The organism is Pseudomonas sp. GL_117 (genome assembly GCF_057835125.1).
The window spans coordinates 1,943,161-2,171,677 of sequence record NZ_CM174418.1 but is presented as its reverse complement, the minus strand read 5'-3'; the positions used below and the strand labels follow the sequence as shown (position 1 = coordinate 2,171,677).

The 228,517-nt window shown below is 60.0% G+C and carries 203 protein-coding genes, 12 tRNA genes, 3 rRNA genes and 2 pseudogenes (2 of these 220 running past the window's edge); 103 read left to right on the top strand and 117 right to left on the bottom strand.

Annotated features, from left to right (window positions below):
* The 6 genes from mrdA to AC3ISR_RS09870 all read right to left on the bottom strand — a co-directional run.
* A protein-coding gene (gene mrdA / locus AC3ISR_RS09895) for a penicillin-binding protein 2 (protein ID WP_463985040.1) crosses the window boundary here: on the bottom strand, positions 1-1,570 show its 5' portion. 323 nt of this gene lie to the left of the window's left edge; 1,570 of the gene's 1,893 nt are visible here — the first part of the coding sequence; the start codon lies at positions 1,568-1,570; the stop codon falls past the left edge of the window.
* Between the two features lie 224 nt (positions 1,571-1,794).
* Positions 1,795-1,910, bottom strand: a 5S ribosomal RNA gene (gene rrf / locus AC3ISR_RS09890).
* Positions 1,911-2,059: 149 nt separating this feature from the next.
* Positions 2,060-4,951: ribosomal RNA gene (locus tag AC3ISR_RS09885) — 23S ribosomal RNA — on the bottom strand.
* Between the two features lie 247 nt (positions 4,952-5,198).
* A tRNA-Ala gene (locus AC3ISR_RS09880) sits at positions 5,199-5,274 on the bottom strand.
* Between the two features lie 30 nt (positions 5,275-5,304).
* A tRNA-Ile gene (locus AC3ISR_RS09875) sits at positions 5,305-5,381 on the bottom strand.
* Positions 5,382-5,464: 83 nt separating this feature from the next.
* Positions 5,465-7,001: ribosomal RNA gene (locus AC3ISR_RS09870) — 16S ribosomal RNA — on the bottom strand.
* Together the 16S, 23S and 5S rRNA genes with 2 tRNA genes alongside form the textbook arrangement of a ribosomal RNA operon.
* Before the next feature lie 643 nt (positions 7,002-7,644).
* Between AC3ISR_RS09870 and rhtA the strand changes: the two genes are divergently transcribed.
* The 4 genes from rhtA (at position 7,645) to AC3ISR_RS09850 (ending at position 10,450) form a co-directional block, all read left to right on the top strand.
* Positions 7,645-8,532 (top strand): threonine/homoserine exporter RhtA, encoded by an 888-nt coding sequence (gene rhtA / locus AC3ISR_RS09865; RefSeq protein WP_463984948.1) that lies wholly within the window; start codon positions 7,645-7,647, stop codon positions 8,530-8,532.
* A 164-nt stretch (positions 8,533-8,696) separates the two neighbouring features.
* Positions 8,697-8,978, top strand: coding sequence for a hypothetical protein (locus tag AC3ISR_RS09860; RefSeq protein ID WP_192301238.1), 282 nt, complete (start codon positions 8,697-8,699; stop codon positions 8,976-8,978).
* Between the two features lie 111 nt (positions 8,979-9,089).
* On the top strand, positions 9,090-9,821 hold the full coding sequence (locus AC3ISR_RS09855) for an SDR family oxidoreductase (protein WP_192301237.1): 732 nt from the start codon (positions 9,090-9,092) through the stop codon (positions 9,819-9,821).
* Between the two features lie 35 nt (positions 9,822-9,856).
* Positions 9,857-10,450, top strand: a complete 594-nt coding sequence (locus AC3ISR_RS09850; RefSeq protein ID WP_192301236.1) for a 2-hydroxychromene-2-carboxylate isomerase — start codon at positions 9,857-9,859, stop codon at positions 10,448-10,450.
* On the opposite strand, the gene AC3ISR_RS09845 is transcribed toward AC3ISR_RS09850, so the two are convergent.
* The 3 genes from AC3ISR_RS09845 to AC3ISR_RS09835 form a co-directional block, all read right to left on the bottom strand.
* The gene (locus AC3ISR_RS09845) at positions 10,443-12,251 is read right to left on the bottom strand and encodes an aminopeptidase P family protein (RefSeq protein WP_463984947.1); all 1,809 of its coding nucleotides are present in this window, start codon (positions 12,249-12,251) and stop codon (positions 10,443-10,445) included. The two genes, AC3ISR_RS09850 and AC3ISR_RS09845, sit on opposite strands and share 8 nt — an antisense overlap.
* 49 nt (positions 12,252-12,300) lie before the next feature.
* A complete protein-coding gene (locus tag AC3ISR_RS09840; protein WP_192301234.1) occupies positions 12,301-13,461 on the bottom strand; it encodes a cysteine desulfurase family protein in 1,161 nt (386 codons plus the stop codon).
* 232 nt (positions 13,462-13,693) lie between these two features.
* Positions 13,694-13,963 (bottom strand): hypothetical protein, encoded by a 270-nt coding sequence (locus AC3ISR_RS09835; protein WP_192301233.1) that lies wholly within the window; start codon positions 13,961-13,963, stop codon positions 13,694-13,696.
* A gap of 398 nt (positions 13,964-14,361) precedes the next feature.
* Here AC3ISR_RS09835 and msuE point away from each other — a divergent pair, with 398 nt between their 5' ends.
* The 4 genes from msuE (at position 14,362) to AC3ISR_RS09815 (ending at position 18,543) form a co-directional block, all read left to right on the top strand.
* Complete coding sequence (gene msuE / locus AC3ISR_RS09830) at positions 14,362-14,925, top strand: FMN reductase (protein ID WP_192301232.1); 564 nt, start codon at positions 14,362-14,364, stop codon at positions 14,923-14,925.
* 9 nt (positions 14,926-14,934) lie between these two features.
* Complete coding sequence (ssuD, locus tag AC3ISR_RS09825; protein WP_463984946.1) at positions 14,935-16,077, top strand: FMNH2-dependent alkanesulfonate monooxygenase; 1,143 nt, start codon at positions 14,935-14,937, stop codon at positions 16,075-16,077.
* A gap of 162 nt (positions 16,078-16,239) precedes the next feature.
* Entirely contained in the window at positions 16,240-17,427 is a 1,188-nt protein-coding gene (locus AC3ISR_RS09820) for an acyl-CoA dehydrogenase family protein (RefSeq protein ID WP_489324728.1), read from the top strand.
* Between the two features lie 12 nt (positions 17,428-17,439).
* Positions 17,440-18,543, top strand: coding sequence for a sigma-54 interaction domain-containing protein (locus AC3ISR_RS09815; protein WP_192301229.1), 1,104 nt, complete (start codon positions 17,440-17,442; stop codon positions 18,541-18,543).
* Here AC3ISR_RS09815 and AC3ISR_RS09810 read toward each other — a convergent pair.
* Positions 18,532-18,897, bottom strand: a complete 366-nt coding sequence (locus AC3ISR_RS09810; RefSeq protein ID WP_463984944.1) for an antibiotic biosynthesis monooxygenase — start codon at positions 18,895-18,897, stop codon at positions 18,532-18,534. The genes AC3ISR_RS09815 and AC3ISR_RS09810 overlap by 12 nt on opposite strands.
* Positions 18,898-18,998: 101 nt before the next feature.
* On the opposite strand from AC3ISR_RS09810, the gene soxR reads away from it, so the two are divergent.
* From soxR to AC3ISR_RS09760, 10 genes are all read left to right on the top strand, one after another.
* Positions 18,999-19,439 (top strand): redox-sensitive transcriptional activator SoxR, encoded by a 441-nt coding sequence (gene soxR / locus AC3ISR_RS09805; protein WP_192301227.1) that lies wholly within the window; start codon positions 18,999-19,001, stop codon positions 19,437-19,439.
* An 84-nt stretch (positions 19,440-19,523) separates the two neighbouring features.
* On the top strand, positions 19,524-19,985 hold the full coding sequence (locus tag AC3ISR_RS09800) for a VOC family protein (RefSeq protein WP_463984943.1): 462 nt from the start codon (positions 19,524-19,526) through the stop codon (positions 19,983-19,985).
* A 344-nt stretch (positions 19,986-20,329) separates the two neighbouring features.
* Positions 20,330-21,532, top strand: coding sequence for a PepSY-associated TM helix domain-containing protein (locus tag AC3ISR_RS09795; RefSeq protein ID WP_463984942.1), 1,203 nt, complete (start codon positions 20,330-20,332; stop codon positions 21,530-21,532).
* A complete protein-coding gene (locus AC3ISR_RS09790; protein WP_192301224.1) occupies positions 21,529-22,065 on the top strand; it encodes a thiamine pyrophosphate-binding protein in 537 nt (178 codons plus the stop codon). The genes AC3ISR_RS09795 and AC3ISR_RS09790 overlap by 4 nt, the downstream gene beginning before the upstream one ends.
* Positions 22,062-22,391, top strand: a complete 330-nt coding sequence (locus AC3ISR_RS09785; protein WP_192301223.1) for a hypothetical protein — start codon at positions 22,062-22,064, stop codon at positions 22,389-22,391. The genes AC3ISR_RS09790 and AC3ISR_RS09785 overlap by 4 nt, the downstream gene beginning before the upstream one ends.
* The gene (locus tag AC3ISR_RS09780; RefSeq protein WP_192301222.1) at positions 22,388-22,948 is read left to right on the top strand and encodes a DUF6162 family protein; all 561 of its coding nucleotides are present in this window, start codon (positions 22,388-22,390) and stop codon (positions 22,946-22,948) included. Before AC3ISR_RS09785 ends, AC3ISR_RS09780 begins: the two co-directional genes overlap by 4 nt.
* 19 nt (positions 22,949-22,967) lie before the next feature.
* Positions 22,968-23,888, top strand: a complete 921-nt coding sequence (locus AC3ISR_RS09775) for a metal ABC transporter substrate-binding protein (protein ID WP_463984941.1) — start codon at positions 22,968-22,970, stop codon at positions 23,886-23,888.
* Positions 23,885-24,631, top strand: a complete 747-nt coding sequence (locus tag AC3ISR_RS09770) for a metal ABC transporter ATP-binding protein (protein ID WP_463984940.1) — start codon at positions 23,885-23,887, stop codon at positions 24,629-24,631. Before AC3ISR_RS09775 ends, AC3ISR_RS09770 begins: the two co-directional genes overlap by 4 nt.
* Positions 24,628-25,527 carry a metal ABC transporter permease gene (locus tag AC3ISR_RS09765; RefSeq protein ID WP_463984939.1) on the top strand — a complete coding sequence of 300 codons (900 nt, stop codon included), beginning with the start codon at positions 24,628-24,630 and terminating at the stop codon, positions 25,525-25,527. Before AC3ISR_RS09770 ends, AC3ISR_RS09765 begins: the two co-directional genes overlap by 4 nt.
* A complete protein-coding gene (locus tag AC3ISR_RS09760; RefSeq protein WP_463984938.1) occupies positions 25,527-26,486 on the top strand; it encodes a metal ABC transporter substrate-binding protein in 960 nt (319 codons plus the stop codon). Before AC3ISR_RS09765 ends, AC3ISR_RS09760 begins: the two co-directional genes overlap by 1 nt.
* Before the next feature lie 18 nt (positions 26,487-26,504).
* On the opposite strand, the gene AC3ISR_RS09755 is transcribed toward AC3ISR_RS09760, so the two are convergent.
* Positions 26,505-27,218 carry a UTRA domain-containing protein gene (locus tag AC3ISR_RS09755; protein WP_463984937.1) on the bottom strand — a complete coding sequence of 238 codons (714 nt, stop codon included), beginning with the start codon at positions 27,216-27,218 and terminating at the stop codon, positions 26,505-26,507.
* A gap of 406 nt (positions 27,219-27,624) precedes the next feature.
* Here AC3ISR_RS09755 and AC3ISR_RS09750 point away from each other — a divergent pair, with 406 nt between their 5' ends.
* The 6 genes from AC3ISR_RS09750 (at position 27,625) to AC3ISR_RS09725 (ending at position 32,906) form a co-directional block, all read left to right on the top strand.
* A complete protein-coding gene (locus tag AC3ISR_RS09750; RefSeq protein ID WP_192301217.1) occupies positions 27,625-28,701 on the top strand; it encodes an ABC transporter substrate-binding protein in 1,077 nt (358 codons plus the stop codon).
* A gap of 109 nt (positions 28,702-28,810) precedes the next feature.
* The gene (locus AC3ISR_RS09745; protein WP_226455496.1) at positions 28,811-29,617 is read left to right on the top strand and encodes an alkaline phosphatase family protein; all 807 of its coding nucleotides are present in this window, start codon (positions 28,811-28,813) and stop codon (positions 29,615-29,617) included.
* On the top strand, positions 29,614-30,450 hold the full coding sequence (locus AC3ISR_RS09740; protein WP_192301215.1) for an ABC transporter permease: 837 nt from the start codon (positions 29,614-29,616) through the stop codon (positions 30,448-30,450). Before AC3ISR_RS09745 ends, AC3ISR_RS09740 begins: the two co-directional genes overlap by 4 nt.
* Positions 30,437-31,237 (top strand): ABC transporter permease, encoded by an 801-nt coding sequence (locus AC3ISR_RS09735; protein ID WP_192301214.1) that lies wholly within the window; start codon positions 30,437-30,439, stop codon positions 31,235-31,237. Before AC3ISR_RS09740 ends, AC3ISR_RS09735 begins: the two co-directional genes overlap by 14 nt.
* Positions 31,234-32,223: an ABC transporter ATP-binding protein gene (locus AC3ISR_RS09730; RefSeq protein ID WP_192301213.1), complete on the top strand. Its 990-nt coding sequence runs from the start codon at positions 31,234-31,236 to the stop codon at positions 32,221-32,223. The genes AC3ISR_RS09735 and AC3ISR_RS09730 overlap by 4 nt, the downstream gene beginning before the upstream one ends.
* Before the next feature lie 29 nt (positions 32,224-32,252).
* On the top strand, positions 32,253-32,906 hold the full coding sequence (locus tag AC3ISR_RS09725; RefSeq protein WP_463984936.1) for an HAD family hydrolase: 654 nt from the start codon (positions 32,253-32,255) through the stop codon (positions 32,904-32,906).
* A gap of 144 nt (positions 32,907-33,050) precedes the next feature.
* Here AC3ISR_RS09725 and AC3ISR_RS09720 read toward each other — a convergent pair whose 3' ends face one another.
* Entirely contained in the window at positions 33,051-34,013 is a 963-nt protein-coding gene (locus AC3ISR_RS09720; RefSeq protein WP_192301211.1) for a zinc-binding dehydrogenase, read from the bottom strand.
* A gap of 138 nt (positions 34,014-34,151) precedes the next feature.
* On the opposite strand from AC3ISR_RS09720, the gene AC3ISR_RS09715 reads away from it, so the two are divergent.
* Together AC3ISR_RS09715 and AC3ISR_RS09710 are read left to right on the top strand one after the other, a co-directional pair.
* Entirely contained in the window at positions 34,152-36,233 is a 2,082-nt protein-coding gene (locus tag AC3ISR_RS09715) for a carboxy terminal-processing peptidase (RefSeq protein WP_192301210.1), read from the top strand.
* A gap of 118 nt (positions 36,234-36,351) precedes the next feature.
* Positions 36,352-38,121, top strand: coding sequence for a bifunctional diguanylate cyclase/phosphodiesterase (locus AC3ISR_RS09710; protein ID WP_192301209.1), 1,770 nt, complete (start codon positions 36,352-36,354; stop codon positions 38,119-38,121).
* Here AC3ISR_RS09710 and AC3ISR_RS09705 read toward each other — a convergent pair.
* From AC3ISR_RS09705 to bamJ, 5 genes are all read right to left on the bottom strand, one after another.
* A complete protein-coding gene (locus tag AC3ISR_RS09705) occupies positions 38,118-38,489 on the bottom strand; it encodes a hypothetical protein (RefSeq protein WP_005786715.1) in 372 nt (123 codons plus the stop codon). The two genes, AC3ISR_RS09710 and AC3ISR_RS09705, sit on opposite strands and share 4 nt — an antisense overlap.
* Positions 38,486-38,824 carry a helix-turn-helix domain-containing protein gene (locus AC3ISR_RS09700; protein WP_192301208.1) on the bottom strand — a complete coding sequence of 113 codons (339 nt, stop codon included), beginning with the start codon at positions 38,822-38,824 and terminating at the stop codon, positions 38,486-38,488. The genes AC3ISR_RS09705 and AC3ISR_RS09700 overlap by 4 nt, the downstream gene beginning before the upstream one ends.
* A 95-nt stretch (positions 38,825-38,919) precedes the next feature.
* Positions 38,920-39,375 carry a YkvA family protein gene (locus tag AC3ISR_RS09695; protein ID WP_192301207.1) on the bottom strand — a complete coding sequence of 152 codons (456 nt, stop codon included), beginning with the start codon at positions 39,373-39,375 and terminating at the stop codon, positions 38,920-38,922.
* 324 nt (positions 39,376-39,699) lie between these two features.
* Positions 39,700-40,842: a helix-turn-helix domain-containing protein gene (locus AC3ISR_RS09690; RefSeq protein WP_489324404.1), complete on the bottom strand. Its 1,143-nt coding sequence runs from the start codon at positions 40,840-40,842 to the stop codon at positions 39,700-39,702.
* Between the two features lie 151 nt (positions 40,843-40,993).
* Complete coding sequence (gene bamJ, locus AC3ISR_RS09685) at positions 40,994-41,734, bottom strand: BamJ family beta-barrel-assembly machinery protein (RefSeq protein WP_192298880.1); 741 nt, start codon at positions 41,732-41,734, stop codon at positions 40,994-40,996.
* A gap of 247 nt (positions 41,735-41,981) precedes the next feature.
* On the opposite strand from bamJ, the gene AC3ISR_RS09680 reads away from it, so the two are divergent.
* Both AC3ISR_RS09680 and AC3ISR_RS09675 read left to right on the top strand, forming a co-directional pair.
* On the top strand, positions 41,982-43,790 hold the full coding sequence (locus tag AC3ISR_RS09680) for a di-heme-cytochrome C peroxidase (protein WP_463984289.1): 1,809 nt from the start codon (positions 41,982-41,984) through the stop codon (positions 43,788-43,790).
* On the top strand, positions 43,787-44,953 hold the full coding sequence (locus tag AC3ISR_RS09675) for a catalase family protein (RefSeq protein ID WP_192298878.1): 1,167 nt from the start codon (positions 43,787-43,789) through the stop codon (positions 44,951-44,953). Before AC3ISR_RS09680 ends, AC3ISR_RS09675 begins: the two co-directional genes overlap by 4 nt.
* Positions 44,954-45,181: 228 nt before the next feature.
* Here the strand turns inward: AC3ISR_RS09675 and AC3ISR_RS09670 are convergent, their stop codons facing one another.
* The 6 genes from AC3ISR_RS09670 to AC3ISR_RS09645 all read right to left on the bottom strand — a co-directional run bounded on the left by AC3ISR_RS09670 (position 45,182) and on the right by AC3ISR_RS09645 (position 51,739).
* Positions 45,182-46,453, bottom strand: coding sequence for an MFS transporter (locus tag AC3ISR_RS09670; RefSeq protein WP_192298877.1), 1,272 nt, complete (start codon positions 46,451-46,453; stop codon positions 45,182-45,184).
* 6 nt (positions 46,454-46,459) lie between these two features.
* On the bottom strand, positions 46,460-47,395 hold the full coding sequence (locus tag AC3ISR_RS09665) for a LysR substrate-binding domain-containing protein (protein ID WP_192298876.1): 936 nt from the start codon (positions 47,393-47,395) through the stop codon (positions 46,460-46,462).
* Between the two features lie 173 nt (positions 47,396-47,568).
* Positions 47,569-49,578: a CocE/NonD family hydrolase gene (locus AC3ISR_RS09660; RefSeq protein ID WP_463984290.1), complete on the bottom strand. Its 2,010-nt coding sequence runs from the start codon at positions 49,576-49,578 to the stop codon at positions 47,569-47,571.
* 84 nt (positions 49,579-49,662) lie between these two features.
* Positions 49,663-51,246, bottom strand: a complete 1,584-nt coding sequence (locus tag AC3ISR_RS09655) for a BCCT family transporter (RefSeq protein WP_489324727.1) — start codon at positions 51,244-51,246, stop codon at positions 49,663-49,665.
* A 321-nt stretch (positions 51,247-51,567) separates the two neighbouring features.
* A tRNA-Asp gene (locus tag AC3ISR_RS09650) sits at positions 51,568-51,644 on the bottom strand.
* A 19-nt stretch (positions 51,645-51,663) separates the two neighbouring features.
* Positions 51,664-51,739 (bottom strand) — tRNA-Val (locus tag AC3ISR_RS09645).
* Between the two features lie 200 nt (positions 51,740-51,939).
* Between AC3ISR_RS09645 and AC3ISR_RS09640 the strand changes: the two genes are divergently transcribed.
* The 3 genes from AC3ISR_RS09640 to AC3ISR_RS09630 all read left to right on the top strand — a co-directional run bounded on the left by AC3ISR_RS09640 (position 51,940) and on the right by AC3ISR_RS09630 (position 55,959).
* On the top strand, positions 51,940-52,458 hold the full coding sequence (locus AC3ISR_RS09640; protein ID WP_192298873.1) for a sigma-70 family RNA polymerase sigma factor: 519 nt from the start codon (positions 51,940-51,942) through the stop codon (positions 52,456-52,458).
* 6 nt (positions 52,459-52,464) lie between these two features.
* Complete coding sequence (locus tag AC3ISR_RS09635; protein ID WP_192298872.1) at positions 52,465-53,448, top strand: FecR family protein; 984 nt, start codon at positions 52,465-52,467, stop codon at positions 53,446-53,448.
* Positions 53,449-53,526: 78 nt separating this feature from the next.
* Positions 53,527-55,959, top strand: coding sequence for a TonB-dependent siderophore receptor (locus AC3ISR_RS09630; RefSeq protein WP_489324725.1), 2,433 nt, complete (start codon positions 53,527-53,529; stop codon positions 55,957-55,959).
* Positions 55,960-56,158: 199 nt separating this feature from the next.
* On the opposite strand, the gene AC3ISR_RS09625 is transcribed toward AC3ISR_RS09630, so the two are convergent.
* From AC3ISR_RS09625 to AC3ISR_RS09615, 3 genes are all read right to left on the bottom strand, one after another.
* On the bottom strand, positions 56,159-56,455 hold the full coding sequence (locus tag AC3ISR_RS09625; RefSeq protein ID WP_489324724.1) for a hypothetical protein: 297 nt from the start codon (positions 56,453-56,455) through the stop codon (positions 56,159-56,161).
* Positions 56,456-56,729: 274 nt separating this feature from the next.
* Positions 56,730-56,806: transfer RNA gene (locus AC3ISR_RS09620), tRNA-Asp, on the bottom strand.
* Between the two features lie 19 nt (positions 56,807-56,825).
* Positions 56,826-56,901: transfer RNA gene (locus AC3ISR_RS09615), tRNA-Val, on the bottom strand.
* Between the two features lie 159 nt (positions 56,902-57,060).
* On the opposite strand from AC3ISR_RS09615, the gene rdgC reads away from it, so the two are divergent.
* The 3 genes from rdgC to sugE all read left to right on the top strand — a co-directional run bounded on the left by rdgC (position 57,061) and on the right by sugE (position 59,545).
* The gene (gene rdgC, locus AC3ISR_RS09610; protein WP_192298869.1) at positions 57,061-57,981 is read left to right on the top strand and encodes a recombination-associated protein RdgC; all 921 of its coding nucleotides are present in this window, start codon (positions 57,061-57,063) and stop codon (positions 57,979-57,981) included.
* A 174-nt stretch (positions 57,982-58,155) separates the two neighbouring features.
* A complete protein-coding gene (locus AC3ISR_RS09605; RefSeq protein WP_463984293.1) occupies positions 58,156-59,121 on the top strand; it encodes a bile acid:sodium symporter family protein in 966 nt (321 codons plus the stop codon).
* A 109-nt stretch (positions 59,122-59,230) separates the two neighbouring features.
* Positions 59,231-59,545: a quaternary ammonium compound efflux SMR transporter SugE gene (sugE, locus tag AC3ISR_RS09600; RefSeq protein ID WP_105524638.1), complete on the top strand. Its 315-nt coding sequence runs from the start codon at positions 59,231-59,233 to the stop codon at positions 59,543-59,545.
* A gap of 118 nt (positions 59,546-59,663) precedes the next feature.
* Here the strand turns inward: sugE and AC3ISR_RS09595 are convergent, their stop codons facing one another.
* The 3 genes from AC3ISR_RS09595 to AC3ISR_RS09585 all read right to left on the bottom strand — a co-directional run bounded on the left by AC3ISR_RS09595 (position 59,664) and on the right by AC3ISR_RS09585 (position 64,026).
* Entirely contained in the window at positions 59,664-61,532 is a 1,869-nt protein-coding gene (locus AC3ISR_RS09595; protein WP_489324723.1) for an MFS transporter, read from the bottom strand.
* A gap of 67 nt (positions 61,533-61,599) precedes the next feature.
* Positions 61,600-62,748 (bottom strand): TDT family transporter, encoded by a 1,149-nt coding sequence (locus AC3ISR_RS09590; RefSeq protein ID WP_489324722.1) that lies wholly within the window; start codon positions 62,746-62,748, stop codon positions 61,600-61,602.
* 93 nt (positions 62,749-62,841) lie between these two features.
* The gene (locus AC3ISR_RS09585; RefSeq protein WP_192298865.1) at positions 62,842-64,026 is read right to left on the bottom strand and encodes an MFS transporter; all 1,185 of its coding nucleotides are present in this window, start codon (positions 64,024-64,026) and stop codon (positions 62,842-62,844) included.
* 91 nt (positions 64,027-64,117) lie between these two features.
* Between AC3ISR_RS09585 and AC3ISR_RS09580 the strand changes: the two genes are divergently transcribed.
* Positions 64,118-64,657, top strand: coding sequence for a TetR/AcrR family transcriptional regulator (locus AC3ISR_RS09580; RefSeq protein ID WP_192298864.1), 540 nt, complete (start codon positions 64,118-64,120; stop codon positions 64,655-64,657).
* Between the two features lie 134 nt (positions 64,658-64,791).
* Here the strand turns inward: AC3ISR_RS09580 and AC3ISR_RS09575 are convergent, their stop codons facing one another.
* The 4 genes from AC3ISR_RS09575 to AC3ISR_RS09560 form a co-directional block, all read right to left on the bottom strand.
* The gene (locus AC3ISR_RS09575) at positions 64,792-65,571 is read right to left on the bottom strand and encodes an ABC transporter permease (protein WP_017737220.1); all 780 of its coding nucleotides are present in this window, start codon (positions 65,569-65,571) and stop codon (positions 64,792-64,794) included.
* Positions 65,568-66,500: an ABC transporter ATP-binding protein gene (locus tag AC3ISR_RS09570; protein WP_192298863.1), complete on the bottom strand. Its 933-nt coding sequence runs from the start codon at positions 66,498-66,500 to the stop codon at positions 65,568-65,570. Before AC3ISR_RS09570 ends, AC3ISR_RS09575 begins: the two co-directional genes overlap by 4 nt.
* Positions 66,501-66,634: 134 nt before the next feature.
* Complete coding sequence (locus AC3ISR_RS09565; protein ID WP_463984295.1) at positions 66,635-67,252, bottom strand: glutathione S-transferase family protein; 618 nt, start codon at positions 67,250-67,252, stop codon at positions 66,635-66,637.
* Between the two features lie 43 nt (positions 67,253-67,295).
* Positions 67,296-67,955: a transglutaminase-like domain-containing protein gene (locus AC3ISR_RS09560; protein WP_489324721.1), complete on the bottom strand. Its 660-nt coding sequence runs from the start codon at positions 67,953-67,955 to the stop codon at positions 67,296-67,298.
* Positions 67,956-68,113: 158 nt separating this feature from the next.
* On the opposite strand from AC3ISR_RS09560, the gene AC3ISR_RS09555 reads away from it, so the two are divergent.
* Together AC3ISR_RS09555 and AC3ISR_RS09550 are read left to right on the top strand one after the other, a co-directional pair.
* The gene (locus AC3ISR_RS09555) at positions 68,114-70,561 is read left to right on the top strand and encodes an acyl-CoA dehydrogenase (protein WP_192298860.1); all 2,448 of its coding nucleotides are present in this window, start codon (positions 68,114-68,116) and stop codon (positions 70,559-70,561) included.
* 75 nt (positions 70,562-70,636) lie between these two features.
* Positions 70,637-71,044 carry a PA2817 family protein gene (locus AC3ISR_RS09550; RefSeq protein ID WP_192298859.1) on the top strand — a complete coding sequence of 136 codons (408 nt, stop codon included), beginning with the start codon at positions 70,637-70,639 and terminating at the stop codon, positions 71,042-71,044.
* Positions 71,045-71,175: 131 nt separating this feature from the next.
* Here AC3ISR_RS09550 and AC3ISR_RS09545 read toward each other — a convergent pair whose 3' ends face one another.
* Positions 71,176-72,108, bottom strand: coding sequence for a LysR family transcriptional regulator (locus tag AC3ISR_RS09545; protein ID WP_192298858.1), 933 nt, complete (start codon positions 72,106-72,108; stop codon positions 71,176-71,178).
* An 89-nt stretch (positions 72,109-72,197) separates the two neighbouring features.
* On the opposite strand from AC3ISR_RS09545, the gene AC3ISR_RS09540 reads away from it, so the two are divergent.
* The 4 genes and pseudogenes from AC3ISR_RS09540 to AC3ISR_RS09525 all read left to right on the top strand — a co-directional run bounded on the left by AC3ISR_RS09540 (position 72,198) and on the right by AC3ISR_RS09525 (position 75,548).
* Complete coding sequence (locus AC3ISR_RS09540; RefSeq protein ID WP_489324720.1) at positions 72,198-72,872, top strand: alanyl-tRNA editing protein; 675 nt, start codon at positions 72,198-72,200, stop codon at positions 72,870-72,872.
* A 27-nt stretch (positions 72,873-72,899) separates the two neighbouring features.
* Positions 72,900-73,088 (top strand): annotated as a pseudogene (locus tag AC3ISR_RS09535) (phospholipase D-like domain-containing protein); the annotation flags it as partial.
* A gap of 86 nt (positions 73,089-73,174) precedes the next feature.
* Positions 73,175-73,648: a hypothetical protein gene (locus AC3ISR_RS09530; protein ID WP_463984299.1), complete on the top strand. Its 474-nt coding sequence runs from the start codon at positions 73,175-73,177 to the stop codon at positions 73,646-73,648.
* A 160-nt stretch (positions 73,649-73,808) separates the two neighbouring features.
* Positions 73,809-75,548, top strand: coding sequence for a dipeptidase (locus AC3ISR_RS09525; protein WP_489324719.1), 1,740 nt, complete (start codon positions 73,809-73,811; stop codon positions 75,546-75,548).
* 372 nt (positions 75,549-75,920) lie between these two features.
* Here the strand turns inward: AC3ISR_RS09525 and AC3ISR_RS09520 are convergent, their stop codons facing one another.
* Positions 75,921-76,766: a WYL domain-containing protein gene (locus AC3ISR_RS09520; protein ID WP_489324718.1), complete on the bottom strand. Its 846-nt coding sequence runs from the start codon at positions 76,764-76,766 to the stop codon at positions 75,921-75,923.
* Between the two features lie 96 nt (positions 76,767-76,862).
* Here AC3ISR_RS09520 and AC3ISR_RS09515 point away from each other — a divergent pair, with 96 nt between their 5' ends.
* The 10 genes from AC3ISR_RS09515 (at position 76,863) to AC3ISR_RS09470 (ending at position 96,690) form a co-directional block, all read left to right on the top strand.
* Positions 76,863-78,275, top strand: a complete 1,413-nt coding sequence (locus AC3ISR_RS09515; RefSeq protein ID WP_177091793.1) for a Wadjet anti-phage system protein JetA family protein — start codon at positions 76,863-76,865, stop codon at positions 78,273-78,275.
* Positions 78,275-78,877, top strand: coding sequence for a DUF4194 domain-containing protein (locus AC3ISR_RS09510; protein WP_046482107.1), 603 nt, complete (start codon positions 78,275-78,277; stop codon positions 78,875-78,877). Before AC3ISR_RS09515 ends, AC3ISR_RS09510 begins: the two co-directional genes overlap by 1 nt.
* Complete coding sequence (locus tag AC3ISR_RS09505) at positions 78,864-82,286, top strand: SbcC/MukB-like Walker B domain-containing protein (RefSeq protein ID WP_489324716.1); 3,423 nt, start codon at positions 78,864-78,866, stop codon at positions 82,284-82,286. The genes AC3ISR_RS09510 and AC3ISR_RS09505 overlap by 14 nt, the downstream gene beginning before the upstream one ends.
* Positions 82,273-83,439 (top strand): Wadjet anti-phage system protein JetD domain-containing protein, encoded by a 1,167-nt coding sequence (locus tag AC3ISR_RS09500; RefSeq protein WP_489324715.1) that lies wholly within the window; start codon positions 82,273-82,275, stop codon positions 83,437-83,439. Before AC3ISR_RS09505 ends, AC3ISR_RS09500 begins: the two co-directional genes overlap by 14 nt.
* A gap of 378 nt (positions 83,440-83,817) precedes the next feature.
* Positions 83,818-86,241, top strand: coding sequence for a tellurite resistance TerB family protein (locus tag AC3ISR_RS09495; protein WP_489324714.1), 2,424 nt, complete (start codon positions 83,818-83,820; stop codon positions 86,239-86,241).
* Positions 86,238-87,533, top strand: a complete 1,296-nt coding sequence (locus AC3ISR_RS09490; protein ID WP_405627163.1) for an ATP-binding protein — start codon at positions 86,238-86,240, stop codon at positions 87,531-87,533. The genes AC3ISR_RS09495 and AC3ISR_RS09490 overlap by 4 nt, the downstream gene beginning before the upstream one ends.
* A gap of 43 nt (positions 87,534-87,576) precedes the next feature.
* Entirely contained in the window at positions 87,577-89,748 is a 2,172-nt protein-coding gene (locus tag AC3ISR_RS09485) for a DEAD/DEAH box helicase (protein ID WP_489324839.1), read from the top strand.
* An 85-nt stretch (positions 89,749-89,833) separates the two neighbouring features.
* The gene (locus AC3ISR_RS09480; protein ID WP_489324713.1) at positions 89,834-92,488 is read left to right on the top strand and encodes a PD-(D/E)XK nuclease family protein; all 2,655 of its coding nucleotides are present in this window, start codon (positions 89,834-89,836) and stop codon (positions 92,486-92,488) included.
* A complete protein-coding gene (locus tag AC3ISR_RS09475; RefSeq protein WP_489324712.1) occupies positions 92,488-95,886 on the top strand; it encodes a UvrD-helicase domain-containing protein in 3,399 nt (1,132 codons plus the stop codon). The genes AC3ISR_RS09480 and AC3ISR_RS09475 overlap by 1 nt, the downstream gene beginning before the upstream one ends.
* Positions 95,887-96,141: 255 nt before the next feature.
* Positions 96,142-96,690, top strand: coding sequence for a GIY-YIG nuclease family protein (locus AC3ISR_RS09470; RefSeq protein WP_445576767.1), 549 nt, complete (start codon positions 96,142-96,144; stop codon positions 96,688-96,690).
* Positions 96,691-97,275: 585 nt separating this feature from the next.
* Here AC3ISR_RS09470 and AC3ISR_RS09465 read toward each other — a convergent pair.
* Positions 97,276-98,061 (bottom strand): hypothetical protein, encoded by a 786-nt coding sequence (locus AC3ISR_RS09465; RefSeq protein ID WP_489324711.1) that lies wholly within the window; start codon positions 98,059-98,061, stop codon positions 97,276-97,278.
* Positions 98,062-98,067: 6 nt separating this feature from the next.
* Positions 98,068-98,961, bottom strand: a complete 894-nt coding sequence (locus AC3ISR_RS09460) for a helix-turn-helix transcriptional regulator (protein WP_489324710.1) — start codon at positions 98,959-98,961, stop codon at positions 98,068-98,070.
* Between the two features lie 343 nt (positions 98,962-99,304).
* Here AC3ISR_RS09460 and mblB point away from each other — a divergent pair, with 343 nt between their 5' ends.
* From mblB to AC3ISR_RS09440, 4 genes are all read left to right on the top strand, one after another.
* The gene (gene mblB, locus AC3ISR_RS09455) at positions 99,305-100,477 is read left to right on the top strand and encodes an anti-phage 6A-MBL system MBL-fold protein (RefSeq protein ID WP_489324709.1); all 1,173 of its coding nucleotides are present in this window, start codon (positions 99,305-99,307) and stop codon (positions 100,475-100,477) included.
* A complete protein-coding gene (gene cap2-3 / locus AC3ISR_RS09450) occupies positions 100,474-102,747 on the top strand; it encodes an anti-phage 6A-MBL system cap2_3 protein (protein ID WP_489324708.1) in 2,274 nt (757 codons plus the stop codon). The genes mblB and cap2-3 overlap by 4 nt, the downstream gene beginning before the upstream one ends.
* A gap of 214 nt (positions 102,748-102,961) precedes the next feature.
* Positions 102,962-103,777, top strand: coding sequence for a hypothetical protein (locus AC3ISR_RS09445; protein ID WP_445576769.1), 816 nt, complete (start codon positions 102,962-102,964; stop codon positions 103,775-103,777).
* Between the two features lie 480 nt (positions 103,778-104,257).
* On the top strand, positions 104,258-104,926 hold the full coding sequence (locus AC3ISR_RS09440; protein ID WP_177091789.1) for an HNH endonuclease: 669 nt from the start codon (positions 104,258-104,260) through the stop codon (positions 104,924-104,926).
* 60 nt (positions 104,927-104,986) lie between these two features.
* Here AC3ISR_RS09440 and AC3ISR_RS09435 read toward each other — a convergent pair whose 3' ends face one another.
* The 3 genes from AC3ISR_RS09435 to AC3ISR_RS09425 are packed head-to-tail and all read right to left on the bottom strand — an operon-like array spanning position 104,987 to position 108,589.
* Entirely contained in the window at positions 104,987-107,167 is a 2,181-nt protein-coding gene (locus tag AC3ISR_RS09435) for a protein kinase domain-containing protein (protein WP_489324707.1), read from the bottom strand.
* Positions 107,164-107,967 carry a PP2C family serine/threonine-protein phosphatase gene (locus tag AC3ISR_RS09430; RefSeq protein ID WP_241766502.1) on the bottom strand — a complete coding sequence of 268 codons (804 nt, stop codon included), beginning with the start codon at positions 107,965-107,967 and terminating at the stop codon, positions 107,164-107,166. The genes AC3ISR_RS09435 and AC3ISR_RS09430 overlap by 4 nt, the downstream gene beginning before the upstream one ends.
* A complete protein-coding gene (locus AC3ISR_RS09425) occupies positions 107,912-108,589 on the bottom strand; it encodes a vWA domain-containing protein (RefSeq protein ID WP_024698768.1) in 678 nt (225 codons plus the stop codon). The genes AC3ISR_RS09430 and AC3ISR_RS09425 overlap by 56 nt, the downstream gene beginning before the upstream one ends.
* Before the next feature lie 445 nt (positions 108,590-109,034).
* Here AC3ISR_RS09425 and AC3ISR_RS09420 point away from each other — a divergent pair, with 445 nt between their 5' ends.
* Complete coding sequence (locus AC3ISR_RS09420) at positions 109,035-109,325, top strand: type II toxin-antitoxin system ParD family antitoxin (protein ID WP_024698769.1); 291 nt, start codon at positions 109,035-109,037, stop codon at positions 109,323-109,325.
* Positions 109,326-109,327: 2 nt separating this feature from the next.
* Positions 109,328-109,684 carry a type II toxin-antitoxin system RelE/ParE family toxin gene (locus tag AC3ISR_RS09415; RefSeq protein ID WP_489324706.1) on the top strand — a complete coding sequence of 119 codons (357 nt, stop codon included), beginning with the start codon at positions 109,328-109,330 and terminating at the stop codon, positions 109,682-109,684.
* A 206-nt stretch (positions 109,685-109,890) separates the two neighbouring features.
* Here the strand turns inward: AC3ISR_RS09415 and AC3ISR_RS09410 are convergent, their stop codons facing one another.
* From AC3ISR_RS09410 to AC3ISR_RS09380, 7 genes are all read right to left on the bottom strand, one after another.
* Positions 109,891-110,190 carry an Arm DNA-binding domain-containing protein gene (locus AC3ISR_RS09410; protein WP_489324705.1) on the bottom strand — a complete coding sequence of 100 codons (300 nt, stop codon included), beginning with the start codon at positions 110,188-110,190 and terminating at the stop codon, positions 109,891-109,893.
* A 227-nt stretch (positions 110,191-110,417) separates the two neighbouring features.
* Positions 110,418-110,493 (bottom strand) — tRNA-Gly (locus tag AC3ISR_RS09405).
* Between the two features lie 3 nt (positions 110,494-110,496).
* A tRNA-Glu gene (locus tag AC3ISR_RS09400) sits at positions 110,497-110,572 on the bottom strand.
* A gap of 103 nt (positions 110,573-110,675) precedes the next feature.
* A tRNA-Gly gene (locus AC3ISR_RS09395) sits at positions 110,676-110,751 on the bottom strand.
* A 3-nt stretch (positions 110,752-110,754) separates the two neighbouring features.
* A tRNA-Glu gene (locus tag AC3ISR_RS09390) sits at positions 110,755-110,830 on the bottom strand.
* 104 nt (positions 110,831-110,934) lie between these two features.
* Positions 110,935-111,010: transfer RNA gene (locus AC3ISR_RS09385), tRNA-Gly, on the bottom strand.
* Between the two features lie 3 nt (positions 111,011-111,013).
* A tRNA-Glu gene (locus AC3ISR_RS09380) sits at positions 111,014-111,089 on the bottom strand.
* A 358-nt stretch (positions 111,090-111,447) separates the two neighbouring features.
* Between AC3ISR_RS09380 and AC3ISR_RS09375 the strand changes: the two genes are divergently transcribed.
* Both AC3ISR_RS09375 and AC3ISR_RS09370 read left to right on the top strand, forming a co-directional pair.
* On the top strand, positions 111,448-112,218 hold the full coding sequence (locus AC3ISR_RS09375) for a hypothetical protein (RefSeq protein WP_192298854.1): 771 nt from the start codon (positions 111,448-111,450) through the stop codon (positions 112,216-112,218).
* A 204-nt stretch (positions 112,219-112,422) separates the two neighbouring features.
* Entirely contained in the window at positions 112,423-113,235 is an 813-nt protein-coding gene (locus AC3ISR_RS09370) for an alpha/beta fold hydrolase (RefSeq protein WP_489324704.1), read from the top strand.
* A 36-nt stretch (positions 113,236-113,271) separates the two neighbouring features.
* Here the strand turns inward: AC3ISR_RS09370 and AC3ISR_RS09365 are convergent, their stop codons facing one another.
* The 4 genes and pseudogenes from AC3ISR_RS09365 to AC3ISR_RS09350 all read right to left on the bottom strand — a co-directional run bounded on the left by AC3ISR_RS09365 (position 113,272) and on the right by AC3ISR_RS09350 (position 117,730).
* Positions 113,272-114,114 carry a methyl-accepting chemotaxis protein gene (locus AC3ISR_RS09365; RefSeq protein ID WP_412547874.1) on the bottom strand — a complete coding sequence of 281 codons (843 nt, stop codon included), beginning with the start codon at positions 114,112-114,114 and terminating at the stop codon, positions 113,272-113,274.
* Between the two features lie 15 nt (positions 114,115-114,129).
* A pseudogene (locus AC3ISR_RS09360) lies at positions 114,130-114,357 on the bottom strand (HAMP domain-containing protein); the annotation flags it as partial.
* 996 nt (positions 114,358-115,353) lie between these two features.
* The gene (locus AC3ISR_RS09355) at positions 115,354-116,766 is read right to left on the bottom strand and encodes an aminotransferase-like domain-containing protein (RefSeq protein WP_463984302.1); all 1,413 of its coding nucleotides are present in this window, start codon (positions 116,764-116,766) and stop codon (positions 115,354-115,356) included.
* A 202-nt stretch (positions 116,767-116,968) separates the two neighbouring features.
* Positions 116,969-117,730 (bottom strand): SDR family oxidoreductase, encoded by a 762-nt coding sequence (locus tag AC3ISR_RS09350; protein WP_192298850.1) that lies wholly within the window; start codon positions 117,728-117,730, stop codon positions 116,969-116,971.
* A 228-nt stretch (positions 117,731-117,958) separates the two neighbouring features.
* On the opposite strand from AC3ISR_RS09350, the gene AC3ISR_RS09345 reads away from it, so the two are divergent.
* Complete coding sequence (locus AC3ISR_RS09345; RefSeq protein WP_463984303.1) at positions 117,959-118,966, top strand: NADP-dependent oxidoreductase; 1,008 nt, start codon at positions 117,959-117,961, stop codon at positions 118,964-118,966.
* A gap of 152 nt (positions 118,967-119,118) precedes the next feature.
* On the opposite strand, the gene pyrF is transcribed toward AC3ISR_RS09345, so the two are convergent.
* On the bottom strand, positions 119,119-119,817 hold the full coding sequence (gene pyrF / locus AC3ISR_RS09340) for an orotidine-5'-phosphate decarboxylase (RefSeq protein WP_017734306.1): 699 nt from the start codon (positions 119,815-119,817) through the stop codon (positions 119,119-119,121).
* A gap of 259 nt (positions 119,818-120,076) precedes the next feature.
* On the opposite strand from pyrF, the gene AC3ISR_RS09335 reads away from it, so the two are divergent.
* On the top strand, positions 120,077-120,841 hold the full coding sequence (locus AC3ISR_RS09335; protein ID WP_192298848.1) for a response regulator: 765 nt from the start codon (positions 120,077-120,079) through the stop codon (positions 120,839-120,841).
* The gene (locus AC3ISR_RS09330) at positions 120,841-121,878 is read left to right on the top strand and encodes a sensor histidine kinase (RefSeq protein WP_192298847.1); all 1,038 of its coding nucleotides are present in this window, start codon (positions 120,841-120,843) and stop codon (positions 121,876-121,878) included. The genes AC3ISR_RS09335 and AC3ISR_RS09330 overlap by 1 nt, the downstream gene beginning before the upstream one ends.
* Positions 121,879-122,024: 146 nt before the next feature.
* On the opposite strand, the gene AC3ISR_RS09325 is transcribed toward AC3ISR_RS09330, so the two are convergent.
* From AC3ISR_RS09325 to AC3ISR_RS09285, 9 genes are all read right to left on the bottom strand, one after another.
* Positions 122,025-123,086, bottom strand: coding sequence for an AI-2E family transporter (locus AC3ISR_RS09325; RefSeq protein WP_192298846.1), 1,062 nt, complete (start codon positions 123,084-123,086; stop codon positions 122,025-122,027).
* A gap of 72 nt (positions 123,087-123,158) precedes the next feature.
* Positions 123,159-123,977 (bottom strand): DUF4892 domain-containing protein, encoded by an 819-nt coding sequence (locus AC3ISR_RS09320; protein ID WP_489324703.1) that lies wholly within the window; start codon positions 123,975-123,977, stop codon positions 123,159-123,161.
* 102 nt (positions 123,978-124,079) lie between these two features.
* A complete protein-coding gene (locus tag AC3ISR_RS09315) occupies positions 124,080-124,934 on the bottom strand; it encodes an alpha/beta hydrolase (protein ID WP_192298844.1) in 855 nt (284 codons plus the stop codon).
* The gene (locus tag AC3ISR_RS09310; protein WP_192298843.1) at positions 124,931-125,734 is read right to left on the bottom strand and encodes an alpha/beta fold hydrolase; all 804 of its coding nucleotides are present in this window, start codon (positions 125,732-125,734) and stop codon (positions 124,931-124,933) included. Before AC3ISR_RS09310 ends, AC3ISR_RS09315 begins: the two co-directional genes overlap by 4 nt.
* A 97-nt stretch (positions 125,735-125,831) precedes the next feature.
* Positions 125,832-126,275 (bottom strand): hotdog fold thioesterase, encoded by a 444-nt coding sequence (locus AC3ISR_RS09305; protein ID WP_192298842.1) that lies wholly within the window; start codon positions 126,273-126,275, stop codon positions 125,832-125,834.
* 31 nt (positions 126,276-126,306) lie between these two features.
* The gene (locus tag AC3ISR_RS09300; protein WP_489324702.1) at positions 126,307-127,956 is read right to left on the bottom strand and encodes an AMP-binding protein; all 1,650 of its coding nucleotides are present in this window, start codon (positions 127,954-127,956) and stop codon (positions 126,307-126,309) included.
* An 85-nt stretch (positions 127,957-128,041) separates the two neighbouring features.
* The gene (gene sixA / locus AC3ISR_RS09295) at positions 128,042-128,491 is read right to left on the bottom strand and encodes a phosphohistidine phosphatase SixA (RefSeq protein ID WP_489324701.1); all 450 of its coding nucleotides are present in this window, start codon (positions 128,489-128,491) and stop codon (positions 128,042-128,044) included.
* The gene (locus tag AC3ISR_RS09290; protein WP_192298839.1) at positions 128,488-128,835 is read right to left on the bottom strand and encodes a DUF4389 domain-containing protein; all 348 of its coding nucleotides are present in this window, start codon (positions 128,833-128,835) and stop codon (positions 128,488-128,490) included. Before AC3ISR_RS09290 ends, sixA begins: the two co-directional genes overlap by 4 nt.
* A 10-nt stretch (positions 128,836-128,845) precedes the next feature.
* Positions 128,846-129,871, bottom strand: a complete 1,026-nt coding sequence (locus tag AC3ISR_RS09285; protein ID WP_192298838.1) for an NAD(P)H-dependent glycerol-3-phosphate dehydrogenase — start codon at positions 129,869-129,871, stop codon at positions 128,846-128,848.
* Positions 129,872-130,066: 195 nt separating this feature from the next.
* Between AC3ISR_RS09285 and AC3ISR_RS09280 the strand changes: the two genes are divergently transcribed.
* From AC3ISR_RS09280 to AC3ISR_RS09250, 7 genes are all read left to right on the top strand, one after another.
* Positions 130,067-132,187 carry a TonB-dependent receptor plug domain-containing protein gene (locus AC3ISR_RS09280; RefSeq protein WP_463984309.1) on the top strand — a complete coding sequence of 707 codons (2,121 nt, stop codon included), beginning with the start codon at positions 130,067-130,069 and terminating at the stop codon, positions 132,185-132,187.
* Between the two features lies 1 nt (position 132,188).
* Positions 132,189-133,118 (top strand): ABC transporter substrate-binding protein, encoded by a 930-nt coding sequence (locus AC3ISR_RS09275; protein ID WP_489324700.1) that lies wholly within the window; start codon positions 132,189-132,191, stop codon positions 133,116-133,118.
* The gene (locus tag AC3ISR_RS09270) at positions 133,115-135,016 is read left to right on the top strand and encodes an ATP-binding protein (RefSeq protein WP_192298836.1); all 1,902 of its coding nucleotides are present in this window, start codon (positions 133,115-133,117) and stop codon (positions 135,014-135,016) included. The genes AC3ISR_RS09275 and AC3ISR_RS09270 overlap by 4 nt, the downstream gene beginning before the upstream one ends.
* 248 nt (positions 135,017-135,264) lie before the next feature.
* Positions 135,265-135,780 carry a 3-hydroxyacyl-[acyl-carrier-protein] dehydratase FabA gene (gene fabA, locus AC3ISR_RS09265; protein ID WP_010211704.1) on the top strand — a complete coding sequence of 172 codons (516 nt, stop codon included), beginning with the start codon at positions 135,265-135,267 and terminating at the stop codon, positions 135,778-135,780.
* 11 nt (positions 135,781-135,791) lie between these two features.
* On the top strand, positions 135,792-137,012 hold the full coding sequence (gene fabB / locus AC3ISR_RS09260) for a beta-ketoacyl-ACP synthase I (RefSeq protein ID WP_192298835.1): 1,221 nt from the start codon (positions 135,792-135,794) through the stop codon (positions 137,010-137,012).
* Between the two features lie 237 nt (positions 137,013-137,249).
* A complete protein-coding gene (locus tag AC3ISR_RS09255) occupies positions 137,250-137,666 on the top strand; it encodes an OsmC family protein (protein WP_192298834.1) in 417 nt (138 codons plus the stop codon).
* A gap of 64 nt (positions 137,667-137,730) precedes the next feature.
* Complete coding sequence (locus AC3ISR_RS09250) at positions 137,731-138,597, top strand: pirin family protein (protein ID WP_192298833.1); 867 nt, start codon at positions 137,731-137,733, stop codon at positions 138,595-138,597.
* A 96-nt stretch (positions 138,598-138,693) separates the two neighbouring features.
* On the opposite strand, the gene AC3ISR_RS09245 is transcribed toward AC3ISR_RS09250, so the two are convergent.
* From AC3ISR_RS09245 to AC3ISR_RS09230, 4 genes are all read right to left on the bottom strand, one after another.
* Positions 138,694-139,416 (bottom strand): dienelactone hydrolase family protein, encoded by a 723-nt coding sequence (locus AC3ISR_RS09245; RefSeq protein ID WP_463984310.1) that lies wholly within the window; start codon positions 139,414-139,416, stop codon positions 138,694-138,696.
* Between the two features lie 66 nt (positions 139,417-139,482).
* Positions 139,483-141,387: a molecular chaperone HtpG gene (htpG, locus tag AC3ISR_RS09240; RefSeq protein WP_192298831.1), complete on the bottom strand. Its 1,905-nt coding sequence runs from the start codon at positions 141,385-141,387 to the stop codon at positions 139,483-139,485.
* Between the two features lie 89 nt (positions 141,388-141,476).
* Positions 141,477-141,929, bottom strand: a complete 453-nt coding sequence (locus tag AC3ISR_RS09235) for a PaaI family thioesterase (protein WP_192298830.1) — start codon at positions 141,927-141,929, stop codon at positions 141,477-141,479.
* Positions 141,926-142,402: a PaaI family thioesterase gene (locus AC3ISR_RS09230; protein WP_463984311.1), complete on the bottom strand. Its 477-nt coding sequence runs from the start codon at positions 142,400-142,402 to the stop codon at positions 141,926-141,928. The genes AC3ISR_RS09235 and AC3ISR_RS09230 overlap by 4 nt, the downstream gene beginning before the upstream one ends.
* Positions 142,403-142,560: 158 nt before the next feature.
* Between AC3ISR_RS09230 and AC3ISR_RS09225 the strand changes: the two genes are divergently transcribed.
* A complete protein-coding gene (locus AC3ISR_RS09225) occupies positions 142,561-142,812 on the top strand; it encodes a hypothetical protein (RefSeq protein WP_192298828.1) in 252 nt (83 codons plus the stop codon).
* A gap of 89 nt (positions 142,813-142,901) precedes the next feature.
* On the opposite strand, the gene AC3ISR_RS09220 is transcribed toward AC3ISR_RS09225, so the two are convergent.
* From AC3ISR_RS09220 to sdhC, 11 genes are all read right to left on the bottom strand, one after another.
* A complete protein-coding gene (locus tag AC3ISR_RS09220) occupies positions 142,902-143,639 on the bottom strand; it encodes a DUF599 domain-containing protein (RefSeq protein WP_192298827.1) in 738 nt (245 codons plus the stop codon).
* A 247-nt stretch (positions 143,640-143,886) separates the two neighbouring features.
* On the bottom strand, positions 143,887-145,200 hold the full coding sequence (gene brnQ / locus AC3ISR_RS09215; RefSeq protein WP_192298826.1) for a branched-chain amino acid transport system II carrier protein: 1,314 nt from the start codon (positions 145,198-145,200) through the stop codon (positions 143,887-143,889).
* 417 nt (positions 145,201-145,617) lie between these two features.
* Complete coding sequence (gene sucD / locus AC3ISR_RS09210; RefSeq protein WP_071496227.1) at positions 145,618-146,499, bottom strand: succinate--CoA ligase subunit alpha; 882 nt, start codon at positions 146,497-146,499, stop codon at positions 145,618-145,620.
* The gene (gene sucC / locus AC3ISR_RS09205) at positions 146,499-147,665 is read right to left on the bottom strand and encodes an ADP-forming succinate--CoA ligase subunit beta (protein WP_003233235.1); all 1,167 of its coding nucleotides are present in this window, start codon (positions 147,663-147,665) and stop codon (positions 146,499-146,501) included. Before sucC ends, sucD begins: the two co-directional genes overlap by 1 nt.
* A gap of 204 nt (positions 147,666-147,869) precedes the next feature.
* Positions 147,870-149,306 (bottom strand): dihydrolipoyl dehydrogenase, encoded by a 1,437-nt coding sequence (lpdA, locus tag AC3ISR_RS09200; protein ID WP_463984312.1) that lies wholly within the window; start codon positions 149,304-149,306, stop codon positions 147,870-147,872.
* Positions 149,307-149,406: 100 nt separating this feature from the next.
* Positions 149,407-150,627, bottom strand: a complete 1,221-nt coding sequence (gene odhB / locus AC3ISR_RS09195; protein WP_192298824.1) for a 2-oxoglutarate dehydrogenase complex dihydrolipoyllysine-residue succinyltransferase — start codon at positions 150,625-150,627, stop codon at positions 149,407-149,409.
* A gap of 44 nt (positions 150,628-150,671) precedes the next feature.
* Positions 150,672-153,503, bottom strand: a complete 2,832-nt coding sequence (locus AC3ISR_RS09190) for a 2-oxoglutarate dehydrogenase E1 component (protein WP_192298823.1) — start codon at positions 153,501-153,503, stop codon at positions 150,672-150,674.
* A 261-nt stretch (positions 153,504-153,764) separates the two neighbouring features.
* Positions 153,765-154,469 (bottom strand): succinate dehydrogenase iron-sulfur subunit, encoded by a 705-nt coding sequence (locus AC3ISR_RS09185; RefSeq protein WP_003172807.1) that lies wholly within the window; start codon positions 154,467-154,469, stop codon positions 153,765-153,767.
* 11 nt (positions 154,470-154,480) lie between these two features.
* Complete coding sequence (sdhA, locus tag AC3ISR_RS09180; protein WP_192298822.1) at positions 154,481-156,253, bottom strand: succinate dehydrogenase flavoprotein subunit; 1,773 nt, start codon at positions 156,251-156,253, stop codon at positions 154,481-154,483.
* Between the two features lie 3 nt (positions 156,254-156,256).
* Positions 156,257-156,625: a succinate dehydrogenase, hydrophobic membrane anchor protein gene (gene sdhD / locus AC3ISR_RS09175; RefSeq protein ID WP_016974690.1), complete on the bottom strand. Its 369-nt coding sequence runs from the start codon at positions 156,623-156,625 to the stop codon at positions 156,257-156,259.
* Positions 156,619-157,029 carry a succinate dehydrogenase, cytochrome b556 subunit gene (sdhC, locus tag AC3ISR_RS09170; RefSeq protein ID WP_177429371.1) on the bottom strand — a complete coding sequence of 137 codons (411 nt, stop codon included), beginning with the start codon at positions 157,027-157,029 and terminating at the stop codon, positions 156,619-156,621. The genes sdhD and sdhC overlap by 7 nt, the downstream gene beginning before the upstream one ends.
* Positions 157,030-157,360: 331 nt before the next feature.
* On the opposite strand from sdhC, the gene gltA reads away from it, so the two are divergent.
* Complete coding sequence (gltA, locus tag AC3ISR_RS09165) at positions 157,361-158,650, top strand: citrate synthase (protein ID WP_192298821.1); 1,290 nt, start codon at positions 157,361-157,363, stop codon at positions 158,648-158,650.
* Between the two features lie 179 nt (positions 158,651-158,829).
* On the opposite strand, the gene AC3ISR_RS09160 is transcribed toward gltA, so the two are convergent.
* The 3 genes from AC3ISR_RS09160 to AC3ISR_RS09150 all read right to left on the bottom strand — a co-directional run bounded on the left by AC3ISR_RS09160 (position 158,830) and on the right by AC3ISR_RS09150 (position 161,923).
* Positions 158,830-160,488: a cation acetate symporter gene (locus AC3ISR_RS09160; protein WP_192298820.1), complete on the bottom strand. Its 1,659-nt coding sequence runs from the start codon at positions 160,486-160,488 to the stop codon at positions 158,830-158,832.
* Complete coding sequence (locus AC3ISR_RS09155; RefSeq protein WP_192298819.1) at positions 160,485-160,796, bottom strand: DUF485 domain-containing protein; 312 nt, start codon at positions 160,794-160,796, stop codon at positions 160,485-160,487. Before AC3ISR_RS09155 ends, AC3ISR_RS09160 begins: the two co-directional genes overlap by 4 nt.
* A gap of 275 nt (positions 160,797-161,071) precedes the next feature.
* On the bottom strand, positions 161,072-161,923 hold the full coding sequence (locus AC3ISR_RS09150; RefSeq protein ID WP_192298818.1) for a glycine betaine ABC transporter substrate-binding protein: 852 nt from the start codon (positions 161,921-161,923) through the stop codon (positions 161,072-161,074).
* Positions 161,924-162,255: 332 nt separating this feature from the next.
* Here AC3ISR_RS09150 and AC3ISR_RS09145 point away from each other — a divergent pair, with 332 nt between their 5' ends.
* On the top strand, positions 162,256-163,809 hold the full coding sequence (locus AC3ISR_RS09145) for a glycoside hydrolase family 17 protein (RefSeq protein WP_463984313.1): 1,554 nt from the start codon (positions 162,256-162,258) through the stop codon (positions 163,807-163,809).
* Between the two features lie 113 nt (positions 163,810-163,922).
* Here AC3ISR_RS09145 and AC3ISR_RS09140 read toward each other — a convergent pair whose 3' ends face one another.
* Entirely contained in the window at positions 163,923-164,291 is a 369-nt protein-coding gene (locus tag AC3ISR_RS09140) for a hypothetical protein (RefSeq protein ID WP_192298816.1), read from the bottom strand.
* Between the two features lie 237 nt (positions 164,292-164,528).
* Between AC3ISR_RS09140 and AC3ISR_RS09135 the strand changes: the two genes are divergently transcribed.
* Both AC3ISR_RS09135 and AC3ISR_RS09130 read left to right on the top strand, forming a co-directional pair.
* On the top strand, positions 164,529-165,827 hold the full coding sequence (locus tag AC3ISR_RS09135; RefSeq protein ID WP_192298815.1) for a serine/threonine protein kinase: 1,299 nt from the start codon (positions 164,529-164,531) through the stop codon (positions 165,825-165,827).
* Positions 165,820-166,608, top strand: a complete 789-nt coding sequence (locus tag AC3ISR_RS09130; protein WP_192298814.1) for an MlaA family lipoprotein — start codon at positions 165,820-165,822, stop codon at positions 166,606-166,608. Before AC3ISR_RS09135 ends, AC3ISR_RS09130 begins: the two co-directional genes overlap by 8 nt.
* Positions 166,609-166,661: 53 nt before the next feature.
* Here AC3ISR_RS09130 and AC3ISR_RS09125 read toward each other — a convergent pair whose 3' ends face one another.
* The 7 genes from AC3ISR_RS09125 to AC3ISR_RS09095 all read right to left on the bottom strand — a co-directional run bounded on the left by AC3ISR_RS09125 (position 166,662) and on the right by AC3ISR_RS09095 (position 174,496).
* Positions 166,662-167,576: a DUF808 domain-containing protein gene (locus tag AC3ISR_RS09125; protein WP_192298813.1), complete on the bottom strand. Its 915-nt coding sequence runs from the start codon at positions 167,574-167,576 to the stop codon at positions 166,662-166,664.
* Between the two features lie 47 nt (positions 167,577-167,623).
* Positions 167,624-168,910, bottom strand: a complete 1,287-nt coding sequence (locus AC3ISR_RS09120) for a histidine-type phosphatase (protein WP_463984314.1) — start codon at positions 168,908-168,910, stop codon at positions 167,624-167,626.
* A 69-nt stretch (positions 168,911-168,979) separates the two neighbouring features.
* Positions 168,980-170,257: a histidine-type phosphatase gene (locus AC3ISR_RS09115; protein ID WP_463984315.1), complete on the bottom strand. Its 1,278-nt coding sequence runs from the start codon at positions 170,255-170,257 to the stop codon at positions 168,980-168,982.
* A gap of 16 nt (positions 170,258-170,273) precedes the next feature.
* Complete coding sequence (locus AC3ISR_RS09110) at positions 170,274-171,026, bottom strand: porin (protein WP_329959603.1); 753 nt, start codon at positions 171,024-171,026, stop codon at positions 170,274-170,276.
* Between the two features lie 69 nt (positions 171,027-171,095).
* Complete coding sequence (locus tag AC3ISR_RS09105; RefSeq protein WP_463984317.1) at positions 171,096-172,466, bottom strand: MFS transporter; 1,371 nt, start codon at positions 172,464-172,466, stop codon at positions 171,096-171,098.
* A 61-nt stretch (positions 172,467-172,527) separates the two neighbouring features.
* On the bottom strand, positions 172,528-173,352 hold the full coding sequence (locus AC3ISR_RS09100; RefSeq protein WP_463984318.1) for an inositol monophosphatase family protein: 825 nt from the start codon (positions 173,350-173,352) through the stop codon (positions 172,528-172,530).
* A 148-nt stretch (positions 173,353-173,500) separates the two neighbouring features.
* Positions 173,501-174,496 carry a LacI family DNA-binding transcriptional regulator gene (locus AC3ISR_RS09095; RefSeq protein ID WP_318652598.1) on the bottom strand — a complete coding sequence of 332 codons (996 nt, stop codon included), beginning with the start codon at positions 174,494-174,496 and terminating at the stop codon, positions 173,501-173,503.
* 165 nt (positions 174,497-174,661) lie between these two features.
* Here AC3ISR_RS09095 and AC3ISR_RS09090 point away from each other — a divergent pair, with 165 nt between their 5' ends.
* Both AC3ISR_RS09090 and AC3ISR_RS09085 read left to right on the top strand, forming a co-directional pair.
* Positions 174,662-175,267 carry a TetR/AcrR family transcriptional regulator gene (locus AC3ISR_RS09090; RefSeq protein WP_192298806.1) on the top strand — a complete coding sequence of 202 codons (606 nt, stop codon included), beginning with the start codon at positions 174,662-174,664 and terminating at the stop codon, positions 175,265-175,267.
* A gap of 210 nt (positions 175,268-175,477) precedes the next feature.
* Positions 175,478-175,936: an REP-associated tyrosine transposase gene (locus AC3ISR_RS09085; RefSeq protein ID WP_192298805.1), complete on the top strand. Its 459-nt coding sequence runs from the start codon at positions 175,478-175,480 to the stop codon at positions 175,934-175,936.
* Positions 175,937-176,065: 129 nt separating this feature from the next.
* Here the strand turns inward: AC3ISR_RS09085 and AC3ISR_RS09080 are convergent, their stop codons facing one another.
* Positions 176,066-176,506: a GlcG/HbpS family heme-binding protein gene (locus AC3ISR_RS09080; protein ID WP_463984321.1), complete on the bottom strand. Its 441-nt coding sequence runs from the start codon at positions 176,504-176,506 to the stop codon at positions 176,066-176,068.
* A 256-nt stretch (positions 176,507-176,762) separates the two neighbouring features.
* On the opposite strand from AC3ISR_RS09080, the gene gcl reads away from it, so the two are divergent.
* The 8 genes from gcl (at position 176,763) to AC3ISR_RS09040 (ending at position 186,243) form a co-directional block, all read left to right on the top strand.
* Entirely contained in the window at positions 176,763-178,538 is a 1,776-nt protein-coding gene (gene gcl / locus AC3ISR_RS09075; protein ID WP_192298803.1) for a glyoxylate carboligase, read from the top strand.
* Between the two features lie 10 nt (positions 178,539-178,548).
* On the top strand, positions 178,549-179,331 hold the full coding sequence (gene hyi, locus AC3ISR_RS09070; protein ID WP_226455428.1) for a hydroxypyruvate isomerase: 783 nt from the start codon (positions 178,549-178,551) through the stop codon (positions 179,329-179,331).
* A 174-nt stretch (positions 179,332-179,505) separates the two neighbouring features.
* Entirely contained in the window at positions 179,506-180,396 is an 891-nt protein-coding gene (locus AC3ISR_RS09065) for a 2-hydroxy-3-oxopropionate reductase (protein WP_489324698.1), read from the top strand.
* Between the two features lie 200 nt (positions 180,397-180,596).
* Positions 180,597-181,877 (top strand): glycerate kinase type-2 family protein, encoded by a 1,281-nt coding sequence (locus AC3ISR_RS09060; RefSeq protein WP_463984324.1) that lies wholly within the window; start codon positions 180,597-180,599, stop codon positions 181,875-181,877.
* Positions 181,867-183,282, top strand: coding sequence for a pyruvate kinase (pyk, locus tag AC3ISR_RS09055; protein WP_463984325.1), 1,416 nt, complete (start codon positions 181,867-181,869; stop codon positions 183,280-183,282). The genes AC3ISR_RS09060 and pyk overlap by 11 nt, the downstream gene beginning before the upstream one ends.
* A 119-nt stretch (positions 183,283-183,401) precedes the next feature.
* Complete coding sequence (locus AC3ISR_RS09050) at positions 183,402-184,277, top strand: urea transporter (RefSeq protein ID WP_463984326.1); 876 nt, start codon at positions 183,402-183,404, stop codon at positions 184,275-184,277.
* Positions 184,278-184,308: 31 nt separating this feature from the next.
* Positions 184,309-185,133, top strand: a complete 825-nt coding sequence (locus AC3ISR_RS09045; RefSeq protein ID WP_192298797.1) for an ion transporter — start codon at positions 184,309-184,311, stop codon at positions 185,131-185,133.
* A gap of 105 nt (positions 185,134-185,238) precedes the next feature.
* A complete protein-coding gene (locus AC3ISR_RS09040) occupies positions 185,239-186,243 on the top strand; it encodes a sulfate ABC transporter substrate-binding protein (protein ID WP_192298796.1) in 1,005 nt (334 codons plus the stop codon).
* A 142-nt stretch (positions 186,244-186,385) separates the two neighbouring features.
* On the opposite strand, the gene AC3ISR_RS09035 is transcribed toward AC3ISR_RS09040, so the two are convergent.
* Entirely contained in the window at positions 186,386-187,000 is a 615-nt protein-coding gene (locus AC3ISR_RS09035) for a DUF5666 domain-containing protein (RefSeq protein WP_192298795.1), read from the bottom strand.
* 171 nt (positions 187,001-187,171) lie between these two features.
* Between AC3ISR_RS09035 and AC3ISR_RS09030 the strand changes: the two genes are divergently transcribed.
* Positions 187,172-188,368 carry an MFS transporter gene (locus AC3ISR_RS09030; protein WP_192298794.1) on the top strand — a complete coding sequence of 399 codons (1,197 nt, stop codon included), beginning with the start codon at positions 187,172-187,174 and terminating at the stop codon, positions 188,366-188,368.
* Between the two features lie 46 nt (positions 188,369-188,414).
* Here the strand turns inward: AC3ISR_RS09030 and AC3ISR_RS09025 are convergent, their stop codons facing one another.
* Together AC3ISR_RS09025 and AC3ISR_RS09020 are read right to left on the bottom strand one after the other, a co-directional pair.
* Entirely contained in the window at positions 188,415-188,819 is a 405-nt protein-coding gene (locus tag AC3ISR_RS09025; RefSeq protein WP_192298793.1) for a type II toxin-antitoxin system HicB family antitoxin, read from the bottom strand.
* 11 nt (positions 188,820-188,830) lie between these two features.
* Positions 188,831-189,019, bottom strand: a complete 189-nt coding sequence (locus tag AC3ISR_RS09020; protein WP_192298792.1) for a type II toxin-antitoxin system HicA family toxin — start codon at positions 189,017-189,019, stop codon at positions 188,831-188,833.
* A gap of 190 nt (positions 189,020-189,209) precedes the next feature.
* Between AC3ISR_RS09020 and AC3ISR_RS09015 the strand changes: the two genes are divergently transcribed.
* Positions 189,210-190,088: a LysR family transcriptional regulator gene (locus tag AC3ISR_RS09015; protein ID WP_463984327.1), complete on the top strand. Its 879-nt coding sequence runs from the start codon at positions 189,210-189,212 to the stop codon at positions 190,086-190,088.
* Between the two features lie 61 nt (positions 190,089-190,149).
* Here AC3ISR_RS09015 and phnN read toward each other — a convergent pair whose 3' ends face one another.
* The 11 genes from phnN to ccmA all read right to left on the bottom strand — a co-directional run bounded on the left by phnN (position 190,150) and on the right by ccmA (position 198,368).
* Entirely contained in the window at positions 190,150-190,716 is a 567-nt protein-coding gene (phnN, locus tag AC3ISR_RS09010; RefSeq protein WP_192298790.1) for a phosphonate metabolism protein/1,5-bisphosphokinase (PRPP-forming) PhnN, read from the bottom strand.
* Between the two features lie 305 nt (positions 190,717-191,021).
* Positions 191,022-191,420, bottom strand: a complete 399-nt coding sequence (locus tag AC3ISR_RS09005) for a hypothetical protein (protein WP_463984328.1) — start codon at positions 191,418-191,420, stop codon at positions 191,022-191,024.
* A gap of 16 nt (positions 191,421-191,436) precedes the next feature.
* Positions 191,437-192,621: a c-type cytochrome biogenesis protein CcmI gene (gene ccmI / locus AC3ISR_RS09000; RefSeq protein WP_192298788.1), complete on the bottom strand. Its 1,185-nt coding sequence runs from the start codon at positions 192,619-192,621 to the stop codon at positions 191,437-191,439.
* Complete coding sequence (locus tag AC3ISR_RS08995; RefSeq protein ID WP_192298787.1) at positions 192,614-193,087, bottom strand: cytochrome c-type biogenesis protein; 474 nt, start codon at positions 193,085-193,087, stop codon at positions 192,614-192,616. Before AC3ISR_RS08995 ends, ccmI begins: the two co-directional genes overlap by 8 nt.
* The gene (locus tag AC3ISR_RS08990) at positions 193,084-193,620 is read right to left on the bottom strand and encodes a DsbE family thiol:disulfide interchange protein (RefSeq protein ID WP_017734371.1); all 537 of its coding nucleotides are present in this window, start codon (positions 193,618-193,620) and stop codon (positions 193,084-193,086) included. Before AC3ISR_RS08990 ends, AC3ISR_RS08995 begins: the two co-directional genes overlap by 4 nt.
* Positions 193,617-195,605 carry a heme lyase CcmF/NrfE family subunit gene (locus AC3ISR_RS08985; RefSeq protein ID WP_192298887.1) on the bottom strand — a complete coding sequence of 663 codons (1,989 nt, stop codon included), beginning with the start codon at positions 195,603-195,605 and terminating at the stop codon, positions 193,617-193,619. Before AC3ISR_RS08985 ends, AC3ISR_RS08990 begins: the two co-directional genes overlap by 4 nt.
* 3 nt (positions 195,606-195,608) lie before the next feature.
* A complete protein-coding gene (ccmE, locus tag AC3ISR_RS08980; protein WP_192298786.1) occupies positions 195,609-196,064 on the bottom strand; it encodes a cytochrome c maturation protein CcmE in 456 nt (151 codons plus the stop codon).
* Entirely contained in the window at positions 196,061-196,237 is a 177-nt protein-coding gene (gene ccmD, locus AC3ISR_RS08975; protein WP_065924460.1) for a heme exporter protein CcmD, read from the bottom strand. The genes ccmE and ccmD overlap by 4 nt, the downstream gene beginning before the upstream one ends.
* Positions 196,234-196,989: a heme ABC transporter permease gene (locus tag AC3ISR_RS08970; RefSeq protein WP_192298785.1), complete on the bottom strand. Its 756-nt coding sequence runs from the start codon at positions 196,987-196,989 to the stop codon at positions 196,234-196,236. Before AC3ISR_RS08970 ends, ccmD begins: the two co-directional genes overlap by 4 nt.
* Before the next feature lie 78 nt (positions 196,990-197,067).
* Positions 197,068-197,736, bottom strand: coding sequence for a heme exporter protein CcmB (gene ccmB, locus AC3ISR_RS08965; RefSeq protein ID WP_192298784.1), 669 nt, complete (start codon positions 197,734-197,736; stop codon positions 197,068-197,070).
* The gene (gene ccmA, locus AC3ISR_RS08960) at positions 197,733-198,368 is read right to left on the bottom strand and encodes a cytochrome c biogenesis heme-transporting ATPase CcmA (RefSeq protein ID WP_192298783.1); all 636 of its coding nucleotides are present in this window, start codon (positions 198,366-198,368) and stop codon (positions 197,733-197,735) included. Before ccmA ends, ccmB begins: the two co-directional genes overlap by 4 nt.
* 200 nt (positions 198,369-198,568) lie before the next feature.
* Here ccmA and fliK point away from each other — a divergent pair, with 200 nt between their 5' ends.
* Positions 198,569-200,146 (top strand): flagellar hook-length control protein FliK, encoded by a 1,578-nt coding sequence (gene fliK, locus AC3ISR_RS08955; protein WP_192298782.1) that lies wholly within the window; start codon positions 198,569-198,571, stop codon positions 200,144-200,146.
* Entirely contained in the window at positions 200,143-200,472 is a 330-nt protein-coding gene (locus AC3ISR_RS08950; protein ID WP_192298781.1) for an EscU/YscU/HrcU family type III secretion system export apparatus switch protein, read from the top strand. The genes fliK and AC3ISR_RS08950 overlap by 4 nt, the downstream gene beginning before the upstream one ends.
* Before the next feature lies 1 nt (position 200,473).
* On the opposite strand, the gene AC3ISR_RS08945 is transcribed toward AC3ISR_RS08950, so the two are convergent.
* From AC3ISR_RS08945 to moaB, 3 genes are all read right to left on the bottom strand, one after another.
* The gene (locus tag AC3ISR_RS08945; RefSeq protein ID WP_192298780.1) at positions 200,474-201,709 is read right to left on the bottom strand and encodes a hypothetical protein; all 1,236 of its coding nucleotides are present in this window, start codon (positions 201,707-201,709) and stop codon (positions 200,474-200,476) included.
* A 191-nt stretch (positions 201,710-201,900) separates the two neighbouring features.
* Positions 201,901-203,127 (bottom strand): molybdopterin molybdotransferase MoeA, encoded by a 1,227-nt coding sequence (locus tag AC3ISR_RS08940; protein WP_489324697.1) that lies wholly within the window; start codon positions 203,125-203,127, stop codon positions 201,901-201,903.
* Entirely contained in the window at positions 203,111-203,650 is a 540-nt protein-coding gene (moaB, locus tag AC3ISR_RS08935) for a molybdenum cofactor biosynthesis protein B (protein WP_192298778.1), read from the bottom strand. The genes AC3ISR_RS08940 and moaB overlap by 17 nt, the downstream gene beginning before the upstream one ends.
* A 76-nt stretch (positions 203,651-203,726) precedes the next feature.
* Here moaB and mobA point away from each other — a divergent pair, with 76 nt between their 5' ends.
* Both mobA and AC3ISR_RS08925 read left to right on the top strand, forming a co-directional pair.
* On the top strand, positions 203,727-204,329 hold the full coding sequence (gene mobA / locus AC3ISR_RS08930; protein WP_192298777.1) for a molybdenum cofactor guanylyltransferase MobA: 603 nt from the start codon (positions 203,727-203,729) through the stop codon (positions 204,327-204,329).
* A 79-nt stretch (positions 204,330-204,408) separates the two neighbouring features.
* On the top strand, positions 204,409-204,630 hold the full coding sequence (locus AC3ISR_RS08925) for a YgdI/YgdR family lipoprotein (protein WP_016978480.1): 222 nt from the start codon (positions 204,409-204,411) through the stop codon (positions 204,628-204,630).
* Positions 204,631-204,685: 55 nt separating this feature from the next.
* Here the strand turns inward: AC3ISR_RS08925 and AC3ISR_RS08920 are convergent, their stop codons facing one another.
* The 3 genes from AC3ISR_RS08920 to AC3ISR_RS08910 form a co-directional block, all read right to left on the bottom strand.
* Positions 204,686-205,576, bottom strand: a complete 891-nt coding sequence (locus AC3ISR_RS08920) for a pseudouridine synthase (protein WP_192298776.1) — start codon at positions 205,574-205,576, stop codon at positions 204,686-204,688.
* Between the two features lie 48 nt (positions 205,577-205,624).
* The gene (locus AC3ISR_RS08915; protein WP_003189932.1) at positions 205,625-205,960 is read right to left on the bottom strand and encodes a hypothetical protein; all 336 of its coding nucleotides are present in this window, start codon (positions 205,958-205,960) and stop codon (positions 205,625-205,627) included.
* A gap of 74 nt (positions 205,961-206,034) precedes the next feature.
* Positions 206,035-206,271, bottom strand: a complete 237-nt coding sequence (locus AC3ISR_RS08910; protein WP_192298775.1) for a glutaredoxin family protein — start codon at positions 206,269-206,271, stop codon at positions 206,035-206,037.
* 226 nt (positions 206,272-206,497) lie between these two features.
* On the opposite strand from AC3ISR_RS08910, the gene AC3ISR_RS08905 reads away from it, so the two are divergent.
* Positions 206,498-208,222, top strand: a complete 1,725-nt coding sequence (locus AC3ISR_RS08905) for a cation:proton antiporter (protein ID WP_225595466.1) — start codon at positions 206,498-206,500, stop codon at positions 208,220-208,222.
* Here the strand turns inward: AC3ISR_RS08905 and AC3ISR_RS08900 are convergent.
* Positions 208,209-209,417, bottom strand: coding sequence for an ammonium transporter (locus AC3ISR_RS08900; protein WP_489324696.1), 1,209 nt, complete (start codon positions 209,415-209,417; stop codon positions 208,209-208,211). The two genes, AC3ISR_RS08905 and AC3ISR_RS08900, sit on opposite strands and share 14 nt — an antisense overlap.
* Positions 209,418-209,765: 348 nt before the next feature.
* Between AC3ISR_RS08900 and AC3ISR_RS08895 the strand changes: the two genes are divergently transcribed.
* The 6 genes from AC3ISR_RS08895 to AC3ISR_RS08870 all read left to right on the top strand — a co-directional run bounded on the left by AC3ISR_RS08895 (position 209,766) and on the right by AC3ISR_RS08870 (position 214,030).
* Positions 209,766-210,080, top strand: a complete 315-nt coding sequence (locus tag AC3ISR_RS08895) for an ElaB/YgaM/YqjD family protein (protein WP_192298772.1) — start codon at positions 209,766-209,768, stop codon at positions 210,078-210,080.
* 2 nt (positions 210,081-210,082) lie between these two features.
* Positions 210,083-210,466, top strand: a complete 384-nt coding sequence (locus AC3ISR_RS08890) for a phage holin family protein (protein ID WP_192298771.1) — start codon at positions 210,083-210,085, stop codon at positions 210,464-210,466.
* Positions 210,463-210,804 carry a hypothetical protein gene (locus AC3ISR_RS08885; RefSeq protein ID WP_192298770.1) on the top strand — a complete coding sequence of 114 codons (342 nt, stop codon included), beginning with the start codon at positions 210,463-210,465 and terminating at the stop codon, positions 210,802-210,804. Before AC3ISR_RS08890 ends, AC3ISR_RS08885 begins: the two co-directional genes overlap by 4 nt.
* 91 nt (positions 210,805-210,895) lie before the next feature.
* Entirely contained in the window at positions 210,896-212,059 is a 1,164-nt protein-coding gene (locus AC3ISR_RS08880; protein ID WP_305392314.1) for an EAL domain-containing protein, read from the top strand.
* 71 nt (positions 212,060-212,130) lie between these two features.
* On the top strand, positions 212,131-213,462 hold the full coding sequence (locus tag AC3ISR_RS08875) for a deoxyguanosinetriphosphate triphosphohydrolase (RefSeq protein ID WP_192298768.1): 1,332 nt from the start codon (positions 212,131-212,133) through the stop codon (positions 213,460-213,462).
* 172 nt (positions 213,463-213,634) lie between these two features.
* The gene (locus AC3ISR_RS08870; RefSeq protein ID WP_192298767.1) at positions 213,635-214,030 is read left to right on the top strand and encodes a response regulator; all 396 of its coding nucleotides are present in this window, start codon (positions 213,635-213,637) and stop codon (positions 214,028-214,030) included.
* Positions 214,031-214,040: 10 nt separating this feature from the next.
* Here the strand turns inward: AC3ISR_RS08870 and AC3ISR_RS08865 are convergent, their stop codons facing one another.
* Positions 214,041-214,304, bottom strand: coding sequence for a hypothetical protein (locus AC3ISR_RS08865; RefSeq protein ID WP_192298766.1), 264 nt, complete (start codon positions 214,302-214,304; stop codon positions 214,041-214,043).
* On the opposite strand from AC3ISR_RS08865, the gene AC3ISR_RS08860 reads away from it, so the two are divergent.
* Positions 214,288-214,911: a response regulator transcription factor gene (locus AC3ISR_RS08860; protein ID WP_192298765.1), complete on the top strand. Its 624-nt coding sequence runs from the start codon at positions 214,288-214,290 to the stop codon at positions 214,909-214,911. The two genes, AC3ISR_RS08865 and AC3ISR_RS08860, sit on opposite strands and share 17 nt — an antisense overlap.
* Before the next feature lie 8 nt (positions 214,912-214,919).
* On the top strand, positions 214,920-218,561 hold the full coding sequence (locus AC3ISR_RS08855) for a transporter substrate-binding domain-containing protein (RefSeq protein ID WP_192298764.1): 3,642 nt from the start codon (positions 214,920-214,922) through the stop codon (positions 218,559-218,561).
* A gap of 109 nt (positions 218,562-218,670) precedes the next feature.
* Here the strand turns inward: AC3ISR_RS08855 and AC3ISR_RS08850 are convergent, their stop codons facing one another.
* Complete coding sequence (locus AC3ISR_RS08850; protein ID WP_192298763.1) at positions 218,671-219,156, bottom strand: GAF domain-containing protein; 486 nt, start codon at positions 219,154-219,156, stop codon at positions 218,671-218,673.
* A complete protein-coding gene (locus AC3ISR_RS08845; RefSeq protein ID WP_192298762.1) occupies positions 219,153-220,043 on the bottom strand; it encodes an ATP-binding protein in 891 nt (296 codons plus the stop codon). Before AC3ISR_RS08845 ends, AC3ISR_RS08850 begins: the two co-directional genes overlap by 4 nt.
* A 163-nt stretch (positions 220,044-220,206) precedes the next feature.
* Between AC3ISR_RS08845 and AC3ISR_RS08840 the strand changes: the two genes are divergently transcribed.
* Positions 220,207-222,516, top strand: a complete 2,310-nt coding sequence (locus AC3ISR_RS08840) for a hybrid sensor histidine kinase/response regulator (RefSeq protein WP_489324695.1) — start codon at positions 220,207-220,209, stop codon at positions 222,514-222,516.
* Here the strand turns inward: AC3ISR_RS08840 and AC3ISR_RS08835 are convergent.
* The 3 genes from AC3ISR_RS08835 to msrB all read right to left on the bottom strand — a co-directional run bounded on the left by AC3ISR_RS08835 (position 222,470) and on the right by msrB (position 223,912).
* A complete protein-coding gene (locus AC3ISR_RS08835; protein ID WP_192298760.1) occupies positions 222,470-222,949 on the bottom strand; it encodes a MarR family winged helix-turn-helix transcriptional regulator in 480 nt (159 codons plus the stop codon). The genes AC3ISR_RS08840 and AC3ISR_RS08835 overlap by 47 nt on opposite strands.
* Complete coding sequence (locus AC3ISR_RS08830; RefSeq protein WP_226455402.1) at positions 222,946-223,431, bottom strand: glutathione peroxidase; 486 nt, start codon at positions 223,429-223,431, stop codon at positions 222,946-222,948. The genes AC3ISR_RS08835 and AC3ISR_RS08830 overlap by 4 nt, the downstream gene beginning before the upstream one ends.
* An 88-nt stretch (positions 223,432-223,519) precedes the next feature.
* Complete coding sequence (msrB, locus tag AC3ISR_RS08825; RefSeq protein ID WP_226455401.1) at positions 223,520-223,912, bottom strand: peptide-methionine (R)-S-oxide reductase MsrB; 393 nt, start codon at positions 223,910-223,912, stop codon at positions 223,520-223,522.
* 202 nt (positions 223,913-224,114) lie between these two features.
* Here msrB and AC3ISR_RS08820 point away from each other — a divergent pair, with 202 nt between their 5' ends.
* Both AC3ISR_RS08820 and htpX read left to right on the top strand, forming a co-directional pair.
* Positions 224,115-225,326, top strand: a complete 1,212-nt coding sequence (locus tag AC3ISR_RS08820; protein ID WP_192298757.1) for a pyridoxal phosphate-dependent aminotransferase — start codon at positions 224,115-224,117, stop codon at positions 225,324-225,326.
* 304 nt (positions 225,327-225,630) lie between these two features.
* Positions 225,631-226,518, top strand: a complete 888-nt coding sequence (htpX, locus tag AC3ISR_RS08815) for a protease HtpX (protein WP_176998241.1) — start codon at positions 225,631-225,633, stop codon at positions 226,516-226,518.
* Positions 226,519-226,671: 153 nt separating this feature from the next.
* Here htpX and AC3ISR_RS08810 read toward each other — a convergent pair whose 3' ends face one another.
* Positions 226,672-227,322: a thiopurine S-methyltransferase gene (locus AC3ISR_RS08810; RefSeq protein ID WP_489324694.1), complete on the bottom strand. Its 651-nt coding sequence runs from the start codon at positions 227,320-227,322 to the stop codon at positions 226,672-226,674.
* Between the two features lie 103 nt (positions 227,323-227,425).
* On the opposite strand from AC3ISR_RS08810, the gene AC3ISR_RS08805 reads away from it, so the two are divergent.
* Entirely contained in the window at positions 227,426-228,193 is a 768-nt protein-coding gene (locus AC3ISR_RS08805) for a DODA-type extradiol aromatic ring-opening family dioxygenase (RefSeq protein WP_489324693.1), read from the top strand.
* Positions 228,194-228,301: 108 nt separating this feature from the next.
* Here AC3ISR_RS08805 and AC3ISR_RS08800 read toward each other — a convergent pair whose 3' ends face one another.
* Positions 228,302-228,517 carry the end of a DEAD/DEAH box helicase gene (locus tag AC3ISR_RS08800; RefSeq protein WP_192298754.1) on the bottom strand. Its footprint extends 1,458 nt past the window's final position, so the window shows 216 of its 1,674 coding nt (coding positions 1,459-1,674); its start codon lies beyond the right edge, outside the window; it ends in the stop codon at positions 228,302-228,304.

Below are 228,517 nucleotides of genomic sequence, written 5' to 3'. Positions count from 1 at the left end.
CGATGCCGCGCGGGTCGTGCATCACCAATTGCATGCCGTGGTTGACTTGTTCCCAGTCACGCGGGTCCTTGAGCACCACATTAGGCATAGGATTTTCGTCCACCGGCGGCACGCCGTTGATGGTTTTGGCCAGGTGTGGACGGTTCCACACACCTTTGTTGGCGATCAACGCGGTGGCTTGGGCCAGTTGCAGCGGGGTGACCTGCATGTAGCCCTGGCCGATGCCGAGGATCACGGTCTCGCCGGGGAACCAGGGTTGGCGGCGTGTTGCGCGCTTCCAGGCCTGGGATGGCATCAGCCCGGCTGACTCTTCAAACATGTCGAGGGAGACTTTCTGGCCGAGGCCGAACTCGGCCAGGTAGTCATGCAGCCGGTCGATGCCGAGCTTGTGGGCCAGGTCATAGAAGTAGGTGTCGTTGGAACGCATGATGGCCGCGTCCATGTCTACCCAGCCATCGCCGCTGTGGTTCCAGTTGCGGTATTTGTGGTCGAAGTCGGGCAGTTGGTAGTAGCCGGGGTCAAACACGCGGGTCTGGGCGGTAACTACGCCGCTGTCGAGACCGGCGATGGCGACTTCGGGCTTGATGGTCGAGCCTGGCGCGTAGAGGCCGCGCAGTACGCGGTTGAACAGCGGACGGTCGATGGAGTCGTGCAGCGCCGCGTATTCCTTGAAGCTGATGCCGGTGACGAACATGTTCGGGTCAAAGCTCGGCTTGCTGACCATGGCCAACACCTCGCCGGTCTGCGGGTCGAGGGCCACCACCGAACCGCGACGGTCGCCCAGGGCTTCCTCGGCAGCTTCCTGGAGGTGGACGTCGAGGCTGAGTACGATGTTTTTGCCGGGGACCGGATCGGTATGCTTGAGCACGCGCAGTACGCGGCCTTGAGCGTTGGTCTCGACCTCTTCGTAACCTACGTGACCATGCAATTCGGATTCATAGAAGCGCTCGATGCCGGTCTTGCCAATAGACTGGGTGCCGCGGTACTCAACCGAATCGAGGGCCTTGGACTCCTTTTCGTTGATCCGACCGACGTAGCCAATGGAATGGGCGAAGTGTGCACCCAACGGGTAGTGACGCACGAACTGTGGCTCGACATCCACGCCAGGCAGGCGGAACTCGTTTACGGCCAGCACGGCGATTTGCTCTTCGGTCAACTCGTAGAACAATGTCACGGGAACGAACGGGTGGCGGGCTTGCTTGAGCGCCTTATCGAACACGGCACGGTCTTCGGCAGGCAGATGCAGCAGGTTCACGATCGCGTCCAACTCACCCTTGAGATCAGCGGTGCGTTCGCGGGTGATCATCAGGTTATAGCTGGGCCGGTTGTCGGCCAGTACCACGCCGTTGCGGTCATAGATCAAGCCACGGGTCGGAGTGATCGGCAGGACGTGAACGCGGTTGTTTTCAGAAATCGTGGAGTGGTAGTCGAACTGCACGACTTGCAGGAAGTACATGCGGCCCACCAGGGCGCACGTGATGCCAATCACCAACAGCGCGCAGGCAAGCAGGCGCTTGTTGACCAAGCGGTTCTCGTTTTCGTGATCTTTGATGGGTATCGGTTCAGGCATTTCTACAGCATCTCGTTGAAGAAGGTCGACGCCGCGTCCTGCGGGTGAAAGATCAGTCCTTGTGAAAATGTGCTGCACCATATCAAAAATACGGAAACACTTTGCATCGATTTCCCCAACGGCATGTTATTTGGCACCCGGGGAGGCGAGATTGTTTCTTCGCACTTTTCGACCGCCCAAAACAAAACCCCATCTGCTTTCGCAAATGGGGTTTCGGAATTTAATCTTGACGATGACCTACTCTCACATGGGGAAACCCCACACTACCATCGGCGATGCATCGTTTCACTGCTGAGTTCGGGATGGGATCAGGTGGTTCCAATGCTCTATGGTCGTCAAGAAATTCGGGTACTGAGTCGTGGCTTATGCCTCGCTTCAGCAAATTGGGTATGTGATAGCTTTCGGTGTTTTGTGAGCGTCGAACTTTCGGTTCATTTCGTCTTCACACACCGCAATCTGGCCTTTCGACGCAAATTGCTTGGGTGTTATATGGTCAAGCCTCACGGGCAATTAGTATTGGTTAGCTCAACGCCTCACAGCGCTTACACACCCAACCTATCAACGTCGTAGTCTTCGACGGCCCTTCAGGGAACTCAAGGTTCCAGTGAGATCTCATCTTGAGGCTAGTTTCCCGCTTAGATGCTTTCAGCGGTTATCTATTCCGAACATAGCTACCCGGCAATGCCACTGGCGTGACAACCGGAACACCAGAGGTTCGTCCACTCCGGTCCTCTCGTACTAGGAGCAGCCCCTCTCAAATCTCAAACGTCCACGGCAGATAGGGACCGAACTGTCTCACGACGTTCTAAACCCAGCTCGCGTACCACTTTAAATGGCGAACAGCCATACCCTTGGGACCGGCTTCAGCCCCAGGATGTGATGAGCCGACATCGAGGTGCCAAACACCGCCGTCGATATGAACTCTTGGGCGGTATCAGCCTGTTATCCCCGGAGTACCTTTTATCCGTTGAGCGATGGCCCTTCCATACAGAACCACCGGATCACTAAGACCTACTTTCGTACCTGCTCGACGTGTCTGTCTCGCAGTCAAGCGCGCTTTTGCCTTTATACTCTACGACCGATTTCCGACCGGTCTGAGCGCACCTTCGTACTCCTCCGTTACTCTTTAGGAGGAGACCGCCCCAGTCAAACTACCCACCATACACTGTCCTCGATCCGGATAACGGACCTGAGTTAGAACCTCAAAGTTGCCAGGGTGGTATTTCAAGGATGGCTCCACGCGAACTGGCGTCCACGCTTCAAAGCCTCCCACCTATCCTACACAAGCAAATTCAAAGTCCAGTGCAAAGCTATAGTAAAGGTTCACGGGGTCTTTCCGTCTAGCCGCGGATACACTGCATCTTCACAGCGATTTCAATTTCACTGAGTCTCGGGTGGAGACAGCGCCGCCATCGTTACGCCATTCGTGCAGGTCGGAACTTACCCGACAAGGAATTTCGCTACCTTAGGACCGTTATAGTTACGGCCGCCGTTTACCGGGGCTTCGATCAAGAGCTTCGCGTTAGCTAACCCCATCAATTAACCTTCCGGCACCGGGCAGGCGTCACACCCTATACGTCCACTTTCGTGTTTGCAGAGTGCTGTGTTTTTAATAAACAGTCGCAGCGGCCTGGTATCTTCGACCGGCATGAGCTTACGGAGCAAGTCCTTCACCCTCACCGGCGCACCTTCTCCCGAAGTTACGGTGCCATTTTGCCTAGTTCCTTCACCCGAGTTCTCTCAAGCGCCTTGGTATTCTCTACCCAACCACCTGTGTCGGTTTGGGGTACGGTTCCTGGTTACCTGAAGCTTAGAAGCTTTTCTTGGAAGCATGGCATCAACCACTTCGTTAACTAAAAGTTAACTCGTCATCAGCTCTCGGCCTTAAGATCCCGGATTTACCTAAGATCTCAGCCTACCACCTTAAACTTGGACAACCAACGCCAAGCTGGCCTAGCCTTCTCCGTCCCTCCATCGCAATAACCAGAAGTACAGGAATATTAACCTGTTTTCCATCGACTACGCTTTTCAGCCTCGCCTTAGGGACCGACTAACCCTGCGTCGATTAACGTTGCGCAGGAAACCTTGGTCTTTCGGCGTGGGTGTTTTTCACACCCATTGTCGTTACTCATGTCAGCATTCGCACTTCTGATACCTCCAGCAAGCTTCTCAACTCACCTTCACAGGCTTACAGAACGCTCCTCTACCGCATCACTTACGTGATACCCGTAGCTTCGGTGTATGGTTTGAGCCCCGTTACATCTTCCGCGCAGGCCGACTCGACTAGTGAGCTATTACGCTTTCTTTAAAGGGTGGCTGCTTCTAAGCCAACCTCCTAGCTGTCTAAGCCTTCCCACATCGTTTCCCACTTAACCATAACTTTGGGACCTTAGCTGACGGTCTGGGTTGTTTCCCTTTTCACGACGGACGTTAGCACCCGCCGTGTGTCTCCCATGCTCGGCACTTGTAGGTATTCGGAGTTTGCATCGGTTTGGTAAGTCGGGATGACCCCCTAGCCGAAACAGTGCTCTACCCCCTACAGTGATACATGAGGCGCTACCTAAATAGCTTTCGAGGAGAACCAGCTATCTCCGAGCTTGATTAGCCTTTCACTCCGATCCACAGGTCATCCGCTAACTTTTCAACGGTAGTCGGTTCGGTCCTCCAGTTAGTGTTACCCAACCTTCAACCTGCCCATGGATAGATCGCCCGGTTTCGGGTCTATTCCCAGCGACTAGACGCCCTATTAAGACTCGCTTTCGCTACGCCTCCCCTATTCGGTTAAGCTCGCCACTGAAAATAAGTCGCTGACCCATTATACAAAAGGTACGCAGTCACAGAACAAAGTCTGCTCCCACTGCTTGTACGCATACGGTTTCAGGATCTATTTCACTCCCCTCTCCGGGGTTCTTTTCGCCTTTCCCTCACGGTACTAGTTCACTATCGGTCAGTCAGTAGTATTTAGCCTTGGAGGATGGTCCCCCCATATTCAGACAAAGTTTCTCGTGCTCCGTCCTACTCGATTTCATGACTAAGAGATTTTCGCGTACAGGGCTATCACCCACTATGGCCGCACTTTCCAGAGCGTTCCGCTAATCTCAAAGCCACTTAAGGGCTAGTCCCCGTTCGCTCGCCACTACTAAGGGAATCTCGGTTGATTTCTTTTCCTCAGGGTACTTAGATGTTTCAGTTCCCCTGGTTCGCTTCTTGCACCTATGTATTCAGTACAAGATAACCATCTTATGATGGCTGGGTTCCCCCATTCAGACATCTCCGGATCAAAGTCTGTTTGCCGACTCCCCGAAGCTTTTCGCAGGCTACCACGTCTTTCATCGCCTCTGACTGCCAAGGCATCCACCGTATGCGCTTCTTCACTTGACCATATAACCCCAAGCAATCTGGTTATACTGTGAAGACAACATTCGCCGAAAATTCGAATTTCTCAACTAAGAGAACTCACAAATTTTACCTTAGCCTGATCCGTTACCAGTGAAAGTAACGTTCAGTCTATCTTTCTATCACATACCCAAATTTTTAAAGAACGATCTAATCAAAGACTAGAAATCAACATTCACCATCGTCACGATGGAATGCTCATTTCTAAGCTTTCAACAAACAGAAGCAGTAGTGGTGGAGCCAAACGGGATCGAACCGTTGACCTCCTGCGTGCAAGGCAGGCGCTCTCCCAGCTGAGCTATGGCCCCGTATTTCTACAGGCGTTTCCCACACAAAATTGGTGGGTCTGGGCAGATTCGAACTGCCGACCTCACCCTTATCAGGGGTGCGCTCTAACCAACTGAGCTACAGACCCAATTTCGGGCTGCTTCTTTATCGTCTTCTTCAATGAATCAAGCAATTCGTGTGGGAACTTATGGAGCAGCTGATGTCGTCGATTAAGGAGGTGATCCAGCCGCAGGTTCCCCTACGGCTACCTTGTTACGACTTCACCCCAGTCATGAATCACACCGTGGTAACCGTCCTCCCGAAGGTTAGACTAGCTACTTCTGGTGCAACCCACTCCCATGGTGTGACGGGCGGTGTGTACAAGGCCCGGGAACGTATTCACCGCGACATTCTGATTCGCGATTACTAGCGATTCCGACTTCACGCAGTCGAGTTGCAGACTGCGATCCGGACTACGATCGGTTTTGTGGGATTAGCTCCACCTCGCGGCTTGGCAACCCTCTGTACCGACCATTGTAGCACGTGTGTAGCCCAGGCCGTAAGGGCCATGATGACTTGACGTCATCCCCACCTTCCTCCGGTTTGTCACCGGCAGTCTCCTTAGAGTGCCCACCATTACGTGCTGGTAACTAAGGACAAGGGTTGCGCTCGTTACGGGACTTAACCCAACATCTCACGACACGAGCTGACGACAGCCATGCAGCACCTGTCTCAATGTTCCCGAAGGCACCAATCCATCTCTGGAAAGTTCATTGGATGTCAAGGCCTGGTAAGGTTCTTCGCGTTGCTTCGAATTAAACCACATGCTCCACCGCTTGTGCGGGCCCCCGTCAATTCATTTGAGTTTTAACCTTGCGGCCGTACTCCCCAGGCGGTCAACTTAATGCGTTAGCTGCGCCACTAAAAGCTCAAGGCTTCCAACGGCTAGTTGACATCGTTTACGGCGTGGACTACCAGGGTATCTAATCCTGTTTGCTCCCCACGCTTTCGCACCTCAGTGTCAGTATTAGTCCAGGTGGTCGCCTTCGCCACTGGTGTTCCTTCCTATATCTACGCATTTCACCGCTACACAGGAAATTCCACCACCCTCTACCATACTCTAGTCAGTCAGTTTTGAATGCAGTTCCCAGGTTGAGCCCGGGGATTTCACATCCAACTTAACAAACCACCTACGCGCGCTTTACGCCCAGTAATTCCGATTAACGCTTGCACCCTCTGTATTACCGCGGCTGCTGGCACAGAGTTAGCCGGTGCTTATTCTGTCGGTAACGTCAAAACAGATACGTATTAGGTAACTGCCCTTCCTCCCAACTTAAAGTGCTTTACAATCCGAAGACCTTCTTCACACACGCGGCATGGCTGGATCAGGCTTTCGCCCATTGTCCAATATTCCCCACTGCTGCCTCCCGTAGGAGTCTGGACCGTGTCTCAGTTCCAGTGTGACTGATCATCCTCTCAGACCAGTTACGGATCGTCGCCTTGGTGAGCCATTACCCCACCAACTAGCTAATCCGACCTAGGCTCATCTGATAGCGCAAGGCCCGAAGGTCCCCTGCTTTCTCCCGTAGGACGTATGCGGTATTAGCGTCCGTTTCCGAACGTTATCCCCCACTACCAGGCAGATTCCTAGGCATTACTCACCCGTCCGCCGCTCTCAAGAGAAGCAAGCTTCTCTCTACCGCTCGACTTGCATGTGTTAGGCCTGCCGCCAGCGTTCAATCTGAGCCATGATCAAACTCTTCAGTTCAAACATCTTTGGGTTTTTAAGAAACCCTAAACTTGGCTCAGCAATCGTTGGTTACATCTTTGATTTCTCGCGGAGTAACTTGTGATGCTGATAATCTTGTTGACTATCAGTCTGACTCCACAAGCACCCACACGAATTGCTTGATTCAGTTGTTAAAGAGCGGTTGGTTAAGATCTTTCGTCTCAACCGAGGCGCGCATTCTACAGCAGCCTCATTTGCTGTCAAGTGATTATTTTCAGAAGCTTTCGAAGATTTCTTCAACAACTTCAACCACTTGCGCTTACGATCTCTCGTTAGCGGGAGGCGAATTTTACAGCGTTACACGCTGCTGTCAACACCTCTTTTTCAACTTCCTCAGCGCTTCGATGAACTGAAGCAACCTGCTGCCGAAAACTGCGTAACTCATTGTTTACCAAGGAGTTTTCCGTTTCGACTGCGCCGGAAGTGGGGCGAATTATAGACATCCAGAATCTGCCGTCAACTGTTAATTTGTTTTTACTATCAATTAGCCTGAAAACCGCCAAAACCACTCTATATAGAAAGGACAACGCCAATGACTGAGCAATATATTGCTCAACGCTAAACAGTTGAGCATCATAGCGCCCTACGCCACTCTTAAAATGATCTCGGACACCCCCTCTCAATGACCACCTCTTCTCGCAGCCTGGCCTCGACATTATTCCCTGTCGGCCTGCTGTTGATCGCCATGGCTTCCGTGCAGACCGGCGCTTCGCTCGCCAAAAGCATGTTCCCTATCGTTGGCGCACAAGGCACCACCGCCCTGCGCCTGATTTTTGCCAGCGTGATCATGCTGCTTCTATTACGCCCCTGGCGCGCCAAGCTGACAGCCAAATCCTTGCGTACCGTGGTCGTCTACGGCCTGGCATTGGGAGGCATGAACTTCCTCTTCTATATGTCCTTGCGCAGCGTGCCCCTGGGCATTGCGGTAGCGCTCGAATTTACCGGCCCTCTCGCGGTAGCGATATATGCCTCACGGCGCGCGGTGGATTTCCTCTGGATCGGCCTTGCCATCATTGGCCTGCTGTTGTTGATCCCCACAGGAGAAACCAGCCACGGCATCGACCTGATCGGCGCCGCCTACGCACTCGGCGCAGGCGTCTGCTGGGCGCTCTATATTCTGTTCGGCCAGAAAGCAGGTAACGACAACGGCGTCCAAACAGCTGCCCTCGGCGTGATGATTGCCGCGTTGTTCATTGCGCCAATCGGAATCGTCCACGCTGGCGCCGCATTGCTGACCCCTGCACTGATCCCGATCGCTATCGGCGTCGCCATCCTGTCCACCGCCCTGCCCTACACACTGGAGATGGTCGCACTGACACGCCTCCCCGCCCGCACCTTTGGCACGCTCATGAGTATCGAACCGGCATTCGGCGCACTCTCAGGCCTGCTCTTCCTACAAGAACATCTCTCCCTCGCGCAATGGCTGGCCATTACCTGCATCATCCTGGCGTCTGTCGGGGCGACGCTGACGATGGGCAGCGGCTCAAAACCGCTGGTTCCTGCCGATTGAGTCATATCGAAATGTAGCTCTGGTATTTGCCGCTTATTTAGGCCATGTTAAAGCCGCAAACGAATGTCATTCATGGAGACTTTCGACAAGGACAGCGCGAACGCTACACTCGAGAGCGAGTAGAGCCAGCTTCAAGTATTGCGAAGCGGCTATTAAGGATGGGAATGAAGCGAATTTTGATGCTGTTGATGATCGTGGCGATTGCCGGCTGTGCCGCGACCACCAAGACAGAAGTAAAACGGGGCAAAAAAGGGCTGCATATCAACTGTTCCGGCCTGTCGTCCTCCTGGGAGCAGTGCTACACCAGTGCAACCAACTCCTGCGGCGCCAAAGGCTACCGGGTTATCGCCAAGTCGGGTGACAACTCCGAAGAGCCAGGGGACTACCCCTTCGGCCTCAACCCCGCCGGCTACACCAGCCGCAGCATGATCGTCATCTGCAAGTAAACGACCGAGCAGTCAGCCTCCGACTGCTCATCTTAAATTCCTGATACAAACCCAGCCCCTCGCGGTGTTGCGTCTAGACTCCTGCTCGACAATCGAGCCAACGGAGTTCCCATGACACACAACAAGAAAATCGTATTGGTAGTGGGCGCCGGTGATGCCACCGGCGGCGCCATCGCCAGACGCTTCGCCCATGAAGGGTATGTGGCCTGTGTCACCCGTCGCAGCGCCGACAAATTACAACCTCTGGTCGACAGCATTCACTCGGCGGGCGGCGAAGCCCATGGCTTTGCCTGCGACGCACGTAAAGAAGAAGACGTGATCGCGCTGATCGAGAAAATCGAAACCGAGCTCGGCCCCATTGAAGCGTTCGTCTTCAATATCGGCGCCAACGTGCCCTGCAGCATCCTGGACGAAACGGCGCGCAAGTATTTCAAGATCTGGGAAATGGCCTGTTTCTCAGGCTTCTTGAATGCCCGTGAAGTCGCCAAACGCATGGTCACCCGCAACCGAGGCACTATCCTGTTCACCGGCGCTACCGCCGGTTTACGCGGCGCAGCAGGTTTCGCCGCGTTCGCCGGGGCCAAGCACGGGATCCGCGCTCTGGCACAAAGCATGGCGCGAGAACTGGGCCCGAGAAATATCCACGTCGCCCACGTGGTGGTCGATGGCGCCATCGATACCGACTTCATTCGCGACAACTTTCCGCAAAAGTATGCGCTCAAGGACCAGGACGGCATCCTCAACCCCGAACACATTGCCGAAAACTATTGGTACCTGCATAGCCAACCCAGAGACGCCTGGACCTTCGAGCTGGACCTGCGCCCCTGGAATGAACCTTGGTAAGCACGCCCCATAACCATAAGCAGCGAGCATCGACCATGAGCAAAACCCTGGAGTTCTTTTTCGACCTCGGCAGCCCGGCCACCTATCTCGCCTATACCCAACTACCGGCACTGTGCGCTGAAACCGCGGCGCAACTGGTGTACCAGCCCATGCTGTTGGGTGGCGTATTCAAGGCCACCGGCAACGCATCGCCAATTATGGTCCCCGCCAAAGGTCGCTACATGCTGGATGACCTGGCGCGATACGCCCAACGCTACGGCGTGACGCTCAAGTTCAACCCGCACTTCCCGATCAACACCCTGGTGCTGATGCGTGCCGTCACCGGCATGCAGATGCGCCAACCCGAGCGCTTCGACGATTTTGTCGATTGCCTGTTCCGTGCCCTCTGGGTCGAAGGTCTGCACCTGGGCGATCCAGCCGTCGTGGCCAGTGTCCTTGCCGGGCATGGATTTGATCCAGAGCAGGTACTGGCCCTGACCAACGATGACGACGTAAAAACCGCCCTCAAGGACAAAACCGAACAAGCCGTTCAACGCGGCGTGTTCGGTGCGCCCAGCTTCTTTGTAGGCAACCAGCTGTTCTTCGGTCAGGACCGTCTGGAGTTTGTGCGCGAAGCCCTGATCAAATAGCCGCCGTACGCACCTGCAACCACTCCAGCGCGGCGCCACTGAGCAAGGGGCTGAGGCGCCCGCGCACTTCGGCGTGGTAGGCGTTGAACCACTCACGCTCATCCGCCGTCAGCAGCGACAGCTTCAGGCAACGGGTGTCGATCGGGCACAGGGTCAGGGTTTCAAACTTGAGGAACTCGCCGAACTCGGTCTTGCCCGCTTCCCGGTTCAACACCAGGTTCTCGATACGCACGCCCCAGCGTCCCGGACGGTAAGTGCCCGGCTCGATGGAGGTGATCATGCCCGCCTGCATCGCCGTTTGCGGCGCAGCGGCCGCCTGATAGGCGATGACCTGCGGGCCTTCATGCACGTTGAGGAAATAACCTACACCGTGACCCGTACCATGGCCGTAGTCCACGCCTTCAGCCCAGATCGGCGCACGTGCGATGGCGTCCAGCAGCGGCGACAGGATGCCCTTGGGAAAATGAGCGCGAGACAAGGCGATCACGCCCTTGAGCACACGAGTGCAGTCACGCTTCTGCTCCTCGCTCGGCGAACCAATCGGCACCATCCGCGTGATGTCGGTTGTACCGCCCAGGTACTGGCCGCCCGAATCGATGAGCAACAAACCGTCGCCTTCGATCAGCGCGTGCTCTTCCTCGGTTGCGTGGTAATGCGGCATCGCGCCATTGGCGTTGAATGCAGCGATGGTATTGAAGCTCAGCGACACATACCCAGGACGACGTGTACGCGCAGCGGTGAGGTGTTCGTCGATGGTCAGCTCGGTGATGCGCTCGCGCCCCAGCGCACTGTCCAACCAGGCAAAGAACTCACACAGCGCGGCCCCATCCTGCTCCATCGCCTGGCGGATATGTTGCGCATCCGCCAGGCTCTTGCGGGACTTGGCCAGTGTGGTCGGGTTAATGCCTTCCACCAGCTTGACGCCGGCATCGAGGTTCTCCAACAGCCCGGCCGTCACGCGCGCAGGATCAACCTGCAAAGTGGCACCCGATGGCACCGCACGCAGCGCATCCGCCACTTCGCTGTAGTCGCGCAGGGTTACGCCGTCCTGCTCCAACACCGCGCGCAACGCAGTGTCGACCTTACTCAGCGCCACAAACAAAGTGGCCTGTTGTTGATTGATCAACGCAAAGGACACAAACACCGGGTTAAACGAAACATCCGCGCCACGCAGGTTGAACAGCCACGCGATGTCATCCAGGGTGGCGATGAAGTGCCACTCAGCACCCTTCTCTTTCAGACTGGCACGCAGCGCCGTGAGCTTTTCGCCACGGCTGACGGTGGCTTGCGGCGGCAAGTGCTGATAGATCGGTTGGTCCGGCAGCGGCGGGCGATCTTGCCAGACGTCATTCAGCAGGTCGATGTCGGTGCGCAGGCGTGCGCCGCGTTCTGCCAGTTTTCCACCCAGGGTCCGCGCCGAAGCCACGGCCATTACCGCACCATCAACCGCCACTACCGCACCTTCCGGAGTTTGCTCGGCCAACCACTCCAGCGGCCCTGGTTGGCCCGGCTGCAGTTTCACCAACTCGATACCGCTGCCCTTGAGTTCCTTGGTTGCCTGTTCCCAGTAGCGGCTATCGGCCCACACACCGGCGAAATCCGCAGTGACAATCAAGGTCCCCACCGAACCATGGAACCCCGACAACCATTGCCGTCCCTGCCAATAACCTGGCAAGTACTCGGACAGGTGCGGGTCGGCCGACGGCACCAGCAGGGCGTGGATGCCCTCGCGGCGCATCAGTTCGCGGGTCTGCGCCAGGCGCTGGGGAACCGTTCCATGGGTCAAGGGCTGCGTACTCATTGTGTCTCCTGCTAACCACGAATAATTATTATGTGTTGCGAAAAATGGCTCAGACCGCCCAGAACGCCGGTGCACTGGTGAGTGCCGCCTTGATCAACTGCACGGCCTGATCAATATCCTGCTCGGTGGTAAACCGTCCCAGGCTCAAGCGAATGGTACGCCCGGCGCTGCGCGCATCATGCCCCAGCGCCAGAAGTACGTGGGACGGTGCATTGCTTGCCGAATTACAGGCCGAGGTCGCAGAAAACGCCATGCCCGCGCTCAAGGCCGCAGCGTTGAATTCACCTTCGCCAAATGTGAGGCTGAGAGTATGGGGAATACGCTGGGTGGCGCTGCCATTGAGGCGCACTCCGCCCACCGACTCCAACTGCTCCAGCAGACGTTGGCGCAACGCCACGATCACAGCCTTCTCTTCGACAAAAGACGCCGCTGCCAGCGCGAATGCCATGCCCATGCCAGCAATCTGATGGGTCGCCAGGGTGCCGGAGCGCAAGCCGCCTTCGTGGCCGCCGCCGTGAATCTGCGCCAACACCTTCTGCTGCGCCCGCGGCCCCACATACAACGCGCCGATGCCCTTGGGGCCATACAGTTTGTGCGCGGAAAACGACATCAAGTCCACCGGCCACTCACCCAGGTCAATCGCCACCTTGCCCGCGCCCTGCGCCGCATCCACGTGCAACAACGCACCGTGTTCACGCACCCGCGCGCCAATGCCCGGAATGTCGTTGAGCGTGCCCAGTTCGTTGTTCACCAGCATCAGCGATACCAGGAAGGTGTCTTCACGCAACGCTTCGCTGACTGCGTCGGCGCTGATCAGCCCATCGGCGTCCGGCACCAGATAGGTCACGGCCACGCCGGCTTCCTGCAGTTGCCGCGCGGTATCCAGGGTGGCCTTGTGCTCGATCTGGCTGGTGATGATATGCCCGCCCGCCACGCCCCGTGCCTGGGCCACTCCCTTGATCGCGAGGTTGTTCGATTCCGTCGCGCCGGAAGTCCAGACGATTTGCTCAGGCGCGGCACCGACCAGTTCGGCGACCTGGCGACGTGCCTGCTCGACCGTTTGCCGGGCGGCTTGGCCGAACGCGTGGGAACTGGACGCAGGGTTGCCGAAATTGGCGTTGAAACCCAGGCACTCAACCATGACCTGGATGACCCGCTCATCCACCGGCGTGGTGGCGGCGTAGTCGAAATACAACGGACGTTTATTCATGACGTTAAAGACTCGCAGAGCAGGTTCCCGAGAGCAGCGTCTCAGGGGCATCGACCGGGACAGAGGTCGTCAGGTTTAACCGATCGAATGCCATTAAAAAAGGACCACTTTAGGCAAATGTGCGTAGGAACGCTCCTGAAATTCAGCTTAACAGGCTGAAGTCGCCCCATGGAAAACAAAAACCCGAGGTTCCTTGAGGGAAACCTCGGGTTCTTCGCTGCCAATACCCCACTCAACTGGGACGACCATGCAGGGTCACGCTGCGCTCGGCGTTCATTTCACCCTGGCGATCGAAGCTGTAGGACTTTTGTGGCTGCCCCAACAGTGCCGCGCGCTGCTGTTGATATTCATCAAACGACAAGCCGCGACGGCTCAGTGCTTCAAGGGCCAACTGCCTGCTTTCTTCCACCGAATAGGGACGCAACTCAGGCGCAGGATGAGTCGCACACCCGGCGACGACGGAAGTGACAAGCAATAAGGCAACAGCAAGCAATCGGTTCATGGTGGCGGCTCTGCGAAGTGGGTTTCGAGTCAATGAACACAGGCTACTCCCGCCCCTGGGCAGGGAAAAATCACCTGCCGTGATAGTCGCTATCAGCCGCCGAGGCACCTTCGATAGCTACGCCTTTTATATTCTTTATTGGTCTATAAATATGGAAATACGTTCATTTACGGAATAACCATAACCCTCTATAAATGGCAACACACTCAACGGGCACTGTTCGCCACGCAACTGTTGCCCAGGCAACAGCCATTCAACAAATCAGCAGGCCGACAACACCAGGAGTTTCCAGCACTGAGCCCACAGCCCACGCCACTCAAGGCCCGCAGCCTTTGGTACAGCTCTTGCTCAACACGCTGCACACCTGCTGTGAACCACTGTTGAAAAAGGAACTGTTCATGACCCGTCCCCTGAATGTCGTTGCCCTCTCCGGCGGAACCTGGCGCCCGTCCCGTACCCTCGTATTGACCCAGGCCGTGCTGGCAGAACTCGCCACCCTGCTGCCCATTCAGACCACCTTGATCGAGTTGGGCGACATTGCCCGGCCATTGGGCGGTGCGCTGTCCCGCGACGAATTGCCGGCCGAGGTCGAAAGCCAACTGTTGGCCATCGAACAGGCCGACCTGCTGATCGTCGCTGCGCCGGTGTATCGCGGCTCCTACCCGGGCCTGCTCAAACACCTCTTCGACCTGGTCGGCCTCAACGCGCTGATCAACACCCCGGTGCTGCTGGCCGCCACCGGCGGCAGCGAACGCCACGCATTGGTCCTCGATCACCAGTTGCGTCCGCTGTTCAGCTTCTTCCAGGCATTGACCTTGCCGATTGGTGTGTACGCCACCGAAGCCGACTTCACCGACTACCAAATAACCAGTGAGCCCTTGAAGGGCCGTATTCGTCTTGCGGCAGAACGCGCTGCACCGTTGTTTGCAGCGCACTCCCCCTCCCTGCTGAAAATCGCTTAAGGATTTGCCATGGATGTTTTCTGGTTTCTGCCGACTCACGGCGACGGTCATTACCTGGGCACTACCCAAGGTGCACGGCCAGTCACCCTCAATTATCTGAAGCAAGTCGCGCAAGCGGCTGACAGCCTGGGTTACCACGGCGTGCTGATTCCTACCGGGCGCTCGTGCGAAGACTCCTGGGTCATCGCTTCCGCGTTGGTGCCGTTGACCGAGCGCCTGCGCTATCTGGTAGCGATCCGCCCTGGGATTATTTCTCCGACCGTTTCAGCGCGCATGGCGGCAACCCTGGATCGCCTGTCCAACGGCCGCCTGCTGATCAACGTGGTCACCGGCGGCGACCCCGACGAGAACCGCGGCGACGGCAGTTTCCTCGACCACAGCGAACGCTACGAAGTCTCCGACGAGTTCCTCAAGATCTGGCGTCGCGTGTTGCAGGGCGAATCGGTGGATTTCGAAGGTAAACACCTGCGCGTGCAGAACGCCAAGGCCCTTTACCCACCCGTGCAGAAGCCCTACCCACCGCTGTATTTCGGTGGGTCCTCCGACGCGGCCCACGACCTCGCCGCCGAGCAGGTCGACGTGTACCTGACCTGGGGCGAGCCGCCCGCTGCCGTCGCGGAGAAACTCGCGGATGTGCGTGAGCGCGCCGCCCGTCACGGCCGCACCGTCAAGTTCGGCATTCGCTTGCACGTGATCGTGCGCGAAACCGAAGAAGACGCCTGGAAAGCCGCCGACAAACTGATCGAGCACATCAGCGATGAAACCATCGCCGCTGCGCAAAAATCCTTCTCGCGCTTTGATTCCGAGGGCCAGCGTCGCATGGCCGCCCTGCACGACGGGCGCCGCGACAACCTGGAAATAGCCCCCAACCTGTGGGCCGGTGTCGGCCTGGTGCGCGGCGGTGCCGGCACGGCGCTGGTGGGCAACCCGCATCAGGTCGCGGCACGCATCAAGGAGTACGCCGACCTGGGCATCGAGAGCTTCATCTTCTCCGGCTATCCGCATCTGGAAGAGGCATATCGCTTTGCCGAACTGGTGTTCCCGCTGTTGCCGGAGCCATACGCCAGCCTCGCCGGGCGCGGTATCACCAACCTCACTGGTCCATTCGGCGAAATGATTGCCAACGATGTACTGCCCACGAAAAAGGCTTGAGGGCAGTGAGAGCGGCTTTATGTGGGAGCGGGCTTGCCCGCGATGCACACACCTCGGTATGTCAGTTAGCCCGAGGTGATGCTATCGCAGGCAAGCCAGCGCCCACAAAAGCCCGCTCCCTCATTTGGCCTTCATTACCAAATCGATAGTGAGGAAACCCGCGTGACAGCCAAACCCCACAGCGTCCTGCCTTCCCCCTTGCAGACCGCCAAACTGCTGGCCGCCGAATTCGCCCTCAGCGCCGTCGAACGCGACGAGCGCGGCGGCACGCCCAAGGCCGAACGCGACGCGCTGCGCCACAGCGGCCTGCTGGCCCTGAGTATTCCCACCCAATACGGCGGCCTCGGCGCACGTTGGAGCGACACCCTGGGCGTCGTGCGTGAATTCGCCAAGGTCGACAGTTCCATCGCCCACGTCTTCGGCTTCCACCACCTGATGCTCGCCACCGTGCGCCTGTTTTCGCGCCCGGACCAATGGCAACCGTGGTTCGAACAGACCGCACGCAAAAACTGGTTCTGGGGCAACGCCCTCAACCCGCTGGACACTCGCACGCTGGTCAAGGACTTCGGTGGCTGGCGTGAGTTCTCCGGCAAGAAAAGCTTTTGCTCCGGCGCCAGCGATTCGGAAATGCTCATCGCCTCGGCGGTGGATGAAAACGCCGGCGGCAAACTGCTGATCGCCGCCATCCCGAGCGGGCGCAGCGGCATCACCCTGCACAACGACTGGAACAACATCGGCCAGCGCCAGACCGACAGCGGCAGCGCCAGCTTCGAGCGGGTCCGCGTCGAAGAGTCGGAACTGCTGCTCGATCCCGGCCCGCTGAGCACGCCCTTCGCGTGCCTGCGCCCACTGATCGCGCAGTTGACCTTCACGCACATGTTTCTCGGAATTGCCGAAGGCGCCTTCGAAGAAGCGCGCAACTACACCCTCACCGAAACCCGTGCCTGGCATAAATCCGCCGCCGCCGAGGTGCGCAACGACCCGTACGTGCTGCATCACTACGGCGAGTTCTGGGTGGCCTTGGAAGGCGTGCGCCTATTAGTGGAACGTGCCGCCGATTTGCTCGACCAAGCCTGGGCCAAAGGCCCCAACCTCAGTGAACACGAACGTGGCCAACTGGCGATTGCCATCGCCACCGCCAAGGTCGCCGCCACCCGCCAGGGCCTGGAGTTGTGCAGCCGGCTGTTTGAAGTCACAGGTGCACGCTCCACCCACGCGTCGCTGCGCCTGGACCGCCACTGGCGCAACCTGCGCACCCAAACCCTGCACGATCCAGTGGACTACAAACTCCATGAACTGGGGGACTGGGCGTTGAACCAATCCCTGCCGACTCCGACGTTCTACTCCTAAGAAGAGGTGCCCATGCAGCTTTTAACCTTACCGCCCTCGCCCGCCCTTGCGACCTCGATCCGCGCCACTGCCCAGGTCTTCGAAGACCCCAAATCCCAGGCGCTGCTCGACCACATCCAGCAAGTGGCGCCCAGCGAAGCCAGCGTGTTGATCATCGGCGAGACCGGCACCGGTAAAGAGCTGGTGGCACGGCATATCCACAACCTCAGCGCGCGGCGCAACCGGCCATTCGTGGCGGTGAACTGCGGGGCGTTCTCCGAATCCCTGGTGGAAGCCGAACTGTTCGGCCATGAAAAAGGCGCCTTCACCGGCGCCCTCAGTGCCAAGGCCGGCTGGTTCGAGGAGGCCGACGGCGGCACCTTGTTTCTCGACGAGATCGGCGATTTGCCGATGGCGATCCAGGTCAAGTTGCTGCGCGTCCTACAGGAGCGCGAAGTCGTACGCCTGGGTTCGCGCAAGAGCATTGCGATAGATGTGCGTGTATTGGCGGCGACCAACGTGCAACTGGAAAAGGCCATCAACGCCGGGCATTTCCGCGAAGACCTCTACTACCGCCTCGACGTGGTCAGCCTGGAACTCAGCCCACTGCGCGAACGCCCCGGCGACATCTTGCCGTTGACCCGGCATTTCATCGAAGCCTACAGCCAGCGCCTGGGCTACGGGCCGATCACGATCAGCCGCGAGGCCGAACACAAGCTTAAAAGCTACAGCTGGCCGGGCAATATCCGCGAGCTGGAAAACGTGATTCACCACACCTTGCTGATCTGCCGCAACGGCGTGATCGAACGCGACGACCTGCGCCTGTCGAACCTGCGCATCGAGCGCCAGGACGACAGCCAGCACACCACCGACAACAGCGCCGAAGCGCTACTGGAGCGAGCCTTCCAGAAACTCTTCGAAGAACAGGCCGGTGCCCTGCACGAAAAGGTCGAGGATGCCCTGTTGCGTGCCGCCTATCGTTTCAGCCACTACAACCAGGTGCACACCGCCAACCTGCTGGGCCTGAGCCGCAACGTCACACGTACACGCCTGATCAAGATCGGCGAGCTGGCGGTGAACAAACGTCGCCCGGGGGAAAACGTGCAAGGCGAACGGATGTTGCACTTATCCATTTAGGCGGCAGTGCAACGCATCGTCATGACTGCGCTCGAAACTGCGCAGCACCTGGAACGAACCAAAGGTCACGGCCGTGGCCTGGTGGGCGCGAATCAGCGTCCAGAAATCATCCTCGCCGTGCTCAAAGCGCTGGAACGCCGCCTCGCCATCCTCGCGGGACTGCCATTGCAGACAATTGAGCACCCGCCGCCCGTCATCGCTGACCTGTACGCTCGCACTCAAAAAACCGTCATGGTCCTGGGCCAGGCGTTCGCTTTGGATGGACAACGCCGCCACCAGGGCGACTTGCTGCCGGGGTTCGATGTGAAATTCGATCAGTTGAGTGAAACCGCGATTCTTCTCTGATACCTGCATGAACACTCCCCTTTCTCTGTAGGCAGAATCTTGCGATTCGATGCCACGCAGGGTAAAACCTCTAGTTAACTAGAGGTCAAGCGCTGTTTCGGAGTTCATGCATGCTCAACAAGGAACTCACCGTTGGCCAACTGGCCGCCCGCAGCGGCGTGGCAGTCACGGCCCTGCACTTCTACGAGGCCAAGGGCCTGATCAAAAGCAATCGTAACGCGGGCAACCAAAGGCGTTATCCACGGGATGTGCTGCGACGGGTGGTGGTTATCAAGATCGCACAGCGTTTGGGGATTCCCCTGGCAACCATTGGCGAAGCGCTGCATGCCTTGCCGGATGGGCGCGCACCGACGGCCAAGGATTGGGAGCGGCTATCCGCGTTGTGGCGTGAAGACCTCGACGAACGGATCAACAAGTTGTTGCTGCTGCGCGACAAGCTCAACGGCTGTATTGGCTGTGGGTGTTTGTCGTTGGAGGCATGCCCGTTGCGTAATCAGGGTGATCAACTGGGTGAGCGCGGGCCGGGGGCGCAGTTGCTGGAGCCCACGTGAAGGGCCAGTCAATGTGGTTGCCACGAAGGTGTGACCTATAGTGAAAAGGCCGTCCCTCCAAAACCACCACCTAAGGAGAACGAAATGAGCGTCAAACCTATCCCCGAGGGCTTTCAGAGCATTACCCCATACCTGGGCATCAAAAAAGCCGCCGAAGCGATCGAGTTCTACAAAAAAGCCTTCGATGCTATTGCGGTCATGCGCCTGGACATGCCCGACGGCAAGGTCGGCCATGCGGAACTGCGCATCGGCGGCTCGCCGATCATGCTGGGCTCGCCCTGTGATGAAAGTGCCTTTGGCAGCCCGCGCGATGGGCATACCAGCGTCGGCATCCACCTCTATGTGAACGACGTCGACAAGCAGTACAAACAAGCCATCGCCGCCGGCGGCACCGTGATATCTGAACCCAAGGATCAGTTCTACGGCGACCGCTGCGGCACGCTGAAAGATCCGTTCGGCCATGTGTGGTTTGTGGCCACCCGCAAAGAAGACCTGACCGAAGCGCAGATCCGCCAACGCGCCATGGAAATGTTCCAGCAAGGCTGAGACTCCAGAAGCAACACCATCACAATGTGGAAGGGGGCCTGCCCCCTCCCACGCGTTCCCCCTTGCCCCGTGTGACTCCAAGATGCAGGCACTCAGCATCAGGAGTCCCTGCATGTTCGCCGGCCTCGAAAAACACAGCTGCCACCTCAAGGCAGGATAAAGCCCTGCTGCGGGGTGATCACGTGTTCGCTCACAGGCCACTGAAACATTTACTTTCATTTATCGGTTAGGGATTTCTCATTCTCATCCGTCTTAACTTAGATACAGCCCGTCGCGTCAGCAAAAGCTACGACCGGCCTTTCCCGGGCCTCCATCGCCCCCCTCCGATCAAGACCCGCATTCACATGTCGAAGAAGTCACGCTCAAAACTCTGGTTTCTCGTACATAGCTGGCTGGCATTGCCCATCTGGTTCTTTGTACTGATCGTCTGCGTCACCGGCACCCTGGCGGTGGTCAGCCAGGAGATCGTCTGGCTGGCCAACCCGGACATCCGCGCCAGCAAGCCATCAGACGATGCCGAACCGCTGAGTTATGATCAGGTGATCGCCGCCATCAAGCGCGACGAGCCCCAGGTGTTCGTCCAGTCGATCAGCCGTCCCGACGAATCGCATTTCGCCCTTAGCGTCGACCTCAGCTACCCGGATGGGCGCTCGGTGGAGGTCTACGTCAACCCGTATACCGGCAAGATCCAGGGCATCAGCCCGTCCTTCAACTTCCAGGCCTTTACCCGCGCCCTGCACGGCTGGTGGCTGGTGCCATTCACCAATGGCTACAGCTGGGGCTGGTACCTGGTGTCGGCACTCGGCATTCCGTTGCTGGCGTCGTTGGTAACCGGGTTGGTGGTATACAAGAAATTCTGGAAAGGCTTCCTGCGCCCGACCCTGCGGGTGCGCCACGGTGCGCGGATCTTCTGGGGTGACTTCCACCGCCTGAGCGGGATCTGGTCGATCTGGTTCATCCTGGTGATCGCCGTCACCGGCATCTGGTTCCTGATCCGCGCGATCCTGGGGGACAACCAGATTTCGATCTCCACGGAGCCTGTGATCCCGGTGATTGCCCGGGAAAAGGTGCCCATGTCGCAGCCCGGCGTGCCGGCACCAATGATTCCGGTGGACGAGGCAATCAAGATTGCCACCCAGCGCATCCCGGGGCTGGAGGCGAGTTTCGTCAGCCTGCCGCTCAACGCCTACAGCCACCTGCAGATTGGTGGCCGCGGCTGGTACCCGCTGATGTACCAGACCGCACAGATCAACCCCTACGACGGAGAGGTCGCAGCCGCGCACCTGCTTTCCGACCGTTCAAAGCTGGAGTTCGTCACCGAGTCCATGCGCCCGCTGCACACCGGCGACTTCGGTGGCCTGTGGATCAAGCTGATCTGGGCGTTCTTCGGCCTGATCATGAGCATGATGGTCCTGAGCGGCCTGCTGATCTGGACCAAACGCACCGCCCTGGCCACCCTCAATGCCCTCAAGCGCGAAGCCAAGACGCAACGCGCGCCGGCTGCTATCGCGGCCATGCAGGCTGAAACTTCGGAGGCCCGCCCATGAGCAAGGTCCTTGCCGCACCGCCTTCGCCCCTGCGGGCCTTTTGGCTGAAGTGGCGTTTTCACATTAATGTCCTGCTGCTACTGATCCCTCTGGGTTTCATGCCCAAGTACTTTGCCGACGCCGCGTTGTTCCGCGGTGACAGCGGTATCGGCGAACGCGTAGCCGGTGACGTGCAGGTCGGGCCCTGGAGCCTGACCCTCGCCGAGTTTCGCAATGAAGGCCCAAGCCCGGACCCGGCAGGCCCGATGAAGTTCTTCAACGCCGCCCTGTGCGACACCTGTGCCGAGCAGGTCAAGGCCACTTACCTGCGTATCGGCAAGCCTCGCAGCCTGCGCGCTGCCGGGGTGATCTTCTTTGGCACGCCGTACCGCATGGGCGCCGCCCTGCCGGTGCCGGAACGCACGCCGGTAGACGCCGAAGTGTGGATCACCATGGAAGGCTGGGACGGCAGCATGCACCAGGGTTCCATCCCGCTGAGCCAGGCCTCGCCTGCCACCATTGCCTGGCTGAACAAGCAAGGAGTTAAACCATGACTTTGATGCGCCTGACCCGCGCCTGCAGCGTCCTGCTGCTGTGCGCCGGTTTCAGTAACCTGGCCCTGGCCCACAACCCGATGTGCGAATGCAAGGAAATCCCCGGCGAGCAGATCCAGTGCAAAGGCGGCTTCTCCGATGGCAGCGGCGCGCCCGGCGTGACCCTGGACGTGATTGGCTACGACGAAACCATCCTGGTGCCCGGCAAGCTCGGCCAGGATTCGACCCTGACCTTCAAGAAACCCTCCGCGGAGTTCTACGTGCTGTTTGATGCGGGCCCTGGCCACGTGGTGGAAATCGACCAAGCGGACATCCAGCCACAATGAGTACCACACAGGTTGTCCGCCCCGCCGGGGCCGGCCACGAAACCCTCTACGTCCTGCTGCTGTGCCTGATCATCCTCGCGGTGGCGGGCTCGGTGATCGCGTTGCACGGCGAAACCCAGACCGTCGCGGCCGTGCCCAGCCATCAACTCGACGCACGCCGCGACCTGAGCGCCGCCGAGCAAGGGATCTACGCCGACCTGCGGGTGACCCTGGATGAAATCCAGTTGCTGCAGCAGGAACACAGCGCCCTGCCAACGCCCGCGCAATTGGCCGAAGAAGGCTTCGCGCCCTTCGCCCAGGACGCCAGTTCAGTCAGCCGCGGCGACCATCGCTGGCAGGTGCTGGAGCCATCGTCCTACCTGGGCCTGAGCCAGGCGCCGGGCACCGCCGGTTCGCTGCTGATGCGCGTGCACGGTGCCGAGCCAGATGTCTGGCTCAATCGCAGCGCCAACCTGGCCGCTCCTTCCGACCTCTCTGACCAGGCGCTGATCGCAGCCGGCTGGCAACAGGTGGTCACGCAATTCGATGCCGGCGTGACGCGCCAGCACCGCCACTGAACGAGAAGACCGATTGCCCATGTCTATTTCATCCCCCCTGTTGCGCCTGTTGCTGGTTGGCCTGCTCAGCCTGATGCTCGCCCCACTGGCGAATGCCGAAGCGGCCAAGCGCCTGCGCATCGGCATCACCCTGCACCCGTACTACAGCTATGTGAGCAATATCGTCGGCGACAAGGCCGAGGTCGTGCCGTTGATTCCCGCCGGTTTCAATCCCCATGCCTACGAACCGCGCGCCGATGACATCAAGCGCATCGGCAGCCTCGACGTGATCGTGCTCAATGGCGTCGGCCATGATGATTTCGCCGACCGCATGATCGCCACCAGCGAGCGCCCGGACATCCCGGTGATCGAAGCCAACGCCAACGTGCCGCTGCTGGCCGCCACCGGCAATGCCGCACGCGGTGCGGGCAAGGTGGTCAACCCGCACACCTTCCTGTCGATCAGCGCGTCGATTGCCCAGGTCAACAACATTGCCCGCGAGCTGGGCAAGCTCGACCCGGACAACGCCAAGACCTACACCCAGAATGCCCGCGCCTATGGCAAGCGCCTGCGCCAGATGCGCGCCGACGCCCTGGCCAAACTGACCAGCGCGCCCAACCCGGACCTGCGCGTGGCCACCGTACACGCGGCCTACGACTACTTGCTGCGCGAATTCGGCCTGGAAGTCACCGCCGTGGTCGAACCGGCCCACGGCATCGAGCCGAGCCCGAGCCAGTTGAAGAAAACCATTGATGAACTGCGCGCGCTGGACGTGAAGGTGATCTTCTCGGAGATGGATTTCCCGTCGACCTACGTCGAGACCATCCAGCGTGAGTCCGGGGTCAAGCTGTACCCGCTGTCACATATTTCCTACGGCGAATACACGCCTGAAAAGTACGAAGTGGAAATGACCGGCAACCTCAACACCGTGGTGCGGGCGATCCAGGAGTCGGGAGCATGACGGCGGCGGAGCAACTGAAAGTCGCCAGCGTCGGCCCGACGATCGAGTTCGACAAAATCTGCCTGACCCTGGGCCGCACCACGATCCTCGACGGCGTGAGCTTCCAGGTAGAGCCGGGCAGCATCCACGCGCTGGTCGGCCCCAACGGCGGCGGCAAAAGCTCGCTGATCAAGACCTTGCTGGGGCAAACGCCGCACCAGGGGCAATTGCGCCTGCACTGGCCGACAGCCGTGGGTACCGTCGGCTACGTCCCCCAGGCACTGGAATTTGACCGCGGCTTGCCGATGACCGTGGATGACTTCATGGCTGCCATGTGCCAGCGCCGCCCGGCATTTCTTGGCCTGTCCACACACTACGCCAGCGCGATTGGCGATGCCCTGGAGCGCGTTGGCATGCAGGACAAGCGCAAGCGCCGCATGGGCGCGCTGTCCGGCGGTGAACGTCAGCGCGTGTTGCTGGCCCAGGGGCTGATCCCGGCGCCGCAATTGCTGGTGTTGGATGAGCCGATGTCGGCCCTCGATGAAGCCGGCATCCAGGTGTTCGAACGCCTGCTCAATGACTGGCGCCTGGCCGGGATCACCGTGCTGTGGATCGAGCACGACCTCGAAGCCGTCGGCCGCCTGGCCGACCGCGTCACCGGCCTGAACCGCCGCGTGCTGTTCGACGCCACACCCAAAGAAGCACTGACCCCGGATCGCCTGCTGACCCTGTTCTCCACCCACCCTCGGAGCCTGGCGCAATGAGTTATGAAGCTTTTCGCTTGATGGTCCAGGGCTGGGCCTCTTCCGGGTACCTGCCGGAAGCGCTGGCCTATGGTTTTGTGGTCAACGCGCTGCTCGCCGGCCTGCTGATCGGGCCGGTACTCGGTGGTTTGGGCACGCTGGTGGTGGTCAAGCGCTTTGCGTTTTTTTCCGAAGCGGTCGGCCATGCCGCACTGACCGGCGTGGCCGTGGGCATCCTGCTCGGCGAACCCTACACCGGGCCGTATGGCGCGTTGTTTGGCTACTGCCTGCTGTTCGGCATCCTGCTCAACTACCTGCGCAACCGTACGGGCCTGGCGCCGGACACCCTGATCGGCGTGTTCCTCTCGGTGTCGCTGGCATTGGGCGCGAGCCTGCTGCTGATCCTGGCGGGCAAGATCAACGTGCACATCCTCGAAAACGTGCTGTTCGGCTCGGTGTTGACTGTCAACGGCAATGATCTGCTGGTACTGGCGATTGTCGGCGCGCTGGTGATGGCCCTGGCGTTGCCGCTGTACAACCGCATCATGCTCGCCAGCTTCAACCCGCAATTGGCGGCGGTGCGTGGCGTGGCAGTAAAGACCCTGGATTATCTGTTCGTGATCCTGGTGACGCTGATCACCGTGGCGGCGGTCAAGGTGATCGGCGCGATCCTGGTCGGTGCGTTGCTGGTGATCCCGGCCGCAGCGGCACGCCTGTTGAGCCAGTCACTCAAGGGCTTCTTCTGGATCTCGGTGGTGATCGCCACGGTCAGCACCCTGTGCGGCATCCTGCTGCCGATCATCTTCGACCTGCCGATCCCGTCCGGTGCCGCGATCATCCTGATGACCGGCATCGCCTTCGCCCTCGCCGCCATAGCACGCGGCACCGTGCCCAGCCTCAAAGGGAATCTAGGATAATGCGCCCCGTCTTTCGCCCACTGGCCTTGGCCATCGCTTGCTTGATCAGTACCTCGGCACTGGCTGTCGACGGTTTCGAGCCCAACGGTTTCAAAACCAACCACGGCCTCGGCCATGCCGCGCTCAGCAAGGCCACCTCGATAAAGCCGGTCAAGGTGCTGGCTTCGCTGCCGGTCACCTACGGCTTGGCCGAGGTGTTGCTCAAAGGCACCGACGTGCAACTCGAACGCGCCGCGCCAGCCAACCTACCGGGTTCGCGGCAGGTGTCCTACTTCACCGGCCGTGGCGCCCCGGCGCTGGGCAAGCTGGCCGCGGATGCCGACGCCGCCATCGGCCTGCGCTCGCTGTGGGCCGATGACCCGCTGTACCCGGTAGCGCGACGCAGCAACATCCGCATCGTCGAAATCGACGCCGCACGCCCGGTAGACGGCGGCCTGCCGGGCATCGCCGTGCAGCCCGGCGTGGCCGACGGTTTGAACAGCCAGCCATGGCAATCAAGCAACAACCTGGGGCGCATGGCCGATGTGCTGGCCGCCGACCTGAGCCGCCTGGCGCCGAGTGCCAAGCCAAAGATCGACGCCAACCTCGCCGCCCTCAAACAGCGCCTGCTCAAACTCACCGCCGACAGCGAAGCGCGGTTGGCCAAGGCAGACAACCTCAGCGTGGTCAGCCTGAGCGATCACTTTGCGTATCTGGTCAGCAGCTTGAACCTGGAAGTCATCAGCACCGATGCGCGGCCGGACGCCGAGTGGACGCCGCAGGCCTTGCAGAAACTCAGTGCCGAGCTCAAAGACAACGACGTGGCCGTGGTGCTGCATCACCGGCAGCCAAGCGAAGCGGTAAAAGCGGCAGTTGCCGCTGGCGATTCGCAGCTGTTGGTCTTGAATGTGGATGGCGCAGACCCGGTGGCAGAGCTGGAAACCAACGTGGATCAGGTGCTCAAGGCACTCACACCCTAAATCCAACTGTGGCGAGGGTCACACCACATCCACGCCCACGTGGATCGCATCATGCCGCCAGAACTCCAGGTCACAATCGATCAACCGCTGGTGCTGGTCATAATTGACCCGGGCAATGCGCAAGCCGGGGCTGCCCACCGACACACGCAACGTCGCGGCAGCCTCCATCGGCAGTGACGTCGGCACGATTTCAAAGCGTACCCGCCCGTAGTGCAGGTCGTACTTGCGGGCATACAACTCGGTCATCGACTGATTCAAATCGCAGTCCAGAATCCCCGGAAAATACTGTGGGTTCAGGTAGTGCTCCACATACAGCACCAAGCGCCCGTCGATCCGCCGACCCCGGCAGATCTGGATCACACTCGACAACGCCGGCAACTGCAACCACGCACACACCGCCGCCGACGCCGGCTGCAAGCGCGCCGAGATCACTTCGGTGGACGCCACCCGCCCCTGGTCGCTGACCATCGCGTGAAAGTGGCTACGCTGCATCAGGTTGTAGGCCAGCCGTGGCGGCGAGACAAACCAGCCACGGCGTTCTTCGCGATAGATCTGGCCCTGGGCCTCCAGTTGTAACAAGGCTTCCCGCACCGTGATCCGGGTGGTACCAAACAACTCGCTGAGCTTGCGCTCGGCCGGGAGTTTGCTGGCGGGCGGCAACAGGCCGTGGTCGATCTGCTCTTGCAGCGCCAGGCCGATGGATGTCACCGCCTTGATTGCCTCATCACGCATCAACGTTACCTATCTGGACTAGACCAGCACCGTTCGGGTGCAGAAACCGCGCTGTATTTGGGCTGTTGCAGTTGCATGCCAGCCTAGGCATTGCAGATGACCGACAGATGACAGTCCGTGCCTGCCCCGCGCAGAACACCCTGCAATACATCGGCCAAGTCCAATCAATGCGGGCACCTGGGCATGGTCTACGCTCACTCTGAGCGCAGCGACATCAGCGATTTAAAAACGACATCGACATGAAACTGTCATCCACCGGGCCTAAATTGGCTCAGGTATTGCTGACCTAGACCAACTGGGGCGATTCATCACTGATTTCTTGGGGCGCCCCAAGAAATCAGTGATGAATCGCCCCCCGCAATCGTTCATAAAAACGCAGCGTTGATAACGCCCAAAGGAGCTTCGGATGAAACAGCTTTTCCTGGCATCACTGTTAGGCTCGACCATTGCCATGTGCACCGCCGCCATGGCCGCTGATACCGATCTAAAAACCCTTGAAGCCGCCGCGAAAGCGGAAGGCGCCGTCAACAGCGTCGGCATGCCCGATGACTGGGCCAACTGGAAAGGCACCTGGGAAGACCTGGCCAAGACCTACGGCCTCAAGCACATCGACACTGACATGAGCTCGGCCCAGGAAATCGCCAAGTTCAAGGCAGAGAAAGACAACGCCAGCGCCGACATCGGCGACGTCGGCGCGGCCTTCGGCCCGATTGCGGTGAAGCAGGACGTGACCCAGCCGTACAAACCGTCCACCTGGGCCCAGGTGCCGGATTGGGCCAAGGACAAAGACGGGCACTGGGCCCTGGCCTACACCGGCACCATCGCGTTTATCGTCAACAAGAAGCTGCTGCACGGCTCTGAAGTGCCTACCAGCTGGGCTGACCTGCTGACCGGCAAGTACAAGGTCTCCATCGGTGACGTAAGCACTGCGGCCCAAGCGGCCAATGGCGTGCTGGCGGCGGCCATCGCCAACAAAGGCGACGAAAAGAACATCGCCCCAGGCCTGCAGTTCTTCACCAAGATTGCCCAGCAAGGTCGTCTCGGCCTGTCCAACCCGACCATCGCCACCATGGAAAAAGGCGAAATCGAAGTGGGCGTGGTCTGGGACTTCAACGGCCTCAGCTACAAGGCCAAGATGGCTAACCCGGATGACTACGTGGTGCTGATCCCATCCGACGGTTCGGTGAAGTCCGGCTACACCACCATCATCAACAAATACGCCAAGCACCCGAACGCCGCCAAGCTGACCCGCGAATACATCTTCAGCGACGCCGGCCAGCTCAACCTGGCGAAGGGCAATGCGCGCCCGATCCGCGCTGAAACCGACCTGAAACTGCCGGCCGAAATCGCCAAGAACCTGATCCCGGGCGAGCAGTACACCAAGGCCAACCCGCAACCGATCAAGGATGCCGACGCCTGGGAAGCAACTGCCAAGAAGCTGCCACAACTGTGGAACGAGCAAGTCATCGTAGAGATGAAATAACAGACCTGAAATGCGGTCAGTGTGGGAGCTGGCTTGCCTGCTCCCACAATTTGGTCCGGTTGGGTCAGAGAAATTGAGTCAAGCCTACTGTTGCGGAGCGCCTCCCCCCATGAAGCACAATGTCATCCTTGTCGTGCTCGACGGCCTCAACTTCGAGGTTGCAAGGCACGCCATGGGGCACTTGCAGGCCTATGTCGGCGCAGGACGCGCAGCCCTCTACAAGCTGGAATGTGAACTGCCCGCCCTGTCCCGCCCTCTGTATGAATGCATACTCACCGGCGTGCCTCCGATCCAGAGCGGCATCGTCCACAACAACGTCTCGCGCCTGTCCAACCAGCGCAGCATTTTCCATTACGCCACCGATGCCGGTCTGTCCACCGCAGCGGCGGCTTACCACTGGGTCAGCGAGTTGTATAACCGCACCCCCTTCCTCGCCGCCCGCGACCGTCATACCGACGACAAGGCACTGGCGATCCAGCACGGGCATTTCTACTGGCATGACCACTACCCGGACTCCCACCTGTTTGCCGACGCCGAAAGCCTGCGCCGCAAACACGCACCGAACTTCCTGGTGGTGCACCCGATGAACATCGACGACGCCGGCCACAAGCACGGCCTTGACACCCCGCAATACCGCAACAGCGCACGCTCGGCTGACATTATCCTGGCCGATTACCTGCAAGCCTGGCTCGACGCCGGCTACCAAGTGCTGGTGACCGCCGACCACGGCATGAACAACGACCGTTCCCACAACGGCCTGCTGGCGCAGGAACGCGAAGTGCCGCTGTTTGTCTTCGGCGATGCCTTCAGCCTGGACCCCAACGCCACGCCGAAACAGACCGACCTGTGCGGCACCGTCTGTGAACTGCTGGGCGCGCCCCACGACAAACCTGTCTGCCGGGAGCTGTTGAAATGACCCGAGGCAAATGGTTGGCGCTGCTGTGTCTGGTGCCCTTCGCACTGTTCTTTATCGTGTTCGAAATCGCCCCGCTGGTGTGGGTGCTGATCAACAGCCTGCAAACCGAAGAGGCCGGCTGGGGCATGGAAAACTTCGTGCGCATCTTCAGCTCGAAGTTCTACCTGCAAGCCATCCAGTTCAGCCTGGAAATCAGCTTCTACTCCAGCATATTCGGCATCATCATCGCCACGCTGGGCAGCTACTCGTTGCGCCGGGTGGATTCGCCACTGCGCAATTTCGTCACCGCTTTCGCCAACATGACCAGCAACTTTGCCGGTGTGCCCTTGGCGTTCGCGTTCATCATTTTGCTCGGTTTCAACGGCAGCATTACGATCATGCTCAAGCAGGCGGGGATCATTCAGGACTTCAATCTGTACTCCAAGACCGGCTTGATCATCCTCTATACCTACTTCCAGATTCCCCTGGGCGTGTTGCTGCTGTACCCGGCCTTCGATGCATTGCGCGAAGACTGGCGTGAGTCGGCTGCACTGCTCGGCGCGAATGGCTGGCAGTTCTGGCGGCATATCGGCCTGCCGGTGCTCACCCCGGCCCTGCTCGGTACGTTCGTGATTCTGCTGGCCAACGCCCTGGGCGCCTATGCAACGGTGTATGCCTTGACCACCGGCAACTTCAACGTGCTGCCGATCCGTATTGCCGGGCTGGTGTCCGGCGACGTGTCCCTCGACCCGAACATGGCCAGCGCCCTGGCCGTGGTACTGGTGGCGCTGATGACCGTGGTCACGGTGGTCCATCAACTGCTGCTCAAGAGGAGCTACCATGTCTCGCGCTGAAGCCGGCCCGGCCTCCCTCTACCACCGTGTGGTGGTGTATGTGTTGTTTGCGATCCTGGTGCTGCCGCTGGTGGGCACCTTTGTCTACTCCATCGCCAGCAGTTGGTCGGCGACGATCCTGCCTGCCGGTTTTACCCTGAAGTGGTACGTGCAGTTATGGAGCGACCCGCGCTTTCTGATGGCGTTCGGGCAGTCGCTGCTGGTGTGCGTCGGCGCGCTGATCCTGTCGGTGGTGCTGATACTGCCGCTGCTGTTCGTGGTGCATTACCACTTCCCGAAACTCGATGCGCTGATGAACATCCTGATCCTGCTGCCCTTCGCGGTGCCGCCGGTGGTGTCGTCCGTGGGCCTGCTGCAACTCTATGGCTCCGGGCCGCTGGCGATGGTCGGCACACCGTGGATCCTGATCGGTTGCTACTTCACCGTCGCCCTGCCGTTCATGTACCGCGCGATCACCAACAACCTGCAAGCGATCAACCTGCGCGACCTGATGGACGCCTCCCAACTGCTCGGCGCCAGCACCTGGCAGGCGGCGATCCTGGTGGTGCTGCCGAACCTGCGCAAAGGCCTGATGGTGGCGCTGCTGCTGTCATTCTCGTTCCTGTTCGGCGAGTTCGTGTTCGCCAACATTCTCGTCGGCACCCGCTACGAAACGTTGCAGGTGTACCTGAACAACATGCGTAACAGCAGCGGCCACTTCACCAGTGCCGTCGTGATCTCCTATTTCTTCTTTGTGCTGGTGCTGACCTGGGCCGCCAATATCTTGAACAAGGACAAAAGCCAATGAGCTTCGTCAGCGTCCAACACCTGCAAAAAGGCTACGCCGGCACCCCGGTATTCAGTGACATCAACTGCGAGATCGCCAAGGGTGAGTTCGTCACCCTGCTCGGCCCGTCCGGTTGCGGCAAGTCCACGCTGCTGCGCTGCATCGCCGGGCTGACGCCGGTGGACAGTGGCAAAATCCTGCTGGATGACCAGGACATCGTCCCGCTGAGCCCGCAGAAACGAAACATCGGCATGGTGTTCCAGAGCTATGCACTGTTTCCCAACATGACCGTGGAACAGAACGTCGCCTTTGGCCTGCGCATGCAGAAGGTCAACGCCGACGACAGCCACAAGCGCGTGCAGGAAGTGCTGCAACTGGTGGAACTCAAGGACCTCGCCGGCCGCTACCCGCACCAGATGTCCGGCGGCCAGTGCCAGCGCGTGGCCCTCGCCCGCTCCCTGGTGACCCGGCCGCGCCTGCTGTTGCTGGATGAGCCGTTGTCGGCGCTGGATGCGCGGATTCGCAAGCACCTGCGCGAACAGATCCGCCAGATCCAGCGCGAACTGGGCCTGACCACGATCTTCGTGACCCATGACCAGGAAGAAGCCCTGACCATGTCCGACCGCATCTTCCTGATGAACCAGGGCAAGATCGTCCAGAGCGGCGACGCCGAGACCCTCTACACCGCGCCGGTCGACGTATTCGCCGCCGGGTTTATCGGCAACTACAACCTGCTGGATGCCGACAAGGCGACCCAACTGCTGCAACGTCCGATCAACAGCCGCATCGCCATTCGCCCCGAGGCCATCGAGCTGAGCCGCAGCGGCGAACTCGACGCCCTGGTACGCAGCCATAGCCTGCTGGGCAATGTGATCCGCTATCGCATCGAGGCGCGCGGCGTGGAACTGGTGGTGGACGTGCTCAACCGCTCGGCCGACGATCTGCATCCGGACGGCCAGCGCCTGGCACTTTCCATCGACCCAAGCGCCCTGTGTGAAGTAGCCTGACGCAACGATTTACTGAGAGAGCACGACCGATGGCATTGGTAATTTTTGATCTGGACGACACCTTGATCCACGGCGACTGCGCCACCCTGTGGAGCGAGCAGATGGGCCGCCTGGGCTGGGTCGACCCGGAGTCGTTCATGCGCAAGAACAACGAACTGATGGACGCCTACAGCCAGGGCGAGCTGAAGATGGAAGACTACATGGACTTCAGCCTGGAACCGATGATTGGCCGCACACCGGCGGAAATCGAGCACCTGGTAGAGCCGTGGGTCGAGGACGTGATCGAGCCGCTGATCTACAGCGACGCCACCAGGGCCATCGCCCGTCACCGCGCAAATGGCGACCGGATTCTGGTGATCTCCGCGTCGGGCACCCATCTGGTCCAGCCTATTGCAGCGCGGATCGGCATTGATGAAGTGCTGGGTATTGAACTGGAGGTCAGTCATGGCGTGTACAGCGGGCGAACCGTGGGGGTACTGACTTACCGCGAGGGCAAAATCACGCGTTTGCTGGAGTGGCTGGAGCAGGAAGGCGAGACGTTGGAGGGGGCGTATTTCTACTCGGACTCGCGTAATGATCTACCGTTGCTGTTGAAAGTGGATCATCCGCAAGTAGTGAACCCCGATCCAGTATTGCGCGCCCATGCGGAACAAGCTGGCTGGCCCATCCACCACTGGATCTGATCACACCCTGCCGAGTTGAAAACCCAATCAACTGTGGGAGCTGGCTTGCCTGCGATAGCGGTGTGTCAGATGAAGAATTCTTCACTGATATACCGCTATCGCAGGCAAGCCAGCTCCCACATTGGTTGCATTCCGAGTTAAAGATCAGGCCAGCGTCTCATCGATCACCAACACCAACTTCCCGGAAATCTGGTTGGTCGCCAGCTCGGCAAACGCCGCCTCGGCATCCTTGATCGGGAACGTCTTGGCCAACTGCGGGCTCAGGCGCCCCTCGACAAACAACGGCCATACATGCTGGCTCAGGTCGCTGAACAGGTCAGCCTTGAATTGATCACTGCGACTACGCAGGGTCGAACCCAGCAGCTGGATGCGCTTGCCAAGCACCTGGGCCAGGTCCAGCTTGGCCTCGCGACCGCCCATCAGGCCGATCAACACCCAGCGACCATCCAGGGCCAACAGCTTGAGGTCAAGGGCCGCATAGTCGCCGCCCACCGGGTCGAGAATCACATCGAACGGCCCGAAATCCCGCAGCCCTTCTATCCCATCCGTACGTACCACGCCGCCCTGGGCACCTAGAGCTTCGCAGTACGCCAGGCGCTCGGCCGAGCCCACGCTGACCCAGCACGGGCTGCCAAATGCCTTGCACAGCTGGATCGCCGCGGAGCCCACGCCACTGGCGCCTGCGTGCAGCAAGACTTTTTCACCGGGCTTGAGGCCCGCCAACTGGAACAGATTCAGCCACGCCGTGCTGTACACCTCAGGCAACGCTGCCGCCTCGATCAGCGACAGCCCCTCCGGTACCGGCAATACATGGCGCGCATCCACCACCACTTCTTCGGCCATGCCACCCCCGGCCAACAGCGCGCAGACGCGGTCGCCGACCTGCCAGGACGAGCCCGCCCCCACTTCACTGATCACCCCGGAACACTCCAGGCCCAGCACTGCACTGGCACCCGGAGGCGGCGGATAAAGCCCCGCACGCTGTAATAAATCGGCGCGATTCAGGCCCGCTGCCGACACACGAATGCGAACTTGGCCTACATCGCAGGTAGGACTGGGTTCTTCCAACCACTCCACGTGACCGTCAACGCCTTGCAATGCTTTCACAGTGCCTCCATAGTGAGTCTGGACTGAGCCCGTAGCAGTAGCGCCGGGCTTTTTGCATTATGCGACCGGACCATATGGAACCGGCTCCCTCAAAGACGGCCTAATATGCGTTATCAATTGCCCCCGCGTCGAATCAGCATGAAGCATTTGTTCCCAAGCACCGCCCTCGCTCTTTTCATTGGTCTCGGCTTCGCGTCGATGTCGACCAATACGTTCGCAGCCAACAGCTGGGACAACCTTCAGCCGGATCGCGATGAGGTGATTGCCAGCCTTAACGTCGTCGAGTTGCTCAAGCGCCATCACTACAGCAAGCCGCCGCTCGACGACGCTCGCTCGGTGATCATCTATGACAGCTACCTCAAGCTGCTGGATCCGTCGCGCAGCTACTTCCTGGCCAGCGACATCGCTGAGTTCGACAAGTGGAAGACTCAGTTCGACGACTTCCTCAAGAGCGGCGACCTGCAGCCCGGCTTCACCATCTACAAGCGTTATCTGGACCGCGTCAAAGCGCGTCTGGACTTCGCCTTGGCTGAGCTGAACAAAGGCACCGACAAGCTCGACTTCACCGAGAAGGAAACCCTTCTGGTGGACCGCAAGGACGCCCCTTGGCTCAAGACCACCGCAGAACTGGACGACCTGTGGCGCAAACGCGTCAAGGACGAAGTGCTGCGCCTGAAGATCGCCGGCAAAGACCCCAAGGCGATCCAGGAACTGCTGACCAAGCGCTACAAGAACCAGCTGGCGCGCCTAGACCAGACCCGTGCCGAAGACATCTTCCAGGCCTACATCAACACCTTCGCGATGTCCTACGACCCGCACACCAATTATCTGTCACCAGATAACGCGGAAAATTTCGACATCAATATGAGTCTGTCCCTGGAAGGCATCGGTGCCGTCCTGCAAAGCGACAACGACCAGGTGAAGATCGTGCGCCTGGTGCCGGCAGGCCCGGCGGACAAGACCAAGCAGGTCGCACCGGCCGACAAGATCATCGGCGTGGCCCAGGCCGACAAAGAGATGGTCGACGTGGTCGGCTGGCGCCTGGACGAAGTGGTCAAGCTGATCCGTGGGCCGAAAGGCAGCGTGGTGCGCCTTGAAGTGATTCCACACACCAATGCGCCAAACGACCAGACCAGCAAGATCGTGTCCATCACCCGTGAAGCGGTGAAGCTCGAAGACCAGGCCGTGCAGAAGAAAGTCCTCAACCTCAAGCAGGATGGCAAGGACTACAAACTGGGCGTGATTGAGATCCCGGCGTTCTACCTGGACTTCAAGGCGTTCCGTGCTGGCGATCCGGACTACAAGAGCACCACTCGCGACGTTAAGAAAATCCTGACAGAGTTGCAGAAGGAAAAAGTCGACGGCGTGGTCATCGACCTGCGCAACAACGGCGGCGGTTCCCTGCAGGAAGCCACCGAGCTGACCAGCCTGTTCATCGACAAGGGCCCGACCGTGTTGGTACGCAACGCTGACGGCCGTGTCGACGTGCTCGAAGACGAGAACCCGGGCGCCTTCTACAAAGGCCCGATGGCGTTGCTGGTCAACCGCCTCTCGGCCTCGGCCTCGGAGATTTTCGCCGGCGCCATGCAGGACTACCACCGCGCGCTGATCATCGGCGGCCAGACCTTCGGCAAAGGCACCGTGCAGACCATCCAGCCGCTGAACCATGGCGAGCTGAAGCTGACGCTGGCCAAGTTCTACCGGGTTTCCGGGCAGAGCACCCAGCATCAGGGCGTACTGCCGGACATCGATTTCCCGTCGATCATCGACACTAAGGAAATCGGCGAAAGCGCCCTGCCGGAAGCCATGCCGTGGGATACCATCCGCCCTGCGATCAAGCCAGCGTCCGACCCGTTCAAGCCATTCCTGGTGCAGTTGAAGGCTGACCACGACACCCGCTCCGCCAAGGATGCCGAGTTCGTGTTCATCCGCGACAAGCTGGCCCTGGCCAAAAAGTTGATGGAAGAAAAATCCGTCAGCCTCAACGAAGTCGACCGCCGCAAGCAGCATGCCGACATCGAGAATCAGCAACTGCTGCTGGAAAACGTCCGCCGCAAGGCCAAAGGCGAAGACCCGCTCAAAGAGCTGAAGAAAGAAGATGAAGATGCGCTGCCGGCCGAGGCGGAAAAAACCAAGCCGGAAGACGACGCCTACCTGGCCGAGACTGGCCGGATCCTGCTGGACTACCTGAAGATCAGCAAGCAGGTGGCCAAGCAGTAAATGATGGCAATTTAATGTGATGGCGACCCGAGCTGTCATCATATAGACATCATTCTGTCGTGAAATGAAGGACCGTCGGCTCACCGCCCGCGGTCCTTTTTTTTCGATCGAGATCGCCATGACCATGACCGAACAGCTGAATGCATTGGGCTCAATCCTGGCTCAAGGCAGTTTGCACAGCCTGTTCCAACCGATCATCTGCCTGTCCGAACGACGCATCCTCGGCTATGAGGCCCTTAGCCGTGGCCCCTCCAACAGCCCGCTGCACTCCCCTGTCGCGCTGTTCTCGGTGGCCAGCCAGGCGGGGCGTCTGAGCGAATTGGAAATGGCCTGCCGCGAAAGCGCGTGCCGGCGCTTCAGCGAACAGAAACTGCCGGGCAAGCTGTTCCTCAATATCTCCCCGGAGTCCTTGATGGAGACGGCGCACCAACCCGGGCGCACCCTGCAATTGCTGCGCGACTATGGCATCCCACCGAGCCAGGTGGTGATCGAGCTCACCGAACAGACCCCCACCGACGATTTCGACCTGCTGCAAACCGCACTGCATCACTACCGCAACATGGGGTTCTCGATTGCCCTGGACGACCTCGGCGCCGGCTATTCCAGCCTGCGCTTGTGGTCGGAGTTGCGTCCGGATTACGTGAAGATCGACCGGCACTTTATCGACGGCATCCATCAGGATGCGCTCAAGCGCGAGTTTGTCGGCTCGATCCTGCAAATCGCCAAGGCCTCCCGCGCCCAGGTGATCGCCGAGGGCATCGAGTTGCCGGAAGAGCTGGCGGTGCTGATGGAGATGGGCGTGGACCTGGTGCAGGGCTATCTGCTTTGTCGTCCCCAGGAAAATCCTCCGCAGGAACCACGCCAAATGCTGCCCAGGCCCGACAGCGCCAACGTGGCCCTGAGCGACGAAGGCAGCGACCTCAGCGCCCTGCTCAACGAACAACCTGCCGTGGACCAGGACACCGCCACCGCCCAGGTGCTTGAGGCATTTCGCCGCCAGGCCAACCTCAACTCCCTGGCGGTGCTCGATGGCCGCGGGCATCCGGTGGGTATCGTGCACCGGCATTCGCTGTCGGATGCGCTGCTCAAGCCGTTCGCCACCGACCTGTTTGCGCGCAAGCCCATCAGCCGCTTGATGAGCAGCGACTTTCTCGCGGTGGAGTTGAGCCAGTCGCTGCAACAGGTCAGCCGCCTGCTGACCAGCCGTGCACGGCAGCGTATCGAAGAAGATTTCATCATTACGCTGAACGGCGATTACCTGGGGCTGGGCCGCGTGATCGACGTACTCAAGCTGATCACCGAGCTGAAAATCCAACAGGCACGCTACGCCAACCCGCTGACGTTGCTACCCGGCAACGTGCCGATCCAGCAATGCCTGACGCGGTTGTTGCAACAACAACGGGAGTCGGTGATCTGTTACGTGGATATCGACAGCTTCAAGCCGTTCAACGACATCTACGGCTACGGGCGCGGCGACGAAGTGTTGCTGTGCCTGGCGCAGTGCCTGAACGACCGGGTCGACGCCAGCCGCGACTTTGTCGGGCATATCGGCGGAGATGATTTCTTGCTGGTATTGGGGCCGCAGGATTGGCGCAAGCGGCTCAACCAACTGCTGGATGACTTCCACACCCAGTGCAGGCGCTTCTACCGTGCCGAGCACCTCGAGGCTGGCTGCTTCGTGGCGTTGAACCGCCAGGGCGTACGTCAGGAGTTCGCGTTACTGTCGCTGTCCATCGGCGTGGTGCATTTATATCCACAGGCCTGTGGACAACTCGATGCCAGCCAATTGGCGGAGTTGGCGTCGCAAGCCAAGCACCATGCCAAGGACGTGGCCGGCTACAGCATCCATGTGATCGACAGCATGGACGCGCTGCCCCAGGCGCTTTAGGCCTCGGCAGATTCCGGGTATTCGTACTCGAATACCCGTACCACTTCCGAGGCGTGCCAGGATGCCGCGGCCACGCCATCGGACGGCCCGCTGAAACGCCCCAGGCGCTCCACACATTCAAAGAAGCCGGTACGCGGCAGGCGGCTCGCACCCTGGCTGATCACCAGGGAACTGCGCAACGGCTGCTCGGCCTTGGCGTCCAGCGCTGCCAGGTGCTCCAGGGCGGCGGCCAGGGTTTGCATGGCCGGCGTGGGGAATTGCAGGCGCTCCAGCAGCGCGCGGTACGTCAGCAGATGGCGCTGGCGGCGCGCCTGGTCCAGTTCGTTGAGTAACCCATCCCAATGTTGACGGCTGATACGTAGGCTCAAGATTCATCCCTCCAACCTGCAACGCCCAATTCCCAGGCCAGGCTGCGGCGGATCGCGGCATCCGGCTGGCGTTCACCACTTTCGATCAATCCAAGATACGACGGGCTGATGCCCACGGTACGGGCCAGGGCCTCGATTGCCAGGCCCTTGGCTTCGCGCAAGCCGCGCAGGTCTGCGAGCGGGCGCAGATCCGGGACGGCGGCTTGGGCAGTAGAAACGGGGGGAGGTGTAGCGGGTTGTTGCTGACCGGCAGCTTTCAGCAGCGCCTGGTATTGATCCCAAGGCAACACCGCGTATTCGGGTTCGCCATTGCGTGAAATTATCTGAATATCCATGACTGCCCCGTAGGATAACAACACTTACTAAGTAAGCTCTTTCCTTAGGAGTGTAATCCTAACAGCCACAAAGGTCGCAGAGGATAGCCGTATCGTCAGTTTTTTTGCGGGTTTTCCTTGGCCAGCAGTGCCGGCGTCGCAGGCAGCCGCTCAACCACCACGAGCTTTTCCGGACGCTGTGCCTCACGCCAGGCGCGAAAAGCGCTCAGCTCGTCGTTCAGGGTCTTCATGAGCCATGCCAGCACGGCGATGTCATCGAGCATGCCGAACAACGGGATAAAGTCCGGGATCGCATCTATCGGACTGAGAAAGTACATCAGCCCCGCCACCACCGAGACCAGTGCCTTGGGGCTGATCGCCCGATACTCGCCACGCCAGTACGCCAGGCACAGGGCCTGAAGCAATTTGAGATCATCCTTGAGCTTACCCAGGCGGTTGCCCTGGCTGGAGCCCTTGGCAGCGACGGCGAAGAGCAGCGTAGGCAAACGGCCACGGCCGAGCAAACGCGCCGCCATGGGCAGGAAACGGGTGAAATTGAAGGGTGGTTTCATTCGTCACTCCAGTTCCAGGCGAACACAAATGTTATCCACACAAATTGTGGATAACCTTGTGAACAGAGCCGGTTTTGCTGGCTGAAAGCCACGGTTTACAAGGCTTGCAGTCAGATCGGGCGTTTTTTGCGCACTTGAAAAAAACCCAATATTTCATTGACTTGGCGTTGCTGCGCGGCTAGCCGTGTTCGAGTGTTATATCAGACTGTTGCCTGCTACAGACGTTCGCTTGAATCTCTTGTAGTGAGCGGGCTTGCCCCGCGCTGGGGGTGTAGAACCGTAGACATCCTTTACATCTGAAACCGGGGACATCGTTTACACATTTTAGGCTTGGACGCGGCTCATGCCTCGTCCAAGCCTCCCTAGGGGATAGTCACACAGGTACAGATCCCAAACATCATCTTCAACTTCTTTGAGCGCAATCCGCTCTCCTGATAGCGCTTCGCTTACAAACAACAACTTTCCTTTCCACATGATTGAGCCGTTCTGTCTGACGCTTCGTACTTTCATTTCCGCGGCATACTCCACATCCGGCAGACATCCTGGATAAGGTCGAGTAGACGGCACATATACCTCACCCGGGCGCTTCATGCCCAGCGCCTCGTGAGGTCGTATGTAATTGAATTCATGTCGAAAATGCTCCAGCAAGAGCTGCTGCTCAACCAGGTTTTTCCCCAGTGGCAACTCAAACTTCAAACTACGATGCATCCGTTCGTGCCGGCCGTTCTGGGCAGGTCTTCCCGGCATGGTTCGCTCCGGGTAAATACCCAGGCGGATCCACCAAACTGCCAGTGTGGACATTCTTGCCAGGCCTGGAGAAGCAAAAGGAACGCCGTTGTCAGAGCGAATGACTTCCGGCATCCCGTACTCTTGAAAAAGCCTCTCGAATGCCTGTTTGACGGGCAAGGTCTTGATCTTGGGGTGAGCCCTGCAGGCCAAAATCAAGCGAGAGGCATGGTCCGTAACGGTCAGGGGATAGCACATCTGGGCGTTGAGCATCTTGAACTGCCCCTTGTAATCAACGCACCACGTCTTGTTGGGCTCGTTGGCTTCGCGCATTTCCCTGTGAGCAGTGCTGTGCCGTCGCTTGAAGCGCCGTTTACTGACAAGCCCAAGCCGGTCAAGCCATTGGCCTGCCGTGCTGGGCGATGGCCAGGCGACTGACGGATCCTCGATTCGTAATAGCCTGACAAGCTTCTTCGGCCCCCATTTATCGTGGGTTTCTTTCATCGCCACTATGCGAGCCAAGATCTCATCGTCAGTCTTGTTTGGGCTGGTATGAGGTCGTCGAGACAGCTCTGCCAACGACTTCAAATCGCCGTCAACGTGACGAGAGATCCATTTATCTACAGTTGGTCGACTGACGCCGAAGCGCCGAGCTAGCTGGCTTTTGCTGAAGTCACCAGAAAGCCAGTCGATGACCAGTTTGATTCGTTGATCCATGGGAGACTCTTGGTTCCAGGGCATGATCAGTTACCTCCTGATCATGCGTATTAACCTGTAAACCATGTCCCCGGTTAGATATGTAAACGATGTCCCCGGTTTGTACCGGGGCAAGCCCGCTCACTACAAACGACAACGCCCCGTCGAGACGGGGCGTTGTGTGTTCAGGCGCCGATTACTTCTTGGCGGCGGGTGCAGCAGGTGCCTCAGGGGCTTCAGCCTTGGCTGGGTCCTTGATGGCCAACAGTTCCAGGTCGAATACCAGCACGGAGTTGGCTGGAATCGCCGGGCTCGGGCTCTGGTCGCCGTAGGCCAATGCGGAAGGAATGAACAGCTCGACCTTCTCGCCTACGTGCATCAGTTGCAGGCCTTCGACCCAACCCGGAATCACACCGCTGACCGGCAGGTCAATCGGGCTACCGCGATCCACGGAGCTGTCAAAGGTCGTGCCGTTGGTGAGCTTGCCGGTGTAGTGCACAGTCACCACGTCGGTCGGCTTGGGCTGGGCGCCGTCGGCTTTCTTGATGATCTTGTACTGCAGGCCGGAAGCCGTGGTCACGACGCCGTCTTTCTTGGCGTTGTCTTCGAGGAATTTCTTGCCGGCGGCTGCCGACTCTTCGCTCATTTTGGTCATGCGTTCTTCAGCACGCTTTTGCAGGGCGGCAAACGCTTCAACCAGTTCGTCGTCTTTGAGCTTCTGCTCTTTCTTGCCGACGGCATCTTCAATGCCTTGGGCTACTGCTTTGGAATCCAGGTCATCCATGCCTTCTTGGGCAAGGCTTTTGCCCATGTTCAGGCCGATGCCGTAGGAAGCTTTCTGCGCCGGGGTTTTCAGCTCTACGCTGGTCTGCGAATCACAACCCGCAAGTACCAGGCTAACCAGGGCCACCGCCGCCGCCAACCGATGCTGTTTCATGCTATTTCCTTGTTCATGCGCCTAAAGGGCATTCGAATAAAGTCGCGAGCTTATCAGGCGGCCACGACCAATGGCTACCGGCATGTGAGCCGAAAACTTCTGATAAGTTCACGTGTTTAAAAGCATTTTCATTCATGATGGAGGCCCGCGATGGATCGCGGGACCACCTCAAACGAGGCTCATGGCCACTTGCCGCACCTGTGGCGTAGTGGCATAACAGCGCTACCACTCGACAAGGATAGTTATCTTGCGCATTTTTTCCCGCGTTTTACTCCTGATCCTCGCGGCTCTGGGGCTGATCCTGGCCGTGGTGCTCTATTACGTCGTCAATCCCAAGCTGCCGGACTACGTGCCCGTGCAACAGGTGCACTACGGGGACCAATGGAGTGCCGCCGACCGCCAGACCTATTACTTCACGCCCCAGGGCACCCAGGTAAAAGGCCTGCACTACGACTGGTTCACCGCCCTGGAACTGCCGTTCTCCGAGCAGCGCTTCGCCACGCCGGAATACCTGGCGCGCTTCGGTTTCCTGGTCGACCCCAAGCAAGTGCCCAGCGCTCAAAACCCCGGCAACCTGCCCGTGGGTTTCGCCCGGCACAAGAACGCCGACAGCACCGCCGAATACCTGGACATCACCTGCGCCGCCTGCCACACCGGCGAGCTGCATTTCAAAGGCCAGGCCCTGCGCATCGACGGCGGTTCGGCCCAGCATGTGCTGCCCTCCAGCGTACCGACCCTGCGCGGCGGCAGCTTTGGCCAGGCCCTTGTCGCCAGCCTTGCCGCCACCTACTACAACCCGTGGAAGTTCGAACGCTTTGCCCGCCAGGTGCTGGGGGATCGCTACGACGCCGAACACAGCCAACTGCGCCAGGACTTCAAACAGTCGCTGAACACCTTCCTCAAAGTCGCCTGGAATGACACCCATCGCGGCCTCTACCCCACCGAAGAAGGCCCCGGCCGTACCGACGCATTTGGCCGTATCGCCAATGCCAGCTTCGGCGACGCGATTTCCCCAGAGAACTATCGCATCGCCAATGCACCAGTGGACTACCCGCAGCTGTGGGACATCTGGACTTTCGACTGGGTGCAATGGAACGGCTCGGCCCAGCAGCCCATGGCACGCAACATCGGCGAAGCCCTCGGCGTCGGCGCCACCCTGACCTTCTTCGACAACGCCGGCCAACCCCTGCAAGGCGCTGCGCGTTACCCCTCCAGCGTGCGAGTGCGCGACCTCAACAGGATCGAAGAAACCCTGCAACGCCTCAAGCCACCGACCTGGCCCGAGGACCTGTTCGGTGCCGTGGACAAACCCCTCGCCGCCAGAGGCCGCGCGCTGTTCGCCGAAAACTGCGCCGGCTGCCACGTTCCCAGCGTCACCCAGGAAAACGGCCGCCCGGTGCAACAGCTGAAAATGCTGCCGGTGGACTACATCGGCACCGACCCCGGCACCGCCAATAACATCGCCGACCAACGCTACGACCTCAGCGCCCTGCACTGGGACCCAGCCGAGCTGGCCCAACTGAATGTGCAACTGCACCCCACGCCGACCGACCCCCTGGACCTGAAGAAGATGTCCGTGGCCAAGGGCCTGGCCTACGTCACCGCATTCGTCGAAGAGCACGCCTACCGTGCCGCCGGCGTGACCCCGGCCGAGCGTCCGCGCCTGGACGGCTACGGCCTGCCCATCGGCGTGCGTGAGTTGCGCGCCTACAAGGCGCGACCACTGGCCGGTGTGTGGGCCACGCCACCGTTCCTGCACAACGGCTCGGTGCCGACGATCTACCAGTTGCTCTCGCCCCAGGACGAACGCAGCACCACCTTCTATAAAGGCACCTTCGCCTACGACCCGCGTCACCTGGGCTTCGAAACCGCCGCGTTCAAGAACGCGTTCCTGTTCGATACCAAAATCACCGGCAACCACAACAGCGGCCACGAATTCCGTGCAGGCCAGCGTGGCAATGGCGTCATCGGCCGCGGCTTGCTGCCGCAGGAACGCTGGGCGCTGCTGGAATACCTCAAAGTGCTGGGCGGCCCGCTGGAGCAACAACTGCCATGATTATCCGTTCTCGATACGACCAACCCTCCCTGCTCGCCCGCCTCTGGCTGCGCATCGGCGCGTTTCTCGGCAAGACCCTGCTGTGGCTGGTGGGCCTTGGCCTGCTGGGATGGCTGGCCTCCAGCGCCTGGTTCGCCTGGCAACACAGCGGCCCGGTGTCGCCGGAGGAGCAGATCCCGGCGGGTGAAGCCGCCATGACCCAAGGCATTATCCAGACCGCGGTGCGCATCGTTGACCAGCACCGCGAAGGCACGCGCTACCTGCGTGACGCCCATGCCAAGGCCCATGGTTGCGTGAAGGCCGAAGTCAGTGTACTCGCCGACCTCGACCCGGCGTTGCGCCAGGGCGTGTTTGCCCAACCGGGCAAGACCTGGCAGGCGATGATGCGGTTGTCCAACGGCAACGCGTACCCGCAGTTCGACAGCATCCGCGATGCTCGCGGCATGGCGATCAAGCTGCTGGATGTACCGGGCAAGCAGCTGTTGGCCGACCAGCAAAGCCGCACCGAGCAGGACTTCGTGATGTTCAGTCACCCGAATTTTTTCGTCAGCGATGTGGCCGAGTACGCACAGAACATCGGCGCCCAGGCTGACGGCAAAAAGGTGCTGGCGTTCTTCCCCAAGGCCGACCCGCGCAGCTGGCAGGTACGCCATCTGTTTATCGCCCTGGCGACCCTGGCCCCCGCACCGGCGAGCCCGACGCAGACCACATACTTTTCCGTATCGCCCTACAAGTTCGGCGCGGCCAACGCCAAATTCCGTGTCGCGCCCGACCCGCAAAGCTGCCCGCAATACCAGTTGCCGAAGCAGAACCAGGACCTGCCGAACTTCCTGCGCAGTGCGTTGAACCAGCAGTTGTCGACCGACCGCGTAGCGGTGTGTTTCGTGTTGCAGATCCAGCGGCAGAACCCGCAGAAATTCATGCCGATCGAAGACACTAGCATCGAGTGGAAGGAAAGCGATGCGCCTTACGAAACCGTGGCGAAAGTGACGATCCCGGCGCAGGACTTCGACACCCCGGCATTGAACCTGGCGTGCGACAACCAGTCATTCAACCCATGGTTCGGCGTCGCCGAACACCGCCCCATCGGCGGCATCAACCGCTTGCGCAAAGCGGTGTACGAAGCGGTCAGCGACTACCGTCACAGCCGTAACGCCCCGTAAAGAGTGCGTAACAATGGGCCCGACACCGTAAGGAAAACGTCGGGTCTATTGAGGCTCTTTCGCCCCGCCACTACGGTGAACACCTACCCCATCACGTAGGAATTCACCGTGGAAAGCTCAACCCTCGGCATGCTCGTACTGACCCTGATCGCCGTGTTCGGCACCGCGTCGTTTTGTTTCGAGCATTTGGCCACGCGCCGGCCGCGCAAGAAAAAAGCCGAATAGCCGTCACACCTTGATGTCGGGCGGCGGGTCGTTGATCACCAGCGCCTCGGGGATTTCGTCGACACGCGGATCGAGTACCGCGCCCATTGGATGTTCGGGCATGGCGACGTGGTGCAACGGTGCGCCGTCGACCAGGTATTCGCCGGTGACCTGCTTGGGCTGCACGCGCCAGATCAGCAGCAGCGCACAGGCGGAAAACAGCATGTAGAACGCGCCGTGGCCGTAGCTGTTCATCAACGCGCCGCTGAGTATCGGCCCCAGGCTGGCACCAATGCCGTGGGTGGCGAGCATCATCGCGCTCAACGGTACACGTCGCGGCTGCTCGACGTTGTCATTGGCCAGCGCCACCGCCAACGGGTAGAGGGTGAACAGCAGCAAGCCGCTGAGAAAACCGAACAGCAACAACCACGCGTAAGGCAGTTGTACCAGCCCCCACAGCGGGACCACCAACAGCCCCAACGCCAACGCGCAGGCGCGGATCAAGCGCGAGCGGTCAATGCGGTCCGACAGCCAGCCGATGGGCCACTGACCGCACAGCCCGGCAAAAATCGACACCGCGACAAACGTACTTGCCTCACCCGTGCTCAAGCCGTTGCGTGTGGCAAACACCGGGGCCAGGGCGTAGAACGCGCCGATCATCAGGCCGGTGACAAACACGGTGGTCAGCGCCTGGGGCACCCGTTGCCAGAAAAACCCCACTTCCAGCGGTGCCGCTACCAGCTTCGCCGGGTGCAGGCGCTTGGTCATGGTCACCGGCAGCAGGCAGGCGGCAAAGCAGATCGCGACGATAATCAGCGGTTTGAAATCCAGCTCCGGACGCCAGATCAGCACGCCCTGCCCCAGCATCAAGCCCAGGGACACCGCAACCATGTAACCGGCGAACACCGCGCCGCGCCGGTTGTTTTCCGCCTGCTCGTTGAGCCAGCTTTCGATGACCATGTACTGGTTCATCATCACCAGGCCCATCACAAACCGCAGCGCCAGCCAGAACGCCAACTGCTCGAACAACACGTGCAGCAGCACGATGATGGTGGCGACTCCGGCACAGGCCACATACGAGCGCACGTGCCCGACGCCGGCGATCATGCGGTGGCCGAACTTGGCACCGCAGACCATCCCCCCGTAGTACGCCGCCGTCAGCGCACCGATCCACACTTCGTTGATGCCCTGGCTACTCAAGCGCAGGCCGATAAAACTGAAAAACAAGCCGTTGCCGGTGAGCATCAGGATGGTCGCGCTGTACAGCGCGGGGAAGGTCAGAAAAGTCAGGTTCATGGTGGCTCAGAGAGGCTTGTTCACATGGCTGGCATGGGCCAGCAGCCATTGGCGAAAACTGCGCGCCGCCGATGGCGGGTTGCGGTGATGGGGTTGCATCAGGTGCAGGCGCCCCCGGCTGTGCATGGTGTGGGGCAAGGCCATTTGCAGGCGACCGGCGTCGAGTTCGCCTTGCAGCAGACTCTTCCAGCCGAGGGTCACGCCATGGCCCATGACCGCCGACTGCATCAACAGCTGATAGCTGTTGGTGCGCAGCGCATGCCGCGGGGTGTGGTAGTGGGCGCCGACATCGGCAAACCAATCGGTCCAGGTCAGCCAGTCGTGGTAGTGGTCCTCGACGATCAATAAGGTGTGGGCGTGCAGCAAGTGCTCCACATCGCGAATCGGACCGTGACGCTCTATATAGGCAGGGCTACACACAGTGATGACCTGCTCGTTGTCGAACACCGGCGACAGCTCCAGGCCATGGGGCGCCGGCAGTTCGTCGAGGTGATAGAACAGGCCCAGGTCATATTCGCTGACATCCAGATGGCCGGGGCTTTCACTGCACAGGATGCGGATGTCCAGGTCCGGGTGTTCGCGCTGGAATTGCGGCAACAAGCCGGCCAGCCAGATCGAGCTGATGGTCGGCGTGCTGGCCAGGGTCAACTGGCGGTCGGCGCCGCGTCGGCGCAGTTCGGCGGACTCACGATCGAGTTCGCGCAGCAGGCGCTGGATCGTGCGGAAGTAACGCACCCCGGCGGGTGTCAGGCTCAGCCCCTGGGCCAGTCGATAGAACAGCGGGCGGGCGAGGTCTTCTTCCAGGCGCTTGACCTGGCGGCTGACCGCGCTCTGGGTCAGGTTCAATTCATGGGCGGCCTGGGTAAAACTCAAATGGCGGGCCGCCGCTTCGAAAGTCTGCAAGCAATTGAGCGGGGGAAGATCGACGTTTCGGCGCGACATGACAGGTTCCAATAGCAGAGACAGACTCGGGTGCCCTTGATGCCAGCCAGTCAAGCACCCGAAAGCGTAAAACGTCACCTGTGGCGAGGGAGCCAGCTCCCTCGCCACAGGTAGTGCGTTCGCCCTTTACTGACGACTGGCATTCGTTGGCAGGCATCCTGCCAGTTGCTCGCTTACAGCGCGACCCTGGCCACGCGCTTGCTCCATTGGCGGCGGTGCTCCAGCTGGCCGTTCTCCCAGGCAGTCTGCTCCGCTTCGACATAGAACCACTCGGCATCGGCGTGCACGCTCAGACGGCTTTCCACCTCCACCGCCCATTCGTCGCGACCGACGCGGTAGTGCCACTGGATGTCGGCACGGGTCGACAACGGGTCCCAGGCAGAGGTGCGGTATTGCTCAGTGCAACGTTGGTCCACCGCCAGGCCGTGGTCGGTAAACCGCACCGAGCCGAGGTCGTCCTCGATCTTCACGCAGACTTCGCCACTGCCCACGTCTTCGATCAAGGTGCGTTTCGGCGCCGCGGCGCGCAGCACTTGCAGGGCAACCGGAGTGGCGGCCTGCGGCGCTTCGAACGGGCAGTCCACCGCCGCGCCGCTGAACACCGGCAGTTGCAGGCTTTGCAGGGCAGGCAGCAAGGTCAGGGTGGTCAGCTCACGGCTCGGCCACAGCAACGGGAAACTCGCGGTGCTCAAAGCCAGGCGCAGACGATAGCCAGCGGGCAAGCGCATGCCGATGTGGTCCAGGCTCAGGTGCACGTCCATTGGTGCGCCAGGGACTACAGGGGTAACACGGGAAAAGTCCTCACGAAGCGTGAGATTGAGTACGCCATAGCTGATCTGTGTGACCTGGCCATCCGGCGCAATCGCATTCAGCCGCGCCACCAATTGACCGCAAGCCGTGTCACTGGCCAGGTGCAGCGTGAGACGCGCATCGCCCAATAGCGCCAGCGGTTCAGTCAGCACCGGCGAGTCGAAGCACAGCGAATGAGCGTCGTCGCGGCGCTGGTCAGTCGGGCCGTCGGGGCCGAACCAGATGGCGCAGTACTCGCCCTGGTGCAGGCCGGTGGTCAGCGGCGAACAGATACTGCGCGGCGTGGCCAATGGTTGTCGGCCAGGGATCAGGCCGTGCTCGCCGAGGCTGAAATCAGTCCACTGCACCTGGGGCGCCGGCCACCCCGCCGTCTGCACCCAGATCCCCGGTCGCTCGGCGTAACTGCCCTTGGGCGGCAGCACATCCTGTAGGAAGAATGTGCAGGCCGCATCATCCATTACCCCGTTATCGATGCCTTTCAACCAGTGATCCCACCAGCGTTTGGCTTCTTGCAGAAAGCCGATGGCCGGATTCGGCACGGCGAAGTGTGGATATTTGTGAATCCACGGGCCGATCATTGCCTTCTTCGGCCCCGGAAGATGCTGCATCAGCCGCGACACGGTATTGCGGTAGGCATCACCCCAGCCGCCCACCGCATACACCGCCGCCTTGATCTGTGAATAGTCCTCGCACACCGAGCCGTGGCGCCAGTAATCGTCGCGGGTCTGGTGTTGCAACCAGGTTTCGGCGAGCAGCGGCATGCTGTCCAGGCGTTGCTGCCAAAGGGTTTTCCAGGCGTCGCCAACCAGCAGCGGGTCGGGCACGGCAGCGCTGAAATTGAGCATGGTCGCGGCCCAGCCAAAGTTCTCCAGCAGCAGGTTGCCGCCCTTGTAGTGGATGTCATCGGCGAAGCGGTCGTCGGTGGAGCACAGGGTGATGATCGCCTTCAGCGCCTCGGGTTGGCGCGCCGCGACTTGCAGGCCGTTGAAGCCGCCCCAGGAGATGCCCATCATGCCGACGTTGCCGTCGCACCACGGCTGCTGGCACAGCCAGTCGATCACTTCGAGGGCGTCGTCCTGTTCCTGCAACAGGTATTCGTCGGCCATCAAGCCTTCGGATTCGCCGTTGCCGCGCATGTCGACACGCACGCACACGTAGCCCTGCCCGGCCATCCACGGGTGAGTCAGCGCATCGCGCACGGCCGTACCGTCGCGTTTGCGGTACGGCAGGTATTCGAGGATGGCGGGGAAGGTTTGCAGGCCGGCGACTTCCGGCAGCCAGATGCGCGCGGCCAGCTGGGTGCCGTCCTTCAGCGGGATCAGGCAGTGCTCGATTTCACGGACCTTGTAGGCAAATTCGGTAACGATTTCCATCGGTAACTCCAAACTTTTATTGCGAACAAACGACGCCCCCGCGCTCGTCGTGGAGCGCGTGGGCAGACACACAGGTTTGAGGGTCTAGCGGGCAAATTCGGTGACGGCGCTGGTACCACGCAGCTCGGGCTCAGTGGTCGGTCGCAAGCGTTTCACGTCGAGCAACGCCGGGTTCTTCAGCCAGAAAATCAGTGAGGTACTGGCCAGCAGCACCAGGATCATCCCCGGCAAACCACCGAGGTTGGACAGCATCTTCACCCCGTCGATGCCGATGAACGACACCATCACCCACGACACTGTGCCGATGATCACGCCCCACACGATCTTCAACATCGGGTTGCCGTCGAGGTCGGAGTCGGCAGTCACACCTTTGCTGCACAGGTTGGCGATCACGTCGGTGCTGGAGTCCGCCGCGGTGACAAACGAGATGAACGCCACGAACAGCAGGAACGCGATCATCAAGCCGCTGGCCGGCAGGTGCTGGAACATCTGGTACAGCACATGCTCCACGCCCTGTTCGTTCAATACGCGGTTGAGGCTGCCGTCTCCGAGCGCATCGAAATACAGGCTGGCGCCGGAGAAGATGCAGATCCACACCGCCGTGAACAACGCCGGGTAGAGCATGTTGATATGGATGAATTCGCGCACGGTGTAGCCCCGACCGATCTTGCCGAGAAACAGCGCGCTGACCGGCGCCCAGGCAAACCACACCGACCAGTAGAACACCGTCCAACTCTGCGGCCAGGTGTCGCCGCTTGCGGCGCCGGTGGACAGGCTGCGGCTGAAGAAGGTGTCGAGGTACACGCCGAGGGATTCGACGCCGAGGCTGAACATGTACAGGGTCGGCCCGCACAACAGCACGAACAGGCCGAGGGCGAGCATGATCCAGGTGTTGAACGACGACAGCATCACAATGCCGCGCTGCAGGCCGCTGGCGGCCGAGGCGACAAAGGTGATGACGATGATCGCGATGATGATCGCTAAACGGAACGGTGTAGTTTCGCCGCCGATGTATTGGCTCAGGCCTCCGGCCAGAGTCAGTGCGCCCGTGCCCAGGGACGAGGCCATGCCGGCGACCAGGGCGAACATCGCCAAGGTGTCGATCAGCCCGGCGTAGCGCTTGACCCGCGCCGCGCCCAGCAAGGGTTCGAGCATCGCGCCAATCGAGAAGTTACTGCGGCGGTTGTAGAACACCAGCGCAAATACCAGGGACGGCACCAGGTAGATGGCGTATGGGGTGATGGTCCAGTGCAGGAACATGGTCGACATAGCAAAGCTTTTCGCCGCTGAACTGCCCGCTTCAATCGGCAGGCTGGTCGGTGGGGAATACAGGTGGTAGAGCGGTTCGGCAGTGGTCCAGAACAGCACGCCGACGGCCAGTGTGGTGCACAGCGCCACCATGAACCAGCGCCATTTGCTCAGCAACGGCCGAGCGTCCTCACCGCCGATGCGCACCTTGCCCAATGCGGAGAAATACACGATAGCGGTCAGCACCACCATGGCAAACGAGCCAGCGCTGAACAGCCAGGAGAAGTTCTTGAGGATCAGGTTGTTGAGCTGCTTGCTCAGCGCAAGGAATGCATTCAGGTCGACGTAGCTGGCGATCACCGCCGCCAGCAGGATCAGGAAAGTTGGCCAGAACACCAACGGACGCAATGGATATTTCATGTAGAGCCATTCCCCTTGCAGACTATTTTTATCGCCTTGAAAGGCCATTGTTAGAGGGCGGGCACCGCAGCATCCTGCCGTCGGCAGCTCGCCTGGAAGTCTTCGCGTGGCTATAGATAACCGTTTAAGCGGCCAGGGGCGCAATCGACCAATGTGCATGGGGGTATTCCCCCACGTCATGGCGCACCGGCACAGTTCAAGGTGAACGTGCAGTGCACAACGGCAAGGCGCCAAGAGGAAAATCGCAGACGAAAAAAAGCCCGCTCAATGAGCGGGCTTTCTAGTGGTGACCTGGCGTTCAGTGTTCCAGGTTACCGAATATGGCGCAGCGGACGGGACTCGAACCCGCGACCCCCGGCGTGACAGGCCGGTATTCTAACCGACTGAACTACCGCTGCGCGTAACACTTGAAGCGAATGGTGGGTGATGACGGGATCGAACCGCCGACCCTCTGCTTGTAAGGCAGATGCTCTCCCAGCTGAGCTAATCACCCTTCGTTTCGGTGTGGGCGGCATCATACATCAAAAATCCGCAATGTCTTGATTTAAATGCAATTTATTTGAAATATTTTTCTGTAGACGGCGCAAACCCCGTAAATACGGGCTTGCGGGGCCCAAACGCGACTCTATTGCGTTTACCCGACACTTGGCCTCACAATTAAAAACCATTCTCAATAACGCTCGAGCCACGCCTATGTCTGTGGGTGAACCGCCCTTCCAGCGGGAAATTACCGCGCTCTACAGCGAGCATCACGGCTGGCTGCTGGCGTGGCTGCGGCGCAAATTGGGCTGTCGCCAGAACGCGGCGGACCTGGCGCAAGACACCTTTGCGCGCATCCTCAATGCACGCGAATCCGTGGCGCACATCCGCGAACCACGGGCGTACCTGAGTACCACGGCGCGACGCCTGATAATCGATCAGGCGCGACGCAGGCAGATTGAACAAGCGTATCTGCAAGAGTTGGCACTGACGGTGGACGCCCTCGAAGGATTCCAATCGCCGGAACAGATCCATACCACCCTCGAAGCCCTGGAGCAGATCGCGTTTATCCTCGAAGGCATGCATGAGTACTCGCGCCAGGCGTTCGTACTCTATTACCTCGAAGAATTGACCCAGCAACAGATCGCCCAACAGCTGAAGTTGTCGGAACGCACCGTGCGCAAGTACCTGATCCAGGCACTCATGCATTGCAGCCATAGCCTGGATACTTGATCGCACATGCCCGACGCCCGCCAACAGATCGAAGAGCAAGCCGCCGAATGGATGCTGCGCCTGCACGAAGGGGAACTGAGCGAGGCCCAGCAGCTGGCATTCGAATGCTGGAAGCAACAGGGCCCGCATTACGCCGCAGCGGCCGCGCGCATGGAAGAAGTCATCACCCGGATGCAGGCCCTGCGTGGCACCAGGTCGCCGGCGCGGTCGGCATTAAGCGCGGCGTTTGCCCACCAGAAAGCCCATCGCCGCAAAAATGCCGTGCGCGCCCTGCTGCTGGCGTGCAGCCTGGCGATTCCAGCGGCGGCGCTGCTGGTCAGCCCGTACCCGCAACAATGGATGGCCGATGTGCGCAACGGTCCGGGTCAGTGGCAAACCCTGCAACTGGCGGACGGTTCCACGTTGACGCTGAACGGGATCAGCGCGGCGAATCTGCATTTCGACGCCGTGCAGCGCCGCATCGAGCTGCTGCAAGGCGAGATCCTGGTGGAGGTGGCTCACGACCCGGCCCGGCCGTTTATCGTGCAGACCGCCCAAGGCACCTTGCGGGCGCTGGGCACGCGGTTTGTGGTCAAGCGTGACGGTGATGTCACCGTATTGAGCATGTTGCAGTCGCGGGTCGCGGCGCAGAGCGCGAACACCCAGCAGACCCTGGAAGTCGATGCCGGCACCCAGGCCCTGCTCAGCCACGACGGCGTGCGCCTGAGCGGCCGCATCGACCCCGCCAGCATCAATGATGCCTGGCGCCGTCACCAATTGGTCGTGGACAACCGGCCATTGCCCGAGGTGCTCGATGAGATCGCCCGTCACCATGCCGCACATGTGCAATTCGACCGCGCCGCCCTGCAAAACCTGCGCGTATCGGCGGTGATCCCCCTGGACGACAGCAACCACGCCCTGCAGTTACTCGCGCAAACCTTACCGATCAAGGTCAGAAACTTTACCAACTGGCTGATCTTCGTCGACCGCGACGACAGCGCCAAAAAATAATTATTCGCATTAGCTTCCGGTTTTCTCAGACTTGCCCGTCAAGCAAGGTAATTCGACACGTAAAGGATTGCCTTCACCATGCAGACCCCTTCCTACTCACGCGGGCGCTTTGACCTACTGAAAATCGCGCCCCTGTCCTTGGCCATACTCACCGCCACCGTGCTGAACATCAGACCGGCGCAGGCCGACACGGCCAACGTCGTCGCCCCCGCCTACGACATCCCCGCAGGCCCCCTGGGGGCATCGCTCAATCGCTTTGCGCAACAGGCCGGCGTGGCCATCGTGTTTCAATCCCCCGCGCTGGAGGGCCTCAACGGCCCGGGGTTGCAAGGCAACTACGCCATCCAGGAGGGCTTCGACCGCCTGCTGCAAGGCAGTGGTTATCGCGCGGTTAAAGACGGCCAGGTATATGCGCTGCAGCCCGCCCCCACGGCCGACAACGGCACCCTGGAACTGGGCCCGACCCAGGTCAGCGCCAACCTGCTGGGCAACGTTACCGAAGACACCGGTTCCTACACACCCGGCGCCATCGCGACCTCGACCCGCCTGGTGCTGACGCCCAAGGAAACCCCGCAATCGGTGTCGGTGGTCACCCGCCAGCACATGGATGACTTCGGCCTGAACAACGTCGACGACGTGATGCGCCACACTCCCGGCATCACCGTGTCGGCCTTTGACAGCGAGCGCAGCAACTACTATGCGCGCGGCTTCTCGATCAACAACTTCCAGTACGACGGCATCCCCTCGACCGCGCGCAACGTCGCGTACTCGGCGGGCAACACCCTGAGCGACATGGCGATCTACGACCGCGTCGAAGTGCTCAAGGGCGCCACCGGCCTGCTCACCGGCGCCGGCTCACTGGGCGCGACCATCAATCTGGTGCGCAAGAAACCCACTGCAGACTTCCAGGGCCACGCGAGCCTCGGCGCCGGCTCGTGGGACAACTATCGCAGCGAACTGGACGTCAGCGGCCCGCTGACCGACAGCGGCAACGTGCGTGGCCGAGCCGTCGCGGCGTACCAGGACAAGCATTCCTTCATGGACCACTACTCGCGCCAGAGCCCGACGTACTACGGCATCATGGAATTCGACCTGTCACCCGATACCCTGTTGACCGTAGGCGGTGACTACCAGGACACGCTGCCAAAGGGCTCGTCCTGGTCGGGCAGCTTTCCGCTGATCGACTCCCAGGGCAATCGCAACAGCGTCAAGCGCTCGTTCAACAACGCCGCCGAGTGGAGCAGTTGGGAGCAATACACCCGCACGGTATTCGCCATGCTGGAACATGACCTGGGCAATGGCTGGGTCACCAAGCTGCAACTGGACCACAAGATCAACGGCTACCACGCGCTGATGGGCTCGATTCAGGGCGACCAGCCGCAGCCGGATGGCACCGCGCAATTGACCTCGGGCAAATACACCGGCGAGACCGTCAGCGATTCCGCCGACCTGTATGTGAGCGGGCCGTACAGCCTCGGTGGGCGTGAACATGAGTTGGTGCTGGGCGGTTCGATCAGCGCGTCGGAATGGAACGGCAAAGGCTATTGGAACCTGGCACCCAATATTGTCGACTTCAATCACTGGCGCGGCCACGCGACGATGCCGGACTGGGGCAAGGCGCAATCGCTGATCGACGACACCGTGCGCCAGACCGGCGCCTACGCGACCACGCGCCTGAACCTCGCCGACGACCTCAAGGTGTTGCTCGGCGCACGCCTGGTCAACTATCAGGTCACCGGCTACAACCCCAACTATCGCGAGTCCGGGCGGGTCGTGCCGTATGTTGGTGCGGTCTACGACCTGAACGACACGTACACGGTGTACGCCAGCTACACCGACATTTTCATGCCCCAGGAAAACTACAACCGCGACCGCGACAACAAGCTGCTGGAGCCGGACGAAGGCCAGAACTGGGAACTGGGGATCAAGGCCGACTTCCTCGATGGCCGGGTCAACGCCAGCGCGGCGTACTTTGAGATCCATGAGTCCAATCGCGCGCTGTCTGACGACGAGTACAACAATCTCAAGCCGACACCGAGCAACTATGCCTACAAGAGCAGCAAGGCGGTAACCAAGGGTTATGAAGTGGAGATGTCCGGCGAAGTCGCCCCGGGCTGGCAGCTCCAGGCGGGCTACACGCACAAGATTGTGCGCGACGATCAGGGCGTGAAGATCTCCACGTTTGAGCCTGAAGACCAGGTCAAGCTGTACACCACCTACAAACTCAAGGGCAACCTCGACAAGTTGACCGTCGGCGGCGGCGTGCGCTGGCAGAGCGTGGGCTGGCAGGACATCTACAACAGCCCGCGCGGCGGCTATGAAGAGTTTTCCCAGGATGCTTATTGGCTGGTGGACCTTATGAGCAAGTATCAGATCAGCAAAAACCTGTCGGCGACGTTGAACGTCAACAATATCTTCGACAAGTCCTACTACACCAACATCGGCTTCTATAACTCTGCGGCCTATGGCGAGCCGCGCAACTTCATGGTCACTACCCGCTGGGATTTCTAAACGCCAACATACCTTGTGCCTACAAAAATCGCAGACAAAAAAAGCCCGCTCATTGAGCGGGCTTTCTACGTTCAATATTGCAATGAGGCGGCGCGGATCACTTGAGCAGTCTGCTACTCAATCAAGTGGACCGAAGTTCCAGGTGCTGGCACACGTGCGTCGGCTGTGTGTTTCAGGATCTGATCATGAGTCATCACGTTTACTTGACCAACACTTTATCGATTTCCTGAACCAGGGACCTTGGTGTGGGCGTATCGGCGTACTGCCGAGCCATCTCCATTGGGTCGACCATTGGCGTGGTTACCCCGTCGAAGGAGAAACCGCCGACCACATAACGTGCGAAGGTAGGCGACGCCGGGTCTTCATCGACCTGCCAATACCCGTCATACCGTGTCGCCAGGTACTCGCCGATGTAGTAACCGATACGGGTAATGAACCATATACGGTTGGCCTCACTGATCACTGCACTTCGAAAACCGCTGTCCAATTGGGCCAAAAATTTCCCGGGCGTGTTCAGGACCTCGTGAGGTTGTTCAAACCCTAGGCTGGTGCAGAATTCATGGAGCACCGGCAGGCGCTCGGATTTGAATGTTGAAAAACCAGCCTTGCGACGCGCCAGCAATTGCTCGTCTGCCACTGGCCTGGCGATTTTTCTGGGTGGACTCGTCCTGCCGGGATATGCAAGGAAGGAATTTCAGGCACAAAAAAGCCCGCTCAATGAGCGGGCTTCCTGTGGTGACCTGGCGTTCAGTGTTCCAGGTTACCGAATATGGCGCAGCGGACGGGACTCGAACCCGCGACCCCCGGCGTGACAGGCCGGTATTCTAACCGACTGAACTACCGCTGCGCGTAACACATGAGGCGAATGGTGGGTGATGACGGGATCGAACCGCCGACCCTCTGCTTGTAAGGCAGATGCTCTCCCAGCTGAGCTAATCACCCTTCGTCTCGGTGTGGCGCGCATTCTACGGAGCGACCCAAGGTCTGGCAAGCACTTTCTTAAATCTTTTTTTTGAGGCCTTCCAATGGCTTAGGCAGGGTTGGCCTCAGACGTGATCAAGACAATAATGCCCGCCTTTGTATAAAGGAGAGACTCACCCCATGTGGTTCAAGAACCTGCTTATCTATCGCCTGACCCAAGATCTGCCCGTTGATGCCGAGGCGTTGGAAGCGGCCATGGCCACCAAACTGGCGCGCCCGTGTGCCAGCCAGGAGTTGACCACTTACGGTTTCGTCGCGCCTTTCGGTAAAGGTGAAGACGCTCCCCTGGTTCACGTCAGCGGTGACTTCCTGCTGATCGCTGCGCGCAAGGAAGAACGTATCCTGCCGGGTAGCGTGGTGCGTGACGCACTGAAAGAAAAAGTCGAAGAAATCGAGGCCGAGCAAATGCGCAAGGTCTATAAGAAGGAACGCGACCAGCTCAAGGATGAAATCATCCAGGCCTTCCTGCCGCGCGCCTTTATCCGTCGTTCGTCGACCTTCGCCGCCATCGCGCCAAAACAGGGCCTGATCCTGGTGAACTCGGCCAGCCCGAAACGCGCCGAAGATCTGCTGTCGACACTGCGTGAAGTGATCGGCACCCTGCCCGTTCGCCCGCTGACCGTAAAAACAGCGCCAACCGCGATCATGACCGACTGGGTCACCACCCAGAAACCGGCCGATGACTTCTTCGTCCTCGACGAATGCGAACTGCGCGACACCCACGAAGACGGCGGCATCGTGCGCTGCAAGCGCCAGGACCTGACCGGCGAAGAGATCCAGCTGCACCTGACCACCGGCAAAGTCGTGACCCAACTGGCCCTGGCCTGGCAGGACAAGCTGTCCTTCATGCTTGACGACAAGATGACCGTCAAACGCCTGAAGTTCGAAGACCTGCTGCAAGACCAGGCGGAACAGGACGGCGGCGACGAAGCCCTGGGCCAACTGGACGCAAGCTTCACCCTGATGATGCTGACGTTCGGCGAGTTCATCCCGGCGCTGGTTGAAGCCCTGGGCGGTGAAGAGACGCCACAAGGCATCTAAGCCATGTGAAGCTCTACCTATAGAAGCGGGCTTGTGTGGGAGCGGGCTTGCTCGCGAATGCGGCGGATCAGTCGCCACCACGGTTGACTGACACAGCGTATTCGCGGGCAAGCCCGCTCCCACATTTGATTGGGTTTCCAAGCAGAATCATTCACTAATAACAAGGACACTCCCATGCGCGCACTCGCCGCCCTGAGCCGCTTCGTCGGCAATACCTTCGCCTACTGGGTGCTGATGTTCGCGGTACTGGCGTTCCTCGAACCGGGCTGGTTCATCGGCCTGAAAACCGCCATCGTGCCGCTGCTGGGCCTGGTGATGTTCGGCATGGGGCTGACCCTCAAGATTGATGACTTCGCCGAGGTCGCCCGCCATCCGTGGCGCGTCGCCCTGGGCGTGGTCGCACACTTTGTGATCATGCCGGGCGTGGCGTGGTTGCTGTGCCAGGCGTTCCACCTGCCGCCGGAAATTGCCGTCGGCGTGATTCTGGTCGGTTGCTGCCCAAGCGGCACCTCGTCCAACGTGATGACCTGGCTGGCCCGTGGCGACCTGGCGCTGTCGGTGGCCATCGCCGCCGTCACCACCCTCCTCGCCCCGCTGCTCACCCCGGCGCTGATCTGGTTGCTGGCCTCGGCCTGGCTGCCGGTATCGTTCATGGAGCTATTCTGGTCGATCCTGCAAGTGGTGCTGCTGCCGATCGTGCTCGGCGTAGTCGCGCAGCGTGTGCTCGGCGAACGCGTACGGCATGCGGTGGACGTGTTGCCATTGGTATCGGTGGTGAGCATCGTGATCATCGTCGCCGCGGTGGTGGCCGCCAGCCAGGCGAAGATCGCCGAATCAGGCCTACTGATCATGGCCGTGGTGATGCTGCATAACAGCTTCGGCTACCTGTTGGGCTACTTCACCGGCCGCGTGTTCAAGCTGCCATTGGCGCAGCGCAAGTCGTTGGCGCTGGAAGTCGGCATGCAGAACTCCGGGCTGGGCGCCGCACTGGCCAGTGCACATTTCTCGCCGCTGGCGGCGGTGCCGAGTGCGCTGTTCAGCGTCTGGCACAATATTTCCGGGGCATTGCTGTCGACCTACTTCCGCCGCATGAGCGAGAAAGAAGACCGTCGCATACTGGAGAACACCCCACAAACTTGATCCGCCGGGCACAGTTCGGCACTCTAACGAACTTCGCGGGGACGACCCCGCGACGCTCTCAAGCGCCTAATCCGGGGACGACCCCACGTCTATATAGAAGAGGGTCAGCATGTCCTGGATCATTCTGTTTTTTGCCGGATTGTTTGAAGTCGGCTGGGCCGTCGGCTTGAAATACACCGATGGCTTCAGCAAGCCCCTGCCCACCGCCCTGACGATTGTCGCCATGGCCATCAGCCTTGGCCTGCTGGGGCTGGCCGTGAAGGAACTGCCGCTGGGCACCGCCTATGCAGTCTGGACCGGCGTGGGCGCCGTGGGTACGGTGATTGCCGGGATTATCCTGTTTGGCGAATCCATGGCGTTGTTTCGGTTGGCCAGTGTGGCGTTGATTATTTGCGGGCTCATTGGGCTCAAGATCAGCACTTAGGCCACTACCGCTTTCGCGAGCAAGCCTGCTCCCACATTTGACCGCGTTCCACTTTTGGAATACGGGCGAATGTGGGAGCGGGCTTGCCCGCGAAGAGGCCCGCCCCTTCAACACAAACCTACCTGACACTTCCCCGCAACCCACCAACCACCTCCTGCAATCTTGCAGGCGTCGGCTCTGGCACTGGCTCACCTGCCACCAACACCACCCGCGACCAGATCCGGTGAAAGAAGCCCTTGTTCGGATCGCGACTGAAAAAGCTCCCCCACAACCCCTGCAACGCCAGCGGAATAACCGGCACCGGCGTCTCCTCCAGAATCCGCGTCACCCCACCGCGAAACTCATTCATCTCGCCGTCAGCCGTCAACTTGCCTTCCGGAAAGATGCACACCAACTCGCCGTCCTTCAGATACTGCGCAATCCGCGTGAAGGCCTTTTCGTAGATCTGAATGTCCTCATGCCGCCCGGCAATCGGAATCGCTCCGGCTGTGCGGAAGATAAAGTTCAGCACCGGCAAGTGGTAGATCTTGTAGTACATGACGAAGCGAATCGGCCGACGCACCGCGCCGCCAATCAACAGCGCATCGACAAACGACACGTGGTTGCACACCAGCAATGCCGCCCCCTCATCCGGGATCGCTTCCAGGTTGCGGTGCTCCACGCGGTACATGGAATGGCTGAGCAGCCAGATCATGAAACGCATGGTGAACTCGGGCACGATCTTGAAGATGTAGGTGTTCACCGCGATGTTGAGCAGCGACACCACCAGGAACAACTCCGGAATCGACAGCTTGGCCACGCTGAGCAGCAGGATCGAGACAATCGCCGACACCACCATGAACAACGCATTGAGAATGTTGTTCGCCGCGATCACCCGTGCGCGTTCGTTCTCGGCAGTACGCGACTGGATCAGCGCATACAGCGGCACGATATAAAAGCCGCCAAACACGCCCAGCCCGAGGATGTCGAACAACACCCACCACGCCTGGCCATGGCTCAACACCGCGAGCCAATCGTTGGCCTGTACGTTCTGCGGGAAGCCCCCGGAGTGCCACCACAGCAGCAGGCCAAACACCGTCAGGCCGAATGAACCGAACGGCACCAGGCCGATTTCCACCTTACGCCCGGAGAGTTTTTCGCAGAGCATCGAACCGAGGGCGATACCCACCGAGAACACGGTGAGGATCAGCGTCACTACGGTTTCGTCGCCGTACAACCATTCCTTGGCGTAGGCCGGGATTTGCGTCAGGTAGATCGCACCGACAAACCAGAACCATGAGTTGCCGACAATGGACCGTGACACCGCGGGTGTCTGCCCCAGGCCCAGGCGCAAAGTGGCCCAGGATTCACTGAAGATATTCCAGTTCAAACGCAGCCCCGGCGTCGACGCCGCCGCCCGCGGAATACTGCGGCTGGCCAGATAACCGAGCACCGCCACGCCGACAATCGCCACCGCTACCACTGGCGCGTAATGGGTCGACGACATCATGATCCCGGCGCCAATGGTGCCGGCCAGGATCGCCAGGAACGTCCCCATCTCCACCAGGCCGTTGCCGCCCACCAGCTCATCTTCGCGCAGGGCCTGGGGCATGATCGAGTACTTCACCGGCCCGAACAGCGCCGAATGGGTGCCCATGGCAAACAACGCCAGCAGCATCAATTCCAGATGGTTGGTCAAGAAGCCCGCGGCGCCCACGGCCATGATCACGATCTCGCCGATCTTGATCGCGCGGATCAACGCGTCCTTGTTGAATTTCTCGCCAAACTGCCCGGCCAGCGCCGAGAACAGGAAGAACGGCAGGATGAACAGCAACGCGCACAGGTTGACCCAGATCGAACGGTCACCGTCGATGGTCAGCTTGTAGAGAATGGCGAGGATCAGCGATTGCTTGAAGATGTTGTCGTTGAAAGCACCCAGCAACTGGGTAATGAAAAACGGCAGGAAGCGCCGTGTGCGCAGCAAGGTGAATTGCGAGGGGTGGCTCATCGTCCGTGTTCCTGCGTGGCCTGTTTTTTTGTAAAAGCATTCAGGCCACGACTTTACCTAATCCGGCTTACTTATTCCCTAGTCCTGCAATACACGGCGAAACAAAAAGCTCACCTTTATAGGCGCCCTGCACAGTGCGCCTGGCGACGATCAGCCACATCAACGCCAACGTCAGCACCAGCACACTGCCGAACACACTGAAGAACCCCAGATGCAGCAGGCTCGCCAGCTTCAACGTGGCCAGCGCATACACGCCCAGTGGAAAGGTAAACCCCCACCAGCCGAGGTTGAATGGGATGCCCGCACGCAGGTAACGCAGGGTGATCAACACGGCGATCAGCATCCACCACAAACCGAAGCCCCACAGGGTAATACCGGCCACTAGGCCCAGGCCGTTGGCCATCTCGCCGACACCGGGCATGCCGTTGGCGGCAAAGATCGCCGGGGCGTCGCCGCCGAGCAGCAACATACCCAGGGCACCGGTGCCGATCGGGCCAAGGGCCAGCCAGCTCGACGCAGCCATATTGGCGTGGGGCAGTTTATGCAGGGCCATGCGCAACATCAGGATGGTCAGGATGCTGAACGCCACCGGCAGGGAAAACGCCCACAGTACGTAGCCTGTCACCAGCATCACCAGTTGCCCATGGGCATCGGCCAAGTGCGGCGCCAACAGGCCACCGCTGGCAGCGGCCACTTCAGCAGCGACCACGGGCAGCAGCCACACGGCCGTCATCTGGTCGATGCTGTGTTCCTGGCGGGTGAACATCATGAATGGGATCAACACGCCACAGGCCAGGGCCATTGCCACGTCCAGCCACCACAGGGCTTCGGCCAGCGGTATCACATCGCCGCCCCAGCGCGGCAAGCCGAACAGCAGCAAACCGTTGAGAATGGTCGCCAGGCCCATGGGGATGGTGCCGAAGAACATCGAAACCGTGGAGTGCCCGAAGATCCGCCGCGCCTCGTGGAAAAACATCACCCAGCGGGCCGCATACAATCCGCTGAACAATACAAACAGGCCGATGGTGAGCCACCACAAGCCTTCGGCGATGGCGTACAAGCCCGGCAGGTTGACCGGCACCTGCGCCAAGGCCAGCGCCAGCACGCCGGTGCCCATGGTCGCGGCAAACCAGTTGGGGGTGAACTGGCGAATCACTTCCCGTGGCCGGGCCAGGTGACTGAAGGGTTTGTAACTGATGGTATTCGAGCAGGTCATGATAATTATCCTCTTCCTCGCATGAGGTTGAGACCATGGTAGAACCCAATCGAATATCTATATAACGGGTAATTTCTCTAACTGTTATCTGTTTTACCTATAAGCGCGTTTTACCGAGCCCTGTACCAGCAGCCCCCCCAGGGCACCAAGCGATAGCAGGATCAGCACAACGCCATAGCCATCGGTGGTGGCGATCAGGCCGAAACTGCGGATCAGGTTGCCCGCCAGCAGCGACGGCAGGCAGAACGCCAGGTAGCTCAACACATAAAACGCCGACATCAGGCCGGCTCGCTCGTGGGGCAGCGCCAGGGGCACCACGCTGCGCAACGCGCCAAGAAAACCGGCGCCGAAACCGCTGCCCGCAACCAGCGTGGCCATGAAAAACAGCGGCAGACTGGCACTGTGCACCGCCGTGAGGATCAGCCCCACACCGACGGCCAGCAGGCTTGCCCCCAGGCGCAGGACTTTGTCGGCAGGCCGATTGCGCAGGCTGAAGATCATCAGCGCGCCGCTCAAGGTCAGCACCGCCACCAGCCCACCGCCGATCAGGTTGGACGTGGAGCCGGTCGCTGCCCGCACCAGCGAGGGCGCCAACGACAGATAGAACCCGCCCATCGCCCACACCGCCACATCCACCGGCAGCGACAACCACAAGGCCCGGCGCGCCTGGGGCGGCACATGCAAGGTCGGGCGCAACGAGGCCAAGGCTCCCGGAATGCGACTCACGGTTTCCGGCAGACGCCATACGTACAGCGCCTGCAACAGCATCAGCACGAACAGTGTCCAGTAGATCAACTGCGTCGGCAGCGGCGCGAACTCCACCAGCACGCTGCTGCCCATCGCACCGCACGCCATGCCCAGCAACGGCGCCACACTGTTGACCAGCGGCCCCTGCTGGCGATCATGGTCGAGCAGCGCGGCACCGAGCACGGCGGTGGCCATGCCAGTGGCGAAACCTTGCAACGTGCGTGCAGCAATCAGCCAGGCCACGCTGCCCTCATTGATAAACAGCAACATCGCCAGCATATCCAGGACCAGCGCGGCGAAAATCACCGGCTTGCGCCCCAGGTGGTCCGACAGCGAGCCCACGGTCAACAACGCCGCCAGCAGGCTGATGGCATAGACCCCAAAGATCAGCGTGAGCATGCCCGCGGAAAAATGCAGGCCTTCCTGATACAGGTGATACAACGGCGTCGGCGCGCTGGACGCGGCAAGAAACGTCAGCAAGGTGATCGCCAGGAACACCAGGCTGGAACGGTTAGAAGGGTTGCTGGACATGGGCACGCTCCGCTAAAGCTAATATTTTGCTTTTGCGGAGTGTGCTACTGGCCGGCGCTTAAAGCAAATTCTTTGTGTTAAGGTCGCAAACATGGCGATAAAAGAAGGCCTCCGCCCGGGGGGCCGTAGTGCCCGGGTCCAAGAATCCGTCCATAAGGCGGTGCGCGAATTGCTGGAAGCCCATGAGCGTTCCAGCGTCACCGTGCCGATGATTGCCGCGCGCGCAGGCGTCACGCCGTCGACCATCTACCGGCGCTGGGGCGACCTTTCGGTGCTGCTGGCCGATGTGGCCCTGGCACGCCTGCGCCCGGACAGCGAACCGGCCAACACCGGCAGCCTGCGCGGCGACCTGCAAGCCTGGGCCGAGCAGTATCTGGATGAGATGAGTTCAGAGCCGGGACGCCACATGATGCGCGACGTGCAATGCAGCCAGACGCCGGGGTATTGCGTGGCGCTGATTGGCGGGCAGTTGCAGGTTATCGTGGATCGCTATCCCGGCGAACAGGCGCCCAGCGTGGAGCGGTTGATCAACCTGCTGGCGGCGCCGACGGTGTTCAGGATTCTGTTTGCGGATGCGCCGTTGCAGGTTGAAGAGCTGCATGCGCTGATCGAGTTGGCACTAAAGCCATAATGCCTTGCAGAAAACCAAATGTGGGAGCGGGCTTGCTCGCGAAAGCGGTGGGTCAGCGAATACATCTTTGACTGATACACCGTCTTCGCGAGCAAGCCCGCTACCACATTTTCTGACCGCATGCAGTCAGTGAGTCAGGTACGCATCCCACGCCCGCTCACCAGCAGCTTCGCGCAGCCGATATACAGCACCACGGTCGCCACCAGCATGAAGGTGATCGCCACGCTGATCTTGATGTCCGACACCCCCAGAATGCCGTAACGGAACGCGTTGACCATATGCAGCACCGGGTTGGCCAACGACACGGTCTGCCAGAACGGCGGCAGCAAGGTGATCGAGTAGAACACCCCGCCCAGGTAGGTCAGCGGCGTCAGCACGAACGTCGGGATGATCGAAATATCATCGAAGTTGCGTGCAAACACGGCGTTGATGAAGCCCAGCAGCGAGAAGATCGTCGCCGTCAACACCACCACCAGAATGGTGACCCCGAGGTGATGCACCTGCAGGTGGGTGAAGAACAGCGACAGCAACGTCACGATCACGCCGACCATCAGGCCACGCAGCACGCCGCCCACGGTGTAGCCGATCAGGATGGTATGCGGCGACACCGGCGACACCATCAGTTCCTCGATCGAACGCTGGAACTTGCTGCCGAAGAAACTCGACACCACGTTGCCGTAGGCGTTGGTGATCACCGACATCATGATCAGCCCCGGCACGATGTACTCCATGTAGGTAAAACCACCCATATCGCCGATCTGCCGGCCGATCAGGTTACCGAAGATCACGAAGTACAGGACCATGGTGATCGCCGGCGGTAGCAGGGTCTGCGGCCAGATCCGGGTAAAGCGTTTCACTTCTCGATAGATGATGGTTTGCAGCGCGACGAGGTTGGGTTGCAGTTCGGAACTCATAACGCCACCTTCGCCAGATTTTTCTCCACCAGGGACACGAACAACTCCTCAAGGCGATTGGTTTTGTTGCGCAGGCTCAGCACTTCGATGTTCTGGGTCGCCAACTGCGTGAACAGCGCGGTGATGCCCATGGCTTTGTCCACCTGCACTTCCAGGGTGTGGCTGTCGACCAGGCGGCTCGGGTAGCCGAGCAGCTGCGGCGGCACCGACAGATTGTTCTTCAAGTCGAGCAGGAAGGTTTCCACATGCAACTGGCCCAGCAGGTTACGCATGCTGGTGTTCTCGACAATGGTGCCGTGGTCGATGATGCCGATGTTGCGGCACAGCTGCTCAGCCTCTTCCAGATAATGGGTGGTGAGGATGATGGTGATGCCCTTCTCGTTCAGCTCGGTGAGGAAGGTCCACATCGAGCGGCGCAGTTCGATGTCCACGCCGGCGGTGGGCTCATCGAGGATCAGCAGGCGCGGTTCATGCACCAGCGCGCGGGCAATCATCAGGCGCCGCTTCATGCCGCCGGACAGCGAGCGCGAGGGGACGTCGCGCTTGTCCCACAGGCCCAGTTGGGTCAGGTATTGCTCGGCGCGTTCCTTGGCGATTTTCGCCGGGATGCCGTAGTAACCGGCCTGGGTCACGACGATGTCGAAGGTCTTTTCGAACTGGTTGAAGTTGAACTCCTGGGGCACCACGCCGATGGAACGCTTGAGCGCGGCCGGTGATGTGTCCAGGTCATGACCGAAGATGTTCACTGTGCCGCTGGTCTTGTTGACCAGGGTCGACAGGATGCCGATGGTGGTGGATTTGCCGGCACCGTTGGGGCCGAGCAAGGCGAAGAAGTCACCTTCGGCAACGTCCAGATCGATACCACTCAGGGCCTGGAAACCGTTGCCGTAGGTTTTGGTTAGCTGCCGGATGGACAGAGCGGAACTCATATCGGATTACGCACCAAAGAAGGGAATAGGAAGAATAGATGAAGGCGCACGCCACGAAGTTCAACGGCGGCGCATGACAGGCATGGTGGCTGCCCGCGCCGCACAAGTACAGTCACCTGTATTAATAGTCAGTATTAAGTCAACGCGGTCATGACCGCTTTGCGATAGGCCGGGCGCTGTTGCAGGCGTTGGTACCAGGCCTCTAGATTGGGCATCGCAGGCCGTTCGATAGGCATTTCGAACCAGGCGTAGATAAAGCAGCCCAGGGGAATATCACCCATGCCGAATTCGCTGCCCGACAGATACGGCTGCTCGGCGAGGGCTTTTTCCACGGTGCCGAGCACATCGATGCAGGCTTGGCGCGCGGCGTGAATGCTGTCCCAGTTCTGTTTTTCCGCCGGGGTGCGCAGGATGCCCCAGAACACCGTCTTGAACGGCTCGGCGAGAGTGGAAGTGGTCCAGTCCATCCACTTCTCGGCGCTGGCGCGCGCCTTCACATCACTGGGATACCAACTCCCCCCCTGCTTGGCGCAGAGGTAACGCACGATGGTATTGGACTCCCACAGTACAAAGTCGCCGTCCTCGATCATCGGCACCCGGCCGTTGGGGTTCCGCGCCCGGTACTGCGGGGTGTCGACCACACCAAACGCCCCGCCCGCATCGATTGACTCATAGTCCAGGCCGAGTTCTTCGGCGCACCACAGTGCTTTCCTGACGTTTGATGAATTTTTACGACCCCAGATTTTCAGCATGACCGTGCCTTATTGTGTGGTGAGCGCAGCAGCATACGCCGGTTCACCCACGGCTTGAATCGGTGTGCATGTCACCGAGCAGCGGCGGACTGTCTGCGGCAAACAGATGCGGGTAACACGTACGAATATGCTCGAAGAAAAACGCTTCAGGCACATCGGAAAACTGCCCATGGTCGACGATGTACTCCATCGAGCGCTGCCCCTGGCGGTTGAACGCGTGGAACACACTGTCATTGATCCCATCGAATTCCAGCGGCGGCACATCGAACACGTCACACAGCTTCCTGTTGAACGCCGGGGTGGCCTTGACCCAACGCCCGCGCAAGTAAAGTTCGGTGTAACCGTGCATGGCGAATACATCGCTTTTGAGTAAAGCGAGCAGGCGCGGCGTCGACAGATGATTGCGCACATCCGCCAGGCCGATACGCGCCGGGATGCCGCAGTGGCGGGCGCAGGCAGCGAGCAGGTTGGCCTTTGGCACGCAATAGCTTTCACCGCTGGCCAAGGCGAAGCTGGCATTCAAGGTGCTGGGATCGCGGCTGAAGGTATAGGGGTTGTAGCGAATCGCCTCACGTACGGCGTAATAAAGACTGACTGCCTGGTCATTAAAATCCGCACTGGTACTGCGATGCTTTTCGGCGAACTCCACCACCGCAGGGTGGTCACTATCGATGAAGCGGCTGGGATTCAGGTACGTATCCATGAGCGTTATCTCCGAAGGAAGCCTGGAGTCTAACCACAGGCCTGCCATCGAGATAACGACGAATCGGCCAAATCTCGTTACACCCGGATCACCCCGCTTGCTCGGATGCCGACTAAGCTCCCTGGTGGTTTCGCCCCTGGTTTCACGGAGGATTGAATATGCTGTTGTTGTGGATACTGGTTCTGGTGGTCGGCATTGCCTACCTGGCACACCGCCGCACCGCGCCCCTGCCCGCCCTGGGCGTGGTCGCCGTCTACCTGCTGGCGATGGGCGCATGGAGCCACGCGCCGGGCTGGCTGCTGCTGGTTTTCTGGGTACTGATCGCCGTTGTCGCCGCGCCGTTGCTGCTGCCCGACCTGCGCCGCCAATACTTCACCAAGCCGCTGTTCAGCTGGTTCCAGAAAGTCCTGCCACCGATGTCCGAGACCGAACGCGATGCCATCGACGCCGGCACCGTGTGGTGGGATGGCGAACTGTTCAGCGGCCGCCCGGACTGGGACAAGCTGCTCGCTTACCCCAAGGCCCAACTGACCGAAGAAGAACAGGCGTTTATCGACGGCCCCACCGAAGAACTCTGTGCAATGGTCAGCGACTGGGACATCGGCCAGGCCATGGACCTGCCGCCCGCCGCCTGGGAGCACATCAAGACCCATGGCTTCTTCGCCCTGATCATCCCCAAGGAATACGGCGGCAAGGGCTTCTCGGCCTACGCCCACTCCCAGGTGGCGATGAAACTCGCGACCCGCAGCGGCGACCTGGCGTCCACCGTGATGGTGCCCAACTCCCTCGGCCCGGCCGAACTGCTGCTGCACTACGGCACCGAGGAGCAACGCAACCACTACCTGCCGCGCCTGGCCCGGGGCGACGACATTCCATGCTTCGCCCTCACCGGCCCGCTGGCCGGCTCCGACGCCGGTGCCATGCCCGACACCGGGGTGATCTGCAAAGGTGAATGGCAAGGCAAGGAAACCCTCGGCCTGCGCCTGAACTGGGAAAAACGCTACATCACCCTGGGCCCGGTCGCGACCCTGCTCGGGCTGGCGTTCAAGGCCCATGACCCGGATCACCTGCTGGGTGAAGAGGAAGACCTGGGCATCAGCCTCGCGCTGATCCCCACCGATACACCGGGTGTGGAAATCGGCCGTCGCCACCTGCCGCTGGGCGCCGCGTTCATGAACGGCCCCAACTCCGGCAAGGACGTGTTCATCCCCCTGGAATTCCTGATTGGCGGCCAGGAGATGCTCGGCAAGGGCTGGATGATGTTGATGAACTGCCTGTCCGTGGGCCGTTCGATTTCCCTGCCTGCCGTGGGCACCGGCGCCGCCAAGTTCACCAGCCTGGTCACCGGCCAATATGCCCAGGTCCGCGAGCAGTTCAACGTCCCGCTCTCGGCGTTCGAAGGTATCCAGGAAGCCCTGGCGCGGATCGGCGGCAATGCCTGGCTGATGGACAGTGCGCGCATGCTCACCGCCAACGCGGTGGACCTCGGGGAGAAACCCTCGGTGCTGTCGGCGATCCTCAAGTACCACCTCACCGAACGCGGCCGCGAGTGCATCGGCCACGCCATGGACGTGCACGGCGGCAAGGGCATCATCATGGGCCCGAACAACTACCTGGGTCGCAGTTGGCAAGGTGCGCCGATCTTCATCACCGTGGAAGGCGCGAATATCCTCTCGCGCAACCTGATGATCTTCGGCCAGGGCGCGATCCGCTGCCATCCGTTCGTGCTCAAGGAAATGGCCTTGGCCGGTCGTGAAGACCACGATCAGGCGCTGAAGGAATTCGACGGCCTGTTGATGCAACACATTGGTTTTGCCGTGAGCAACGCCGCCAGCACCCTGGTGTTGAACCTGGGCATCGGTCACTTCGAGAAAGCACCGGGCAACCGCTTGAGCCAGGGTTATTTCCGCGCGCTGAATCGTCAGGCCGCGGCGTTCGCCCTGCTCGCCGACCTGAGCATGATGCTGCTGGGTGGCGAACTGAAACGCCGCGAACGCCTGTCGGCACGCCTGGGCGATGTACTCAGCCACATGTACCTGGCCTCGGCGGCGCTCAAGCGTTACCACGACCTGGATTCGCCGGGCCACATGGAGCCGCTGTTCGCCTGGGCCATGGAGGAAAGCCTGGGTGAATCGGAGCGCGCACTGGACGAACTGCTCAGCAACTTCCCGAACAAGGTGCTCGGTTGCCTGCTGCGGGTGATCGTGTTCCCGTTCGGCCGTCGACATACCGGACCATCCGATGCGCTGGATGCCGAAGTCGCCGCAGTGATCGGCCGCGCCAAGGGCGATCCGACCCTGGAAGAGTTGCTGGCTGGCTGCTACCGCCCGCAATCGGCGCAAGACCCGGTCGGCGCCCTGCAACATGCCTACGACCTCCTGGGCGCCAGCCATGCGTTGCAGAAGAAACTGCATACCGCGCTCAAGAGCGGCCAGGTCAAACCGGCGGCTGGCGAGCATGCCATCGACGCGGCGCTGGAAGCGGGCGTGCTGCAACCGGCCGAAGCGCAAACTCTGCGCGACGCCGAAGCGGCGCGGCGCAAGGTGATCGACGTGGATGATTTCAGCAAGGAAGAGCTGGCCCAGGCAGAGGGCACAGTCCGCTGATACCGGCGGTCATATAAATACGGGCGCGAGGGCTATATACTCTCGCGCCCGTTTTTGCTTTAGAGGACTTATCTCGTGTCCAACGTCGTTGCCGATCATCTCGTCTTGCTCGACCACCTGCGCAGCATCCTGGTTGCCGTCGGCGAAGCCGAACAGGTGCCCGAGGAAAGCCACACCTTGTTCCTGGAGCGCTTCGACGAATTGCGCGCCCTGCTGCCGATCGACCCGATCGAAAGCCAGTACCTGGGCCAGGACCTGATGAGCCAGGTCATCTTGCGCTACCCACAAATCGCCCATCTGGTGCCACGCGACCTGCTGTGGTTCTTTGGCGGCGATTGCCTGCACTTCATGCCGGACGAAGAACTGGACATGTACCAGGCCCTGGAAGAGCGTCGCTTCGAAGCCGAACAGAACGACGAACCGTTCGACTGGAACCAGGAAAAGCAGCTGCTGGCCATGCCTGAAGACCAGAGCAAGCACTGATAGTCGAAACACCGCAGAACCCATTGTGGGAGCGGGCTTGCTCGCGAATACGGAGTGTCAGTCAATATATTCATCAACTGGCAGACCGCTTTCGCGAGCAAGCCCGCTCCCACATTTTTTAGACCGCGTATCTACCGTCGGCGCAACGTCGGCTCCTTGGCCATGCACTCCACCAGATAATCAATAAACACCCGCAACTTGGGCGGCAGATACCGCGTTGGCGAATGCAGCAGCCACACATCGCCGTGGTACGACGCAATAAAATCCCACTGCGGCAACACCTGCACGACCCTCCCCGCGTCCAGATCATGGCGCGCCGTAAAGTACGGCAGACTGCCAATACCCACATGCTGCAACACTGCATCCAACCGCACGCCGGTATGGTTCGCCGCATAACGCCCACGCACCCCGACCGTCACCGTCTTGCCAGCCTGGCGAAACTTCCAGCGCGCATCCGCGGCAGTTTCTCCCAGGTAGATGCAACTGTGCTCCAGCAGGTCATGGGGATGCTCCGGTGTGCCGTACTCAGCCAGATACTGCGGCGTCGCGCACAGCAAGTGTTCGATGGGAAACAATGGCCGCCCCACCAACCCCGGCGGCGGGCTTTCGGAGATGCGCAGGATCAGATCCAGGTTGTCGTCGATCAAATCCACCGGCCGGTCTTCCAGGATCAACTGCACATCCACTTTGGGATAACGGCGCAAGAACTCCGGCACATGGGGATGCACCACAAACCGCCCCACCGCCTTGGGCACGCTGACCCGTACCAGGCCTTCGGCCTCATGGGTAAATTGGCCGCTGACCTCCATCACCGAGCGCGCCGCGTTGACCATGTCCTGGCAACGTTTGAACACCTCTTCGCCGCCCTCGCTCAAACGCAATTTGCGCGTGGTACGTTGCAGCAAACGCGTGGCCAGGGCTTTTTCCAGGCGCGAAATACTGCGGCTGACCGATGACGGCGAAGCGCCCATTTGCCGGGCGGCTGCGGAAAAGCTGCCGGTTTCCACCACCTTGACGAAAATCGCCATTTCGCCCAGTAGCGGCAAAGGAAGATTGATGCTCATGACGCACAGGTCCATTGATAGTTGAGCGGATTATCACCTATTGACGCACTATTTATACTGCGCGCAGAACCCTGATGCGGATATAGAAAATGACCGAGCGCCTGTTTTTCACCCATGACCACCTGACGGCCGAGCTCGAAGTGCTCAGTTGCACGCCCCACGAGGCGCAGTTTGCAGTCATCCTGCAGTCGACGATCTTCCATCCACAAGGCGGTGGCCAGCCATTCGATACCGGCTGGCTCGGTGACAGCCAGGTATTGCGCGTCATCCAGGAAGCCGACCAGGTGGTGCACTACGTTGATCAAGCGGTCACCCCTGGTCCGATCAGCGCGCGCGTCGATGAGACACGCCGCGCCCTGCACACCCGCCTGCATTCTGCCGGGCACCTGATCGGCAACGCCGGCGAAAGCCTCGGCTGGATGCCGATCAAGGCCCATCACTGGCCGGGCGAAGGCAAGATCACCTTTATCCGTGGTGAAGCGGCACAAACCATCGACGCCGAGACCATCCAGCAACAGGTCAACCAATGGATCGCCGCGGATTACTCGCGCCATATGGCCTTGGATGAAGGCACCCGCGAAGTCGGCTTCGGCGAGTTGCCCGCCTACGCCTGCGGCGGCACACACGTCCAGGCCCTGAGCGAACTGGGCCAGGTAAAAATCCTCGCCCTCTCGGAAAAAAAAGGCGCCCTATCCGTCCGCTACGAGCTTTGTAGTGAGCAGGCTTGCCCCGCGCCGGGGGGCGAAGCCGCCCCAAAACCGTAAACCGCGGTATTTCAGAAAGACCGAGGCGCCTGGATTGGCACCAGCAACTGGTTGGGCGGCTACCTGGATAATTCACGCAACCTGGAGGTGGTGATGCGCAATGAAGGGATGGCTAAACGTGTAGGGCAACTGCATGAGCAGTTGTGGGACGGGCCCTATGCCAAAGCGCTGGAGGTGACAGACGAGTATCCAGCCCCACACCCAGGCACCTTGTAAAATGTCGTTCGCTTGCTAGCCTTGCACTCTCTGGGCGCAGCTTTAGCGGTGCTGCGCGTTCAGGTCACTCACATGAGAGCCCGCCCATGAAAACCGCCGCCCTTCGCTTTTCTTGCATGTTGCTGTTGCTTATCCCTCTGAGCGCCTGCGTCAACAACGCGCAAACACTGACCCTCGTCACCCTCGCCGACGGTACGCGCGGCCTCAAAAACGCAGTCGATATCGGGCCTGTGGGCCCCTCCCAAGGCGATCTTTTTGTATTCGATCAACCCTTGATGGACCAGGACCGCAAAGACATCGGCAGCAACAGTGGCTACTGCGTCACCACCCTGCCGGGGGTACACAGCCAATGCCAATGGACACTGCTGTTCTTCGGCCCCGATAAAACCGTCATAGGCACTATCGTCGTAGGCGGGCAGGAGCTTGAAGCGGGTCAATCCACAGTCGCCGTCATCGGCAGCACGGGAAAATATGCCGGGGTTACCGGCACAATGACTTCCGAGCCCAACCTTGATGGAACATTCACCCAAACCCTGTATCTGGTTAGTCATCTACCGTGAAAATCGCCGCTTCTGATCGGGCAGTGATTGCAGAGCGAAGCAGAAAAATTCCCTCAATCGGGTCTCCCACCCCCTCCTTTGCAGTGTTAGTGTGTGGAAATGTTTCTGACACTTCAGTCAGAAACCTCTTACTCACTACCTGCAAAGGAATGCTCCAACAATGCACTTCCCACTCAAGCAACTGGCGGCTGCCAGCCTGTTCGCAGCCAGCCTCTCGGCGATCGTCACCCCCGCCTTCGCCAACATCTCCGTCGAGCAAAGCACCGCGATTCTCAAGAGTTTCAACGAAACCTCCGTCACTGATTTCCGTGGTTTCCTCGGCACCCTGGCCAAGGGCGACCTGGGCAAGACCGCCGACGTGGGCCCAGCGATCAGCGCCTTTCTCGACAACAAGCCGCTGAACGCCGACCAGCAGAACGAGATCAATCGCCTGCTGGGCATTTATACCCGCGTGAAGTACGGCAAAGCCGCCACCGAAACCCTGCGTGAGCTGGTGGAAATTCCGACCTTCAACATCGACGGTATGCCGCAGTACAAAAACCCGGAGTTCCTCAGGATCGCGGCCAAGATCAAGGACCTGGCAGAGGCCTTCAACCTGAACTTCCGCAATATCGACAACCGCGTGTATGAAATTTCCCTGGAAGGCGCCAGCGATGAAGTGGTCGGCATTCACGCCCATGCCGACGTAGTGCCGGTCACGCCGGAAAACTGGGTGTTGAAAGATGGCACCAAGCTCGACCCGTTCAAGGTCACGCTGATCGGCGACCGCATGTACGGCCGTGGCACCGAGGATGACAAGAACGGCATCGTGGTGGCGATGTATGCCATGAAGGTGATCAAGGAAGAGAAGCTGCCGTTGGCGCGCACGTTCAAACTGCTGGTGGACACCACCGAGGAAACTTCCGGCGATGCGATCCCGTATTACTTCGAAAAGAACCCGACACCGCAGTACAACCTGGCGCTGGACGGTGGCTATCCGGTGGTGATTGCCGAGAAAGGCTACGGCACCGTAATGGCCACCTTCCCGCGCCGTAAAGGCGAAGGCAAGGGTGCGGAAATCATCGCGATGACCGGGGGCATGGCGACCAACCAGATTCCATCGGCCTCGGTGGCGACCTTTGTCAGCGACAAGCCCGCCGAACTGGCGGCCAGCCTGCAAAAAGCCGGAGCGGCGTATGCCAAGGCCAATGGCGGCGACTTCGAGGTGGCAGCCAAGGCGGTCGGTAAAGAAGTGAAGCTGACGGTGACCGGTGTTTCAGCGCACTCCTCCGAGCCTGAATCCGGCATCAACCCGGTGGCGCGCATGCTCGAGTTGATCCACAGCATCGACGGCAAGATCGCCCTCAAGCACAACCACATCACCGACGCCGCGCGTTATGCGTCCGACAACTGGGGCCTGGACTACCTGGGCGGCAAGCTGGGGGTGGGTTTCTCCGACGAGTTCATGGGGCCGCTGACCACCTCGCTGACGTTTGTCGGCCAGGATGACAACGCCTTCAAACTGGCAGTGAACCTGCGGGTGCCGAAGGGTAAATCCCCGGAGACGTTGAAAGCGGAAATCGCCGACAAACTCAGCGCCTGGGACAAGCACGCCAAGGTCAAGGTGGATTTCACCTACTCGGTGGCCGAGCCGATGTACCGCAACCCGGAAGGCGAGTGGGTCAAGGCGCTGCTGGCAGTGGCCAGCGAAAACCTGGGCATGGAGCACAAGTTCGGCACGTCGGCCGGGGCGACCTCGGTGCATGAACTGCCCAATGGCGTGCAATTCGGCCTGGCGCGGCCCGAAGTGAAGTACACCGGGCACACCGACAATGAGTTCAAGACAGTCGAGCAGTTCCTGCTGGATTTGCAGATCGTCACTGAAATGATGGGGCGTGTCGGGCAGTTACCGAAGCTCTGATCTCGACAAGGGAGCCCGCCGCGATGGCGGGCTTTTTTCATCGGCCATCAATCACGCACAAACAAAAACGCCGATCATCGCTGATCGGCGTTTTTGTTGAATATGGAGCGGGAAACGAGACTCGTATCTAGCGTCCTACTCATTGAAATTCAAGGGATTTATTTTCTTGCCGAAGCAGGAAAAGACTCAATTCTGGACTTGTTTTCGGGGTGTTTCAAGAGCGAAAAAAGGGGTAATTCTAAGCAAGGCTATTGGATTCTACCCATAGCCAATGGACGAACGACCATCAAGCTGGCAGTGTCATTTTCACAGGATCAACAGGGTATGAGCCCCCCGAAAAGACGTCCCAACCTCCCCCGCTCACCAGTCAACTCACAACCGACGAATATCGGCTACCGCAGGCAACTCTTCGGGCTGGTAGACCATGAGCAGATGTTCTGGAGCCCTCTCCCGCTCAGGATCAATGGCCGCTCGGAAGGATTGGATTAAATACTTGGCGATAGGGGCGCGGACGTTAAAAACCGTTGCTGCAGTACCCCCCATGTATTCCTCACGGACCATACGGGCCTGTTCGGCCGACAGATCCCTGTGTGGCACCAGACGCACTGCAACTATCCTGTGCCAATCTACGTCTCGACCCAGCCCTGGGAGGCCGGCGTCTTCAGATGCACTTACCGCCGAAATTCGGCCAAGATTTAGGTCGCAGAATGCCTCGGCTTTCGAACAGTACGCCCGGATGTGCCACCGCGGTCCCGCTTGAATAAGCGAGTGCGGGCGAATTACTCGTTCATGTGCTTCAGGATTACTCATGGAGCGATAGAGCACTCTGATGCAGCGTCCTAGCCGCATTGCACGGTGAATCTGAGCAAACAGCGGGTGCCGGATCGATGTGGCATCGACCTGAATGCTTTCAACCCCCACACCTGCGGATACCGCATCTAAGCTTCCAATCGCTCCGATGAGTCTCTGGTACTCATCGAAAGTGCCACGAGTGAGTGTAGGACGTAGGCTCCAAGAACCCACATAGCTCTTGCTGCCACTATCGGGCTCGCAAGCATCCGGATACTCTGCCCGAAACCCCGCAATGTCCCGGCTGGCCAACGTCTCGTGGATGTTGAACAGATCAAGCAGTCGGGAGCGCGAAACGCGCCCTTCCCAGAGGAGCAGAATCTCGATAGCTTCAAAGCGCTCCTTTGGAGCAGAGTTGCGACGGGTCATATCCGGAAACCAATGAGAACATTTAGAGCCATAGCATAGATGTAGCAATAGACCTATGCTGCGGTTATCCGAGTAAATCAAACCGGGGCATTGGAAATGGAAGCCAGCACGCCACCGCTTTTTGAGCGTCTACCCAAGGACCTATTCCGGCCCTTAGCAGCGACCAACAATCTACGTTATTGGGATCTTCTATGCCGACTAATGATAGAAATGTGGGGGGATGGCGGACGCTCTCCCGGTGAAGAAGCTCCCAAAACAACAGTAATTCGCGCCATTGAGTCCTTCCTCGTGGCGGACGATCCATGGGAGGACGTGGAAAGTCCTATCACTATCCGCGCCCACGGCATCTTCAACTTTTTTTGCGAGAGCGGATGGCTCAGCCAACGTCGCCGTGGTGTCATCGATCACGTCACGGTGCGGCCAGTCGTCGCCCAATTTTTCACAGTTCTGATCGAATTTGCTCACCACAAGCCCGAGTTCCTTGGCGGCAAGGTTCGATCAATCTTCCTCAACTTACGCGAGGTCTCTGCCGGGAAGGCTCCCGAACTCTATCCCGAGGCTGCCCGGCAGGCCAAGCAGTGCATGGCGCACATCATCAACACCAGCTGCCGCGTTCAGGACTTGATGGACGTACTCGTGACCAAGACCACGGCTAGTGAGTTCGTTCGAGGCTTCTTTGAGGAATACATCGAGAAAGTTTTCATTGCGGATTACAGCGACTTCCGCACCAATAACCATCCACTGCAGTACCGATCTGACATCGTCAGCCTGACACTCCAGTTCCAGCACGATACCAATCTGCGCCAATCCTTGATCACGTGGTATGCCGAGAAGCAGGCAGATGGTGACCTCCTGCGAGCAGAGGCCTTGTACGAACGGGACACCCGTTTGCTTCTGCGCTTACGCGATGTCGAGGAGCATCTGCGTCGGCTGGATGAAGAGATTCGCGTGGCGCATCAGCGCGCCATGGCATTCTTCGAGTACAAGCTGCGATCACCGGGCAACTTCGACAAGCTGATCGACCAGGCCATCAGTGCCGCGAAGGTATTGGAGGAAGGCCATATTGCATTACCTGGCATCGCAGGGATCTATCACGCGTCCGAGTTTGGTTTAGCCAAGCCCCGCACACCGCTGCGAGAGCATGTATCGACCACGGTCGCAGAGATCGTCCCGACCATCGAGGAGCTCGCCAAGGAAGCGCTCCGGCAGCGGATGAACGCTGATCGCAACGTCACGCCCTTGAAGCTGGCGCAATACGTGGCGCGGCATTTAGGCGACCAGAGTGCAATCCGCTCGGATGAGTTGAATATCGATTCGATCCTTGATCTCTGCTGCTATCAGCGACTGCTGCTGATTGCCTCACGCGACGGTTGTCCTCAGGGCAAACGCAAGTCGGATCCCCATCTGCAGATGGTTCCGGGTATGCACGTCACATTCGTGCCCGAAACCAATACGAGGAATGAATACATGGAGCATCAACAGTTCGTGATTCGAGTGGGGAGGAAGTGATGGTCAGCTGGGAGCGATTGTCAGAACAGACGCAAGGTGAGTACGTGGTCGCCGACTTCGAGAAAGCGGCCTATCGGCTAATCGTGGAGCAAGTGCTATATGCCAGCGACCGTTTTAGCCGTGTGTCATATCACTTGATAGTCAAGCATTTCACGGCATACCGAGACGTCTTGTCCAAGTTGGGCATGAGCCTGATACACAATCATCACCATTCCTATGTAGCCGCTATTCCAACCCACCAGGTTGCCGAGAAAATGCGCCTTAGCGAAACCCGTCTGGCGCTGGTGCTACGTCGCCTCTACGACGACCGGATGCAGTCAGCGGAGATCACTGACGGCGAGGCCTATATCTCCCTCGAAGAACTGGAACGCGCCTACAAGGAGTGGCTCGGTAGAGAGCTTCCCGAGCGGGGTGATCTGCGCGAACTAGCCGTTGCCCTAAGACGCTATGGACTGGTGCGAGTACTGGACTCCGAGGACGGACAGCCCTTCAAGATTGCGATTCGTCCTGGAATCGCTGATGTGTTGGGGGAAAGCGCATTGCATCAGTTGGCCGCGCATGCGCCAGAACTGGATGGGGAGAACGACATTGAAGTTGCTTGAGAACATCGCCCTGGTCCAGTTTTTCCTTTACGAGGCAAAGGACCTGGAGACAGGCATAAACACCGCCTTTCTGGGCCCCAACGGTACCGGCAAGTCCGCCCTACTGGATGCGATCCAAGTGGTCATGCTTGCGGCCGACGGCAACCGCACGCACTTCAATGCGGCCAGCGAAGGCAAGAAGCGCTCCCGTACGCTGCGGGACTACTGTCTCGGGTCTTACATTCCAGGCGGTAGTTCCTACGCCCGAACGTCCGCAAACACTTACGTGGACCTAGTGTTTCGCGATGCCAAGACCGGAGTCCCCTTCACTGCGGGGGTTTCCCTCAGTGCTCACATTGACGATCCGAAGGTAGAGGTTAACGGCCTCTACATCCTGCCCGGCGTCGCAATGACTGCGAAGCACCACCTGCAAACTGAAGGTCCGCGTGAGACGGTAATGCCGTGGCGTGCTTTTCAACACATGGCGACCGATCTTTGTCGGCTCGAAGCGAAGACCGTGCCGGTGTTCACCCAGAACCGCGACGACTTCGTCCGACGCCTTCTAATCGATCACTTGGCGGGGCCCGGCGACAAACCGAATTCGCAGTCTCTTCGTGCCGCCTTTGCGCGCTCACTCAAGCTCAATGAGGACATCACCGATCTGAGCGAGACACTGCGGCAACACCTGATTGAGCCTATGCCTACGGGGGTAAAAGAGTTTCGGGCCCGCCTGGACGAGGTCCGTGACCTACGCGATCTCATCACGCGACTTAAGGAGCGAATCGATCGTGCAACCGAGGTTGCCGACAAGTACGGGGTAGTCAGGCGCGAGCGCACCGCCGACGCAAATCTGGCAGTACTCAAGCACACTTACTCCACCGAACGGCTAGGCGAAACGTTGGACTCTGCCGAGGCGGAAATAGAGAAACTGACTGAAGAGATTGAGCGGGCAAAGCTGGAGTTAGTTCGCTCCGAGGCCGAATCAACGCTGGCTATTGAGGCACGAGACCGAGTGATTGCCGAGCTCAACCGCGATCCCGATTTTCGCAAACAAGCTGGCCATGCTGAGAATCTGAAGCAACTGGAGTCAACTCTTGGACAGAGGCAAGCTCAACTTCGATTGCAGTTCCTCGCTATGTTAGCCGCGCTGAGTACAGCCGCCGACTTGCCAGACATGGAAGCCCACCGTAGTGCATTCGAAGGAGCGGCTTCGCAGGTGCGAGACCTGGAGCGTATACACGATGACGGCAAGGTCCCTCCAGCAGTTGCGATTCAGGCTACCCTTCGTTCCATGGCTCAGGCCTACAATGTGGTACGCCGCGCGGTAGCGGAGGCCGAAGCAGAGCATAAGCTTGCGACTGAAAAACGCCGCGAGACGATGATCGCCCGTGAACGTGCCAGTCGCGGACTTACGTCTCTACATCAGTCCACGATGCAACTGATGGGTGTGCTCTCCGATGCGGGTATCGACGTTACTCCCGTTTGCGACTTGGTAACTGTTTCGGACCCCAGCTGGCAGCCCGCCATCGAGTCCTGGCTAGGCCGGCACATTGAGGCCTTGCTAGTTCCTGCTGAGAAAGAGCTTGATGCGATTGCCATCTATCGCAGCAAGGCAGCCACCGGCATTTACGGCGTAAAGTTGGCCCTACCGTCCCGTACCCGTGAATGGCGTGCTATGGGCAATGAGCAATATGCGGCAGAGCTAATCCAGGGCAAGAGCACAGAGGCAGTGCAATACCTGCAGGGCGAGCTTGGCCGTACGGTGTTGGCCGAATCGAATGAGCAGCTTCGTGCTGGCGCCAAGGCGATTTCCAAGGAAGGCATGGCCAGTTCGGGCGGCGGCATAGAACGCCGGCGCCTCCCGGGTGCAGGCGAGCTACGGCTCGGCCGCACTGATAGTGGCGCGATGCGCCAACGGGCCGAACAGGATCTCCAGGTGGTAGAAGAGCGACTAAGAATAACGACTGCTGCCGTAGACCGGCTGTTGGCTGGTCAGCAAAAGCTGGCGCCGTTCGCGGACGCAGCGGTGCTGCAGGGCACCCTCGAGAGCCAGTTTTTGGTCGTAGCCCAAACGGCTGGTGCCACCGCGAATCTGAGGTCTGCGCTCGAAAGCACACAGACTGATTCCCTGGCCGGATTGCAGGCGAGGAAAGTAGCGGCTGACAGCAACGCGGTCAACGCCCGAGAAAAGGAATTGCAGTGGACTAGGGAGGTTACCCGTCTCGGAGAGAAGTTGACGCATACAAACACCCAAGTGGTGAGTCTGCAACAGCAACTGGAAGTCGAATCGCTACGGGAGCGAGAATGTCGTCAGAACACGCTCTACAACGCGAACGAAGTGGAGCGCCACCGTGCCAGACTGGACGAACGCCACAGGGAGAATTGGGCCCAGAAGCTGTCCAGTCTGGACCGTGCACTCCAGCAGGCGCGCTCGGCAGCCGATAACGCGGACCGTGAAGCATGGTATTTGTTTGCTAACTACACTCGGGATTACAACCTTCAAAACATCGACGTCAGCAGTAGCGACTGGTTGCGCGCATTCGAATTCATCTTGGCCGAACGGCAGCGACTGCAAGACTTGGAGTTGGCCGAGCAGGAGGAAAAAGCCGAAGAGGCTTACCAGGCGGCAGTGAAGGTGTTCCGCACGGACGTAGCACAGACACTGCTCACAGGGTTCGACCGCATTCAAGAACAGATTGACGGTCTCACATCAGTACTGAAGTCGGCACCCGCTTTCTCCAACAACGAACGATATGAGTTCAAGCACAAGGTGGTTGACGAACACCGGAGCCTTTACGACTTCCTTCGCCGAGTGCGAACACAGGGTAGCTCAGAAGACGACCTCTTCGGCGGACCTGGAGATATCCCGGAGGAGTTCCGCATGCTGGTAGAAGGAGACAGCAGTTCACCACTCTTGCACGAAACCAGCCCACTCAATGACCACCGCCGATTCTTCAGCTACGACATTGAGGTCTTCCAAGATGGCACCTCGGTCGGATGGCTCAGTAAGCGCTTCGGGCCGGCATCTGGCGGCGAGCATCGGACTCCGGTCTACCTTATTTTCGGGGCGGCGCTCGCAGCCGCCTACGGCAAGTCCAAGGGAAGTACGGCGGGCGGCGGGATCATGTTGTTGGATGAAGCATTCGAGAAGATGGATCCGCAAAACGTCCGAGCCACGGTCCAATATCTCAACGCACTGGGCCTGCAATTAATCATGGCCGGCCCTGAATCCGACCAGGCCAAGTTGTCGTCGTTTCTGAGCATCTATTACGATATGTCCCGCTTCGGGTCGCGGAATGTGCAGTTCAAGAAGAATATAGTGCTCGACGGCGCCCGTGACCTATTACAGAGCGACAATTTCTTCGTCAATCCAAACTTACTACAGCAGGAGATTGATCGTCTTACCGAGGCCGGCAATGTCACTGGCTGACTCCGTACTTGATCGACTCCTCTTGCGGGGCGAGCGCTCCCGGCTAAGCGGAAATACCCGAGTCCTTCGCGAGTCGTTCAAGTCCTCTCTCTCCCCTTACTGGCAGCAGAGCCTGGACGAGCGTGACCGGATGCACGTTCACATGCAAGCAGCCTCGTCGGCGGGCGCTATCAGGCTTGAATGGGCCCGACAGGGTGGAGATGACCGCCCTCTTGATGCAGTCGTACTCCAGGACCTCGACAGGCTGGCGGCGTACCTGGGCCGCTCCACCGTAAATGCGTCCGTTGCTCAAGCGGGGAACATCCTTGCACCGTGGAGCATGAATGGTCGGGTGGAAGAGTTGCTCGATTGTTGGAGGCGTCTTAAACAGGTGCGATCACTAGGGCCAAACTCCGCTGCAGACTTTGCTGACGCCTTGCGCGTTCTCGACAGCATGGCCGTCGCGAGTGAGGACCGCATCGTACGCCAGCTCAGCGTTCAGTTGTTCCGCGACTCCAAGCGTATTGAAGCGCTATGCAAGCATCTGGATCTACTCACGTCCGAAGCGCTGAATGCGCCGGCAAGGCACTGGAGTGAAGTCTTTGGCGCTATCGGACTTTCCAAAGAACCGCAGCCATTTCTGGTCTCAGGCATCGGAGCGCTCAGACTCTCCGACGGTATTGATTGCCCGATTGTCCGTCCGTTCGTAGGAGTGGCAAACACAGCGGTACATGGTTACTCGGGTACTCCAGCATGGCTGCTATCGATCGAAAACTTGACTACCTTTCACCAGGCCGCGCGCGCACTTGGCAATACACGGCAAGGAATTGTCATCTATACCGCAGGCATGCCTTCGCCCAGTTGGGGCAGGGCCTATTCCCATATACTTTCGTCGCTCCCGACTGATGCTAGCGTTTACCACTGGGGCGACCACGACGAGGGCGGCTTCCGGATTGCTGCACGGGTGGCGCAGTTTGCAGCTGCAGTCGAGCGTCACCTCAAACCGTGGTCCATGGACGCATCGCAATGGGGAAAAATCGGCGAACCAGCCAAGTCTGACCAACATCGCTCTATGGTCAAGAGTGCAGAGCGAGCAGGATGGATCGAGCTAGCCTCGCGGATTAGCCCAGTGCTGTTTGAGCAGGAAGGCCAAACGCTTTTTTTACCCCTTTGAAAATTTGCGAGTCTTCCACATATGCGGGCGGAAAGTATTCAAGTCATCGGTCGTGTGGGCTTGTCACGGTAAAAATGGCAGTCACCTTCTCCCCCCACAGATTCGTAAAGAATAGAACTGAACTTAATCAAGCCTGCATCGCGTGAACGACGGCCTCAGGCTAGCGAAATAATCCGCGAACCAAGGCAGGACCTTGAATTAGTTCGAGTCTCCATTTGGGTCATAAATGAATATCTACCATGGTGAGCAGTTGTGACATTCATCTGAGGGATGATTAATTTTTCCGACCACTCGCTCTGTTTACCCCATGGCTCAGGCCTTGAAATTGTCGGATACTGCCATTGCGCCAGCACCCATCTTTCAAGGTTGAAATGACTCATGGCAAGGAAGAAGGCAAAAAACTCCAGTGGCACCGGCATCCTGATTATTTTTGCGCTGGCCTTTAGTGCAGTCGCTGCGGTCCCGAAGAATGCTTGGATCTCCATCGGTGTCATAGCCGGTATCGGCGTGATTATGTGGCTGCTGGCTCAACGCACAAAGCGACAGCTCAATCAAATCCCGACATCGCCTCCAGAGCTAACTCGCCCGCAGAACTCACAAGGTATAAGCCTTACGTTCTCTATGCGTGAGGTTTCGACGAGCAATATGGACGTTGAAGAAAGTCCCGAGTTTTATACCGTCCAACTCGGCTCGCGCCCCTCCACCTCCTTTAAAATTCCAGATGCAGGCTCACAGAGGTCTGATGCCCGCTGGGTGCCGGCAGGCGAGTCTGTCACTGTTTCTGGCTTTTCGCTTCCCGGCGGTATGTTCTATGTCGGGAGTACGCTGGGTGGCCGATACGACGCGCAAGAGCCCTCACTGATCAACCCAAAACTCCGGATTGCCAAGACATACGTCGATATTGAAGAGCAACTGATGTCTTACTGGCCAAGTTTTCATTCCATTACACCGGAGGCTCGGCGCGGATACCTTCAATGGCTTGCAGGTGGGCGTAATGATCCACTGGCGGACACCGGCTACGTCTTTTTGTTTTTCTATGGACTGGAGCGCCGGGTACTCGTTGATAGCGTAGAGAATCCCAAGGTATTTGCTGAGACTCCTTTGATAGTCGAAGAAGTGCAGCGCCTATTGAGTATTTATGGGGAAACCCGGTCGTTCAGGGGGTACGCGGGCGGCTTACTGGACTACCTGGAAAATACTGCTGTTGACCCAAATCTCTATCTTGGTCAGCCTCCCGAAGCTGCTGCTTTAAACTACGAAATGCCGCTGCCGCTGCGCATAGGTTTGGGGCAACACGCCTCCAACAAGCGTCCACTGGATGCCGATTGGGCGTTGGCATGGGCGCTAGCCGACCCCAACATCGGTAAACGCACCCCGGTGACACGCTGCAAAGAAGTCTTCTCAACACTGTTCAAGCTCAAATACGCAAGCTTCCATCCCGCGGGTCTGATCCTAGCGCAAAACAAGACCAAGCTTAAGACCAGCTACCGCCCAGCATCTCCGGTGTTAAAGGCACCCACGCTAAATCTGGGTGATCTTCCTGACGTCATGGCAACCTCAGGAACACGTAAAAATTTGCAACTGCTTGTGGAGCTATGCACCAGCGAGCTTGAGCCCTACAGCCGTTATTTGGGACGAAACCCTGAAAGCGCAGAAGCCCTTGAGGGCCTCCTGCAGCTTCCAGTCACCCTCTGGCCCGCGGCGGCACGTAGAGAGTTGGACGAGCTGCAATCTAGGATTGGCGACGATCTGATTGTCATGAGCTTTGGCGAACTCGCGGGTCGATTCAAGAGCGAAGGCGCGTTGTCTCGCGACAAGGTACTCGCGCTTGCCCGCGCACTGGAATCGCTTCATATCGGTATGGAACCCGACGTCCTGGCTGGCAGCAGGACACCAAAAGCTGAAGACCGAGTTGCATTGTTCGTGACCCAGCCCGAAGACGGATCACTCCGGGCCTCTGCGGCTTACAACGCTGCATCAGTAACCCTTGACCTGGCCAGTGCTGTGGCATCTGCCGATGGTGACACCTCCAATGAGGAGGTCACACTACTTGCTCAGCACATCGACTCATGGAGTCACCTGAGCGTTGCCCATCGCAAGCGTCTCAAGGCACATCTGCGAATCCAGCTCCAGCAACCACCAACGCTCGCAAGTCTGAAGAAAAAGCTCGATCCCTTGACCATCGAAGCAAAGCGCACAATCGCAAGTTTCCTGTCTCACCTGGCGCAAGCCGATGGCACCGTCAGCCCGTCGGAGGTGAAGCTTCTTGAGCGAGTTTATAAGGCGTTGCAACTGGATAGTCAGCTGCTTTACGGCGATCTCCATGGGGCAGCATCAGGAGCAAGTATTGCGTCCGTTAAGCCAGCAACCAGCTATCCCCAATCCGAACCTGGCGCACAGGTCTCCGCAAATGCGAAACAAGGTTTCGTGCTCGATCATGATCGAATTGCGCAGCTGCAACGAGAGACGGCCGAGGTCTCCGCCCTACTTGCCCAGGTATTCACTGATGATCAGATCGAGGAGGCTGAGCAACCCGTTGAAAATACAGAATCGGCGCCGGAGTCGAGCGCTGACGTTGCGGGACTCGATTTGGAGCACTCTGCATTCCTTCGTTTGTTGATCTCACGTCCTGAGTGGAGCCGCTCCGAACTTGAAGCCGCTGCCAGCGACATGGAACTGATGCTTGATGGCGCCTTGGAACAAATTAACGACATGGCTTTTGAACGTTTCGACATGCCCGTCACTGAAGGTGATGACCCCGTCGAGATCAATACAGACATTCTGGAAGAGTTAGCCCTATGAGCACGATCAGAGCCAAGGATCGCGACGCGGTCATTCAATCGCTGCGCGCCGGCGTTGTTCCTCGCGTCGGCCAACACTTGATTCAGGTGGGCCGGGTGGGCGAACTCGACGCACTGATCAAGGACGTCAGTCGTCTAGTCGATAGTGGCTCAGCCTTTCGGGTTGTGATTGGTGAGTACGGTGCAGGAAAGACTTTCTTTCTGAACTTGGTGCGAGCCATCGCTATGGAGCGAAAACTCGTGACCATGCACGCTGATTTGAACCCTGATCGAAGACTGCATGCCACCGGGGGGCAGGCACGCTCGCTTTACTCCGAGCTGGCCAAGAACATGTCGACGCGCACGAAGCCCGACGGCGGGGCCATGCAAGGCATCGTTGAGAAATTCATCTCCCAAGCCAAAACCGAAGCAAAGGCAGCAGGTATTGACAGCGAGACTGTCATCCGTGCACATCTGAGCGAGCTGACCGAGATGGTCAATGGATATGATTTCGCCGAAGTGATTGCTGCGTATTGCCGCGGTTTCGAGGAAGGCAATGAGCAACTCAAGGCCGACGCGATCCGTTGGTTGCGTGGCGAGTTCACCACCAAGACGGATGCCCGAGCGGCCTTGGGTGTACGGACCATCATCGATGATGCCTCCGTCTACGATCAGCTCAAGCTGCTTTCGAGGTTCGTCAGGCTCGCAGGGTTTGGTGGGCTGATGGTCTGTCTCGACGAGCTGGTTAACCTCTACAAGCTAGCAAACACACAGGCTCGTAACGCCAACTACGAGCAGATTCTGCGCATCCTCAATGACTCGTTGCAGGGGTCGTCTGATGGACTTGGTTTCGTATTGGGTGGCACGCCTGAGTTTTTGATGGACACTCGCCGAGGTCTATTCAGCTACCCTGCCCTGCAATCCCGACTGGCCGAGAACTCGTTTGCCAAAACCGGGCTAGTGGATCTTTCGGGGCCTGTCATCCGTCTCACCAGTCTTACGCCGGAAGACTTCTACGTACTGCTTCAGAAGCTTCGTCACGTATACGCTGGCGGCGATGCTGAAAAATATTTACTGCCTGACGAGGCCCTCCCGCTGTTCATGGCGCACTGCAACCAACGCTTGGGTGAAGCCTACTTCCGTACACCGCGCACCACGATCACAGCATTCATCAACCTGCTGGCCATTCTGGAGCAAAACCCAGGTGCCGATTGGCGGACGCTGCTTGGAGGCGTCGAGGTCGCCCAGGACTTGGGCGGCGAAGACGACACGAAAGTCGACGCGGACGATGAACTTGCCACCTTCACGCTCTGACTCATCGGGTTTCGACCAGCTAGAATCCCGAATCCAGCGATGGATTTGGGCTGAAGGCTGGACTTCCTTGCGCGACGCCCAGGAATGGGCTGTGCCTGTTCTGGTGGATGCCGATCAGGATGTCATCATCGCCGCAGCAACAGCGGCGGGGAAAACCGAGGCCGCCTTTCTTCCCATACTGACGAATTTGCTTAACGACGATGACCCGCCTGGCGCTGTGTTGTATATCAGCCCTCTCAAGGCCTTAATCAACGATCAATGGGACAGGTTAAGCCGCCTCTGTGAGCAGCTTGAGATTCCCGTAGTAGCTTGGCACGGGGATATTTCATCAAGCAAAAAACACCGATTCCTAAAGTCATCTGAGGGGGTGCTGCTGATCACCCCTGAATCCCTTGAAGCACTGTTCGTCAACCGCGGTTCAAGTCTCGGCGGGGTATTCCAGCACCTGCGCTATATCGTCGTGGACGAACTGCACGCGTTCATCGGTAGCGAACGAGGCAAACAACTTCAGTCACTGATGCATCGGGTAGAACTTGTCACCGGACACCGTCTCCCTAGGGTAGGGCTGTCAGCGACACTCGGCGATATGAAGATGGCGTCGGAGTTTTTGCGTCCGGGAAATGCCGATGGGGTTACCGTCATTGAATCAAAAAACTCCAACCAAACACTTCAGGTGCAAGTTCGCGGTTACATCCAGCCGCCAATGAGCGAGCTCAAAAAGAAGCCCGTTGAGCTCTCTGATCAGGAGGGAAATGAAGACGAGACGGAAAACGAGGCAAGCCCTGACTTCGCGATTGCTGATCATCTATACAAGATGTTACGCGGCAGTAATAACCTGATTTTCCCGAACAGTCGGTCTCAGGTTGAATGGTACGCGGACCAACTGCGTCGCCGTTGCGAGAAAGATAGCGTGCCCAACGAATTCTGGCCTCATCACGGCAGCCTTTCAAAGGATCTGCGGGAGCAAGCTGAGCGTGCGCTCAAGGCGGGCAACCAGGCGGCATCAGCGATTTGCACCACGACGCTTGAACTCGGAATAGACATCGGCAGCATCAAAACAGTGGTGCAGATTGGTGCCCCACCATCGGTGGCGAGTCTGCGACAGCGTTTAGGGCGTTCGGGCAGACGCCCGGGAGAAAAAGCGACACTCCGCGTTTACTGCAAAGAGTCACCACTCACAGATGGGGCTAGCCTATCGGATCAGTTGCGCCAAGGGCTGGTCCAGACCATTGCCATGGTCAGACTGCTGGTCAGGGGATGGTTTGAACCTCCCAGGGCTCAGGGCATCCACGCATCCACCCTTGTTCAGCAATCCCTTTCCATCATTGCCCAGTGTGGCGGCGCATCTGCAGCAGACCTCTGGAAAGTCTTGATTGCAGAGGGGGCGTTTCCGAATGTCGAGAAGTCAGACTTCATGAGGCTGCTCAAATCCCTGGGTGAGCATGAACTCATTGTTCAAGACAGTTCTGGGTTATTGCTTCCAGGGACGGTTGGAGAGCGACTAATCAACCACTATGAGTTCTACAGCGCATTCACCAGCGATGAAGAATTCCGCTTGGTGTGTGATGGAAAAGCACTCGGATCAGTCCCCGTAAGCCGCCCGTTGACCAAGGATCAACGCATCATCTTTGGAGGCCGGAGATGGCAGGTGCGTGATGTTGATCTCCAGGCCAAGGTCATTATTGTTTCAGCCGCACGCGGTGGTGCCCCTCCTCAGTTCGATGGTTTGGGCGCTATGGTGCATGACACTGTGCGCGAAGAGATGCGCGCAGTCCTGGCAGACACGGCCGCTTGCCCGTTTATCGATCGCGGCGCTCAAGCGTTACTCGATGAAGCTCGAAAGACATTTGTCTCATTGGGTCTTGGCAAGCGTTACCTCATCGAATCGAGCGGAAAATGTTATTTGATCAGTTGGCTAGGTGATTACGCCAATGACGCGCTACGCCTGCTGCTCAATCATGTGGGCCTTTCTTGTGATAACTCGGGCCTTGCTATAGAGATCGACGCGAACATCGATCAGGCAAAAGCCGGACTCAAGGCCGTGGGTAGTTTGGACCTAAGCGATCTCGATTCGACTCTCGCTGATGTGGAGAACATGCTGCGCGAAAAATGGGATTGGGCGTTGCCAGAGCCGTTGCTCGTGAAGTCTTTCGCTTCAATCTCGCTCGATATTTCTACCGCAGTATTTTTTGCCCAGAGACAGTCCGCGAGCTGAATTTAAGCTAGTTGAGGCCTATTGGATTGGTGGGCCAGCACAATACAAGCGCTTGATCGTTACGTATCACTCTGAAGGAGCAGCGATGTCTTTTGCGAAACGTTCGACCGTTGTAGTGCAGGGCCGCCTAGCCATGCGCCATCAACGTCTGGCCTTGGCCCGAGAAGGCCGCCATGGCGTCCAAGTGATGACTTTTGAGCAGTTGGCGGTTCGACTGGCAGGTGGATTCACTTGCCCGATAGACGACGAAAGCCTGCGCGCGGCCATTCAAATGGCCCTACCCTGTGTAGGCTTGGGTGAGCTGGACAGCATCAAAACGCTTCCCGGGATGACTAACGCAGCGACGGAAACATTGCGTAAAGCTTGGTATGCAGGGATCGAGTTTGACACGCGCGCGGCCGAACATCCCCGGTTGGATGCCATCGCTCGCCTGGAAGCAGCAGTACTCGATCAACTACCTGCGGCGGCGCTGCGCCCGCTCGATATCGCTGCCGCCGCCCAGAATCGTATTGCTCATGCCGCAGTAGTCCTCGGCGAGGTGCTTATTGAAGGCTTGAGCGACCTACCTCCCTGCTGGCGGCCGCTACTCATAGCACTGGCCCAAAACGTTTCGGTACAGTGGAACTTCGGTCCGAGACCAGTGCCCGATTGGTTGGATGGCAGTGCAGTCAGCGTTCGACAGGCACCCGCGCAAACACCTGCAATCTGCGCAGTTAGCGCGGCAACGACCTACCACGAGTCCATTGAGGCGATGCGGTGGGTGCGAAAACTGCTCGTATCTGGTGTGCCTCCCTCCGAGATCGCGATCGCCGCCTCGTCCACCACCGAATACGATGAACACTTCCTGGCTTTGCGCGCTGATGCCAACCTCGATCTGCATTTCGTTCACGGAATCAAGACCGTCAGTACTCGTGAAGGCCAAGCAGCGGCTGCATTAGCCGATATCGTGGTCTACGGCCTGTCGCAGTCGCGTGTCCGCCGCCTGGCATCTCTTTGCCGTGATTCGGCAGCCTGGGAATCGCTACCCAAAGGCTGGCAACGCATCCTGCCAAACGACGCGCCACTTCTGAAAGTGAAGTCGTGGGAGCAACTTTTTTCGCGCCTGGAGGCCATCTCCTGGGTGGATGGTCAGGACCATACACCTACATTGCGTACCAGTATTGAACTGCTGAGCCAAGGCCCCGAAGCGGCCACGCAGCTCGGGAAAATGTTTCTCAAAGGACGCGCGTTGACCATATGGAACAAGGCGCTTCAGGCCGGGCCGGCGGTGTCCATCGACCAAACCCTGGAAACCTTGAAGCAGGATGATGGGCTAGATGCCTGCATATCGATCGCCTGGATGCCTGCCAGCACCCTAGCTGCGTCGCCACGACGTTACGTACGTTTGATAGGTCTGAACGCGTCCCAGTGGCCGCGTGCTGTGGACGAGGATCGGCTGATCCCGACCCATGTCATTCCCACATCGCTGCTCGATCCACTGTCGCTCAATCTCGCTGATCGTCGAGACTTCGAGATCATCCTGGCCAGCACCGACGGAGAAGTCGTGCTGTCCCGCGCACGCAGAGACAAGGACGGACGTTTGCTAGGTCGAAGTCCGCTGCTCGGCTCGCAGCCCGAAGACGCCTATTTGCGCCGCCACGCCGTACCTGAGCATGCTTACAGCGAGACCGACCGGCTCATGGCGCGCCCGAACGAGCTACAGGCACAACCACAAGCGTTGAGCGCGCAGCGTTGCTGGAACAATTGGAGAAGCACGGCCATAACCGCCCATGACGGCCTTGTTCGGGCCAAGCACCCCTTGATCGATGCGATCCTCGATCGTACCCAATCAGCCAGTTCACTTCGCCATTTGCTTCGCAATCCGATTGGTTTCGTATGGGCCTATGGATTGGGCTGGCGCGCCCCACAAAGCGCTAGCGAGCCTTTGGTGCTCGATGGCGCACAGAACGGCAACCTGGTCCACGAAATTCTCGAGAAGGCCTTGCTCATCATCGAAAAATCAGACGGCCTGGCGAATGCCCCTGAGACCTTGATCGAAACCGCAGTTGCCACCGCGGTGGCTGATGTTGCCGCTCAATGGGAAACCGAACACCCAGTGCCTCCCCTAATTATCTGGGAACGTACGCTGGAAGCTGCTCGCACGATGGCAAATTGGGCACTGAGTGAACGCGAAGGACTGCCGTCGGATTCTCGTGCCTATGCCGAAGTGCCCTTCGGCGGCTCAAGCTCTGAGCCTTCAGTAACAGCGCCCTGGAACACCGCAGAATCAGTGCCAATTCCTGGTACGGGGTTCAATATCACCGGCTACATCGATCGACTGGACCTATCCGCTGATGGAGCTAAAGCATTTGTTCGCGACTACAAGACCGGCCGCAAGCCAAAGGATGAAATAGAGCTGGATGGCGGGCGCGAACTGCAGCGCTGCCTTTACTCCTTTGCGGTAAAGGCATTGTTAGGGGATCAGGTTGCGGTGAGCGCTTCACTGCTTTATCCGCGTGATAAGACCAGTCTTCACCTCGCTGACTCCCAAGACGTAATGAACAGACTCACCGACTATCTCCAGGCGGCAAGGACAAGCCTGGTGAGTGGCGTGGCGGTACCGGGCACTGACGCGGGCATCAACTATGACGAGCTCGCGTTCGCATTGCCCGCCAATGCAAGCGCCACTTACTGCAAACGCAAACTACCGGCCGCAACGGAAGCATTGGGCGAAGCCGCCAATATCTGGGAGGAAAAATGATGAGCGCGCTAACCAGGGTTCTCAAGGATGACAATGCGCGCTGGCAGGCGATAAGCCGGCACGATCGCTCGTTTCTAGTGGAGGCCGGAGCAGGCTCCGGCAAGACTGCTGTTATGGCCGGGCGCATCGCGCTGATGCTGGCCGATGGCATTCGTCCGAGCAATATTGCTGCGGTGACCTTCACCGAGCTCGCCGCCAGCGAGCTGTTGGTGCGCGTACGTAACTTCGTTTCCGATCTTTGCTCCAGTGTCATCTCAGCCGAACTTCGCGTTGCGCTCCCCAATGGGTTGTCCGAGGCGCAGCTCGAAAACCTTCACACCGCCCGCGCCGCAATTGATGAAATCACATGCTCAACAATTCATGGCTTCTGCCAGCGCTTGATCAAACCCTACCCGGTTGAAGCTAACCTCGATCCGGGCGCTGTTGTCATGGACGCCCAAGCGGCTGAACGTACATTCAATGGGATCGTAGATGACTGGCTGCGAGAGACGCTGAATACCAACAGAAGCAGCGTTATCGCCGAGATGGTGATGCATAGCCCTGATGAGACCCTGACACTCATCCACCTTGTCGTCGACAAACTGCGCCAGCACCGTGGGGTTTCGGCTCCCGCTGCGGCCCCTATCCAGCTCGCTCAAATAGCACTCCAACGCGCAGCCGCCAACTTTGTAGCCTTCACCAGCAGCACGAGTGCGCATGAACCTGAAACTGTGATTAAAGCCTCACAATTGGCTGAGCTTGCAGCCGAACTCAGCGCAGGCGCATCACTGGAGACGTCTACGGGGACGGTTCGGGCTTTGGCGCTACGACCCCACCAGGAACTTTGTACCCAAGCGGGCGATTTCAAAGCCTATAAATTCAAAGGAAAATGGGAGACAGCTGCCAAGCTGGCAGGCTTGTCGAAGGCAGAGGGTGCTCAGCTCAACGATCAGGCACAAGCTCACTATGAGGCGTGCCGCCAAGCATGGACTGAGGTACAGCAATCGGCTGCTGCTCAAGCCTTGGCAGCCGTGATCGAAGAAACTCAACAGGCCGTAGATAAATACGGTGAGTGCAAACGTTCCACTGCGAGGCTTGATTACGACGATCTGATCTATACAGCGCGCGATTTGTTGCGCGATCATCCCGAGGTGTGCAGTGCATTAGGGCAACGCTTTGTACATGTACTGGTCGACGAATTCCAGGACACCGATCAGCTTCAGGCAGAGATCTTCTGGCGGCTTTGTGGAACGCCGAGCAGTACGCCTGACGACTGGACAACGTTCCAGATCCGCCCTGGCGCGCTCTTTCTGGTGGGGGACCCCAAGCAGGCCATTTATCGATTCCGCGGCGCCGATGTCAGCGCCTATGTGCAGGCTCGCGAGGCATTCAAGGAGCAGGCCCCAGACAGCCTACTCACTATCAGCACCAACTTCCGCTCATGCTCGTCGATCCTCACTTACGTCAATGAGCGCTTCCAGGGCATCTTATCGTCACCCGGGCAACCCGGCTTCACCGCGCTTGAGGCCTTTCATGGCGAGCGTGAAACGCCCTGCGTTGCTGCACTGAATATTGCTGCTGCAGGTGCCGACGGCAAGTCCAGCTCCGAACAACAACGCGATGCAGAAGCCGAAGCCGTCGCCGATCTCTGTGCGCGCCTGATCGGCAGCCAACCAGTCGCAGACCGCCATGGGACCGCCACCCGACCCTGCCAGCCTGGAGACATCGCTCTCCTCGCGCCCACCGGGACTGATCTGTGGCGTTACGAACAAGCGCTAGAGCAGCGCGGGATACCGGTGGCTACGCAGGCCGGCAAAGGACTCTATCGGCGTCAAGAAATTCAAGATTTGATCGCGCTAACCCGAGTGCTGGCCGACCGGCGCGATACGCTAGCACTAGGCTCGCTGCTGCGTGGCCCGCTGGTCGGGTTGAGCGAGGAAGAACTTCTGGATGTGGTGTGGGCGCTGCCACGAAATGCAGATACACCGGAGCGACTTCCCTCCCTGGATCTGAGCACTGGGAGCGCAGACGTCACTCATCCACTGGCCCGTGAGATTATCGAAAAGCTGCAATCACTCAATCGGCGGGCGAACTCAACCACACCGCATGCACTGTTATCCCAGGCCGTGGATATGCTGCAGGTGCGCCCGTTGCTATTGCAGCGCCATGGGGCCCAAGCCGAACGAGCCCTAGCCAATATTGACCTTTATTTGAGCTTTTCGACTACCTATGCAGGCGCCGGCTTACGCGCCTTCTCTGAAGCGATGACCGCAGCCTGGGAAGACGAGACCCGGGCCGTGGAAGGCCGCCCAGATGCCCAGGAAGAAGCAGTTGCGCTGGTGACGATGCACGCCGCAAAAGGCTTGGAGTGGCCCATTGTAATTCCTATCAACACAATGACCCAGATCATGTCGGCAAGCGGTGCCATAGTCGATCGACATAGCGACACCCTCTATTGCAAGGTGCTGACAATTGCACCGGCGGGTTATGAAGCGGCTATGGATAAAGAGAAAGAGGAACTTGAACGCGAGCGTATCCGACTGTGGTACGTAGCGGCGACGCGTGCTCGAGAATTGCTGGTACTTACGCGTCACGACACAGTTCCTTCGAAATCTGCATGGGCCAGTCTGCTCGACCTGGACCTAGCGAACCTTCCGGAACCTCACCTCGCGGATTGGCCAGCGCATGCCGTTGTTACGAATGGGCTAGACAGCAACTACCAGACCCGCGAAAGGTTTGCTAGGGAAGCTGAAGCCATTGCTGCGAGCCAGCCGCAGCTGTGTTGGCTTGCACCGAGTCGCAATGAAGGAACCGGTGGAGCTGTACTTGAAGAGGAAACGATTGAAATTTGGACAGGCACCTTCGATGATCAAACGCACGATTTGGAAACGTCGCCACAGGTGCAAGGCGGCCGCGAACGTGGGCTTATTCTGCACAAGCTTATGGAGGAAGTGCTGACTGGCGAAACCGATGCGCAGCTGGTGTCGCTCATTGATCGCGCTCGTGAACTGATCCTGGCACTTGGACAGACGCCTGTCGCCGACCCAGCCACAGGTCTTGCCGCTGAGGAGCTGGCTAGTTGTGTAACCAGGACGCTGGAGCTACCCGAGGTCGCCGCTCTGCGGAAATTTCTACTTCCAGAATTCGTGATCTATTCAGCGAAGGCCGAAGACGGGCAGGAAACTGCTACCGTCGGTATCGCTGACGCGCTGACATTTACGGAGTCTGGATTACCGGACGTCGTAGTGGACTGGAAAAGTGATGTAGACCCTGCACCTGGCGCGCTCAAGCACTATCAGGAACAGGTACAGACCTACCTTGATATTACCCACGCCATGCGCGGAATGATCGTATTCATGAGTACTGGCCGTGTCGTTGAGGTACAGCCCACAAAGGCTCTCGTGGATTCAATCCTGTAACGCTTCAACGAAAAGTCGCCCTTCGACTGGCGTGAAGACGGCCGCTGTAGTGCCTCCAGCCGACACCGTCCGTCTTCCGCCACACGACTTCCGTAAAAGTGAGTTCCGCAAGCTGCGCCAATGCCCCCATGTGGCTCCGAAGCATTGGCTGCATTGCCTGACGAAAATGAATGCAATCGCTCGCCAACTGCAGCAGACAGCTGCACTTACGATAGCGGTATAACAAGCCCCAGAAAAAACAGGACCTAAGGAAAAATGATCGATCAGTCGTTACTGAGCGGCATCGCAAGCCATTTCAATAGGCTTGCCAAGCAAATAGAGAAGCTCACCTTTGAATCTGAAATGAAAGCAAGCATTCCTTTTTCGGCGATTCACAAAAATTGCCTCGAGGAACATATGAAGGAATTGCAAGCTTGGGTAAAAAGCTCTCCAACCCGCACTTCTTACATTTATCGGATATCGACAGAAGACAGCACCTCCAGCAAGCAATTTTATGACGCGTTCAGCCACGCAAAATCAACGAAGCATGAGGGGCGCGCCTATGCACGTATTCATAAGGAGTCAAACATATTTTATGTTGGAAGCTCCAGTTCCTTGATGAGCAGATTCAAACAACACTTGGGGATGGGTCACAAAGACACATACGCTATGCACATCAACCGCTGGCTACCCGATATTGAGGGTGAACTGCAAATTCAGGTCTGGCGATTTTCAGCAGACGTCCCTGCTGAGGTCATTCAAGCGGTGGAGGATGGTCTATGGACCGAGAGTAATCCTATGTTTGGACGTAAAGGTGCACGATGAGGTCTTTTACCAGCCTACAACTCCAGGCGCGGTAGCACTATGAGAGACCTCGATGGCATCAGGCATTGGTTTTCGCAGGCACAACAGACGTCTATCAGAGCCGCATGCGTCATCGTCCGCCGCCCCCCCCAACGACGATCCACAGGCTTTGGGATACCCAGGCTATTGTGATCGTGGCTCGGCTACCATGGCCGGTAAGCTAGACCCAGAGTGTTCTCACCGATGGTTTAATCGGACCGCCACGGCTCGCAAATAGATAGCCGTGACCAGAGCGCATCGCGCCAAGCAGATGACGCTCGATTTCGAGCCAGGGCTAAGGCTGGCACAGAGTAAGGAGGAACGTCTTGCGGCCGCTTGCTTTGCTTGCACATCATCAGCTGTGACTATTTCAAAACCTCGGATGGAGAAATCCAGAGCCCTCGCTCCAGATCAAATTGACTTGGTGTCGCAAAGCGAAGCTCACCAATACGTACGCCTGTTAATAGCAACTGCAACCCAGTCGAGCCTGCTGGCTGCCGCGATAGCATCATCAACCGAGACGGTACGGCTGAACTTAGTTAGAGCCGCTCGCAACACTGGCCTGCCCTACTCTCCCGCGGCGACTTTGGCCTTGTGCCCTCTTGGCGCCGGCATAGTCACAAGGCATTCAAACAAACGCTCCGCGTACACAAAACCCATTCGCTTGACCGCATCCTTGTCGAAATAAAAGAGCCATGCCAGCAATAAGGCACCTGAAATGAGAATGGTAAGCCCAGCGGCAAGACCCGGGTCAGCAAAGTGGATCAACTCGATTTGTGGAGGTTTTACACGAAGAACGCCGGCAATCAAACAGCCATAAACCAGTCCGCAAAGGCAGGAAAAAATGCCGACGGCTTTCATGGCTACCATGTTGCGGTGAAAGCCGTAAGCGATGTTCTCCTTGAGCAGCAATTGCTTGTTGGTGCGAGTGAGTTCCCTGAGTCGTTTTGTTGCACCGATATAGATGTCGTCTGCACTGGCCGGATCGCTCGCCTCCTCCTGCGCGGTTGGCATATCAATGCCTAGCTTTGAAGTGATCGCGGCGTGATACCTCTGTTTGCTGATGCGATCTAAAAATTTGTCACTGTGGCGTAGCGCCAAGGTGGTCGGCATTCCACCCCATAGCGCGACCAGCTTTTCTTCAAGCTTTTTCCCACGCCCGCGGGCCACGCTGGCGAGCGCGTAAATGGCACCACATCCACCAAGTAAGCCAATGACACTGGTCAGTACCGGGTGTTTTGCGCCGTAAACACACAACAAGGGGACGAGTAACGGTAACGAAACCAGCAATCCCGGAATGACCCGAGCTTTTCGCTCATACGGGTCTTTGACCAATTCAAATATCGCGATCATAAAAGCCTATGGGTTTAGTTCATCGATGAAGGGTTGAATTTCTGTGCGATTTTTTAGATAGATGTGCTGCACCTTCGGGTCGAGGCATTCGTCCAGCAATCCAAGACTTTTGAGCGTGTAGAGAAGAAACGCCTGGCGGCACGGCAACTCGGCCTCTCCGTCGCGCATGCCGTAATCTCGCTCAACCACCCTCTTCTTGGGCGTCTCCAACTCAGGGTTTGCGGCAAGGATCAAGGTTACATAGGTATGCCACTGGGTATCCTGGGCCGGGTCGACAGAACATTCTTCAATCCCATCAAGGCTCAAGATCCTGATCAGTACAAAATCGCTAAACCGTTTGCGGTTGTGACAATACGCTCGCACATGCCAACGGGAACCGTCATGTCCCAGCGAATGGGGCGACAACAAACGCTTGGACACCTCCAAAGAAGTCATCGACTGGTAACTGACATGAATCGACAACTTTTCGCGGATGGCCTTGATGACGGCGGCAACGATCGTTTCATCCAGAGTTCGACCAGGTCTGGGCACAAAATCAGCTTCAGGTACTGCCCCTAAAAAACTGCTCGAAGCATCAATGATCCCGGTTCTGGTAGCGAGCAATTCCGTCAGATACTGGTGAGCGGATGATTGTGGGAACACTGCCTGGAAGTCTTGTGGAGCCACATAGGTTTTGGAGCTGCGGTCATATTCAAGATTGTTCGGCGCCAACTCAGTGTATTTGGCAATGTCGAGCGAAGCCTGAGGCACCGACACACCAAAGTATTCCGTCAAGTCAGCTCTATTGATACGCCCTTCCCAGCGCAGTCGAAAATCGATGAACTGAAGACGACGATCCGCGCCCCAGCTTCGACTTTTGGTTTCCGTGGGAGGTGATGTATTTACAGACGACGGTTGCATTGACTGATCCAAAAAATAAACGGATATAAAAACTATTCGTATTGAATATATACGCGTTTAATGGCTGCTCGTCCAGCCGATATTCCTGAGTTCACAAGCCGCTTGGCGCAAGATTTCCCTTACTTCCCCTTGGTCTCGCCCCGCACTCCCTCAGGGCGACTATCTCGCTATTCCCTTGAGGCCGGGTCTCCTTTCATCCAGTCAATGGGTCGTAACCCAAGCCCTTAGGTCGCCGACCCTAAATCGAGTATAAAAAATATTCGTATAAAAACTAGACGAGCATAATTTCTATGCGTATCTTCTGTCGTGCGATCAAATTTCTAGCAACGCTTTGGGGAACTGAATGTCAGCGAAAATTACGTTTTTCCCGGTGGACAACGGCGACATGACGCTGGTGCAGCTAGCCGACACGGCAGCCACCACGCTGCTGATCGACATGAACATTCGTGTCGCGGCCGATGACCCAGCGGACTCGACTCCAGACGTTGCAACGGAGCTGCGAAAGCGCCTTCGGTTTGATCAAAAAAAACGGCCTTACGTTGACGCGTTGTTGCTGAGCCACCCGGACAAGGATCATATCAGTGGCTTGGCGAAACACTTTTGGTTGGGATCACTCGATGACTACCCCGATGACAATCTACAGTGGCATGAAAAGCGCATTGTCATTCGCGAAATGTGGTCATCTCCGATGGTGTTTAGACGCCGCTCGAAACACCACACGCTCTGCCTGGATGCCGTCGCCTTCAATAAGGAAGTCCATCGCAGGATTGGGCTTTGGCGCACATTGCGGTCTGCAGTGGAAGGCAACCGCATCAAAATCATGGGTGAGGATGAGAAAGGCAAAACCGACGATTTGCTGCCCATCGTGATCAAGACTGGTGAGAAATTTACCCAGATCAATGGCGAGCCCTCGTTCCTGTTCTCGGCTCACCTGCTTGCGCCCGCTCCTCTGCAGGACGATGACACTGAAGAAATGCTGTCCAAAAACCACTCCAGCGTCATTTTGAACATTGAACTGCAGGCTTCAATCTATTCGTCCAAGCGCGTCAGGTTCTTGACCGGAGGGGACGCAGAAGTGGCCATCTGGAAACGCCTGTGGGAAAAGTACGAAGACACTCCAGAAGTGCTTGAATACGATTTGCTTCAAGCGCCCCACCACTGCTCATGGCACTCCCTTTCTGTCGACAGCTGGTCAACCTACGGCAATGACTCCGAGCTCTGCCTGGAAGCCCGTAACGCACTCGGGCAGGCTCGAGAAGGTGCAACTATTGTTGCGAGCAGCAAGAAGATACTGGACAACGATGACAACCCGCCGTGCATCCGGGCCAAGCGCGAATACCTGTCTATCTTGAGGCCAGTGGATGGCATCTTCCATTGCACGGGGGACGGTAAGCGCCCGGAAACGATCGAGTTCGAAATCACCTCCACTGGAGTGTCCAAAATTGTCGCCGGTGTCGCTGCAGGGGTAGGAGCTAGTGCCGTGGCTTCCGCTGCGCCAAGGGCGGGCCGCACATGAATGAGATCTACGAATGGGGAACACCGATTGGTGAAGGACAAAAGGATTCGCTACATCCAATGACGCTTGGCCTGATTCAGGCCTGTCAGGATCATCCGTGCATCGAGGTGCTGGACATCCGAACCGTCGATGAAGGTTTGGGGCCGGAGCAGGCCATCGTCATTGAGGCGGGTGATGGCACCATTGAGTCAGGCAACCCGGGTCGCATCCGCAGGCGAGAAACCCTGGCGATTACAGTGAATCCGCAGACCGATGTCCCGGTGGTCGTGCGTACTCTGCGCAAGGATTTCCCGGGACACTCCCATCAACACGGCACACACCTGAACACACCACGCGCCCTCTGCCTCTACAATATCGTGTGGAGCGCTGTTGAACGCAGCTGGACGCCAGAACGCTTTTTGGAACGGATGTTCTGGTGGTTACGCGAGACGTCTCAGCTACGGCTGCATCGGGACGATCAACCACTGGAGCAACTGTTTTACAGCAGTCGCTACCAGTTGATCCTGCCTTCAAATTATTTGAAGCAGTCTGAGGACAGCGGCAAAAACCTGATTATCCAGGAAATCACGGGAGCACCGGGACGTCAGGTTACCTTGCGGGGAAGGTTCGATGACTCAAACAATCCTCGAGGTGTGGGCCTGCAGTCACTGAAGCTGTCTGTCGACGGTGTCGGTTCATCACAGGTGGAAGCCGCCCCCCAGACACTTGGTCAACTCCATGACCGCTTGGTCTCCCGTGGAAGTGGGCTAAAGGAGCCATTGTTGAGCAGCGTGTTTGATGCGGTGACCGATCAGGGATTAGTCCCTGAACAGGCTGGCGATATCAAGGCGATACTTATCCTGGTCTGGGTGCCGCGCACGGGTAAGGATGGCATTGAACGGTACGACGTGCTGGGCTATGCGCTCCAGAGTTCGCTGCAAGCACTCGGTAACGCATTCGGTATGTTGCACTTCGACAGTGAAAAGCGTCGCTGGCATCGCACGACTTTGATTGGCGATGCCGCACAGAGCGATGAAGATAGCGCATGGCGAGATCTGGAAATCCTTTCAGTGCAAATCCGCTGGGGGATCGGAGCCGAAGGCGGACGCCAAATGTCCGCGATCAACCCTGACAATGCTGACTTCGATGGGGTGCTCGCCGGCGTAGGCTCTTTGGGCGGAACACTTGCAGACATCTGGCTGCGTGAAGGCTGGGGCCGCTGGACGTACATCGATCCGGATCAGTTGCTTCCCCACAACCTGGCACGACATGTCGGATTGGACAGTGAAGTGGGCTACGCGAAAGTCGATGTAGTCCGGCACCATGCCCAAATGGTGTTTCCCGACGAACCTGCACCTAAAGCGATTGCGGGTAGCCTGACAAGCCAAAGTGAAGAGGTGATCAGCGCGTTGGGTTCAGCGAGTTTAGTGATCGATGCGACGACGACTTTCGACGCGCCTCGCGATTTGGCTGAGCGTAAAAATGCCCCCCGCACCGCCAGCGTGTTCCTCACCCCTTCAGGCCTTGCCAGCGTGATGCTGTTGGAGGACGCGAGTCGTACCCTGCGCTCCGCCGCATTGGAGGCACAATATTACCGAGCGATCCTCAACAGCCCCTGGGGAAAACCGCACCTTCAAGGTCACTTGGGGGATTTATGGGTAGGTGGTGGCTGCCGTGACATTTCGTTTCGGATTCCGCTTGAGCGCATTCACTTGCATGCAGCAATCCTTTCGAAGCAACTGCGCAAAAGTGTTCTGGGCGATGGCGCACGAATCTGCGTGTGGACAGTGGACGAAGAGACGGAAGCTGTAACCCCGATGGAAATCACCCCCCATCCGGTGAGCTCACACGCTCAGAATGGTTGGACGGTTACCTATGACGATGCGTTGATCACCAAGCTCAAGCAGATTCGTGGCGCAGCCCTTCCCAACGAAACGGGTGGCGTATTACTTGGGGTGACAGACCTGAAGTCTAAAACCATCCTGTTGGTCGACACGTTGCTCCCCCCCGCTGACAGCCAAGCAACTCCCCACCACTTCATCCGAGGCAAGGTCGGTCAGGAAGCCGCATTAGCAGACGTACACGAACGCACGGCTCGAGTCGTCGACTACGTGGGCGAATGGCATTCACATCCTGATGGTTACCCTGCGACCCCCAGTGTCGATGATCAAACGCTAATCACGTCGCTGGCGGGCTTGATGTCCAGTGAGGGGCTACCCGCCATCATGATCATCGTGGGCGAGAATGAGATTACTTTCCAGTTGAGTGATCAGCCAGCGCGGCGTCCTTAACACCCACGATGCAGCACCTATAAGGCACTAGCCAAAGGGGCATGGCAGGTTGCCCCTCTGCTTGCGGAAACAGCATTCAACCTAGGAGAAATGATCTGCTGGTATCAAATTTGCTCGCCAAATAATTCGAGAACCAGGAAAGGAAAAATCAACTAATAATCTCGTTAAAACAATTCAAAAGCATCGAATCTTAAACAAACGAATAGGTCATCCCATGTCTGGATCAGTAGAGCTTTCGAAAGAAGAATTATTTTCCCTGGTTGAAAAAGCGGTCAAGCCTCAGTTCTTTTTGCTCATATTCAGTTTCGTTTTGCTCTTCGATGCTTCGCTAGTACGTTTTCACCACGTCGGACTCTTTGAACTAGGTACTTCGAACCTGAGCACTTCAACCGTTGGCATCACCTTGATTCTGACCTTCCTGGCTTTCTCAGGTTTGGCTTCAATGATTCTGCCTTTTTTATACATAGCATCGATCCAACTCTATATTGCTACGGTCTATAGTTTCTGTCTGTGGTTGAAGCAGAAAATCGAACCGGATAATGAGCCTATACACTATACAGGGCCAAAAAGACGCGAACGTGATCGTGTTCGTCCATGGGAACTGCGAGAGGAAGCACACAAAACACAAAGCGACTTCCTCATTCAGCTCTATAACACCTATGACACGACTCGAAAGCAAGAGCAAATTAACCAACGAAGAGTCGATTTTTTTGCATTTTGTACACTGTGCTTTCTCGTACTGAATTGCTGCCTACCTAGCTCACCTCAAGCGCAGACCTTGGCCCAGATGAGCATTACATACTTTTCAACGACTACACACATTTGGCTAAGCCTATCTGTTTTCGCCGTCATAGCATTCCATTCGTTGCACGATGACACCTACGAAAAACGATGGATCTATTGCCCGCCATTACATAACGCCCTGGAAGACAAAGACGAAGAGAAACGCAAACAGGAACGTCAGTTCCAGGAAGAAATCAAAATTCGCAGTGAAATCAGCAGAAGACGCCGCGAGGAGACACTGGAGTAGTTGAAGAGAGTTCGACAGTTCAAAACATAAGCCGCCCAGGCGGCTTATGCCTGCATTGACCCGACTTTTTATATTCATGATTGATGTCGGGCTTCTTCAGCGTCGAACGAAGAAAATCTTTGACAACAAACAAAAAGCGGACTCTTGTCTGAACCACTCAAAAACCGAGCTGGGTGGGCTCACGCCACTGCAATTCGCGCAAAGTGAGTCCGGACACTAAGCAGGATCTTTCAATGCTGACATTCGCCAGCGCCTAGCGGTGATTGATTTGAATAATGTCAAAGTCAGAGAGTCATTGGCCTTGAAGGTCGAGAAAGAGATCACTTCGTTACGACGCCGGGCCCAGGAGGAGCAACTGGTGCTTCAAGAGGTCATCTGCAAACATGAACACACTGCAAGCCGAGGCAGAGCTCAGCCCCCCCTAATAGCTGACGTTTCCTCGATCGCTAACAGCGCCATGCCAAGGACTGGAGGCTAGTAATGGCAAATCTTTATGCGCACAAATTATGGGCGGCGTTCAGGAGAAAAGTTATCGAATTGGACGGTAGCCAGTGCGTCGAATGCGGGCGATCAAGGGACGATGGCGTCGTCCTGCAGGTTCACCACAAACGCTACATCAGTGGACGTAAGCCTTGGGAATACGAAACCTCCGAATGCGAGACCTTATGTCAAGGGTGCCATGCTCGAGAGCATGGTGAGATACGACCGGATGCTGGGTGGGAGTATGTAGGCGAAGAAGATCTAGGCGACCTGAGCGGCAACTGTGAACTGTGTGACAACTCGATTCGTTATGTTCACTACGTGCAGCACGAGCACTGGGAGCAAATGGGGGTCGGTACTCATTGCTGTGACAATCTCACAGGGACGAGAGAGGCGGCAGAAGGCCGACGACGTTTAGGGCGGTATAGACGATTCATATCCTCCGCCAAATGGACAGCCGGGAACGACCTTCTCAAGATAAGACATTGTGGACTCATCGTGGCGGTTGTCTTAGAACAACAGGGATGCAAGCTGATCATTAATGATGTTCAGGGCCGAAAGACCTTCACAACCGTACTCGCCGCCAAGAATTTCTTGTTCGAGTTCATGGAATCTGGTGAAGCCGCGAAGTTTGCCGAACGGCAAAAAGCGAAAGCGAATAAATCCTGAGCCCCCCAACTCCCACCTCCTAACTGAGCTGCCCATGGCCCAGAACAAGACCACTACACTTCAGCCTCTTGTTCCTTTACATGAGGGATATTTGGAACACCCCCAGAATTGGCTTCCAGCACGCTTTCCCTTGCGAGCCGTCCGACGAACCATAGATGCACCACATATGGGGCAGGCATTCGATGCTGGCGAACGCGCAGGGCCAGTTGCAGATGAGTGTGTTGGGGTCAGCGGCGCCGGGCTTCGAGCAGGTTGAACTGGAGCTCTTTTGGGAACCTCGATGGTGACGACTGCAGGTGTGGGCACATTGATTCCCAAGACCGCGCAATCCTCTTGGGCCTTTGCACGCTCGGCAAGTGCCTGCAAGAGAGATTGATCGGGCGCAGAATTAGCGGATAGGCATCGTGGCGCCGCAGTTTGTAAAGCAGCCAGGCCCGAACGAAGTTTTTTCTGCAAATCAATCTGTCTAGCCGCTGATGCAGAGCGCGCTGCGTTCTCGGCTTGGATATCAGATGGATCTGGCGAGGGGTTGTAACGGAACTTAGCCTCGTGACTTTGGCGCCATGCGAGCATTTTTCCAGTCAATGCCTCACCAAACCCCGGCACCGCACGAACCGCGGATGCCGTTATGTCAGCAGCAGTTTCAATACCAAAGGAGGTCAACGTAGCAGTCTTCGCAGGCCCGATACCCGGTATTGTTGCCCGTCCTATCAGGAACCGATCCAAGAAGTCTATTCGCTGACGCGCCTCTCGTGTCGACTTCAGTTTTATCAGTACCTGCGCGAGATCCCCCTCAACCTGCCGATATCGGGTCACACAGTCTTCCAAGTCGGCACGTAGAACAAAAATCTCCTTCAGGCCAATGCGCTGCAAATGTGCCATCGATAGCAAACGCACCCGACTATCAGCATCCACGTAAGCCCTGCGAAACGGCGCTGGATCTACCTTGGCCTTAGTGAGCAATGCTACCAAACCGTAAACGCCCAGGCCTCCCCAAAGGAGTCCTAACTGCGGCACGTTGAAAAAGCCGATGATTGCCGCCAATAGTGCCAGGACACCGTAGATAGCTTTCTCTGGACCGTTGCTCTTTGCCTGAGTAACTGCCGCACTGGGCGGGCCTACATTTCCGCTCCAGGTAGGCAGAGCTTCTTCCGGCCGAGGAATCCGCACCGCGCGGATAGCCGCCCATACAGCTTCAAGATCGAAGGGCCCTGCCGTAAGAACATTCCCCACGACAAGCCCCAATGGGAACATTTCGAAACCAGACTGACTTGCTAGCCGACACCAAAGACAACTTCCTGCCGCACTAGGAAAGTAGTGAGTCGGGACATTTACACATTGACGCAAGCCAGCTTCGAGACCTTGAAGCAAACTCACCCACGCAGCCGGATCCGGACGGGAAGTAGCAGCAAGACCGAACGCCGACTCAAATGCAGCGGCAACCGACGACGGGAAATCCGCCAAAAGCACCGAGCCGGGCGGTGGTGTGGTACGTGTTTCGTCGCGTCGGACAATTGAAAAGGCAAAGCGGTGCTGTGCAATCGATTGACCCAGGCTAAGATCCGCACCACTAAAACGGCCGGAATAGGGATGCTTGCCCATGACTAGCAATTGGAAGATGGCAACTGCGAGTCCAAAGTTGTCATGCGCCTGAGTACGCTTGACGCTACTAAAGCTGACACCATGGAGCTCTGGGGGCGTAAAGTCCTCCATGCCAACAACACAGTGATAGGACTGCCCATTCAAACTAAACTGAAAACTATCGGCATCAATCAGTGCGACAGTGGCGTCCTGCGCTACCAGAACCCCGGAATGGTTGAGATCCCCAATAATACAGCCAGCTTGATGCACCGTTGCGACGGCACGCGCGACGTTTTGCGCCACGCGTACTAGAAACCGATAGTCAGCTTTGGGAAATTGGATTTTGCGTGACTTCGGGCTGTACAGCTCATGGAGCGGCCTATACCCCGCAACCAGTCGCATAGAAAAACCAGCGAAGTTGCCCGAGGAATCAGTAACCACCTCAGATGGGAAAGCCACAAGAGTGGTCGCGTCCGCCAACCGCCCTTCTACCATCGCCCTAACCTTACTTTCGCGGGAGCGCCGAAGCTCAGCCTTGTAGATTTTCACTGCACGATCGGTACGTCCCACCAGCGCGTACACATCCCCCTCGCCTCCTTTGCCAAGGCGCTTATCGAGTTGCTCATTCTTACCGGCGATACGTACCGGTGGAGAGTTCATCGACATGAAACGAGGATGAGAGTCTTGTCGTCATCCGTTCGCTCGCAGAGCGCAGGACTGTTCAGGTATCGCGCAAGTGCGCCTGACAATTCAACCAAGCGTCCCTCCCCTGCTACTTGGTCGACCGGATTAATCATCGGATCAAAGAACCGAGCAAAGGGCTGCTGTGTTGCTTGCTCCAAAGCGACTGACTCCAATCCATCCGAAAATAAAGCGAAGGCGTCATACTCAAGATCCAAATTGAAGGTACGCAGCCGAACCTCAGGGTCATCCGTAACGAAATAGGTCGTCGACGCAAACTCTCCGTTTTCTGGCCAGCACAAGGCCTCCCATACACCAGCCTTACGAGCGACAAGCGCACTGTCGCCAATCTGCAAAGCCAAGACACGCCCTTTGAAAACCACCAGCATCACCAGCGTCGCAGCGAATTGTCGCCGAGTCAGACCACGCCGCGCGGCTGCCTCGGATAGACGGTCTCGCACCAGATCAATCCAACACAGGATCAGCTCATTATCCGGCAAGCTGTCATTACGTTCGAACCATGATCGGAAGTTAGCTATCAGGCTGCGGCAAACCAAGGACGCGCCTTGCCCGCCGTAACTTGCGCTGCCCGCTCCGTCGGAGACTACCGCACAGAACGTATGCGAGTTGATCCGAGTAACGCTGTAGGCATCCTGCTTTCGCGTCCCAATGCGCTGATGGGACGTGCCGATACACGACGCAGCCGCCCAACGCCAGCGAGGATTATCCAGCAATGGCCCAACCCTCTGGACCAGTCGGATTGGCAAGTGGAACGGCATCCCCTGGATTGGACTGCGATACAGCGCTTAGCGAGCTGGAAAGCCAAGCAAAGAGCTCGCGAAACGCCAATCCCTTCAGCTTCAATGGCTGACGTGTACCCAACTGCGAGAGAGACGACATATCCGCACCGTCAACACCAACGGAGTAGAACATGAATTCTTTACGCTCTTCCCCTTCATGGACGCGTCGACGCGCCTCCTGCCAATCATCAGTCGGAGCACCATCGGTAATAAGAAATACCCAAGGGCGGTAGTACTTGACGCCATTGGAGCGGTAACGATCCTTGCGTTCGCGCAACAGATCCAGTGCCCGCACAACAGCCTCCCCCATTGGCGTTACACCACTTGCTTCCAACACCTCGGGGAAAAATCCGTCGACTGTCGTGAACTCGGTACGAACGTTGACGGGACCAAAGGTCACCACTGCCAACTCCACACGTTTCGCCGCCATCGCATCAGCGTACAAGTCATCTTTGAATGACTGCAAAGCATCGTTCAGCATCTGGATTGGCGCCCCATTCATAGATCCAGATGTGTCCAACAGAAGTATGCAAGGGCACCGTTGCTCGGGATTTTCAGCAAACTCCGCGTCTGCAAACGGCTGCTGCTCGAAATCGCTCATCTTGTCCCTTTATCCTTTTCCATGACGAGACTGTCGTGATAGCACGATACCAGCACGTACTAAAAAACGCACAAAATTGATCAGAACAGCGCCTATCTCATGTGAGCTGTCACGGATGCTGTCAGTGCATAATGGCTAATTACTAAGATGCATATAGGTTCGCTTCACTCGAACGGTGAGAACGCCGGACACATCAAACAGGGCTTGGCCAAGCTGAGGGCCCAAGGCCCACACTAATCAAGCTGTCCCCGACGTCCCGCCTTCAACATCCTTTTTTGGACTCTATGCACATGCAGTCCGGAGCCAGCACGTGCTGTTCGGCGCGAAGGATGACCCCGTACGACACAATTCGTCAGATACAAATCCAAAACTATGTGCTCGCAGGTAAAATGGCATAATATGCCAATGGTCAAAAGAACCTGTTTGCCCAGAGCTGGAGCTAATTATGGCGACGCGAAACGTTGTCCTCACCCCTCATCAGGAACAGGTTATCCAGGACCTGGTGCAGTCCGGCCGTTATCAGAATGCCAGCGAAGTGATGCGAGAAGGTTTGCGCCTATTGGAACAGCGCGTCGCCGAAGACACTGCCAAAATTGAGGCCCTGCGTCAGGCGACCTCGATCGGCATCATGGATCTTGAGCACGGGCGCTTTACTCAGTTGAACGAAGGGGATCTGGAGCACTACCTCGAGGGCTTGAGCCTGGAGGCAACCCTCCCCGCGCGCGAGAAACACTGAGCATGCCGCCGTATCGGATTTCCAACGCGGCGCGCGCCGACATTGTCGACATCCTCAGGCTCTCCCAGACGCAGTTCGGCGATCAAGCACGCCAGCGCTACCTGGCGCTGATCCTCTCCGCATTACAAGCTATCGCCGACACGCCCTATCGCATTGGCAGCCACGACCGCGATGAGCTTGCACCGGGCCTACGCAGCTATCACCTCATCTACTCACGCCAGCAAGCTAAACACCCCCATGGAACGGTCAAAAGCCCGCGGCATGTCGTGTTCTATCGCGTGGCAAACGACAACGTGATCGAGGTCGTCCGACTCCTTCATGACGCAATGGAAGTGCAACTGCACCTGCCCAACGACTGATCACCGACCTAGCCCAAAGGCTTAACTGGCCATGAACAGCGAAGCTCTGGCGCCCCCTCTACATCTCAATCTGAGCGCCCTCGCTGTCAGCCGACTCGGCGGCCAATTGAAGCGGGAGGTTCTGGGCCCGGCCGGACTATCGAGACCCACGACCAGAACACGATGGTCAATTTTGCGTACCACTTTCAATGCTGAACAACCGCTTCTTAGGCGTTTTCCGTGGCCTGGCGCCTGGCGTTACGCTCCAACTGCCGATGGACACGCGGATCGATGCCCTTGGCGACCAGGGCCCTTGCAATATCACGTAGAGCACGAGCATCTCGTAAGCTAATTTCAGGATAGGTACCAAGAGAAATACGGGGTTGCTTATCCGCCCAGGAAAAGCGGAAGTGCCAGCACTTGGCGCCTTTCATATTAACGAAAAGGGCGAGGCCGTTGTAGTCAGGGAAGGTGTAGTCCTTGGCACGGGGTTTGGCGTGCCGGACTGCCGTATTGGTGAGAGCCATCGTACAATCTCCGTCTCGTTTGAATAGAGGAGATTTGTACGGCTTCCAGAGAGGCGTGTCCCACGAAAAAATGATCTACTAAGCACCGGATTAATGTACTAAAAAATGTACTAAAAAAACGTGGCTGATAGTACTTTCGAGTGGAACTTACTCGAACGAAAAAAGAGGCCGAAGCCTCTTTTTTTTCAGTCTCTACAGATTTCAATAGAAGCCTGTAGAACAATAATTGGAGCGGGAAACGAGACTCGAACTCGCGACCCCGACCTTGGCAAGGTCGTGCTCTACCAACTGAGCTATTCCCGCAAATGGCGTCCCCTAGGGGACTCGAACCCCTGTTACCGCCGTGAAAGGGCGGTGTCCTAGGCCACTAGACGAAGGGGACACGCTACTGAAACACATGGTGTGTATTCCAGTGCCCAGAGGTTGGATCCGAAGATCATGCCCTGGTTTCACTCAGTGCCGCCCGAGGGCAACACTGCTTAAATTGGAGCGGGAAACGAGACTCGAACTCGCGACCCCGACCTTGGCAAGGTCGTGCTCTACCAACTGAGCTATTCCCGCAAATGGCGTCCCCTAGGGGACTCGAACCCCTGTTACCGCCGTGAAAGGGCGGTGTCCTAGGCCACTAGACGAAGGGGACACGCTACTGAAACACATGGTGTGTATTCCAGTGCCCAGAGGTTGGATCCGAAGATCATGCCCTGGTTTCACTCAGTGCCACCCGAGGGCAACACTGCTTAAATTTGGAGCGGGAAACGAGACTCGAACTCGCGACCCCGACCTTGGCAAGGTCGTGCTCTACCAACTGAGCTATTCCCGCATATGGCGTCCCCTAGGGGACTCGAACCCCTGTTACCGCCGTGAAAGGGCGGTGTCCTAGGCCACTAGACGAAGGGGACACACGTACAACATTCACTACTCGCCGCGTTTCGCTGTGTGCTTTACGCTTTAAGTGGCGCGCATTCTATGGATGGATTGGGAGGTCGTCAACCCCCAAGGATAAATTTATTAAAATCAATGACTTCGCCCCTCTTTACGAGACCGGGCACGCATTCTGTACAGCAGGGCTTTGACGCCTATATTCTGGCACCCCACAAGACGCTATAGTTCGCTGCAGCCGATGATGGCAATGTGCATCCATACATGGAACGTTCACCTATATAGAAGAATCTACCTGGGCAACTGGTCGATCAGTCCTATCCGCCGGCCAGCCCAGTCACTACACTCCACTGCAAACCCTATAAAGAGGTCACACCGGTGACACCACTCATGATCACCCTGCTGGTAATAGCCGGGATCGCAATACTGATCGCCATTGGCTACATGAACCACGTGGTGGAAAACAACAAGTTGGAAAAACAGCGCACTGTGATCGAGCTCAATGATCGCCTGCGTCGTTGCGGTGAAATCACCGAGACATTCCCTGGCCAGTTGATGAACCCGGCGCTCAAGCTGTTGATGACCCGCCTGGAACTGAACGTCAACCAGCGCCTGCTCAACCTCGACAAGACCAGCGCACCGCTCAAGGCCCGCATCGCCGAACTGAATGCACTGGTCTCCCAGGGCGAATCGATCCCGGTGAACAATCCGCCGGCGCCGATCCAGACCGAAGCCAAGGCCAAGGACGTGCGTTTCCTCCTCGAAGCCCTGCACGGCCAAGTCACCCGCGCCGCCCAGGATGGCTTCCTGCCGTCCAACGAAGCCAAGCACTGGATCAAGGAAATTCGCCACATCCTGGTACTGCTGCATATCGAATTCTTCAACAACCTCGGCCAACATGCCCTGCAACAAGGCCAGCCTGGCCAGGCACGCCTGGCGTTCGAACGTGGCGTGCAGTACCTGCGCAAACAGCCGGAACCCGTGCTCTACAGCGCGCAGTTGCAACACCTGGAAGGCCAACTGGCCCGCGCCAACTCCACGGTGCTGACCAACAGCAAGCCTGCCGAGGATGAAGTCAACGAACTGACCCAAGGCCTCAAGGCGGACGACGCCGACGCCGAGTGGAAAAAGAAAGTCATCTACGACTGACCGCTTGTAGTGAGCGGGCTTGCCCGCGCTGGGTGGCGAAGCCGCCCCAAACCCAGGCAACGCGGTGTTTCAGTAAGACCGAGGTGCCTGGGTTTAGGGCGGCTTCGCCACCCAGCGCGGGGCAAGCCCGCTCACTACAACTATCCATGGCGCGCCGAGTAGCGTAAAAAAGTGCCCCTCACTCCGTGAAGTCAGAGGCCTGCTATGCCTGTCACCGTGATAGATGGACAACCGCTGCACTACCTCGACCAAGGCAACGGCCCCGCCGTCCTGCTTGGTTCGAGCTACCTGTGGGACCGCGCCATGTGGACCCCGCAGATCGAAGCCCTGTCGCAACAATACCGCGTGATCGTCCCCGAGTTGTGGGGCCACGGCGAATCGGGCGCGCTGCCCGCACACACCCAATCCCTTGATGACCTGGCGCGCCAGGCCCTGGCGCTGCTCGACCATCTGGACGTCGCCCAGGTCAACCTGGTGGGCCTGTCGGTCGGCGGCATGTGGGGCGCCCGCCTGGCATTGCTGGCACCCGAGCGCGTCAACAGCCTGGTGCTGATGGACACCCACCTTGGCGCCGAGCCCGAGGCCACGCGCCAGTATTACTTCTCGCTGTTCAAGCTGATCGAAGACGCTGGCGCCATTCCCGAGCCGTTGCTGGATGTGATCGCACCGATCTTCTTTCGTCCGACCATCGGCCGTGAGTCAGCGCTGTATCAGGGTTTTCGCCAAGCGCTGCAAGGCTTTTCCCGCGAGCGCCTGCTGGACAGTATCGTGCCCCTGGGTCGGCTGATCTTCAGTCGCGAGGATGTACTGGAACAACTGCCACGGCTGGACGCCGACACCACGCTGGTGCTGTGCGGCGAGCAGGACAAACCCCGGCCACCCGCCGAGTCCCGGGAGATGGCCGAGCTGATCGGCTGCGGTCTGATCCTGATCCCGGACGCGGGACATATCAGCGCCCTGGAGAACCCGGATTTCGTCAATGAAGCGCTGCTGACCTTCCTCGCCAACCACGCCTGAGCGCCCTGCCCCTTGATCGCTGCACCTGTGCAGCGATCAGAGGCGGAAGTGCCCGACCATGCCTTTGAGCTCCGCCCCCAGTTGCGCCAACTGAATGCTCGACGCGGCATTGCCCTGCATGCTCAACGCCGATTGGTCGGCACTCGCGCGGATGCTGGTGACGCTACGGTTGATCTCTTCGGCCACCGAGCTCTGCTCCTCGGCCGCCGCCGCGATCTGCTGGTTCATCTGCTGGATCAATGACACCGCCGTGGCGATGCTGCCCAGGGCGCTTTCGGTTTCCAGCGCATCGCTGACGGCCAGCTTCACCAACTCGCCGCTTTGCTGGATCTGCTGCACCGAAGACTGCGCGGCGCTGCGCAAGGTGCTGACCAGGCGCTCGATCTCTTCGGTGGACTGTTGCGTGCGCTTGGCCAGCGCCCGCACCTCATCGGCCACCACCGCAAAGCCCCGGCCCTGTTCACCGGCGCGGGCCGCTTCGATAGCGGCGTTCAACGCCAACAGGTTGGTCTGCTCGGCCACGCTCTTGATCACACTCAGCACGGTGCCGATGTTCTGGATCTCGGCACTGAGGCTGTCGATACTCGCACTGGCGCTGGCACTCGAACTGGCAAGCTGCTCGATGCGCTGCAGACTCTGGCGCACCACCTGCTGGCCACTGTCGACCTTGTCATCGGCGGTCTGCGCGGCCTGTGCGGCTTGTTCAGCGTTGCGCGCCACGTCGTGCACCGTGGCGGTCATCTGGTTCATCGCCGTGGCCACCTGCTCGGTTTCTTCCTTCTGGCTGCTGACCTCGACATTGGTCTGCTCGGTGACGCTGGACAGCGAATGCGCCGAGCTGGCCAATTGTTCGATACCGGCCTGCAACCCGCTGACCATCTCGCTCAGGCCATTGCCCATCTGTTGCATCGCCTGCATCAGCTGGCCGATTTCATCACGCCGGCTGACCTCCATCCGCCCGCTCAAATCACCCGCTGCAATCTGCTGCGCCACCGCGATCACCCGGCGCAGTGGCGAGACGATCAAGCGTGTGATCACCAGCGCCGCAATCAACCCCACCAGTAGCGCGAGGGCCGACGAAGCGATGATCAGCAGAGTGCTTTTCTTCAATTGTTCCTGCATCGACTGGTCTTCGGCGGCATACGCCTGGTTGACCCGGCTGACCACTTCCCCGGCCCGATCATGCAGCTGTTTGTAGACGATCTTTTCCTGCGCCAACAGGCCGGTGTACTCACCGAGTTTTTCGCTGAAGGCGGCAATATGCCCGGAGACTTCGTTCAGCACCGTCTGGTAGCCAGGGTCCTTGACTGAAGTCTTCAACTGTTCGACCTGCGCCAAGGCCTGGTCAGCCTGTTCGATCTTGCCTTGCTCGGCGCCGTCCTCATCGCCCTTGCGGCTCTGGTCCAGGCGCACATGGGCTTCGTTCATGGCTTGCAACATCAAGCGCGACACCTGGCTGACCTGCCCCGCCTGCTCGATAAACTCTGCGCCCTCCTTGCCCTGGCTCTCCTTGAGGCCATAGGCGCCATCGTCCGCCAGGCCGGCCTGCAGCACATCGAGGTTATTTGCCACGCTGGACACCGACCAACTGGCCATTTCCAGCGCCAGATCCTTGGTCTGGGTCAGCTCGACAAACTCGTCGAACGCCTTGCGGTAGGCGGCCAGGGCCTGCTCGACGTCCGTCATCGCCGGCACATTGGCCGCCGATTGGGTCTTGAGAGCGGCCGCCAGGGCCGCCAGGGCGTCGACGCTCTCATGCAAGGCGTCGACGGACTTGGGATCGGCATGCAGTGCGTAGTCCTGCTCGATCAAACGCACCTTGAGCAAGCCACTGTTGAGCGAAGACATGCTATTGAGGCCTTCAAAACGCTGCCCCACGGTTTGCAGCGACCATACGCCGATCGCCGCGACCACTGCCGTCAGCAACAGCACCAAGAGGAAGCCCAAGCCCAGTTTCTTCGCCATACCGAGGTTGGCGAAACGTCGTTGCACGCCCGTCATCATTGCACTTGAGTCCTCTAGCAATGGCAGATGCCATCAAGCCCGATTTACCAGTAGCGAGATTCGCAACCACGGGCAACCGACACAAGCCGTTGGCGCCGGAATAATGGCAAAAAGCTACACGCTCGTCGTTTTCAGAATGGTAGAGGTCGATCTGGCCGGCCCCATGGCGCGCAGCAACGCCACGGCACGCTGATCAGTAGCATAGGCTACATTGATGCGCAGCCAGTCACTGTGCTCTGCCGTCGGGCTGAACAGCGCCCCCGGTGACAGCAACACACCGAGGCGCCGCGCGCTGGCCTGCAACTGCGAACAATCCGCCACCCCAGGGCGCGCCCACAGGAACATGCCTCCGGCGGGGGCGGCAAACACCTGCCACTCCTCATCCTCCAGCACTTGCAGGGTCGCCGCCATTTGCGTGCCCAGGCGTTTGCGCAGGCGTTGCACCCACTTGCGATAGGTGCCGTTGGCCAACAGCGTCGCCACCACCGCCTCGGCGAAACGCGACGTACCGATGCCGGTCAGGGTCTTGAGGCTGACCAATTGCGGGATAAGCGCACTGCTGGCACAGAGATAGCCGACCCGCAAGGCGCTGCTCAAGGTCTTGGAAAAGCTCGAGACATAGATCACCCGATCATCATGGGGCAGCGCCGCCAGGCGTGTGCAACTGGCATGTTGCAGGTCTCCGTATACGTCTTCTTCAATGATCAGGAAATCCTTGGCACGGGCCAGTTGCAGCAAACGCTCGGCCACCGCGAGGCACAGGCTGGTGCCGGTGGGGTTGTGGTACAGGCTGCTGATGAACAGGCATTTGGGGCGATGCACCGCAAGCAACGCTTCCAACGCCGACAGGTCCGGCCCGCCTCGGGTACGCGGTACTTCCAGCAGTGTGACGCCATGAAACACCAACTGGCGATACAGGTTGCCGTAGCCTGGGGTCTCGACCACCACCGTGTCGCCGGCCCTGAGCAGCGTACGTATCAACAGGTCCTGGGCCTGGCTGGCGCCCTGGGTGGTGAGGATGCGGTCCAGGCTGGTCGCCACGCGCATGCGGGCCAGGTGCTTGAGCAATTGCTCACGCAGCGCTAGCAGCCCCAACGGCGTGCTGTAGTTGAACACGGCGGCGGTGTCGGTGCGGCTGACTTCACGAATGGCGTAGCTGATGTCATCGCTTTCGCGCCAGGCATCCGGCAACCAACCGCAGCCCAGCTTCAATTCGCCCAAGGGGCTGTCGGTGAACGCCCCCCAGCCCTGCTCCGCCCCTTCATACCAATGCTGTTCATGCTGGGCCGGGGGCTCGGCCACCACATACCCCGAACCCGGCCTGGAGGCCAGCAGCCCTTGGGCGACCATGCGTTCGAAGGCCTCGATGACACTGGACTGGCTGAGGAGGTTGTCGAGGGCCAATTGGCGGATGGACGGCAGGCGCGTGCCAGGGCTTGCCCCGCTCTTGCGAATCCAGTCCGCCACCGCGCTGATGATTTGCTGCACCACTGGTACAAGGGCTTGTCGATCTATCCCTAAATCCATGAACCACTCACTTCACTGTCTGTTATTCAACCCGCAAGAGTTAAGCACAGAAGTTCGGCGCAGCCGGCTTACAAGTTTTACTAAAGTATTGATTTTATTGAATTATTTACCTGCTGATACATATTAGCGCACGGCGTTTTGCCAGCTATGGAAACGCCCCACAGCACCCCGATCCTTTTCGATTGGGGCGCGTTTACAGGTCCTAAATGGCGGTCGCGCCGCCGTCCACCGCCAGCGCATGGCCGGTGGTGAACGCCGCACCATCGCTGCACAGGTAAAGCACCGCAGCGGCGATTTCCTCGACTTTGCCGATGCGCCCGACCGGGTGCATGGCTGCCGCGAAATCCGCCTTGCGCGGGTCGGCTTCATAGGCACGACGAAACATATCGGTGTCGATCACCGCCGGGCACACTGCGTTCACGCGAATCTGCTTTTTCGCATACTCGATGGCCGCCGACTTGGTCAGGCCGATCACCGCATGTTTGGACGCCGCATAAATGCTCATCTTCGGCGCCGCCCCCAAACCGGCCACCGACGCGGTGTTGACGATTGCCCCGCCGCCCTGGGCCAGCAGCAGCGGCAACTGATACTTCATGCACAACCACACGCCTTTGACGTTGACGCCCATGATGGCGTCGAACTCATCCAGGCTGCCGTCGGCCAGCTTGCCTTTTTCAATCTCGATCCCGGCATTGTTGAACGCGTAATCCAGCCGACCATAAGCGGCAACCGTCTGCGCCATCAGTTGCTGCACATCCGCCTCGAGGGTGACGTTGCAGCGCACAAACAGCGCCTCACCGCCGGCCTGCCGGATCAGCGCCACAGTGCCCTCGCCGCCTGCCTCGTCCAGGTCGGCGACCACTACCTTCAAGCCTTCAGCGGCGAACGCCAGCGCGGTGGCGCGGCCGATACCGGCAGCGGCGCCAGTCACCAGGGCGACCTGGCCGGAAAACGTCATGCTCATGGGGGATGTCCTTTGTGAGAAATTGCCGTGCGGCGAGTCTAGCCAACGCGGCGCCGGGCGCGTCAGCACTATCAGAAGGCCGGTTGGCGCTGCATGGATCACAGTGATAAAGCCACCGGCGTGACTATCAACATGACCTATCGAGGGGCATTCGCACCGACGGTGAACCTTGCTCCCGAGCCGTTGCGGGTCTATCAATCTAGGCTCACTTCTAAAAGAGTCCTTGCCATGCCTGCCCAGACCAACCGCCAATTCCTGCTCGCCAAACGCCCGGTCGGTGCCGCCACGCGGGACACCTTTACGTATCAGGAGGTCCCGGTGGGCACGCCGCAGGACGGGCAAGTGCTGGTGCGCAATGAATACCTGTCCCTCGACCCGGCGATGCGTGGCTGGATGAATGAGGGCAAGTCCTACATCCCCCCGGTCGGCATCGGTGAAGTGATGCGTGCGCTCGGCGTAGGCAAAGTGATTGCCTCGAACAACCCGAAGTTTGCGGTCGGCGACTACGTGAACGGCGCCCTGGGCGTGCAGGATTACTTCCTTGGCGAGCCGCGCGGCTTCTACAAAGTCGATCCGAAACTGGCGCCACTCCCGCGTTACCTGTCAGCCCTGGGCATGACCGGCATGACCGCCTACTTCGCGTTGCTCGATACCGGCGCACCCAAGGCGGGCGAAACGGTGGTGATCTCCGGCGCAGCCGGTGCGGTAGGCAGCATTGCCGGGCAGATCGCCAAGATCAAAGGCTGCCGCGTGGTGGGCATTGCCGGGGGGGCCGACAAGTGCAAGTTCCTGGTGGAGGAACTGGGCTTCGACGCCGCCATCGACTACAAACACGAAGACGTACCCGCCGCGCTCAAGCGCGAGTGCCCCAAGGGCGTGGATGTGTATTTCGATAACGTCGGCGGCGATATTCTAGACGCAGTGCTCAGCCGCCTGGCGCTCAAGGCCCGGGTGGTGATTTGCGGTGCGATCAGCCAGTACAACAACAAAGAAGCGGTGAAAGGCCCGGCCAACTATCTGTCACTGCTGGTCAATCGCGCGCGCATGGAGGGTTTTGTGGTGATGGACCACGCGGCCAACTTTGCCGCCGCCGGGCAAGAGATGGGCGGCTGGATGGCCCAGGGCAAGCTCAAGAGCAAGGAGGATATTGTGGAAGGGCTGGAGACGTTCCCGGAGACGCTGATGAAGCTGTTCAACGGCGAGAATTTTGGGAAGTTGGTGCTGAAGGTTAACTGAGGCACCACGCGGTAAACGTGAGCGTAGACCGTGTGGGAGTCGGGCTTGCCCGCGATGCAAGCGCCTCGGTGTATCAGTCAACCCGAGGTGATGCTATCGCAGGCAAGCCAGCTCCCACACAAGCCTGCTCCTACCGTTTAGATCGGTGACGGTCAGGCGATCTCGGCGACGACTGCCGCCAACGCCTTGGCCGGATCGGCCGCCTGGCTGATCGGGCGGCCGATCACCAGATAGTCGGAACCGGCATCCAACGCCTGGCGCGGAGTCAGGATGCGACGCTGGTCGTCCTGGGCGCTGCCCGCCGGACGAATCCCCGGGGTCACCAGTTGCAGCGACGGGTGTGCGGTCTTCAGTGCCTGGGCTTCCAGCGCCGAGCACACCAAACCATCGAGGCCGGCTTTCTGTGCCAGGGCTGCGAGGCGCAGGACCTGCTCCTGGGGCTCGATGTCCAGACCGATGCCGGCCAGGTCTTCACGCTCCATGCTGGTCAGCACGGTCACACCGATCAACAACGGTTTGGGGCCGCTGCGCTGCTCCAGCACTTCGCGGCACGCGGTCATCATGCGCAGGCCGCCGGAACAGTGCACATTGACCATCCACACGCCCATCTCGGCCGCGGCTTTCACGGCCATGGCGGTGGTGTTGGGGATGTCGTGGAATTTCAGGTCGAGGAACACTTCGAAGCCTTTGTCACGCAGGGTGCCGACAATTTCTGCGGCGCAGCTGGTGAACAGTTCCTTGCCGACCTTGACCCGGCAAAGCTTCGGGTCCAACTGGTCAGCCAGCTTCAGTGCGGCGTCACGAGTGGGGTAATCCAGGGCGACGATGATAGGAGTCTGGCAGACGGACATTGGAATGGGCTCTCAGGCAAGTCGAAATCGGCGCGGATTGTAGCGCAAGCGGCGCCGTTGCGGGATCCGATGATCGGTAAATACTGACAGAGCGCATGGCAACGGGCATTTCAGCCAATTATTTCAAAGCTGATACATTCACGACATGCCTGCAACACGCCCCACCACTAGCCTCGCCCGCACGACCCACCGACCAGCACTTCCAGCCATGGGGCTGGGCGCCTATGCTGACCGCAACGACCAGGCAGATGATCGCACTATGCATACCTCTCCCGTCTCTACGAATGACGAGCACAAAGGCGCGGTGACCGCCGATGACAAGCGCTGGAACACCCGTGCGCTGATTGTCGACGACGATGTGCCGATCCGCGAACTGCTGATCGATTACCTGGCGCGCTTCAATATCCTCGCCACCGGCGTGACCGACGGCGCGGCCATGCGCGTGGCGATGCAGGCTGAAACCTTTGATGTGGTGGTGCTCGACCTGATGCTGCCGGGCGAAGACGGCCTGTCGTTGTGCCGTTGGCTGCGTGCGGAATCGGACATCCCGATCCTGATGCTCACCGCCCGCTGCGAACCCACCGACCGCATCATCGGCCTGGAACTGGGCGCCGACGACTACATGTCCAAGCCGTTCGAACCGCGCGAACTGGTCGCGCGCATCCAGACCATCCTGCGTCGGGTGCGCGATGACCGCACCGAACAACGCGCCAACATCCGCTTCGACAACTGGCGCCTGAACAGCGTGTTGCGCCAACTGGTGGCCGACGATGGCCTGGTGGTGCCGCTGTCCAACGCCGAATTCCGCCTGTTGTGGGTATTCATCGAACGCCCGCGCCGGGTGTTGAGCCGCGAGCAACTGCTGGACGCTGCCCGTGGCCGCTCCATCGAAGCCTTCGACCGCAGCATCGACTTGCTGGTCTCGCGCCTGCGCCAGAAACTGGGCGATGACCCGAAAGCACCGCAGTTGATCAAGACCGTGCGCGGCGAGGGTTACCTGTTCGACGCGCGGGACATCGGTTGATGCGCGCCCCCTTCAATACGCTGTTTGGGCGACTGTTCGGCGTATTGCTGGTGGCGATCATCCTGGCCCACGTGTTGGCGATCGCCTGGTTCCGCCACTACGGCCCGCCACCGCCGCCGCCCCAGGAAACCTTTGTCGAACAGCCGGACGGCCGCATGGTGCCGCTGAACAAGGAACATCGCCGCCCCTGGTTTGGTGGCCCGGTGGTGCCGCTGACGTTCCAGTTCATCTCGCTGATCATTGCCGCCTGGTACGGCGCCAAGCTGCTGAGCCGGCCGATCCAGCGCCTGAGCGAAGCGGCCGAGCGCCTGAGTCTGGACCTCGACAGCCCGCCCCTCGACGAGTCCGGGCCACGTGAAGCGAAACAAGCGGCATCGACCTTCAACCTGATGCAACGGCGTATCCGCGAACAGGTCAGCCAACGTGCGCGCATGCTCGGCGCCGTGTCCCATGACCTGCGCACGCCGCTGTCGCGCCTCAAGCTGCGCCTGGAGCAGATCGACGACCCCAAGTTGCAGGGTCAGATGCGCCAGGACCTCAACGACATGATCGGCATGCTCGACGCGACCCTGAGCTACCTGCACGAGCAACGCACCAGCGAGACCCGGCATTGGCTCGACGTGCAGGCACTGGTCGAGTCCATGAGCGAGAACGCTCAGGACCAGGGCTGCGACGTGCAATTCGCCGGCACCTGCGTGCCGTTGCAGGTGCAGCCGATGGCCTTGCGCTCGTGCCTCAACAACCTGATCGACAACGCGTTGCGCTACGCCGGCACGGCGCGGGTGGAACTGGAGGACAGCCGCGAGGCCCTGATCATCCGCGTGATCGACCACGGGCCAGGGATTGCGGCTGATCAGCGTGAGGCAGTGTTTGAACCGTTCTTTCGCCTCGAAGGCTCACGCAACCGCAATTCTGGTGGCGTCGGCCTGGGCATGACGATTTCCAGGGATGCGGCGGAGCGCCTGGGCGGGCGCCTGAGCCTGGAGGAAACTCCAGGGGGCGGGTTAACCGCAGTGATGTGGCTACCACGGACCTAGCAGGCTGGCGCAGGCCAATAATGTGGGAGCGGGCTTGCTCGCGAAAGCAGCGTGCCAGTCAACACATCTGGTGACTGAACCACCGCCTTCGCGAGCAAGCCCGCTCCCACACAAGCCCGCTCCCACACTGATCTGCACTCGCTAGGTTACAGAGGTTTGTCTTCCCGGCGGCTTTGGGCCTGGGTCGCACTCCAATCCATCAGCAAGCTATACGCCACCGCCAACAACGTCGGGCCGATAAACAATCCGATAAACCCAAACGCAATCAGGCCGCCGAACACCCCAAGCAGCACGATCACCAACGGCAGGTTGCCACCTCGGCTGATCAGGTACGGCTTGAGCACGTTGTCCACGCCGCTGATGATGAACGTACCCCACACCCCCAGAAACACCGCATAGGTGTAGTCGCCCTTCCATGCCAGCCAGGCCGTGGCCGGGATCCACACCAGCGGCGGCCCCATGGGGATCAGGCTGAGCAGGAAGGTGACGATGCCCAATACCAGCGCGCCCGGCACCCCGGCGATCAGGAAGCCAATCAGCGCCAGCAGGGCCTGGGCGGCGGCGGTACCGATCACGCCGTTGACCACCCGCTGCACGGTGCCCGCCACCAGTTCGATGTAATAGCCCGCACGCTCGCCGATCAGGCGCTCCAGCAAACGGTGCACGAACATCGCCAGGCGCGGCCCGTCACGGTAGAAAAAGAACACGAACACCAGGCTCAGGGTCAGCTCCAGGATGCCACCGCCAATCTGCGCACTGCGCGCCAGCAACCAGTTGCCGACCTGGCCCAGGTAGGGTTTGAGCGTGACCATCAACGCGGCGCCCTGCTGGTCGATGCTGTCCCACATCGCTACCAGCCGCTCACCGACAAAGGGAATCGAGCCCAGCCAGGTCGGCGCCTCGGGCAGGCCATCGACCTGAATATCCTTGATCAGCGCCACGGCATCGCGCACATGATCCGCCAGGTTGAACCCCAGCCACACCAGCGGCACCGCCACCAGCAGCATCCAGCCCAGGGTCAGGATGCCGGCGGCCAGGGATTCGCGGCCACCCAGCACGCGGGTCAGCAAGCGCATCAGCGGCCAGCTGGCAAACGCCAGCACCGCGCCCCAGAACAGCGCCGACCAGAACGGCGCCATGACCCAGAAGCTGGCACCAAACAGCACCAGCAGCAGGATTTGCACCAGCAGGCGATCGTTATTGAGCATGGGGTATCTCTAGAAAAAGGCGTTAAGAAGACAGCTTAGGCGAACGGCGCGGGGCCGTTCGCCGGGGAACGCCTAGCGTATCAGATGCAGGTGCAGGCCCTTGGCAGCGCCGGTGCCGGATTCCAGGCGCGCGGCGCGGACGCCGCTGTCGATCAGGCCCTGGCGCCAGGCTTCGGCCGTGGGCCCGCTCAAACTCACGCGCAACGTGGTGTCGAGGTTGAGTCCGCGGGAAATCAGGGTCAGCCAGGTGGGGTCGGGCTCGGCGCCCAAGGCCGGGAAGTCCAGCTCGCCGGTGCTTTTCAGTTCACGCAGCAAGGTGGCCGACGTGGGCAGCAGGACGCCCAGTGGCGCGCTGGCGTCCAGTTGCTCCACATGCAGGTAGGCACGCCGGTTGCCACGGGTGATGCCGTACAGGGCGATCAGGGCATTGTCTTGGGGGGCAGCCAGACGCAGGAGCAGGTATTCCTGCTGGCCATCAGCACCCACCAGCTTGGCGTTGCCGAACACCTCATTGGCCCACAGGCTGCTTTCGCCGCAATCGCGGGCCTGGCACCAGAACAACAGCTGCGCGCCCTTCGCCTGCAACGCTTCGCGGGTCGCGGTAAACGCGGCGCTGGAGCTGTGCTCGGCAGGCAATTCATAGGTAATCGCGGTGGTTTGGCCGCGTGCGGTGGCCTGGCCTTCGTAGCGCAACTGGCCGCTGATCTTGCGGATCGCGCCCATGGGGTAGATACGCTCCTTTTCTTCGGCGGGGCGGTAATCGACGATCTGTGCGTCGATTTGACGGGCTACGGTGGGCAGGTCCTGGCTTCCCGGCACGTCGGCGGCGAATACCAATGGGCTGAGCAGGCTCAGCCCGAGGATACGGATACAGCCGTTGCGCACGCTCATAGGATCAACGAGCCGTGGCCAACGGAGGTCATAGCAGTGTTGAGATGGTTCATGGTTGACTCCCTTTCAATCCGCCCAGCCTCGGCAGTTGACCCCGCCAAGTCAAGGCGTGGAGAAGAACCGATTGAAACAGTCTGCAACAAGAGCGGCGCCGGGCGCGTCATTCAGGTGCAAATGATGGCCGCCCGGCAGGGTGGTTACGGTGAAGGGTAGCTGGGAAAGCAATTCCGGATGTTTCGCCAGCATGCCGTCGGCAGCCACCACCAACTGCGTAGGGCACGCCACCCGCCGCACGAAAGACATGGCTTGTTCATCCGTCAGGCGCATCGGCGAGGCCAGGGTCAGGCGGCTATCGGTGCGCCAGGTGTAACCGCCCGGCACCGGCATCAAACCGCGCTGGGCCAGCAGTTCGGCGGCTTCACGGCTGACGGCGACCACGCCTTTCATGCGCGCTTCCACAGCGCGATCCAGGCTGCCGTAGACCGGCTTGCGCTTGTCCTGCAGGTTCATTTGCGCCTGCAGCGCCATGCCCAGGCGCTCGGCGGCGTGCTCGCCACTGGCGGTCGGCGGGATCACGCCGTCGATCAATCCCAGATGCGTCACGCGCTCAGGCAGCGCGCCGGCCAGCACCAGGGAGACGATGGCGCCGAGGGAGTGGCCAAGTAATGCAAAACGTTTCCAGCCCAATTGTTCGGCGACTTGCAGCACATCGTGGACGTAATCCCACAAGGCATAACCGGCCCCGGCAGGACGATGCGCCGAATGCCCATGCCCGGCCATGTCCAATGCCACGATGCGCAAGCCCTGCAACTGCGGCGCCAACCGTGCAAAGCTGTTGGCGTTGTCCAGCCAGCCATGCAGGGCGATCACCGGCAAGCCGTCTTCGGGACCAAACAAGTGAGCCGCCAACTCGATATGGGGCAGGCTCAGGCGCACTTCCTCGACCGGCGTACTCATGCGCAACTGCGCTCGCGGGCCTGCCAGCGGGCGAACAGGTTCTTGATCAAGGTCGCAGTGTCCTGGGGACGTTCCAGCGGGAACATATGGCCGCCGGGCATGGTGAGCATTTCGCCCATGGGCATGCGGTCGACGCCGCTGGCGTGGTGACGCATCACCACGCGGCTCTGGCGCCCACGCACCACTGCCAGCGGCACTTTCAACTGGCGGACCTGGCCGGGGCTGGTGTGGGGCACACCACGGTAGATGCTGATTTCGGTGGCCGGGTCGAAGCGCAAGCGCAGGCGATCGCCCACTTGCTGCAAGCCGTGTTGCAGGTACGCGTCGAAACATTCCGGATCAAAACCGCGAAACAGGGTCTTGCCCGCGAAGTAGCTGCGTGCGCTGTCCAGGTCGTGGAACTCTTCTCGCCGGCCCAGGGTGCGCCCGGCCGGGGTCAGGCGGTCGATGAAGCCAAAACGCTTGGCCGCGCGGATCACCCAGCGGTCAGCGCGGGTCAGCACGGGCGAGTCGAGCATCACCACACCGCGATACAACTGCGGGCAACGCATGGCCGCGTGCAGGTGCAACACACCGCCGAGGGAATGGCCCACGCCCCACACCGGCTCCGGCTGTTGCTCCAGATGATGGATCAATTCGTCCACCAGGTTCTGCCAGTTATCGTCCACCGGAAACCTGGGGTCGTGACCGTGCTGCGGCAAATGCGCCACCGCATACTCCGGGGCCAGAGCGGCAAACAACTTGCCGTACGTAGCCGAAGGGAAACCATTGGCGTGGGCAAAAAACACGTGCTGCGACATACCGGATCCATCTGACTGAACAGAAATAGATTGTCACCACGCCCGGCCACAACAGCAATGACTGTAACTGCCAGGAATGATGACACTCACGCCACGCCTATCGCGCCGGCGGCTGCTCGCCCAGGGGCACCACGGCCATGGTCAGGCGCGAGACGCAGCTGGTTTTGCCTTCATCATTGGTCAAGCGGATGTCCCATACCTGGGTGGTACGCCCGATGTGGATCGCTCGCGCCACCGCCGTGACCCGCCCGTTGCGCACACCGCGCAGGTGGTTGGCGTTGACCTCCAGACCCACGCAATAGAACTTGCTGGCATCAATGCACAGGTAGGCCGCCATGGAGCCGACGCTTTCCGCCAGTACCACCGAGGCGCCACCGTGCAGCAGGCCATAGGGCTGATGGGTGCGCGGGTCGACCACCATGCTGGCCGTCAGGGATTCGTCGTCGAAGCTTTCGAAGCGAATATCCAGCAGTTCACCGATGGTGTTTTTCTGGATCGCGTTGAGTTGTTCGATGTTCGGTTGGGTGCGCCACAAGCCCATGGGAGTAGTCCTTGTCTGTTTTATGATGAGCCTAATCCTGCCACAGAACCGATTCGGAACGCTCGCTCCAGGTTTGCAAATGTGCACCGTAAGTCGATTCGATCACGTTGCGCTTGATCTTCAGGGTCGGCGTCAGGAACCCGTTCTCCACTGCCCAGCTGTCCTTGACCACCACCAACTGGCCCAGGCGCTCATGTTTATCCAGCGCCTGGTTGACCTGTTCCAGCCAGCGCTCCAGGTTGGCGCGCAGGGTTTGCCGATCGAGGTCCAGCGTCGACAGCACGCATAAGCCTATCGGCGCGCCCAGGCCATCGCCGACCACGCACACCTGCTCGATGTGCGCGTGTTCGGCCAGGCGGTTTTCAATCGGCGCCGGCGCCACATATTTGCCTTTGCTGGTCTTGAAGATTTCCTTGAGCCGCCCGGTCAGGCGCAGGCGGCCGTCGGCATCCTGCTCGCCCTTGTCGCCGGTACGCAGAAAGCCGTCGGCAGTCAGGGTCTCGGCGGTTTTCTCGGGGTCCTTGAAATAGCCGAGCATGGTCGCGCCACTGCGCACCTGCACTTCGCCCGAGGCGTCGATGCGCACTTCAACCCCAGGGCACGGCAGGCCGATCCAGCCGATTGTCTGCTGGCCGGGACGACACACATGGGAGTAGCCGCAGCTCTCGGTCATGCCATACACCTCCAGCACATCCAGGCCCAGGCGCTGATACCAGCGCAGCAGTGCTTCGGGCACGGGCGCCGCACCGGACAGGGCAATGCGCAACTGATCCAGGCCGAGGCCCGCCAGCACTTTATGGCCGATGCGCTTACCGATAAATGGCAGGCGCAACAGCAGGTCGAGGCGTTTTTGCGGGATCTTGGCGTAGACGCCCAGCTGGAATTTGGTCCAGATACGTGGCACGCCAAACAACGCCGTCGGCCGCGCCCGGCGCAGGTCAGTCAGAAACGTATCGAGGCTTTGCGCGAAAAATACTGTTTGCCCGGTATAGATGGCCGCCATTTCCACAAACATCCGTTCGGCCACATGGCACAGCGGCAAGTACGACAACAAGCGGTCGCCCTCCCCCAGCCCAAATAATTCAGTGCCGCGCGTGGCCGCGAACCCCAGGGCGCCGAAGCTGTGCATCACACCCTTGGGCAAGCCGGTGGTGCCGGAGGTATAGATGATGGTCGCGAGGTCCGACGCCGCAGGCGTGGGGTTATCCTGGATCGGCGAGCAGGCCTGCAAGTCGGCCCAGCGGAAATCGAACGCGCCCACCGGGCATAGCGGCAGGCTAATGGTCGGCACCCCCTTCGGCACGCCCGGTGCCATCGCGGGCCAGTCGTCCAGCTTGCCGATAAACGCCAGCGCTGCCTCGGAGTGCGTCAGCACATGGGCGACGGAATCGGCGGTGAGGTTGGGGTAAAGGGGGACGCAGACGTGCCCGGCCATCCAGATCGCCAGGTCGGCAATGATCCAGTGCGCGCAGTTTTTCGAGATCAGGGCGATGTGCGAACCGTGGGGCAACTCGCGGGCGCGCAGCCACTGCGCGGCGCAACGGGCCTGATGGCCCACCTCGGCCCAGGACAGGCGTTGCACTTCGCCGCCGCCGACCGGCTGCACCAGGAAAGTCTGGCGCGGATGGCGCGCTTCGCGTTCAAAGAAGACCTGCAACGGCAAACGAAAAGCGACGGGCATGGGACGCGCTCCTGTGTGGTCCGATCATAGCCAACCAAGCACTTGCTTGGTTGACTATATATCACACACAAAGCCGCGATCCATCCTACGGATTCTTGACGCTGACCAGGCTCATCAGCCCCGCCAGCGGGAAATCCCCTTCCAGTTCCGCGAGGCTTGCGGTGTGCATCGGTTGCGGCTGGCGCTGATGGCCGTGTTGCAAAAAGCTGATCAGGCTGCCCACCAACGGCTGGTGGCTGACCAGCAGCACATTGTCATCCGTGTCGAGGTGTTCCAGCACCTGCAACGGATTGCCCTCGGGGGTCAGCCACGGCACCGTACGGATCTGTGGCTCAAAGCCGAGCGCCTGGTGCACCAGTTGCGCGGTCTGCTGCGCCCGCACATAGGGGCTGGCGATGATTGCGCTGATAGGCTGGCCGATCAGGTGCGCGGCGCTGCGCAACACTTCGCCGCGACCGTGCTCGGTGAGATTGCGCTCGGCATCCGTGCGGGCGTGCCCTTCGGCTTCACCGTGGCGCAGAATCCACAGCTTCACAGTTTCGGCTCTTCATCACGCACCGGGTGCGGTGCCGGCGGCACGCTGTGGGCGGCTTCGCCCTCGGGTGCGCGCGGGGTGGGCCAATCGGCGAACGGCCAGGGCTTTTGCTCGGTATGGAAGCTGCCGAAACGGCCGATCTGCGCAAGGAACTGGCTGAGGCTATCGCCAAAGTTCATCAGGCCCAGGTTGGGCGCGCCGTAGATCAAGCGGTAGATCAACTGCACCACCACCAACGCGCCGAGCAGGAACTGCGCGACTTGCCACACCAGGGCAAACACCAGCATCCACAGGATGCGCAGGACAATGGATTCGTACTTGGGCGCTGCTTTCGGATCGTTCATGACGCGTTCCTCAGTTGAAACCGCTGGTGGAAATAAAGTCGACATCGGTTTTCGGTTCGGCGCGCATCAACAGTTCGATCACCTGGTTCAAGGTACGCCCTTCAAACAGGATCGCATGCAACCCGGCAACCAACGGCATGTACACCCCGACTTCCTGGGCCTTGGCCTTGAGGACCTTGAGAGTGTTGACGCCTTCGGCCACTTCGCCCAGGCGCGTCACCGCGTCTTCCAGGCTCAAGCCCTGGCCCAGGGCGAAACCGACTTGGTAGTTGCGGCTTTTCGGCGACGAGCAGGTGACGATCAAGTCGCCCACGCCCGCCAGCCCGAGAAAGGTCATCGGGTTGGCGCCCTGGTTCACCGCAAAGCGGGTCATCTCGGCCAGGGCGCGGGTGATCAGCATGCTCTTGGTGTTTTCGCCCATGCCCAGCGCCACCGCCATGCCGGCGATGATCGCGTAGACGTTTTTCAACGCACCGCCCAACTCGACGCCAAACCGGTCGCCACTGGCGTAGACGCGGAAGGTACGCCCGTGCAACACCGCCTGCACGCGCTCGCACAGCTCTTCGTCTTCACTGGCGATGACCGTGGCGGTCAGCGCGTGTTCGGCGACTTCCCGCGCCAGGTTCGGCCCGGACAGCACGCCAATACGCGCCTGGGGAGCGATCTCGGCGAGGATTTCGCTCATCAGCATGAAGGTCTGCGCCTCGATGCCCTTGGTCAGGCTGACCAGCAGCTTGCCCGCCAGGCGCTCGGCGTGGGGCGCCAGTACCGTGCGCAACGCGCTGGACGGCAGCGCGACGAAGCACAGGTCGCAGTCCGTCAGTGTCGCCAGCAAGTCCGTCACGGGCTCGACCGCCGGGTGGATCTTGATGCCTTTAAGGTAACGGGGATTTTCGCGGTGCACCCGGATGGCTTCGGCCTGCTCGGGATCACGCATCCACTGGCGTACCACGTGGCCGTTCTCCGCCAGCAGGTTAGCCACGGCGGTGCCAAAACTTCCGCCTCCAAGGACCGCAATAGGGCGCTGTTCAGTCATATGCAATCCGTTAATCCATACCAATGGCGATGGCCGCATTATACGGGGCGACCCGCTTGCGGCCAGCCCCCGTGTCAATTCGTTCACATGTCGGAAAATGCCACACCCGTGTGAAGTAATTGCAAGTCCTACGACTGGCAAAAGGCCCGACCTCAGTTAACATGGGCGGCTATCCGTCATTATCAAGGCCGTTCCGTGTATTTGGGCCCTCCTTCCCGTTCATCAGTGTTGTGGCTGCTGCTGTGCAGCGGCGCGGCCATGGCCGACGATCTGTTCCTCGACAACCAGCCGTTGCCGCAGGTCCTGACCGCGACGCGCCTGAAGCAATCGGCGGCGGCCGTGCCGGGCAGCATGACCGTGATCGACAGCGAGTTGATCAAGGCCAGCGGCGCGCGGGACATCAGCGAGCTGCTGCGCCTGGTGCCGGGGATGATGGTCGGCTACACCACCGGCAACCAGGCGGCGGTGAACTACCACGGCACCAGCGCCAGCGATGCGCGACGCATGCAGGTGTTGATCGACGGACGCTCGGTGTACCGCGCAGGCCTGGCGACCGTGGACTGGAGCGACATTCCAGTGGCGATGGAAGACATCGAGCGCATCGAAGTATTCCGCGGCCCCAATACCGTGAGTTACGGCGCCAACGCGCTGATGGCGGTGGTCAATATCCTCACTCGCTCGCCGGCCAACAGCCAGGGCACGCGGGTCAAGGTCATCCGTGGCGAACGCGGGATCAACGACTTCTACGCCAGCCAGGGCGTGCGCTGGGACACTGGCGACTTGCGCCTGTCGCTGTCGGGGCAACAGGACGACGGCTTTGACAGCGATGCCGCCGGCGCCGACCGCCGTGACAGTCGCCGTCTCAACCGCTTCAGCCTGGCCGTGAGCCAGACGTTGAACGCGCAACAAAGCATCGACTGGCAGCTGAATGCCAAGGAAGGGACCAACCAGCGGCCCTACACCTACATGCCGGTATTCGCGGGGATTACCGAAGGTGGCGACAATTCGGACGTCACCGCCAAGGACTACGCCGGCTCCCTGCGCTGGAACTTCGATTTCAATCCCGAGCACAGCCTGTATATCCAGGGCTCTGCCCAGCAGTGGGATCGCCGGCAGATCTGGAAGGCCTGCGACGCCAAGGTCTCGTTCAGCCCGGAACTGACGCGCCTGTGGCAACTCAATCCCAACTATGCCGAGCAACTGGCACGGCACATGGACAGCTACAGCCAGGGTGTCGCCCCGCCCGGCAGCGCCGACGAGCAAGCACTGGGTAACCAGGTCCTGGACCAGTGGCGCAACGGTGCCAGCCAGAGCGTGTGCGGCGACATCAACCAGAGTACCCGTGAAAACCGCTACGACCTGGAGATCCAGGACACCCTGAGCCTGTCCGACAGCCTGCGCCTGGTCAGCGGTGTGAATTATCGCTATGACCGCGCCGACTCCGACACCTACTTCAACGGCACCCTGGACGACACCACCTGGCGCCTGTTCGGCCAGTTGGAGTGGCGTGCCAGCGAACACTGGTTGTTGCAGGGCGGCGCGATGTTCGAAGACACCCACCTCAGTGGCAGCTCGCTGACGCCACGGGTGGCGGTCAACTACCTGATCAACCCGCGCCACGGCCTGCGTGCGGTGTACTCCGAGGCGATCCGTTCGCCGGACATGTTCGAAAACAACGTCAACTGGAGCTACCGCGTCACCAACCTCAGTTCGCCGACCTACGGGCAGAATTCCGGCCAGTACTTCGTGGTGACACGCGGCCCGGGCAACCTCGACAAAGAGCTGATGCGCTCGCGGGAACTGGGCTACAACGGCTTCTTCGCCGACCTCGGGCTGAACCTCGACGTGAAGCTGTTCTACGACGAGATCACCGAGATGATCAGCTCGCCGCTGCGCAACAACCAGTTCATCGCCAGCAACGCCAACAGTTCGCGGTTTACCGGTGCCGAATCGCAGTTCGACTGGCGCATGAGCAGCGCCGACCGCCTGCGGCTGACCTATGCTTACGTCGACGCCACCACCAGCAACCCCCGGGACAAAGCCCAGACCGCGCGTAACAGCGGTTCGGCCGGCTGGCTGCGGGAATGGGGCCAGGGTTGGTCCAGCGCGCTGTTCTACTATGGCGACGACGCACTCAATCAATATCGCTTCGAACGGGTCGACCTGCGGGTGGCCAAGCGCATTGCCCTGGGCAAAGCCAACGTGGAGCTGGCCGGCATGTTGCAACAACGCCTCGATAACCAGCCCACCACCTGGGCCGACAACAATTACGACCACCGCCACGTGCTCTACTTCAGCGCCGAGTTAGAGTTCTGACATGGGCGCACAGTCAAGGATGACCCTCCTCTCAATACTCAGGCTTTGGCGGCGCGCCCTGCTGCTGGCGTGCCTGCTGCCGAGCACGCCAGCGTGGAGTGCCGACATCCTGCTCACCGCCGCCGAAGACGGTGCCGGCGTGCAGGCCTTCGTCGACGCCCTGGCCAAAGAGCGCCCGGAAGACCGCGTGACCTTCACCCCGCTCAAGGACCTGCCCGCGCCGAGCCGCCTGCCTGCGGCCACGCACCTGATCCTGCTGGACCTGGCCGGCCTCGACTGGCGCCTGCAAGACAGCCTGGGCCCTCCGACCCTGGTGCTGCGCATTAGCCGCCTGCAAGCGCGGCAACGCCTGGGCAACCATCTTCCGGCGCGGATCAGCCTGCTCTGGAGCGACCCGCCGCTAGCGCGCCAACTGCGCCTGATCACCCACATCCTGCCCCAGGCCCGGCGCATCGGCGTGCTCTACGCCGCCGACAGCGAATTCCTGCTGCAAGAGGTGCGCGAGTACGCCAAGTCCATGGGCCTGGAGGTGGTGCCACAGCTGTGGGACAACACCAACGACAGTCGCCCGCTGCAAAACCTGTTCAAGAGCAGCGACGTGCTGCTCGGCCTTGATGACCCGCAGCTGTACAACCCGAAAACCGTGAAGAACCTGCTGTTGAGCAGCTACGCCCGGCAATTGCCGCTGGTGGGGCCCAACGCCGGGTTTGTCCGCGCTGGCAGCCTGGCCAGTACCTACAGCGATCAGGCCGATTGGCTGGCGGTGCTCGACCGCCTGCTCGACCAGCCACCGGCCACCTGGCCGCGCACGCTGTACCCGGAACATTTCAAAGTCGCGGGCAACCCGCAAGTCGCACGTTCGCTGGGGCTCGAAGAGGTCGATGAACGCGACGTCGCCGCCCGGCTGGCCGCAGGAGAAAAACGCCCATGACCTTACGCCGTCGTTGGGACATCAACACCCGCACCCAACTCATCACTCTGGGCCCGGCGCTGTTGCTGACGCTGCTGTTGATCAGTTTCTTTACCTTCGTGCGGATCCAGGACCTGCGCCAGGAACTCGACCACACCGGCCAATTGATCGCCAACCAGTTGGCACCTGCCACTGAGTACGGGGTGATTTCCGGCAACAACGATGTGCTGGAAAGCCTGTTGCGCGCGACACTGGCCACGCCCCACGTGCGTTTCCTGGAGATCCAGGACAGTGCCGAAAACATCCTGGTGTACGTCGAGCAGCCGTCGGAAAGACATGACCGCTCGCTGTCGGTCAAAGTCTTCCAGGCGCCGATCCGCTTGCAGCATATCCAACTGGGCAATGACTTTTTCCAGGACAACCTCAACGAACCCAAGGCGCCGCGTGCGGATTATCTGGGCCGGGTGATCGTCGGCATGTCCAACGATGCGTTCAGCCAGCGCCAGCAGGAAATCCTGCTCAAGGCCGGCATCCTGGCGATGTTTGCCCTGCTATTCACCTTTCTGCTGGCACGCCGTCTGGCGGCGAGCCTGTCGCAGCCGATCAGCGCCATGGGCAATGCGGTCAAGGCAATCCAGCAAGGCGACTACAAAACGCCGCTGCCGATTGTCGATGACTCGGAATTGGGCGACCTGTCGCGGCATATCAACAACCTGGCCGAAGGCCTCAACCAGGCCAGCCGCGAGCAGCACCAGGCCATGGCGCAGTTGATCCAGACCCGTGAGGAAGCGGAGCGGGCGAACAACGCCAAGTCGGATTTCCTCGCAATGATGAGCCATGAGCTGCGCACGCCGATGAACGGCGTGCTGGGCATGTTGCAGCTGCTGGAAACCACCGAGATGACCGAGGAGCAGACCGAGTACGCGGCACTGGCGTCCGAATCCACCGAACATCTGCTCAAGGTGATCAACGATATTCTCGACTTCTCGCGTATCGAACGTGCCGCCCTGGAGCTGGAGCATATTCCGTTCAACCTGGCAGACCTGATCAACAGCTGCGCCCAGTCCTTCCAGCACAGCGCCCAGCAACGCGGGCTGACCTTGGAGCTGCCGATTCCGGCGGGGATCGAGGCGCTGCAGGTACAGGGCGATCCGACGCGAATCCGGCAGATCCTGGTGAACCTGATCGGCAACGCACTGAAATTCACCGAACACGGCACGGTGACCATCGAGCCCCAGTGGCAGGTCCTCGATCACGAGCTGTTGTGGTTTACCTGCACCGTGCGCGACAGCGGCATCGGCATTTCGGCCGAGCGCCTGGAGCTGATGTTCGATGCGTTCCAGCAGGCCGACAGTTCCATTTCAAGACGTTACGGCGGCACCGGCCTGGGCCTGCCGATCGCCCGCACCCTGGCCGAACGCATGGGCGGCACCTTGCGGGCGCAGAGCGAAGAAGGCCGTGGTTCGGTGTTTACCCTGGAAATCCCGTTGGCCATCGACCAGCAATACCTGCCGAAGATTGCCCATGACAGCGAAGGTAAAAACAGTGCCGGTGATGGCCGCCATGTGCTGCTGGTGGAAGACAACCCGGTCAACCGCACCGTGGTCGAAGCCATGCTGCGCAGCCTGGGCTTTGAAGTGAGCCTGGCCATCGATGGCGCCGAGGCGATCCGCAGTGCCGAGAGCCTGATTTTCACCGCGATCCTGATGGACTGCCGACTGCCGTTGGTCGACGGCTACGAGGCGACCCGGCAAATCCGTCAACTGCCGGGCTGCGCCGACCTGCCGATCATCGCCCTGACCGCCAACGCCTTGCAGGGCGACCGCGAAGCGTGCCTCGCCGCCGGAATGAACGATTACCTGGCCAAGCCATTCAAACGCACGGATTTGCAGCAAATTCTGCAGCGCTGGGTGCAATAGCGCCGCGCCATCAGCCAACTCCGACTGGCGTGAAAGACGAAAGTGCGGCAGTCTTAGGCACCCAAACGGACCGATAAACAGGCCCGGTTTAAAATTTCAGTGAACAAGTGTACATTCAGTGCCTTGCCGCTGTGACTTTCACTACAACGCAATAGTCTATGTGTAGGCTGCCGGTATGAAGCGTAACGCTTCAGTCGGTTCGGGAAGATCTACCCTACCCTGCCGCATGGGATTATTGAGGAGCTCGCATGACCAAACAAAACGCCTTTACCCGGGAAGACCTGCTGCGCTGCAGTCGCGGTGAGCTGTTCGGCCCAGGTAACGCGCAACTGCCCGCCCCGAACATGCTGATGGTGGATCGCATCACCCATATCAGCGAAGAGGGTGGCAAGTACGGCAAAGGTGAATTGGTCGCCGAGCTGGATATCACCCCGGACCTGTGGTTCTTCGCCTGCCATTTCGAAGGCGATCCTGTAATGCCAGGCTGCCTGGGCCTCGACGCCATGTGGCAGCTGGTCGGCTTCTTCCTTGGCTGGCAGGGTCTGCCGGGCCGCGGTCGCGCCCTGGGTTCGGGCGAAGTGAAGTTCTTTGGCCAGGTCCTGCCGACCGCCAAGAAAGTCACCTACAACATTCAAATCAAGCGCGTCCTCAAGGGCAAGCTGAACCTGGCCATCGCCGATGGTTCGGTGAGCGTCGACGGTCGCGAGATCTATACTGCCGAAGGCCTTCGGGTCGGCGTATTCACTTCCACTGACAACTTTTAAGGGTTATCCGCATGCGCCGCGTCGTTATCACTGGTCTGGGCATCGTTTCTTGCCTGGGCAATGACAAAGAGACCGTCACCGCTAACCTGCGTGCAAGTCGCCCTGGCATCCGCTTCAACCCGGAATATGCCGAAATGGGTCTGCGTAGCCAGGTTTCCGGCTCCATCGACCTGCCCCTCGAAGAACTGATCGATCGCAAGATCTATCGCTTCGTCGGCCACGCTGCCGCCTACGCCTACCTGGCCATGAAAGACGCCATCGCCGACTCCGGCCTGAGCGAAGACCAGGTTTCCAACGTACGCACCGGCCTGATCGCAGGTTCCGGCGGCGCATCGACCCTGAACCAGATGGAAGCGCTGGACATCCTGCGCGAAAAAGGCGTGAAGCGCGTTGGCCCGTACCGTGTCACACGGACCATGGGCAGCACCGTTTCGGCCTGTCTGGCCACGCCGTTCCAGATCAAGGGCGTGAACTACTCGATCTCCTCCGCGTGCGCCACCAGTGCTCACTGCATCGGTACTGCCGTTGAGCAGATCCAGTTGGGCAAGCAGGACATCGTATTCGCCGGCGGCGGTGAAGAAGAGCATTGGAGCCAATCGTTCCTGTTCGACGCCATGGGCGCCCTGTCCACCCAGTACAACGAAACCCCAGAGAAGGCCTCCCGCGCCTACGACGCCAAGCGTGACGGTTTCGTCATTGCCGGCGGTGGCGGCATGGTAGTGGTCGAGGAGCTGGAACACGCCCTGGCCCGTGGCGCGAAGATCTACGCGGAAATCGTCGGTTACGGCGCCACTTCCGACGGCTACGACATGGTTGCCCCAAGCGGTGAAGGCGCCATCCGTTGCATGCAGATGGCCATGTCCACCGTGGATACCCCAATCGACTACCTGAACACCCACGGCACTTCGACCCCGGTCGGCGACGCCAAGGAAATGGAAGGCGTGCGCGCGGTATTCGGTGACAAGGCCCCGGCCATCAGCTCCACCAAGAGCCTGTCCGGCCACTCCTTGGGCGCCGCCGGCGTTCACGAAGCGATCTACTGCCTGCTGATGATGGAAGGCAACTTCATGGCGGGTTCGGCCAACATCGACGAGCTGGACCCAGCCGTTGCTGATATGCCGATCCTGACCAAGACCCGTGAAAACGCAAAAATCGACACCGTGATGAGCAACAGCTTCGGCTTCGGTGGCACTAACGCCACCCTGGTGCTGAAACGCTGGCAGGGCAAGTAAGGCCTGTAGCTTGATTGCATGAAAAAGCCCCGACTGGTTCGGGGCTTTTTCATGGGGGTATGAAATCCATGTGGCAAGAGCGCCTGCTGCAATTGCGCGAATCTGGCTAAGACGAAAACGCGATATACACCCCTAACACAATCGCGGCGAAAGTGATTGTAGAAAACATGGAACACCCGAACGCCGCCATGCTCTATAACTGCATGACCTTCATCCTGCCCCCTTGTGAGGTTCGCCATGCCTGTTACCGTCAATACGCTCAACCACGACAACTTTCGCCACAGCCTGAACATCGACAACCACGAGCTGTTCACCGACCTGCCCAAGAGCCTGGGCGGCGATGACTCGGCGCCCTCCCCCCACGACTACTTCGACGCCGCCCTGGCCTCGTGCAAGGCATTGACGGTCAAGCTCTATGCGCAAAAGAAAGACATCCCGCTCACCGGCGTGACCGTGGAAGTCACCCACGACGCAACTGAAGAGCAGAAAGGCAAATACAAGCTCAACGTCAAGCTGACCCTCAAGGGCGTGCTCACCGACGCCCAGCGCGATGAACTGCACCGCGTGGCCGACCGCTGCCCGGTGCACAAGCTGATGACGACGGCCGAGATCAGCATCGACACGCAATTGTCCGAAGGCGCGTTCAGCCAGTAACAGCAACATCCTCCCGAGCGGGTTATGCTCAACGGCATCCAACCCGCTCAGACTGGGATGCACCATGACCACCCTTACCGTGATCCGCCCTCGCCCCGAAGATGTCGAAGGCCAGCCGATCCTGCGCCCGCTGCCATCGCGTGAATGCCGCAGTGTCGGGCCCTTCGTGTTTTTCGACCATATGCTGCGCACCCAATACGCACCGGGCAGCGGCATGAATATCCGCCAGCACCCGCACATCGGCCTGTCGACCCTCACCTACCTGTTCGAAGGCGCCTTGCAGCACAAGGACAGCCTCGGTTCGGACCAGGTGGTGCAGGCCGGCGATGTCAGCTGGATGACCGCCGGCAGCGCGATTGCCCACGTCGAACGTACCCCCGCAGCGCTCCAGGCCAGCGGTTTCAGCCTGCACGGGCTGCAAGTGTGGCTGGCCTCGCCGAGGGACCACGAAACCGGGCCGGGGCATTACAGCCACCACCCGGCGGCGAGCCTGCCGGTGAGTGACAACCTGGGGGTGCAGATCCGGCTGATCGCCGGCAATGGCTTCTGCCTGAAATCACCGGTGCCGGTGCTGTCGCCGACGCTGTATGCCGAAGTGCGGATGCAGACGGCCACGACCCTGCTGATTCCGGATGAGCATGAGGAACGCGCGGTGTACCTGCTGGCAGGCGAAGCGCAATTGGACGGTGAGACGCTGGAGGTGCACAGCCTGGCGGTGTTGCCGGCAGGCCAGGAGATGGCGTTGTTTGCCGAGACGGATTGCCACCTGGTGATATGTGGCGGCGCGCCACTGGATGGGCCGCGGCGGATCAATTGGAATTTTGTCGCGAGCGATCCGGCGGTTATCGAGCAGGCGCGGCAGCGTTGGGCGGCGGGGGATTGGCCGACGGTGCCCGGTGAAACAGACAGGATAGAGTTGCCGGTGAGATAGCCATCGCGGGGCCCCACTCCCACATTTTGATGTGTGAATACATTCAAATGTGGGAGCAGGCTTGCCTGCGATGAGGCCAGCACAGGCGCTGAACAATCAGCCCTGGAACACTTCATCCAACAAATCATGCATCGACTTGAACGCCCGCTTGGCGGTCTTCGCGTCATACATCATCTTGCCCGGCACGTTCGCATGCGGATCGGTGAAGGAATGCACCGCACCGCCGTAGCTCAGCAATTGCCAATCTACACCGGCTGCGTTCATTTCCTCTTCGAACGCGGGCAGTTGCTCTCTCGGCACCAATGGATCGGACGCACCGTGCAGCACCAGCACTGAACCCTGGATGTGCTTGGCGCCTGCCGGGTTCTGGGTGTCGAGAGTGCCGTGGAACGACACGGCAGCCTTCAACGGCGCTCCGGTACGCGCCAGTTCCAGCGCACAGAAACCGCCAAAGCAGAAACCAAAGGTCGCCAGCTTCGAGGTATCCACCTCGGCCTGGCCCTGCAGTTGCGCAAAGGCCGCCTGCAAGCGTTTGATCAGCGCCGGGTTGTCTTGCTTGAGCGGCATCATCGCCGCACCGGCTTCATCGCCATTCGAAGGGCGCACGGTTTGCCCATACAGGTCGGCGATCAGCACCACGTAGCCTTTGCTGGCCACGCTCTTGGCGATCTCCTCGGCACCCGCACTCACCCCCATCCAGTTCGGCGCCATCAACAGGCCCGGCAGCGAACCCTTGTGGCTGGCATCGAACGCCAGGCGGCTTTCGTAGGACTGGCCATCAATCTGATAGACCACGGAACGCACAGTGACTTGGCTCATCATTTACTCCAGTTGAGGTGCACTAGAACGAAAAAGCCCGCCGAAGCGGGCTTTTCTACAACGGTGTCAGACCGACAGTTCAACCAACAGCTTGTTCAGGCGGCGCACATAGGCGGCCGGATCTTTCAAGCTGTCGCCAGCGGCCAGGGCCGCCTGGTCGAAGAGGATGTGCGACAGGTCGCCAAACCGCTCTTCGTTCTGCTCGCCGTCGAGTTTCTCGATCAGCGGGTGAGCCGGGTTGAATTCGAAGATCGGCTTGGAATCCGGAACCTTCTGACCGCTGGCTTCAAGGATCTGACGCATCTGCAGGCCCAGATCCTGCTCGCCGATGGCCAGGATCGCCGGGGAGTCGGTCAGCCGGTGGGAAACCCGCACTTCACTGACCGCATCGCCCAGGGACGCCTTGATACGCTCAACCAGGCCTTCTTTGGCCTTGGCGACTTCTTCGGCTTCTTTCTTCTCTTCTTCGGAGTCCAGGTTCCCCAGGTTCAGGTCACCACGAGCCACGTCGACGAAAGACTTGCCGTCGAACTCGCTGAGGTAGCTCATCAGCCACTCATCGATACGATCGGTCAGCAGCAGCACTTCGATGCCTTTCTTGCGGAAGACTTCCAGGTGCGGGCTGTCCTTGACTGCTTCGTACTTCTCGCCGGTCAAGTAGTAGATCTTGTCCTGACCTTCCTTGGCGCGTGCCAGGTACTCGGCCAGGGACACCACCTGCTCGCCGTCGTCGCCCTGAGTGGAAGCAAAACGCAACAGGCCGGCGATTTTTTCTTTGTTGGCGAAATCTTCAGCCGGGCCTTCTTTCATGACCTGGCCGAAGTTTTTCCAGAAGCTTTTGTATTGCTCAGGCTCGTTCTTCGCCAGTTTTTCCAGCATGTCGAGCACGCGCTTGGTCAGCGCCGACTTCATGGAGTCAATGATCGGGTCTTTCTGCAGGATTTCCCGCGATACGTTCAGCGACAGGTCATTGGAGTCGACCACGCCTTTGATAAAGCGCAGGTACAGCGGCAGGAAGGATTCCGCCTGGTCCATCACGAACACGCGCTGCACGTAGAGCTTGAGGCCTTTGGGCGCTTCGCGCTGGTACAGGTCGAACGGCGCACGGGTCGGCACGTAGAGCAGCGAACTGTATTCCAGCTTGCCTTCGACCTTGTTGTGGCTCCAGCTCAGCGGGTTTTCGTAGTCGTGAGCGATGTGTTTGTAGAACTCCTGATATTCCTCGTCCTTGATCTCGGTACGCGGACGGGTCCACAGGGCGCTGGCGCGGTTAACGGTTTCCCATTCCTGCTCAGGCTGTTCCTCGCCTTCGACGGCAGCCTTTTCTTTCGGCAGCTCGATCGGCAGAGGGATGTGGTCGGAGTACTTCTTGATGATGTTGCGCAGACGGTAACCGTCGGCGAACTCATCTTCACCAGACTTCAAGTGCAGCACGATGCGGGTACCGCGGTCGGCCTTTTCGATAGTGGCGATCTCAAATTCGCCCTCACCCTTGGACGACCAGTGCACGCCTTCGCTGGCAGCGAGGCCGGCACGACGGCTGAATACTTCAACTTTGTCGGCAACGATAAAGGCCGAGTAGAAGCCCACGCCGAACTGGCCGATCAGGTGCGAATCCTTCTTCTGGTCACCCGACAGGTTCTTCATGAAATCAGCAGTGCCGGATTTGGCGATGGTACCCAGATGGGTAATCGCGTCTTCACGGCTCATGCCGATACCGTTGTCTTCGAGGGTGACGGTGTTGGCGTCCTTGTCGAAGCTCACGCGGATTTTCAGTTCGGCGCCACCTTCCAGCAACTCAGGCTTGGACAGGGCTTCGAAACGTAATTTGTCGACGGCGTCAGAGGCGTTCGAGATCAATTCGCGAAGGAAAATTTCCTTGTTGGAATACAGCGAATGGATCATGAGGTGCAGCAGCTGCTTCACCTCGGTCTGGAAGCCCAGGGTTTCCTTTTGAGTTTCCACACTCATGGTCATCAAACTCCAATTGGATGGCAGTGGCCGCGCCCTTGAGGGTTGGCGGCGGGTTGTCATCAAAGTTGGGGGCTAAGACAGGGATTTCAAGGGCGGCTCGCTTCCTCGATTTTGAAATGCGCACGGGCAGTGGCAATCGGTTCCGCCGCGGTGCTCTGCCACGCAGTGATCGCGACATTCGCCACCCGTCGGCCCTGACGCCACACCTGGCATTTGGCGTAAGTGTCGCGAAACTGGCCCGCGCGCAGGTAATCCAGGGAGAAATCGATGATTTTCGGCAACCCCGGCGCGCCGGTGAACACCAGCAGGTGCAGCGCCGCCGACAACTCCATGAAGCCTGCAATTACGCCGCCGTGGAGCGCCGGTAATATGGGGTTACCAATATTGTCCTTACTGGCCGGCAAGCGAAACAGCAACTCATCGCCCAAACGGGTGCATTCGATGCCGATCAGTCTGGCGTAGGGGATCTGCTCCAGCAGCGCTGCATAGTTGCCGCGTGCGTGGGCCTGTTCCAGGCGGGTCTTGAATCGATGGGTCATGCCTGTGCTCCCTGGATGGTGCTGCCCAATCCTTGTGTGCCTTTAAGCCGCTTGCCCATACGCATGAACGTGCCCACCACATGGGCGATGGGTTGCTGCGGGTCATCCTGATAGGCGAAGCCGCGGGTAAAGATCACGTCGGTGGTGACCCGGTAGCATTGGGCGAAGCCGTACACCGGCTTGTGGGGTTCGGCGGGATGCATGTAGTCGATGCGCAGGTCGAGGGTTGGACACACCTCGAACTCCGGCAGGACGCACAGGGTCGCCATGCCGCAAGCGGTGTCCATCAAGGAGGTCAAGGCGCCGCCGTGGATCACGCCGGTGTGCGGGTCGCCGACCAGGTGCGGGGCATACGGCATGTGCAGCGTAATACCCTCCCCGCTGGCCCCATGGGCGGTAATGCCCAGCACCTGGCAATGGCGCAAGGCCGATACAAAGCGCGCCGCGCGCTCTAACAAAGGGTTTTCGGTCATTCGTTCGAGACTCTTATTAGTGTTGATCGAGGCTATCGGTGGCGCTGGAAAAAGTTCCTTTAAGTCAGTGGTTTATATATCTGTGAAACAAAAGGAACTAATGCTGGAGCCCCATGCTCGAAAGGCCAGTAGATATCTTCAATAAGGAGAAACAACCCATGCGCAAGACTTTAGCTATTTCCATGATGCTGGCCGCTGCCCTCGGTCTGGCTGCCTGCGACAAAAAATCCGAAGACAAAGCCCAAGACGCTGCTGCACATTCCGAGCAAGCTCAGAAAGACATGTCGAAGGCTCAGGATAAAGTGAACGACGCTGCGAAAGAAAACGCCGAAGCTGCCAAAGCTCAGGCTGAATCGAACGCCGCCGCCGCAAAAGAAGCAGCACCTGCTACTCCAGCCACCGGTTCTTGAGACCGCGGTTTGAAATAGCCTGACTGCAAAAAGAAAGCCCGCTTAGATTGCGGGCTTTTTTGCGGCTGCTGTTTGAGCTGAAACGTTAATCAAGCCAGCTCTTTAACCGCCTCCGGCTGTGCCGTATCGGTCGGAGTAAACACCATCACTTGCAGTACGTCGGAATGAAACTCCCGGCGATACAGCACCAGCACCACCCCGCTGCTCATCAGCATGAACAACCAGGGGCTGACAAACCACGCCAGCATGGTCATGCCGAAGTAGTAAGAGCGCAGGCCAAAGTTGAATTGGTTGGCTGCCATGGAAATCACGCGGGCCGCTCGCAGGGCGAACGCCTGACGCTCCTGCTCGGACACGTGCCGCTCACCGATCATCGGCGCAGACCCCACCAGCACTGCCGCAAAGTTGTACTGGCGCATGCACCAGCTAAAGGTGAAGAAGGCGTAGACGAACACCAGTGCCAGGCACAGCAACTTGATTTCCGACATACCCTGGGACGCCTGCTGCACCATCGGAATGTCCGCCAACAGCGACACCGCCCGCTCCGAGGCGCCCAGCACCGTGAGAATACCGGCGAGGATGATCAAGGTGCTGGAAGCGAAGAACGAGGCGTTACGTTCCAGGTTGCCGATCACGCTGGCGTCGGCGATGCGGTTGTCGCGCATCAGCATGCGGCGCATCCAGTCTTCGCGATACAGATGCAGCACACTGGCCAGGCAGGCCGTGTCCCGGGCCTTCCAGGTGGCATAGCGGGTGTAGCCACCCCAGCACAAGGCGAACCAGAAGGCGGCAAGCAGGTGGATCTGATTGGTTTCGATGAACGACATGCGGGCCCCTATGACGAGCGCGATCAGTGTGGGAGCTGGTTTGCCTGCGATGGCGCCTACTCAGTCACTGTTGTGCCAACTGACAGTCCGCTATCGCAGGCAAGCCAGCTCCCACACTGACCGCGTTTCAACTTGAATTTTTCTTAACCTGTTCGACGTTAGCCCAGGCGAAAAGACACTGCCTGACACTCAAAAAAAATGCCCCGTATCGATTGATACGGGGCATTTCGGTAGAGCATTTAGGCGATCAAGCGATCGCTTCGCTGCGCTTGCCGAGCAGAAGATCAACCCCAAACGCCACTATCAGGGTCAATGCCGACGGCACCAGCCACGCCAGGCCCTGCTCGCTCAGCGGCAGGTGCGCCAATTGCGACGGCATCCAGTCGGCCAGACCAGCGCCTTTGAGCGCATCGATGCAGCCAAAGATGAACGACACCAGCATCACCGGCCCCACGATACGGCCCTGCTCCTGCCAGAAATCTTTGCAGAAGCTCAACGCCACCAGCACGATGCACGGCGGGTAGATTGCCGTCAGTACCGGGATCGAGAACGCGATCAGCTTGGTCAGGCCCAGGTTGGACACGAACAGCGAGAACAGCGCCAGAATCACCACCAGCGTCTTGTAGGACAGCGGCAGGATACGGCTGAAGTACTCGGCGCAGGCACAGGTCAGGCCTACAGCTGTCACCAGGCAAGCCAGGGAGATCAGCACCGCCAGGAAGCCGCTGCCCAGGGAACCAAAGGTGTGTTGCACGTAAGCGTGGAGCACCGCTGCGCCGTTACTGGCACCGGCGGCAACGGCATGGCTGCCCGAGCCCAGGCGGAACAGGCTGAAGTACACCAGGGCCAGGCCCACGCCGGCAATCAAGCCCGCAATGATGGCGTAACGGGTGATGAGCTTCGGCGACTCGACGCCACGGGAGCGGATGGCATTGACAATCACGATGCCAAACACCAGGGCGCCCAGGGTATCCATGGTCAGGTAGCCCTGGATAAAGCCTTGGGAAAACGGTGCAGCGACATATTCGGGGGTAGCGACGCCCACGTCACCGGCCGGCAAGGCAAACGCGGCAATGCCGAGCACGGCCAGCGCGATGATCTTCAGCGGTGCCAGGAAACGCCCAACGGTGTCCAGCAAACGCCCCGGATACAGGGAAACGAAGAACACCACCAGGAAGTACACCGAGCTGTAGAGCAACAGTGCCAGCGGGCTTTCACCAGTCAGCGGCGCCAGGCCCACTTCAAAGGACACGGTCGCGGTACGCGGGGTGGCGAACAGCGGCCCTACCGCCAGATACGCCGCCGCCGCGAGCAGGCCACCGGCGATCTTGCCGATCGGGCTGCTCAACGCGTCCATACCGCCGCCGACCTTGGCCAGGGCGATCACGGTAACCACCGGCAAACCCACTGCGGTGATGAGGAAGCCCAGCGCTGCCATCCAGACATGAGGCCCGGACTGCAAACCTACGATAGGCGGGAAGATGATGTTGCCGGCGCCCACGAACAGGGCAAAGGTCATAAAGCCCAGCGCCAGGACATCCTGGCTTTTCAACACTTTCATTTCGGGAAATACCACACTACTGAATCGGAATTTAGAGAGGGATTCCCTGTGGATGAGGGAACTACTGTCGACCCTGATGGGGGTCGACCGGTCTAGCGCGGGGCTTCCTTTTGGGAGGCACACGCATAAAGAGGCGGCTAGGGTACAGAATTTGGCTGACAAGCGCACTGTTGCGGGGCGCACTGTCCGATAAGCGACATCCAAATGTCGCGTTTTCATACTTAACCTGGCAGACCAACCCAATGTGTGTGTGGGCTTGCTCGCGAATGCGGTGTATCAGTCAACTTATCTGAATCTGACACTCCGCATTTGCGAGCAAGCCCGCTCCCACATTTTTGATCTTCACCAGATCCAGAATGCACAAAGGCCACCCGAAGGTGGCCTTTGTGTTGGTGAAGCGTCAGTTAAGCGCGAGGCTTACTTGACAGCCCAACCGGTCAGCTCGGCCAGGGCCTTGCCGATGTCTGCCAGCGAACGCACGGTTTTAACGCCTGCGTCTTGCAGCGCAGCGAATTTCTCGTCTGCAGTGCCTTTGCCGCCAGAGATGATTGCGCCAGCATGGCCCATGCGCTTGCCAGCAGGGGCAGTCACACCAGCGATGTAGGAAACAACCGGCTTGGTCACGTGTGCCTTGATGTAGGCAGCCGCTTCTTCTTCAGCCGAACCGCCGATCTCACCGATCATCACGATCGCTTCGGTCTTCGGGTCTTCCTGGAACAGTTTCAGGATGTCGATGAAGTTCGAGCCTGGGATCGGGTCACCGCCGATGCCGACGCAAGTCGACTGACCGAAACCGGCGTCAGTGGTCTGCTTGACCGCTTCGTAGGTCAGGGTGCCGGAACGGGAAACGATACCGACTTTACCTGGCAAGTGAATGTGACCTGGCATGATGCCGATCTTGCATTCGCCTGGAGTGATCACGCCTGGGCAGTTAGGGCCGATCAGGGTAACACCCAGCTCGTCGCACTTAACTTTAGCGTCCAGCATGTCCAGGGTAGGAATGCCTTCGGTGATGCACACGATCAGCTTGATGCCGCCGAATGCTGCTTCCAGGATCGAGTCCTTGCAGAAAGGAGCTGGAACGTAGATCACGCTGGCAGTGGCGCCAGTGGCAGCTACAGCATCTTTCACGGTGTTGAACACTGGCAGACCCAGGTGTTCGGTGCCGCCTTTACCAGGAGTTACACCACCAACCATCTTGGTGCCGTATTCGATGGCTTGCTGGGTGTGGAAACTACCTTGGGAACCGGTAATACCCTGGCAGATAACTTTGGTGTCTTTATTGATCAGGACGCTCATTATTTGCCCTCCGCAGCTTTGACAACTTGTTGAGCAGCGTCGGTCAGGCTGGTAGCCGCGATGATGTTCAAACCGCTTTCTGCCAGTACTTTAGCGCCCAGTTCAGCGTTGTTGCCTTCAAGGCGAACAACAACCGGGATTTTAACGCCGACTTCTTTCACTGCACCGATGATGCCTTCGGCAATCATGTCGCAACGAACGATGCCGCCGAAGATGTTGACCAGTACTGCAGCGACGTTGGAGTCGGACAGGATGATCTTGAAAGCTTCGGTTACGCGTTCTTTGGTAGCACCACCGCCCACGTCGAGGAAGTTGGCTGGTTTGCCGCCATGCAGGTTGACGATGTCCATGGTACCCATGGCCAGGCCAGCACCGTTGACCATGCAACCGATGTTACCTTCCAGGGCTACGTAGTTCAGTTCGAACTTGGCAGCGTGCGCTTCGCGCGGATCGTCTTGCGACGGATCGTGGAAAGTCTTCAGCTTAGGCTGACGGTACATGGCGTTGGCGTCGATGTTGATCTTGGCATCGAGGCAATGCAGATCGCCGTCGGCCTTGATCACCAGCGGGTTCACTTCCAGCAGGGCCAGATCGTGATCCTGGAACAGTTTGGCCAGACCAACGAAGATCTTGGCGAACTGGGCAACTTGCTTGCCTTCCAGGCCCAACTGGAAAGCCAGCTCGCGACCCTGGAATGGCTGAGCGCCAACCAGTGGATCGATAGTGGCTTTCAGAATTTTTTCTGGGGTTTCGTGAGCGATCTTCTCGATGTCCACGCCACCTTCGGTGGAAGCCATGAACACGATGCGACGGCTCGAACGGTCAACGACAGCGCCCAGGTACAGCTCTTTAGCGATATCAGTGCACGATTCAACCAGGATCTTGGTGACTGGCTGGCCATTGGCATCAGTCTGGTAAGTCACCAGACGCTTGCCCAGCCACTGCTGTGCGAAGGCCTTGGCGTCTTCTTTGCTGCGAACCAGCTTAACGCCGCCCGCTTTACCGCGACCACCAGCGTGGACCTGGGCTTTGACAACCCACTCGGTACCACCGATTTTGTCGCAAGCTTCTGCTGCTGCTTCCGGGGTGTCTACTGCGTAGCCCTTGGATACTGGCAGGCCGTATTCAGCGAACAGCTGCTTACCCTGATACTCGTGAAGATTCATGCTTTTTACCGTCTTCGTTAGGTACTGCGCATTCGGCGCTGCGCTCATTATGAGTGCCGCGCCACCTGTGACTGCTGCTTGCGCAACTTGCGGGGCTCAAGGCCCGTAAAGCTGCGCAAGGCTGCGTCCAGCGGATATTCCGCGGTGAGTCTTGCGCACAAGGCTCACGACGGGCAACTCCGCCGTGGTTTCTTATTATCTCGCTTAGCGCTTCTTGCGGTTGGCGATGTGGATGGCGCCGCCATTCACTGCCAACGCTGCTTCGTGCAATGCTTCGGACAGGGTCGGATGGGAGAAGACCATCATGCCCAGGTCCTCGGCACTGGTGCCGAATTCCATACCGATTGCGCCTTGCTGAACCAGTTCTGCAGCGCTTGGGCCAATCACGTGGACGCCCAATACGCGGTCAGTCTTGGCATCAGCGATGACTTTGACAAAACCACCGGTGTCGTTCGCTGCCATGGCACGGCCAGAAGCGGCAAACGGGAAGGTGCCGACGTTAACTTCAACGCCTTCAGCTTTCAACTGCTGTTCGTTCTTGCCGACCCATGCGATTTCCGGGTGGGTGTAGATAACCGAAGGGATCAGGTCGTAGTTCATCTGGGTCTTGTGGCCCTTGATGCGCTCGACAACCATGATGCCTTCTTCGGAAGCCTTGTGCGCCAGCATCATGCCGCGAACCACGTCACCGATGGCGTAGACGCCCGGCACGGTGGTGGCGCAGTGATCGTCAACGTGCACGTAGCCGCGCTCGTCGAGGGTCACGCCGCTGTCGGCTGCCAGCAGGTCGGTGGTCACTGGACGGCGACCCACGGCTACGATCAGCTTGTCGAAAGTGATGGTTTTTTCGCCATCCTTGTCGGTGTAGTTGACAACAACTTCTTCACCGTTGACTTTCGAACCGGTCACGCGAGCGCCCAGCTTGATGTCCAGACCTTGTTTGGTCAGGGTTTTCAGCGCTTCTTTGGACACGGCGGTGTCGGCAGCCAGCAGGAACGTGTCCAGGGCTTCCAGCACAGTCACTTCGGCACCCAGGCGGGACCATACCGAACCCAGTTCCAGGCCGATCACGCCAGCGCCGATCACGCCCAGACGCTTGGGAACAGCCTGGAATTCCAGGGCGCCTGTCGAATCAACGATCACGTTGTTGTCGACTGGAGCCGGTGGAATGTCGATTGGGCGCGAACCTGGAGCCAGGATCACGTTTTCGGCTTCGATGATCTCGGTCGAGCCGTCTGGCTTGGTGATTTCAACTTTCTTGCCGGCCAGCAGCTTGCCGTGGCCTTGCAGGGAAGTGACGCCGTTGGCCTTGAACAAGGTCGCAACGCCGGAAGTCAGGCCTTTAACGATGTTGGCTTTACGGCCGACCATTGCTGGTACGTCCATGGTCACGCCAGCATGGTTGATGCCGTGGATCGCGAAGCCGTCTTGGGCTTCGTGGAATTTCCAGGAGCTGTCCAGCAGCGCCTTGGAAGGAATGCAACCGACGTTCAGGCAAGTACCGCCCAGTGCCAGTTTGCCTTCCTTGTCGGTGTATTTTTCGATGCAAGCAGTCGAGAGGCCCAGTTGTGCGGCCTTGATGGCGGCAACATAGCCGCCAGGACCTGCACCAATCACTACAACGTCAAATTTCTGCGACATGAAAATAGATCCTCTATTTAGCGACAAGCTTTAAGCGTCAAGCTGCAAGCCAAGCTGCTTTTTCCTGCAGCTTGCAGCTCGCAACTTGACGCTGCTTATATCAGATATCCAGCAGCAGACGAGCCGGGTCTTCCAGCAGGTTCTTGATGGTCACCAGGAAAGTCACGGCTTCTTTACCATCGATCAGGCGGTGATCGTAAGACAGTGCCAGGTACATCATCGGGCGGATCACGACTTGGCCGTTGATGGCCATCGGACGCTGGATGATGTTGTGCATGCCCAGGATCGCAGCTTGTGGCGGGTTGACGATCGGGGTCGACATCATCGAACCGAAGGTACCACCGTTGGTGATGGTGAACGTACCGCCGGTCATCTCGTCGATGGTCAGCTTGCCGTCACGGGCTTTCTTGCCGAAGGTGGCGATGCCGCCTTCGATTTCAGCCAGGCTCATCAGTTCGGCGTTACGCAGGACCGGCACCACCAGGCCACGGTCGCTGGACACCGCAACGCCGACGTCTGCGTAGCCATGGTAAACGATGTCGTTGCCGTCGATGGAAGCGTTGACAGCCGGGAAGCGTTTCAGCGCTTCGGTGGCCGCTTTCACGAAGAACGACATGAAGCCCAGGCGCACGCCGTTGTGGGACTTCTCGAACAGATCCTTGTACTTCGAACGCAGGGCCATGACTTCGGTCATGTCGACTTCGTTGAAAGTGGTCAGCATCGCCATGTTCGACTGGGCTTCAACCAGGCGCTTGGCCACGGTGGCACGCACACGGGTCATCGGTACGCGCTTCTCGGTGCGGTCGCCGGCAGCGAACACAGGGGCAGCGGCAGCCGGAGCAGCAGCCTTGGCAGGCGCGGCAGCTGGAGCGTTTTTCTTGGCTTCAACAGCAGCAACCACGTCTTCCTTGGTCACACGGCCGTCTTTACCGGTGCCTTTGATGGAAGCCAGGTTGATGCCGTTTTCTTCAGCCAGTTGACGCGCAGCTGGAGCAGCGATCGGGTCTTCAGCGCCAGCAGCCGGGGCGGCAGCAGGTGCCGAAGCAGCTGGCGCAGCGGCAGCAGGAGCAGCGGCAGCAGCGCTGCCCTCTTCGATCGAACCCAGTACCTGGTTCGACAGAACGGTAGCGCCTTCTTCAGCCACGATTGCGCCCAATACGCCGTCAGCCTCGGCCAACACTTCCAGAACAACTTTGTCGGTCTCGATGTCGACGATCAGGTCGTCACGCTTTACAGCGTCGCCTGGTTTCTTGTGCCAGGTGGCAACGGTGCCATCGGCAACCGATTCCGGGAATGACGGGGCTTTGATTTCGATAGCCATTATCTGTGTGTCCTTAAAATTCGGTTTCAGTCAGCGCGAAGGCGTTAAACAGTGAAAGCATCTTGCAGCAGTTTTTCCTGCTGCTCGGCGTGCATCGACGCATAACCACACGCAGGTGCAGCAGAAGCATCACGACCGGCGTATTCAAGGCCCAGGGCCTTGTTATGGTTGCCGATGCTGCGACGCAGGTGATGCTGGCTGCTGTACCACGCGCCCTGGTTCATCGGTTCTTCCTGGCACCACACCACATTGGTGAGGTTGGTGTAAGGCGCGATGGCCTCCATCAGGTCGTCTTCCGGGAACGGGTAAAGCTGCTCGATACGCACGATGGCGATGTCTTCGCGGCCTTCGGCACGACGTTTTTCCAGCAGGTCGTAGTAGACCTTGCCGCTGCACAGGACCAGGCGAGTCACCTTGGCCGCGTCCAATGCATCGATTTCTGGAATCACGGTCTGGAACGAGCCTTCGGCCAGATCTTCCAGGGTCGAGATGGCCAATTTGTGACGCAACAGCGATTTCGGAGTCAGCACTACCAGCGGCTTGCGCAGCGGGCGGATCACCTGGCGACGCAGCAAGTGGTAGATCTGGGCCGGCGTAGTCGGTACGCACACCTGGATGTTGTGCTCGGCGCACAGCTGCAGGTAACGCTCCAGACGGGCCGAGGAGTGCTCCGGACCCTGACCTTCATAACCGTGTGGCAGCAGCATGGTCAGACCGCACAGGCGGCCCCACTTGTGCTCGCCGCTGGTGATGAACTGGTCGATAACCACCTGGGCACCGTTGGCGAAGTCGCCGAACTGGGCTTCCCAGATCACCAGCGCGTTAGGCGTGGTGGTGGAGTAGCCGTATTCGAACGCCAGCACGGCCTCTTCGGACAGGAACGAATCGTACAGGTCGAAACGTGGCTGGCCTTCGTACAGGTGCTTGAGCGGCACGTAGGTGCCCGCGTCTTTCTGGTTGTGCAATACCGCGTGACGGTGCGAGAACGTACCACGGCCGATGTCCTGGCCGGTCATGCGGATCGGGTGACCTTCGAACGCCAGGGTCGCGTATGCCATGGTTTCGGCATAACCCCAGTTGATCGGCAGGCCGCCGGCTTGCATCTTCTGACGGTCTTCGTAGATCTTCGCAACCTGGCGCTGTACGACGAAGCCTTCCGGGATTTCCAGCAGCTTGGCAGACAGTTCCTGCAGGGTTTTCAGATCGAACGAGGTGTCGTGACGCGCGGTCCAGGTGTGACCCAGGTACGGACGCCAGTCGACGAACAGCTCTTTGTTCGGCTCTTTGACCAGGCTCTTCACTACGTGCAGACCGTTGTCCAGCGCGTTGCGGTATTCATCGATCTTCGCCTGAACACGTGCATCGTCGACCACACCGGCCTTGATCAGGCTTTCGGCGTACAGCTCACGGGTGGTGCGCTGCTTGGTGATCTGCTGGTACATCAACGGCTGGGTGCCGCTTGGTTCGTCGGCTTCGTTGTGACCGCGACGGCGGTAGCAAACCAGGTCGATCACCACGTCACGCTTGAACTGCATGCGGTAGTCGACAGCCAGTTGGGTCACGAACAGCACGGCTTCCGGATCATCGCCATTCACATGGAGGATCGGTGCCTGGATCATCTTGGCAACGTCGGTGGCGTACTCGGTAGAGCGTGCGTCCAGCGGGTTGCTGATGGTGAAGCCGACTTGGTTGTTGATGACGATGTGAACCGTACCGCCGGTCTTGAAGCCGCGAGTCTGCGACATCTGGAACGTTTCCAGGACCACGCCTTGACCGGCGAATGCCGCGTCACCGTGGATGGAAATCGGCAGGACTTTTTCACCGGTCGCGTCGTTGCGACGATCCTGGCGCGCACGGACCGAACCCTCGACCACTGGAGAAACGATTTCCAGGTGGGATGGGTTGAAGGCCATGGCCAGGTGAACTTCACCGCCGGTGGTCATCACGTTGGACGAGAAGCCCTGGTGGTATTTAACGTCACCGGAACCCAGCTCGACCTTCTTCTTGCCTTCGAACTCGTCGAACAGTTCACGCGGGTTCTTGCCGAAGGTGTTGACCAACACGTTCAGACGACCACGGTGAGCCATGCCGATCACGATTTCCTTGGTGCCGTAGGAACCGGAACGCTGGATCAGCTCGTCGAGCATCGGGATCAGGCTTTCGCCGCCTTCCAGACCAAAACGCTTGGTACCTGGGTATTTGGTGCCCAGGTATTTTTCCAGGCCTTCGGCAGCGGTCACGCGCTCAAGCAGGTGGCTGCGTACGTCAGCGGACAATACCGGACGACCACGCACGCCTTCCAGACGATGCTGGAACCAGTGGCGTTGCTCGGAATCGGTGATGTGCGTGAACTCAGCGCCAATGGTGCGGCAATATGTCTGCTGCAACGCTTCGTGAATTTCGCGTAGGCTCGCTTCCTCTTTGCCGATGAACAGGTCTCCGGCACGGAAGGTCGTATCAAGATCGGCATTGGTCAAGCCGTAATGATTGATCGACAGGTCAGCAGGTGCAGGACGCTGCCAGAGCCCCAGCGGGTCAAGCTGGGCCGCCTGGTGGCCACGCATCCGGTAAGCCTGGATCAGTCGCAGTACTTCAACTTGCTTCTTCTCATGCTCACTGCTCACGCTGCCGGCGGAAACCGGTTGGGCGCGGCGCTGGTTCTTTGCCAGCAGCACAAATTGATCGCGAATTGTTGCATGCGATACATCGGTGGCAGCGTTGCCGTCTGAAGACAACGTCTGAAATTTGGTGCGCCATTCTTCTGGCACAGCGTTAGGGTCGTGCAGGTAGAGCTCATAAAGCTCTTCCACATAGGCAGCGTTACCACCTGAAAGATAGCCGCTGTTCCACATGCGCTGCATCACGCTTTCTTGCATGCTTGGTCACCCTCGATTTGGGGACACCACCGGCGAAAACACCGAGTTTGCTTGCAAAAGGCCAAGTGCAGCGACCAAAACAAGCCACTTAGGATCACGCTGATAGTTCGGGTACCAACCCGAATGCCCCTGCTTGTCTCATTTCTTCAAAATAAGAGCTGCGGCTTTGTAAGTCGCTGCTCAAGTTAAAACTACGGCGCCGGTTGAAGCCTGCGCCGCAGCATTTACGGGCACAACGGTCCTGCTTTGCTACAACGTCAGTTACACGCCGCTTTGCAGCAGCATGTTACGGATGTGACCAATGGCCTTAGTCGGGTTCAGGCCTTTGGGACATACGTTGACGCAGTTCATGATCCCGCGGCAGCGGAATACGCTGAACGGGTCATCCAGTGAAGCCAGACGCTCGGAGGTCTTGGTGTCACGGCTGTCTGCCAGGAAGCGGTACGCTTGCAGCAGGGCAGCTGGACCCAGGAATTTATCCGGGTTCCACCAGAAGGATGGGCAAGAAGTCGAGCAGCAAGCGCACAGGATGCACTCGTACAGACCGTCAAGTTTCTCACGCTCTTCCGGGGACTGCAGACGTTCGATGGCCGGAGCCGGCGTGTCGTTTTGCAGGAACGGCTTAACTTTCTCGTATTGCTTGTAGAAGATGCTCATATCGACAACCAAGTCACGGATAACCGGCAAACCTGGCAGCGGGCGAACGATCAGCTTGTTACCTTTAACCACGGCGGACAGCGGCGTGATGCACGCCAGGCCGTTTTTGCCGTTGATGTTCATGCCGTCGGAACCGCACACACCTTCACGGCAAGAGCGACGATAAGAGAAACCTTCGTCCTGCTCTTTGATCAGTGCCAACACATCCAGCACCATCAGGTCTTTACCACCGGTATCGACCTGGAATTCCTGCATGAACGGCGCAGCGTCCTGATCAGGGTTGTAGCGATAAACACTGACTTTCAACATGGCAGCCACCCTTAGTAAGTCCGAATCTTCGGTTCAAACGTCGGAACCGTCTTCGGCGAGAAGTTCACGGCACGCTTGGTTACGCGCTTGTCACCCGGGAAGTACAGGGTGTGGCACAACCAGTTTTCGTCGTCGCGATCTTCAAAGTCTTCACGGGCGTGGGCACCACGGGATTCTTTACGAACCTCGGCAGCGATTGCGGTCGCTTCGGCCACTTCCAGCAGGTTTTGCAGCTCAAGGGCTTCGATACGAGCGGTGTTGAACGCCTGGCTCTTATCGTTGATCTTGACGTTGGCGATGCGCTTGCGCAGGTCGGCCAGCTGGGCGATGCCCTTCTGCATGTACTCGCCGGTACGGAACACACCGAAGTAGTTCTGCATGCAGCTTTGCAGCTCGCGACGCAGGGTTGCTACGTCTTCGCCATCAGTACGCTCGTTCAGAGCGTTCAGACGCGCCAGGGCAGCTTCGATGTTGGCGTCGGTGGCGTCATCGTATTCGATGCCGTCGGTCAGCGCTTTTTCCAGGTGCAGGCCAGCAGCACGGCCGAATACCACCAGGTCGAGCAGCGAGTTGCCGCCCAGACGGTTGGCACCGTGAACCGATACGCAAGCCACTTCGCCTACCGCGAACAGGCCGTGGATGATCTCGTCTTCGCCTTCGGCGTTCTGGGTGATCGCCTGGCCATGAATGTTGGTCGGCACGCCGCCCATCATGTAGTGGCAAGTCGGAACAACCGGAACCGGAGCAACCACCGGGTCAACGTGAGCAAAGGTCTTGGACAGCTCGCAGATACCTGGCAGGCGGCTATGCAGGACTTCTTCGCCCAAGTGATCGAGCTTCAGCAGTACGTGGTCGCCATTCGGGCCACAGCCGTTGCCGGCGATGATCTCTTTAACCATCGAACGGGCCACAACGTCACGACCAGCAAGGTCTTTCGCGTTCGGAGCATAACGCTCCATGAAACGCTCGCCGTGCTTGTTGATCAGGTATCCACCTTCACCACGGCAACCTTCGGTAACCAGTACACCTGCGCCGGCGATGCCGGTCGGGTGGAACTGCCACATTTCGATGTCTTGCACCGGCACGCCGGCACGCAGTGCCATGCCAACGCCGTCGCCGGTGTTGATCAGGGCATTGGTGGTCGAAGCGTAGATACGGCCTGCACCGCCAGTCGCCAGCACGGTAGCCTTGGCGCGGATGTAGGTGGTTTCACCGGTTTCGATGCAGATCGCGATCACGCCGACGAACTCGCCTTGCGAGTTCTTCACCAGATCAACCGCGTAGTACTCGTTCAGGAACGTGGTACCGGCTTTCAGGTTGCCCTGATAAAGGGTGTGCAGCAGCGCGTGACCGGTACGGTCGGAAGCGGCGCAGGTACGGGCAGCCTGCCCGCCTTTACCGTAATCCTTCGACTGGCCGCCGAATGGACGCTGGTAGATACGACCCTGTTCGGTACGGGAGAACGGCAGACCCATGTGGTCCAGTTCGAACACCGCAGCCGGGCCTTCCTGACACATGTATTCGATAGCGTCCTGGTCACCGATATAGTCGGAACCCTTGACGGTATCGTACATGTGCCAGCGCCAGTCATCGTTCGGATCGGCGGAGGCGATGGCGCAGGTGATGCCACCCTGGGCCGATACGGTGTGGGAACGGGTCGGGAACACCTTGGTGATCACGGCAGTCTTGTGACCGCCCTGTGCCAGCTGCAGCGCAGCGCGCATGCCGGCACCGCCACCACCAATAATGATGGCGTCGAATGAAATAGTTGGAATGTTAGCCATGGATCAGATACCCCAAAGAATCTGCACACCCCAGACGAAGTAAGCGAACATCGCGACGCCGCAGACTGCCTGGAAGAGGAAACGTACTGCGGTCGCGGACTTGCCCAGCGCCATTGGCGTCAGGTAGTCGGTCGCGATGGTCCACATGCCGACCCAGGCGTGAGCGCCCAGGGCTACAAGGGCCAGCAGACTGAAGATTCGCATCGCATTATGGGAAAACAGGCCGTGCCATTGCTCATAGCTGATGCCTGGATTTGCGACGAGGTATCCGATCAGGAAGATGAAATAAGCCGCGAGAACGACCGCAGACACACGCTGTGCCATCCAGTCATAGAGGCCCGAACGCGAAAGGTTCGTAACGCTGGTTACCATATCCAAACTCCTGCCAGAACGATCAGCACCACGGAAATGGCGATGATGATTTTCGAGCCCAGGCGGCCGCCTTCCAGCGTCTCACCGATACCCGCATCCATGATCAAGTGGCGCACACCGGCTACCAGGTGATACAGCAGAGCGGACAGGAGGCCCCATGCTACGAACTTGGCCAGCGGGCTGGTCAAGCATGCCTTCACCTCGGCGTAACCTTCCTCGGAACCCAGGGATTTGCTCAATGCGTAAAGCATGATGCCCAAGCCCAGGAACAGGATGATGCCGGAAACACGGTGCAGGAACGACGTAACGCCGGTGATGGGGAGTTTGATGGTCCTTAGGTCTAGGTTTACAGGTCGTTGGCTATTCTTCACGGCTTTTTTTTCACACTGAAGAGCCCCTAACAATCAGGGCAAAGTTGTAGGGGAGTGCACTGGTCAGGTAGCACCACCCAGGGAGTGCGACCCCCAATGAAAGCAAGCCCAAAAGCCCTTGGCGGTCGGTGGCCGAGTATAGACAGTTAGGTTACTAATGACAACGCGCCTGCCTCACCCTAATAGCTGATTGCGCTGGCGGTATAAAAGGCGTAAATGGCAGGCAATTTCGAGGAAAAAGTACGGTTAAAGCCTTCTGGTGCAAGACTTTAGGCAAATTGACATCTGGATTTATATCAATATAGTGGTGCGGGCCCTGCGTGGGGGGTCTGTCTGATGATTTGAAGCATAAATAGGAGGCCACATGGCTGACAAAAAAGCGCAGTTGATCATCGAGGGCGCAGCCCCCGTCGAGCTGCCCATTTTAACCGGCACCGTTGGTCCCGATGTTATCGACGTACGGGGCCTGACGGCCACGGGCCGTTTTACATTCGACCCAGGCTTCATGTCGACCGCCTCTTGCGAGTCGAAGATCACCTACATCGATGGTGATAATGGCATTTTGCTGCATCGTGGCTACCCGATCGAGCAACTGGCCGAGAAATCGGACTACCTGGAAACCTGCTACCTGCTGCTAAATGGCGAACTGCCAACAGCCGAGCAGAAAGCCCAGTTCGTCAGCACCGTGAAGAACCACACCATGGTTCACGAGCAGTTGAAGACCTTCTTCAACGGCTTCCGTCGCGACGCCCACCCAATGGCCGTCATGTGCGGTGTGGTCGGCGCCCTGTCGGCCTTCTATCACGACTCCCTCGACATCAATAACCCGCAGCATCGCGAAATTTCCGCGATCCGCCTGGTTGCCAAGATGCCGACCCTGGCCGCAATGGTTTACAAGTACTCCATGGGTCAACCCATGATGTACCCGCGCAACGACCTGACGTACGCGGAAAACTTCCTGCACATGATGTTCAACACCCCGTGCGAGATCAAACCGATCAGCCCGACGCTCGCCAAGGCCATGGACCGGATCTTCATCCTCCACGCCGACCACGAGCAGAACGCATCGACCTCCACCGTGCGCCTGGCAGGCTCCTCGGGTGCCAACCCGTTCGCCTGTATCGCCGCCGGCATCGCCGCACTGTGGGGCCCCGCCCACGGCGGTGCGAACGAAGCCGTATTGACCATGCTCGATGAAATCGGCGATGTCTCGAACATCGACAAGTTCATCGCCAAGGCCAAGGACAAGAACGATCCGTTCAAGTTGATGGGCTTCGGTCACCGGGTCTACAAGAACCGCGACCCACGTGCCACCGTCATGAAGCAGACCTGCGACGAAGTGCTGAAGGAACTGGGCATCAACAACGATCCGCAACTCGAACTGGCCATGCGCCTGGAAGAGATCGCCCTGACCGACCCGTACTTCATCGAACGCTCGCTGTACCCGAACGTCGACTTCTACTCGGGGATCATCCTCAAGGCGATCGGCATTCCAACCAGCATGTTCACCGTGATCTTCGCCCTGGCGCGGACCGTGGGCTGGATCTCCCACTGGAAAGAAATGCTCTCCAGCCCGTACAAGATTGGCCGCCCGCGCCAGCTGTACACCGGCTACGAGTCGCGTGACATCACCAAGCTGGAAGATCGGCACTAAATCCCAGCCAAATAAAACGGCCTCTTGATGAGGCCGTTTTTTTTGGCTGGGATTTAGTGAGCGGCAAGCCGCAAGCCGCAAGCCGCAAGCAAAAAAATACCCCTGCCTCACAACAGGGGTACTTCTCTACACAACACTACTTCTAACTTGCAGCTTGTAGCTTAAAGCTTGCAACTGCCTCAATGATTAACCGCCCCACTCGCCCCCAGGCCAGTCTGCGAACGCACAAACTGCGGGAAGTACAGCGCACGCTCCTTCTCTGCCGCCGCCGACTTGTCGGTGATGGAGAAGAACCAGATGCCGATGAACGCAATGACCATCGAAAACAGCGCCGGGTACTCATAAGGGAAGATGGCTTTTTCATGGTGCAGGATCGAGACCCAGATGGTCGGACCGAGGATCATCAGGCCAACGGCACTGACCAGGCCCAACCAGCCGCCAATCATCGCGCCACGGGTGGTGAGGTTTTTCCAGTACATGGAAAGCAGCAACACCGGGAAGTTACAGCTGGCGGCAATGGAGAACGCCAGGCCAACCATAAACGCGATGTTCTGGCTTTCGAACAGGATACCCAGACCGATCGCCAATACACCCAAGGCCACGGTGGTGATCTTCGACACGCGAATCTCGTCTTTCTCGTTGGCCTTGCCTTTCTTGATCACGCTGGCGTACAGGTCATGGGACACCGCCGACGCACCGGCCAGGGTCAGGCCGGCAACCACCGCGAGGATGGTCGCGAACGCCACCGCCGAGATGAAGCCCAGGAAGATACTGCCACCCACCGCGTTGGCCAGGTGCACCGCCGCCATGTTGTTGCCACCGAGCAAGGCGCCTGCTGCATCCTTGAACGCCGGGTTGGTGCTGACCAGCAGGATCGCGCCGAAGCCGATGATGAAGGTCAGGATATAGAAGTAGCCAATGAAACCAGTGGCGTACAGCACGCTCTTACGCGCTTCCTTGGCGTCGCTTACGGTGAAGAAGCGCATCAGGATGTGCGGCAGGCCGGCGGTACCGAACATCAGTGCCAAGCCAAGGGAGAATGCCGAGATCGGGTCTTTCACCAAGCCGCCAGGGCTCATGATCGCTTCACCTTTCGGGTGAACCTTGATCGCCTCGGAGAACAGCACGTTGAAATCGAAGTTGACGTGCTTCATCACCATCAGTGCCATGAACGAGGCACCGGACAGCAGCAGCACTGCCTTGATGATCTGCACCCAGGTGGTCGCCAGCATGCCGCCGAACAGCACGTACATGCACATCAGGATGCCCACCAGGATCACCGCAACGTGGTAGTCCAGGCCGAACAACAGTTGGATCAGCTTGCCCGCACCCACCATCTGCGCGATCAGGTAGAACGCCACCACCACCAGCGAGCCACAGGCCGACAGGCTGCGGATCTGGGTTTGCCCGAGGCGGTAGGACGCCACGTCGGCAAAGGTGTACTTGCCCAAGTTACGCAGGCGCTCGGCGATCAGGAACAGAATGATCGGCCAGCCCACCAGGAAGCCGATCGAGTAGATCAGGCCATCGTAGCCGGAGGTGAACACCAGCGCGGAAATCCCCAGGAAGGACGCCGCCGACATGTAGTCACCGGCAATCGCCAGGCCATTCTGGAAACCGGTGATCTTGCCGCCGGCCGCATAGTAGTCGGCCGCCGATTTGTTGCGCTTGGACGCCCAGTAGGTGATGCACAGGGTGGCGCCGACAAACGCGACAAACATCACGATGGCCGACACGTTCAGGGGTTGCTTGTGCACTTCACCGGTCAATGCGTCCGCAGCCCAGAGGGCCGGAGCAAACAGCGAAGCGACGAATACTGCCAGTAGACGCCCGATCATTGCGCAGCCTCCTTGAGAATCGCATTGTTCAGGTCGTCGAATTCGCCATTGGCGCGGCGCACGTAGATGCCGGTCAGGACGAAGGCAGACACAATCAGCCCGACGCCCAGGGGAATACCCCAGGTAATCGAGGAACCGGGGCTGATCTTGGCCCCCAGCACTTGTGGCCCGTAGGCGATCAACAGGATGAAAGCGGAGTAAAGCCCGAGCATGATCGCCGAGAGAATCCAGGCGAATCGTTCCCTTTTTCTCACCAGCTCCTTGAAACGCGGGCTGTTTTGAATCGAGAGGTAAATGCTGTCGTTCATTGTTTTTATCCTCGCAGCACAGCTTTTTATTATTTTGGAACGTATCCACTGTATGCGGCTGCCGTAGAGGTTCCAGACGACCTTAGTCTTAGATCGAGTGTAGCGAGGGATTGTGTGAACGCAGGAGGATTTGCAAAGGGTCAAATAAGTGTGGGAGCGGGCTTGCCCGCGAAGGCGGCGTGTCAGTACCGAATCGATCGGCTGACACACTGCAATCGCGGGCAAGCCCGCTCCCACATCAGGTTGGCGGCGTGCTTGTTGCTACAGGTGAAGGGTTATTTAGCGGTCCACTCGGCAACACGCTCAGGGTGCTTGGCTACCCAGTCCTTGGCTGCTGCATCGGGCTTGGCGCCCTCTTGGATTGCCAGCATGACTTCGCCGATCTCATCCTTGGAGGCCCACTGGAATTTCTTCAGGAAGGCCGCGACTTCCGGCGCTTTCGCCTCCAGGCCCTTGCTGCCGATGCTGTTGACGGTCTCAGCAGCGCCATAAACGCCTTTTGGATCTTCCAGGAAACGCAGTTTCCACTTGGCAAACATCCAATGTGGCACCCAACCAGTGACCGCAATGGATTCCTGCTTGTCTTCGGCGCGGGTCAGTTCGGCGATCATCGCTGCGCCCGAGCTGGCTTGCAGTTTGTAATCGAGGCCGTACTGCTTGATGGCTTCGTCGGTCTTGAGCATCACGCCTGAACCGGCGTCGATGCCGACGATCTTGTTCTTGAAGGTGGTGTCGGTCTTGAGGTCTTCGATGGACTTGGCTTTCACATACTCCGGCACGATCAGGCCGATTTTTGCATCCTTGAAGTTGGGGCCGTAGTCGACCACCTTGTCCTTGTTCTTGGCCCAGTACTCACCGTGGGTCACTGGCAGCCAGGCGGAGAGCATGGCGTCGAGTTTGCCGGTAGCCACACCCTGCCACATGATCCCGGTGGCGACCGCTTGCAGTTTCACGTCATAACCGAGCTTGGCCTTGATCACCTCTGCCGCCACGTGGGTGGTGGCAACGCTGTCGGACCAGCCGTCCACGTAACCGATGCTCAGGGTTTTGCTGTCGGCGCTGGCCAGTGTGGAGCTCATCGCAACTACCAGAGTGGCAGCTGCGCCCAAGAGTCGTCGCATCTTCATCGTACTTCCCCGAAAGTGCTGCGCCCGGCGGATGCCGAGCGACGTCAACCTGTTGTTATGTGGTGCGCCGCGCTCCCATCACGCGCATCGATCCGGCTGCTGCGGCGTCAGTGGAGTGCTGACACCTCGATCATCAACCCGTCGGGACTTGGAACCTGCTCTGTCAGCGACCTTACCCAAGCAAGAAACGACATCACAACGCCAGCAGGAGGCTTTGTAGGAAATGACGTCAAAATTCCGCCCGAACTTTGCATGTCAAAATCATGTGGCCCCACTGGGACCGGCCAAATCCGGGTAAGATGCGCGCCTTTGCTCTCCCAGATAAGCCGACCATGCCTGCGACTGCCCGCTTCCCTGCCCTACCCTATTTCTTCGCCTTGATCCTCGGCCTGCTGGCCCTGGTCGGTTACTGGTATGGCCTCGGCCGTCCCGTGGTGCTGCCGGATGTGGCCAGCGCCAGCCACAAGATGCAATGCGCGTCCTATACGCCGTTCGACAAGGACCAATCACCGTTCGACCAGCCGTTCAAGCTGCGCCCCGAACGCATGGACGCGGACCTCGCCTTGCTGGCCACCCGTTTTGAATGCATCCGCACCTACTCCATGACCGGCCTGGAAGCCCTGCCAGAGATGGCACGCAAGCATGGCCTGAAGGTCATGGCGGGCGCCTGGGTCAGCAGTGATCCCGTCGCGACCGAAAAGGAAATCAACGAACTGATCGCCTCGGCCAACGCCAACCCTGATGTCGTCACCGCGGTGATCGTTGGCAACGAGGCGCTGTTGCGCAAGGAAGTCACCGCCAAGCAGCTGGTGACGTTGATCCACACCGTCAAAAGCCAGATCAAGCAGCCGGTGACCTACGCCGATGTGTGGGAATTCTGGCTGCAACACCCGCAAATCGCCCCGGCAGTGGACTTCCTCACCATTCACCTGTTGCCCTATTGGGAAGATGATCCGTCCGGCATCGACCAGGCGCTCAAGCATGTCGGCGATGTGCGCCAGACCTTTGGCAACAAATTCGCGCCCAAGGATGTGCTGATCGGCGAAACCGGCTGGCCCAGCGAAGGGCGCCAGCGTGAAACCGCGGTGCCGAGCCGGGTCAACGAGGCCAAATTCATGCGCGGTTTTGTAGCCATGGCCGAGGCCAATGGCTGGCACTACAACCTGATCGAAGCGTTTGACCAACCGTGGAAACGCGCCAGTGAAGGTGCCGTGGGTGGCTATTGGGGCCTGTTCGATGCGGACCGCCAGGACAAGGGCATCCTCGCCGGGCCGGTGACCAACGTGCCGTACTGGCCGCTGTGGCTGGGCGTGGGCGGGCTGATCCTGCTGGGCACATTGGCACTGGGTGGCCGCGTGCGCAGCGCGCGTGCCGCGCTTGCCCTGCCGCTGCTGGGCGCGGTGGCGGCCTGTTCCATCGGGACGTGGGCCGAACTCACCCGCGTCACTGCACGCTTTGGTGATGAATGGGTGTGGGCCGGCTTGCTGGTGCTGCTGAACCTGCTGGTACTGGCCCACGCCGCCCTGGCCTTGAGTGCCCGGGACAGTTGGCGTGAACGGGCGTTCAACTGGCTGGAGCAACGTGCGGGCTGGCTAGTGGCGATTGCCGGTTTTGCGGGGGCCGTGATGATGCTGGCGTTGGTGTTTGACCCGCGTTATCGCAGCTTCCCGAGTGCGGCGCTGGTGTTGCCGGCGTTGGTTTACCTGGTGCGTCCGGTCACTGGTCCGCGCCGGGAGATCGCCTTGCTGGCCTTCATCATTGGCGCCGGCGTTGCGCCGCAGTTGTACCGTGAGGGGCTGATGAACCAGCAGGCTTGGGGCTGGGCACTGGTCAGCGTATTGATGGTAGGGGCATTGTGGCGCTGCTTGCGGGTGCGCAAGGCTTAAGAGCGCTATCGCAGCGATGCGGCGACCCGACAAGCCAGCTCCCACAGTTGACCGAGTACATCCTTTGGAATGCGCTCAAACGTGGGAGCTGGCTTGCCTGCGATGGGACCCTATCAGGCAACCCGAGGCTTCCTGACCAACCGCAACCCCGCAACCACCAGCGCAAACACCGCAAACGTGGTGTTGTACAACGCCAACGCCGGCAACCCGAACACCATCCCCAGCAACGCCAGCCACCAGCCCACGCGGCCCGGCACAAAAAATGCGACGAGCGACGCCACCAACGCCACCCAGCCCAGCACCTTGAAGTGGATCATCAAGCCCAGGTTCGAACGCAACTGGCACTCCCAGCGCCCGGCTTCGTCGGCGCAGATCCCCACCCAGCTGCCATCCTCCATAAAACCGTAGCGCGCGCCATAACTGGCGGCCAGCCATAGCGGCAGGGCAATAAGCAGCAGGATCAGCGGCAAACGACGGGACATGGGGGCACTCCGATAGGCAAAAACGGCGCTCAGCTTAATGCCCCGGCAGCCGTTAGCAAGGCGCATACACACAATTTGTGTCCATCAACGCGTGGCAAAGTGTATCGTCTGGCAACTATTACCCCGATTCCGACGTTATTTACCGACATTTCGTGCCGAGTGATGGCACTTCGGCGACAACGCGGTGGTCATAGCCTGCGAACTTCATTAAGCACGTTTCCTCTTAGGGATTTAGTCATGCTCCGTTCCTTGCGCTGTGCCGCCCTCTTGGGCAGCCTTTTTCTGAGTGCGTCAGCACTGGCGGTCGATATTGACCAAGCCAGCTATGGCTACCCTTTGACCAACCCGTTTGAAGCGACCATCGCCACCACCCCGCCCGACCTTCGGCCAAAACTGCCGAGCGACGACGAGATCAACCAGTCCGACTACACCCTGACGATGCGTCCCGAGCGCGAATTCAGCCTGCCCGACAACTTCTGGCCGGTAAAGAAGCTCACCTACCGCATCGCCAAGCAGGACCGCGCCGCACCGCTGATCTTCCTGATCGCCGGCACGGGTGCGCGGTTTGACAGCAGCATCAACGAATACCTGAAAAAACTGTATTACCAAGCCGGCTACCATGTGGTGCAGCTGTCGTCGCCGACCAGCTTCGACTTCATCAGCGCCGCCTCGCGCTTCGCCACCCCGGGGATCACCCAGGAAGACGCCGAAGACATGTACCGCGTGATGCAAGCCGTGCGTGCGCAAAACGCCTCCTTGCCGGTGACCGACTTCTACCTCACCGGCTACAGCCTCGGCGGCCTGGACGCGGCGTTCGTGGCCAAACTGGACGAGACCCGTCGCAGCTTCAACTTCAAGAAAGTCCTGTTGCTGAACCCGCCGGTCAACCTCTACACCTCGATCACCAACCTCGACAAGCTGGTACAGACCGAGGTGAAGGGCATCAACAACACCACCACCTTTTATGAATTGGTGCTGAGCAAGCTGACCCGCTACTTCCAGCAAAAGGGCTATATCGACCTCAACGACGCCCTGCTCTACGACTTCCAGCAATCCAAGCAGCACCTGACCAACGAACAGATGGCCATGCTGATCGGCACCTCGTTCCGCTTCTCGGCGGCCGATATTGCCTTTACCTCGGACCTGATCAACCGCCGCGGCCTGATCATCCCGCCGAAGTACCCGATCACCGAAGGCACCAGCCTCACGCCGTTCCTCAAGCGTGCGCTGCAATGCGACTTCGACTGCTACCTCACCGAACAAGTGATCCCGATGTGGCGCGCGCGTTCTGACGGCGGCAGCCTGCTGCAACTGGTTGACCAGGTCAGCCTGTACGCCCTCAAGGACTACCTGCACAACAGCAAGAAAATCGCGGTCATGCACAACGCCGACGACGTGATCCTCGGCCCTGGCGACCTGGGTTTCCTGCGTAAAACCTTCGGCGATCGCTTGACCGTCTACCCGCTGGGCGGCCACTGCGGCAACCTCAATTACCGCGTCAACGCCGACGCCATGCTGGAGTTCTTCCGTGGCTAAATATCTTCTGCTGCTCGCCGCCTTGATGTGTGCGGGCGTGGCCAATGCCGACAACAGCAAGGCCCACGAACCGACCAAGGTCGACGCCGATGGCTTCAAGGAGCCACTGTCCAAGCTCAAGTTCAACCCCGGCATGGACCAGCGTGAGTTCGAACGCTCGTCGCTGACCGCACTCAACGTCTACGACCCGCTGGAGGCCTGGAACCGTCGCGTGTACCACTTCAACTACCGCTTCGACCAATGGGTGTTCCTGCCCGTGGTCAACGGCTACACCTACGTGACCCCAAGCTTCTTGCGCACCGGCGTGAGCAACTTCTTCAACAACCTGGGTGACGTGCCCAACCTGTTGAACAGCCTGCTGCAACTCAAGGGCCATCGCTCCCTGGAAACCAGCGGGCGCCTGCTGCTCAACACCACCATCGGCATCGCCGGCCTGTGGGACCCGGCTACCGCCATGGGCCTGCCGCGCCAGAGCGAAGACTTCGGCCAGACCCTGGGTTTCTACGGCGTACCCGGCGGCGCGTACTTGGTTCTGCCGGTCTTCGGCCCGTCGAACCTGCGTGACACCACCGGCCTGATCGTCGACTACAGCGCCGAAAGCCAGATCAATTTCCTCAACGTGTCCGAAGTCAGCTCCAACCACCCGGAAATCTGGGCCCTGCGCGCGGTAGACAAGCGCTACCAGACCAGCTTCCGCTATGGGCAGATGAACTCACCGTTCGAATATGAAAAGGTGCGCTACATCTATACGGAATCACGCAAATTGCAGATCGCCGAGTAACCCGCCACAAAAAAGGCCATTCGAAAGAATGGCCTTTTTTTATGCCGCGACGCTCAAGCCTTCACGGTGTTCCAGAGCTTGCCCAGCACACTGACCACCGCCAGCACCACCGCCCCCGCGACAATCCCCGCCAGGCCATTGAGCAATACCGGCACCAACCACGCCACCCCACCCGCGCCCAGGCTGACGGTCTCGATCCAGTGATGCACCACCGGCACGCCATGGGTAAGGATGCCGCCGCCGACCAGGAACATCGCCGCCGTACCGATCACCGACAAGCTCTTCATCATGTATGGCGCCGCCCGCAGGATCGCGCCGCCGATGCTGCGCGCTGCTTGGCCTGGCTTTTGAGTGAGCCACAGGCCCAGGTCATCGAGCTTGACGATGCCGGCCACCAAGCCGTAAACCCCAATGGTCATGACGATGGCAATGCCCGACAGCACGATCACCTGCTGCATCAGCGGCGCATCCGCCACGGTACCAAGGGTGATGGCAATGATTTCGGCGGAGAGGATAAAGTCGGTGCGGATCGCGCCTTTGATCTTGTCCTTTTCGAACGCCACCAGATCGGTCGCCGGGTCCGCCACGGCTTCGACCAACTGCGCGTGCTCGGCCTGGTCTTGCGCCTTGCTGTGCAGGAATTTATGCGCGAGCTTCTCGAAGCCTTCAAAGCACAGGTAGGCGCCTCCGAGCATCAACAACGGCGTGACCGCCCACGGCGCGAACGCACTGATCAACAGCGCCGCGGGCACCAGGATCAACTTGTTGACGAACGACCCTTTCGCCACCGCCCACACCACGGGAATTTCCCGCTCGGCGCGCACACCGCTGACCTGCTGGGCGTTGAGCGCCAAGTCATCGCCGAGCACGCCGGCGGTTTTCTTGGCGGCCATTTTGGTCATCAACGCAACGTCATCGAGCACGGCGGCAATGTCGTCGATCAGTACCAGTAAGCTGCTGCCTGCCATGTTCCATTCCTCGGAAAAGTTTTGCCGAGGATAGGTGGCTGACAGGGTTATGGATAGTGGTACGGCGTCAACGCGGTACGGTCGATGTTTTGATCCAACCGTTGCAAGGCAGCGTCCAATGGGCACAACACCCCCACCGATGCCGTGATGCAGCCCTGAGTGCCGGTCATATCGGCATGCAGCGGCGGCTGGGCCCTTGTCAGCGGCGTCAACTGGCGAATCTGCTCCAAGGACTGGGCCTCGAACGCGACCCGCAGGAAGTAGCGTCCGCTCGAGAGCTGCTTGTAGCGTTCGAATTGCAGGCTGCCCACCGGCGGGATATTGCCCTCCAGGTAGTCGCCCAGGCTCCAGCGAAACCCGAGCAGCGTGCGCAGGTAGGAAATGTTGGTGTCATGGGCCACCAGCAGGGTGAAGCGTGTGTCGGGCGGCATCCCCAGGGGATCGTCCTTGGCCTGGGGCGTGCCTTGTCCGAGCGCCAGGGCAATCTGGTTCATCAGCTGCGAGCCGCCACGGCTGGCGATGTAAGGGCTGTCATTGATGAAGTCGTATTTGGCCTTGGTCAATGCCGTCAACTGGGACACTTGCCGCGCGCTGCGCCCGTGGCCAAACGCGACCTGGTCCAGCGGCAGGCCTTCGCTGTACTCCAGGCGGAACGTCTCGCCCAGGTTGGCCTGCGTGCCCAGGCCCTTGATCGCCAGCCGCCCATCTTCGTCCTGGGTCAATTGCCAGGGTTGCTCGGCGTAGCTGCATGGGGCGGAGCCCGCGCAGATCACGTTGCGCAGTTGTTGTTCCGCGTCCCGGTAGCGGGCCTGTGCGCCGGCGACGCTGCCGCCCATGCGGGCGAGCACGCTGTCTTCGGCACGTTGCGCGTCCAGGCGGGCAAAGGGCATTTTGTCGGCCTGGAACAATGCATCCTTGTCGCCCTGCACCACGCTAGGCTGCAGGCCACAGCCCGGAAACAACCCGTCGAGCAGCGCCAAGGCCGTAGCCTGGGTGCGCTGCAACGGGCTGGCGCGCACAAACACTTGCCCGGACGCCGGGCAACCATCGGGCAACAGGCCGGCGGAGCGCAAAACCTGGCCGCGATAGCGGCCCATTTCCACCGCCGCAGCGTAACCGTGACCGGTCAAATGCCCATCCGGCACCGACCAACGGGGTTGCGCACGGCCGGTGACCTTGGCCAGTTTCGCGCTGTCAGTGGGTGGACGCACGCCGTGACGGCTGACCTGCACCACCTTGTCCAGCACAAAGTCATCGGCGGGTGCCGCGTGGACCTGGAGTGAAATCAGGCTGGCCAGGACCAGCGGGGTGAATCTTACGAAGCAAGTGAACATAACGGTGTCCTGTGTCGGGTCTACGGATGGCCATCCCCGCCCGGAGCGAGCGGGAGTGGCCGCGCCGGGTCAGGGATAGCGGTAGGCCGTCAGCGCCGAGCGGTCGATGGCACGCCCCGTGCGCTCGACGAACTGCGCCATCGGACACAGGGTGCCGACCGAGGTGTGCCGGCAGCCCGGCTGATCGAAATCGGCCTGCAACGGTGGATGCTCCGGACTCAGGCGCTGCAAGGCACGTATCTGATCCATGCCCTGGGTGATGAACCGCGTGCGTACAAAGCGCTCGCCGGTCTGGGTGTCGCGGTAGCGCTCGAAGGCCAGGGTGCCGGTGGGCGGGATATTGCCTGGCTGGTACTCGCCCAACTGCCAGGTAAACCCGAGCATCGTACGCAAGTGCGAGATATTCGTGTCGTGAGCCACCAGCATCAGCAGGCGCGCCGCCGGCGGGTTGCCCAGCGGATCGTTTTTCTCCATCGGCGTGCCCTGCTCCAGGGCCAGCACAATCTGGTTCATCAACTGCGAGCCGCCACGGCTGGCAATGTACGGCGTGTCATTGATGAAGTCATATTTGGCCCGGTGCAGGCGCCCCAGGGCCGAGACTTGCGCGGCATCGCGGGCATGGCCGAAGGCGACATCGGCCAGGGGCATGCCTTCGCTGTATTGCAGGCGAATGGTCTCGGCCATCGACGACGCCTTGTCCAGCCCCTTGATCTTGAACCGGCCGCCATCGCCCTCCTTCAACACCCACGGCGTGTCGAAAAACGGACACGCCTTGCCCACTTCGCACACCGCGCTCTTCAGGCGCTCCAGGTCCGGGCGCAAGCGCTCCTGGGCGGCTTGCAGGTTACCGCCCAGGGCTTGCAGGATCTGCGCCTTGGCCATGGCCGGATCGAGTTTGGCGAACGGCATTTCGTCGGTCTGGAACAACGGGTCCGGCTGGGTGCGCGCCAGGGCTTTTTCGCCACAGCCAGGAAACATGCCATCCAGCAGCGCCGCCGCGGTAGAGCGCGTGCGTTGCTTGGGGCTGGCCACCGCGACCAGGCTGCCAGGTTGCGGACAGCCACTGGCCAACAGCCCGGCCTCCCGGTAATACGCCGCCTGCCAGGCGCCCATGTAACTGGCAGCCAGGTAGCCATGGCCGGTCAGCTCACCGTCCTGCACCAGCCAGGGGGTCCAGGCACGGCCGGTGGCCTTGACCAATTTGTCGGTATCGGTAGGCGAGCGCACGCCATGGCGGCTGACCTGCACGGCTTTTTCCAGCACATAGTGGTCGGTTTCGGACGCTTGGAGGCCGGTACACAGGGTCAGCGCAGCCAACGCCAGGCCCGTACGATTGAGTAGGGTCATATTCAGGTTCCTTGGATCAGAATTCGTAGGAGAAGCCCACGCGGTAGCGGGCCTGGCGCTGGTCAGTGTTCTTGTCGACATACACGTCGGCCACTTCCAGGTACGGAGTCAGGCGTTTGGTCAGTTTGTATTCGAATAACACCTTGTTGCTGTAGTTCTTGCGTGTGCCGTCGAACACAATCTGGTTGCTGTAAATCTGCTTACGCCCGACACCGACCGACAACAGGCCGAATTTATACTTGGCACCCAGCTCGACCGCATTGTCGTGCTTATCGGCCTTGCCCTCTTCGTCGTAGCGCGTGAGCTTGTGGTAATAGCCCGGCGTAATGGAGAACCGGTCGGTGATGGCATAAGACACTTTCAGCGCCGGCTTGTAGGATTTCTTATCCTTGCCGTCGGCATAGGTGAACTTGGGCTTGACCTTCCAGTGGGCCCCCAACTTGTGGCTGTACTTGACCTTGGCCTTGAGCTCGTCCTTGGTCAGGCGGGAAAACGCCTTGCCCGGCTGGCCGTCGCCGTCGGGAGCCGTGGCCATCACCGCTTCGAAGGAAAACGCCAAGCCATTGTCCAGGGCCTGGGTCAGCATCACCTTGTCCTTATGCTCTCGCTCGACTTCCGAATACTGGTGCTGGTAATCCAGTTCCAGTGCCTGGGTGGTGGTCGAGGCAATGACCAGGCCAATAAACGTATACCGCCTCAACGCTTTCTTATGCTGCCCAGCACTCAATTTCTTCATGTCTTCACCTGTTATTTTTATTGTGGATGGCACCACTGCGTCACTTTTCGAGCGCGCAGCGGTACCGCTTCCGACGACTCGGAACGGTTGAAAAAGGGATGATCAGTCTGTGAGCGGTTTATCGACCAACAGCCGCTGTGTTCGCTTGCGGCGATGGATTTGCCCGGAGAACAACGCGGTCATCAAGACCGAAATCAGCGAGGCACCCAGCCAGAACAACGACAGGGCGTGGAAGTCGTACAGCTTGCCGCCGTCCTGGGCCAGGGTGGTGCCATGCTCGATCAAGACCCCGGTAAGGATCTCCCCGGCGGCCGCACCGGCATAGCTGGCAATGCCGATCATGCCCAGCGCCGCACCGGCCGCGCTTTTGGCGGCGATATCCACGGCCATCAGGCCGCCGAGGAAACACAGCAGCGCGCCCATGGACAGGCCGAACAGCATCATGGCCATTGCATCCAGCCAGTAATGGCCGCCGGGCAGGAACAGGAACAGGCCCAACGAAGCGCTGTTCATCAAGCCGAACAACACCGCCAGGCCATGGCGCCGGCCGCCGAAAAAGCGATCGGAAACCAGCCCGCTCAGGCCCGTGCCGACAATGCCGAACACCCCGGTGATAGAGATCAGCGCCGAGGCTGACAACGTGTTGTAGCCCTTGGCGTTTTCCAGGAAAAACACCCCCCAGGAAATCACCGCATAGCGGCCGATATACATCAGGCAGGAGGCCAGGGCGAGCAACCACAGCGCAGGATTTTTCAGCAGTGCCAGTTGCGCGCCCCATTTGCCGATGGTCTTGGACACGGCGTCTTCGCGGCCGCCGTGCACTTCGGCAAAGCCTGCGCTTTGCGGTGAGTCAGCCATAAACAGGTAGATCAGCAATATGCCGAGTACGCCCATGGCAGTGGCGAGGAAATAACCATACTGCCAGCCCCAGGTGACGATCACGGCGGCGACGGCGATATACGTCAGTGCCTCGCCCAGGCTGTGGGCAATCGACCAGAAACCATAGAACGTGCCGCGGTCCTTGTCGGTATACCAGCGCGACAACGACACCACGCACGGCCCCACGCCCATGGACTGGGCCCAGCCGTTAAGGCCCCAGGCCAGGGTGAGGAGGATCGCATTGGTGGTCAGGCCCATGCAGGCGTTGACCACCGCACTGATCAGCAACCCAAGCATCATGAAGCGCCGCACGTTCGCATGGTCGGCCAGGAAACCGTTGACCAGCTTGCCCACCGCATAGGTGAAGAACAGCGCAGAACCGATCATGCCCAATTGGGTGGGAGTGAGCAGGTTCTGCCCCACCAGCGCCGGCTTGGCCACATTGAAGGACAGCCGACACACGTAGAACAGCGCATAGCTCAGCGACATGGACAAAAAGGTCAGCCAGCGCACCCGGCGCAAACGTCGCCCGTCAGGGTCGACCACCAATGGCTGCGCAGGCGCGGCGTGAAACAAGGACAGCAGGGATTTCATGGCGGACAGTCTCCTATTGTTATTATTCGCTGTACGTTGAAACGCAGAGGGTGAAACGCGCTCAAGCCTCCAGTGACGGGCCGATCAACCCGGCCAGTTGCGGGTACACCTGTGGACTGGCCACCAGCAGCGGGTTGCCGCCGAGCAAGCCATCGCCACGCAGGAAATCGCTGCAACGGCCACCGGCTTCACTCACCAGCACCAGCCCTGCGGCACAATCCCAGCTGTTGATATGGGTTTCGTAGTAGCCCACCAAGCGCCCAGCCGCGACGTAAGCGATCATCAGCGCGCCGGAGCCATTGCGGATAAACATGCCGCCGCCGGTCAGCAGACCGGAGAGAAACGGGATGAAATGCTCGCTGCCGCGCCGATGGGAGGTGCCCACGCCGGTTACGCCGTAGCGGATATCCGCCGCCGCGCTGACCCGGATCGGCGTGTCATTCACATAGGCGCCCAGGCCGCGGCAGGCGTGGAACAGTTCGTTGTGATTGGCATCGGCCACAGCGCCGAGCCAGGGTTGGCCATCCACCAGCAAGCCGATGGACACACACCAGGTGTGCAGGCCGTTGACAAAGCAACTGGTGCCATCGATAGGGTCGACCACCCAGACACAACGTGCCTGCAAATCGGCGCGGCCCCCCTCTTCGCCCACAAAGCCATCGTCGGGAAACTGCTCGGCCAGGCGCTCCTTGATAAACACCTCCAACTCGCGGTCGGCGATGCTCACCACATCCTGGGGGACTGAATCCTTGTGTTCGACATCCAACTGCTCGCGCTTGCGGTAATACGCCATGCCACGCTGCGCGGCATCCATCGCCACCTGACGCGCCAGCGCGTAGCGCGCCGCCAGGTGATCACGGTCCAGTAACGTCTCTGCTTGCGTCATAAACAAGGCCTTCAGCATGGATTGCACACGTGTGCAAATGATCCGGAAAAAAAAAGTGAAGGCACGGCCCTTTGGATAGGCCAGCCACTCACCGCTTACTGCCCATACAACACGAAATAAATTTTCCCTTCAAGCAATTATTGAAATTTTATTTCTGAATTATCGTAGTGCCGCGCTGGATCAGGGTCACCGGCACCGGCTCGAACCGGGCGACCCGCGTGAAGTTTTCACCCCGTGCGACGATCGCGTCGACGGCGCGTTGCGCCAGTTCCACGTTGTCCTGGCGCACCGTGGTCAGGTCATAGGCCAGTTGCGCGGCCTGGGCGATGTCGTCAAAGCCGATGACCTGCACCTGTTGCGGCACCTGCAGGCGCAACGAAAAACGCAGGGCATCCATCACCCCCAGCGCCAGCATATCGGTTGCGCAGAAGATCCCGTCCGGCCCTTCCCCCTGGCTGAACAGCGCCGGCACCGCCTGCATTCCGCCCTGGTAACCCGGGGTCTCATTGACCACCGTCTGCGCCTGCACCCCCGCTTCGGCCAGACGCTCGGAAAACCCCAGCCAACGCTCGCGGCTGCTGAAGTTATGCGCGCCCTGGCCCACAAACGCCAGGCGCCGCGCACCGCCCTTGAGCAACGCATCGGCAGCCATACGCCCACCGGCACGGTTATCACTGCCCACCACTTCGGCCCCGGCCAGTTCATGGCCACGGTTGATCATCGCCACCGGAATCTGCCGGTCCAGGTAATGCCGGACCACCGACAACGGCGGCGAGGCCGAGGTAAGGATCACCCCGGCAATCTGGTAGCTGAGCAGCGCCTGCAATGACTGCTCAAGCTGGGCAGGGTCATCGGCGTTCATCAACAAGGGCATCAGGCCGCGACGGCTCAGGCTGTGGGCGATGGGACTCAAGAGGCTGGCCCGAAACGCGCTGTCGAACCCCGCCGTGACCACGCCGACGAAGTTGCTGCTGCCCTTGTTCATGGTGCGGGCAATCATATTGACCTGATACCCCAGGGCCTTGGCCGAGGCCAGCACCTTTTCCCGCGTGGCCGGAGCCACGCTGGCGCCCGGGGTGAACGTACGCGACACCGCCGAGCGCGAAACACCCGCATGCCGGGCCACATCCAAGGACGTAATCACGTTTTTTTCAGAGGAGTCCATCGGCCACTGCCCACTGCGAAAGAGCCGCTACGGTAATGGCAAACGCGGTACAGGGAAAGAGTGGCCAATGCCCATTCTTGAGGGCCTCACGAAGCCGGTGCTACTATGCCCGACCGCCTGTACTGGCAAGGAACCCCCAGGTTTATGAGCACCATTCGCGAGCGCAACAAAGAAAAGATCCTGCGGGCGGCGAGCGAGGAGTTCGCCGACAAGGGCTTCGCCGCGACCAAGACCAGCGACATTGCCGCCAAGGCCGGGCTGCCCAAGCCCAACGTCTATTACTACTTCAAGTCCAAGGACAACCTCTATCGCGAGGTGCTCGAAAGCATTATCGAGCCGATCCTGGCCGCCTCCACGCCGTTCAACCCGGACGGCGACCCCAAGGAAGTACTGAGCAACTACATCCGCTCAAAAATCTGCATCTCCCGTGATTTGCCATTTGCCTCCAAGGTCTTCGCCAGCGAAATCATGCACGGCGCCCCGCACCTCAGCGCCGACCAGATCGAGCAGTTGAACGCCCAGGCCAAGCACAACATCGAGTGCATCCAGAACTGGGTGGATCGCGGCCTGATCGCGGCGATTGACCCCAATCACCTGATGTTCAGCATTTGGGCAGCGACGCAGACCTATGCGGATTTTGACTGGCAGATCTCGGCAGTGACCGGCAAGGCCAAGCTGGATGAAGCGGATTATGAGGCGGCGGCGCAGACGATTATCCGGTTGGTGCTCAAGGGGTGTGAGCCGGGCTGATACACCGCGGTGCCTGTGCCATTCGCGAGCAAGCCCGCTCCCACAGGGGTTTTGTGCCAGACACACAATGTATGAACACCGCAAACCCCATGTGGGAGCGGGCTTGCTCGCGAAAGCGCCCGCCCAGACACATCCTGCCAAAAGCCTGCCAATCAGCATCAACCACCCAGATCTAGCCTCTCAGAACCCCCACTGAAAAGAGGCCACGGAATGCCTGATCTAGCCACCTCACACCGCCTGCGCATCGGGCGGTTCAGCGAACCCAACCGTATCTACCTGATCACCACCAACACTCATGAACGTGTGCCGATATTCAGTGATTTTCATCTGGGTCGCTTGGTGGTCTGGCAATTCAGGCTCGCTCAATATCAAGGCTTGGCGAACTCCCTGGCGTGGGTAGTAATGCCAGACCATTTCCACTGGCTGCTCGAACTGCAAAAGGGCTCGCTGGGCGATCTGATGTGTCAGGTGAAGTCGAAAAGCACTCGAACCGTGAATGGCGCCACAGGCCGCAAAGGCAGACTATGGCAATCCAGTTTTCATGACCGGGCACTGCGCAAGGAAGATGACTTGGTAAAGATGGCTCGGTATGTAGTGGCCAATCCATTGCGAGCTGGATTGGTGGAGCGCATTGGCGACTATCCGCTGTGGGATGCAGTCTGGGTATAAGACCTAGACCGAGTTGCCCCTTTCGCGAGCAAGCCCGCTCCCACAGTTTGACTGCATTCCAAAGTTGGAGCCCGGTCAAAATGTGGGAGCGGGCTTGCTCGCGAAGAGGCCCTACCAGTCACCCAAAGATCAAGCCGAAACCCCCGCATCCGCCAACAACCCCACCCCCTCAATCGCCGTAATCGCGCACTGCTCGTCAATATCCGACGTATCCCCGCTGATCCCGATCGCCCCCAGCACTAAGCCCTGCTGATCCCGAATCAACACCCCACCCGGTGCCGGCACGACGCTGCCCTGCCCCAAGCTGTTCAACGCGGCGATAAACGCCGGCCGCTGTTGCGCGTCCAGCGCCAGCAAGCGCGAGCCCTTGCCCAGCGCGATCGCGCCCCATGCCTTGCCGATGGCGATCTGCGGGCGCAGCAGGCTGGCGCCGTCTTCCCGTTGCAGGGTGATCAGGTGCCCACCGCTGTCGAGCACCGCGATGGTCAGCGGCGCCGCTGAAATCGTGCGGCCTGCGGTAAGGGCCTGGCTGGCCAGTTGGGTGGCTATTTTCAAGGTTAAAGCGCTCATGGTGCCGTCCTTATCTTGTTATGGAAAAAGCGGTGGAGGTCTAAATCGTCAGATGCTCGATCAAACAAATAGAACACAATGACATTTGTTTTTGTATACAATATTTTCGCACAAACCCTCCATACGTCGAAAAAATGCCTTCCGACGAACGTTCAAGCCAATAAACAAAATGAATTGACCTGCGCCGCTCGCCGTGAATACACTTTGACGAGAAACCACTTGTATACAATTACAAAACGCAAGAGGCACCAAAACCATGAGCAAAATGAGAGCAATCGAAGCCGCCGTTCTGGTAATGCGCCGTGAAGGCGTGGACACCGCCTTCGGTATCCCAGGCGCCGCGATCAACCCGCTGTACTCGGCCTTGCAGAAGGTGGGTGGCATCGATCACGTCCTTGCTCGCCACGTTGAAGGCGCCTCCCACATGGCCGAGGGTTACACCCGCACCAAGGCCGGCAATATCGGCGTGTGCATCGGCACCTCCGGCCCGGCGGGCACCGATATGGTCACCGGCCTGTACAGCGCCTCGGCCGACTCGATCCCGATCCTGTGCATCACCGGCCAAGCCCCTCGTGCCCGGATGCACAAGGAAGATTTCCAGGCCGTGGACATCACCAGCATCGTCAAGCCAGTGACCAAGTGGGCAACCACCGTCCTCGAACCCGGCCAGGTGCCTTACGCGTTCCAGAAAGCCTTTTATGAAATGCGCTCCGGCCGCCCAGGCCCGGTGCTGATCGACCTGCCGTTCGACGTGCAGATGGCCGAGATCGAATTCGACATCGACGCCTACCAGCCGCTGCCGCTGGCCAAGCCACTGGCCACACGCATCCAGGTGGAAAAAGCCCTGGCCTTGCTCGATCAAGCCGAACGCCCACTGTTGGTCAGTGGTGGCGGCGTGATCAACGCCGACGCCAGCGACCTGCTGGTGGAGTTCGCCGAGCTGACCGGCATCCCGGTGATCCCGACCCTGATGGGCTGGGGCACGATCCCCGACGATCATCCGCAGATGGTGGGCATGGTCGGCCTGCAAACCTCCCACCGTTACGGCAACGCGACGATGCTCAAGTCGGACGTGGTGCTGGGCATCGGCAACCGCTGGGCCAACCGCCACACGGGGTCGGTCGAGGTGTATACCGAGGGTCGCAAGTTCATTCACGTCGACATCGAGCCGACGCAGATTGGCCGCGTGTTCACCCCGGACCTGGGTATCGTGTCCGACGCCGGCTCGGCCCTGACAATGTTCATTGAAGTGGCGCGCGAGTGGAAAGCCGCCGGCAAGCTCAAGGACCGCAGCGCCTGGCTCAACGACTGCCAGCAGCGCAAGGCCACCCTGCATCGCAAGACCCACTTCGACAACGTACCGGTCAAGCCGCAACGGGTGTACGAAGAGATGAACCAGGTGTTCGGCAAAGACACCTGCTACGTCAGCACCATCGGCCTGTCGCAGATTGCCGGTGCGCAATTCCTGCACGTCTATAAGCCACGTCACTGGATCAACTGCGGCCAGGCCGGTCCCCTGGGCTGGACCATTCCGGCGGCCCTTGGTGTGGTCAAGGCCGATCCGAGCCGCAAGGTCGTCGCGCTGTCGGGGGACTATGACTTCCAGTTCATGATCGAAGAATTGGCGGTGGGCGCACAGTTCAAGCTGCCGTACATCCACGTGGTGGTGAACAACTCCTACCTCGGCCTGATCCGCCAGGCCCAGCGCGGGTTTGAAATGGACTACTGCGTGCAGTTGTCCTTCGACAACCTCAACGCCCCGGAACTCAATGGCTATGGCGTCGACCACGTCGCCGTCGCCGAAGGCCTGGGCTGCAAGGCCCTGCGAGTGTTCGAGCCTAGCCAGATCGCACCGGCCCTGCGCCGCGCCGAGGCAATGATCGAAGAGTTCAAGGTGCCGGTGATCGTCGAGATCATCCTGGAGCGCGTGACCAATATTTCCATGGGCACCGAGATCAACGCCGTCAACGAATTCGAAGATCTGGCCCTGGTCGGCAATGACGCGCCGACCGCCATTTCCCTGCTCGATTAAGGAGAACCCTATGCCGCGTTTTGCCGCCAACCTGTCCATGCTGTTTACCGAGCAAGACTTTCTTGCTCGCTTCAAAGCGGCCGCCGATGCGGGCTTCGAAGGTGTCGAGTACCTGTTCCCGTACGAATTCAGCTCGGCTGAAATCAAGGCACACCTGGACGCCAACGGCCTGACCCAAGTGTTGTTCAACCTGCCGGCCGGCGACTGGGCCAAGGGCGAGCGCGGCCTGGCGTGCCACCCGGACCGGGTCGAGGAATTCCGCGCCGGGGTCAAGCTGGCCATCGCCTATGCCCAGGTCCTGGGCAACACCCAGATCAACTGCCTGGCGGGCATCCGGCCACAGGGCGTGGACGATGCCACCCTGGAAAAGACCTTCGTCGCCAACCTCAAGTACGCCGCCGACAAGCTGCAAGCCGCGGGCATCAAGCTGGTGATGGAGATGATCAACACCCGCGACATCCCCGGCTTCTACCTGAACAACACCGCGCAAGCCCTGTCGATCCGCGAGCAGGTGGGCAGTGCCAATCTGTTCCTGCAATACGACATCTATCACATGCAAATCATGGAGGGCGACCTGGCCCGCACCATGGCCGCGCACCTGGGCGAGATCAATCACATCCAACTGGCGGATAACCCAGGACGCAACGAGCCGGGGACCGGGGAGATCAACTATCGGTTCCTGTTCGAGCATTTGGACCGCATTGGTTACAAGGGCTGGGTGGGTTGCGAATACAAACCGCTGACCACCACCGAGGCAGGTTTGGGCTGGCTCAAGAGCCACAACGCCATCTAACTGGCACAACACAAAACAAAATGTGGGAGCTGGCTTGCCTGCGATGCAGACACCGCGGTGTTTCAGGCAAAACCGGTGGATGCCATCACAGGCAAGCCAGCTCCCACATTGGATCGTCTGTGTTTGGCAGGCTGAGACAGGCCTACCCATCTAATAAAAAGAGGTTTTTTCGTCATGGCTAAAATCGGATTCATCGGCACCGGCATCATGGGCCAACCCATGGCCGCCAACCTGCAAAAGGCAGGTCACCAACTGTTCCTCTCCGAACATCACGGCAAAGCCCCGCAAGCCCTGCTCGACGCCGGCGCCATCGCCCTGGCCAACCCGCAGCAAGTCGCCCAGGAAGCCGAGTTCATCATTGTGATGGTGCCCGACACCCCGCAGGTCGATGACGTGCTGTTCCGCGCCGACGGCGTGGCCGCCGGCCTGTCGCCAAACAAAGTGGTGATCGACATGAGCTCGATCTCCCCCACCGCCACCAAGGCCTTCGCCGCCAGGATCAACGAGGCCGGCGCGCACTACCTGGATGCGCCCGTGTCCGGCGGTGAAGTCGGCGCCAAGGCCGGCACCCTGAGCATCATGATCGGTGGCGAGCCGCAGACCTTCGAACGCGCCCTGCCGCTGTTCCAGGCCATGGGCAAAAACATCACCCTGGTCGGCGGCAATGGTGATGGGCAGACCGCCAAGGTCGCCAACCAGATCATCGTCGCGCTGAACATCCAGGCAGTGGCCGAAGCGCTGCTGTTCGCCGCCAAGAACGGTGCCGACCCGGCCAAGGTGCGTGAAGCGCTGATGGGCGGTTTTGCCTCGTCGAAGATCCTTGAAGTGCATGGCGAGCGCATGATCAAGGGCACCTTTGACCCGGGCTTTCGCATCAACCTGCACCAGAAGGATTTGAACCTGGCGCTGGCCGGGGCCAAGGAGCTGGGGATCAACCTGCCGAACACCGCCGGTACGCAGCAGGTGTTCAGTACCTGCACCGCGATCGGTGGCGGCAACTGGGACCACTCGGCGCTGATCAAGGGCCTGGAGCACATGGCGAGCTTCTCGATTCGCGACAAGTAAGTCCTGACTTGAAATGCAAGCCAGTGTGGGGCTGGCTTGTGTGGGAGCTGGCTTGCCGGCGATAGCATCACCTCAGTTTGCCTGATACACCGAGGTGTTTGCATCGCAGGCAAGCCAGCCCCCACACAAGCCAGCTGCCATATTTTGGTCCCTGTTCCAAGTCTCACCTCTAATAACAAGAAGCCCCCGGGAGCCCGCTTATGTCGGTCGATCCGCAACACCTGCTTCGCGAGCTGTTCTCCACAGCCATCGACGCCGCCCACCCCCGGCAAGTCCTTGAACCCTACCTGCCCGCCGACCGCAGTGGCCGGGTGATCGTGATCGGTGCCGGCAAAGCCGCCGCCGCCATGGCCCTGGTTGTCGAAAACAGCTGGCAAGGCGAAGTCACGGGCCTGGTCGTCACCCGCTACGGCCATGGCGCGCCGTGCAAGAAAATCGAAGTGGTCGAAGCCGCTCACCCGGTCCCCGACGCCGCCGGCCTGGCGGTGGCCAAGCGCGTGCTGGAACTGATCAGCAGCCTCGGCGAAGACGACCGCGTGATCTTCCTGCTGTCCGGTGGCGGCTCGGCCCTGCTGGCCTTGCCCGCCGAAGGCATCACCCTGGCCGACAAGCAAGCCATCAACAAAGCCCTGCTCAAGTCCGGCGCCACCATTGGCGAGATGAATTGCGTGCGCAAGCACCTCTCGGCGATCAAGGGTGGCCGGCTGGCCAAGGCGGCATGGCCGGCCACGGTCTACACCTATGCGATTTCCGACGTGCCGGGCGACCAGGCCACGGTGATTGCATCCGGCCCCACCGTCGGCGACCCAAGCACCTCGGCACAGGCGTTGGCGATCCTCAAACGCTACAACATCGATGCCCCCGCATCGGTGCGCAGCTGGTTGCAGAACCCCGCCTCGGAAACCGTCAAGCCGGGCGACCCGATTCTCGCCCGCAGCCATTTCCAATTGATCGCCCGCCCGCAGCAATCCCTCGAAGCCGTGGCGGTCAAAGTGCGCCAGGCCGGGTTCAGCCCGCTGATCCTCGGCGACCTCGAAGGCGAAGCGCGGGACGTGGCCAAGGTGCACGCCGGCATTGCCCGGCAAATCGTGCAACACGGCCAACCACTGGCGGCGCCGTGCGTGATCCTGTCCGGTGGCGAAACCACCGTGACCGTACGCGGCAATGGCCGTGGCGGGCGCAACGCGGAGTTCCTGCTCAGCCTTACCGACAGCCTCAAGGGCCTGCCCGGCGTATACGCCCTGGCCGGTGACACCGACGGCATCGACGGTTCCGAAGACAACGCCGGCGCGATCATGACCCCGTGCAGCTATTCACGCGCCGAAGCGCTGGGCCTGTCGGCCAGCGACGAGTTGGACAACAACAATGGCTACGGCTACTTCGCGGCCCTCGACGGGTTGATCGTCACCGAGCCGACGCGCACCAACGTCAACGACTTGCGCGCCATCCTGATTCTTGAGACTGCCAAACATGACGCCTGACAAGAAGGTCAAAATCCTCGCCACCCTGGGCCCGGCCACCGACGGTATCGATGACATCCGCGAGCTGGTCGAAGCCGGGGTGAATATCTTCCGCCTCAACTTCAGCCACGGTGAGCACGCCGACCACGCCCAGCGCTACCAATGGATCCGCCAGGTGGAACGCCAGCTGAATTACCCGCTGGGCATTCTTATGGACCTGCAAGGGCCCAAGCTGCGAGTCGGACGTTTTGCCGACGGCAAGGTGCAACTGGTGCGCGGCCAGGCGCTGCGCCTGGACCTGGACGAAGCCCCGGGCGACGAACGCCGGGTGAACCTGCCCCACCCGGAAATCATCGCCGCGCTGGAGCCGGGCATGGACCTGTTGCTGGACGACGGCAAGTTGCGCCTGCGGGTGATCACCAAGCATGCCGATGCCATCGACACCACCGTGCTGAACGGCGGCGAATTGTCGGACCGTAAAGGTGTGAACGTCCCACAAGCGCTGTTGGAACTGAGCCCGTTGACCGCCAAGGACCGCCGCGACTTGAGCTTCGGCCTGGAACTCGGTGTGGACTGGGTCGCGCTGTCGTTCGTGCAGCGCCCGCAAGACATCCGCGAGGCCCGCGAGCTGATCGGCGACCGCGCCTTCCTGATGGCCAAGATCGAGAAACCTTCGGCAGTGCAGCGCCTGCGGGAGATCGCCGAATTGAGCGACGCAATCATGGTGGCCAGAGGCGACCTCGGCGTGGAAGTGCCGGCCGAAAGCGTGCCGCAAATCCAGAAAGACATCATCAGCACCTGCCGCCAGTTGGGTAAGCCGGTGGTGGTTGCGACGCAGATGCTCGAATCCATGCGCTTCTCCCCGGCGCCGACCCGCGCCGAAGTCACCGACGTGGCCAATGCGGTTGCCGAAGGTGCCGATGCGGTGATGCTCTCGGCGGAAACCGCCTCCGGCGAGTACCCGCTGGAAGCCGTGCAGATGATGAGCAAGATCATCCGCCAGGTGGAAAGTGGTCCGGACTACCAGGCCCAGCTGGATGTGAGCCGCCCCAAGGCGGACGCCACGGTGTCGGATGCGATCAGCTGCGCGATCCGGCGTATCAGCCACATCCTGCCGGTGGCGGTGCTGGTGAACTACAGCGAGTCGGGCGCCTCCAGCCTGCGCGCGGCGCGGGAGCGGCCGGTGGCGCCGATCCTCAACCTCACGCCAAACCTGTCCACGGCACGGCGCTTGAGCGTGGCCTGGGGCGTGCATTCGGTGGTCAATGACAGGCTGCGCCAGGTGGACGAGGTGTGTTCCACCGCGCTGGAAATTGCCCAGGCCCAAGGGATGGCGGAGCGGGGGGATACGCTGGTGATCACGGCGGGGGTGCCGTTCGGGCAGCCGGGGTCGACCAATTCGCTGCGTATCGAGACGTTGATTTAGCGTCTGTAAGGGCCCCTTCGCGAGCAAGCCCGCTCCCACATTTGACGGCGTTCACAAATCAAAATGTGGGAGCGGGCTTGCTCGCGAAGGGGGCAACTCGGTCTAGCTGACTTACCTCTATGCACAACCCTACCTGCCCCGACTGGGCCGAAGCCCTGCTCAACGGTTTCAGCCAAATCTTCCTCCAGCGCCAACCGCTGTGCGGCCTGCTGTGCCTGCTGGCCATCCTGATCGGCGCCCCGGCCTTGTTCGGCGGGGCGTTGCTGGGTGGCATCGCGGGTTTGCTCACGGCCCAGCGTCGGGGTTATCCCAAGGCCGAGCGCCAGGCCGGCCTGTATAGCTACAACGGCGTACTGCTGGGGTTGTTGGTCAGCCAGCACTTCGCCTGGTCTGCCCTGTTGCCGCCGCTGATCCTGGCCTGCGGCGGTGTGGCGGCGATGCTCACGCGCCAATGGCTGAAACATGCAACCCACCCGCAGGCCTTGCCCGCCTATACCGCGCCGTTTGTCGGCCTGGGCTGGTTACTGCTGGGCAGCGCGCCAGAGAGCACCTTTACCCTGACCACCCCGCAAACCGTCTCCGTCCTCAGCGCGCCCTTTACCGGGCTCGCGCAAATCATGCTGCTGGACACCCCGCTGGCCGGCGTCTTGATTGCGCTCGGCCTGTGGTTGGCGAACCGCAGCGCCGCCATCTGGGCCTTGATCGGCGCCAGCACCGGCATGCTGGTTGCGCTGCTGCTGGACGAACCCACCAGCGCCCTCCTCGGCCTGCACAGCTACAACCCGGCGCTGGCGGCACTGGCCTTGAGCCAGACACGTCGCCAGCCGTGGCTGGCGTTGCTCGGCATCGGCCTGGCGATCGTGCTGACGTCAGCTTTCGCCACGCTGCATCTGCCAGCACTGACAGCGCCCTTCATTCTGGCCTGCTGGCTGGTACACACAGGCGCCCGCCTGCTTCAGAAACCGCGCATGGACAGCCCCTTCGAATCCCCCTAGGCTTGCTCGATATTCGTTTCAGGCGGGCTTTATGGACAGCAACAACGACTGGCGCCAACGGCTCTACGTCATGATTTTCCAGAGCGACACCCTTGCCGGGCGGCGTTTTGACGGCATCCTGCTGCTGATCATCCTCGCCAGCCTGGTGATCGTGATGCTCGACAGCATCGACGACATCCACCAGAACTACGCCGACGTGCTGGCCTACATCGAGTGGGGCTTCACCATCATCTTCGCCATCGAGTACGGCTTGCGGCTGTATTGCTCGCCCAAGCCGCTGCGTTATGCCTTCAGTTTTTACGGGCTGGTGGATTTGCTCGCGATCGTGCCCGGCATCCTCGCCCTGTATTACAGCGATGCGCAGTACCTGTTGATCATCCGCATCATCCGTATGTTGCGCATCTTCCGGGTGCTCAAGCTCAGCCCCTACCTCAAGCAAGCCAACTACCTGATGGCGGCGCTGCGCGGCAGCAAACAGAAGATCGTGGTGTTCCTGGTCAGCGTGTGCACGCTGGTGACAGTGTTCGGCACCCTGATGTACGTAATCGAAGGCCCGGAGCACGGGTTTACCAGCATTCCCAAGGGCATTTACTGGGCCATCGTGACCCTGACCACCGTGGGTTTTGGCGACATCGTGCCGAAGACCCCGTTGGGCCAGGTGATTTCGTCGCTGGTGATGATCACGGGTTACTCGATCATCGCCGTGCCCACCGGGATTTTCACCGCCGAACTGGCCAGCGCCATGCGCGGTGAACAACTGCAACACGACTGCCCGGTGTGCAAGAAGAGCACCCACGAACCCAACGCCGCATTCTGTTCGCGCTGCGGCAGTAATCTTTTTCGTAAAGTGGAATAAGCAAAGTGCGTTTTAATCTTTAAACGTCTATGCGCGCCCGGCTATAGTCGCTGGCAAATTGCCGTCACTTACCCCGTCATTTTCTCGAACAACAAGGAATGAGCAGTGAAAAAACTCGTTAGCGCCTCTCTCCTGGCCGCCGGCCTCGCCCTGGCGGGCGCCGTCCAGGCTGCCCCCGTGACACTGCTCAACGTCTCCTACGACGTGATGCGCGATTTCTACAAGGACTACAACGCGGCGTTCCAGAAGCACTGGGACGCCGAGCACCCGAACGACAAGCTGACCTTGCAGATGTCCTTCGGCGGCTCCAGCAAACAAGCGCGCTCGGTGATCGATGGCCTGCCCGCTGACGTGATCACCATGAACATGGCCACCGACATCAACGCCCTGGTGGACAACGGCAAACTGGTGCCGGACAACTGGGTCACGCGCCTGCCGAACAACAGCGCACCGTTCACCTCGGCCACCGTGTTCATCGTACGCAAAGGCAACCCGAAAGCCCTGAAAGACTGGCCGGACCTGTTGAAAGACGGCGTGCAAGTGATCGTGCCCAACCCGAAAACCTCGGGTAACGGCCGCTACACCTACCTGTCGGCCTGGGGTTATGTGTTGAAGAACGGCGGCGATGAAAACAAGGCCAAGGCCTTTGTCGGCAAACTGTTCAAACAAGCCCCGGTGCTGGACACTGGCGGCCGTGCCGCCACCACCACGTTCATGACCAACCAGATCGGCGACGTGCTGGTGACTTTTGAAAACGAAGCGGAAATGATCGCCCGTGAATTCGGCCGCGACCAGTTCGAAGTGATCTACCCAAGCGTCTCCGCCGAAGCAGAGCCGCCAGTGTCGGTGGTCGACAAAGTGGTCGAGAAGAAAGGCACCCGCGTCGCGGCCGAAGACTACTTGAAGTACCTGTGGTCGGCCGAAGGCCAGGAAATCGCGGCGAACAACTACCTGCGCCCACGTGATCCAAAAGTGTTGGCCAAGTACACCGACCGCTTCCCGAAAGTCGACTTCCTGTCGGTAGAGAAGACCTTTGGTGACTGGCGCACCGTGCAGAAGACCCACTTCAATGATGGTGGGGTGTTTGACCAGATCTATAGCGGTCAGTAACTGAATAAGCCCAATTAAAATTGAGAGGGCTTGTGTGGGAGCGGGCTTGCTCGCGAATGCGGTGGATCAGTCAATTAATCTGGTGACTGACACACCGCATTCGCGAGCAAGCCCGCTCCCACATTGGATTCTGAGCCAGTCGTTACATCGGTGGTGTCACACCATCTTTACCGGCTGAAATAGCCTGCGCCGTGATGGTCCCATCCGCGCCCTTCACCGCAAACAACACCACCTTCACCCCCGGTTTCAACAAGCTGCGATCCCCCGGTTCGAGGTTGACGATCGGCACGTCCTGCGGCACCACGATCTTCTGCTCACCGCCCTTGTACTTCACCGTCAGCGTGCGCCCGTTGCTCACCACCAGGTCGCCCACGGTGCCGTTGGTCATGCTGCTGCCTTCCTTCAAGTCGAACGCACGGTGCCCGTCACCGGTGCCGGCCATGGCCGGTGGGAATACGTGCACTTCCAGGGCGGTCAAGCTGCCGTCGGCATTGGGCATGGCGGCGGAGCCGATGTAGCTGCCCGGCTTGATCTCATCGATCCTGGCCAGGGTGACGGCGCGCACCTGGGTGTCCCGGGTCAAGTGCACGGTGACGTCTTCGCCGCTGTTGACCTTGACCTGTATTGCGTCGCCCTCGACAGCGGTGATGGCACCGCGCACGCCCACACGCGGCGCATCGGCGGCGTGGGCCAGGCCAACGGCCATGGCGGCGGCAAGGGTTGACGCCAGGAGCATCTTGTTCAGCGTGATCTTCATGGGATTTCCTGTTTCGGCAGTTGTGTCTGAATGTATCATCAGCCTTTGCGCAGAAAGTTAACGATTCACTCATCAATACCGGGCATGAGTGTTATCACCACCAGCGGCCTACCCGGGCTACGGTGTTGTCTTTAGGCTCGCCCCACTTTCCTTCGCTTTTATGAGAACACCATGAACGCTACTTCCCACGCTACAAGCACCATGACCCGGAGCATGGTGATGCTGTTTGCGTTTTGCTGCGGCGCCATCGTTGCCAACATCTACTACGCACAACCGATCATCGAACTGATTGCCCCGGACATCGGCCTCACCCCCGCCATGGCCAGCCTGATCGTGTCACTGACGCAAATCGGCTACGCCCTCGGCCTGTTTTTCCTGGTGCCCCTGGGTGACCTGCTGGAAAACCGCAAGCTGATGATCAGCACCACTGTGCTCGCCATCGCCAGCCTGCTGGGCGCGGCGATTACCGAGCAGCCGAACCTGTTCCTGCTGGTGTCACTGCTGATCGGCTTCAGCTCGGTGTCGGTGCAGATCCTGATCCCGCTGGCCGCGCACCTGGCGCCGGCCGAGTCCCGTGGGCGTGTGGTCGGCAGCATCATGGGCGGCCTGTTGCTCGGCATCCTGCTGGCGCGGCCGGTGTCCAGCGTGGTGGCGGATCACTTCGGCTGGCGCGCGATGTTCATGGCCGCCGCGGCATTGATGGCGTTTATCAGCGTGATCCTGCTGATCACCATCCCCAAGCGCCAGCCCGACCACAGTGCCACCTACGGCCAACTGCTGCGCTCCCTCGGCACCCTGCTGCGCAAGCAACCGGTATTGCGCCAACGGGCGTTCTACCAGGGCGGCATGTTCGCCACCTTCAGCCTGTTCTGGACCGCCGTGCCGCTGGAACTGGCGCGTAACCACGGCCTGAGTCAAAGCGAGATCGCCCTGTTTGCCCTGGTGGGTGCCCTCGGCGCCATCGCCGCGCCAATCGCCGGGCGCCTGGCCGATGCCGGCCACACTCACCGCGCGTCGCTGCTGGCCATGCTGTTTGCCGCGCTGAGTTTCCTGCCGGCCTTCGTCCACCCGCTGTACAGCGTGATCGGCCTGGCCGTGACCGGCGTGGTCCTGGACTTCTGCGTACAGATGAACATGGTGCTCGGCCAACGCGCCATCTACGCCCTCGACGCCAACAGCCGCAGCCGCCTGAACGCGCTGTACATGACCAGCATCTTCATCGGCGGCGCCTTCGGCTCGGCAATTGCCAGCAGCGTGTACGAACACGGCGGCTGGCTGGGTGTGGTGTTGGTGGGCAGCGCGTTCCCGCTGGTGGCGTTGTTGCGCTTCCTCAGCGTTTCCCGTGAAGCGGCCCCGGTAGCCGCGTAACACCTGACCTGTGGGAACTGGCTAGTCGGGTCCCACAGGGCCAACCTCAGGAACGCACCAACTTCTCCAAAGCCGCATCCGCCAGGAATGACGAGCGGCTTTTCACCTTGTGCTCACGCACATAGCGGTCGATACGCTGGATGACGTAACCGGGCAAGGTCACATTGACCTTCTCGGTCTTGCCCAGATAGGGCGTAACGTCCAGCTCCAACATGCCCCAGCCCATACCCGCATAGTCTTCGTGGGCGTGATGATTGGCCACCGAGGTGGGCATGGGGATCGGCCCGCCCTCGGCGGCGATCTCCTGCAGCAGGATGTGTGCGACTTCCACGGCCGCGTTGTACGCCTCTTCGAAACTGTCCCCGGCAGTGACGGCGCCTGGAATATCGGGGATCTGAATGCCGGTGGCGGCGAAGTCATCGCCCCATTCGATACAGATTGGGTATTGCATGAATGCTCTCCTTAAAACTCAAACAGACCAGCACGTTTCCTGATACTTCTCACAGTACCCGCAGGCAGGTCCTTCTTTGGATGAGGCACCGGAATCGTGTACGGGTTATAGCGATGGGTGAAAATATGATGACTGCCCGTGACCCGATCCAGCACCCAACCCGCCTCTTGCAGTTCCTTGATCAATAACCTGCTTTGCACCCCAGCCTCCTTGGCTTGGCCTGAATAAAAGTAACCCTAGAGTTATCTTTACTCAAGCACAAAATCCCCCGGACTGACTGACGGCTGTTTTGCTGGATGTTGAAAGCCCCCGGCCCTGCACGGGAAACGCATGACACCTGCGGCTCATCACCTTAGGCTTGAGCGCCGCCAAGCCAAACAGGAACACCCGATGGACCGCCTCACCGCCATGGAAACCTTCGTCCACGTTGTCGAAACCGGCTCGTTCTCCGCCGCCGCCAAACGCCTGGGTATCGGCCAGCCCGCTGTGTCCAAGAGCATTGCGCAGCTGGAAGCACGCCTGGCGGTGCGGTTGGTGCTGCGTTCCACCCGTGGCCTGAGCCCGACCGAGGCGGGCCTGGCGTTTTTCGAGAAAGCCAAGCGCGCCATCGATGAAGCCAACGCGGCCGACGACGCCGCCCGGGGCGCCGGTGCGGGGCTCAGCGGCAACTTGCGGGTCAGCGCGTCGGTAACCTTCGCCCGGATGCACATCATTCCCCAGTTGGGCGCGTTTCTGGCGCAGTACCCCGAGATCACTGTGGATGTGATCCTCGACGACCGCAGCCTCAACCTGGTGGAAGAAGGCATCGACGTCGCCCTGCGCATGGGCAATCTGGACGATTCAAACCTCACCGCGCGCAAGATCGGCGAATCGCCCTGCGTCATCCTCGCCACCCCGGCCTACTTCGAACGCTGCGGCGAACCCGCCACGCCGGAGGACCTGATGCAACACGAGGCCATCATCTACACCCGTGGCGAGGGCGCGCACTGGAGCTTCACCCAGGGTGACACGACGTACCCCATCGTGGCCCACGGCCGCGTGCGCGTCACCGCAGCCGAAGGCGTGCGGGCTGCGGTGTTGAGTGATTTGGGGCTGACGTTATCGTCCACCTGGATGTTCGCGCCGGAACTGGCCAGTGGCGAAGTGAAAACCGTGCTCACCGACTGGAAACTGCCCGCACGGGATCTATGGGCGGTGTTCCCCACCGGCCGGATGGCGAGCGCCAAGGCGCGGGCGTTTGTGGCGTATGTCGAGCAGTTGCTGGCGTAGCCCTCCCGCTACAAACCGGGGAATACGAGCATTGAGCGACGGCCCGTTGTTGATGTGGCGCTCAACTCAAATGCTGCTGATCCAGGCAGCACAGCAAGCGCTCGACCGTATGCGCCAGCGGTCCGGAATTATCCAGCACATACAACCCCGAGCCATTGTCGGCAATCAGCTGTGCCGTGAACTGCGCATTGCGCGCCAGGCGCGCTTCTATATCCGCCAGCGATTCACGTCCCCGTGAGATCAAGCGTTGGCGCAACACCGCCTGATCCACCGTCAGCAACAACACCAGCAAGGTCGGATAACGCGCGCGAGTCTGCGCCAGGTGCGCGCGGGAGCCGTTGACCAGCACGTCGTGCCCGGCCGCCAGCCAGTCGTCGATTTCCCTGGGAATGCCGTAGGACAAGCCATTGGCCTGCCAACTCAGGGCAAACGCGCCCTCGGCCTCCATCGCGGCGAACTGCTCGGGACTCACGCCTTGCGCCGCCTCGCCCACCGCTTCCGCCGAACGGGTGATGACGCGGCGCACGATGCGGCAACCGCGCTCGGCCAAGCGTGGGCGTGCGGCGTCCAACAGGCTGTCCTTGCCCGAACCGGATGGTCCGATGAGATAGATCAACCTGCCTGCCATTCACATACCCTCTTGACCTATTGCCGGTCAGCCCGCCGGCGGCGGCCACTTTACAGTAGCGCACCAGCTGGCAGGTAGCATTGCGAATGCGCGAAGCGATGGACGCGGAAACCAGACTTTCCCTACGGCTGAATCTTCGCCAGTTATTCATGATGCCGGCCGAGTTGTACGCAGGAGGTCATACCCCAACCGGGTTTCCATTCCCCGGTCGGCATTCTGTGTGCAGCTCACCTCCCACATTTGCCCCTGCGTTTGGCCGAACGCATTTCATCGGTATGAAAAAGGCGACCCGAAGGTCGCCTTTTCTATTGCGCGTATTTCTTGCTCAACCCCGGCGGCACGCCCTGCACGTCTGTTTCTTCCCAGGGTCCATTCGGGCCGATGGAACGGCTCCAGCCGTTGTTCCAGCGATAGTAGGTGCGCTGGCGGTAGAAGGTGTCGGGTTGATCTTCCAGCACGTAGACCTTCATGGTGCCGTCCCAGTGGCTGGCGGCACCCGGTGGTGGGGCAAAGGTTGGCGACGAGGTCGGCACCGGCCTTTTCGGCGGTGGGGTTACCGGGGTGGAGGGTCTGATGCTCGGCTGGGTCGCCGGGCCCGACGGTGGGATGGTCGGGCCGGTCGGTGCGGGAGGTGGGCGGTGGACCGCACAAGCACTCAAGCCCAATACCAGGCTGAGCAGGGTGATACGTGCGAATGCGGTCATGGGCGTTTCCTCGAAATTACTTGTCCGGACTGTCGATGGTCAGCTGCTGCAGTGCAGTGGTGGTACTGGCCAAGGATTGGCTGCGGCCGATCCACTCGCCAGCGGTCGGAAGACCTGCCCGGGATATGCGCGCAACCAGTTGGACTTCAGGGAAGTTGGACAGTTTCAACTGCGGCATCATCGCGTCGGCATCGCCCAGTTCGACGGTCACCGGCAGTTCTGCGACGGTGACGCGCTTGGCCGCCAACGGTGCCGGCGGGCCGGACACGGCGCGGGCGAAGATGAACACGCTGTCGCTTGGCAGGGCTTTGGCCTTGACGTCCGGCGCCAGGTCCACGCGGACTTTGAGCAGCGCCTTTTGCGCCACCGTGCCGCCGCTCTCTTTGAGTTTGTCAGCTGCGCGGTCGATACCGCCTTGCAGCGCGGCTCGGGAGCCATCGGCTGCCGGCAGTTGCGCCAACAGGCGGCTCCAGTAGTCGATGGCTTCCTGGTAACGCTGGCCCTCAAACGCGGCGATACCCAGCAGGCCGAGGCTGGTGACTTCCTTGGGGTCGAGCTTCAACGCTTCGTCCGTCAGGGCCTGGACCTTGGGCGACCACTGTTTGTTGTCGGCAAAGTACTGCGCCTGGGCCCACTGGCCGAGCAGTTCCGGCTGGCGCCCGGCCAGGGCTGCGGCGCGTTCGAAGACCTTGGCTGCATCGGCCGCACGGTCCTGGGCCATGTAGGCACGCCCCAAGTAGTACAGGCCCTCGGGCGAGTCCGGCTGGGCGATGGCGGCGCGTTCCAGGCGCTGGGTCATGTCTTCCATGGACACCGGCGGCTGGGAGAATTCGCGGGTCAGTTCGACCTTGTCGCTGGCACCGAAATGCAGGTAGAGGCTCACGCCCAATACCGGGACCAGGAACGCGGCGAGCAACGGCAACGGTTTGCCCAGGCGCGATTCGCGGGGCTTTTCCACGCCTTCGGTGTCGGCCAGCAATTCGCGCGCGGCTTCGGCGCGGCCGGTGTCGAGTTGCGCGGCATCGAGCACGCCTTCGGCGCTCTGCGCTTGCAGCTCGGCGACGCGTTCTTGGTACAGCGCCACGTTCAGCGCGGTGCGATCCTCTTCACGCTGGGCGCGGCGGCCACGCAGCACCGGGATCAACAGGAAACTCAGGGCAATCAGAAGCAGCAAGCCGGCTGCGAGCCAGAAATCAATCATCAGTCTTGGTGTCCAGCAATTGGTCGAGACGTTTGCGCTCTTCAGGGGACAGCGCATCGGAGCCATCGTTAGGCGCGGGCCGGCGACGACGAATGATCACCACCATCACCACCACGCCCGCCAGCAACAGCCCCGCGGGGCCGAACCAGAGCAGCGCGGTCTTGCCAGTGAGCGCGGGTTTGTAGCGCACGAAGTCACCGTAGCGATCAACCATGAAGTCGATGATCTGCTGGTTATCCTTGCCCTCCCCCAACATGCGGAAGATCTCTTTGCGCAGGTCGGCGGCGATGGGCGCGTTGGAGTCGGCGATGTCCTGGTTCTGGCACTTGGGGCAGCGCAATTCCTTGGTCAGTTCGCGAAAACGCTCACGCTCGGCGTCGCTGGCGAACTGGTAGGTGTCGATGGCCGCGTGGGCCACACCGGCCAGGCCCAGCGCCAGCACGGCGGCGGCTAACAGACGCTTCATGGCTTGGCCTCATCCACCAGCGCCTGGTACTTGGCGGCCAGTTGCTCGCGCCACACCACTTCGTCGATCACGCCGACGTACTTGTCGCGGATCACGCCCTTGGCATCAATGAAGAAGGTTTCCGGGGCGCCGTACACGCCGAGATTCAGACCGAGGTTGCCGTCTTCGTCGCGGATGTCCAACTGGTAGGGGTTGTGGAATTCGGCCAGCCACTTCAGGGCGGCAGCGTTGTCGTCCTTGTAGTTGATGCCGTAGATCACCACGCCTTTCTCGGCCAGCTTGTTGAGCACCGGGTGTTCGACGCGGCAGGAGATGCACCAGGTGCCCCACACATTGACCAGCGCCGGCTTGCCCAGCAGGTCGGCCTGGGTCAGGGTCTTGTCGCCTTGCACGGTCGGCAGGCTGAACGCCGGGAACGGCTTGCCGATCATTGCCGAAGGCAGCTCGGACGGGTCCAGGTAGAGGCCACGATACAAGACCACCGCACCGAGCAAAAACACGATCAGGGGGATCGCCATCAACCAACGCTTCATACCGCCGCTCCCTGCATGCCGAGGGCTTCACGCACCCGGCTCTTGACCTTGACCCGATAGCGTCGATCCAGCGCTGCCAGCAAACCACCGAAACCGGTGAGCAGACCGCCGAACCAGATCCAACGCACGAACGGTTTCACATGCACCCGCACCGCCCAGGCGCCGTCGCCCAAGGGTTCACCCAGCGCAACATAGAGGTCACGGGTGAAACCGGCGTCGATCCCGGCTTCGGTCATCATCGAGCTCTGCACGGTGTACAGGCGTTTTTCCGGGTGCAGCACCGCCACTTCCTTACCGTTGCGCACAACGCGTACGGTGCCTTTGTCGGACGTGAAGTTCGGCCCTTCGAAGTGCTTGGCGCCTTCGAAGATGAAGTGATAACCGGCCAGGTCCATGGACTCGCCCGGCGCCAGGCGCAAGTCGCGCTCGGCACTGTTCTGGCTGGACAGCACCACGCCGAGGGCACACACGGCGATGCCGATGTGCGCGATCTGCATGCCCCAGTAGCTGCGGGTCAGGCCCGGCAGGCCTTTGATCAAACCTTTGTGGCGGGTCTTGTCGAAGATGTCGCGCACGCCGGCCAGCAGCACCCAGGCGGCGAGCAGGAAGGTGGCGAGCACTGCCCAGTTGAAGTCGCCGTAAGCAAAACCGGCGAGCACCGCCAGGGCCACGCTGCCGAGCAACACCGGCATCAGCATGCCCACCAGCCATTTCAGCGGGGTGTCTTTCCAGCGCACCAACACGCCGACGGCCATCACCACCATCAACAAGCCCATCAATGGGATAAACAACGCGTTGAAGTACGGCGGGCCCACGGACAGCTTGGCCCCGCTCAGCGCATCCAGCACCAACGGGTACAGGGTGCCGAGCAGGATCATCGACGCCGCCACCACCAGCACCAGGTTATTGCCCAGCAGCAGGGTTTCCCGCGACCACAGGTTGAAGCCGACCTGGCTCTTGACCACCGGCGCGCGCAGGGCGAACAGGGTCAGGGAGCCGCCGACGACAAACAGCAGGAAGATCAGGATGAAGATGCCGCGTGCCGGATCAGACGCAAACGCATGCACCGAGGTCAGCACCCCCGAGCGCACGAGGAAAGTGCCGAGCAGGCTGAGGGAAAACGCCGCGATGGCCAGCAACACGGTCCAGCTCTTGAACACGCCGCGCTTTTCGGTGACGGCCAGCGAGTGAATCAACGCCGTGCCCACCAGCCAAGGCATGAAGGACGCGTTTTCCACCGGGTCCCAGAACCACCAGCCGCCCCAGCCGAGTTCGTAGTAGGCCCACCACGAACCGAGGGTGATGCCAATGCCGAGGAACGCCCAGGCGACGATGGTCCACGGCCGCGACCAGCGCGCCCAGGCCGCATCGAGACGCCCGCCGAGCAAGGCGGCGATGGCAAAGGCGAACGCCACGGAGAAGCCGACGTACCCCATGTAGAGCATCGGCGGATGCACGATCAGGCCGATGTCTTGCAGCAGCGGGTTGAGGTCGTGACCGTCCACCGGGATCTGCGGCAGGATGCGGCTGAACGGGTTGGAGGTCATGATCAGGAACAGCAGGAAGCCGATGCTGATCATGCCCATCACCGCCAGCACCCGCGCCAGCATGACTTGTGGCAGTTGGCGCGAGAACACCGACACGGCGAAGGTCCAGCCGCCGAGGATCAATGCCCACAGCAGCAACGAACCTTCGTGGGCCCCCCACACCGCGCTGAACTTGTAGTACCACGGCAAGGCGCTGTTGGAGTTATTGGCGACGTAGCCGACGGAAAAATCGTCGGTCATAAACGCGTAGGTCAGGCAGCCAAACGCGAACAGCAGGAAGGCAAACTGGCCCCAGGCTGCCGGCTGCGCCAGGCTCATCCACAGGCGGTCGCCGCGCCAGGCACCGAGCAACGGCACCACGGCCTGCACCACGGCAAAGCACAGGGCGATGATCATCGCCAGGTGGCCCAACTCAGGAATAAACAGTGCGGATGTCATCACTCAACCCTCCTTGGCGGGCGTTGGTGCGGACTGGCCGCTGTCTTTCAGGGCCTTGGTCACTTCCGGCGGCATGTATTTTTCATCGTGCTTGGCCAGCACTTCATCGGCCACCACCACGCCCTCGGCGTTGAGCTTGCCCAGGGCGACGATGCCCTGGCCTTCGCGGAACAGGTCCGGGAGGATGCCGCGGTAGCTGATGGTCACGGACTTGCTGAAGTCGGTGACCACGAAGGTCACGTCGAGGGAGTCGCCGGAGCGTTTCAGCGAGCCCTGCTCGACCATGCCGCCGGCGCGGATGCGGGTATCCAGCGGCGCTTCGCCATTGGCGATCTGGGTCGGGGTGTAGAACAGGTTGATGTTCTGTTGCAAGGCGCTCAAGGCCAGGGCCACGGCAATGCCCACGCCAGCCAGGATGGCCAGGATGATCAACAGACGTTTTCTACGCAGCGGATTCACTTTTCGGTCTCCCGGCGCAGACGACGCGCCTCTTGTTGCAGATAACGCTTGCGGGCCAGGATCGGCGCGACGACGTTGAGGGCCAGCACCGCCAGGCAGATGCCATAGGCCGTCCAGACATACAGGCCGTGGTGGCCCATGGCGAGAAAATCACTGAAAGAAGCAAAACTCATCCACGTGCTCCCAGGCAGCTTTGCACTTCGGCCTTGACCCAACTGGCGCGGGCTTCACGCTTGAGCACCTCAAGGCGCATGCGCATCAGCAGCACCGCGCCGAAAAAGCAGTAGAACCCCAGCACCATCAACAGCAGCGGCGCCCACATTTCCACGGGCATTGCCGGTTTTTCGGTGAGGGTGAAGGTGGCGCCCTGGTGCAGGGTGTTCCACCACTCCACCGAGTACTTGATGATCGGGATGTTGATCACGCCGACAATCGCCAGCACCGCGCAGGCCTTGGCGGCACTGTCACGATTACTGATCGCATTGCCCAGGGCAATCAGACCGAAGTACAGGAACAGCAGGATCAACATGGACGTTAGTCGCGCATCCCACACCCACCATGAACCCCAGGTCGGCTTGCCCCAGATCGCCCCGGTGACCAGCGCCACGGCCGTCATCCACGCCCCGATGGGCGCGGCGCATTGCAGGGCGACATCGGCGAGTTTCATCTTCCAGACCAGGCCGACGATGCCGCACACCGCCAGCATCACGTAGCAGGACTGGGCCAGCATCGCGGCCGGCACGTGGATGTAGATGATGCGAAAGCTGTTGCCTTGCTGATAGTCCGGCGGCGCGAAGGCCAGGCCCCAGACCAGGCCGATGCCGATCAGCAGCACGGCGAAGAGGCTCAACCACGGCAGCAGCTTGCCGCTGATGCCGTAGAACCATTTGGGTGAGCCAAGCTTGTGAAACCAGGTCCAGTTCATTGCTGTTTCCATCACGGTTGCCGCTTGTCGACGCAAGCAGCTTAGGGTCTTTACTGGCTAATGATCAGCCAGACCTCATTATTCGCCGACGCTGATCTTCAGGCCGGCCGCTATCGCAAAAGGTGTCAGGGTTACAGCCAGGGCGGTCAGGCTGCCAAGCCACAAGAGGTAACCGGTCGCCGGCATGCCCATGAGCGCGGCTTGCAAGGCGCCGCTGCCCAGGATCAACACCGGGATGTACAACGGCAGAATCAACAGGGCCAGCAACAGCCCGCCGCGCTTCAAACCCACGGTCAACGCCGCGCCCACCGCCCCCAGCAAACTGAGGACCGGCGTACCGAGCAACAGGCTCAGCAGCAGGATCGGCAGGCATTCGACGGGCAAACCGAGCATCAGCGCCAGCAGCGGCGAGAGCAAGACTAGCGCCAAGCCGGAAAAAACCCAGTGTGCCAGCACCTTGGCCAATACCAGTAGAGGCAGGGGGTGCGACGAAAGGACCCACTGTTCCAGGGAACCGTCTTCGAAATCACTGCGAAACAGCCCGTCCAGCGAGAGCAGCACCGATAAAAGCGCCGCCACCCACACCAGTCCCGGAGACAAGGTTTGCAACAGTTTAGTCTCGGGACCGACCGCCAACGGGAACAGTGCGATGACAATCGCGAAGAACACCAGCGGATTGGCCAACTCGGCCGGGCGTCGGCATAGCAGCCGGGCTTCGCGGGCGACCAACAGGGCGAACACACTCATAGCGACCACCGGCCCAGGTCCAGGTCACGGTAACCGGCGGGCATGCGCGCGAGGGTGTGGTGGGTGGTGAGCACCACCAGCCCGCCCTGCTCGCAGTGTTGGGCCAAGTGCTCTTCCAACTGGGCGACGCCTTGTTTGTCGAGGGCAGTGAAGGGTTCGTCGAGAATCCACAGCGGCGGGCCCGGCAGGTACAACCGCGCGAGGGCCACGCGGCGCTGCTGGCCGGCGGACAGGGTGTGACAGGGTACGTCTTCGAAGCCCTTGAGGCCGACGGCGGCGAGGGCCTGCCAGATGGCGTCACGGGAGGCGGGATGATGCAGGGCGCTGAGCCAACTGAGGTTTTCTTCGGCGGTGAGCACGTCCTTGATCCCGGCGGCGTGGCCGATCCAGATAAGGTTGCGGGCCAGTTCAGTACGTTGCGCGTTCAGGGGCTTGCCGTTGAGGCGGATTTCACCCGCCGTCGGTTGCATCAACCCGGCCAGCAGCCGCAGCAGACTGGTTTTGCCGCTGCCGTTGGGGCCGCTGATCTGCACCATGTCGCCGCCCGTCAGCCGCAGGTCGAGGTGCTCGAACAACAGGCGCAGGTCGCGTTCACAGGAAAGCGCTACGGCTTCAAGAAGAGGGCTGGTCAAAAGATCGCGGGCCTTTACGGTTCAAGTCGGCGGTGCAGCGGCCGTTAAAGAGAAATGCACAATAACGGCTTTGGCGACCGATTTTAGAGAGCTGGATCAAATAGTTGTGAGGTTTTTAGCGCTCTCTTTGCAGACCGGCGGCATTATACATGCGATGCCCTACTCTCAAGAGGGCAATTTCCTTCAAGACGGCGTAGACGATGACCGGCGAAATCAACCTTCCTGTGCTTCCACCCGCCTCGACAGGCGGGCCCGCCCCGCTGCCCGCGACCGGTGAACTGCTCAAGTTGCTGGAACCGCAGACCGGGCTGATTTCCCCGGGGAAAACCGCCAACGCCGAAGTCATCGCCCTGAAACAAGGCGGTGAAGCCTTTCAGTTGCTGCTCAAGCTGACCCTCGACGGCGGCCGCCAGACCCTGGTGCAAGCCAGCAGCGCGCAACCCCTGCCGTTGGGCAGCAATGTGGCGGTCAGCCAGACCCCGGCGGGCAACCTGACCATCAGCTTGCAACAGGCCTTGAGCGCCAACGTCGCCGCCCTCACCCGCATCGACACCACGCAGTTGCCGGTCGGCACGCTGCTGCAAGCCAAGGTGCTGACGACCCAGACGCTGCCCCAGGGCGCGGCGCAACCGGCGATCTACCGTTCGCTGGTGACGGTGCTCAACAACACCCTCGCCGGCGCTACATTGACGCTGGAAAGCCCCCAGCCGCTGCGCGTCGGCAGCTTGCTCAGTGCCGTGGTGCAGAACGCGCAAACCCTGAATTTCGTGCCGCTGAGTGGCTTGAAGGACCAGTTGGCCGTCACCCAGCAGTTGGCGACTCAACAAAGCCGCCAAGGCTCACTGGATGCCGTGTTCACTGCGTTGCAGAACCTGCCGCGCAGTGACAGCACCTCCACTGAACTGCGCGGGGCGGCCGAGCGTTTGTTGGCTGCTTTGCCCGATTTGGCGCAAGTCAGCAATCCGAAAGTGCTGGCCCAGGTGATCCAGAACAGCGGTGCCTTTCTTGAAGCCAAACTGCTCGCCGGGCAGAACCCGGGGGTTCCACCGCTGGACATGAAAGGCGCCCTGCTGCGCCTGGTGGCCGAGCTGCTACCGGCCCTGCCCGCCAGCACCAACCTCAATGCCATCCTCGCCGCCAACACCCTGGCCCAGGTACTGCCCAACTTTGTGCGCAGCCCGCTGAACACCCTCGGCCAGCTCAGCGCCCGCCAGGCTCCCGCCGGTTTCCCGCTGCCCGAACGGCTGATGGCGAAACTGGAAGGCGAAGGCGACCTGGAAAACCTGCTGCGCCTGGCCGCCGGCGCCATCTCACGCCTGCAAAGCCACCAGCTGTCGAGCCTGGAGCAAACCGGCACCACCGCCGATGGTCGCCTGCAAACCACCTGGCAGTTGGAAATCCCCATGCGCACCTTGCAGGACATCGTGCCCTTGCAGGTCAAGTTCCAGCGTGAAGAACCGGCGCCGGACAAAGACCAGCCCGAACGCAAAGAACGCAAGGACCCCCGGCAGATGCTCTGGCGCGTAGACCTGGCGTTCGACATGGAGCCACTGGGACCGTTGCAGGTCCAGGCGCAACTGAGCCAGGGCAAACTGTCCAGCCAGCTCTGGGCGACCCGGCCGTTCACCGCCAGCTTGATCGAAAGCCACCTGGGCCACTTGCGCGAACGCCTGGTCACCTCGGGCCTTAACGTCGGCGACCTCGACTGCCACCTCGGCACCCCGCCACGCGGGCCGAAAACCGGACTGGAGCAACGCTGGGTGGATGAAACCGCATGAACAACACCAACCCGCCGCGCCAGGCGATTGCCCTCAAGTACGACGGCCAGCAAGCACCGACCCTGACTGCCAAGGGTGACGATGCATTGGCCGAAGCGATCCTGAAGCTGGCGCGGGAAAATGAAGTGCCGATCTATGAGAACGCCGAGCTAGTGAAGCTGCTGGCACGGATGGAGTTGGGGGACAGCATTCCGGAAGAGTTGTACCGCACCGTCGCCGAAATCATCGCGTTTGCCTGGACGTTGAAGGGCAAATTCCCGGTGGGTTATGACCCGGATGCCGCGCCCGTCGAGCGCGACATCACCGAGCGCGGCGACGACTACTGAATCAACCAGGCACCACCTGCGCCAGCATCCTGGCCCCTAACGAGGTCGCAACGGGTTTGCGCATGGCATGTTGCTGCAGGGCCTCCTTGAATGTCAGGCCGGTATACACGCTCAGCGCCTCTCGAAAGGGAGCGGCTTGCGCCTCAGGAAGTGATGCGGTGAAACGATTGATGAATGGCGCATCGATCGTGGTTCCGCTGACGCGATCGACCTCGTCCTGCACCGAATCTTTATCCCAGGTCGTGACCTTATCGAACAGCCTCGGATCATGGATCACGAAGTCCTTGGACCCCTGCGCCTGCTGGGCCACCAGCACGTTCCGGTTACCGTCCCAGGCTGACAGCGAATACTCCTTGAGCGAACTGCCACTGTCCTTGACCGACTGGATGCTCGCGCCCCGATGCTCAAGGCCGGCTTTGTAGAACTGGCTCAGCATGTCGAACCCCATCACTGCCTCGTCCGTACCGCGCTTGAGAATCCGGCAGCACAAGGTGGTGAGGTCCACCTGGATGTCATGGAAGCGCAACCGGGGCTCACCCGACATATTGCCAACATCCGTCATCTTTTTATCGAAGTCCTTGGGCCACAGGTACAACGCGTCCCGCGTCAACGGCTGCGCCAGGCGTTGTTCCATCGTGCCGGAAAACTGCTGGACCAACGCTACACCCTGATCATGCACCTGCGACATGCTCGTGCCGGGCATGCGGTCCTGAATCATGTTTTTGACGGCGTCGGTATTGAGCGAGAACTGGCCTTTGAGAAAGGTGGTCTTGCCTGCAGAAGGTGCGCCGCGAACGATCGAGACATCGCCTGCCCGGGCGGGGGCCGGGTCTTGAAGAATGGACTGAAATTGCTCGAGGTATTTGCCGGCCATCTGCGTGGTGAGGTTTTTCAGAATGTTGGCATTGAAATTCTCCACTTCAGGCAACCAGACGTTCTTCTGCCTCAGGGCCTGGGCCAAAGGCATCAGGTTTTTGTCGAAACCTGCCGGGTTGCTCCAGGCGCTGCGCTCGTTTTCCTGCAGGCGCTTCAACTGCTCAGGGTCACGGGTCAGTGCCTGCCAGGAGGTGATACTCGAATCGGCACGCATGCATTCGAGGCGTTCCCGGTAGGTATTCTCGGAAGGCGGCCTGCGAATCAAAGCCTGCAATATGTCGCGGGCATTGCTGGAAGAAATCGCCAAATCAGGCGCGGGTGCCACCACGACAGAGGGGCGATTTGCAATTGGGAGTGGCATGTTCGGTCCTCCGATCAGTCAGGGCTTGCCAACTTAGCCCCCATGCCAGGTCTTGCTGATAGGACTTTTCCTGATCACGGCCCATTAACGCCGAACGCAGGCCAGGGTCGGCTCTGGCCCGCAGCCAGGAGCGGTGGAACGCGACAGCGCCGAGGGAAGGGGCAACCCCCTCCCACACTTAGGGTTTGTGATCAGTTCAGGACTTCGCTCAAGGGGATGAAGTTGACGCGATCGCCCTCCGCCAACGTAGTACCTTCCAGCACTTCCACAAACCCTTCGGCCCACGCCGCGCTACGCAGCACGCCAGAGCTCTGGTTGCGGTAGATGATCGCCCTGCCCTGCTCGATACGCCCACGCAGGTACTCGCGACGGTTGCCCGGCTTGGGCCACACGAACCCCACCGGGACCTCGAAGCGCAACGGCTGCACATCGGCGACCCCCTGGCGACGCAGCAGGTACGGGCGCGCCAGCAGTGCAAAGGTCACCAGGGTCGACGCCGGGTTGCCCGGCAGGCCGATCACCGGTACGCCCCGGAAATGCCCGAAGGTCAGCGGCTTGCCAGGTTTGATCGCAAGCTTCCACAGCGCCAGCTCGCCCTCTTCCCGCAGGGCAATGCCGAGGAAATCCGCCTCGCCCACCGACACACCGCCGGTGGACAGGATCAGGTCGACGCGGCCCAAGCCCGCCAAGCGCGTGCGGGTCAACTCCAGGTCATCGGGCAGGATGCCCGCGTCGATCACTTCGCAGCCCATGCGCTCAAGCCACGAACACAGCACGCGGCGGTTGCTGTTGTAGATTTGCCCGGGGCCCAGCGGCAGGCCGGGCTCGATCAGCTCATCACCCGTGGACAGCACGGCCACACGCGGGCGGCGCACCACCTCGAGACGATCACGCCCGAGTGACGCGGCAAGCCCCAGTTCGATCGGCCCCAGGCGCGTGCCGGCGCTCAAGACCAACTCGCCGACCGTGGTTTCCTGGCCCTGGGGGCGGATGTTCTGGTCGGTATGCAGCGGCTGCGTGAAGCTCACGCGCGCGTCGGCGTGGACCACGGCGTTTTCCTGCATTTCCACGCAGTCCGCACCCTGCGGCACCGGTGCGCCGGTGAAGATCCGCGCGCAGGTGCCGGCGGCCAATGGTTGCGGTACCTGGCCGGCGAAGATGCGCTGGCTGACCACCAGCGGCTCGCCGTTCCAGTCGGCCAGGCGCAGGGCGTAACCGTCCATGGCGCTGTTCGGCCAAGGCGGCAGGTCGAGGGTGGCGATCAGGTCTTGCGCCAAGACACGGCCATCGCAATCGGCCAGGGGCAACGTTTGCAAATCGCGGATCGGCGCGGCCTCGGCCATCGCCAGCAGTTGCGCCAAGGCGTCTTCCACCGGCATCAGCGCACCGCTCTTGCCGGGCTTACCCACGGGATTCACAGGGCTCGGCCTGCTTCAAGTGCGGTACGAAATTGCATGGGCGGTGACGGTTGTCCAGTTGCTCGGCGAGGATGCCATCCCAGCCGGTGCGCACCGCATTGGTCGAACCCGGCAGGCAGCACACCAGGGTACCGTTGGCCAGCCCGGCCAGGGCGCGCGATTGCACGGTGGAGGTGCCGATGTCGGCCACGGAGATCTGGCGGAACAGTTCGCCAAAGCCGTCGACCTGTTTGTCCAGCAGGCAGCTCACGGCTTCCGGGGTGCTGTCGCGGCCGGTGAAGCCGGTGCCGCCGGTGATCAGCACGACCTGCACCACGTCTTCGGCGATCCAGTGGGCGACCTGGGCGCGGATCTTGTAGAGATCATCCTTGAGCAGCACACGCTCGGCCAGGTTGTGGCCCGCGGCGGTGAGGCGGTCGACGAAGACCTGGCCCGAGGTGTCGGTGTCCAGGGTGCGGGTGTCGCTGACGGTCAATACAGCGATGTTCAGGGGTACGAAGGGCGCATCTGCCTTGGCGGTCATGGCACGGTCCGGTTGTCGAAGAAACAGGCGGGTGTTATATCACAGGCCCCCCTTTTGCTGCCGCTGCGGAACCGCCATGCCTATCGATTCATCGCCCCTGCCCTGTTCGGTGTTGCTGTTGTCCGGTGGCCGTGGCCAGCGCATGGGCGGCCAGGACAAGGGCCTGCTGGAATGGCGCGGTCAGCCGTTGATTGCGCACCTGCACGGTTTGGTCCGGCCGCTGACGGACGACCTGATCATCTCGTGCAACCGCAACCCCGAGCGATACGCGGCGTTTGCCGACCAACTGGTCAATGACGACAGCCCGGACTACCCCGGGCCGCTCGCAGGCATCCGCGCCGGTCTTGTCGCCGCGCGTCATGGGCATTTGCTGATCCTGCCGTGCGATGTACCGCAGATCGATGCACAACTGTTGGCCGAGCTGCGTACGACCGCGCAACGCAATCCGCGGGTGCCCGTGATGGTGCGCCATGGTCAATTCTGGGAACCGCTGATCTGCATCCTGCCCACCGCCCTGCGCGACGCGGTCGAGGCCGCCTGGCACGCCGGTGAACGCAGCCCGCGACAGATCTTTATGAAACTCGGCGCGGTGGGCCTGGAATGCCCGACGGATGATCCGCGCCTGGCCAACCTGAATACCCCCGAGCTGTTACTCCCCAGCCCTGGCGTGTCAGAATGAGCCTCGCATCAGGAACTTTGTCGACGCCGCGCGCGTCACAAGGTCAGTATTTCAAAAGAATTCTCTCGGAGACAACACCATGACTCAACGGACCATCGCCGCTCTCATGCTTGCACTGGGCCTCGCCACCCTCGCCGGTTGCGCTTCGCCAACAGTGATCACCCTGAATGACGGTCGCGAAATCCAGGCCGTCGACACCCCTAAATTCGATAAGGATTCGGGCTTCTACGAGTTCGAACAACTGGACGGCAAGCAGACCCGCATCAACAAGGATCAGGTCCGCACCGTTAAAGACCTGTAAGTCTTAGCGTTTGCCACCAAGGCCCGCCGCGTGCGGGCCTTGTCGTTCTTGCGGGTTACCAGTGGAGGGTGATGCGGCTACGGAAACTGCGTTCTTCGCCGGTCACCGGATCGATGAACCGCACACCCTGGGCCAGCAGCTTGAGGGGGTTGGCGTAGTCGTCCACGGCGTCCTTGATCACGTCAGGGTAGAACGGGTCGTTACAGATACTCGCGCCGAGCGCAGTCATGTGCACGCGCAACTGGTGCTTCTTGCCGGTCACCGGGAACAGGCCGTAGCGCCACAGGTCGCCGTGTTTCTCGCGCACTTCAACCGCCGTTTCGGTGTTGCTCACACCTGCGCCTTCCTGCATGCGGAAGAACGGCTCGCCATCCACCAGGCGGCTTTTATGCACCAGGGGGAAGGTCAGGTCGGGCAAGGCAGGGGCGATGGCTTCGTAGAACTTGTCGATCTGGCGCGTGGGAAACAGCTGTTGATAGGCCGCACGACTGGCCGGGTTGGCCGAAAACAACACCAGCCCCGCGGTGTGCCGGTCAATGCGGTGCAGGGGCACCAGCGACGGATTGTCCAAGCGGCGGATCAGGCGGCGCAGCAGGGTTTGCTCGACATACTCACCGGCCGGCGTCACAGGCAGGAAGTGCGGTTTGTCGGCGACCACCAAGTGTTCATCGGCGTAGAGGATGCTCTCCTCGACCGGGATCACCTTTTCGTTCGGCACTTCGCGAAAGTAGTAGATGCACAGGCCTTCCTTGTAGGCCAGGCCCTGGCTGATCGGGCGACCGTGGACATCCAGCACTCGACCGCGCGCGATGCGGTCCAGCCAATGTTCCCGGCCGATCGCCGCAAAGTGCTCGCACAGGCACTCGAGCACCGTCGCCCAAGGGCCCGGCGGCAAGTACAGGGTGCTGGCTTGGTGCTCGGACGCGATAAAACCGGAAGTGGACATGCAGATGCTCGAAGCTTGAGAAAACCGGCGGGCATTATCCCGCATGGCTCAGGCCTTGGCCAATTGCGCCCGCAGAACCGGCGAGGCACTGGCGGCCTCGGTGAATTCCTTGAGCCAGCGCAGCACGTCCACCGCTTCCCAGCGGCCTGGATCGTACAGCGCGTACAACAAACCCTGGTAACCCACCACATCCAACTGCTTGTGATAGCCGGCGCGCTGGAACAACGCCTCGATCTCGGCAAAGCAGGTATTGAAATGCACTTTGTTAAACGGCGTCTTGCCTTCCGTGACCAGGCCGTCGAGGCGCAGCTCGTTCACCGCGTCACGCACGACATCGGCGGACATGCGATTGACGCTGCTTTTCAGTTGTTCAACATTCACCACGGGCGTTCCCTCTATTCAATCGCTGTACAAACATACAGTAACTCAATATTCGGAAACCCGCCATCGCGCAAACCTCAGCGCAGGAAGGCGACCACCTGCCCGCTGTCGAACGGCCAGTCCAGCTCAGCGCCGGTGTCGACCCGCCGGAGTACCGGAATCCTTAGGCCGTAGCTCTCAAACAGCGCTTCGGAATCGGCGATATCGACCAATTCAACCATCAGCCCGTGTTCGACGAGCGGCATGATTTCGGATTCGGCATTCTCACAAAGATGGCAACCCAGGGTGCCGAACAGCTGGCATTCAGGAAGCATGACAAACGGACCTGATCAGAAAGTAGGCGACCATTCTATGCCCGCGGGTTACCTGTGGCGAGGGCGCTTGCTGCCGCTGGGCTGCGAAGCGACCCCAGGCATGGGACTGCTGCGCAGTCCAACGCGAGCAAGCGCCCTCGCCACAGAAAACCCTGACGCAGGTCAGCATGGCCTATAACTGATTCAGTGATTCTCGCGGCTTTTTGCCTGCCCTTTTGCAATGGAGATGTGTGTGTTTGCCAACCTGCTGATCATTCTGGCCTCATCCTTGGTGGTGATTGCGCTGTTTCGCCGGCTGCAACTGCCGCCCGTGCTCGGCTACCTGTGCGTGGGCCTGGCCGTGGGACCGACTGCCCTGGACTGGGTGAATGACAGCGAAGAGCTGCCGGACCTGGCCGAGTTGGGCGTGGTGTTCCTGCTGTTCTCCCTGGGCCTGGAGTTTTCCTTGACCAAAATGCTTGCCCTGCGCCATGTGGTGTTCGGCCTGGGCAGTTTGCAGGTGCTGGGTTGCGGGGTGCTGCTGGGTATCCTGTTGATGGCGCTGGGCGTGGCCCCGGGCATCGCGTTGTTGCTCGGTGCCGGGCTGGCGTTGTCGTCCACGGCCATCGTCAGCAAGGAGCTGACCAGCCTCGGCGAAATCTTCAGCAGCCATGGCCAGAATGCGATTGGCGTATTGCTGTTCCAGGATGTGGTGGCGGTGTTGCTGCTGACCCTGGTGCCGGTGTTCGCCGGCACCGGCGAGCAGGCCTGGTACGTGGCATTGCCGCTGACCCTGGGCAAGACCGTGGTGCTGTTTGTCGGCTTGCTGCTGGCCAGCCGCTGGCTGTTGCCGCGCCTGTTTCATGAGGTCGCGGCGTCTCACTCGGCGGAGCTGTTTGTGCTGCTGGCGTTGGTGATCGTGCTGCTTACGGCGTGGCTGACGCACTTGCTGGGGCTGTCCCCGGCCCTCGGCGCGTTCCTGGCCGGCATGCTGCTTGGGGAAAGCCATTACCGGCACCAGATCGAAGCCGACATCCGCCCGTTTCGCGACATCCTGCTGGGGCTGTTTTTCGTCAGTATCGGCATGCTGATCGACCTGCAACTGTTCGTCAGCCACAGCCTGTTGATCCTGGGCCTGACGCTCACGCTGATGCTGGTCAAAGGCTGCGTGGTAGCCGCGCTGGTCAAGTGGCGCGGCAGCGACAGCGAGACCGCCTGGCGCAGCGGCCTGGCCCTGGCCCAGGGCGGCGAGTTCTGTTTTGCCTTGATGGCGCAGATGCAACAGAGCCGGCTGATTCCGGACGAGTTCAACGGCCTGTTGCTCGCTGCGACGTTCTGTTCGATGTTGCTCACGCCCCTGCTGTTGCGCGCCGCGCCAGCCATTGCCCTGCGTCTGCACCGCAAGCCCAACCAGCAGGTGCAACTGGAACACATCACCGCACTCAACGCCGAACTGCGCGGGCATGCGGTGATTTGTGGGTATGGCCGCGTCGGGCAATCCATCGGACGTTTTCTACGCAATGAACAACAGGCGTTTATCGCCCTGGATGACGACCCGGAACGGGTGCAGGAAGCCGCCACCGAAGACAGCAGCGTGCATTACGGCGATTGCCGACGGGGCGCATTACTCAGCGCGGTCGGCCTCGAGCGCGCACGGTTGGTGGTGATTGCCGTGGACAACACCGATGTCGCCCTGGTGGTGTTGAAAGAAGCGCGGCGAATCAACCGCGAAGTGCCGATCCTGGTGCGCACCCGCGATGACAGCCAGTTGGCCGAATTGAAAGCTGCAGGCGCCAGTGAAGTGGTGCCTGAGCTATTGGAGTCGAGCCTGATGCTCGCCTCCCACGCCTTGATCCTGCTGGGCCTGCCGGACCAACAGGTGCAGGCGCGGGTCGACGAAGTGCGGCATAACCGCTATCGCCTGCTGCACGGTTTTTATCAAGCGGCCGACGAGCCGCTCAATCCTGACTGACCGCGCCGATCTTGTGAATCGACAGGTCCGCACCGTAATACTCCTCTTCCTGGCTTAGGCGCAGGCCGTAGGCGCGCTTGATCAAGCCGTACACCAACAGGCCGCCGCCCAACGCCACGACCACTCCCAGGGCGGTGCCGATCAACTGGCTGATCAGGCTGACGCCGCCCAAGCCACCCAGCGCGGTCTGGCCAAAGATGCCGCAGGCGATGCCGCCCCATACGCCGCACAGGCCATGCAGTGGCCACACGCCGAGCACGTCGTCGATCTTCCAACGGTCCTGAGCGGCGATAAAGCACCACACAAACAGGCCACCGGCAACCACGCCGGTGACCAGCGCGCCCACCGGGTGCATCAGGTCGGAACCGGCACAGATCGCCACCAGCCCGGCCAAGGGGCCGTTGTGCAGGAAGCCTGGGTCATTGCGCCCGATGATCAGTGCGGCCACGGTGCCGCCAACCATGGCCATCAGCGAATTGACCGCCACCAGGCCGCTGACGCCGTTCAGGGTCTGCGCGCTCATTACGTTGAAGCCGAACCAGCCGACGATCAGAATCCACGACCCCAACGCCAGGAAGGGAATGCTCGACGGTGCAAACGCCACCAGTCGTCCCTCGCGATAGCGCCCGTTGCGCGGGCCGAGCAGCAATACCGCCGCCAGCGCCAGCCAGCCACCCATGGCGTGCACCACCACGGAACCGGCGAAGTCATGGAAACTGGCACCAAAGGTCGCCAGCAGCCAGGCTTGCAGGCCGAAGTTGCCGTTCCACACCATGCCTTCGAAAAACGGGTAGATAAACGCCACGATCAGCGCCGTGGCGCACAGTTGCGGAACAAAACGTGCACGCTCGGCGATACCTCCGGAAATAATCGCCGGGATCGCCGCTGCGAACGTCAGCAGGAAGAAGAACTTCACCAGGCCATAGCCATGATCGGCGCTGATCACCGCCGCCGGTTGCAGGAAACTCACGCCGTAGGAGATCCAATAGCCTATAAAGAAATAGGCCAGCGTGGAGATGGCGAAGTCGCTGAGGATTTTCGACAGCGCGTTGACCTGGTTCTTCTGGCGCACCGTGCCAACTTCGAGGAACGCGAAGCCGGCGTGCATGGCCAATACCATGACGGCGCCGATCAGGATAAACAGGGTGTTGGAACTGTGGACGAGGATGTCCACCGCACTTTGCAAATTTTCCATGGAGGTTGGCAGGCCTGCATTAAAGGCAAAAAGCACCAAAGCGGTTCAAGCCAGGGTCTCGCGCACTAAATTGGCACCATCGGCTCCACCCCTCTTCAGAGGGCGTGAACCGCTTTAGCGCAGCGATCACCACAACAGGCCGTTGCCGACAGGGTTTTTCCGCGAGTTTCAGTTATTTAGGGTAAGGTTTTTGAAGGCTTCCTGCCCGACCGCCCGGATTCAGCGCAAGCCACGTGGCCTGCGCACCAAGGCAAAGCAAAAGCTGTACCAGACAATTGCACTGAACCTTCACCGATGCCGGTGACTCGAAACCACAACGCACAGATTCAGCCCATCACGGAGATAACCATGGCCAGAAAAACGGCAAAGACTGCTCAAGAAATACTGCTGGCGGATTTTCAAACCCTGGTCAGCGACACCGAAAAGCTGCTGGACGACACCAAGATCCTGGCTGGTGACCAAGCAGACGAGCTGCGCAGCAAGATCCACGAGAGCCTGCTCAAGGCCCGTGAAACCTTGCACCAGACCGAAGAGTCCCTGCGCGAACGCGGCCAGGCGGCCGTCACCGCCACTGAAGATTATGTGCAGGCCAATCCTTGGCAGTCGGTCGGCATTGCCGCCGGCGTGGGTTTCCTGATCGGCCTGCTGGCTACAAGGCGCTAATCATGTCTAACGGCGAAACCGGCTCGTCCACGAGCTCTACTTCAAAGCGCCTGGGCGCGGCCGTGTTGGGTTTGCTGCACAGCCACGTCGAACTGTTCGGCATCGAATTACAGGAGCAGAAGGCGCGCACCGTCAGCCTGTTGCTGTTTGCCGGGCTGGCGTTGGTGTTTGCCCTGCTGCTGTTGGTGGGGTTGTCGACGCTGGTGATGATCCTGGTCTGGGACACCGGCTATCGTCTCACCGGGATCATCTGCCTCTGCGTGTTCTACAGCCTGGCCGCCGCCTTCTGCGGGTTACGCCTGAAAGCGGCGGTGTTCGATGAGTCCACACCGTTCCACGCCACCCTCGAAGAGCTGGCCAATGACCGGGAGCGCCTGCTGCCATGAGCCTGACTGAAATCCCGCACACCACTTCGCGCCGGGAAATGCGCAAGGCGCTGATCCGCCTGCGCATGGAAATGCACCGCCAGGAAATCCGCCACGAGTCGCAGCAACTGGTGGCACCACTGGCCAAGGTACGCAACATGGGCCAGAACTGGCAGGACAGCTTGGGCATCAAGCATGCGCCGCTGTGGGGCGTGGCGGCGGTGACGCTGCTGGGCTTCTTCACCGGCAAGGGCGCCAAGGGTGGCAGCCTCGCCAGCCTGACGCGCCTGGTACGGTTGGGCGCCGGTTTGATCCCGCTGATCAAACTGGCCATGCAGGGTGCGTCGCGCAAAGGCTGAGCCACGCTGGCTGCATTCTTGCAGACAGAAGCGGCCCGGCTCTCGTTTTCGAGAGTCGGGCCTTTTTTCGCCATTTCGTTAAGGAGTCCCTGTGATCGACGGGCAACCGCTCGCCTGCTTCCAGCCGTTTATCGACACTGCCACCGGGCGCATTGCCGGCGTCGAAGCCCTGGGTCGCTTGCGTCAACCTGACGGCCGCTTGCAGTCCGTGGGGCCGCTGTTCGCTGATCCGCGCACGCCTGGCGTGAGCCTGCGGCGGCTGGACCGACAGATCCGCGACAACGCACTGAGCCGCCTGCACGAAGTGCCCGAAGACTGGTTCCTCAGCCTGAACATCTCGCCCCGCTGGATCAATCGCCTGCGCCCCGGCCAGGTGCTGCCCAGCCTCAAACAAGTGCGCGCCCACGGCGTCGATCCCCGGCGGATCGTATTCGAGATCACCGAGTTGGGCGGCAACATCCAGCGCCTGGCTGACGTAGTGGCGCGTTATCGCGAGGCCGGCGCGCGCATTGCCATCGACGATTTCGGTGCGGGCTACTCCCAGCTGGATCGGGTGCTGGCGCTGCAACCGGATATTCTCAAGCTCGACATGCGCCTGTTCCAGGACGCCGCACGCGGCGGGCCGAGCAGCGAAGTGGTGCGCGCACTCGCGCAAATGGCCGAGAAGACCGGCTGCTGGATCATTGCCGAAGGCGTGGAGACCGAAGCGCAGTTGAGCTTTGCCCTGGAGTGCGGGGCGCGGTATGTGCAGGGGTATCTGTTCGCCCAGGCGCAGCTTGACTGGTTCGCCGCCGATGCCTTCGTGCCACGCTTTGCACAACTGCGCACGCAGTACGTCCAGCAAAAACTCACGGAGCGCGGGCGCCTCATGCAGCTGCGCCTGCAATTGGTCGAGCTGATGCACATCCTGCAAACCTGGGCCCAGGGCCAGGCACCCTTGAGCCAACTGCCACAACTGCCGGACTTCCCCTGGCTGCTGCGCTTCTATCAGTGCGACCGGCATGGCACCCAACTGACCCCGAACTTCGAATGGCAGCACGATGCCTGGCAAGCCGACAGCCGTTACCTGGGTCACAACTGGTCGTGGCGCCCGTATTTCTATCACTTGCTGGCCGAGGGTTGGGAGGAGCGGCGGCTGAATCTGTCCTCGACCTATCGCGACGCCACCAGCAACCAATACTGCCTGACCGCCGGACAATTCTTCGATAACGGTCAGCGCTTGCTGTTAATCGATGTCGACGCCGCCGGGCTGTAGATTTTCGCTTGCCCCGCCGAAGCGGAACCGGGAAGCTGGGGGGGTCATTCACCGCACGGAGAGTACCCGCCTTGGATTGGCCCACCCTGCTGACCCGCGAACGTCTTGGCAAACCCCTGCATAGCCCTGAAGAACTGGGGCGCAGCCCGTTTCACAAAGACCACGACCGCATCATTTTCTCCGGCGCGTTCCGCCGCCTGGGCCGCAAGACCCAAGTGCACCCGGTGTCGAGCAACGACCACATCCACACGCGCCTGACCCACTCGCTGGAAGTCAGTTGCGTCGGCCGCTCCCTGGGCATGCGCGTCGGCGAGACCCTGCGCGGCGCCCTGCCCGACTGGTGCGACCCCAGTGACCTGGGCATGGTGGTGCAATCGGCCTGCCTGGCCCATGACATCGGCAACCCGCCGTTCGGGCACTCCGGTGAAGACGCCATCCGCCACTGGTTCCAGCAGGCCGCCGGGCGCGGTTGGCTGGATGACATGAGCAGCGCCGAGCGCAATGACTTCCTCAATTTCGAGGGCAATGCCCAGGGGTTCCGGGTGCTCACCCAGCTGGAATATCACCAGTTCGACGGAGGCACGCGGCTGACCTACGCCACCCTCGGCACATACCTGAAATACCCCTGGACTGCCCGCCACGCCGACTCACTGGGCTACAAGAAACACAAGTTCGGCTGCTACCAGAGCGAGCTGCCGATTCTTGAGCAGATCGCCCACAAGCTCGGCCTGCCGCAACTGGAAGAACAACGTTGGGCGCGTCATCCGCTGGTCTATCTGATGGAGGCCGCCGACGACATCTGCTATGCGTTGATCGACCTCGAAGACGGCCTGGAAATGGACCTGTTGCAATACGCCGAAGTCGAGTCGCTGTTGCTTGACCTGGTGGGCGACGACCTGCCGCAAACCTATCGCCAATTGGGCCCCGACGACTCGCGCCGACGCAAACTGGCGATCCTGCGCGGCAAGGCCATCGAACACCTGACCAACGCAGCGGCGCAGGCCTTTGTCGAACAACAAGATGCCTTGCTTGCGGGCACCCTGCCAGGGGACCTGGTGGAGCATATGCACGGCCCGGCCAAACGCTGCGTGCTCGACGCCAAGGACATGGCACGCAAGAAAATCTTTCAGGACAAGCGCAAGACCCTGCATGAGATCGGCGCCTACACCACCCTGGAGATCCTCCTGAACGCCTTCTGCGGCGCTGCGCTGGAGCAGCATGGCGGACGCACGCCTTCGTTCAAGAACCGGCGTATTCTCGACCTGCTGGGCAACAGCGCGCCCAATCCGGCGTGGCCATTGCACGCCTCGTTTCTACGCATGATCGACTTTATCGCCGGCATGACCGACAGCTACGCCACCGAAATGGCGAGGGAGATGACGGGGCGTTCCAGTCCTCAGTAATCCTGTCTATCCAGCCGCCTGTTCCCTGAAAGGAATCGCCCTACGATGGGAACAGAGCGGCCTGATCGAATTCGCACACTCACTCGAAGAATAATCACGCACGTTTCTGGCCGATCTGGCGAGTAATTCCTACGCCCCAACCCACGACGCTTGACTCAGTGTGTGCCCTTCTATGCCCGAACATCACCTGCGTATCCTGTTGGTGGAGGACCATCCCTTTCAGCTCATCGCGACTCAGTGCCTGCTCAAAAGCTTCGGTTTCACACAGCAGACCCTGGCGGAAAACGCCGAACAGGCGGTCCGTCAGATGAGCCGCTCCGAAACGCCTTTCGACCTGTTGCTCTGCGACCAATGCCTGCCGGACCTGCCAGGGCTGGAACTGGTCGAAATTGCCAGCCGACGTGGGTTCATCAGCGCAGCGGTGTTGCTCAGCAGCCTGCCCCTACTCGAATTATCAAAACTCTATATTCAAGCGCAACAACGTCGCTTGCCGTTACTGGGTTACTTGTCAAAACCGTTGAACGGCGACGAACTTTCAGCACTACTTAATCCAATATCTGACTTATAGCCGTAGGAATTTAAACATCAATACATAAGAAAATAACCAGTACAAAGCCAACCGCGCAATCCTGACCGCAACATTCCCACCCTGCAGCCATCGACACACTGACAAAGCCAGCCATAAATCCTGGCGACCTGTAGGTCGCAGCCTTTTTTGATGTAGGAACATTCTTGTTTTGTATCTGCTGCCACCAGGCTTCATGCTCACACCACATCTTCTGAGCTAATGTGCCCGCTTTATTTGCACTTGCATGGAATGTGATTATGAACTCAGTTTTCATTATCGATGACCACCCTGTTATAAGGCTGGCAATTCGAATGTTGTTGGAGCACGAAGGCTACAAAGTCGTCGGTGAAACGGATAATGGTTGTGATGCGATACAAATGGTCCGTGAATGCCTTCCGGACTTGATCATTCTTGACATCAGTATTCCGAAACTCGATGGGCTTGAAGTGTTGTGCCGATTCAACGCGATGAACACCCAGATGAAGACCCTCATCCTGACCGCGCAGTCCCCTACGCTCTTTGCCACACGCTGCATGCGCTCGGGTGCCGACGGCTATGTGTGCAAGGAAGGCGACCTGAGCGAACTGCTCAGCGCCATCCGCGCCGTATTATCCGGTTATAACTATTTCCCCAGCCAGGCATTGAATGCCGCAGGCTCTGAATGTCACTCCCATGAACTTGAACTATTCAAATCGGTTAATGACCGGGAACTGATGGTTTTGCAACTTTTTGCACAAGGCCGCACCAACAAGGAAATTGCCAAAGGCATGTTTCTAAGTAACAAGACCGTCAGCACTTATAAAAAGAGGCTCATGCAAAAATTGAAGGCCAAGTCCTTGGTAGAACTTATCGAGTTGGCAAAACGAAACGCGCTAGTGTGAGAAAGCGGATGCCCAGGCGTATAAAGGATTATTTGATTGTATTGAGCGCAGGCGTGTGCTTGAGCACCACTGTGCTCGCTGTTCAACCGGAGCCGGAACACTTCACCTTACTGAGCCGCGCAGGGTCCGTCCAACTGGACACCCCTCTGGACAAGACCCAGCGCCAGTGGTTGCAGAACAAACGCGAGCTGGTGCTGGGCACGGCACTCCCTGACTACCCGCCCTTCGACCTCACATCCAGTGGGCGTGACTACGAAGGACTGACCGCCGATTATGCCGGGATTCTGGCCAAGGCCTTGTCGATGCCGGTCAAGGTCTTGCGCTACCCATCACGGGAAGCGTCCATCCAGGCACTCGAGTCGGGGGAGATCGACCTGCTCGGCACCTCCAATGGCTTTGAGGCCGCCAACCCCCTGCTCAGCCTTTCCGCGCCGTATGCGGTGGATCAACCGGTGCTGGTCACCCGCGAGGGCGAAACCCGCAGCCTCACAGATGGCCTCGCAGGGCTGCGGTTAAGCCTGGTCTATCATTACCTGCCACTGGACGAAGTGCAGAAGCTGTACCCCAAGGCTCTGATCCGCGCCTACCCGTCGTACCAGAATGCGTTGAATGCGGTGGCATTCGATCAGGCGGATGTGTTTCTCGGCGATACCATTTCCACTCACTACATGATCAACAAGGGCTACCTGAAAAATATCCGCATGGCCAATTTCGGGAAGCACGAGGCCCATGGTTTCAGCTTTGCCATGCGCCAGGACCAGCACATGCTGCAGGGCATTGTCGATTCAGTGCTGGCAAGGGTGCCCACCAATGAACGCGAGAGCATTGCCAAGCGCTGGAGTGCCGGCAGCGACATCCTGCTGACCGACCAGAAGCTGCAACTGACCAAACGCGAGGAGCGCTGGCTGAACGATCACCCGGTGGTCAAGGTGGTTGTCAACGAAACCTTCGCACCGCTGTCCTTCTTCGATGCCGACGGCAATTTTCGCGGCATCACCGCCGACCTGCTGGAGCTGATCCGCCTGCGCACCGGGTTGCGCTTCGAACTCCAGCGCGAGCGCGATGTGAACGCAACGATCGACCAGATCAACACCGGCAAGGCCGACATGATCGGTGCCATCGTTCCAAGCACCGAGCGGGAGGCCCAACTGAACTTCAGCCGGCCCTATCTCGAAAACTCCTACGTGATGTTGACGCGCAAGGAAGACCGGACGACGACCGGCCTGGACGCGATGGAAGGCAAGCGCCTGGCGGTCACCCAGGGCAGCCCGCTGGTAAAGTTCCTGCGCGAACGCTATCCCCGGATTCAACTGGTAGAGACCGGTGACACCTTCAAATCCACCGAGCTGTTGGTACAAGGGCACGTGGACGGCGCCGTAAACACCTTGGTGATCGCCAACTACTTCCTGTCGTCACCGATGTTCCAGGACAAGATTCAGATCAGCTCCAGCATCGGCACCGCGCCGGCCACCTTCGCGCTGGCGACGTCCCGCAGGGCCACCGAACTCACTTCGATTATCGACAAGGCCCTGCTCAGCATCGCCCCGGATGAGCTGGGCGTCATCAACAGCCGGTGGCGCGGCTACACCGCCGCGTCCGACAGTTACTGGCGCAACTACCACGACCTGATCGCCAAGATCATTCTCGGCACTGGCCTGCTGCTATTGATTTCCCTGGCCTGGAACGCCTACATGCGCCGGCAGATCAAGCATCGCAAGATGGCCGAGCGCGCACTCAACGACCAGTTCGAGTTCATGCGCGCACTGGTCAACGAAACCCCCCATCCGATTTACGTGCGTGACCGCAAGGGCCTGCTGCAAACCTGTAACGACAGCTACCTGCAAGCGTTCGACGTCAAGCGCGAGGACGTGATCGGCAAAAGCGCGCTCCAGATCAGCACGGCACTCGAAACAGAGGCCGCTCAATATCACGCCGACTACCAGCGCGTTGTGGCGCAAGGCGACCCGTTGATCCTGGATCGGTCGCTGCACATCCGCGGCAAGAAACTGACGATCTACCACTGGATCCTGCCTTACCGCGATTCGACGGGCGAGGTCCAAGGCGTCATCGGCGGCTGGATCGACATCAGTGAGCGGCGCCAGCTGTTCGATGAACTGCGCACGGCCAAGGAGCGCGCCGACGAGGCCAATCGGGCGAAAAGCACTTTTCTCGCAACCATGAGCCACGAGATCCGTACGCCGATGAATGCGGTGATCGGTATGCTGGAGCTGACGCTAAAACGTGCCGACCAAGGGCACCTGGACCGTCCGGCAATCGAGGTGGCCTACAACTCGGCCAAGGATTTGCTGGAACTGATCGGCGACATCCTCGACATCGCCCGCATCGAATCCGGCCGCCTGAGCCTGGCCCCCGAGCGCGTCAACCTCAAGGAGGTGATCGAATCGGTGGTGCGGGTGTTCGACGGCCTGGCGCGCCAGAAAACCCTCAGCCTGCTGCTGGAGTTCAAGCCTGAGTGTGATGACCACGATGTGCTGATCGACCCGTTGCGCTTCAAGCAGGTGCTGTCCAACCTGGTCAGCAATGCCATCAAGTTCACTGAACGCGGTCAGGTAAAGATCCGCGTGGAATTACTGGACACCGAGGTCGCGCAGCAAGTCGAAATGAAGCTGGTGGTGGAGGACACCGGTATCGGCATCAACCGCGACGACCAACTGCGGTTGTTCGAACCCTTCGCCCAGGCGGACAACTCGGGGCATTTGGCCCGCAGCGGCGCAGGACTGGGGCTGGTCATCTGCCGCAGCTTGTGCGCAATGATGGGCGGCACCCTGAGCCTGAGCAGCGTGCCGATGGTCGGTACCCAGGTGCATGTCAGCCTGAAAATGTCGCGCCTGCAGCCAGTCGAGGCGGTGAATGAACTCAAGCCGGTGGCGCCGGCGCCTGCCCCGGTGCTCAACGTATTGGTGGTGGACGATCACCCGGCGAACCGCTTGCTGATGTGCCAGCAACTGGGTTACCTGGGGCACCAGTTCACCGCGGCCCCGCACGGTGCTGCCGGCTTTCAGGCCTGGCGCCAGGAACGCTTCGACCTGGTGATCGCCGACTGCAACATGCCCATCATGAACGGCTACGAGTTGACCCGCTCGATTCGTGAGTACGAACAGCGGGAACAACTGCGCCCTTGCGTAGTGCTGGGTTTTACCGCCAACGCCCAGCCCGAGGAGCGACAGCGCTGCATTGAAGCGGGCATGGACGATTGCCTGTTCAAACCGATCAGCCTGACGGCACTGGAGCGGCAACTGGCGCAGATATGCCCGCAGCCATCGGGCCTCAAGTTGGACCTCGGCAGCCTCGACGCGCTCACCGGAGGCGACCCGCAACTGAGCCGGCGCCTGCTGGAGGAACTGCTGAGCAGCAGCGGCCGTGATCGCCAGGAGCTGGTCGCCTTGCTTGCACGCGAGGCCGCAACCCAGGACATCATCGAGCAGGCCCACAAGATCAAGGGTGCAGCGCGTATCGTGCAGGCCAGCGTGTTGGCCGGGCAATGTGAAGCCCTGGAACAGGCCTGTGCAGCGGGTGAAGACCGCGCCATGATCGAAACAGGTATCAAGGCCCTGGAAAAATGCATGCTTGAACTGGAGCGGGTACTGCAAACCCAGCTCAATGAGCTGAATCGCCGGGATAACCTCTAGTTGTGGCGAGGCAGCTTGCTCCCGCTAGGCTGCGTAGCGGCGCCAAAACCGGGGAGCGCTGCGCATTCCAGCGGGAGCAGGCTCCCTCGCCACGAAAAGCGCGATGGTGTTATGGGCAGTCGGTCAAACGCAGGAAAATCGCCGCCAATTGCTCGATGCCAACGCTGTCCTGCTCGGTAAAACGCGCCAGTGACGGGCTGTCGAGGTCGAGAACGCCGATCAACTGGCCATCCTTGACCAGTGGCACCACCAACTCACTGTTGGAGGCGCTGTCGCACGCGATATGCCCCGGGAACGCATGCACATCTTCCACCCGCTGGGTTTGCCGCGAGGCGGCTGCGGCGCCGCACACACCTCGGCCAAACGGAATACGCACACAGGCGATCTGGCCCTGGAACGGCCCCAGCACCAACTCTTCGTTGCGGTTGAGGTAGAAACCGGCCCAGTTGAGGTCGTCCAACTGGTTGAACAGGAACGCAGAAAACTGCGCACTGTTGGCGATGAAGTCACGTTCATCGGCGAGCAGCGACTCCAGTTGCGCACACAGCATGGCATAGCCGTCGAGGCCGGTGCCGGCGTGTTGTAGGTCGATCATGGTTGACGCTCCAGCAATTTGAGGCCCACCCAGTAACGGGCGAATTGATATGCGCAACGGCCGTTGCGGTTGCCGCGTCCGGTGGCCCAGCGCACGGCGAGGATGTCGAGCGCTTCGTCACGCTGCCACGGCAGGCCGGCCTTGCCCGCCAGTTCGCCGATCCAGTGCTCAACCACATCCAGGAAGTGTTCCTGGGTAAACGGGTAGAACGATAGCCACAGGCCAAAACGGTCGGACAGAGCGATCTTGTCTTCCACCGCCTCGCTGGGGTGCAACTCACCGTCCACACGTTTCCAGTTGTCGTTGTCACTCTGGTTTTCCGGTACCAGGTGACGACGGTTCGACGTGGCGTACAGCAGCACGTTTTCCGGCGCCTGCTCGAGGGAACCATCGAGCACGCTCTTGAGCACGCGATAGTCGCCCTCGCCCGCTTCGAACGACAGGTCATCACAGAACAGGATGAAGCGTTGCGGCAGCTTGAGCAGCTGCTCGACCACACGCGGCAGGTCGGCCAGGTGGTCGCGTTCGATCTCGATCAAGCGCAGGCCGGCCGCTGCATGCTGGGCCAGCAAGGCGCGGACCATGGACGACTTGCCGGTGCCGCGCGAACCCCACAACAACGCGTGGTTGGCAGGCAGGCCGTCGAGAAACTGCTGGGTATTGCGCGCCAGGGTTTCCCGTTGCTTGTCCACGCCGATCAGGTCGGACAGGCGCATATCCAGGCTGACTTCCAGCGGCAGCAGGTAACCAGTGCGGCCTTCACGCTGCCAGCGGGCAGCCAGGCAGTGGCTCCAGTCGACGGCTTGGCGCGGCGCGGGCAACAAAGGTTCGAGCCGGGCGAGTACGGCATCGGCCCGCTCAAGAAAGGCATTCAATCGAGAATCCACGATTATTCCTCTGGCAAGTTCTTGCAAAAGATGGCGTATTGGCAACCCTGCGGCAAAACACACGAGGCTGCGTAAAAAACGATTAATGCCGGGCAAGCCAGAGCCGGTGGATGTTCAGCTATGCTTGCCGGGCGAAGGGAAACGTGAAGTGGTTCAACACTCGATGGATATCAAGTTCGCCCACCGCTTGTCTTATAAACAAGCCCGATTGACTGTGCTGGTCGGTTTCGTCTTGGGAACCTTGCTCAGTCTGATCCAAATCGGCATTGATTATGCCAGCGAAGACGCATCCATCAACCGTGAAATACGCTCGTTGCTCGAAATCAGCCACAACCCCGCGTCACGTATCGCCTACAACATCGACGCCGAACTGGCGCAAGAGCTGACCCTGGGCCTGCTGCAATCCCCTGCGATCATCCGCGCCCGTCTGGTCGATAACAACGGTGTGGTACTGGCTGACGTCAATCGGCCACGCAAGGAAAGTACCTACCGCCCCATCAGCGATTTCCTGTTTGGTGCCAATCGCCAGTTTGAAGACCGACTGTTCCTCAGCCACATGCCCAACGAATCCCTCGGCGAATTGCACCTCGACGTCGATACCTACGCGTTCGGCAGCCGATTCCTGCGCCGCGCCGAAATCACCTTGCTCAATGGCTTTGCCCGCAGCCTGCTGCTGACCGGGATCCTGCTCGCCCTGTTCTACGTGATGCTGACCCAACCGCTGGTGCGCATCATCCACGCCCTGAGCACCAGCAAGCAGACGCGCCTGGATTGCCCGCCCGGCCACGAGCACGACGAAATCGGCGTGCTGGTGAACGTCGCCAACCAGCAATTTGAAAACATGGAAACCGAGATCCAGCAGCGCCGCCACGCCGAAGACCGCCTCACCGAATACCTGGGGCAACTGGAACATATCGTCTCGGCCCGCACCCTGGAACTCAAGACCAGCAATCAGCGCCTGAGCCAATCCAATGAGGAGCTGGAGGCGGCGAAGGTCAACGCCCTGGGCATGGCCCAAGCCAGGGCCGCGTTCCTGGCCAACATGAGCCATGAAATCCGCACGCCGCTCAATGGCTTGCTGGGTATGATCGCCCTTAGCCTGGACAGCCCGCTGACCGCCGAACAGCGCCAGCAACTGTCGATAGCCCATGACTCGGGCAAGGTGCTGGTGGAGTTGCTCAACGACATTCTCGACCTGTCCAAGTTTGACGCCGGCCAGTTGGAGCTGGAGTCGATCCCGTTCGACCTGGGCTCGTTGGTGGAAGATACCGCGAACCTGCTGTCGCAGAACGCCGCCTCAAGCGTGGAACTGACCTGCCTGATCGACCCGCAGTTTCCGGCCCAGGTGATCGGTGACCCGACACGCGTGCGGCAGATCGTCAGCAATTTGTTGTCCAACGCGCTGAAATTCACACGCTTTGGCCGTGTGGACGTGCGCCTGAGCACCCACAATGGCCAAGTCAGGATCGAGGTGTGTGACACCGGTATCGGCATTGCCCAGGAAGCGCAGGTGAAGATCTTCCAGCCCTTTACCCAGGCCGGCGCAGGCATCACCCGCCAGTTTGGCGGCACCGGGCTGGGCCTGGCCCTGACCCACAACCTGTGCGAAGCGATGCGCGGGCGCTTGAGCATCAGTTCAGAAGTCGGCTTCGGCAGCCAGTTCTGCGCCGAATTACCGCTGCCCACACATTTACCGGCGGTTCAGCAGGCGCCTCTGCAAGGCAAGGTGATCGCCATTACCAGTGCCGGCAGCGGCCTGGCGGAATTGCTCACCACCTTGCTGCCACATTGGGGGCTCACGCCACGCTGCTATCCCCGCGATGCCGACTTGGGCGGGCAAAGCCCCGATCTGTTGATCACTGACTGCCCCGAATGCCTGTTCCGCCTGCGCCCGACGATCAGCGCCCCGATCCTGTTGGTCACCGCCTATGGCAACTTCATGCCCAGTGAAGAAGTCGCCGCCCTGGCGCCGTTGCAGCAACAGGCGCGCCCGTTGAGCCGCACTGCGCTGTACCAGATCCTGCATCGCAACCTGCGCAGCGACACGCAACCGTACCTTGACCCGATCCAGATCGAGACCCCACCCCTCGCGCAGCGGGCACGCATCCTGCTGGTAGAGGACAATCCGGTCAATCAACTGGTGGCCAAGGGCATGCTGAGCAAGCTGGGCTGTGAAGTGGTGATCGCCGCCCATGGTGGCGAAGCGCTCAAGTTCCTTGAGGAACAGCGCTTTGACATGGTGCTGATGGACTGCAACATGCCGGTCATGGATGGCTACGAGGCCAGCCGGCAGATCCGCCGCAGCGGGCGCTGGCCGGACCTGCCCATCGTGGCCTTGACCGCCAATGCCCTGGCCGAAGAACGCGAACGTTGCCGAGCAGCGGGGATGAATGACTACCTGGCCAAGCCATTCCGTCGTGAAGAGCTCAATGGCCTGCTGGATCTGTGGGTGCCGAGGACGACAAGTCTTTGATCTGCGCCAGCAGTTGGTCCAGGCCATCGCGCAGGGCATCGGCCTGGTTCAGGTCGACGCCGCTGTCGCACAGCAAGCGGGTTTTCAAGGCGTGGGCCTGCCCCTTCAACTGCGCGCCCGCCTCGCTCAGGCTCAAATGCACCTCACGCTCGTCCCGTGCACTGCGCTGACGCCGCACCAGCCCGAGTTGCTCCAGGCGCTTGAGCAGGGGCGTGAGCGTGCCCGAATCGAGCATCAACCGCTGCCCCAGCGCCCGCACCGTGGGCAGGGCCGGGGCCGCCGCGTGCCATTCCCACAGCACCAGCATGGCCAGATACTGCGGATAGGTCAGGCCGAGCTGATCGAGCATGGGCTTATAGGCACGGGTCACGGCGCGGGAAGCGGCATAGAGCTTGAAGCACAGCTGATGGTCGAGGGCGAGGGAGACGGTCATTTGAGCAGGGCTTCGATCTCTTGGGTCAGGTCCTGGGGCTTGGTGGTCGGGGCGAAACGCTTGACCACCTGGCCGTCGCGACCGATGAGGAACTTGGTGAAGTTCCACTTGATGCCTTTGGAGCCGAGCAGGCCTGGCGCTTGCTGTTTCAACTGGACGAACAACGGGTGGGCATCGTTGCCATTGACGTCGATTTTCTTGAACAAGGGGAAACTGACGCCGAAATTCAGCTCGCAGAACTCGGAAATCGCCCCTTCGTTACCCGGTTCCTGCTTGCCGAACTGGTTGCAGGGAAACCCCAATACCACCAGCCCCTGGTCCTTGTAGGCCTGCCAGAGTTGCTCCAGACCCTTGTACTGCGGGGTGAAGCCACATTTGCTGGCGGTGTTGACCACCAGGATGGCCTTGCCGGCGAAATCGGCCAAGGTTTTTTGCTCACCCTTGATGGTGGTGCAAGGGATGCTCAGCAGGGGATTGCTCATGGCAGTGCCTCGATGACAAAGGAGGAAAGAGGCTGAAAGATAGCTTCCAACTCAATTGCACGCAATTTAATCATGCATTCCTGTCGTGCTAGCGCGGCACGAAATCGAGGCACACCGAGTTGATGCAGTAACGCAAGCCCGTCGGCGGCGGGCCGTCCGGGAACACGTGGCCCAAGTGGGCATCGCATTTGGCACAGGTCACTTCAGTGCGGATCATGCCGTGGCTGACGTCACGGATCTCGATCATCGCACTCTCGGCAATCGGTTCGTAGAAGCTCGGCCAGCCGCAGCCTGCATCGAACTTGGTGCTGGAATCGAACAGCGGCTCATTGCAGCAGATGCAGTGATAAACGCCGTCGGTGGTGGTGGCATTGTATTTGCCGGAAAACGGGCGCTCAGTGCCTTTGAGCCGACACACCTGATACTGCGCCGGGTCGAGCATTTCCCGCCATTCCTCAAGGGTTTTCTGCAACTTTTCCATCGATACACCTCGGCAACTGAAAAACCCTGATCTGTATCTTTTCCGTAGATCAGGTGGCACGTATGATTGCGCCTCTTCAAAACGCCAGTCTGGCACCCGCGCCATCGGCATTCAAACGTATTTATGGGGGCGGGCCCCGCAGGATTCGCAGTACGGTTGTGTCCACGCCGTCTGGATCGTTCATTTTCAGGATCACATCGCCATGCAGGTCAGCAAATCGAACAAGCTCGCCAACGTCTGCTACGACATTCGCGGCCCGGTGCTCAAGCACGCCAAGCGTCTGGAAGAGGAAGGCCATCGCATCCTCAAGCTGAACATCGGCAACCCGGCACCCTTTGGTTTCGAAGCACCGGACGAAATCCTCCAGGACGTGATCCGCAACCTGCCGACGGCGCAGGGCTACAGCGACTCCAAGGGCCTGTTCAGCGCGCGCAAGGCGGTGATGCAGTACTACCAGCAGAAACAGGTCGAAGGTGTCGGCATCGAGGACATCTACCTGGGCAATGGTGTGTCCGAGTTGATCGTGATGTCCATGCAGGCCCTGCTCAACAATGGCGACGAAGTGCTGGTGCCGGCTCCGGACTACCCGCTGTGGACCGCCGCCGTGACCCTGGCCGGCGGCCACCCGGTGCACTACCTGTGTGACGAAGGCGCCGACTGGTTCCCGGACCTGGCCGACATCAAGGCCAAGATCACCCCGAACACCAAGGCTTTGGTGATCATCAACCCGAACAACCCGACCGGCGCGGTGTATTCCAAGGAAGTGCTGCTGGGCATGCTGGAACTGGCGCGCCAGCACAACCTGGTGGTGTTCTCGGACGAAATCTACGACAAGATTCTCTACGACGACGCCGTACACGTATGCACCGCCTCCCTGGCGCCGGACCTGCTGTGCCTGACCTTCAACGGCCTGTCCAAGTCCTACCGCGTGGCGGGTTTCCGTTCCGGCTGGATCGCGATCTCCGGTCCCAAGCACAACGCCCAAAGCTACATTGAAGGCATCGACATGCTGGCCAACATGCGCCTGTGCGCCAACGTGCCGAGCCAGCACGCCATCCAGACCGCCCTGGGCGGCTACCAGAGCATCAACGATCTGCTCCTGCCCCAGGGGCGCCTGCTGGAGCAGCGCAACCGCACATGGGAACTGCTCAACGCCATCCCAGGCGTGAGCTGTGTGAAACCGATGGGCGCGCTGTACGCCTTCCCACGCATCGACCCGAAAGTCTGCCCGATCTTCAACGACGAGAAATTCGTGCTCGACCTGTTGCTGTCGGAAAAGCTGCTGGTGGTCCAGGGCACGGCGTTCAACTGGCCGTGGCCGGATCACTTCCGTGTAGTGACCTTGCCGCGTGTGGATGACCTGGACATGGCCATTGGTCGCATCGGCAACTTCCTCAAATCCTATCGCCAGTAACGACAATGACGCTGTACGACCGGGAATAGGTCGTACAGCGATTATCTGGCAACACTTCTCTACCCTTTTATCCCGCTTCCCTGTCTCGGCCCCCCATAAAGCGCTCAGCCCCCTATAATTACGGGGCGCGACGGCACAGGCATAACGATCAAGGCGGGCTTTAGGGATCGGAAAATCCCTTCAAGACTCTACATTCAGGCTGTAGGACACAGTTTGAAATAGTCGCTCGGTTGAATAGCCCCAAGCCGCACCTTATATACCCCGCAGTACGCGACATATTTAGCATGAGGAGAACTCTACAACCATGATGCGCATCCTGCTGTTCTTGGCCACTAACCTGGCGGTCGTGCTGATTGCCAGCATCACCCTGAGCCTTTTCGGCTTCAACGGGTTCATGGCGGCCAACGGGGTTGACCTGAACCTCAATCAGCTGCTGGTTTTCTGTGCGGTCTTTGGTTTTGCCGGCTCGCTGTTCTCGCTGTTCATCTCCAAGTGGATGGCGAAGATGAGCACCAGCACCCAAGTCATCACCCAGCCACGCACCCGGCATGAGCAATGGTTGCTGCAGACCGTCGAGCAATTGTCCCGCGAGGCCGGTATCAAGATGCCGGAAGTCGGGATCTTCCCGGCCTATGAAGCCAACGCCTTTGCCACCGGCTGGAACAAGAACGACGCGCTCGTTGCAGTGAGCCAGGGCATGCTGGAACGCTTCTCGTACGACGAAGTGAAGGCGGTGCTGGCCCACGAGATCGGCCACGTGGCCAACGGTGACATGGTCACCCTGGCGCTGGTCCAGGGCGTGGTGAACACCTTCGTGATGTTCTTCGCACGGATCATCGGCAACTTCGTCGACAAGGTGATCTTCAAGAACGAAGAAGGCCGCGGCATTGCCTATTACGTGGCGACCATCTTCGCCGAACTGGTGCTGGGCTTCCTGGCCAGTGCGATCACCATGTGGTTCTCGCGCAAACGCGAATTCCGCGCAGACGAAGCCGGTGCGCGCCTGGCGGGTACCGGGGCGATGATTGCAGCACTGCAACACCTGCGCTCCGAACAGGGCCTGCCGGTGCACATGCCGGACAGCTTGACGGCCTTTGGCATCAACGGCGGTATCAAACAGGGCATGGCTCGCCTGTTCATGAGCCACCCGCCGCTGGAAGAGCGGATCGACGCACTGCGTCGTCGGGGCTGACAGGCCACGAGTGTCACCAAAAGGGGCGATTTGATCGCCCCTTTTTTGTGGCTGCTTATATCGCCATCGCAGGCAGCTCCCACAGGGGAATGCGATCAAAATGTGCGGGCGGCGGTGCGACGATTCGACTTGCCCGCGATGGCGCCAGCCAATTCAGCGCTTGACCAACTGATACACGCGCTCTTCAAGGCGCGTAACGCCGTCCTGCACAAACTTCCAACTCTCACCCAGGATGTCCTGCTCTTGCAGCACCTGCAGCGTCCAGTACTCGCCTAGCAGCAGCTGCACCTCTTCATCCGTCACCGCGAACGGAGGACCCGCCTTCTGCACTTGCTCGTAGTCCAGGGTAATCAACAAACCCTGGCAGCCTGCTGGCAGCAACGTATTCAGATGATCGATGTAGCGCGCCCGCATCAGCGGCGGCAAGGCAATCAACGCCGCGCGATCATAGAGCGCCGTGCAATCCGCCAGCACCTCGGCATCCAACGCGAAGAAATCGCCACACCAAATCTCGATCGAATCTGCCTGATACACCTTGAACACACCCCGCGCGGTGATGCGCGGCGTGAGATTCTGCTCACTGAAGAACGCCTCAACCGCCTGCTCCGACAGCTCCACACCCAATACCCGCAGGCCTTGGCTGGCCAGCCACATCAAGTCCAGGCTCTTGCCACACAGGGGCACCAGCACCTTGGCGCCTTCAGCCAATGGCGGCCAGTGCCGTTGCAGGTACGGGTTGACCTCAGGCAAGTGAAAGCCGATCTGATTCCGCGCCCAGCGCTCCTGCCAAAACTTGGGTTCCATGGACACCCCCGAAAATTCGATCAAATTGCGCTAAAACTTATATTAGATTTAGATCAATGATCTGATTGAAGATGGCTCCATGTTAACGCTCAGGACCCTACTTATGTTCCCCAGCCTGTTTATCTCCCACGGTTCGCCCATGCTCGCCCTGCAACCCGGCGCCAGCGGCCCTGCCCTTCAGCGCCTGGCTGCCGAAATGCCGCGACCGAAGGCGATTGTCGTGGTCTCGGCACACTGGGAAAGCCAGGAGCTGCTGGTCAGCGGCAGCGCCGCACCAGAAACCTGGCATGACTTCGGCGGCTTCCCCCGCGAACTGTTCGCGGTGCAGTACCCGGCACCGGGCGACCCGCAACTGGCCGGCGAGATTGTCGAATTGCTGCACACCGACGGCCTGAATGCACGTATCGATGAGCGCCGCCCTTTCGACCACGGCACCTGGGTGCCGCTGTCGCTGATGTACCCCGCGGCAGACATTCCGGTGGTGCAGGTATCGTTGCCCAGCCGCATGGGCCCTGCCCTGCAGACGCGGGTCGGACATGCCCTCGCCGGCTTGCGCGGGCAAGGCGTGCTGTTGATCGGCTCGGGCAGCATCACTCACAACCTGGGTGAGCTGGACTGGCACGCCGGGCCGGAAAGCATCGAGCCGTGGGCACGGGAGTTTCGCGATTGGATGGTGGAAAAGCTGGCCGCCAACGATGAGGCCGCGCTGCATGATTATCGGCGCCAGGCACCGCATGCAGTACGTAGCCACCCGAGTGATGAGCACCTGTTGCCGCTGTACTTCGCGCGCGGCGCCGGCGGGGATTTCAGCATCGCGCACCAGGGCTTCACCATGGGTGCCTTGGGCATGGACATCTACCGGTTTGGCTGACACAGATCACAATGTGGGAGCGGCGGTTGACCCGAAATCGAGCAGGCAAAAAAAATCCCCGAACCAGTCGGGGATTTTTTATGTGCGATCAATCAGCCCAGGGGCGGATCAATCTTCGCGGTAGCGACGCAGTTTGAGCTGCTTACCGGCAACGCGAGTGTCTTTCAGCTTGGCCAGCAGTTTTTCCAGACCGTCTTCCGGCAGCTCCACCAGGGAGAAGCTGTCACGGACCTGGATGCGACCGATGGCTTCACGCGCCAGGCCACCCTCGTTCAGGATAGCGCCCAGCAGGTTCTTGGCCGCGATACCATCACGCGCACCCAG

Coding starts and splice junctions, on each gene's coding strand:
- rhtA (WP_463984948.1), top strand. CDS start 7,645: ATGACCACCTCTTCTCGCAGCCTGGCCTCGACATTATTCCCTGTCGGC.
- AC3ISR_RS09860 (WP_192301238.1), top strand. CDS start 8,697: ATGAAGCGAATTTTGATGCTGTTGATGATCGTGGCGATTGCCGGCTGT.
- AC3ISR_RS09855 (WP_192301237.1), top strand. CDS start 9,090: ATGACACACAACAAGAAAATCGTATTGGTAGTGGGCGCCGGTGATGCC.
- AC3ISR_RS09850 (WP_192301236.1), top strand. CDS start 9,857: ATGAGCAAAACCCTGGAGTTCTTTTTCGACCTCGGCAGCCCGGCCACC.
- AC3ISR_RS09845 (WP_463984947.1), bottom strand. CDS start 12,251: ATGAGTACGCAGCCCTTGACCCATGGAACGGTTCCCCAGCGCCTGGCG.
- AC3ISR_RS09840 (WP_192301234.1), bottom strand. CDS start 13,461: ATGAATAAACGTCCGTTGTATTTCGACTACGCCGCCACCACGCCGGTG.
- AC3ISR_RS09835 (WP_192301233.1), bottom strand. CDS start 13,963: ATGAACCGATTGCTTGCTGTTGCCTTATTGCTTGTCACTTCCGTCGTC.
- msuE (WP_192301232.1), top strand. CDS start 14,362: ATGACCCGTCCCCTGAATGTCGTTGCCCTCTCCGGCGGAACCTGGCGC.
- ssuD (WP_463984946.1), top strand. CDS start 14,935: ATGGATGTTTTCTGGTTTCTGCCGACTCACGGCGACGGTCATTACCTG.
- AC3ISR_RS09815 (WP_192301229.1), top strand. CDS start 17,440: ATGCAGCTTTTAACCTTACCGCCCTCGCCCGCCCTTGCGACCTCGATC.
- AC3ISR_RS09810 (WP_463984944.1), bottom strand. CDS start 18,897: ATGCAGGTATCAGAGAAGAATCGCGGTTTCACTCAACTGATCGAATTT.
- soxR (WP_192301227.1), top strand. CDS start 18,999: ATGCTCAACAAGGAACTCACCGTTGGCCAACTGGCCGCCCGCAGCGGC.
- AC3ISR_RS09800 (WP_463984943.1), top strand. CDS start 19,524: ATGAGCGTCAAACCTATCCCCGAGGGCTTTCAGAGCATTACCCCATAC.
- AC3ISR_RS09795 (WP_463984942.1), top strand. CDS start 20,330: ATGTCGAAGAAGTCACGCTCAAAACTCTGGTTTCTCGTACATAGCTGG.
- AC3ISR_RS09790 (WP_192301224.1), top strand. CDS start 21,529: ATGAGCAAGGTCCTTGCCGCACCGCCTTCGCCCCTGCGGGCCTTTTGG.
- AC3ISR_RS09785 (WP_192301223.1), top strand. CDS start 22,062: ATGACTTTGATGCGCCTGACCCGCGCCTGCAGCGTCCTGCTGCTGTGC.
- AC3ISR_RS09780 (WP_192301222.1), top strand. CDS start 22,388: ATGAGTACCACACAGGTTGTCCGCCCCGCCGGGGCCGGCCACGAAACC.
- AC3ISR_RS09775 (WP_463984941.1), top strand. CDS start 22,968: ATGTCTATTTCATCCCCCCTGTTGCGCCTGTTGCTGGTTGGCCTGCTC.
- AC3ISR_RS09770 (WP_463984940.1), top strand. CDS start 23,885: ATGACGGCGGCGGAGCAACTGAAAGTCGCCAGCGTCGGCCCGACGATC.
- AC3ISR_RS09765 (WP_463984939.1), top strand. CDS start 24,628: ATGAGTTATGAAGCTTTTCGCTTGATGGTCCAGGGCTGGGCCTCTTCC.
- AC3ISR_RS09760 (WP_463984938.1), top strand. CDS start 25,527: ATGCGCCCCGTCTTTCGCCCACTGGCCTTGGCCATCGCTTGCTTGATC.
- AC3ISR_RS09755 (WP_463984937.1), bottom strand. CDS start 27,218: ATGCGTGATGAGGCAATCAAGGCGGTGACATCCATCGGCCTGGCGCTG.
- AC3ISR_RS09750 (WP_192301217.1), top strand. CDS start 27,625: ATGAAACAGCTTTTCCTGGCATCACTGTTAGGCTCGACCATTGCCATG.
- AC3ISR_RS09745 (WP_226455496.1), top strand. CDS start 28,811: ATGAAGCACAATGTCATCCTTGTCGTGCTCGACGGCCTCAACTTCGAG.
- AC3ISR_RS09740 (WP_192301215.1), top strand. CDS start 29,614: ATGACCCGAGGCAAATGGTTGGCGCTGCTGTGTCTGGTGCCCTTCGCA.
- AC3ISR_RS09735 (WP_192301214.1), top strand. CDS start 30,437: ATGTCTCGCGCTGAAGCCGGCCCGGCCTCCCTCTACCACCGTGTGGTG.
- AC3ISR_RS09730 (WP_192301213.1), top strand. CDS start 31,234: ATGAGCTTCGTCAGCGTCCAACACCTGCAAAAAGGCTACGCCGGCACC.
- AC3ISR_RS09725 (WP_463984936.1), top strand. CDS start 32,253: ATGGCATTGGTAATTTTTGATCTGGACGACACCTTGATCCACGGCGAC.
- AC3ISR_RS09715 (WP_192301210.1), top strand. CDS start 34,152: ATGAAGCATTTGTTCCCAAGCACCGCCCTCGCTCTTTTCATTGGTCTC.
- AC3ISR_RS09710 (WP_192301209.1), top strand. CDS start 36,352: ATGACCATGACCGAACAGCTGAATGCATTGGGCTCAATCCTGGCTCAA.
- AC3ISR_RS09700 (WP_192301208.1), bottom strand. CDS start 38,824: ATGGATATTCAGATAATTTCACGCAATGGCGAACCCGAATACGCGGTG.
- AC3ISR_RS09695 (WP_192301207.1), bottom strand. CDS start 39,375: ATGAAACCACCCTTCAATTTCACCCGTTTCCTGCCCATGGCGGCGCGT.
- AC3ISR_RS09690 (WP_489324404.1), bottom strand. CDS start 40,842: ATGCCCTGGAACCAAGAGTCTCCCATGGATCAACGAATCAAACTGGTC.
- bamJ (WP_192298880.1), bottom strand. CDS start 41,734: ATGAAACAGCATCGGTTGGCGGCGGCGGTGGCCCTGGTTAGCCTGGTA.
- AC3ISR_RS09675 (WP_192298878.1), top strand. CDS start 43,787: ATGATTATCCGTTCTCGATACGACCAACCCTCCCTGCTCGCCCGCCTC.
- AC3ISR_RS09670 (WP_192298877.1), bottom strand. CDS start 46,453: ATGAACCTGACTTTTCTGACCTTCCCCGCGCTGTACAGCGCGACCATC.
- AC3ISR_RS09665 (WP_192298876.1), bottom strand. CDS start 47,395: ATGTCGCGCCGAAACGTCGATCTTCCCCCGCTCAATTGCTTGCAGACT.
- AC3ISR_RS09660 (WP_463984290.1), bottom strand. CDS start 49,578: ATGGAAATCGTTACCGAATTTGCCTACAAGGTCCGTGAAATCGAGCAC.
- AC3ISR_RS09655 (WP_489324727.1), bottom strand. CDS start 51,246: ATGAAATATCCATTGCGTCCGTTGGTGTTCTGGCCAACTTTCCTGATC.
- AC3ISR_RS09640 (WP_192298873.1), top strand. CDS start 51,940: ATGTCTGTGGGTGAACCGCCCTTCCAGCGGGAAATTACCGCGCTCTAC.
- AC3ISR_RS09635 (WP_192298872.1), top strand. CDS start 52,465: ATGCCCGACGCCCGCCAACAGATCGAAGAGCAAGCCGCCGAATGGATG.
- AC3ISR_RS09630 (WP_489324725.1), top strand. CDS start 53,527: ATGCAGACCCCTTCCTACTCACGCGGGCGCTTTGACCTACTGAAAATC.
- rdgC (WP_192298869.1), top strand. CDS start 57,061: ATGTGGTTCAAGAACCTGCTTATCTATCGCCTGACCCAAGATCTGCCC.
- AC3ISR_RS09605 (WP_463984293.1), top strand. CDS start 58,156: ATGCGCGCACTCGCCGCCCTGAGCCGCTTCGTCGGCAATACCTTCGCC.
- sugE (WP_105524638.1), top strand. CDS start 59,231: ATGTCCTGGATCATTCTGTTTTTTGCCGGATTGTTTGAAGTCGGCTGG.
- AC3ISR_RS09595 (WP_489324723.1), bottom strand. CDS start 61,532: ATGAGCCACCCCTCGCAATTCACCTTGCTGCGCACACGGCGCTTCCTG.
- AC3ISR_RS09590 (WP_489324722.1), bottom strand. CDS start 62,748: ATGACCTGCTCGAATACCATCAGTTACAAACCCTTCAGTCACCTGGCC.
- AC3ISR_RS09585 (WP_192298865.1), bottom strand. CDS start 64,026: ATGTCCAGCAACCCTTCTAACCGTTCCAGCCTGGTGTTCCTGGCGATC.
- AC3ISR_RS09580 (WP_192298864.1), top strand. CDS start 64,118: ATGGCGATAAAAGAAGGCCTCCGCCCGGGGGGCCGTAGTGCCCGGGTC.
- AC3ISR_RS09575 (WP_017737220.1), bottom strand. CDS start 65,571: ATGAGTTCCGAACTGCAACCCAACCTCGTCGCGCTGCAAACCATCATC.
- AC3ISR_RS09570 (WP_192298863.1), bottom strand. CDS start 66,500: ATGAGTTCCGCTCTGTCCATCCGGCAGCTAACCAAAACCTACGGCAAC.
- AC3ISR_RS09565 (WP_463984295.1), bottom strand. CDS start 67,252: ATGCTGAAAATCTGGGGTCGTAAAAATTCATCAAACGTCAGGAAAGCA.
- AC3ISR_RS09560 (WP_489324721.1), bottom strand. CDS start 67,955: ATGGATACGTACCTGAATCCCAGCCGCTTCATCGATAGTGACCACCCT.
- AC3ISR_RS09555 (WP_192298860.1), top strand. CDS start 68,114: ATGCTGTTGTTGTGGATACTGGTTCTGGTGGTCGGCATTGCCTACCTG.
- AC3ISR_RS09545 (WP_192298858.1), bottom strand. CDS start 72,108: ATGAGCATCAATCTTCCTTTGCCGCTACTGGGCGAAATGGCGATTTTC.
- AC3ISR_RS09540 (WP_489324720.1), top strand. CDS start 72,198: ATGACCGAGCGCCTGTTTTTCACCCATGACCACCTGACGGCCGAGCTC.
- AC3ISR_RS09530 (WP_463984299.1), top strand. CDS start 73,175: ATGAAAACCGCCGCCCTTCGCTTTTCTTGCATGTTGCTGTTGCTTATC.
- AC3ISR_RS09525 (WP_489324719.1), top strand. CDS start 73,809: ATGCACTTCCCACTCAAGCAACTGGCGGCTGCCAGCCTGTTCGCAGCC.
- AC3ISR_RS09520 (WP_489324718.1), bottom strand. CDS start 76,766: ATGACCCGTCGCAACTCTGCTCCAAAGGAGCGCTTTGAAGCTATCGAG.
- AC3ISR_RS09515 (WP_177091793.1), top strand. CDS start 76,863: ATGGAAGCCAGCACGCCACCGCTTTTTGAGCGTCTACCCAAGGACCTA.
- AC3ISR_RS09510 (WP_046482107.1), top strand. CDS start 78,275: ATGGTCAGCTGGGAGCGATTGTCAGAACAGACGCAAGGTGAGTACGTG.
- AC3ISR_RS09500 (WP_489324715.1), top strand. CDS start 82,273: ATGTCACTGGCTGACTCCGTACTTGATCGACTCCTCTTGCGGGGCGAG.
- AC3ISR_RS09495 (WP_489324714.1), top strand. CDS start 83,818: ATGGCAAGGAAGAAGGCAAAAAACTCCAGTGGCACCGGCATCCTGATT.
- AC3ISR_RS09490 (WP_405627163.1), top strand. CDS start 86,238: ATGAGCACGATCAGAGCCAAGGATCGCGACGCGGTCATTCAATCGCTG.
- AC3ISR_RS09480 (WP_489324713.1), top strand. CDS start 89,834: ATGTCTTTTGCGAAACGTTCGACCGTTGTAGTGCAGGGCCGCCTAGCC.
- AC3ISR_RS09475 (WP_489324712.1), top strand. CDS start 92,488: ATGAGCGCGCTAACCAGGGTTCTCAAGGATGACAATGCGCGCTGGCAG.
- AC3ISR_RS09470 (WP_445576767.1), top strand. CDS start 96,142: ATGATCGATCAGTCGTTACTGAGCGGCATCGCAAGCCATTTCAATAGG.
- AC3ISR_RS09465 (WP_489324711.1), bottom strand. CDS start 98,061: ATGATCGCGATATTTGAATTGGTCAAAGACCCGTATGAGCGAAAAGCT.
- AC3ISR_RS09460 (WP_489324710.1), bottom strand. CDS start 98,961: ATGCAACCGTCGTCTGTAAATACATCACCTCCCACGGAAACCAAAAGT.
- mblB (WP_489324709.1), top strand. CDS start 99,305: ATGTCAGCGAAAATTACGTTTTTCCCGGTGGACAACGGCGACATGACG.
- cap2-3 (WP_489324708.1), top strand. CDS start 100,474: ATGAATGAGATCTACGAATGGGGAACACCGATTGGTGAAGGACAAAAG.
- AC3ISR_RS09445 (WP_445576769.1), top strand. CDS start 102,962: ATGTCTGGATCAGTAGAGCTTTCGAAAGAAGAATTATTTTCCCTGGTT.
- AC3ISR_RS09440 (WP_177091789.1), top strand. CDS start 104,258: ATGGCAAATCTTTATGCGCACAAATTATGGGCGGCGTTCAGGAGAAAA.
- AC3ISR_RS09435 (WP_489324707.1), bottom strand. CDS start 107,167: ATGAACTCTCCACCGGTACGTATCGCCGGTAAGAATGAGCAACTCGAT.
- AC3ISR_RS09430 (WP_241766502.1), bottom strand. CDS start 107,967: ATGCCGTTCCACTTGCCAATCCGACTGGTCCAGAGGGTTGGGCCATTG.
- AC3ISR_RS09425 (WP_024698768.1), bottom strand. CDS start 108,589: ATGAGCGATTTCGAGCAGCAGCCGTTTGCAGACGCGGAGTTTGCTGAA.
- AC3ISR_RS09420 (WP_024698769.1), top strand. CDS start 109,035: ATGGCGACGCGAAACGTTGTCCTCACCCCTCATCAGGAACAGGTTATC.
- AC3ISR_RS09415 (WP_489324706.1), top strand. CDS start 109,328: ATGCCGCCGTATCGGATTTCCAACGCGGCGCGCGCCGACATTGTCGAC.
- AC3ISR_RS09410 (WP_489324705.1), bottom strand. CDS start 110,190: ATGGCTCTCACCAATACGGCAGTCCGGCACGCCAAACCCCGTGCCAAG.
- AC3ISR_RS09370 (WP_489324704.1), top strand. CDS start 112,423: ATGCCTGTCACCGTGATAGATGGACAACCGCTGCACTACCTCGACCAA.
- AC3ISR_RS09365 (WP_412547874.1), bottom strand. CDS start 114,114: ATGGTCAGCGGGTTGCAGGCCGGTATCGAACAATTGGCCAGCTCGGCG.
- AC3ISR_RS09355 (WP_463984302.1), bottom strand. CDS start 116,766: ATGGATTTAGGGATAGATCGACAAGCCCTTGTACCAGTGGTGCAGCAA.
- AC3ISR_RS09350 (WP_192298850.1), bottom strand. CDS start 117,730: ATGAGCATGACGTTTTCCGGCCAGGTCGCCCTGGTGACTGGCGCCGCT.
- AC3ISR_RS09345 (WP_463984303.1), top strand. CDS start 117,959: ATGCCTGCCCAGACCAACCGCCAATTCCTGCTCGCCAAACGCCCGGTC.
- pyrF (WP_017734306.1), bottom strand. CDS start 119,817: ATGTCCGTCTGCCAGACTCCTATCATCGTCGCCCTGGATTACCCCACT.
- AC3ISR_RS09335 (WP_192298848.1), top strand. CDS start 120,077: ATGCATACCTCTCCCGTCTCTACGAATGACGAGCACAAAGGCGCGGTG.
- AC3ISR_RS09330 (WP_192298847.1), top strand. CDS start 120,841: ATGCGCGCCCCCTTCAATACGCTGTTTGGGCGACTGTTCGGCGTATTG.
- AC3ISR_RS09325 (WP_192298846.1), bottom strand. CDS start 123,086: ATGCTCAATAACGATCGCCTGCTGGTGCAAATCCTGCTGCTGGTGCTG.
- AC3ISR_RS09320 (WP_489324703.1), bottom strand. CDS start 123,977: ATGAGCGTGCGCAACGGCTGTATCCGTATCCTCGGGCTGAGCCTGCTC.
- AC3ISR_RS09315 (WP_192298844.1), bottom strand. CDS start 124,934: ATGAGTACGCCGGTCGAGGAAGTGCGCCTGAGCCTGCCCCATATCGAG.
- AC3ISR_RS09310 (WP_192298843.1), bottom strand. CDS start 125,734: ATGTCGCAGCACGTGTTTTTTGCCCACGCCAATGGTTTCCCTTCGGCT.
- AC3ISR_RS09305 (WP_192298842.1), bottom strand. CDS start 126,275: ATGGGCTTGTGGCGCACCCAACCGAACATCGAACAACTCAACGCGATC.
- AC3ISR_RS09300 (WP_489324702.1), bottom strand. CDS start 127,956: ATGCCCGTCGCTTTTCGTTTGCCGTTGCAGGTCTTCTTTGAACGCGAA.
- AC3ISR_RS09290 (WP_192298839.1), bottom strand. CDS start 128,835: ATGAACGATCCGAAAGCAGCGCCCAAGTACGAATCCATTGTCCTGCGC.
- AC3ISR_RS09285 (WP_192298838.1), bottom strand. CDS start 129,871: ATGACTGAACAGCGCCCTATTGCGGTCCTTGGAGGCGGAAGTTTTGGC.
- AC3ISR_RS09275 (WP_489324700.1), top strand. CDS start 132,189: ATGGGCGCACAGTCAAGGATGACCCTCCTCTCAATACTCAGGCTTTGG.
- AC3ISR_RS09270 (WP_192298836.1), top strand. CDS start 133,115: ATGACCTTACGCCGTCGTTGGGACATCAACACCCGCACCCAACTCATC.
- fabA (WP_010211704.1), top strand. CDS start 135,265: ATGACCAAACAAAACGCCTTTACCCGGGAAGACCTGCTGCGCTGCAGT.
- fabB (WP_192298835.1), top strand. CDS start 135,792: ATGCGCCGCGTCGTTATCACTGGTCTGGGCATCGTTTCTTGCCTGGGC.
- AC3ISR_RS09255 (WP_192298834.1), top strand. CDS start 137,250: ATGCCTGTTACCGTCAATACGCTCAACCACGACAACTTTCGCCACAGC.
- AC3ISR_RS09250 (WP_192298833.1), top strand. CDS start 137,731: ATGACCACCCTTACCGTGATCCGCCCTCGCCCCGAAGATGTCGAAGGC.
- AC3ISR_RS09245 (WP_463984310.1), bottom strand. CDS start 139,416: ATGAGCCAAGTCACTGTGCGTTCCGTGGTCTATCAGATTGATGGCCAG.
- htpG (WP_192298831.1), bottom strand. CDS start 141,387: ATGAGTGTGGAAACTCAAAAGGAAACCCTGGGCTTCCAGACCGAGGTG.
- AC3ISR_RS09235 (WP_192298830.1), bottom strand. CDS start 141,929: ATGACCCATCGATTCAAGACCCGCCTGGAACAGGCCCACGCACGCGGC.
- AC3ISR_RS09230 (WP_463984311.1), bottom strand. CDS start 142,402: ATGACCGAAAACCCTTTGTTAGAGCGCGCGGCGCGCTTTGTATCGGCC.
- AC3ISR_RS09225 (WP_192298828.1), top strand. CDS start 142,561: ATGCGCAAGACTTTAGCTATTTCCATGATGCTGGCCGCTGCCCTCGGT.
- AC3ISR_RS09220 (WP_192298827.1), bottom strand. CDS start 143,639: ATGTCGTTCATCGAAACCAATCAGATCCACCTGCTTGCCGCCTTCTGG.
- brnQ (WP_192298826.1), bottom strand. CDS start 145,200: ATGAAAGTGTTGAAAAGCCAGGATGTCCTGGCGCTGGGCTTTATGACC.
- sucD (WP_071496227.1), bottom strand. CDS start 146,499: ATGAGCGTCCTGATCAATAAAGACACCAAAGTTATCTGCCAGGGTATT.
- sucC (WP_003233235.1), bottom strand. CDS start 147,665: ATGAATCTTCACGAGTATCAGGGTAAGCAGCTGTTCGCTGAATACGGC.
- lpdA (WP_463984312.1), bottom strand. CDS start 149,306: ATGTCGCAGAAATTTGACGTTGTAGTGATTGGTGCAGGTCCTGGCGGC.
- odhB (WP_192298824.1), bottom strand. CDS start 150,627: ATGGCTATCGAAATCAAAGCCCCGTCATTCCCGGAATCGGTTGCCGAT.
- AC3ISR_RS09190 (WP_192298823.1), bottom strand. CDS start 153,503: ATGCAAGAAAGCGTGATGCAGCGCATGTGGAACAGCGGCTATCTTTCA.
- AC3ISR_RS09185 (WP_003172807.1), bottom strand. CDS start 154,469: ATGTTGAAAGTCAGTGTTTATCGCTACAACCCTGATCAGGACGCTGCG.
- sdhA (WP_192298822.1), bottom strand. CDS start 156,253: ATGGCTAACATTCCAACTATTTCATTCGACGCCATCATTATTGGTGGT.
- sdhD (WP_016974690.1), bottom strand. CDS start 156,625: ATGGTAACCAGCGTTACGAACCTTTCGCGTTCGGGCCTCTATGACTGG.
- gltA (WP_192298821.1), top strand. CDS start 157,361: ATGGCTGACAAAAAAGCGCAGTTGATCATCGAGGGCGCAGCCCCCGTC.
- AC3ISR_RS09160 (WP_192298820.1), bottom strand. CDS start 160,488: ATGATCGGGCGTCTACTGGCAGTATTCGTCGCTTCGCTGTTTGCTCCG.
- AC3ISR_RS09155 (WP_192298819.1), bottom strand. CDS start 160,796: ATGAACGACAGCATTTACCTCTCGATTCAAAACAGCCCGCGTTTCAAG.
- AC3ISR_RS09150 (WP_192298818.1), bottom strand. CDS start 161,923: ATGAAGATGCGACGACTCTTGGGCGCAGCTGCCACTCTGGTAGTTGCG.
- AC3ISR_RS09145 (WP_463984313.1), top strand. CDS start 162,256: ATGCCTGCGACTGCCCGCTTCCCTGCCCTACCCTATTTCTTCGCCTTG.
- AC3ISR_RS09140 (WP_192298816.1), bottom strand. CDS start 164,291: ATGTCCCGTCGTTTGCCGCTGATCCTGCTGCTTATTGCCCTGCCGCTA.
- AC3ISR_RS09135 (WP_192298815.1), top strand. CDS start 164,529: ATGCTCCGTTCCTTGCGCTGTGCCGCCCTCTTGGGCAGCCTTTTTCTG.
- AC3ISR_RS09125 (WP_192298813.1), bottom strand. CDS start 167,576: ATGGCAGGCAGCAGCTTACTGGTACTGATCGACGACATTGCCGCCGTG.
- AC3ISR_RS09120 (WP_463984314.1), bottom strand. CDS start 168,910: ATGTTCACTTGCTTCGTAAGATTCACCCCGCTGGTCCTGGCCAGCCTG.
- AC3ISR_RS09115 (WP_463984315.1), bottom strand. CDS start 170,257: ATGACCCTACTCAATCGTACGGGCCTGGCGTTGGCTGCGCTGACCCTG.
- AC3ISR_RS09105 (WP_463984317.1), bottom strand. CDS start 172,466: ATGAAATCCCTGCTGTCCTTGTTTCACGCCGCGCCTGCGCAGCCATTG.
- AC3ISR_RS09100 (WP_463984318.1), bottom strand. CDS start 173,352: ATGACGCAAGCAGAGACGTTACTGGACCGTGATCACCTGGCGGCGCGC.
- AC3ISR_RS09090 (WP_192298806.1), top strand. CDS start 174,662: ATGAGCACCATTCGCGAGCGCAACAAAGAAAAGATCCTGCGGGCGGCG.
- AC3ISR_RS09085 (WP_192298805.1), top strand. CDS start 175,478: ATGCCTGATCTAGCCACCTCACACCGCCTGCGCATCGGGCGGTTCAGC.
- AC3ISR_RS09080 (WP_463984321.1), bottom strand. CDS start 176,506: ATGAGCGCTTTAACCTTGAAAATAGCCACCCAACTGGCCAGCCAGGCC.
- gcl (WP_192298803.1), top strand. CDS start 176,763: ATGAGCAAAATGAGAGCAATCGAAGCCGCCGTTCTGGTAATGCGCCGT.
- hyi (WP_226455428.1), top strand. CDS start 178,549: ATGCCGCGTTTTGCCGCCAACCTGTCCATGCTGTTTACCGAGCAAGAC.
- AC3ISR_RS09065 (WP_489324698.1), top strand. CDS start 179,506: ATGGCTAAAATCGGATTCATCGGCACCGGCATCATGGGCCAACCCATG.
- AC3ISR_RS09060 (WP_463984324.1), top strand. CDS start 180,597: ATGTCGGTCGATCCGCAACACCTGCTTCGCGAGCTGTTCTCCACAGCC.
- pyk (WP_463984325.1), top strand. CDS start 181,867: ATGACGCCTGACAAGAAGGTCAAAATCCTCGCCACCCTGGGCCCGGCC.
- AC3ISR_RS09050 (WP_463984326.1), top strand. CDS start 183,402: ATGCACAACCCTACCTGCCCCGACTGGGCCGAAGCCCTGCTCAACGGT.
- AC3ISR_RS09045 (WP_192298797.1), top strand. CDS start 184,309: ATGGACAGCAACAACGACTGGCGCCAACGGCTCTACGTCATGATTTTC.
- AC3ISR_RS09035 (WP_192298795.1), bottom strand. CDS start 187,000: ATGAAGATCACGCTGAACAAGATGCTCCTGGCGTCAACCCTTGCCGCC.
- AC3ISR_RS09030 (WP_192298794.1), top strand. CDS start 187,172: ATGAACGCTACTTCCCACGCTACAAGCACCATGACCCGGAGCATGGTG.
- AC3ISR_RS09025 (WP_192298793.1), bottom strand. CDS start 188,819: ATGCAATACCCAATCTGTATCGAATGGGGCGATGACTTCGCCGCCACC.
- AC3ISR_RS09015 (WP_463984327.1), top strand. CDS start 189,210: ATGGACCGCCTCACCGCCATGGAAACCTTCGTCCACGTTGTCGAAACC.
- phnN (WP_192298790.1), bottom strand. CDS start 190,716: ATGGCAGGCAGGTTGATCTATCTCATCGGACCATCCGGTTCGGGCAAG.
- AC3ISR_RS09005 (WP_463984328.1), bottom strand. CDS start 191,420: ATGACCGCATTCGCACGTATCACCCTGCTCAGCCTGGTATTGGGCTTG.
- ccmI (WP_192298788.1), bottom strand. CDS start 192,621: ATGATTGATTTCTGGCTCGCAGCCGGCTTGCTGCTTCTGATTGCCCTG.
- AC3ISR_RS08995 (WP_192298787.1), bottom strand. CDS start 193,087: ATGAAGCGTCTGTTAGCCGCCGCCGTGCTGGCGCTGGGCCTGGCCGGT.
- AC3ISR_RS08990 (WP_017734371.1), bottom strand. CDS start 193,620: ATGAAGCGTTGGTTGATGGCGATCCCCCTGATCGTGTTTTTGCTCGGT.
- AC3ISR_RS08985 (WP_192298887.1), bottom strand. CDS start 195,605: ATGACATCCGCACTGTTTATTCCTGAGTTGGGCCACCTGGCGATGATC.
- ccmD (WP_065924460.1), bottom strand. CDS start 196,237: ATGAGTTTTGCTTCTTTCAGTGATTTTCTCGCCATGGGCCACCACGGC.
- AC3ISR_RS08970 (WP_192298785.1), bottom strand. CDS start 196,989: ATGAACTGGACCTGGTTTCACAAGCTTGGCTCACCCAAATGGTTCTAC.
- ccmB (WP_192298784.1), bottom strand. CDS start 197,736: ATGAGTGTGTTCGCCCTGTTGGTCGCCCGCGAAGCCCGGCTGCTATGC.
- fliK (WP_192298782.1), top strand. CDS start 198,569: ATGACCGGCGAAATCAACCTTCCTGTGCTTCCACCCGCCTCGACAGGC.
- AC3ISR_RS08950 (WP_192298781.1), top strand. CDS start 200,143: ATGAACAACACCAACCCGCCGCGCCAGGCGATTGCCCTCAAGTACGAC.
- AC3ISR_RS08945 (WP_192298780.1), bottom strand. CDS start 201,709: ATGCCACTCCCAATTGCAAATCGCCCCTCTGTCGTGGTGGCACCCGCG.
- moaB (WP_192298778.1), bottom strand. CDS start 203,650: ATGACCGCCAAGGCAGATGCGCCCTTCGTACCCCTGAACATCGCTGTA.
- mobA (WP_192298777.1), top strand. CDS start 203,727: ATGCCTATCGATTCATCGCCCCTGCCCTGTTCGGTGTTGCTGTTGTCC.
- AC3ISR_RS08925 (WP_016978480.1), top strand. CDS start 204,409: ATGACTCAACGGACCATCGCCGCTCTCATGCTTGCACTGGGCCTCGCC.
- AC3ISR_RS08920 (WP_192298776.1), bottom strand. CDS start 205,576: ATGTCCACTTCCGGTTTTATCGCGTCCGAGCACCAAGCCAGCACCCTG.
- AC3ISR_RS08910 (WP_192298775.1), bottom strand. CDS start 206,271: ATGCTTCCTGAATGCCAGCTGTTCGGCACCCTGGGTTGCCATCTTTGT.
- AC3ISR_RS08905 (WP_225595466.1), top strand. CDS start 206,498: ATGTGTGTGTTTGCCAACCTGCTGATCATTCTGGCCTCATCCTTGGTG.
- AC3ISR_RS08900 (WP_489324696.1), bottom strand. CDS start 209,417: ATGGAAAATTTGCAAAGTGCGGTGGACATCCTCGTCCACAGTTCCAAC.
- AC3ISR_RS08895 (WP_192298772.1), top strand. CDS start 209,766: ATGGCCAGAAAAACGGCAAAGACTGCTCAAGAAATACTGCTGGCGGAT.
- AC3ISR_RS08890 (WP_192298771.1), top strand. CDS start 210,083: ATGTCTAACGGCGAAACCGGCTCGTCCACGAGCTCTACTTCAAAGCGC.
- AC3ISR_RS08885 (WP_192298770.1), top strand. CDS start 210,463: ATGAGCCTGACTGAAATCCCGCACACCACTTCGCGCCGGGAAATGCGC.
- AC3ISR_RS08870 (WP_192298767.1), top strand. CDS start 213,635: ATGCCCGAACATCACCTGCGTATCCTGTTGGTGGAGGACCATCCCTTT.
- AC3ISR_RS08860 (WP_192298765.1), top strand. CDS start 214,288: ATGAACTCAGTTTTCATTATCGATGACCACCCTGTTATAAGGCTGGCA.
- AC3ISR_RS08865 (WP_192298766.1), bottom strand. CDS start 214,304: ATGAAAACTGAGTTCATAATCACATTCCATGCAAGTGCAAATAAAGCG.
- AC3ISR_RS08855 (WP_192298764.1), top strand. CDS start 214,920: ATGCCCAGGCGTATAAAGGATTATTTGATTGTATTGAGCGCAGGCGTG.
- AC3ISR_RS08850 (WP_192298763.1), bottom strand. CDS start 219,156: ATGATCGACCTACAACACGCCGGCACCGGCCTCGACGGCTATGCCATG.
- AC3ISR_RS08840 (WP_489324695.1), top strand. CDS start 220,207: ATGGATATCAAGTTCGCCCACCGCTTGTCTTATAAACAAGCCCGATTG.
- AC3ISR_RS08835 (WP_192298760.1), bottom strand. CDS start 222,949: ATGACCGTCTCCCTCGCCCTCGACCATCAGCTGTGCTTCAAGCTCTAT.
- AC3ISR_RS08830 (WP_226455402.1), bottom strand. CDS start 223,431: ATGAGCAATCCCCTGCTGAGCATCCCTTGCACCACCATCAAGGGTGAG.
- msrB (WP_226455401.1), bottom strand. CDS start 223,912: ATGGAAAAGTTGCAGAAAACCCTTGAGGAATGGCGGGAAATGCTCGAC.
- AC3ISR_RS08820 (WP_192298757.1), top strand. CDS start 224,115: ATGCAGGTCAGCAAATCGAACAAGCTCGCCAACGTCTGCTACGACATT.
- htpX (WP_176998241.1), top strand. CDS start 225,631: ATGATGCGCATCCTGCTGTTCTTGGCCACTAACCTGGCGGTCGTGCTG.
- AC3ISR_RS08810 (WP_489324694.1), bottom strand. CDS start 227,322: ATGGAACCCAAGTTTTGGCAGGAGCGCTGGGCGCGGAATCAGATCGGC.
- AC3ISR_RS08805 (WP_489324693.1), top strand. CDS start 227,426: ATGTTCCCCAGCCTGTTTATCTCCCACGGTTCGCCCATGCTCGCCCTG.